This is a genomic window from Clostridium hydrogenum, from assembly GCF_021432385.1.
GTDB lineage: Bacteria > Bacillota > Clostridia > Clostridiales > Clostridiaceae > Clostridium_S > Clostridium_S hydrogenum.
Window position 1 is genome coordinate 1 of record NZ_JAEACT010000005.1, and the last position, 217,500, is coordinate 217,500.

At 30.6% G+C, this 217,500-nt stretch carries 188 protein-coding genes, 10 tRNA genes, 1 other RNA gene, 1 riboswitch and 1 other annotated feature; of the genes, 142 read left to right on the forward strand and 57 right to left on the reverse strand.

From position 1 onward, the window contains the following. Positions 1-5: 5 nt before the first annotated feature. From CUEA01_RS23520 to CUEA01_RS23565, 10 genes are all read left to right on the forward strand, one after another. Positions 6-82, forward strand: a tRNA-Ile gene (locus CUEA01_RS23520). Between the two features lie 3 nt (positions 83-85). Continuing rightward, positions 86-161: transfer RNA gene (locus CUEA01_RS23525), tRNA-Ala, on the forward strand. A gap of 138 nt (positions 162-299) precedes the next feature. Beyond that, on the forward strand, positions 300-1,238 hold the full coding sequence (locus CUEA01_RS23530) for an ABC transporter ATP-binding protein (RefSeq protein ID WP_234124794.1): 939 nt from the start codon (positions 300-302) through the stop codon (positions 1,236-1,238). A gap of 10 nt (positions 1,239-1,248) precedes the next feature. Beyond that, positions 1,249-2,361, forward strand: coding sequence for an ABC transporter permease (locus tag CUEA01_RS23535; protein WP_234124796.1), 1,113 nt, complete (start codon positions 1,249-1,251; stop codon positions 2,359-2,361). Next, positions 2,361-3,443: an ABC transporter permease gene (locus CUEA01_RS23540; protein ID WP_234124798.1), complete on the forward strand. Its 1,083-nt coding sequence runs from the start codon at positions 2,361-2,363 to the stop codon at positions 3,441-3,443. The genes CUEA01_RS23535 and CUEA01_RS23540 overlap by 1 nt, the downstream gene beginning before the upstream one ends. Positions 3,444-3,453: 10 nt before the next feature. Next, on the forward strand, positions 3,454-4,647 hold the full coding sequence (locus CUEA01_RS23545; RefSeq protein ID WP_234124800.1) for a sensor histidine kinase: 1,194 nt from the start codon (positions 3,454-3,456) through the stop codon (positions 4,645-4,647). Further along, entirely contained in the window at positions 4,640-5,284 is a 645-nt protein-coding gene (locus CUEA01_RS23550; protein WP_234124801.1) for a response regulator transcription factor, read from the forward strand. The genes CUEA01_RS23545 and CUEA01_RS23550 overlap by 8 nt, the downstream gene beginning before the upstream one ends. A gap of 128 nt (positions 5,285-5,412) precedes the next feature. Next, entirely contained in the window at positions 5,413-5,904 is a 492-nt protein-coding gene (locus CUEA01_RS23555) for an HD domain-containing protein (RefSeq protein ID WP_234124802.1), read from the forward strand. A gap of 29 nt (positions 5,905-5,933) precedes the next feature. Next, complete coding sequence (locus CUEA01_RS23560) at positions 5,934-6,449, forward strand: transcription repressor NadR (protein ID WP_234124803.1); 516 nt, start codon at positions 5,934-5,936, stop codon at positions 6,447-6,449. A gap of 19 nt (positions 6,450-6,468) precedes the next feature. After that, positions 6,469-9,204, forward strand: a complete 2,736-nt coding sequence (locus CUEA01_RS23565; protein WP_234124804.1) for a UPF0182 family protein — start codon at positions 6,469-6,471, stop codon at positions 9,202-9,204. 303 nt (positions 9,205-9,507) lie between these two features. Here the strand turns inward: CUEA01_RS23565 and CUEA01_RS23570 are convergent, their stop codons facing one another. Continuing rightward, complete coding sequence (locus CUEA01_RS23570) at positions 9,508-10,125, reverse strand: DUF1062 domain-containing protein (protein WP_234124805.1); 618 nt, start codon at positions 10,123-10,125, stop codon at positions 9,508-9,510. 577 nt (positions 10,126-10,702) lie between these two features. Here CUEA01_RS23570 and CUEA01_RS23575 point away from each other — a divergent pair. The 5 genes from CUEA01_RS23575 to serS (CUEA01_RS23595) all read left to right on the forward strand — a co-directional run bounded on the left by CUEA01_RS23575 (position 10,703) and on the right by serS (CUEA01_RS23595) (position 17,400). After that, positions 10,703-11,563: a L,D-transpeptidase gene (locus tag CUEA01_RS23575; protein WP_234124807.1), complete on the forward strand. Its 861-nt coding sequence runs from the start codon at positions 10,703-10,705 to the stop codon at positions 11,561-11,563. A gap of 230 nt (positions 11,564-11,793) precedes the next feature. Then, positions 11,794-12,002, forward strand: a binding site (T-box leader). Between the two features lie 381 nt (positions 12,003-12,383). Beyond that, entirely contained in the window at positions 12,384-13,457 is a 1,074-nt protein-coding gene (locus CUEA01_RS23580; RefSeq protein WP_234124808.1) for a pyridoxal-phosphate-dependent aminotransferase family protein, read from the forward strand. 13 nt (positions 13,458-13,470) lie between these two features. Further along, complete coding sequence (locus CUEA01_RS23585; RefSeq protein WP_234124809.1) at positions 13,471-14,388, forward strand: D-2-hydroxyacid dehydrogenase; 918 nt, start codon at positions 13,471-13,473, stop codon at positions 14,386-14,388. A 114-nt stretch (positions 14,389-14,502) separates the two neighbouring features. Continuing rightward, entirely contained in the window at positions 14,503-15,747 is a 1,245-nt protein-coding gene (locus CUEA01_RS23590) for a DUF1015 domain-containing protein (protein ID WP_234124810.1), read from the forward strand. Between the two features lie 375 nt (positions 15,748-16,122). After that, positions 16,123-17,400: a serine--tRNA ligase gene (gene serS / locus CUEA01_RS23595; RefSeq protein ID WP_234124811.1), complete on the forward strand. Its 1,278-nt coding sequence runs from the start codon at positions 16,123-16,125 to the stop codon at positions 17,398-17,400. 58 nt (positions 17,401-17,458) lie between these two features. Here serS (CUEA01_RS23595) and CUEA01_RS23600 read toward each other — a convergent pair whose 3' ends face one another. After that, positions 17,459-18,064, reverse strand: a complete 606-nt coding sequence (locus CUEA01_RS23600; protein ID WP_234124812.1) for a TetR/AcrR family transcriptional regulator — start codon at positions 18,062-18,064, stop codon at positions 17,459-17,461. A gap of 263 nt (positions 18,065-18,327) precedes the next feature. On the opposite strand from CUEA01_RS23600, the gene CUEA01_RS23605 reads away from it, so the two are divergent. Together CUEA01_RS23605 and serS (CUEA01_RS23610) are read left to right on the forward strand one after the other, a co-directional pair. After that, positions 18,328-21,033, forward strand: a complete 2,706-nt coding sequence (locus tag CUEA01_RS23605) for an MFS transporter (RefSeq protein WP_234124813.1) — start codon at positions 18,328-18,330, stop codon at positions 21,031-21,033. 181 nt (positions 21,034-21,214) lie between these two features. Next, complete coding sequence (serS, locus tag CUEA01_RS23610) at positions 21,215-22,492, forward strand: serine--tRNA ligase (protein ID WP_234124815.1); 1,278 nt, start codon at positions 21,215-21,217, stop codon at positions 22,490-22,492. Positions 22,493-22,783: 291 nt separating this feature from the next. Here the strand turns inward: serS (CUEA01_RS23610) and CUEA01_RS23615 are convergent, their stop codons facing one another. After that, complete coding sequence (locus CUEA01_RS23615; RefSeq protein WP_234124817.1) at positions 22,784-23,500, reverse strand: HAD family hydrolase; 717 nt, start codon at positions 23,498-23,500, stop codon at positions 22,784-22,786. Between the two features lie 379 nt (positions 23,501-23,879). Continuing rightward, a complete protein-coding gene (locus tag CUEA01_RS23620) occupies positions 23,880-25,253 on the reverse strand; it encodes an ISNCY family transposase (RefSeq protein WP_456237147.1) in 1,374 nt (457 codons plus the stop codon). Between the two features lie 194 nt (positions 25,254-25,447). On the opposite strand from CUEA01_RS23620, the gene CUEA01_RS23625 reads away from it, so the two are divergent. The 20 genes from CUEA01_RS23625 to CUEA01_RS23720 all read left to right on the forward strand — a co-directional run bounded on the left by CUEA01_RS23625 (position 25,448) and on the right by CUEA01_RS23720 (position 39,219). Next, positions 25,448-25,538, forward strand: a tRNA-Ser gene (locus tag CUEA01_RS23625). Between the two features lie 36 nt (positions 25,539-25,574). Continuing rightward, positions 25,575-25,665: transfer RNA gene (locus tag CUEA01_RS23630), tRNA-Ser, on the forward strand. Positions 25,666-25,845: 180 nt separating this feature from the next. Next, a tRNA-Ser gene (locus CUEA01_RS23635) sits at positions 25,846-25,936 on the forward strand. Between the two features lie 36 nt (positions 25,937-25,972). After that, a tRNA-Ser gene (locus tag CUEA01_RS23640) sits at positions 25,973-26,063 on the forward strand. Between the two features lie 96 nt (positions 26,064-26,159). After that, a tRNA-Arg gene (locus CUEA01_RS23645) sits at positions 26,160-26,236 on the forward strand. Positions 26,237-26,365: 129 nt separating this feature from the next. Further along, positions 26,366-26,566 carry a helix-turn-helix transcriptional regulator gene (locus CUEA01_RS23650; RefSeq protein WP_234124819.1) on the forward strand — a complete coding sequence of 67 codons (201 nt, stop codon included), beginning with the start codon at positions 26,366-26,368 and terminating at the stop codon, positions 26,564-26,566. Next, complete coding sequence (locus CUEA01_RS23655) at positions 26,567-26,908, forward strand: hypothetical protein (RefSeq protein ID WP_234124820.1); 342 nt, start codon at positions 26,567-26,569, stop codon at positions 26,906-26,908. It abuts the gene before it with no gap. A gap of 21 nt (positions 26,909-26,929) precedes the next feature. Then, positions 26,930-27,526 carry a hypothetical protein gene (locus CUEA01_RS23660; RefSeq protein WP_234124821.1) on the forward strand — a complete coding sequence of 199 codons (597 nt, stop codon included), beginning with the start codon at positions 26,930-26,932 and terminating at the stop codon, positions 27,524-27,526. Between the two features lie 372 nt (positions 27,527-27,898). Next, positions 27,899-29,074, forward strand: a complete 1,176-nt coding sequence (locus tag CUEA01_RS23665; protein ID WP_234124822.1) for a MerR family transcriptional regulator — start codon at positions 27,899-27,901, stop codon at positions 29,072-29,074. 464 nt (positions 29,075-29,538) lie between these two features. Further along, positions 29,539-30,738: a MerR family transcriptional regulator gene (locus CUEA01_RS23670; RefSeq protein WP_234124823.1), complete on the forward strand. Its 1,200-nt coding sequence runs from the start codon at positions 29,539-29,541 to the stop codon at positions 30,736-30,738. A gap of 163 nt (positions 30,739-30,901) precedes the next feature. Continuing rightward, complete coding sequence (locus CUEA01_RS23675; protein WP_234124824.1) at positions 30,902-31,609, forward strand: lantibiotic protection ABC transporter ATP-binding protein; 708 nt, start codon at positions 30,902-30,904, stop codon at positions 31,607-31,609. Next, positions 31,602-32,339 carry a lantibiotic immunity ABC transporter MutE/EpiE family permease subunit gene (locus CUEA01_RS23680; RefSeq protein WP_234124825.1) on the forward strand — a complete coding sequence of 246 codons (738 nt, stop codon included), beginning with the start codon at positions 31,602-31,604 and terminating at the stop codon, positions 32,337-32,339. Before CUEA01_RS23675 ends, CUEA01_RS23680 begins: the two co-directional genes overlap by 8 nt. 3 nt (positions 32,340-32,342) lie before the next feature. Beyond that, complete coding sequence (locus tag CUEA01_RS23685; protein WP_234124827.1) at positions 32,343-33,101, forward strand: lantibiotic immunity ABC transporter MutG family permease subunit; 759 nt, start codon at positions 32,343-32,345, stop codon at positions 33,099-33,101. Positions 33,102-33,148: 47 nt separating this feature from the next. Continuing rightward, complete coding sequence (locus tag CUEA01_RS23690; RefSeq protein WP_234124829.1) at positions 33,149-33,808, forward strand: response regulator transcription factor; 660 nt, start codon at positions 33,149-33,151, stop codon at positions 33,806-33,808. Next, on the forward strand, positions 33,799-35,175 hold the full coding sequence (locus tag CUEA01_RS23695; protein ID WP_234124831.1) for a sensor histidine kinase: 1,377 nt from the start codon (positions 33,799-33,801) through the stop codon (positions 35,173-35,175). Before CUEA01_RS23690 ends, CUEA01_RS23695 begins: the two co-directional genes overlap by 10 nt. Before the next feature lie 70 nt (positions 35,176-35,245). Beyond that, positions 35,246-35,767, forward strand: a complete 522-nt coding sequence (dcd, locus tag CUEA01_RS23700; protein ID WP_234124833.1) for a dCTP deaminase — start codon at positions 35,246-35,248, stop codon at positions 35,765-35,767. A 71-nt stretch (positions 35,768-35,838) separates the two neighbouring features. Next, positions 35,839-37,068 (forward strand): aminopeptidase, encoded by a 1,230-nt coding sequence (locus CUEA01_RS23705; RefSeq protein WP_234124835.1) that lies wholly within the window; start codon positions 35,839-35,841, stop codon positions 37,066-37,068. A gap of 97 nt (positions 37,069-37,165) precedes the next feature. After that, positions 37,166-37,798: an alpha/beta hydrolase gene (locus tag CUEA01_RS23710; protein ID WP_234124837.1), complete on the forward strand. Its 633-nt coding sequence runs from the start codon at positions 37,166-37,168 to the stop codon at positions 37,796-37,798. Beyond that, positions 37,785-38,459 carry an orotate phosphoribosyltransferase gene (pyrE, locus tag CUEA01_RS23715; RefSeq protein ID WP_234124839.1) on the forward strand — a complete coding sequence of 225 codons (675 nt, stop codon included), beginning with the start codon at positions 37,785-37,787 and terminating at the stop codon, positions 38,457-38,459. Before CUEA01_RS23710 ends, pyrE begins: the two co-directional genes overlap by 14 nt. A 124-nt stretch (positions 38,460-38,583) precedes the next feature. Beyond that, complete coding sequence (locus tag CUEA01_RS23720; protein ID WP_234124841.1) at positions 38,584-39,219, forward strand: chloramphenicol acetyltransferase; 636 nt, start codon at positions 38,584-38,586, stop codon at positions 39,217-39,219. A 57-nt stretch (positions 39,220-39,276) separates the two neighbouring features. Here the strand turns inward: CUEA01_RS23720 and CUEA01_RS23725 are convergent, their stop codons facing one another. After that, entirely contained in the window at positions 39,277-40,995 is a 1,719-nt protein-coding gene (locus CUEA01_RS23725) for a ferredoxin hydrogenase (protein ID WP_234124843.1), read from the reverse strand. 156 nt (positions 40,996-41,151) lie between these two features. Here CUEA01_RS23725 and CUEA01_RS23730 point away from each other — a divergent pair, with 156 nt between their 5' ends. Both CUEA01_RS23730 and CUEA01_RS23735 read left to right on the forward strand, forming a co-directional pair. Further along, the gene (locus CUEA01_RS23730) at positions 41,152-41,643 is read left to right on the forward strand and encodes an HD domain-containing protein (protein WP_234124844.1); all 492 of its coding nucleotides are present in this window, start codon (positions 41,152-41,154) and stop codon (positions 41,641-41,643) included. A gap of 132 nt (positions 41,644-41,775) precedes the next feature. Next, positions 41,776-42,882, forward strand: coding sequence for a cell adhesion domain-containing protein (locus CUEA01_RS23735; RefSeq protein WP_234124845.1), 1,107 nt, complete (start codon positions 41,776-41,778; stop codon positions 42,880-42,882). Between the two features lie 42 nt (positions 42,883-42,924). Here the strand turns inward: CUEA01_RS23735 and CUEA01_RS23740 are convergent, their stop codons facing one another. Next, on the reverse strand, positions 42,925-43,800 hold the full coding sequence (locus CUEA01_RS23740) for a phosphatidylserine decarboxylase (RefSeq protein ID WP_234124847.1): 876 nt from the start codon (positions 43,798-43,800) through the stop codon (positions 42,925-42,927). Between the two features lie 211 nt (positions 43,801-44,011). On the opposite strand from CUEA01_RS23740, the gene CUEA01_RS23745 reads away from it, so the two are divergent. From CUEA01_RS23745 to CUEA01_RS23785, 9 genes are all read left to right on the forward strand, one after another. Then, complete coding sequence (locus CUEA01_RS23745; protein ID WP_234124849.1) at positions 44,012-44,578, forward strand: TetR/AcrR family transcriptional regulator; 567 nt, start codon at positions 44,012-44,014, stop codon at positions 44,576-44,578. Between the two features lie 303 nt (positions 44,579-44,881). Further along, complete coding sequence (locus CUEA01_RS23750) at positions 44,882-47,986, forward strand: YhgE/Pip domain-containing protein (protein WP_234124850.1); 3,105 nt, start codon at positions 44,882-44,884, stop codon at positions 47,984-47,986. A gap of 412 nt (positions 47,987-48,398) precedes the next feature. Continuing rightward, positions 48,399-49,325, forward strand: a complete 927-nt coding sequence (locus tag CUEA01_RS23755; protein ID WP_234124851.1) for an ABC transporter permease — start codon at positions 48,399-48,401, stop codon at positions 49,323-49,325. A 24-nt stretch (positions 49,326-49,349) separates the two neighbouring features. Further along, on the forward strand, positions 49,350-50,234 hold the full coding sequence (locus tag CUEA01_RS23760) for a carbohydrate ABC transporter permease (RefSeq protein WP_234124852.1): 885 nt from the start codon (positions 49,350-49,352) through the stop codon (positions 50,232-50,234). 169 nt (positions 50,235-50,403) lie between these two features. Continuing rightward, positions 50,404-52,044, forward strand: a complete 1,641-nt coding sequence (locus CUEA01_RS23765) for an extracellular solute-binding protein (RefSeq protein ID WP_234124853.1) — start codon at positions 50,404-50,406, stop codon at positions 52,042-52,044. A 109-nt stretch (positions 52,045-52,153) separates the two neighbouring features. Continuing rightward, positions 52,154-53,545 carry a glycoside hydrolase family 32 protein gene (locus tag CUEA01_RS23770; protein WP_234124854.1) on the forward strand — a complete coding sequence of 464 codons (1,392 nt, stop codon included), beginning with the start codon at positions 52,154-52,156 and terminating at the stop codon, positions 53,543-53,545. 31 nt (positions 53,546-53,576) lie between these two features. Further along, a complete protein-coding gene (locus CUEA01_RS23775; RefSeq protein ID WP_234124855.1) occupies positions 53,577-54,293 on the forward strand; it encodes a DUF624 domain-containing protein in 717 nt (238 codons plus the stop codon). Positions 54,294-54,456: 163 nt separating this feature from the next. After that, positions 54,457-55,416 (forward strand): carbohydrate kinase family protein, encoded by a 960-nt coding sequence (locus CUEA01_RS23780; RefSeq protein WP_234124857.1) that lies wholly within the window; start codon positions 54,457-54,459, stop codon positions 55,414-55,416. Positions 55,417-55,486: 70 nt separating this feature from the next. Beyond that, positions 55,487-56,470: a LacI family DNA-binding transcriptional regulator gene (locus CUEA01_RS23785; protein ID WP_234125163.1), complete on the forward strand. Its 984-nt coding sequence runs from the start codon at positions 55,487-55,489 to the stop codon at positions 56,468-56,470. Between the two features lie 102 nt (positions 56,471-56,572). Here the strand turns inward: CUEA01_RS23785 and CUEA01_RS23790 are convergent, their stop codons facing one another. Both CUEA01_RS23790 and CUEA01_RS23795 read right to left on the reverse strand, forming a co-directional pair. Continuing rightward, a complete protein-coding gene (locus tag CUEA01_RS23790; protein WP_234124859.1) occupies positions 56,573-58,171 on the reverse strand; it encodes an ABC1 kinase family protein in 1,599 nt (532 codons plus the stop codon). 73 nt (positions 58,172-58,244) lie between these two features. Continuing rightward, a complete protein-coding gene (locus CUEA01_RS23795; protein ID WP_234124861.1) occupies positions 58,245-58,559 on the reverse strand; it encodes a phasin family protein in 315 nt (104 codons plus the stop codon). Between the two features lie 194 nt (positions 58,560-58,753). Here CUEA01_RS23795 and CUEA01_RS23800 point away from each other — a divergent pair. Continuing rightward, positions 58,754-58,830 (forward strand) — tRNA-Arg (locus tag CUEA01_RS23800). Between the two features lie 393 nt (positions 58,831-59,223). On the opposite strand, the gene CUEA01_RS23805 is transcribed toward CUEA01_RS23800, so the two are convergent. Genes CUEA01_RS23805 through CUEA01_RS23815 form a run of 3 tightly spaced genes read right to left on the reverse strand, consistent with a single transcriptional unit; the run spans position 59,224 to position 61,051 of the window. After that, a complete protein-coding gene (locus tag CUEA01_RS23805; protein WP_234124863.1) occupies positions 59,224-60,333 on the reverse strand; it encodes a site-specific integrase in 1,110 nt (369 codons plus the stop codon). 16 nt (positions 60,334-60,349) lie between these two features. Further along, positions 60,350-60,556: a helix-turn-helix domain-containing protein gene (locus CUEA01_RS23810; protein WP_234124865.1), complete on the reverse strand. Its 207-nt coding sequence runs from the start codon at positions 60,554-60,556 to the stop codon at positions 60,350-60,352. 30 nt (positions 60,557-60,586) lie between these two features. After that, positions 60,587-61,051, reverse strand: a complete 465-nt coding sequence (locus CUEA01_RS23815) for a helix-turn-helix domain-containing protein (RefSeq protein ID WP_234124866.1) — start codon at positions 61,049-61,051, stop codon at positions 60,587-60,589. Positions 61,052-61,407: 356 nt separating this feature from the next. Here CUEA01_RS23815 and CUEA01_RS23820 point away from each other — a divergent pair, with 356 nt between their 5' ends. After that, positions 61,408-62,367 carry a phage/plasmid replication domain-containing protein gene (locus tag CUEA01_RS23820; protein WP_234124867.1) on the forward strand — a complete coding sequence of 320 codons (960 nt, stop codon included), beginning with the start codon at positions 61,408-61,410 and terminating at the stop codon, positions 62,365-62,367. Between the two features lie 279 nt (positions 62,368-62,646). Here the strand turns inward: CUEA01_RS23820 and CUEA01_RS23825 are convergent, their stop codons facing one another. From CUEA01_RS23825 to CUEA01_RS23835, 3 genes are all read right to left on the reverse strand, one after another. Further along, a complete protein-coding gene (locus tag CUEA01_RS23825; RefSeq protein ID WP_234124868.1) occupies positions 62,647-62,979 on the reverse strand; it encodes a nucleotidyltransferase domain-containing protein in 333 nt (110 codons plus the stop codon). Positions 62,980-63,208: 229 nt separating this feature from the next. Next, positions 63,209-63,697, reverse strand: coding sequence for a hypothetical protein (locus CUEA01_RS23830; RefSeq protein WP_234124869.1), 489 nt, complete (start codon positions 63,695-63,697; stop codon positions 63,209-63,211). A 128-nt stretch (positions 63,698-63,825) separates the two neighbouring features. Then, positions 63,826-64,152: a helix-turn-helix domain-containing protein gene (locus CUEA01_RS23835; protein ID WP_234124870.1), complete on the reverse strand. Its 327-nt coding sequence runs from the start codon at positions 64,150-64,152 to the stop codon at positions 63,826-63,828. Positions 64,153-64,753: 601 nt separating this feature from the next. On the opposite strand from CUEA01_RS23835, the gene CUEA01_RS23840 reads away from it, so the two are divergent. After that, the gene (locus tag CUEA01_RS23840; protein WP_234124871.1) at positions 64,754-65,707 is read left to right on the forward strand and encodes a hypothetical protein; all 954 of its coding nucleotides are present in this window, start codon (positions 64,754-64,756) and stop codon (positions 65,705-65,707) included. A 261-nt stretch (positions 65,708-65,968) separates the two neighbouring features. Here CUEA01_RS23840 and CUEA01_RS23845 read toward each other — a convergent pair whose 3' ends face one another. Further along, the gene (locus CUEA01_RS23845) at positions 65,969-68,029 is read right to left on the reverse strand and encodes a DUF262 domain-containing protein (protein WP_234124873.1); all 2,061 of its coding nucleotides are present in this window, start codon (positions 68,027-68,029) and stop codon (positions 65,969-65,971) included. Positions 68,030-68,249: 220 nt separating this feature from the next. Then, a complete protein-coding gene (locus CUEA01_RS23850) occupies positions 68,250-68,981 on the reverse strand; it encodes a hypothetical protein (RefSeq protein WP_234124875.1) in 732 nt (243 codons plus the stop codon). A 297-nt stretch (positions 68,982-69,278) separates the two neighbouring features. Here CUEA01_RS23850 and CUEA01_RS23855 point away from each other — a divergent pair, with 297 nt between their 5' ends. From CUEA01_RS23855 to CUEA01_RS25045, 3 genes are read left to right on the forward strand one after another with little or no spacing between them, the layout of a single operon-like run. Continuing rightward, complete coding sequence (locus CUEA01_RS23855) at positions 69,279-69,644, forward strand: hypothetical protein (protein WP_234124877.1); 366 nt, start codon at positions 69,279-69,281, stop codon at positions 69,642-69,644. Beyond that, entirely contained in the window at positions 69,637-70,437 is an 801-nt protein-coding gene (locus tag CUEA01_RS23860) for a hypothetical protein (protein ID WP_234124879.1), read from the forward strand. The genes CUEA01_RS23855 and CUEA01_RS23860 overlap by 8 nt, the downstream gene beginning before the upstream one ends. Positions 70,438-70,466: 29 nt before the next feature. Next, positions 70,467-70,589: a hypothetical protein gene (locus CUEA01_RS25045; RefSeq protein ID WP_268906388.1), complete on the forward strand. Its 123-nt coding sequence runs from the start codon at positions 70,467-70,469 to the stop codon at positions 70,587-70,589. A 218-nt stretch (positions 70,590-70,807) separates the two neighbouring features. Here CUEA01_RS25045 and CUEA01_RS23865 read toward each other — a convergent pair whose 3' ends face one another. After that, a complete protein-coding gene (locus CUEA01_RS23865; protein WP_234124881.1) occupies positions 70,808-71,815 on the reverse strand; it encodes a site-specific integrase in 1,008 nt (335 codons plus the stop codon). 1,027 nt (positions 71,816-72,842) lie between these two features. On the opposite strand from CUEA01_RS23865, the gene CUEA01_RS23870 reads away from it, so the two are divergent. After that, on the forward strand, positions 72,843-73,085 hold the full coding sequence (locus tag CUEA01_RS23870; RefSeq protein WP_234124883.1) for a hypothetical protein: 243 nt from the start codon (positions 72,843-72,845) through the stop codon (positions 73,083-73,085). A gap of 229 nt (positions 73,086-73,314) precedes the next feature. After that, positions 73,315-74,067 (forward strand): geobacillin-26 family protein, encoded by a 753-nt coding sequence (locus tag CUEA01_RS23875; RefSeq protein ID WP_234124885.1) that lies wholly within the window; start codon positions 73,315-73,317, stop codon positions 74,065-74,067. Between the two features lie 362 nt (positions 74,068-74,429). Here the strand turns inward: CUEA01_RS23875 and CUEA01_RS23880 are convergent, their stop codons facing one another. Continuing rightward, positions 74,430-74,576, reverse strand: coding sequence for a hypothetical protein (locus CUEA01_RS23880; protein ID WP_234124887.1), 147 nt, complete (start codon positions 74,574-74,576; stop codon positions 74,430-74,432). 16 nt (positions 74,577-74,592) lie between these two features. Beyond that, on the reverse strand, positions 74,593-75,894 hold the full coding sequence (locus CUEA01_RS23885; RefSeq protein WP_234124889.1) for a helix-turn-helix domain-containing protein: 1,302 nt from the start codon (positions 75,892-75,894) through the stop codon (positions 74,593-74,595). Between the two features lie 452 nt (positions 75,895-76,346). Between CUEA01_RS23885 and CUEA01_RS23890 the strand changes: the two genes are divergently transcribed. From CUEA01_RS23890 to CUEA01_RS23910, 5 genes are all read left to right on the forward strand, one after another. Continuing rightward, positions 76,347-76,592 carry a hypothetical protein gene (locus CUEA01_RS23890; protein WP_234124891.1) on the forward strand — a complete coding sequence of 82 codons (246 nt, stop codon included), beginning with the start codon at positions 76,347-76,349 and terminating at the stop codon, positions 76,590-76,592. Between the two features lie 95 nt (positions 76,593-76,687). Further along, on the forward strand, positions 76,688-77,521 hold the full coding sequence (locus tag CUEA01_RS23895) for a pentapeptide repeat-containing protein (RefSeq protein WP_234124893.1): 834 nt from the start codon (positions 76,688-76,690) through the stop codon (positions 77,519-77,521). 194 nt (positions 77,522-77,715) lie between these two features. Beyond that, a complete protein-coding gene (locus CUEA01_RS23900; protein WP_234124895.1) occupies positions 77,716-77,946 on the forward strand; it encodes a hypothetical protein in 231 nt (76 codons plus the stop codon). An 11-nt stretch (positions 77,947-77,957) separates the two neighbouring features. Then, positions 77,958-79,391 carry an MFS transporter gene (locus CUEA01_RS23905; RefSeq protein WP_234124897.1) on the forward strand — a complete coding sequence of 478 codons (1,434 nt, stop codon included), beginning with the start codon at positions 77,958-77,960 and terminating at the stop codon, positions 79,389-79,391. 147 nt (positions 79,392-79,538) lie between these two features. Further along, positions 79,539-79,874: a cupin domain-containing protein gene (locus CUEA01_RS23910; RefSeq protein ID WP_234124899.1), complete on the forward strand. Its 336-nt coding sequence runs from the start codon at positions 79,539-79,541 to the stop codon at positions 79,872-79,874. Positions 79,875-80,162: 288 nt separating this feature from the next. On the opposite strand, the gene CUEA01_RS23915 is transcribed toward CUEA01_RS23910, so the two are convergent. The 4 genes from CUEA01_RS23915 to CUEA01_RS23930 are packed head-to-tail and all read right to left on the reverse strand — an operon-like array spanning position 80,163 to position 83,194. Beyond that, the gene (locus CUEA01_RS23915; RefSeq protein WP_234124900.1) at positions 80,163-80,918 is read right to left on the reverse strand and encodes an ABC transporter permease; all 756 of its coding nucleotides are present in this window, start codon (positions 80,916-80,918) and stop codon (positions 80,163-80,165) included. Between the two features lie 4 nt (positions 80,919-80,922). After that, a complete protein-coding gene (locus CUEA01_RS23920; RefSeq protein ID WP_234124902.1) occupies positions 80,923-81,864 on the reverse strand; it encodes an ABC transporter ATP-binding protein in 942 nt (313 codons plus the stop codon). A gap of 1 nt (position 81,865) precedes the next feature. Continuing rightward, a complete protein-coding gene (locus CUEA01_RS23925) occupies positions 81,866-82,324 on the reverse strand; it encodes a GyrI-like domain-containing protein (protein ID WP_234124904.1) in 459 nt (152 codons plus the stop codon). Continuing rightward, positions 82,325-83,194 (reverse strand): AraC family transcriptional regulator, encoded by an 870-nt coding sequence (locus CUEA01_RS23930; RefSeq protein ID WP_234124905.1) that lies wholly within the window; start codon positions 83,192-83,194, stop codon positions 82,325-82,327. A 176-nt stretch (positions 83,195-83,370) separates the two neighbouring features. On the opposite strand from CUEA01_RS23930, the gene CUEA01_RS23935 reads away from it, so the two are divergent. The 12 genes from CUEA01_RS23935 (at position 83,371) to CUEA01_RS23990 (ending at position 92,673) form a co-directional block, all read left to right on the forward strand. Continuing rightward, complete coding sequence (locus CUEA01_RS23935; protein WP_234124906.1) at positions 83,371-83,877, forward strand: NUDIX hydrolase; 507 nt, start codon at positions 83,371-83,373, stop codon at positions 83,875-83,877. Between the two features lie 192 nt (positions 83,878-84,069). Then, on the forward strand, positions 84,070-84,639 hold the full coding sequence (locus tag CUEA01_RS23940; RefSeq protein ID WP_234124907.1) for a TetR/AcrR family transcriptional regulator: 570 nt from the start codon (positions 84,070-84,072) through the stop codon (positions 84,637-84,639). A 23-nt stretch (positions 84,640-84,662) separates the two neighbouring features. Then, positions 84,663-85,379 (forward strand): MFS transporter, encoded by a 717-nt coding sequence (locus tag CUEA01_RS23945; protein WP_234124908.1) that lies wholly within the window; start codon positions 84,663-84,665, stop codon positions 85,377-85,379. Next, positions 85,354-85,734 carry an MFS transporter gene (locus tag CUEA01_RS23950; protein WP_234124909.1) on the forward strand — a complete coding sequence of 127 codons (381 nt, stop codon included), beginning with the start codon at positions 85,354-85,356 and terminating at the stop codon, positions 85,732-85,734. The genes CUEA01_RS23945 and CUEA01_RS23950 overlap by 26 nt, the downstream gene beginning before the upstream one ends. 14 nt (positions 85,735-85,748) lie before the next feature. Next, the gene (locus CUEA01_RS23955) at positions 85,749-86,324 is read left to right on the forward strand and encodes a methyltransferase (protein ID WP_234124910.1); all 576 of its coding nucleotides are present in this window, start codon (positions 85,749-85,751) and stop codon (positions 86,322-86,324) included. Between the two features lie 131 nt (positions 86,325-86,455). Then, entirely contained in the window at positions 86,456-87,265 is an 810-nt protein-coding gene (locus CUEA01_RS23960; protein ID WP_329604041.1) for a DUF2268 domain-containing protein, read from the forward strand. Positions 87,266-87,337: 72 nt separating this feature from the next. Further along, entirely contained in the window at positions 87,338-88,075 is a 738-nt protein-coding gene (locus CUEA01_RS23965) for a MerR family transcriptional regulator (RefSeq protein WP_407929282.1), read from the forward strand. Positions 88,076-88,253: 178 nt separating this feature from the next. Then, on the forward strand, positions 88,254-89,099 hold the full coding sequence (locus CUEA01_RS23970) for an Nmad3 family putative nucleotide modification protein (RefSeq protein ID WP_234124912.1): 846 nt from the start codon (positions 88,254-88,256) through the stop codon (positions 89,097-89,099). Between the two features lie 33 nt (positions 89,100-89,132). Beyond that, positions 89,133-89,810: a response regulator transcription factor gene (locus tag CUEA01_RS23975; RefSeq protein WP_234124914.1), complete on the forward strand. Its 678-nt coding sequence runs from the start codon at positions 89,133-89,135 to the stop codon at positions 89,808-89,810. 201 nt (positions 89,811-90,011) lie between these two features. Further along, positions 90,012-90,935 (forward strand): ABC transporter ATP-binding protein, encoded by a 924-nt coding sequence (locus CUEA01_RS23980; RefSeq protein ID WP_234124916.1) that lies wholly within the window; start codon positions 90,012-90,014, stop codon positions 90,933-90,935. Then, positions 90,928-91,725, forward strand: coding sequence for an ABC transporter permease (locus tag CUEA01_RS23985; protein WP_234124918.1), 798 nt, complete (start codon positions 90,928-90,930; stop codon positions 91,723-91,725). Before CUEA01_RS23980 ends, CUEA01_RS23985 begins: the two co-directional genes overlap by 8 nt. A 30-nt stretch (positions 91,726-91,755) precedes the next feature. Next, positions 91,756-92,673 carry a sensor histidine kinase gene (locus CUEA01_RS23990; protein ID WP_234124920.1) on the forward strand — a complete coding sequence of 306 codons (918 nt, stop codon included), beginning with the start codon at positions 91,756-91,758 and terminating at the stop codon, positions 92,671-92,673. A gap of 96 nt (positions 92,674-92,769) precedes the next feature. Here the strand turns inward: CUEA01_RS23990 and CUEA01_RS23995 are convergent, their stop codons facing one another. The 4 genes from CUEA01_RS23995 to CUEA01_RS24010 all read right to left on the reverse strand — a co-directional run bounded on the left by CUEA01_RS23995 (position 92,770) and on the right by CUEA01_RS24010 (position 96,167). Beyond that, positions 92,770-93,531, reverse strand: coding sequence for a transglycosylase domain-containing protein (locus CUEA01_RS23995; protein WP_234124921.1), 762 nt, complete (start codon positions 93,529-93,531; stop codon positions 92,770-92,772). Positions 93,532-93,547: 16 nt separating this feature from the next. Next, complete coding sequence (locus CUEA01_RS24000) at positions 93,548-94,291, reverse strand: ABC transporter permease (RefSeq protein WP_234124923.1); 744 nt, start codon at positions 94,289-94,291, stop codon at positions 93,548-93,550. Next, entirely contained in the window at positions 94,278-95,015 is a 738-nt protein-coding gene (locus CUEA01_RS24005) for an ABC transporter ATP-binding protein (RefSeq protein WP_234124925.1), read from the reverse strand. Before CUEA01_RS24005 ends, CUEA01_RS24000 begins: the two co-directional genes overlap by 14 nt. A gap of 288 nt (positions 95,016-95,303) precedes the next feature. Beyond that, positions 95,304-96,167, reverse strand: coding sequence for a hypothetical protein (locus tag CUEA01_RS24010; protein WP_234124927.1), 864 nt, complete (start codon positions 96,165-96,167; stop codon positions 95,304-95,306). 374 nt (positions 96,168-96,541) lie between these two features. Between CUEA01_RS24010 and CUEA01_RS24015 the strand changes: the two genes are divergently transcribed. The 3 genes from CUEA01_RS24015 (at position 96,542) to galT (ending at position 100,343) form a co-directional block, all read left to right on the forward strand. Continuing rightward, positions 96,542-97,531, forward strand: a complete 990-nt coding sequence (locus CUEA01_RS24015) for a LacI family DNA-binding transcriptional regulator (RefSeq protein WP_234124929.1) — start codon at positions 96,542-96,544, stop codon at positions 97,529-97,531. A gap of 110 nt (positions 97,532-97,641) precedes the next feature. Then, complete coding sequence (locus tag CUEA01_RS24020) at positions 97,642-98,814, forward strand: galactokinase (protein WP_234124931.1); 1,173 nt, start codon at positions 97,642-97,644, stop codon at positions 98,812-98,814. A 35-nt stretch (positions 98,815-98,849) separates the two neighbouring features. After that, positions 98,850-100,343 carry a UDP-glucose--hexose-1-phosphate uridylyltransferase gene (gene galT, locus CUEA01_RS24025; RefSeq protein WP_234124933.1) on the forward strand — a complete coding sequence of 498 codons (1,494 nt, stop codon included), beginning with the start codon at positions 98,850-98,852 and terminating at the stop codon, positions 100,341-100,343. A gap of 49 nt (positions 100,344-100,392) precedes the next feature. Here galT and CUEA01_RS24030 read toward each other — a convergent pair whose 3' ends face one another. Beyond that, positions 100,393-100,779: a helix-turn-helix transcriptional regulator gene (locus CUEA01_RS24030; protein ID WP_234124935.1), complete on the reverse strand. Its 387-nt coding sequence runs from the start codon at positions 100,777-100,779 to the stop codon at positions 100,393-100,395. A 271-nt stretch (positions 100,780-101,050) separates the two neighbouring features. Between CUEA01_RS24030 and xylB the strand changes: the two genes are divergently transcribed. The 3 genes from xylB to CUEA01_RS24045 are packed head-to-tail and all read left to right on the forward strand — an operon-like array spanning position 101,051 to position 104,719. Beyond that, complete coding sequence (gene xylB, locus CUEA01_RS24035; protein WP_234124937.1) at positions 101,051-102,553, forward strand: xylulokinase; 1,503 nt, start codon at positions 101,051-101,053, stop codon at positions 102,551-102,553. Between the two features lie 36 nt (positions 102,554-102,589). Continuing rightward, entirely contained in the window at positions 102,590-103,213 is a 624-nt protein-coding gene (locus CUEA01_RS24040; RefSeq protein ID WP_234124939.1) for a DUF4867 family protein, read from the forward strand. Positions 103,214-103,237: 24 nt separating this feature from the next. Continuing rightward, entirely contained in the window at positions 103,238-104,719 is a 1,482-nt protein-coding gene (locus CUEA01_RS24045; RefSeq protein WP_234124941.1) for an L-fucose/L-arabinose isomerase family protein, read from the forward strand. Between the two features lie 98 nt (positions 104,720-104,817). Here the strand turns inward: CUEA01_RS24045 and CUEA01_RS24050 are convergent, their stop codons facing one another. From CUEA01_RS24050 to CUEA01_RS24065, 4 genes are all read right to left on the reverse strand, one after another. Then, entirely contained in the window at positions 104,818-106,524 is a 1,707-nt protein-coding gene (locus CUEA01_RS24050) for a methyl-accepting chemotaxis protein (protein ID WP_234124943.1), read from the reverse strand. Between the two features lie 179 nt (positions 106,525-106,703). Next, a complete protein-coding gene (locus CUEA01_RS24055) occupies positions 106,704-107,522 on the reverse strand; it encodes a YihY/virulence factor BrkB family protein (protein WP_234124945.1) in 819 nt (272 codons plus the stop codon). Between the two features lie 99 nt (positions 107,523-107,621). Continuing rightward, entirely contained in the window at positions 107,622-108,203 is a 582-nt protein-coding gene (locus CUEA01_RS24060; RefSeq protein ID WP_234124947.1) for a Uma2 family endonuclease, read from the reverse strand. Between the two features lie 342 nt (positions 108,204-108,545). Then, a complete protein-coding gene (locus tag CUEA01_RS24065; protein WP_234124949.1) occupies positions 108,546-109,541 on the reverse strand; it encodes a YeiH family protein in 996 nt (331 codons plus the stop codon). Positions 109,542-109,667: 126 nt separating this feature from the next. Between CUEA01_RS24065 and CUEA01_RS24070 the strand changes: the two genes are divergently transcribed. Then, the gene (locus CUEA01_RS24070) at positions 109,668-110,552 is read left to right on the forward strand and encodes a LysR family transcriptional regulator (RefSeq protein WP_234124951.1); all 885 of its coding nucleotides are present in this window, start codon (positions 109,668-109,670) and stop codon (positions 110,550-110,552) included. Next, positions 110,525-113,449, forward strand: coding sequence for a helicase C-terminal domain-containing protein (locus CUEA01_RS24075; protein WP_234124953.1), 2,925 nt, complete (start codon positions 110,525-110,527; stop codon positions 113,447-113,449). Before CUEA01_RS24070 ends, CUEA01_RS24075 begins: the two co-directional genes overlap by 28 nt. A gap of 124 nt (positions 113,450-113,573) precedes the next feature. On the opposite strand, the gene CUEA01_RS24080 is transcribed toward CUEA01_RS24075, so the two are convergent. Continuing rightward, a complete protein-coding gene (locus CUEA01_RS24080; RefSeq protein ID WP_234124955.1) occupies positions 113,574-114,833 on the reverse strand; it encodes a PucR family transcriptional regulator in 1,260 nt (419 codons plus the stop codon). 214 nt (positions 114,834-115,047) lie between these two features. On the opposite strand from CUEA01_RS24080, the gene CUEA01_RS24085 reads away from it, so the two are divergent. The 9 genes from CUEA01_RS24085 (at position 115,048) to CUEA01_RS24130 (ending at position 126,121) form a co-directional block, all read left to right on the forward strand. Continuing rightward, a complete protein-coding gene (locus CUEA01_RS24085; protein WP_234124957.1) occupies positions 115,048-117,180 on the forward strand; it encodes an FAD-dependent oxidoreductase in 2,133 nt (710 codons plus the stop codon). Next, the gene (locus tag CUEA01_RS25255) at positions 117,170-119,950 is read left to right on the forward strand and encodes an FAD-binding protein (protein ID WP_329604042.1); all 2,781 of its coding nucleotides are present in this window, start codon (positions 117,170-117,172) and stop codon (positions 119,948-119,950) included. Before CUEA01_RS24085 ends, CUEA01_RS25255 begins: the two co-directional genes overlap by 11 nt. Positions 119,951-119,965: 15 nt before the next feature. Beyond that, a complete protein-coding gene (locus tag CUEA01_RS24100; RefSeq protein ID WP_234124958.1) occupies positions 119,966-120,751 on the forward strand; it encodes a DAPG hydrolase family protein in 786 nt (261 codons plus the stop codon). 3 nt (positions 120,752-120,754) lie between these two features. Next, positions 120,755-121,273 carry a DUF1097 domain-containing protein gene (locus CUEA01_RS24105; RefSeq protein ID WP_234124959.1) on the forward strand — a complete coding sequence of 173 codons (519 nt, stop codon included), beginning with the start codon at positions 120,755-120,757 and terminating at the stop codon, positions 121,271-121,273. Beyond that, positions 121,266-122,210: a flavodoxin family protein gene (locus CUEA01_RS24110; RefSeq protein ID WP_234124960.1), complete on the forward strand. Its 945-nt coding sequence runs from the start codon at positions 121,266-121,268 to the stop codon at positions 122,208-122,210. Before CUEA01_RS24105 ends, CUEA01_RS24110 begins: the two co-directional genes overlap by 8 nt. 213 nt (positions 122,211-122,423) lie before the next feature. Next, positions 122,424-123,257: an alpha/beta hydrolase gene (locus CUEA01_RS24115; RefSeq protein WP_234124961.1), complete on the forward strand. Its 834-nt coding sequence runs from the start codon at positions 122,424-122,426 to the stop codon at positions 123,255-123,257. 60 nt (positions 123,258-123,317) lie between these two features. Next, on the forward strand, positions 123,318-124,208 hold the full coding sequence (locus CUEA01_RS24120; protein ID WP_234124963.1) for an MBL fold metallo-hydrolase: 891 nt from the start codon (positions 123,318-123,320) through the stop codon (positions 124,206-124,208). Between the two features lie 536 nt (positions 124,209-124,744). Beyond that, entirely contained in the window at positions 124,745-125,653 is a 909-nt protein-coding gene (locus CUEA01_RS24125; protein WP_234124965.1) for a polysaccharide deacetylase family protein, read from the forward strand. 276 nt (positions 125,654-125,929) lie between these two features. Next, entirely contained in the window at positions 125,930-126,121 is a 192-nt protein-coding gene (locus CUEA01_RS24130) for a PspC domain-containing protein (RefSeq protein ID WP_234124967.1), read from the forward strand. Positions 126,122-126,327: 206 nt separating this feature from the next. Here CUEA01_RS24130 and CUEA01_RS24135 read toward each other — a convergent pair whose 3' ends face one another. After that, positions 126,328-128,118 (reverse strand): M56 family metallopeptidase, encoded by a 1,791-nt coding sequence (locus CUEA01_RS24135; RefSeq protein WP_234124968.1) that lies wholly within the window; start codon positions 128,116-128,118, stop codon positions 126,328-126,330. A gap of 122 nt (positions 128,119-128,240) precedes the next feature. On the opposite strand from CUEA01_RS24135, the gene CUEA01_RS24140 reads away from it, so the two are divergent. Then, a complete protein-coding gene (locus tag CUEA01_RS24140; RefSeq protein WP_234124969.1) occupies positions 128,241-128,699 on the forward strand; it encodes a DUF441 domain-containing protein in 459 nt (152 codons plus the stop codon). Between the two features lie 315 nt (positions 128,700-129,014). Here the strand turns inward: CUEA01_RS24140 and CUEA01_RS24145 are convergent, their stop codons facing one another. Beyond that, positions 129,015-130,436: a His/Gly/Thr/Pro-type tRNA ligase C-terminal domain-containing protein gene (locus tag CUEA01_RS24145; RefSeq protein WP_234124970.1), complete on the reverse strand. Its 1,422-nt coding sequence runs from the start codon at positions 130,434-130,436 to the stop codon at positions 129,015-129,017. A 425-nt stretch (positions 130,437-130,861) separates the two neighbouring features. Between CUEA01_RS24145 and CUEA01_RS24150 the strand changes: the two genes are divergently transcribed. From CUEA01_RS24150 to CUEA01_RS24205, 12 genes are all read left to right on the forward strand, one after another. Beyond that, on the forward strand, positions 130,862-131,245 hold the full coding sequence (locus CUEA01_RS24150) for a RidA family protein (RefSeq protein ID WP_234124971.1): 384 nt from the start codon (positions 130,862-130,864) through the stop codon (positions 131,243-131,245). Between the two features lie 470 nt (positions 131,246-131,715). After that, a complete protein-coding gene (locus CUEA01_RS24155; RefSeq protein WP_234124972.1) occupies positions 131,716-132,573 on the forward strand; it encodes a YitT family protein in 858 nt (285 codons plus the stop codon). Positions 132,574-133,343: 770 nt separating this feature from the next. Then, positions 133,344-134,120 (forward strand): transporter substrate-binding domain-containing protein, encoded by a 777-nt coding sequence (locus CUEA01_RS24160; protein ID WP_234124973.1) that lies wholly within the window; start codon positions 133,344-133,346, stop codon positions 134,118-134,120. A gap of 12 nt (positions 134,121-134,132) precedes the next feature. Continuing rightward, entirely contained in the window at positions 134,133-134,783 is a 651-nt protein-coding gene (locus tag CUEA01_RS24165; protein ID WP_407929283.1) for an amino acid ABC transporter permease, read from the forward strand. After that, the gene (locus tag CUEA01_RS24170; protein WP_234124975.1) at positions 134,780-135,514 is read left to right on the forward strand and encodes an amino acid ABC transporter ATP-binding protein; all 735 of its coding nucleotides are present in this window, start codon (positions 134,780-134,782) and stop codon (positions 135,512-135,514) included. Before CUEA01_RS24165 ends, CUEA01_RS24170 begins: the two co-directional genes overlap by 4 nt. 283 nt (positions 135,515-135,797) lie before the next feature. Further along, positions 135,798-138,275: a beta-mannosidase gene (locus tag CUEA01_RS24175; RefSeq protein WP_234124977.1), complete on the forward strand. Its 2,478-nt coding sequence runs from the start codon at positions 135,798-135,800 to the stop codon at positions 138,273-138,275. A gap of 14 nt (positions 138,276-138,289) precedes the next feature. After that, positions 138,290-139,363: an SGNH/GDSL hydrolase family protein gene (locus tag CUEA01_RS24180; protein WP_234124979.1), complete on the forward strand. Its 1,074-nt coding sequence runs from the start codon at positions 138,290-138,292 to the stop codon at positions 139,361-139,363. Positions 139,364-139,452: 89 nt separating this feature from the next. Then, entirely contained in the window at positions 139,453-141,300 is a 1,848-nt protein-coding gene (locus CUEA01_RS24185; protein WP_234124984.1) for an ABC transporter substrate-binding protein, read from the forward strand. A 349-nt stretch (positions 141,301-141,649) separates the two neighbouring features. Then, on the forward strand, positions 141,650-142,654 hold the full coding sequence (locus CUEA01_RS24190) for an ABC transporter permease (RefSeq protein WP_234124985.1): 1,005 nt from the start codon (positions 141,650-141,652) through the stop codon (positions 142,652-142,654). A 45-nt stretch (positions 142,655-142,699) separates the two neighbouring features. Next, positions 142,700-143,929, forward strand: coding sequence for an ABC transporter permease (locus tag CUEA01_RS24195; protein WP_234124986.1), 1,230 nt, complete (start codon positions 142,700-142,702; stop codon positions 143,927-143,929). A 10-nt stretch (positions 143,930-143,939) separates the two neighbouring features. Next, complete coding sequence (locus CUEA01_RS24200; RefSeq protein WP_234124987.1) at positions 143,940-144,947, forward strand: ABC transporter ATP-binding protein; 1,008 nt, start codon at positions 143,940-143,942, stop codon at positions 144,945-144,947. Further along, positions 144,940-145,746 carry an ABC transporter ATP-binding protein gene (locus CUEA01_RS24205; RefSeq protein ID WP_234124991.1) on the forward strand — a complete coding sequence of 269 codons (807 nt, stop codon included), beginning with the start codon at positions 144,940-144,942 and terminating at the stop codon, positions 145,744-145,746. The genes CUEA01_RS24200 and CUEA01_RS24205 overlap by 8 nt, the downstream gene beginning before the upstream one ends. A 128-nt stretch (positions 145,747-145,874) precedes the next feature. On the opposite strand, the gene CUEA01_RS24210 is transcribed toward CUEA01_RS24205, so the two are convergent. The 3 genes from CUEA01_RS24210 to CUEA01_RS24220 form a co-directional block, all read right to left on the reverse strand. Next, complete coding sequence (locus CUEA01_RS24210; protein ID WP_234124993.1) at positions 145,875-146,837, reverse strand: flavodoxin family protein; 963 nt, start codon at positions 146,835-146,837, stop codon at positions 145,875-145,877. 229 nt (positions 146,838-147,066) lie between these two features. Then, positions 147,067-148,953, reverse strand: coding sequence for an anaerobic carbon-monoxide dehydrogenase catalytic subunit (cooS, locus tag CUEA01_RS24215; RefSeq protein WP_234125001.1), 1,887 nt, complete (start codon positions 148,951-148,953; stop codon positions 147,067-147,069). A 91-nt stretch (positions 148,954-149,044) separates the two neighbouring features. After that, positions 149,045-149,473: an RrF2 family transcriptional regulator gene (locus tag CUEA01_RS24220; protein ID WP_234125003.1), complete on the reverse strand. Its 429-nt coding sequence runs from the start codon at positions 149,471-149,473 to the stop codon at positions 149,045-149,047. A gap of 633 nt (positions 149,474-150,106) precedes the next feature. On the opposite strand from CUEA01_RS24220, the gene CUEA01_RS24225 reads away from it, so the two are divergent. Then, positions 150,107-150,661, forward strand: coding sequence for a metal-dependent hydrolase (locus CUEA01_RS24225; protein WP_234125004.1), 555 nt, complete (start codon positions 150,107-150,109; stop codon positions 150,659-150,661). A gap of 149 nt (positions 150,662-150,810) precedes the next feature. Here the strand turns inward: CUEA01_RS24225 and CUEA01_RS24230 are convergent, their stop codons facing one another. Next, on the reverse strand, positions 150,811-151,542 hold the full coding sequence (locus CUEA01_RS24230) for a MerR family transcriptional regulator (RefSeq protein ID WP_234125006.1): 732 nt from the start codon (positions 151,540-151,542) through the stop codon (positions 150,811-150,813). 732 nt (positions 151,543-152,274) lie between these two features. Between CUEA01_RS24230 and CUEA01_RS24235 the strand changes: the two genes are divergently transcribed. Beyond that, positions 152,275-152,724: a nucleoside deaminase gene (locus CUEA01_RS24235; RefSeq protein WP_234125007.1), complete on the forward strand. Its 450-nt coding sequence runs from the start codon at positions 152,275-152,277 to the stop codon at positions 152,722-152,724. A gap of 67 nt (positions 152,725-152,791) precedes the next feature. Further along, positions 152,792-152,874, forward strand: a riboswitch (cyclic di-GMP riboswitch). A gap of 68 nt (positions 152,875-152,942) precedes the next feature. Here CUEA01_RS24235 and CUEA01_RS24240 read toward each other — a convergent pair. Next, a complete protein-coding gene (locus tag CUEA01_RS24240; protein ID WP_234125008.1) occupies positions 152,943-153,545 on the reverse strand; it encodes a thioredoxin domain-containing protein in 603 nt (200 codons plus the stop codon). Positions 153,546-153,646: 101 nt separating this feature from the next. Here CUEA01_RS24240 and wsfD point away from each other — a divergent pair, with 101 nt between their 5' ends. From wsfD to CUEA01_RS25050, 9 genes are all read left to right on the forward strand, one after another. Further along, positions 153,647-155,104, forward strand: coding sequence for a glycan biosynthesis hexose transferase WsfD (gene wsfD / locus CUEA01_RS24245; protein ID WP_234125009.1), 1,458 nt, complete (start codon positions 153,647-153,649; stop codon positions 155,102-155,104). Beyond that, complete coding sequence (locus tag CUEA01_RS24250) at positions 155,076-155,945, forward strand: diguanylate cyclase domain-containing protein (RefSeq protein ID WP_234125012.1); 870 nt, start codon at positions 155,076-155,078, stop codon at positions 155,943-155,945. Before wsfD ends, CUEA01_RS24250 begins: the two co-directional genes overlap by 29 nt. Continuing rightward, positions 155,935-157,221 carry a DUF2334 domain-containing protein gene (locus CUEA01_RS24255; protein ID WP_234125013.1) on the forward strand — a complete coding sequence of 429 codons (1,287 nt, stop codon included), beginning with the start codon at positions 155,935-155,937 and terminating at the stop codon, positions 157,219-157,221. Before CUEA01_RS24250 ends, CUEA01_RS24255 begins: the two co-directional genes overlap by 11 nt. Before the next feature lie 16 nt (positions 157,222-157,237). Further along, positions 157,238-158,488, forward strand: a complete 1,251-nt coding sequence (locus CUEA01_RS24260; protein WP_234125015.1) for a glycosyltransferase — start codon at positions 157,238-157,240, stop codon at positions 158,486-158,488. 11 nt (positions 158,489-158,499) lie between these two features. Beyond that, the gene (locus tag CUEA01_RS24265; protein ID WP_234125016.1) at positions 158,500-160,593 is read left to right on the forward strand and encodes a cellulose biosynthesis cyclic di-GMP-binding regulatory protein BcsB; all 2,094 of its coding nucleotides are present in this window, start codon (positions 158,500-158,502) and stop codon (positions 160,591-160,593) included. 138 nt (positions 160,594-160,731) lie between these two features. Beyond that, positions 160,732-161,463, forward strand: coding sequence for a gamma-glutamyl-gamma-aminobutyrate hydrolase family protein (locus tag CUEA01_RS24270; protein ID WP_234125017.1), 732 nt, complete (start codon positions 160,732-160,734; stop codon positions 161,461-161,463). A 2-nt stretch (positions 161,464-161,465) separates the two neighbouring features. Then, the gene (locus tag CUEA01_RS24275; RefSeq protein WP_234125018.1) at positions 161,466-162,749 is read left to right on the forward strand and encodes an APC family permease; all 1,284 of its coding nucleotides are present in this window, start codon (positions 161,466-161,468) and stop codon (positions 162,747-162,749) included. A 317-nt stretch (positions 162,750-163,066) separates the two neighbouring features. Continuing rightward, positions 163,067-163,160 (forward strand) — tRNA-Ser (locus CUEA01_RS24280). A gap of 888 nt (positions 163,161-164,048) precedes the next feature. Next, on the forward strand, positions 164,049-164,183 hold the full coding sequence (locus tag CUEA01_RS25050; protein WP_268906389.1) for a hypothetical protein: 135 nt from the start codon (positions 164,049-164,051) through the stop codon (positions 164,181-164,183). Positions 164,184-164,228: 45 nt separating this feature from the next. On the opposite strand, the gene CUEA01_RS24285 is transcribed toward CUEA01_RS25050, so the two are convergent. Continuing rightward, a complete protein-coding gene (locus CUEA01_RS24285) occupies positions 164,229-164,582 on the reverse strand; it encodes a hypothetical protein (RefSeq protein WP_234125020.1) in 354 nt (117 codons plus the stop codon). Positions 164,583-164,703: 121 nt separating this feature from the next. After that, entirely contained in the window at positions 164,704-166,464 is a 1,761-nt protein-coding gene (locus tag CUEA01_RS24290; RefSeq protein ID WP_234125021.1) for a M3 family metallopeptidase, read from the reverse strand. A gap of 254 nt (positions 166,465-166,718) precedes the next feature. Here CUEA01_RS24290 and CUEA01_RS24295 point away from each other — a divergent pair, with 254 nt between their 5' ends. Together CUEA01_RS24295 and CUEA01_RS24300 are read left to right on the forward strand one after the other, a co-directional pair. Beyond that, on the forward strand, positions 166,719-166,931 hold the full coding sequence (locus CUEA01_RS24295; protein ID WP_234125023.1) for a helix-turn-helix transcriptional regulator: 213 nt from the start codon (positions 166,719-166,721) through the stop codon (positions 166,929-166,931). Then, entirely contained in the window at positions 166,921-167,331 is a 411-nt protein-coding gene (locus CUEA01_RS24300) for a hypothetical protein (RefSeq protein WP_234125024.1), read from the forward strand. The genes CUEA01_RS24295 and CUEA01_RS24300 overlap by 11 nt, the downstream gene beginning before the upstream one ends. A gap of 86 nt (positions 167,332-167,417) precedes the next feature. Here the strand turns inward: CUEA01_RS24300 and CUEA01_RS24305 are convergent, their stop codons facing one another. From CUEA01_RS24305 to CUEA01_RS24320, 4 genes are all read right to left on the reverse strand, one after another. Beyond that, a complete protein-coding gene (locus tag CUEA01_RS24305) occupies positions 167,418-167,927 on the reverse strand; it encodes a hypothetical protein (RefSeq protein WP_234125026.1) in 510 nt (169 codons plus the stop codon). 419 nt (positions 167,928-168,346) lie between these two features. Then, entirely contained in the window at positions 168,347-169,726 is a 1,380-nt protein-coding gene (locus CUEA01_RS24310) for an MATE family efflux transporter (RefSeq protein ID WP_234125027.1), read from the reverse strand. Between the two features lie 169 nt (positions 169,727-169,895). Continuing rightward, positions 169,896-170,366 (reverse strand): MarR family transcriptional regulator, encoded by a 471-nt coding sequence (locus CUEA01_RS24315; RefSeq protein WP_234125028.1) that lies wholly within the window; start codon positions 170,364-170,366, stop codon positions 169,896-169,898. 59 nt (positions 170,367-170,425) lie between these two features. Further along, positions 170,426-170,989 carry a TetR/AcrR family transcriptional regulator gene (locus tag CUEA01_RS24320; protein WP_234125029.1) on the reverse strand — a complete coding sequence of 188 codons (564 nt, stop codon included), beginning with the start codon at positions 170,987-170,989 and terminating at the stop codon, positions 170,426-170,428. 245 nt (positions 170,990-171,234) lie between these two features. Here CUEA01_RS24320 and CUEA01_RS24325 point away from each other — a divergent pair, with 245 nt between their 5' ends. From CUEA01_RS24325 to CUEA01_RS24375, 11 genes are all read left to right on the forward strand, one after another. After that, on the forward strand, positions 171,235-172,347 hold the full coding sequence (locus CUEA01_RS24325) for an alpha/beta fold hydrolase (protein WP_234125031.1): 1,113 nt from the start codon (positions 171,235-171,237) through the stop codon (positions 172,345-172,347). 229 nt (positions 172,348-172,576) lie between these two features. Beyond that, positions 172,577-172,999, forward strand: a complete 423-nt coding sequence (locus tag CUEA01_RS24330) for a helix-turn-helix domain-containing protein (protein WP_234125032.1) — start codon at positions 172,577-172,579, stop codon at positions 172,997-172,999. Positions 173,000-173,001: 2 nt separating this feature from the next. Continuing rightward, entirely contained in the window at positions 173,002-173,862 is an 861-nt protein-coding gene (locus tag CUEA01_RS24335; RefSeq protein WP_234125033.1) for an EamA family transporter, read from the forward strand. Between the two features lie 156 nt (positions 173,863-174,018). After that, positions 174,019-174,399, forward strand: coding sequence for a CBS domain-containing protein (locus CUEA01_RS24340; protein WP_234125035.1), 381 nt, complete (start codon positions 174,019-174,021; stop codon positions 174,397-174,399). A 453-nt stretch (positions 174,400-174,852) separates the two neighbouring features. Beyond that, a tRNA-Ser gene (locus tag CUEA01_RS24345) sits at positions 174,853-174,942 on the forward strand. Between the two features lie 11 nt (positions 174,943-174,953). Beyond that, positions 174,954-175,220: signal recognition particle sRNA large type (gene ffs, locus CUEA01_RS24350), an RNA gene on the forward strand. Positions 175,221-175,433: 213 nt separating this feature from the next. Next, positions 175,434-177,077, forward strand: coding sequence for a DNA polymerase III subunit gamma/tau (gene dnaX, locus CUEA01_RS24355; RefSeq protein WP_234125036.1), 1,644 nt, complete (start codon positions 175,434-175,436; stop codon positions 177,075-177,077). Positions 177,078-177,167: 90 nt separating this feature from the next. After that, positions 177,168-177,509, forward strand: coding sequence for a YbaB/EbfC family nucleoid-associated protein (locus tag CUEA01_RS24360; protein WP_234125039.1), 342 nt, complete (start codon positions 177,168-177,170; stop codon positions 177,507-177,509). A 313-nt stretch (positions 177,510-177,822) separates the two neighbouring features. Further along, complete coding sequence (gene recR / locus CUEA01_RS24365) at positions 177,823-178,419, forward strand: recombination mediator RecR (protein WP_234125041.1); 597 nt, start codon at positions 177,823-177,825, stop codon at positions 178,417-178,419. 242 nt (positions 178,420-178,661) lie between these two features. Continuing rightward, positions 178,662-178,925: a YaaL family protein gene (locus tag CUEA01_RS24370; RefSeq protein ID WP_234125043.1), complete on the forward strand. Its 264-nt coding sequence runs from the start codon at positions 178,662-178,664 to the stop codon at positions 178,923-178,925. Between the two features lie 27 nt (positions 178,926-178,952). Next, positions 178,953-179,207: a pro-sigmaK processing inhibitor BofA family protein gene (locus CUEA01_RS24375; protein ID WP_234125044.1), complete on the forward strand. Its 255-nt coding sequence runs from the start codon at positions 178,953-178,955 to the stop codon at positions 179,205-179,207. A gap of 391 nt (positions 179,208-179,598) precedes the next feature. On the opposite strand, the gene CUEA01_RS24380 is transcribed toward CUEA01_RS24375, so the two are convergent. Next, positions 179,599-180,786 (reverse strand): M20 family metallopeptidase, encoded by a 1,188-nt coding sequence (locus tag CUEA01_RS24380; RefSeq protein WP_234125045.1) that lies wholly within the window; start codon positions 180,784-180,786, stop codon positions 179,599-179,601. 217 nt (positions 180,787-181,003) lie between these two features. Here CUEA01_RS24380 and CUEA01_RS24385 point away from each other — a divergent pair, with 217 nt between their 5' ends. The 3 genes from CUEA01_RS24385 to CUEA01_RS24395 all read left to right on the forward strand — a co-directional run bounded on the left by CUEA01_RS24385 (position 181,004) and on the right by CUEA01_RS24395 (position 193,637). Further along, positions 181,004-184,102, forward strand: coding sequence for an ATP-binding protein (locus CUEA01_RS24385; protein ID WP_234125047.1), 3,099 nt, complete (start codon positions 181,004-181,006; stop codon positions 184,100-184,102). Continuing rightward, on the forward strand, positions 184,099-185,205 hold the full coding sequence (locus tag CUEA01_RS24390; protein WP_234125048.1) for a response regulator: 1,107 nt from the start codon (positions 184,099-184,101) through the stop codon (positions 185,203-185,205). The genes CUEA01_RS24385 and CUEA01_RS24390 overlap by 4 nt, the downstream gene beginning before the upstream one ends. A gap of 122 nt (positions 185,206-185,327) precedes the next feature. Further along, on the forward strand, positions 185,328-193,637 hold the full coding sequence (locus CUEA01_RS24395) for a X2-like carbohydrate binding domain-containing protein (RefSeq protein WP_234125051.1): 8,310 nt from the start codon (positions 185,328-185,330) through the stop codon (positions 193,635-193,637). 237 nt (positions 193,638-193,874) lie between these two features. Here the strand turns inward: CUEA01_RS24395 and CUEA01_RS24400 are convergent, their stop codons facing one another. Beyond that, the gene (locus tag CUEA01_RS24400) at positions 193,875-195,248 is read right to left on the reverse strand and encodes an ISNCY family transposase (protein WP_456237147.1); all 1,374 of its coding nucleotides are present in this window, start codon (positions 195,246-195,248) and stop codon (positions 193,875-193,877) included. 238 nt (positions 195,249-195,486) lie between these two features. Here CUEA01_RS24400 and CUEA01_RS24405 point away from each other — a divergent pair, with 238 nt between their 5' ends. The 6 genes from CUEA01_RS24405 (at position 195,487) to pulA (ending at position 201,111) form a co-directional block, all read left to right on the forward strand. Further along, positions 195,487-195,894 carry a GntR family transcriptional regulator gene (locus tag CUEA01_RS24405; protein ID WP_234125052.1) on the forward strand — a complete coding sequence of 136 codons (408 nt, stop codon included), beginning with the start codon at positions 195,487-195,489 and terminating at the stop codon, positions 195,892-195,894. A 13-nt stretch (positions 195,895-195,907) separates the two neighbouring features. Then, complete coding sequence (locus CUEA01_RS24410) at positions 195,908-196,804, forward strand: ABC transporter ATP-binding protein (RefSeq protein WP_234125053.1); 897 nt, start codon at positions 195,908-195,910, stop codon at positions 196,802-196,804. After that, positions 196,785-197,834, forward strand: a complete 1,050-nt coding sequence (locus CUEA01_RS24415; RefSeq protein ID WP_234125055.1) for a hypothetical protein — start codon at positions 196,785-196,787, stop codon at positions 197,832-197,834. Before CUEA01_RS24410 ends, CUEA01_RS24415 begins: the two co-directional genes overlap by 20 nt. Position 197,835: 1 nt before the next feature. Then, on the forward strand, positions 197,836-198,804 hold the full coding sequence (locus CUEA01_RS24420) for an ABC transporter permease family protein (RefSeq protein WP_234125057.1): 969 nt from the start codon (positions 197,836-197,838) through the stop codon (positions 198,802-198,804). Between the two features lie 14 nt (positions 198,805-198,818). Beyond that, on the forward strand, positions 198,819-199,001 hold the full coding sequence (locus CUEA01_RS24425; protein ID WP_234125059.1) for a VanZ family protein: 183 nt from the start codon (positions 198,819-198,821) through the stop codon (positions 198,999-199,001). A 115-nt stretch (positions 199,002-199,116) separates the two neighbouring features. Beyond that, positions 199,117-201,111, forward strand: a complete 1,995-nt coding sequence (gene pulA, locus CUEA01_RS24430; protein ID WP_234125061.1) for a type I pullulanase — start codon at positions 199,117-199,119, stop codon at positions 201,109-201,111. 132 nt (positions 201,112-201,243) lie between these two features. Here the strand turns inward: pulA and CUEA01_RS24435 are convergent, their stop codons facing one another. Continuing rightward, positions 201,244-201,414 carry a hypothetical protein gene (locus tag CUEA01_RS24435; protein WP_234125063.1) on the reverse strand — a complete coding sequence of 57 codons (171 nt, stop codon included), beginning with the start codon at positions 201,412-201,414 and terminating at the stop codon, positions 201,244-201,246. Between the two features lie 408 nt (positions 201,415-201,822). On the opposite strand from CUEA01_RS24435, the gene sfsA reads away from it, so the two are divergent. Beyond that, positions 201,823-202,518, forward strand: coding sequence for a DNA/RNA nuclease SfsA (gene sfsA, locus CUEA01_RS24440; RefSeq protein ID WP_234125065.1), 696 nt, complete (start codon positions 201,823-201,825; stop codon positions 202,516-202,518). A gap of 16 nt (positions 202,519-202,534) precedes the next feature. After that, positions 202,535-203,035, forward strand: coding sequence for an NUDIX domain-containing protein (locus CUEA01_RS24445; RefSeq protein WP_234125067.1), 501 nt, complete (start codon positions 202,535-202,537; stop codon positions 203,033-203,035). Positions 203,036-203,567: 532 nt separating this feature from the next. Here the strand turns inward: CUEA01_RS24445 and CUEA01_RS24450 are convergent. The 6 genes from CUEA01_RS24450 to CUEA01_RS24475 form a co-directional block, all read right to left on the reverse strand. After that, complete coding sequence (locus tag CUEA01_RS24450; RefSeq protein ID WP_234125068.1) at positions 203,568-204,830, reverse strand: hypothetical protein; 1,263 nt, start codon at positions 204,828-204,830, stop codon at positions 203,568-203,570. Then, entirely contained in the window at positions 204,820-205,944 is a 1,125-nt protein-coding gene (locus CUEA01_RS24455) for a DUF58 domain-containing protein (protein WP_234125070.1), read from the reverse strand. The genes CUEA01_RS24450 and CUEA01_RS24455 overlap by 11 nt, the downstream gene beginning before the upstream one ends. A gap of 1 nt (position 205,945) precedes the next feature. Continuing rightward, a complete protein-coding gene (locus tag CUEA01_RS24460) occupies positions 205,946-206,905 on the reverse strand; it encodes an AAA family ATPase (protein ID WP_234125072.1) in 960 nt (319 codons plus the stop codon). 617 nt (positions 206,906-207,522) lie between these two features. Further along, positions 207,523-208,095 carry a nitroreductase family protein gene (locus CUEA01_RS24465; protein WP_234125074.1) on the reverse strand — a complete coding sequence of 191 codons (573 nt, stop codon included), beginning with the start codon at positions 208,093-208,095 and terminating at the stop codon, positions 207,523-207,525. A 46-nt stretch (positions 208,096-208,141) separates the two neighbouring features. Beyond that, entirely contained in the window at positions 208,142-209,326 is a 1,185-nt protein-coding gene (locus CUEA01_RS24470; RefSeq protein ID WP_234125076.1) for an ABC transporter permease subunit, read from the reverse strand. Then, positions 209,326-210,270: an ABC transporter ATP-binding protein gene (locus CUEA01_RS24475; protein WP_234125078.1), complete on the reverse strand. Its 945-nt coding sequence runs from the start codon at positions 210,268-210,270 to the stop codon at positions 209,326-209,328. The genes CUEA01_RS24470 and CUEA01_RS24475 overlap by 1 nt, the downstream gene beginning before the upstream one ends. A gap of 433 nt (positions 210,271-210,703) precedes the next feature. Between CUEA01_RS24475 and CUEA01_RS24480 the strand changes: the two genes are divergently transcribed. The 3 genes from CUEA01_RS24480 to CUEA01_RS24490 all read left to right on the forward strand — a co-directional run bounded on the left by CUEA01_RS24480 (position 210,704) and on the right by CUEA01_RS24490 (position 213,373). Next, positions 210,704-211,393, forward strand: a complete 690-nt coding sequence (locus CUEA01_RS24480) for a beta/alpha barrel domain-containing protein (RefSeq protein WP_234125080.1) — start codon at positions 210,704-210,706, stop codon at positions 211,391-211,393. A 280-nt stretch (positions 211,394-211,673) separates the two neighbouring features. Further along, positions 211,674-211,832, forward strand: a complete 159-nt coding sequence (locus CUEA01_RS24485; RefSeq protein ID WP_234125082.1) for a hypothetical protein — start codon at positions 211,674-211,676, stop codon at positions 211,830-211,832. Positions 211,833-211,861: 29 nt separating this feature from the next. Beyond that, entirely contained in the window at positions 211,862-213,373 is a 1,512-nt protein-coding gene (locus tag CUEA01_RS24490; RefSeq protein WP_234125089.1) for a carboxypeptidase M32, read from the forward strand. Between the two features lie 882 nt (positions 213,374-214,255). On the opposite strand, the gene CUEA01_RS24495 is transcribed toward CUEA01_RS24490, so the two are convergent. Both CUEA01_RS24495 and CUEA01_RS24500 read right to left on the reverse strand, forming a co-directional pair. Continuing rightward, positions 214,256-214,915, reverse strand: coding sequence for a DUF4230 domain-containing protein (locus tag CUEA01_RS24495; protein ID WP_234125091.1), 660 nt, complete (start codon positions 214,913-214,915; stop codon positions 214,256-214,258). A 41-nt stretch (positions 214,916-214,956) separates the two neighbouring features. After that, positions 214,957-216,132: a class I SAM-dependent methyltransferase gene (locus tag CUEA01_RS24500; RefSeq protein ID WP_234125093.1), complete on the reverse strand. Its 1,176-nt coding sequence runs from the start codon at positions 216,130-216,132 to the stop codon at positions 214,957-214,959. Positions 216,133-216,385: 253 nt separating this feature from the next. Between CUEA01_RS24500 and CUEA01_RS24505 the strand changes: the two genes are divergently transcribed. Then, entirely contained in the window at positions 216,386-217,327 is a 942-nt protein-coding gene (locus CUEA01_RS24505; protein WP_234125095.1) for a GNAT family N-acetyltransferase, read from the forward strand. The last annotated feature ends 173 nt before the right edge of the window (positions 217,328-217,500 follow it).

The window sequence follows — 217,500 nt, forward strand, 5'->3', positions numbered from 1 at the left end:
TATATGGATCTTTAGCTCAGTTGGTTAGAGCAACCGGCTCATAACCGGTCGGTCTGGGGTTCGAGTCCCTGAAGGTCCACCATATGGGGGATTAGCTCAGCTGGGAGAGCACCTGCCTTGCACGCAGGGGGTCAAGAGTTCGAATCTCTTATTCTCCACCAAGAATAGCAGTTTTATAACTGCTATTTTTTTTATGCTTTTTTGTGACTTTAGTCATATTTTTTATTACGTTTCTCAATTAAGTTTTTTTAAAACCTATTATATAATTAGGATATTAATAAAGGATAGTAGGTGTAAAAATGAATATTATTGAAATAAAAAATTTAACTAAACGTTATGGAAATAGATTAGTAGTAGATAATTTAAATTTTGAAATTGAAGAAGGAGCTATGTTTGGATTTTTAGGACCAAATGGAGCTGGAAAATCTACTTCTATATCTATGATATGTGGACTTGTTAAACCTAGTTCAGGTGATATAAAAGTAAATGGATACTCAATAACTAAACAAAAGGCAAAGGCACAGAAAAGCATAGGATTAGTTCCACAGAATATAGCACTATATACAAATTTAACTGCACTGGACAATTTAAAATTCTTTGGCGGAATGTATGGATTAAAGAGCAAACTTTTAAAAGAAAGAGTAGATGAAGCACTTGAAATTGCGGGCTTAAGTGATAGGAAAAATGATAAAATAAATACATTTTCAGGAGGAATGAAGAGAAGGATAAATATTGCTTCTGCAATAATGCATCATCCGAAAGTTATAATTATGGATGAGCCAACGGTTGGAATAGATCCTCAATCTAGAAATCATATACTCAAATCAGCAAAGTATTTGAATGAACAATATAAATCAACGATTATATATACAAGTCATTACATGGAGGAAGTAGACTTCCTGTGCAATGATATTGTTATTTTAGATGAAGGAAGAGTAATAACAAAGGGAACAAAGGAAGAAGTAAAACGATCTGCAGTAGAGGTAGAAAGTTTAGAATTAAAGGTAGCTAATATTACACCTAATATTATAGAAAGTATAAAATCAATAGATGAAGTTAATGGAGTTGATTTTATAGAAGATACTTTAAATATAACAATGAAAGATCCTCAAAAAAAACTTCAAAAAATAATAGAGATAATTATAAATAACTCTGCAAAAATCTATAATATAAATGTAACTGAACCAAACCTTGAAAGTGTATTTTTAAGTTTAACAGGTAAAAAATTAAGGGATTAAGGTGATAGTTATGAGAGTAATTAATATAATAAGAAATGATTTAAAAAAATATTATAGAAATGCAGCATTTATTATTTTAGTTTTAGTTGGAGCACCTATGCTTATAGGATTTGTTGAAACATGTATATTTTATAAAGATTACAATGGTCAGAGTACTTTAAATAAATTTAGTATTTCATTTGTAGATAAAGATAAAAGTTTTTATGGAACTATGTTAAAAAAAATGCTTACTAGTAAAGAAATCAAAAAAACTTTAAATGTACAAATAGATAGCGATGAAAATAGAGCAGAAAGCAAAGTTAAAAATGATGAAGTAAGTGCAGCAATAATAGTACCAAAGAATTTCACAAAAAACTTTATTGAAAATAGGCCCAAGGACATAAAACTTTTAAAATCACCTATGGATACGATTAATGATAATGTAGTAGAAGGTATATTGAAAAGTTTTACAGATGAGATTAGTTTAAAGAGCAGCAAAGTTAGTTATGTAGATACTACTATTATAAAAAAGCAAAGTAGGGTAAGTGCAGCTCAGCATTATTATACAGTTATGTTTTCAACATTTATAGTTTTATCGGTGTTTATATTTGGAAGTGATATTATAGAAGAAAAAAATGAAAATGTACTTGCTAGAATAAGTTCTACAGGGACGAATAAGTATATATATTTTTATTCAAAATTGGGAAGTACTTTTATAATGTGTATTATTGAAACCATTATCTATATTATATTAACATCTATAATATTTGATGTTGATTATGGAAGCAACTATGTTGGTATTTTAAGTATAATATTTTCGGGAAGTGTGGCAATTACCGGCTTAACTGCTATAGGTATTGGCATAATCAAAAAACTTAATGTATTTAGGATATATAGTTGCATATTATACATGGTTATGGGGATATTTAGTGGGAGTTTTGCATTAACTCTTGAAACTTTACCACAAAAAACAGCACAGTTTGCGCCATATACTTTTAATTATAATTATTACAAAGCCTATAATGTTTTGATGCTTGGTGGGAATATGAATTCAATATTGAATTTTATTTTGAAATTAAGTATTTTTGGAATCATAGCATCAATTTTAGGTTCTATTATTTTTAAAGTAGAGGTGAATAATTAATGAAAGTATTATATATTGCTTTCCTTTATTTAAGAAAGTTGTTTGCAAATAAAAAAACTATAATTCTGTATATTTTATATCCTGTATTATTTCTTAGTTTATTGCTTACAGTTAATAAAGGGGCTAACACGACAAGTTGTCAAAATGTGGGGTATATTAATAATGATACAGGAAATTATGGGAGCACAATAGTTAAGCATATAAAAAATATGGATGGTATAAATTTAAAAAAAGTAAATAAAAGTGAAGTTAAAACATTATTGAACTTTTCAGAAGAAGATTTTATTATTGAAATTCCAAATGATTTTTCAAATAATATAAAAAATAAGCATAATGTAAAAATAAATATTTTAAAAATGGGTACTTCTAACTCAGAAGTTTCGCTTACAAATGATTTGAATTCATTTGTAAATAAGCTAACAACAAATAATAAAGCAATTAAGATTAATTCAAAGGAAATATCAAAAAATAATGTTAAGATTTCAGCTACTACGGAATTTACAGTAAAATTTTCTGCAATGATACTGATGTTTTTTATGGTAGTAGTTGGCGGTGAAATAATTGATGAGAAAAAAGAAGGGACTTTTGAAAGAGTTATGTCTGCATCTAACGGAAGGGTTAAAACTGCTTTAGGCTTTTTACTAAGTTTTCTTGTAATTGGACTTATGCAATGTTCAGTGATTGTATTTGCATCAAAATTTATATATAAGGTTTATTGGGGAAATTCCACATTATCCCTTATTATTCTTTTTATATGCTTTGAAATTTTCATTATTTCCATATCTCTGCTTTTATCTTACTTGATTAAAGATGGAAGAAATGTTTTAATAATAGCAGTTGCAATTATAACACCTGCAATGATGTTATCTGGTTCATTTGTACCTATAGAAACTTTTAATGAAAGTGTTAGAAAAATTGCTTATCTTATGCCATCTACGTGGATGGTTAGTGGACTTAAGGAAATAGTTATTAATGGAGGTAGTGCAGCATCGGTTCTTACAAATTGTATGGTAATGCTTTTATATGCTTTGGTATTTTTTATGATTGGAAGTAGAACGTTTATAATATCTTCAGAAAAATAGGGAGAATTGTATGAAAGATATAAGCAGGAAATTGTTAATTATAGTTAGATATATTGTTGCAGTAGTTGTAATAAGCATGATATTAATTTCTGATAAGGTTAATTTTAAAAATATAACATATTTAATAATATTATTTTTATGTTATGTTGTAAGCATACAAATAAGAATGTTTATAAGTCGAAAGAATTTAATATTATTACTATCTATATTAATGGATCTTATATTAGGCTTTTTTATATATAAAAATTATGGCGGACCTATAGTATTGTATTATTTTATAGCTATAATCGATGCAGCAATTATGCTTGACAAAAAATACGCTTATATATCTTTTATAATTGTATTAGTTTTCGTTTATTATTCTAAAGTTTACTCATATTTTCCAGGTTACAACGATAAAATATCTATAGTATACAATTTGTTTTTGTCAATTGTTTTTATGGCATTAGGGCGATACATTCATTACGAAAGCAGAGGTACAAAAGAAGCACATGAGCTTTATGATGAGCTTAGAAGATCGGAAGATGAACTTCAAGTTGCATATAGAAGATTAGAGCAATATTCAAATACTGTTGAAGAATTAACGCTTTTAAAGGAGCGCAATAGAATTTCAAGAGAGATACATGATACTGTTGGGCATACTCTTACAACTATGATAATGGAACTTCAAGCACTTCCGCATATAATTAAAGTTGATGAAAAAAAGACAAATGAACTCATTGAAAGCATGACTTCATTTAGTAAAAAAGGTTTAGAGGACGTAAGGAGAGCGGTCAAGGATTTAAAGCCAGTTGAATTTGACGAATATGCTGGAATATTTGCAATAAAAGAGCTGATAGTAAAGTTTAAAAAGGTATCTGAGTGCAGCGTGAACTTAACTGTTTCAAAGAATCAATATCATCTAACGCCAGATGAATCCTTTATACTTTATAGAGTCATTCAAGAATCACTTAATAATGCTGTAAAACATGGACACGCTACAAATATAGATATAATAATTAATTTTGGATTTGATAAAATAGTTACAACAATCAGAAATAACGGAGAGGGCTGCAAAGAAATAAAAAAGGGTTTTGGAATAACAGGTATGGAAGAACGAATTTCAAAATTAAATGGTACAATTGAAATACATTCTAATGACGTAAATGGATTTGAAGTTGTAGCTATGATACCAGTACAACATAGGGAGGGTGTAAATGAGTAAGATAAGACTTGCTATAGTTGATGATGAAAAGTTTATAAGGGAAAGTCTTAAAATAATATTGTGTACTGATGAGGAAATAGAGGTTTGTGGCTTATGCATGGATGGGGAAGAGGCATATAAGTTGTGCATGGAAAAGCCTTTAGATGTAATTTTAATGGACATAAGAATGCCAGGAGTTGATGGTGTAACTGGTACGAAAAATATAAAAAAAAGTTTTCCCAAGGTTAAAATACTTGTTCTTACAACCTTTGACGATGATGAATATATATTTGATGCATTAAGGGCAGGTGCAAGTGGATACTTATTAAAAGATACGTCTCCAGATATTATTATTGAAGCTATAAAAGGGGTATATAAGGGAAGCGTAATTATGCATCCTAAGATAGCTCAAAAGATAGTTAATGGTTCAGTAAATTCACATAAACATGATTTAGAACAAATAAAAAAACATTATGATTTTTCAAATAAAGATATAGCTATTATGATGGCTATAGGAAACGGTTTATCTAATAGGGAAATTGCAGAAGAACTTTATTTAAGTGAAGGTACTATAAAAAATTATATTACCGAAATATTGTTTAAGCTTAAACTTAAAGGTAGAACACAAATTGCACTTTTTGTTAAGGATAATTTTTAGATTAAAGGGTTGCTTAGTAAAAATTAGCTAAGAATTTTTTAATATTTTTTTATATATTAGTTGAAGTTAGTCCTATATAATAATAGAATTAAAGGTAAGGAAATTTTAAATTATACGGGGTGGATAATATGTTTAAAAGAATAAAACAATTTTATAACTACATGACAGCTAATGTTGATGCAGAAGATAAAATGTATCTTGATAAATGTTTAAACACTGATGAAAGAAATTTGTTTGATAAATTATCTGTTCATGAACAAAAACATTCTATAAATGTAGCTAAGGATGTTGAAAATATTTGTGATAAGAATTCAATGAATTCAAGTAATTTAGTAAAAGCTGCACTTATGCATGATATAGGAAAGTTGAAGGCCAAAATGAATATAATTGAGAAGTCTATTATTGTTATATTAGATAACATAAGCAAGGGAAGAATAAAAAGGTTTACCAAACTAGAAAAGATATATGTTTATTATAATCATCCAGATGATGGTGCAAAAATACTTGAGGAATTAAATGAGAACAGCAGAATTTTGTATCTTATAAGAAATCATCATAACAAGAGTATTAAAGATGATTTAGAATTAAGTATACTTAAAATATGTGATGATAGAAATTAGTTTCAAAATTAAGGCTTGGTGAGGTGCTTATGATTTCGGATGAAAGAAGAGAAGAGATTAGAAAAAAGTTGGAGAAGAATGGTGAACCTATAAAGGGAAGCACACTTGCAACTGAATATGGGGTAACAAGGCAAATAATAGTTAAGGATATAGCTATATTGAGGGCTGAAGGGTGTAATATATTTGCAACTCCTAAGGGGTATATAATAAATAAATTAGTATCTAACTCAATAAAAAAAGTTGTTGCTGTAACACATAAACCAGAGGATATAGAAGATGAATTAAATTCAGTTGTTAAATTTGGAGGGACTATCGAGGATGTTATAATAGAGCACCCATTATATGGCGAAATAAGAGGTATATTAATGATTAAAACTCCATTCGATGTTCAAAATTTCATGGAAAAGTTGAACAAATATAGTGCTGAGCCATTGGCGGTTTTAACAGGAGGAGTTCATTTACATACAATATGCGCAAATGATAATGAGACAATGAATAATATACTGAAGGAATTAAATAAAAAGAATTATATATTATCAGATTAAAGTGATAGAAGGTGATTTTTTGAAAAAAGCAGGTATCCTTGCAAGTGTATTTGTAGCAGTAGTTATAATTATTGCTTGCTTTGGAAATATAGCTAACTTCATTATAAACATTGAATGGTTTAAGGATCTTGGATATCTTTCGGTATACTTTACTAAAATTTTAGCAGTATTAAAGCTTATGATTCCTTTGTTTATTGTTATATATGGTGTTATTTTATTATATTATAAAAGCATTAAAAAGAGCATCAGAAAGTGGAATAAGGTAGTAGAAGTTAATGCTAAAAAGGAGAAAAACGAAAAGAGAATATTTATTATATCAAATTTAGTTGTTTCTATTTTTCTTTCATATTCTGTGGCATCGGCTTATTGGTATAGAATACTTCAGTTTGCAAATGCGTCTAAGTTTAATATAAAAGATCCAATTTTTAATATAGATGCATCTTTTTATGTTTTTAAAATGCCATTAATAGAATCTCTTTATGGTGTTATAATGACACTTTTATTTTTTCTAGTAATACTGACTTTTATAATTTATATTGGATTTAATGTAAAAGATAATATTAGAAGATCTAATAGGGTTAATGGTTATACTTTTAGAGTATTCATGAAAGGATTAGTGGATTTTGCAGGAAGGCAATTAGCTACTTTATCATCTCTTATAATATTGCTTTTATCATTTGGGTATATGCTTAAGGCATTTGGCCTTGTATATTCGCCAAGAGGTGTATTTTATGGTGCAGGATATACAGACATACATGTTTCTTTAGTGTTTTATGTAATTATAATGATACTTTGTGTAATATCAGCTATAGTCATATTTTTGAGTATCATTAAATCTAAGATAAGACCAATTATTATTTCCATATGTGTTATAATAGTTTTTGTTATAGGAGAGGGAATAGCTTCACCTGCTGTTCAAAAGCTATATGTTAAGTCAAATGAAAAGACAGTGGAAGCACCGTATATAAGAAACAATATAGATTACACTAGAAAAGCCTTTAATATAGATAAGATTTCAGAAAAAGATTTCCCGGCAGAGGAGAATTTAACTGCACAGGATATTGCTAGCAATAGACCTACAGTAGACAATATAAAGGTAAATTCCTTTGAGCCTGCACTTGAATTTTATAATCAAGTTCAAGTTATAAGATATTATTATGATTTTAATGATATTGATATTGATAGATATAATATTAACGGAAAGTATAATCAAGTATTTATTGCACCAAGGGAACTTGATGAGAAAAGTCTTCAAGGTAATGCAGATACTTGGCAAAATAGACATCTTGTATATACTCATGGTTATGGAGCTGTCATGAGTAAGGTTAACTCTGTAACGGATTCTGGTCAGCCTGATTTTGTAATTAATGATATACCACCTGAAAATAAGACAGCAATTTCTTTAAAGAATCCAAGAATATATTTTGGAGAAGAAACCAATGATTATGTTATAGCAAATAATACCCTGGGTGAGTTTGATTATCCAAATGGAGGATCAGATAAAATTAATAACTATGATAGCAAGTATGGAATAAATGCTACACTAATAAACAGGCTTTTATTTACTGTTAATGAGCATGACATTAATTTCTTGTTATCAGGAAATATAAATTCCAATAGTAAAATACTTATAAACAGAAATATAGTTGATAGAGTTAATAAAATAGCTCCATTTTTAACTTATGATAGTGACCCATATGCAATAATAAGTAATGGAAAAATGTATTGGATTTTAGACGCATATACAACTTCAAATAGATTTCCATATTCACAACCTGTAGATAACGTAAATTATATAAGGAACTCAATTAAGGTTGTCATTGATGCTGTGAATGGAACTACTAACTTTTATATAGTAGATAAGAATGATCCTATTGCAGATAGTTATTCTAAAATATTTCCTGGGTTATTTAAAAGTGCAAGTGAAGTACCACCTGATATAAAGAAACACTTTAGATATCCAGAACAATTATTTGCAACTCAAAGTAAAATACTTGAAAGATATCATGTTACAGATACAGGCATATTTTACAACGGTGAAGATTTGTGGGATGTATCTAAAAACCTAAATGACGTTGAAGGAGAAAAGAAGGCAAGTGATTCATCGTATGTTGTAATGAAGCTTCCAGGTGAGAAAAAGGAAGAAATGGTTTTAATGCAGTATTTTAATATGAGAAATAAAAATAACATGGTTGCACTTCTTGGAGCTAGGATGGATGGTGATAATTATGGCAAAATGGTCTTATATGAATTGCCTACAGATAAAACTGTCGATAGCCCATATTTATTTAACCAAAAATTGAGGCAGGATCCTGTGATTTCTAAAGAGGTTTCATTGTGGAATACCCAAGGTTCTAAAGTGCAATTTGGAGACACGTCTGTTGTGCCTATAAATAAATCGCTTATATATATAGAACCAGTTTATTTAAGGGCTCAAGGCAAAAACAGTGTTCCAGAGGTAAAAAGGGTTATAGTTGCCTACGGAAGTAAAATTATTATGGCACAAAATGTTGATGCAGCACTTCAGCAAATATTTAATTATACAGATAATAATAATAATTCTACAGATAATCAGCAGCAAACAGATAAAACTCAAATACCAACTACGTCAGCATCTATTGATAAACAGAAATTAAAGGATGCTGAGGATTTATATAACAAGGCTATTGATGCACAAAAAAATGGAGACTGGTCTAGTTATGGAGATTATATTAAACAGCTTGGTAAAACAATAGAAGAATTAAATACGAAGTAAGAGTGTTATGGAACATTAAATAACATCAATAAATCTAAGGGAAATATTTTTAAAATCCTAAGAACTTTCAATAACTCACTGACGTTCAGACAAATTGAAAGTTCTAAGGATTTTGAAAATATTTCACTAAGATTTATAAGATGTTATTTAAATCGTTCCAAAACACTCTTACTTCGTATTATACAGTGGTTTAAGGATGATTTACCTTTCGCGCTGCTTAGGTAAATCTTAAACTTAATGTTGTCAGCTTCGCTGAGCACCATTCATGGCGCCATTGCGCAAGCAATAAAGAAAATAAATTATTCAATTCACAGCACCGAATTTATATAATGCTAAATTTAAAGTTGATTGGCTCTTATCTGTCCATTTATCAATAATTAGTATAATTTTTGTTTGCAATCTGCATTTTTTTAAATCAACTTTATCATCAATGCTTCGAATTGTTCCATTAGATACTAGCTCTTCAAAAGCACTTTGAGATAAATTAAGCTTTTCTCGCAGTAAAGAAGATACTTTGAGCCTTGATGGATAAGAACTTTTTATGTGTAATTCCACAGGCATGTTCATATCAATAGTATCACCTATTATTTTATAACTAGGAAGTCCAACTTCTACTCCATTTTTTCGCATTAATTCTGTATCCATAGCATATCTTTTTACCAGTTTTTCATTGTTGTTATGAAATGCATCTAATATTTCTGGGGAAATACTTTTTGGATTTATACGTGAATGTATAGTCATGTTCCAGGTTGAATCACAAGTTAAGCATTTATATATTAACCATATATCCAAATGTTTCCGCTGAGCATTTATTCTGAATAAACCAGAAGAAATGTATTCAGTTTTCTTACCACACTTTTTGCAATATTTAATTGCAGGTGGAGGAGATATGTATTCTATATCCCAGTTTATTTTTTTCATTAAAATTACTCCTTCCTATTAATGAATAATAGGAAGAATAACAGGTGGATTATCACAAGTTTTTCTCATTAAATTCCCTCCTCATATTGTTTATAATTTTATGGTAGCATCCAGAAATGCAAATATAAACCTAAAAGATAATTAGTAAAAGAAAATGAGGCAATGCAATAAGGGTCTGTCACACAAAAATTATTAAATACGTAACTTAAAATTATTGCGAACCATTAAATCAGAGTACAGAGTACAGTTGACAGAGTACAGTTAAGGATGATTTACCTTTCCTTACGTTAGGTAAATCTTAAATTTAGATGTTGTCAGCTTTGCTGAGCAACATTACTGCGATTGCGTAAGCAATCAAAAATAAGTTTTAAGATTTTCTGTAGCAAGGCGAAAAGAAAATCATCCTTCACTGTACTCTGTACTCTGTCATCTGTACTCTGAATAATTGTTCGCACTTTTTATAAATTATTTATAAAATAATTTTGTTACGTATCCCCAGCCATATTCCTTCAAAGTACATGTTTAAAAAATGGTAAAAGTGTAAATAATATAAAATATGTATTTAGGAGGAATAGATATGAAGGATAAGCCAATTTTAAAGTTTATATTATCATGTGCAATAAGTGCTATATTAGCTTGCCTTATAATTGTATCGCCTATATTTTTTACATATTTGGATGATGGAAAGGATGCATATATACCGGGAAGTAATAAAAGCGAATTAAGTGCTAAAAATGCAAAAGCCCAAGAGACAAATAAGCAAAAGGAAGATATAGCAGTATTTTCTTCTGATTCATGTGTAAAAAAAACATACTATGTAAGTCATGATAATGTAAAAATGTATGGTAACATAAATGAAGTATCATCACCCATAACTATGCTTAAAAAGAATGATGAACTTGTTTGTGATAAAGAACAAAACGGTTATTTATATTGTGAGACTAATCATATAGATTCAAAGGGAAAGCTAATAAATGGATGGGTAAAAAAAGACTCAGATGATTTAAGTGGAATTATATTTGAAAAGCCTAAATTTTTGGTGGATGTAAATTTAAGTAAGCAAACTGTCAATCTATATAGAAATGATATTCTCATAAACAAAAATAAAATAAAGTGCTCTAGCGGGATAAATGGTGATAATCAAACAGAAACTCCACTTGGATTATTTACTGTAAAGGATAAGTTTAAAGATCTTACAAGTCAAAAGTATGGTGAAAATGTAAAGTATGCTGTTAAGTTTTTAGGAAATTATTTAATTCATTCAGTTCCAATAGATGAAGTTAAAACTAATGGTAAAATGCAAGCTGTGGCAAATGAAAAAGCAGAAAGTGAACTTGGAAAACCAGCGTCACATGGATGCATAAGGTTGTCTTTAGAGGACGCTGAAATGGTATATAATTATGTAAAAATTGGTGATGTTGTTTATATACATTATTGATTAGGAATTGCGTAAATACATTATCTCACTCTTTTTGTTACTCAATTTTATTAATTATTTTATACTGCATTTAAATTAGTATAAATAAAATAATCAATTAAAAGATAGCTTTTGTATGAAGCCTTGCAATTGTATAAAATATACTGTAAATAAAAAATATTTATAAAAAATACAAAAAGGGTATTGACATATGATTGCATTGAATATATAATCATATTAAATAATAAATATTTAAACCGTTGAAGAGAATAGTAACTCTTTAGTAGCTTATAGAGAGTCAGTGCTTGGTGTAAACTGATAACTACTAAGTTGTGAATCCGCCTCGGAGGGATTGCGATGAGCAATACGGTGTGATTACCGTTAAATTTTAATTAAGTGATTCATATTATTTTATGGTATGATTAACTAGGGTGGTAACGCGGAGTCTTTCGTCCCTACTATATGTAGGAATGGAGGGCCTTTTTTATTTATATTAAAATCATATAAATGAAAATATTACAATTATTTAAGGGGTTGAATATTTAAAGATAAATAATTGGGGGCTATAAAGATTTTAATAAATTTATAAATATGCAGAAATAAGAATTATAACAACAAAATAATGTTCTTAAGTTAAAAAAGAAAGTAATTATGTAAAAAATAATATGAATTTTTGGAATACTATACTTTTAATTTTAAGAATATTTCGACTTTTAAACGCGACAATTTTAGTAATAGGTAGTTTTTTAACTAATTATCTTTTGCTTTATTTTTATAACTTTTTTTCAGAAAAATAATACAAAAAAGTAATATAATACATAATTTTAAGGAGGCATATTAAATGCATAAAAAATTATTTATACCAGGTCCAGTAGAAGTAAAACAAGATGTGCTTGAAAAAATGGCAACACCTATGATTGGGCATAGAAGCAAAGATGCATCAGCACTTCAAAGAAGAATAAGTGATAAGTTGAGACTAGTTTTTCATACAAATGAAGAAATACTTTTATCTACAAGTTCTGGAAGTGGGCTCATGGAAGGGGCAATACGTTCATGCACAGCTAAAAGAGCAGCAGTATTTTCAATAGGAGCTTTCGGTAAAAGATGGTACGAGATGGCAATAAACAATAATGTCCCAGCTGATTTATTTGAAGTTGAAATGGGAGAAGTAACAACTCCTGAACTTGTTGATGAGGTTTTAGGTACAGGTAAGTATGATTTAATAACAATAACTCATAATGAAACATCTACAGGAATTATGAACCCAGTAGATGAGATATCAAAAGTAGTTAAAAAATATCCTGAAATTGTATGGTGTCTAGATACCGTAAGTTCAATGGCAGGGACAAAAATAGAAGTTGATAAACTTGGCGTTGATGTATGTATAACATCATCTCAAAAAGCACTTGGACTTCCTCCAGGACTTGCAGTTTGCTCATTCTCAAAAAAAGCTGTTGAAAGAGCCAAAACTGTTAAATTTAGAGGGTACTATTTAGATTTACTTAATTTATATGAATTCATACAGAAAAAAGATTATCAATATCCATCAACTCCTTCTTTATCTCATATGTTTGCACTTGATTATGAACTAGATAAGATTCTTGAAGAAGGAATAGAGAATAGGTATAAAAGGCATATAGAAATGGCAGAGTACGTTAGAGCATGGGCTAGGAAATATTTTGCAATATTTGGAGATGAAAAGCACCTTTCTAATACAGTAACTACAATAGAAAATACAAGAGGAATAAGCGTTGCAGATTTAAATAAAAAGCTTGGTGAAAGAGGATTTCAGATTTCTAATGGATACGGAAAGTTAAAGGAAAAAACATTTAGAATTGCACACATGGCCGATATGAATTTAGATGAAATAAAAGAACTTATACAGAACATAAACAATATATTAGGATTAGAATAAAGGAGGATGTATTATGATAAGATTACTTGCTAATGATGGAATGGATAAAGATGCAGCGGTGAAGCTCAGAGAACTTGGATTTGAAGTTGTGGAAGATCATTATGATGGAGAAGAGTTGTTCAAGCAAATAAAGGAATTTGATATTTTGGTAGTTAGATCTAATACTAAGGTTAGAAAAGATTTAATTGATGCGGCAGTAGGTGGAAAGCTTAAGCTTGTTATAAGAGCTGGTGTTGGAGTAGACAATATAGATGTAAAATATGCAAGGGAAAAGGGAATTACAGTTAATAATACACCTAATGCAAGTAGTATTTCAGTTGCGGAACTTACTTTGGGACATATATTTGCAGTTTCAAGATTTATAAACACTTCAAACGTTACTATGAGAGAGGGAAAATGGGAGAAAAAAGCATATAAGGGAGTAGAGATATTCGGAAAAACCTTGGGACTTGTGGGTTTTGGAAGAATAGCTAAGGAAGTTGCTAAAAGAGCGTATGCTCTAGGTATGAAAATAATTTATACTGATATATGTGGAAAAGCTGAAGGATATGATGAATATGAATTTGTACAGTTTGATGAATTATTAAAGCAAGCTGATTTTATAACTCTTCATATACCATTAGATAAAAATAAAGGTTATGTAATTGGAAAAGAAGAAATAGCTATGATGAAAGATGGAGCTTATTTGATAAATTGTGCAAGAGGTGGAGTTGTTAACGAAGTTGCACTTATTGAAGCATTAAATACAGGTAAAATTGCAGGCGCAGCTTTAGATGTATTTGAAAATGAGCCAAAGCCTAATGTGGAACTTTTAAATAACCCAAAAGTTTCAGTTACACCTCATATAGGAGCTTCAACTGAAGAGGCACAAGAGAGAATAGGCAATGAAATAGTTAATATAGTAAATGAATTTTTTAAAAAAGCCAGTTAATTAAAATTGTTTAAAATTTTCCCCTTTAGCCGCCGCGTTAAGTCTTTTTAGCGGTGGCTATTTAAATTGGGTATATAATATATACATATTAAAAGATAAGAAGGGATGGTAAAAATGGCAGTATTAAAACCATTTAAAGCTGTAAGGCCAGTAAGAGAATTAGCGGTTGATGTCGCAGCGCTTCCTTATGATGTGATGAATACAGAGGAAGCTAGAGTAATAGGAGAAGGTAATTTATTTTCATTTATACATGTTGATAAGGCTGAAATAGATTTAGAGAAAGGTATAAACCCATATAGTAGTGAAGTTTACGAAAAGGCCAAAGATAATTTAACAGATATGATTAAAAAAAGAATATTAGTCAAAGATAATAAGGAAAACTTATACATCTATAGACAGATAATGAATGGTAGGAGTCAAACAGGTATAGTTGGTTGTACATCTATAGATGATTATGAAAATGGAGTTATAAAAAAACATGAATTTACATTAGCAAGTAAAGAAAAAGATAGAATAAATCACGTTGACTACTGTAATGCAAACACTGGACCAATTTTTTTAACTTATAGAGCAAATAAAAGAATTAATGAAATTACAGATAAAATTACAAAGGCGGAACCAGAATATAATTTTGTTAGTGAAGATGGAATATCTCACATTGTATGGACTATAGAAGATGAAAATACCATAATGGAAATAAGAGATATATTTGAAAAAGTAGGCGAACTTTATATAGCAGATGGTCATCATAGGGCGGCCTCCGCTGTAAAAGTTGGATTGAAGAGGAGAAAATTGAAGCCGAATTTTACAGGAGAAGAAGAATTTAATTATTTCCTTTCAGTTTTATTTCCAGATAATGACCTTGCAATAATGGATTATAACAGGGTGGTTAAAGACTTAAATGGAATGACTTTAGAAGAATTTATAAATAAAATAGAAGGTAAGTTTGAGGTTGAAAAGCTTCCAAAAGGAAAAAAGTTTAAACCTTCTGAAAAGCATACTTTTGGTATGTACACAGAAAATAATTGGTATAAGCTTACTGCTAAAAAGGAAACTTTTAATGATAATGATCCGGTATTGAGTTTAGATGTTTCAATACTTCAAGACAATTTACTTAAGCCGATTTTAGGAATAGGTGATCCAAGAAATGACGAGAGAATAGATTTTATTGGAGGAATAAGGGGAATTGAAGAACTTGAAAAAAGAGCAAATACAGATATGAAGCTTGCATTTGCTATGTATCCTACAACAGTACAGGATTTAATGAAGGTTGCTGATAGTGGTAATGTAATGCCGCCTAAATCAACTTGGTTTGAACCTAAGCTTAGAAGTGGACTTTTTATACATGAACTTAAATAAAACAGTAAATTATATATAGATAGACAACCTGAAATATTGAAATTATAAATACCAACTGTATTCTTATGATAATATTTTCAATTCACAATTCACAGTTCACAATGCACAATGAAGGATGATTTTTCTACGCAAGCGTAGAAAAATCTAAAAACTTTTTTTATTGCTTACGCAATCGCGTTATATATGGTGTTCAGCGAAGCTGACAACATTTAAGTTTAAGAATTACCTGAGAAAATCGAAAGGTAATTCATCATTCATTGTGAATTGTGCATCGTGAACTGTGAATTGAAAAATATTGTTATCAGGATAAACTTGGAATTGGCAATTTTAATGTTCAGATTGTATATTTATAATAAAATAAAGGGAGAAATGGCTATGTTAGATATAGAGTTAATTAGAAATGACACTGATAAAGTTAAAAATGCTCTTCTAAAAAAAATGGATAAGGTTGATTTTACGGAAGTACTTCAATTAGATGATGATAGACGTAAATTAATAAGAGAAATAGAAGTCCTAAAGAATAAAAAAAATACTGTATCCAAGGAAATTTCTAAAATAAAAAGTCAAGGTGGAGAAGTTGAACCATCACACTTTGAGGAAATGAAGGAAGTGGCAAATAATATATCTAAACTTGAGGCAGAACTTTCTCCAATTAAAGAAAAAATACAAACTTTTTTAGAAGCACTTCCTAATATACCAGATGATGATGTTTTGCCTGGTGGAAAAGAAAATAATAAAGTTGTTAGGGTGTATGGTAAAAAACCTAATTTTAGTTTTAATCCCAAAGATCATGTTGAACTTGCACAAAGTAATAACTTAATAGATTATGAAAGAGGGACCAAACTTTCTGGAAATGGTTTTTGGATATACAAGGGGTATGGTGCTATTTTAGAATGGGCACTTTTGAATTATTTTGTAGAAGAGCATCTTAAAGATGGATATGAATTTATTTTACCTCCCCATATTTTAAACTATGAATGTGGTAGAACTGCGGGGCAATTTCCTAAGTTTAAAGATGAGGTTTTTAAAGTTGGAGATGGTAAAGAAGCTGATAATATGCAATTTATTCTTCCAACAGCTGAAACTGCTTTAGTTAATCTACATCGAGGCGAAATTTTAAAGGAAAAGGAGCTGCCAAAAAAGTATTTTGCATATACGCCTTGCTATCGTGTTGAGGCGGGAAGTTATAGGGCATCTGAAAGAGGAATGATTAGGGGACATCAATTTAATAAAGTTGAAATGTTTCAGTATACAACTCCAGAAAACTCAGATGCAGCACTAGAGGAGCTTATAGGCAAGGCTGAGAAGCTTGTGCAAGGGCTTGGACTTCATTATAGATTGTCAAAGCTTGCAGCTAGGGATTGTAGTGCATCAATGGCAAAGACTTATGATATTGAAATTTGGATTCCAAGCATGAATGAATACAAAGAAGTAAGTTCAGCATCTAATGCTCGTGATTATCAAGCAAGAAGAGGCATGATAAGATTTAGAAGAGATGAAAATCAAAAAATAGAGTATGTAAACACTTTAAATGCTTCAGGTCTTGCTACAAGTAGACTTATGCCTGCAATACTCGAGCAAATGCAGGATAAGGATGGACATATAGTTGTTCCAGAAGTTTTGAGAAAATGGGTTGGAAAAGATAGAATTTAAAAAATTGCTAAAAGATATACTTGTAAAATTTTATAAGTGTATCTTTTTTGCACTTAATTTAATTTTGAAGCATTAAAACAATAACACGTGCACATTCATCTATGAGAATTTCTTTGTCTAAATTTGGATTTATATCAAAGACAAGTTCATCTTCAATATTTTCAATAAGAGAGTACATTAAGAAAGATTGCTCTTTTTCATGTTTTAATTCAATTCCTGATGCTTTCAGTTCATTCATAACGGCATTCATAATCTTATCTTTTATGTTTTTAAAAAATTCCATTATATCCTTGTCTGTATAAACTAAAGACATAAGTTCATCATGATATTTTTTAGGATAAGCAGTATGAAGTTGTATAAAGATATTAAGAATATTTTTTATGGTAGTAAAAAGATTCTTATTTTCTGAAAATTTACTTAACTCATTGATAATTTGTTGTATATAAGTTTCACCATTCTTATAAACACATTCAAGAAGTATGTCTTTTTTATCTTTAAAATATGCATAAACAGTTCCTGTTGAAAGCCCAGCTGCTTTTGCTATATCTACAGTTGTCATATCAAAATAGCCCTTTTCTGTAAAAAGACTTTGAGCTGCTGATAGAATTCTTTCTTTTTTTTCAATTGAACGTTTCTGTTTAGGTTCACGAATTGCTTTATCCATTTTTTCACCTCTAGTAGTTTATATAATTTTTATTAGTAAAGTCCCATTTATTCAAACAAAAAATCCATATGGTTATGAATTTTATAAGAAGTAAATTAATATTTACTTAAAAGTTTGTTTGTTTAAAGTAATTTTAATACAAGAAAAATAAGTTGTCAATAAAATGTGAAAGTGAATTCATATTTGTATTGACATTTGCAAAAAAGAATCTTATAATATGAATATGAAATGAGTTTCATGTTTTTAAAGGGGGGAAAGTAAAAATGAATAGAAAAATGAAATACTTTGGATTTATAGGAATACTTATTGCTGCTTTTCTTGGAGTAATTGATAGCACAATTGTCAATATAGCGCTTCCAAGTATAACGGACTATTTTAATGTGAGTTTAAATGATACTAGCTGGATAAGCACAATTTATGCTTTGGCATTGGCTGTTTTTATGATTACTGCTTCAAAGTTAGCAGATCAATTTGGAAGAAAGAGATTAATGATTATAGGACTTGTGATTTTTGGAGTAAGCTCGGCTCTTTGTGGGGCTTCTAGTTCACTATTATTTCTTATTATAATGAGATTTATACAGGGTATTGGAGGAGCTATTATTACACCAATAATACTTCCAATGGGAATTGAGATTTTTGGTAAGGAAAAGATGCAAATAGTAGTCGGATTATCTGGAGCAATAGTTGGTTTAGCAGCAGCAAGTGGACCACCAGTTGGTGGAATCTTAATAAAGTATATAAATTGGCAATCAGTTTTCTTTGTTAATGTGCCACTTACTATTATTGCAATTGTCATGGTTTTATTGTTTGTTGAAGAATCTTATGATACTACAGTTTCTAAAAGTATAGATTGGCTTGGAATGATATTTATAACAATAAGTTTATTTTCGCTTACTTTTGCACTCCTTAAAGGAAGAGATTATGGATGGAGTTCTAACATTATAATAGCATTATTAATAAGCTTTGTAGTTTCCTTAGTTATATTTATTGTAGTTGAAAGCAAAGTACAAGAACCTATGGTAGAACTCAAGCTTTTCAAAGAGCTTACTTTTACGGCTTCTAATATATGCTATATGATAACGGGCTTTGCAATTATGTGTCCTTTACTTCTTTTCAACTATTATCTTCAAAATGTACTTGAATATGATACACTAAAAGCTGCGTTTATTATGATAAGTGTTTCATTAACATCTATGTTTGCAACACCAATAGGAAGTATTTTAGGAAAAAAGATTGGAGCAAGAGTAGTAAATTTTATTGGAATATTAGTAATTGGGCTTGGAATATTTAAGATGTCATATTTAAGCACAGATATGACCAAGGGAACCATGATATTAGATTTAATTATATGTGGAGTAGGTCTTGGGTTTTCTGTTCAAGCACTTTCCTCATCAGTTAAATATATTCCTAAAGAAAAGAGCGGAATGGGTTCTGGAATAATAAATGCAGCTAGGCAAATAGGAAGTTGTATTGGAATTGCACTTCTTGTAAGTATGTTAAATGGAAATGTATCTACAGCTAAAGAAGAGGTGAAAAATAATGTAGTTTCTTATGTAAACAAGGATAATGAAATAATAAAACCAGTACGAACTGAACTTATAAAAATAGTAAAGGATAAGTTTAAAAATACAGATAATGATTCAGAAAATAAAAATAATACATCTCAAAGTTCAATGGAAAAGTCTATTGAAGAAATAATAAAAAATAATAAGAGTTTATTTTCAAAAAACGCAACCTTTTATAATAATGATACCTTAAAAAAATTATATGACGGAACAGGTGCCCTTAGGGATGGAACAGCTAAAGTAGCAAATGGTCAATCTACTTTAAATGATGGAATAAATAAGTTAGATAATGGGCTTGGAACAATTTATGATGGAAGTAATGCTTTGAACTCTGGAATTAATACTTTTAATGAAGGTGCAAGTAAATTAAAAGCTGGTAGTCAAAAATTAGCAGATGGAAGTGAAGGAATAAATACTTTAGTTAATGGAATAACTTCGATTGATAATGGTTCTCAAAAGCTTATGTCACAGTTTTCAACAAGCGGTGATTCAAATAATCCAAGCTTATATGATGCAATTACAGCTATTAATGGAGGAACACAAAAGGTTTCTACCGGAGTTAGTGAGTATACAACTATCGTGAATAATATGTTATATATGTTAGTAAAAACTAATAATGAATCACCTAAGTTGCTTGAACAATATAAAAATAGTATGAATACATTAATGATTAATCTTAAACAAACCTCAGATCAAAACATTAAAGCTAAAGAGCTTCAACAGGTGGATATGCTTTCAAATATGGTGAGCATTTATACAGCGGCAATAGATTCTAATAGCGAAGGTGAATTTGAAAGCAAATTAAAAGCTTCTGAAAATGTTGTTTCAATAGGAACAAATCTTAAAAATGGTGCAAATAATCTGCAAAATGGAATGTCTAAGGTCACAGCACAATTTCAGGATGGGGGAGCCTTTAGAAATGGTGTAATGCAGCTATCACAAGGAATGAATAGACTTTCAGTAGGCTCTAAGGGACTTTTAAATATTAAAGCTGGAATAGATACTGTTAATTCTTCTATTTCAAAATTAAGTGATGGTTCTGCAAAGTTGTATGATGGATCAACTAAATTAGAAAAAGGCATATATAACGCTAAAAATGGAAATGATAAGCTTGCGGATGGTTCAAATAAGCTTGTAGCTGCTTCTAGTAAAATAAAGGATGGAACTGAGAATATGGTTACAGGTATAGGAATGGCTGGTCAGAAAGAGGCAATACAAAGAGTTATGGATAAAGTTAAAAACGAAAAAAATGATAAGTTATCTGAAGCTTTTAATAAGACATTTTCTATTGCAGCAATAATAGTAATTATATCTTCTATATTTGGGCTATTCACAGATAAAAAGTTAAAAGTAGAAGAGGAAAAAGAAGAATATAATGATGAAAAAGCTTTAAGTAATTTATAAAAGCTAAATTCAATTGAATTTTTTTGGTATTAGTGATAAACTACTTTATGTATGTAAATGTGAATATTTAGTATATTTAATCTTATTACGAAAATATAATATACCACTAAAATTAAGATGGTGTATGCATATAGATGTGGGAGGAGGAATCTATTGAATAATAACTTCAATAGAGATAAGTATGTTAGATTTAAAAAAGATAAGAACTAATCCAGAAGAAATAAAAAATGCCCTTTCAAACAGAGGAGAGGATTTTGATGTCTCTGTAATTGATAGAGTTGTAGAACTTGACGAGAAGAGAAGACAGAATTTAGTTGAAGTTGAAAACTTAAAGAGTAAAAGAAATACGGATTCAGCCCAAATACCAAAGCTAAAAAAAGCAGGTGAAAATACAGATGCATTAATGGCTGATATGAAAAAACTTTCAGATGATATAAAAAATATAGATGCTGAAGTTTCAAAAATAGACGAAGAAATACAGTATATAATGCTTAGAATCCCTAATATACCTCATCCAAGTGTTCCAGAAGGAAAATCAGATGAAGACAACGTTGAGATAAGAAAATGGGGAGAACCTAGAAAGTTTGATTTTGAATTTAAGGCTCACTGGGATGTTGGAACAGATTTAAATTTACTTGATTTTGAAAGAGCTGGAAAAGTAGCAGGTTCAAGATTTACTTTTTATAAAGGTCTTGGAGCAAGACTTGAAAGATCTGTAATAAATTTCTTCTTAAATACACATGTTGAAAAGCATGGATACACAGAAGTGCTTCCTCCATACATGGTAAACAGAGATAGCATGACAGGAACTGGTCAGCTTCCTAAGTTTGAAGAAGATGCTTTTAAAGTAGAAAACAACGGATTTTTCTTAATACCTACAGCTGAAGTACCAGTTACTAACTTACACAGAGATGAAATGTTAAAAGCTGAAGATTTACCTATAAAATATGCTGCATATAGCGCATGTTTTAGATCAGAAGCTGGTTCTGCTGGAAGAGATACTAGAGGACTTGTACGTCAACATCAATTTAATAAAGTTGAACTTGTTAAATTTGCAAAACCAGAAGAATCTTATGAAGAGCTTGAAAAGTTAACTCATGATGCTGAAGAAGTTCTTCAAATGTTAGGCCTTCCATACAGAGTTGTTAGAATATGCAAAGGTGATTTAGGTTTTACAGCTGCATTAAAGTATGATATAGAAGTTTGGATGCCAAGTTACAATAGATATGTTGAAATATCAAGCTGTAGTAACTTCGAAGATTTCCAAGCAAGACGTGCAAATATTAAATTTAAGAGAGATCCTAAGTCAAAGCCTGAATTTGTTCATACATTAAATGGGTCTGGAGTTGCTATCGGAAGAACTGTAGCAGCTATACTTGAAAATTATCAAAATGCAGATGGAAGTGTAACTGTTCCAGAAGTATTAAGACAGTATATGGGAAAAGACTTAATCAAATAAATCTAATATTCAGAGTACGGAGTACAGAGTACAAAGTACAGTGAAGGATGATTTTCTTCCGCTTTGCTACAGAAAATCTTAAAACTTATTTTCTATTGCTTACGCAATCGTGGCATTAATGTTGTTCAGCGAAGCTGACAACATTTAAGTTTAAGATTTACCTGACGAAAGGAAGGCAAATCAACCTTCGTTGTACTCTGTCATCTGTACTCTGTACTCTGATTTAGTTAGTTCGCAATAATTTTAGATTGTTATTAAGTATTTTTTTGTGTGACAGTTTCCTTTTTATAATTACTTTTTTAGAAGTGTCTTTAAAATTTTAGTTACGTCACCATCCCAAATAGCATAATTGCTTTCTACCTTAGTGACTTTTCTAGATTGATTACTGTGAATATAAAGGCAATCTAAGGAAGCCTTTTTGGCACCTTCAATATCACATAGATGATCATTTCCAATAAAAATAGATTCCTCTTTGTTTAATTCTTCTGTTTCAATAAGATAATTAAAAAAGGCTGTATCTGGCTTGCAAATTTCTATATCAGAAGAACTATATAAGCCATCAAAATAATCATGTATTCCTAAGTATTTTAGTTCAGGAACTGTAAATTCTCGTTGACCATTTGATAGCATGTATATCTTTTTGTTATTAGCTTTCAATTCCTCTAGGAGTGATTTAACTCCAGGATAAAGCCCTATGTATTCTGTTGATAATCCTCTGAATAGTCTTAAGGAGTAACTTATTAAGTGATTGTCAGCATGAACTCCTTTAGATTCATATAATTTTCTAAAAACTGATGAAAGTTTTATATCAGGATACTTTGTTTTTGTATTTTCTCCAAGTTTAGTTTCAACTTCTTGTAGATAGGCTTTTTTTAGTTCATTAGTTTTATAGTTGGCACCGTTGTAACTATAAAATAATGAAAGCTTTTTCCATACATTGCGCTTGTTTTCGTTAGTATGGATATTTACTAAGGTTCCATATAAATCGAATATAAAATTTTTGTACATATAAAAATCCTCCTTGCACTTTAGTATATATATGAATAATAACACAATTGGATTTTTTATGGAATAAATTGCGAACAAAGGTGTAGTGCAAAACCAAATAACAAGGGACAGGTACATTAAAAATAATGTGGCCTACGAGTATCTCGAAATCTTAAATAAAATTAATAAACCTAAGTGGCAAATTTTCCGATAAAATAGTTCATTAAAAAAATTATTATAAATAAAAAAATATGTGTCAAGCATTTTTGAAAATGTCCTAAAAAGTTTTAATTATTAGCACCAGTTTTTGCTGGTGCTTTATTAATGGTCTGACTCTATTTTAAGGTATGGCAAATAAACCTTAAAAATCTTCGATTTTTAAGAAAATAGATTTATAAATTTATGCTATGCTTTCCTTTTGCCTATGAGCTTGCTTACTACAATACTGTTCAAATGAAGCCTGCTTCCAAGGATGACTCATAGGTGGTATGTAGCGTTTCTTTGGAACTTTTGTAGTTTGTGCAAGATCAAAGTTCTTTGACGAGGGAACATGATCTGGAAGCAATTCAAGGGCATAAATTTTTTCGTTAACAGAAAATAATAATTCATTGTTAAACGCATTTATAACTAATCCGGAGGTTCCCTTATGATAATATACAGGGTGTCCATTAGTATCTACAGGAAGATAATATCTTTTATTGTATTTTACACAACTTCCGCTGTCTATTTTCCTACCAGCAAGCACAGCAAGAGTTAAATTGATTTTTTCAATATTGGGTTGCGTTTCAAACACAGATTTGATATTATCAACAGGTAAAGCAAATCGAGCATTGAATTTTTTTATGTAGGAGTTTAAAAATTCATTTGCTTGCTCAATTGTGCTTATACCAGATAAACGCAGTTCTATAGGGAGCCGCGATTGTAGAGTTTCAAACATGCGTTCCACACGTCCTTTTGCTTGTGGAACGCTACTGGTTTTTATTTCAATTCCTAATTGCTTACATGCGTAACCAAATTGAGTAAATGTGTCATCTTCTATTGAAGATGACTTTTTCATTTTGTATTCGAAAACAGTACGTTTATCAGTGTAAAACATATAAGGAATGCCATAAGTAGTTAATATCTGATAAAGCACATGATAATAGCCATTAAGGGTTTCTTGATTATCAAAATAAGCACCTACAATTGATCCAGTAGCATCATCCACAGCTATATGAAGCTGTGTTTTATTTTCACCAAACCAAAGATGAACAGAAGCATCCATTTGAAGCATTTCACCAAAATAAGCACATCTAGGACGTCTAGGATGAGCATCTTCTATATCAAGGATAGTATTTTGAATGGTAGTGGCTTCTTTTTTTGATTTAGTATCTTTTTGTAAGTCTCTAAGCTTGTTACACAAAGCTTTTTTAGAAGAACGCTTTGCCTTAGGGGATAGGATGAATTCCTGTAAAAGGATAGAACGTATAGTTGTTGCTGAGACTTTTATTTCTTCCCTTTCTTCTAAGAGCTCAGAAAAATGTGTTAGATTTGCATCTTCATATTTTGTTTTGTATAAATCTATAATATCTTTTTTTACTGAATCATCTATAGTATGAGATGGCTTTTTTCCACAATTGCCATGAACAAAAAAAGCTTTTCCTTTTTCTTTATACCCATTAATCATTCTGTTGATATGTCTAACAGTGCACCCTAACTCAATTGCTGCTCTCTGCTTGCTACCGTTACTATCTATTAACTTCTTAATAACTTTATATTTTAATTCTTCATTCATTTTTAAATACACCTTTCTCATTATGTCCTCCTCATTTCTAGCAATGAGGTTTATTATACTATAAATTTTATTTTTTGGGACATAATCAAATGTGGTACACTAAGACATTATCACTTTTCAATCATAAAAAATTATTATAAATAAAAAAATATGTTGACAATGTTCTTAAATAATGATACAATATAATCTGTCGTGGAAAGATGGTCGAGTTGGTTTAAGGCACCGGTCTTGAAAACCGGCGTGCGGGCGACCGCACCTAGGGTTCGAATCCCTATCTTTCCGCCATATTTTTATATTATTTATTATAAAAGTAGAGCACATGGAGAAGTACTCAAGTGGTTGAAGAGGTGCCCTTGCTAAGGGTATAGGTCGGGTAACCGGCGCGAGGGTTCGAACCCCTCCTTCTCCGCCAAAATAGCTGTTAATGTAACAGCTATTTTTTTTATGTTTGTTTTTTGAATATTACTGGCATTTTATCATTCTCATTTCTTCAATAGGTTCACTAAGCTTTAATATCTTTTTTATAAAAAAATTTTTATAAATATATTGACAGTTAGTTTTATTACTGATATAATTTTATTGTTGTTTACGTGGAAAGATGGTCGAGTTGGTTTAAGGCACCGGTCTTGAAAACCGGCGTGCGGGCGACCGCACCTAGGGTTCGAATCCCTATCTTTCCGCCATATTTTTATATATTTAATTATAAAAGTAGAGCACATGGAGAAGTACTCAAGTGGTTGAAGAGGTGCCCTTGCTAAGGGTATAGGTCGGGTAACCGGCGCGAGGGTTCGAACCCCTCCTTCTCCGCCATAAAACACCTTTAAATGGGTGTTTTATTTTTTAAAGATTATTTGATTTTTATGCATTATTGTGATAATATGGTTATGGTCAATTTAATAAGTATATGCGATAGTACCTCAACTGGATAGAGGACTCGGCTACGAACCGAGGCGCTGCGGGTTCAAGTCCTGCCTGTCGCACCATAAATAAAAAAGATTTTCTGAATTAATTCAGAAAATCTTTTTTTATTTATGTTGTCAAGTTGACTTGACAACAAGTAAAAATATAATATAATTAGTGTAAAGCGTACTTGACAGGAGGTAAGTATATACTTGAAGAACAAAGTGAAAGAGTATAGAGAAAAATGTGGATTTACGCAGGGGCAATTAGCTGAAAATGTAGATGTGTCACGTCAAACAGTAAATTCATTAGAAAACGGAAAATATAATCCATCTATTTTTTTGGCACATAAACTTGCAAAAATATTTGATGTAGCAATTGAAGATTTATTTATTTTTGAGGAGGATGATTAAATGGATTTGTTAATAATTTTTATTGGTATAGTGTTATTTGTAGCAAGTATAGTTTTAAAACAATATATTTTGTTTATGGTGGCATTTTTAGTTATAGTATTTAATGATTTTGTGCGAATAACTATTATTCAAAAAAAGAAGGATGAACGTGTAGAACTTATTAAAATGAAAACTGATGGAATTACCTATTTCTCTACTTTAGGTTTGCTTGTTGTTTTTATAAATATTAGTGCTAAAACACCTAACTTATTTGGAAGTGTTTCACACTCGTTATGTATTGTTTTTATAACTATTTGCTTAATACATTCTATTGCACTATCTGTTTTTAATAGAAAATACTAAAAGGCAAGGGGGAGGATTTTTATGGGAAATTTTTTTGATTCAATTTACGATACGTTCAGTGAAACAGATACGGAAAATATGAAAAAAATAGCTAATCGAATTGGTGGTCAGTTTAAGAGTGCGGGTGCACTTAAAGGACAGCAGATTTCAGTAGAATATAGAGGGCTAAAAATCATTTATGATATTGTAACAATCAGCAAGGGCAATAATGTGGATACTCGGATTAAGGTTGAATTTAAATCTTCATCCAATTATCATATTGTTATGAATACGAAAATGTGGTTGAATTTTTACATTAATATATATGGATGGAGAGCTGCTTGTGAGATACTAAAATATAAAAAAGTATTTCTAAATAAAGAAGCGGCTAGTAAGGTTAGCATAAGAGGAACAGATGAAGAATTGACATCAAATATTTTCGATGAAAAAGTATTAAGAAATTTAAAATATTCTGATATTCATACGTTTCAAATTCACTGCGATGGACAATCAGGGAAATTATATTCCATGATGAGCGGTGGTATTGAGCATATAGATAGTTTCCTAAAACTTCACAAAACAATTTGCTATTTAATTGATAATATGGAGGCTCAAAAGATTATTGATAGTAGCTTGTAAATAAAAAGTATTGACTCTAACATTGTGTCATAGTGTAATATTGAAATTGCAGATAACAAGTTTATACTGGCAAATTACAATTTTTAGAGCAGAGTACAGATGACAGAGTACAGAGTACAGTGAATGATGATTTACCTTTCGCTTCTCTAAGGTAAATCTTAAACTTAATGTTGTCAGCTTCGCTGAACGCCATGTATGGTGCCATTGCGTAGCAATAAAAAAATAAGTTTTGAGATTTTTCGCAGTGTTAACGGAGAAAAATCATCCTTCGTTGTACTCTGTACTCTGTGTTAAATTGTAATTTATCAGAATATATTTTGTATTTAAAATTTCTATATTTTAAGTTGATATAGATAAAGTTGGGGTGAAGTTATGAGAACGGTAAAACAAGTTTCGGATTTAACAGGAATAAGTGTACGTATGCTGCATCATTACGATAAGATTGGACTATTAAAACCAACTAAATTAACAGAGGCAGGTTATAGGCTTTATGATGATGAGGCACTTGAAATTCTGCAGCAAATTTTGTTTTTTAAAGAACTTGATTTGCCGCTTAAGCAAATTAAGCAAATAGTAACTAGCCCCAATTTTGATAAGATGAAGGCACTAGAAAGTCATAAAAAGCTAATTGTTTTAAAGAGAGATAGATTGAATGGCTTGATAGAGCTTATAAATAAAACTTTAGGAGGAGATAACACCATGAGTTTTAAAGAGTTTGACATGAGTGAGTATTACAATGTATGGAGAGAATACTTAAGAAAAAATAAAAACTTTGATGAATTAGCTAAATTTGAACAAGCTATTGAAAAAAGGAAAGTGGCAGATGAAACTAAGACTGCTAAAAATATTATAAAGCAGTATGGAAGTATGGAAAAGGCAGTTGAAGTAATGAGAAAAAATTTAAATGATAGTACACATATAAAAAGAAAAGAAAACTATGAGAAATTTGAAAATGATTTTTTATATGATAAGAATGTAAAATTAAATGAGCTATATAAAAGAATTACAGCTGATTTAACTAAGATACCTTCTTCAAATGAATTTCAACAAATTGCTGAAGAAATAACGGATACAGTGAAAAGAGACTATGAAATTTTTAAAACCAGTAGAAGTAAAGGGGATAGTCTTTGGTATCATATGATGACAAAATTAAATTCAAGGTGGGCAGAAATAATTGATAACAAATATGGAAGTGGTGCAGCTAAGTTTATTGAAGAAGTCTTTAAAATTTATTTGAAAGATAAAAAACCTAAGCTAGATAAATTATATGACAAGCTTGCAGGTGACTTAAGTAAAAATCCTGCTTCAGAAGAAATTCAAAAAATTGTAGAGGAAATAGCAACTGAAACTAAAAGTAATGTTGAATTTTACAAAGGGGATACAGGATTAAACTATAAGGGATTTTTCTCTGTTATGGCTGATGTTTATTTATCAAATGCTAATAAAGGTATAAATAGTGAGTATTACACTGTAGATAAAAAGTATGGCGAGGGTGCAGCTAAGTTTATTGGAGAAGCATTTAAATTTTATTCTGAAGGTAGCAATTAATAAATTAAAAATATTAGTAATGAAATGGTATAAATAACTTATGGGCTTTCTAAGATTAGCTTAGAAAACTCATTTTTATTTTTTGTAAAAGTATTGACCATAACATTGTGTCATAGTGTAATATGAAATTGAAAATAACAATTTTATGCTGACAAATTACAATTTGAAAAACAAAGTACAAAGTACAAAGTACAGAGTACAAAGAAGGATAATTTACCTTTCGTTTTACTCAGGCAAATCTTAAACTTAAATGGTATCAGCTTCGCTGGGTACCATGTATGGCGCGATTGCGCAGCAATAAAAAAATAAGTTTTCAGATTTTTCATAGTGTTAGCGGAGAAAAATCGTCCTTCATTGTACTTTGTACTTTGGCTTCTCCTCGATAAATTGTAATTTATCAGAATACATTTTGTATTTAAAATTTCTATATTTTAAGTTGATATATATAAAATTGGGGTGAAGTTATGAGAACGGTAAAACAAGTTTCGGATTTAACAGGAATAAGTGTACGTATGCTGCATCATTACGATAAGATTGGACTATTAAAGCCAACTAAATTAACAGAGGCAGGTTATAGGCTTTATGATGATGAGGCACTTGAAATTCTGCAGCAAATTTTGTTTTTTAAAGAACTTGATTTGCCGCTTAAGCAAATTAAGCAAATAGTAACTAGCCCCAATTTTGATAAGATGAAGGCACTAGAAAGTCATAAAAAGCTAATTGTTTTAAAGAGAGATAGATTGAATGGCTTGATAGAGCTTTTAAATAAAACTTTAGGAGGAGATAACACCATGAGTTTTAAAGAGTTTGACATGAGTGAGTATTACAATGTGTTAGAAGAATTTAAGAAAGAAAATAAGGATAAAGTCATTAGGCAGTGGGGTAGTATAGAAAAGTTCGATGACTTTATTGAAAAAATTAAAGCAAAAGAAAGTAAGATTGCTAAAGGCGCTATAAAACAATACGGAAGTATAAAAGAATATGCTGAAGCTATAAAAAACAATTTAAATAATGATGTTTTAATGATTAAAGCAGAGCAAATTGATAAGTTTAAAAAGGATTGTTTTTATGATACGAATCCAGAGTTAAAAGAACTATATAAAAAACTTACAGCTGACTTAAATAAGAATCCAGCTTCAGAGGAAATTCAGCAAATTGCAGGTGAAATAACGAATGTAGCTAAAAGAGATTATGAGGTTTTTAATGATGAGATGGGGGATGATTATTGGCTTACTGTGGTACGACTTTATTCAAACTTTCCTGAGGGGTTAGAAAAAATCGACAAGGAAAATGGTGGAGTTGGTATGGCATGGATAGATGAAAGGTATGGTGAAGGGGCAGCTAAGTTTATTGGAAAAGCTTTAAAAATTTATTTAGGTGATTATGAACCTAAAATGGAAACGCTATATAAGAAACTTGCTGCCGATTTAACTAAAGATCCTACATCAAGGGAAATTCAACAGATTGTTTTTGAAATAGAAAATGAAAACCGAAAAATAAGTGAATCATTGAAAGTTGATAACGGAAAAAATTACTTTGGATATGTGGCTGAGTCTTATTTATCAAATCCAGCATATATAAAATTCACAGATAAGAGATACGGCGAGGGTGCAGCTAAGTTTATTGGAGAAGCATTTAAATTTTATTCTGAAAATAACAAATGAATAGTAATATATGGCAGTATGTAGTTTTGTTTAGAAGCAAAATTATGTACTGCTTTTTTATTTGTATAGTTAATATAAAAGTTTTTAAATCCTTATAAAATCCTTATAAATTCATAATATATTACATCATATAGAAATGTGAAATAAGGAGAGGATAGAAATCATGTCAAATTATATTCTAGAGACTAAAAATTTGTGTAGAAAATTTAAAAATCAGAAGGCAGTAAACAATGTGTCTATTTCTATTGAAAAGGATTCTGTATATGGACTTTTAGGACCAAATGGAGCTGGAAAATCTACTACTTTAAAAATGATTACAGGAATGCTTAGGCCAAATTCAGGGGAAATAATATTTAATGGACATCCATGGAGTAGAAAAGATCTTTTAGATATAGGAACATTAATTGAAGCACCGCCTTTATATGAAAATCTTACTGCAAGAGAAAATTTAAAAGTTCGTACCACTTTGTTTAACCTACCAGATTCTCGTATTGATGAGGTACTTAAAATTGTAGATTTAAAAGGAACCGGGAAGAAACGTTCAGGACAATTTTCACTAGGAATGAAACAGCGTCTTGGTATAGCTATTGCACTTTTAAATAATCCCAAACTGTTAATATTGGATGAGCCAACTAATGGACTTGATCCTATGGGGATACAGGAATTGCGTGAATTAATTCGCTCATTTCCAAGCCAAGGAATTACAGTTATATTATCGAGTCATTATTTAGCTGAAGTTGAACAAATTGCAGATCATATTGGAATTATCGCTGGTGGGGTACTTGGATACCAGAATAAAATTGCAAAAGGACAAGAACTTGAAAAATTATTTATGCAAGTAGTAAAGGAGAATAGAATTGGAAATGAGTAATATGATTAATTGTGTGGTAGCTGAATACAGGAAATTTAAAAGAACATTTATAAAAAACTTGTCATGGGTTGCACCAGCTTTTATAATGCTACTTTGCATTGGTCTAGGAGTTGATGATGCATTTCAAAGAGGTAGTTATAATTGGTGGTATACTATATTATTACCTATTACTATTGCGCTTATTTGCGGTGGTGTAATTAATAAAGATAGAAAAAAATTAAAATATCATGCCATTTTTAGCCTTCCTGTTAGTCTTGATAAGTTATGGGTTTATAAAATTATAGTTTGTATATGGTTTTATTTTATATCATGTATTGTTATGTTTATAGGAACAACAATTGGAGGGTTTATATTTGGAAAGACAATTTCAATAGGAGCCAATATTGAAGGTTCAATTCTTCTTTTTATAACTGTTTTATGGCAAATTCCATTGTGCCTTTTTTTTACAGATAGAATTGGTGTAGGCAGTGCAATTTTTATTAATTGGGGATGTACAATTGTGGGAACAATTTTAGCAGATTCGGCTAATTGGATTAAATTTCCGCATGCTATACCAGTCAGGTTAATGTGTTCGGTAATGGGAATACTCCCAAATGGACTTCCAGTTCCAAAGAGTAGTCCATTAATGGATAAAAGTGTGATTATGCCTGGTGTCCTAATTTCCATCATATTGTTTTTTATTCTTACAGTAATAACTGCAATACTTTTTCGTAAAAGGGAGGTAAGGTAGAAAATGAATTTTTTTCGCTTTGTTAAATCAGATTTTATAAAGCTTAAAAGAACCAATATGTTACTTATACACTTTTTAGCTCCAGCTGTAGGAATAGCAGTTTTCCTTGGATACTATGAATATTCTAGCGTAAATCCAATATCTAAGGTAAGCAATTTTTTAATGGTAGCAGCATTTATTTTCCCAGTTTTGATTTCAGTTATATGTTCTATGGTTGTAGACCAAGAAGCTTTAGCGGGAAATTTTCAACAAATGTTAAATTGTGAGATAAAGCCACTTCCGTTTTTTAGTAAGCTAGTAGTGGTTAATTTAATGGGGGTTATTGCGGTTTTATTTTTAATATGTGGTTTTGGTTTGGGGTTTATACATATTTTAAATAAAACCACGTTTGGACTATCATATTATTTATGTACAGCTTTAATCTTATTTTCAAGCAGTATATTTATATATATTTTGCATATTATTATAAGCCTTAAGTTTGGAGGTATACAATCTATATCAGTAGGAGCAGCAGAAGGACTTTTATCTGTTCTATTTGATACAGGCTTAGGGGATGGAAGATGGCAGTTTGTTCCATGTACTTGGGGAACACGGTTTTTAAGTGCTTTTAATAAGTTTATGCTAAAAGAAACAAGTAGTTCAAAAAACATTTCAGAGCTTCATTTGGCAATTTTGCTTTGCATCACTTCAACAATCGCCATTATTGTATTAGGAACTATATGGTTTAATCACTGGGAAGGAAGAAAGATAGAGAGTAACTGAGTTGATGGGCTTTTAACTTTGGAATATACTTATGGTGAGGTGAGAAAATGTCAAATATATTAGCTGTTGATGATGATAAGTCGGTATTAATACTGATAAAAAATATATTGCAGAAGGACGGACACATTGTTACAACTATTTCTAATCCAAATGAGATTTTAGAATATCAGCTTGGTGGGTTTGAAATGATTTTATTAGACATTATGATGAAAGATTTAGATGGATTTACTATTTGTAAGTGTATTCGAAATCAAGTTGATTGTCCCATATTGTTTCTTACAGCAAAATCTATGGAAAATGATATTATGTACGGATTAGGTTTAGGAGCCGACGATTACATATTAAAGCCTTTTGGTGCTGGTGAGCTTCGGGCACGAGTTAATGCTCATTTAAGGCGAGAAAATCGGCCTAAAAGGCAAGTACTCTGTTTTGGAAACATTCATTTTAATCTTTCAGGAAAGCAAATAACAATCAATGAAGAAGTAGTTTCATTAACTAAGGGTGAATATGAAATTTGTGAGTTCCTTGCCAATAACCGTGGACAAGTATTTTCAAAGGAGAGGATGTATGAAGCTATTTTTGGATTTAATGGGGAAAGTGATGCCTCTGCAATAGTTGAACATATTAAAAATATAAGAGCGAAGTTGGCAAAATTTCAGGTTTCTCCTATTGAAACGATTTGGGGGATTGGATACAAATGGATATAAAGAAACAGGTGAAATTGCGAACTATATTCATTAAGTACTTGTGTATATTTTGCGTAAGTACTATTTTAGTTATATCGGCAGTGTTAATGATTGTTTTGATTATTATACCAAGTTTGTCGAAACCACAAGGGCTACTTCCAGCCAACTATGCCCAAGAGAGGGTGTTAGTTTTAAAGGATAAAATTCAAAAATCTAAAAAAGTAACTTCTGATATGATACCAGATTTATTTAAATATGCAGTATATAATAATGATGGAGAGAAGATTTCTGGAAATTTAAGTATAGGAGTTTCTAGAAAAGCGTGGTTGTTGCTTAAAAGTAGTGAAAATGGCAGTGATTTTTTTCATTATTATCTAAAAATATCGAGAAAAAATGAGGTTTGTATTCTACAATATTCTATATCCATGGAATTTGCATCACCTATACTTAGAAAAATTTTGCCAACACCATGGGTAATTATAATTGTTTTATTTTGTATTGCATTTGTTTTAGAAATAATCATGCTAACCCGTAATTTCAGTAAGAAGTTTAATGAAAAAATGAGCAGTTTGCAAAATGCAACAGATAAAATAAAAAATCAAGATTTGGATTTTAATATAGAGTCAAGTGGTATTTTTGAAATAGATAATGTACTAGTTTCTATAGACAAAATGAAAGAAGCCTTGAAGGCTAGCATGAAAAAAGAGTGGGATTTAGAGCAAACGCGGCGTGAGCAAATTTCTGCATTAGCACATGATATAAAAACTCCTTTAACCATTGTAAGAGGAAATGCAGATTTACTTTGTGAAACTAGTCAAAGCGATGAACAAAAAGAGTATACAGGTTATATAATGAAAAGTATTTACGATATGGAACAATATATTAAGACACTAATTGAAATTTCAAAGGCACAAATTGAATACGCTATAAATAAGGAAAATATTGATACTAAAAAATATATAGATGAGATTTATAATCATATAAACGCACTAATATCCATTAAAAAATTGAAACTGGATTTTAAAGTTAATAATTTGCCAAATAATTTTGAGGCTGATTTTAATTTATTGAAAAGGGCTATTATGAATATAGTGTCAAATGCAGTAGAATGCTCTAAGGAATGCTGTAAACTAGAGTTTATTGTAGATAGTACAGAAGAATATATTAAATTTTGTGTTGTAGACTATGGAACAGGTTTTTCAAAGGAAGCCTTAAAAAGAGCGTCAGAACAGTTTTATATGGGAGATAGCAGTAGAGTTTCAAAACATCATCATGGAATGGGACTATATATTACTAAATCAATTGTTGAGTTTCATAATGGTAAACTTAAAATTGCAAATTCTGAAGTTAGTGGTGGAGGAGAGGTAACGATTGAAATTCCTATATGAGGTTAACAATTGATATGCTATAATAAAAAATAATACTTATGGAGAATATAAAAATACAGGAGGATAACAAATGATTCTTTCAGGAAAAGAAATAAAAAATAGATTGGGAAAAGAAATAAAAATAGAACCTTATAGCGAAAGTCAGCTTAACCCTAATAGCTATAATTTAAGATTACATAATGAACTTCTTGTTTATGATGAAGAAGTTTTAGATATGAAAAAGGAAAACAAAGCAAGTAGAATAATTATACCAGAGGAAGGTTTAGTCTTAGAGCCTAGGAGATTATATCTTGGAAGGACTGTGGAATATACAGAAACAGATAAATATGTTCCAATGCTTGAAGGAAGATCGTCTATTGGTAGGCTTGGTCTTTTTATTCACGTAACAGCTGGCTTTGGAGATGTTGGGTTTAAGGGATATTGGACACTTGAAATTTTCTGTGTTCAGCCAATAAAGATTTATCCAGGAGTTGAACTTTGTCAGATATACTATCATGATATAGATGGTGAGTACGATAAGTATTCCAGTGGTAAATATCAAAATAATACAGGTATTCAGCCAAGTCTTCTTTACAAGGATTTTGAAAAATAGATTTTAATGTTTTACATGATTTACCGATATGATATAATTTTAATAATGTAAATTATGGAAGGGGATTCGTTATGAAAGAAGAAATACTAAAAAAATATGCAGAATTAGTAGTAAAAGTTGGGGTTAATATTCAAAAGAATCAAGCCCTTGTAATAAATTCACCTATTGAGTGTGCGGATTTTACAAGATTAGTAGCAGAGGTGGCATACAAGGCAGGAGCAAGAGAGGTTCAAATAAATTGGAAAGATGATAAGCTTACAAGAATAAAATATTTAAATGCCCCAGAAGAAATTTTTGAGGAATATCCTGATTGGCAGAAAGAATTTTTTGTATCATATGCTAAAAAGGGAGCAGCATTTTTAAGTATAGCGGCATCAGATCCTGAGGCACTTAAAGGTGTAAATCCAGATAGAATGGTAAAGGCAGATAAAGCAGCTAATTCAGCCATAAAAGAATATGTGGATAGGTTAATGAGTGATAAAAATCCTTGGTGTGTCGTTTCAATGCCTACAAAACAATGGGCAAAAAAAGTATTCCCTAATTGCACAGAGGAAGAAGCTGTTGAAAAGCTAGGGGAGGCTATAACTGAAACTGTAAGGCTTAATGAAAAGGATCCTGTAAGCGCATGGATGAAACATAAAGATAATATGATTAAAAGTGCGGGATTTTTAAATAAAAATAACTTTAAATATCTTCACTATAAAAATTCATTAGGAACAGATTTAAAAATAGAATTACCTAAAAATCATTTATGGTTAGCAGCATCATCAAGGACTCCTGAGGGCATAGAGTTTATTCCTAATATGCCAACAGAAGAGGTATTTACTATGCCTAAAAGGGATGGAGTAAATGGAAAGGTGGTAAGCTCAAAGCCTTTAAATTATAATGGTAATTTAATTGAAAATTTCTCATTGACATTTAAGGATGGAAGAGTAATTGAATATACAGCAGAAAAAGGCTGCGAAAATTTAAAAAGTCTCATAGAAACAGATGACGGTTCACATTATCTTGGCGAGGTTGCGTTAGTTCCATATGACTCACCAATTTCAAATTCAAATATATTATTTTATAATACTTTATTTGATGAAAATGCTTCCTGCCATTTAGCACTTGGAAAAGCTTATCCAACATGCATAAAAGATGGAGAGAAGATGCCCGAGGAAGAACTTAAGACTTCAGGAGCAAATGATTCTATAACACATGAAGATTTTATGGTAGGAACAAGTGATCTTAGCATAATAGGAATTACGGAAGATGGAAAAGAAGTAACTGTTTTTGAGAATGGAAACTTTGCTATTTAAAGACAATGAACAATGAAGGTTGATTTATCTTCCTTCATTGTTCATTGTGCATCGTGAACTGTGAATCGATTTAAATTGAAGCAAGAAGGTAATAAAGGTGGGTAATATAATTAAGTCTGTAAAATTTGAGGAAATATATGGTGAATTTTATTCAGAAGGTGATGCTAAATCGCTTGTTGTAATATTTCCGGGTTTGAAATATGGGCATGATAAACCGCTTCTTTATTATGCTAGAAAAGCAGCTCAAATGAGTGGAAAAGATGTATTATGCCTTAATTATGATAAAAAACTTGATTGGGATGATATAGGAAAAGAAATTATTGGTGTTGTAGCAGATGAATGCTATAATATTATAGGGAATTGCATGAAAAGGAATTACGAATGTATTTATTTTTTAAGCAAAAGTATAGGAACTGAGGTGTCCGGGAGAACAGCTGAAAAACTTGGAGCTAGCAAGGTTAAGTTTTTTTATTTAACACCTACATATACAGCAATAAAGTATATTGAAAAATTTAAGGGGCTAGTAATAGCGGGAACAAAAGACAGTATATTTGAAAATAAGTACATAGAAGAAGTGAAAAAAATTAATGGCAGTAAATTAATGCTTATAGAGGGTGGAAATCATTCTTTAGAAGTAAAAGAAGAAGTAATTCACGATATTGATGTATTAAAGGCTGTTGTTAATAAATATATTGATTTCTTTGAGGAGGAACAAAATGGAGAAGTATAAAGAAGAGTTTATAGAGTTTATGGTAGAGAGTAATGTACTAACTTTTGGAGACTTTATAACAAAAAGCGGAAGAAGAACACCATTTTTCATAAACACAGGAAACTATACAACAGGAAAGCAGTTAAGAAAACTTGGAGAATATTATGCAAAAGCTATTCACGATAACTTTGGTGATGATTTTGATATATTATTTGGACCTGCATATAAGGGAATTCCTTTAAGTGTTACAGCAACAATAGCTCTTGATAATTTATATAACATTGATGCTGCGTACTGCTCTAATAGAAAAGAAGTTAAGGATCATGGAGACAAAGGTATACTTCTTGGATCAAAAATTAAAGATAACGATAGAATAGTAATTATTGAGGACGTTACAACAGCAGGAACTTCAGTATACGAAACTATGCCATTATTAAAAGAACAAGCTAATGTATGCGTAAAAGGTCTTATAATATCAGTAGATAGAATGGAGAGGGGTAAGGGAGAAAAATCTGCTCTTACAGAACTCAGAGAAAAATTTGACTTTAAGACTTGTGCTATAGTTACTATGGAAGAAGTTGTAGAACATTTATATAATAAAAGCATAAACGGAAAAGTATTAATTGATAGAGAAATGAAAGAAAGAATAAATAAGTACTATGAAGAATATGGAGTAAAATAAAAAAGGCTATTGTTTAAATAAGTGTCAAAATCAACACTTATTTAAACAATAGACATTAAAAAGACTATTCATTTAACTATTATCGATGAATAGTTTTTTATTTTTTATGAAAAGGGATGTAATTATGAAGTTTGTAGATGTTGAGAATTGGAATAGAAAAGAGCATTATAATTATTTTAGGGCAATTGATTATCCGCATTTTAATATTTGTGCAAATGTTGATATTACTAATTTTTATAGATATATTAAAGAAAATAATTTGCCGTTTTTTATATCAATTTTATATGCCGTAACAAAAACAGCAAATAGCATAAAGGAATTTAGGTTTAGAATAAGAGAGGATAGGTTAATCGAGCATGAAATAGTAAGCCCATCTTTTACTGTTATGACCGAGGGAGAAGTATTTAGTTTTTGCTCGGTAAATTTTGTAGATCGATATAGCGATTTTAAAGCCAATTCATTAGAAGAAATAGAAAAAACAAAGAATAAAGTAACTATAGAGGATGAGCCTGGGCGTGATGATTTATTATATATAACAAGCATTCCTTGGATTGCATTTACAAATATAACGCATCCTATTCAAATGAAGCCTGTTGATAGTATACCTAGAATATCTTGGGGGAAGTACTTTGAGGAAGGCAACAAAATTAAACTACCACTTTCTGTACAAGCACATCATGCATTAGTTGATGGCATTCATGTAGGAAAATTTTTTAATAATATTCAAGAAATTTTTGATAATCCTATAAAATACTTATAATTTTGTTCATATATAAAAACAAGGGAATTAAGAAACTTCCCTTGTTTTTATATATTATTATTTTTTATACTTATAGTGTAATAACTTATGAGCTAAGCCTTCACCTGGTTTTCCAAAGTAGCTATCATACATTTTAATTATAGCAGTATTTTTATGTGATTTTCTCTTTGGAAGATTTTTATCTTGATTGTATAATACAGATGCTCTTAAAGCCTTATATTCTCCAGCAGCTCTATTTTCAGGAGATAGATGAGGCTGCCCTCCACCGTTTACACATCCGCCTGGGCATGCCATAACTTCTATAAAGTGATATTGTTTTTCGTTTATTTTGCCTGATTTTACGAATTCAAACATATTAGAAGCGCCATTTATAACAGCAACATTGTATTCATTTCCTGCAATTTCAACAGTAGCTTCCTTTATACCTTCTAAACCTCTAACGGCAGTATATTCGATGTTTTCAAGATCTTTATTTTCAGCAAAGTCTTTTGCTGTTCTAATAGCAGCTTCCATAACTCCACCAGTTGCACCGAAGATTGCGCCAGCACCAGAGTATTCTCCCATTGCAGGATCAACTACTCCGTCTTCAAGCTCTGCAAATTTAATTTTTGCATCTTTAATCATTTTAGCAAGTTCTCTTGTAGTTAATACGGCATCAATGTGTCTTAAACCATCAACTTCCATATCAGCTAAATCTGCTTCGTATTTTTTATCATTACAAGGCATTATTGTAACAGTATAAACATCTTTTGCATCAATTCCTGATATTGATGGATAGTATGTTTTACTTGCTGTACCAAATATCTGCTGAGGTGATTTTGCAGAAGAAAGATTTGGTAAAAATTCAGGGAAATAATTTTGAGCTTGTCTCACCCAAGCTGGGCAGCATGAAGTAAACATTGGGAAAGGACCATTAGCTTCTACTCTTTGTAAAAGTTCAGTAGCTTCCTCCATTATAGTCATGTCTGCTCCAAAGTTTATGTCAAATATTTTATTAAAGCCAAGAGCTCTTAATGCAGTATAAATTTTTCCTGTTACGTCTTTACCTATACCCATGTTAAATAATTCACCAAGGGCAGTTCTAACGGCAGGTGCTATAGCAACAATTACGTGCTTATTAGGATCCTCTAAAGCAGCTTTTACTTTATCTATATGAGGTTTTTCCTTTAAAGCAGCAACTGGACAAGCAATTACGCATTGACCACATAATAAACAGTTTGAATCATCAAAGCACTTATCGTCTACAGTTCCAACAACTCTTTGACCATCTTTTCTTATAAATTGAATTGATTCTGTTTGAGTATATTTTTTACAAGCAGCAACGCATCTTCCACAAAGAACACATTTACTTCTATCTAAAACAATTGCGTTACTTCTTTCATCTACGTATTCAGATTTATCTTGTGGTAAAAATGGCTTGGAAGCTTTTGCTTTAGTTTTTATAACTAATTTTAAAAACTCACAATTTTCCCTTCTAGGACAAGGACCACATTTAAATTCATGCTTATCAAGAAGCATTGATACTCTTTTCTTTATTCTTTCATTTACTTCCTCAGTGTTTGTATTTACAACCATTCCGTCTTTAACTTTAGCAACACATGATGCTAAGACTTTACCATCTGCTTCTACAAGACATACTCCACATTTTCCGAAGTTCCCACAGTCCTCTAAAAAACATAAAGTTGGAATATCGACATTATTTTCTCTAGCTACTTGCAGAATAGTCTTGTTTTCGTCTGTTTGTATTTCCTTACCATTTAAAACTACAGTTATCATCTTTATCCTCCCAAACTTAAAATTAAAAAATCCATTTATAATTATATCATATTTTGATTGTTAAAATATTATCTAACAAAAAATTTTTATGGATGGTAAAGAAAAAAATATATATGTTAAAATATATTTAGTAAAAAGTATTGGAGGCGAGGATAAATGTTTAATTCAGGAGAAATTACAAAAGAGATGATAATGTATTTTTCTGGGGATTGCAGAAGAATAAATCATGCATTAAAGGTATACTCTTTTAGCAAGAGCATAGGAGAATGTGAAAAATTAGATAAGAATAAACTTGAAATTTTAGAAGCGGCAGCTATATTGCATGATATAGGAATAAAGGAAAGCGAGAAAAAATATAATTCTTCAGCTGGGAATTATCAAGAAATTGAGGGGCCGCCTATTGCCAAAGCAATATTAAAAAAGCTTGCATATGATGAAGAATTCATTGATAGAGTATGCTTTCTTATAGGAAATCATCATTCTTATAGTAAGATAGATGCTATTGATTTTCAGATACTTATTGAAGCAGATTTTTTAGTTAACATATTTGAGGATGATATTAAACTAGAAGAGATAAAAATTGTAAAAGAGAAATATTTCAAGACAGGCACTGGAATTAATTTAATAAACAGTATGTATATATTGTAGCAATAGCATATTTTAAGACGAAAAATAAATTAATTAACAAAAAAATAAACAAAATTTGCAGGAATAATTATAGTTAATATCGAAGTAAATATTATGTTTTACAAAACTATATTTATTAGGGGGCAAAATTTTATGAAAAAAGTAAAAACCTTAACTATTACATTATTCCTGTTGTTTTTTACATTAATTGTTCCAAGTAAAGTGTTTGCAAGCACTTATGATGGAAAAACCTTAGATGCTTCAATTTATTGGTTTGGAAAAGGTAATGTATCTCAAAAATTTATTAGTGGTCAAGCTAACCCATATTTTGATCCTACAAAACCGACTTTAATCTATATACATGGTTGGCAGAATGGTGCATATAAAACCTTACATAGAGAAAGTTTTAATCCAAGCCTAATGGACGCTGACTATGGTGCAAATGTTAATAGTGCTGACTACTGGATTAATGCTGGTTGGAATATTGGAATTTTTTATTGGAACCAGTTTTCAGATGAGCCATTAGTAAATGATGCAGAAGCTAAAATTTGGTCACCTTCTGGGCCACAAGGTATGAGGTGGAGGCTCCCAGATGGTAGTTTTCAAACTACAAACACGCCTAATGAATCTGCAGCTCAACTTTTTGTTGATCAATATGTACAAGCTATGAAAGGATTTTCTGGAAGTGAGATAAGACTTGTTGGGCACTCTTTAGGAAATCAAATGGTTATTAACGGTGGGGAGATAATTAGCAATATGGTGGATGATGGCAAGCTTCCCGCTAATTTGAGACCTAATAGAATTGCATTATTAGATCCATATTGGTCAAGTGGAGCAAAAAGTTATCTAGGTAACAAATGGACTGGTGCAGTTTGTAGAGATTATGTGACTAATCTTAAAAATAAAGGTGTTGTGTTTGAACAATATAAAACAAGTGATGTTGATGATTTTGTTGTTTCAGATAGAAATTTGGGAATGGAGCAGCTAACTGATTATAATGTAATTCATAGTGATTTTATTCCAATTTATAATATATCGTCTAAGCACAGATATGCAAGGGATTGGTATTTTTATTCATATGCATTTAATCCACCTAGCGAAATTGAAAATGGAGTACTTACAGGGAATATGGCATCCTCTGCTAAAACACCAACTTCCCGTATTGCACAGATGATGAATTCTGGCTATTATTGGAACGAGGTGCAGGGAACTTTAACATATACACCAGGAGATGATGCGTTTTCTAAGGTGGCAAAGTAACTAAATCAGAGTACAGAGTACTCTGTACTCTGGTTTAATTAGTTATTTCCTACCAATGGTTTCTCCCATGAGAACTTGAGTTTCGTATCCGAGTTTTGTTTGCTCTAAAATATCCTCATCTATTTTGGCAGCACCCTTTTCTAAAAATAGTACTATGGTTGAACCGCCAAATTTGAAGTAACCTTTTTCATCACCTTTTTCTACTCTAGTCTCAGGAGTATATGTTTGAATGATGGTTCCAACGCAGGTTGCACCAACCTCAATATAAAGTACATCTTTAAAATTATCTGAATGAAGAATACTCCATTCTCTTTTATTTTCACAGAAAAGCTTTTTTACCTTTTTTAACGCTATTGGGTTTACAGAGTAATAAAAACCATTAATCTTAGTTACTTTGCTGCAGGTACCGCTATCTAAAAAGTGAAATCTGTGATAATCAGTTGGGCAAAGTCTTAAAACTAAGCAAGTTCCATTTTTGTATTTTGAGGCAACTGAATCTTCCTTAATAAGATCTCTTAAGCTATAATTTATACCTTTAACTTGAATTATGTTTTCTAAATCTATGTTTTCATAAGCTAAGAGCCTACCATCACCAGGTGACATTAAGTTGTTTGAAATTGGTCTTGCGTCTTTTGTAAGCTTTCTAGTAAAAAAATCGTTAAAAGATGTAAAATCAGATAATTTTGTTTGAGAAATTGACATATCTATATTAAGCTCGCTAATAAAATTTTTTATCTTAGATTTACTTGAATTTCTATCACAATACCAACCATATACCTTGGAAAAAAGCTTTTTCTTTATAAAAATTTCAAGAAACTTCATTCCAATAGGTGAGGAGTAAATCCAGTTTAAATAATTTTCGCCAGCAACAAGTTCTGTTTCATAGGTTTGTTTTTTCCTATTATAAAATTTTATCATAATAATCCTCTTTAAAAATTATTTTATTTTTTGGCTATGTTTTAAATAACCACTAAATTATAAGCTATTATATATAAGTGTGTCAAAAATTTAATAAAAGCTATTGTTTTATTTTATATTTAAATAGTATAATGTAATTAATAATTTGTACTGACTGGTCATTTGTTATATGTTTTGAAGTTTTACAAAGTTAAAATTTGGAGTTGATTATATGAATAAAACAAAAAGGTCCATATTTGAAGCTGCAATAAAGGTTATTTCACAAAGTGGATATAATGGCGCAACTATGGATGATATAGCTATTAGTGCGGGAGTTGCAAAGGGAACGCTTTACTATCATTTTAAAAGTAAAGAAGAAATATTCAAATATGTTATTTCTGAGGGAGTAAATGTACTAATAGAGGAAATGAATGACGTAACACAGCAGGAGAGCAATCCCATAGATAAATTAATGGCTTTATGCAAAAGTCAGCTTAGAATGGTTTATAGAAACAAGGATCTATTTAAAGTTATTATGAGCCAATTATGGGGTGAGGAATTAAGACAGCAGGAGCTTAGAGAAATAATAAAGCTATATATAATGCAAATTGAAAGATATTTAAAAGAAGCTATGGAAGCAGGTCTTCTAAAGAAAGGTGAAACAACCTTTATGGCATATACTTTCTTTGGTGCACTTTGTTCAGGGGCAGTGTATGAAATTATAAATGAAGATCAAAAGGAAATTGATGAAATAATTGAAAACATAACGACATATATTTTAAAGGGAATTCAAGCTTAGGAATCGATGAAAATCGGTTCTTTTTTTTGAAATACATTTAAATTTAAGATTTGCCTGACGAAAGGAAGGCAAAGCAACCTTCATTGTGCATTGTGAACTGTGAATTCAGTAAGTTAGTTACTTCACAATTTATGTAAATGATTACATATTTCCAAATATTTGTCTTTATGTTAATGTTAAATATATTTTCAATAATTAAATAATATATTGACATAATTGGAAAAAGAGCGGATAATATAAACTGACCAGTCAGTTTATATTTATATTTAAGAGGTTCAAATAATCAAAAGAGGGGATGGTTTGATGAATTTCCTTAGAATTGCATGGAGGGACATAGTTAGTATATTAAAAAACAGATTTATTAGGGTGTCTGTAATAGCAATTATAGTTGTTCCATTATTGTATAGTTTGCTCTATCTTGCAGCTTTTTGGGATCCATATAGCAAGCTAAAGAGTGTACCAGTCGCCGTAGTCAATCTAGACAAAGGTTCTACTAAAGATGGTAAAGATGTAAACTATGGAAGTGATATAGTTGATAGACTGAAAAAAAATGATGAACTTGGCTGGAAATTTACTAGTAAGGGGGATGCTGATTCTGGCACTAAAGGTGAAAAATATTATGCAGAATTTATTATTCCAGAGGATTTCTCAGAAAATATTTTAAGTGCAAAAAACGGGACACCAAAACAAGCAAAGATTCTGTATACGGATAATGAAAAAAGAAATTTCATAGCTTCTCAAGTCAATGGAAAAGTTGAATTGATGTTTAAAGATGATATTGTAAAAAACATAGCTGATGAGTACACAAAGGTTACATTTGACAACTTGTATGATGTAAAAGATGGTTTTAAGGCAGCTGCTGATGGAAGTAAAAAGATTAAGGATGGTCTTTCTGATGCAAAAAAAGGCAGTGATGATTTGACTAATGGTATTGGTCAAGTTAAGGATAAAATGCCAGAAATCCAAGATGGAACTCAAAAACTTTATGATGGTTCCAAACAAATGGTAAACGGAATTTATAATACAGCTGTTGATAGTAATGGAAATCCATTAGGACTTAGAAATGGTGCTTATGAGGTAAGCAATGGACTTAATCAAGCAGCAACCGCTGTTGGAACAGCTCAAGGGCAGGTTTCTAATGCAGTATCAGGTTTAAGCAATCAAAAAAGCCTTATACAATTAATAAATATTCAAAATGCTAAAGCAATGAGAAATATTATGGGTGATGCAGGAACACTTTCAAAGGTTGATTTGAGTTCTTTAAATAATTTGGCACCTATGCTTACTCCAACAAATTTAGCTAGTACCAATAAGTTAATCCAAGATGTTAATGGACTTAATATTAATGGTATTTTATCTATGCCACAGCTTTTACAGTTAATGACACCTGAAAATATTCAGAATATGAATAAGTTATTAACTGATACAAATGAGCTTAGTCAAATTGATACAACAAAGCTTAAACCAATGTTAGATCTCATGGGATATTCAAATGAACTAAGCCAATTGCTTAGCACAGCAACAAAATTAAGTAATATGGATATGACACCAATTAAATCAATAAGTCCACTTCTCAATACAAAGAATGCAGCAGTTTTAAATGGACTACTTAAAGGAGCACAAGACAACTTTGGAGGAGCACAAGGAAGTGCTACACTTCAATTTATACAACAACAGCAAACAGCTTCAGCAGCATATGTACAGAAAGCAGATGAGTTTGGTAAAGAATATAGTGAGGTAAGTGCTAAGGTTAATGATCCGTCAGTACCAGCTGATGAGAAAATCAAAGAACTTAATACTTTGCTTGGACAATACTATGCTCTTACTACATTTACGGATACTACAATGAAGAGTTCAGCAGGAACAATGAAGCAAATGTCAGATACTTTAGGCAGCATGAATACACTTATTAATGCTAATAGTAAGCTTATAAGTGGAACACAGAGCGCATTAACAGCTTCAAACATTAATTCTATAAATGCAATGCTTGTTAATTTAGAAAAAGCACAAGAACAAATTAGCTCTTCAGAAACGCAAAATGCAATAAAGGCTGTTAACAGTGCAATGACATCTGAAAATGTAAGTTATATACAAAGCACATTACAAAAGCTTTTATCAATGAAAAGTGATTTAGACAACAATAGTGAAAGCCTAAAAACTGTTGGAACTTTATTAACAGCACTTAATGCAGATAAGGATTCTTTAGCTAAAATAGCTGCATTACAAAGTGATTTAAAGGCTTCAGCACCTATGATTTCAACAATTTCTACTGCAATGAGTGATCCAAGTATTCAAGCACAAATTGCAAATGCACCTCAGCTATTAGGTCAAGTTACCAAAGTTCAAAAAGAATTAAAGGATAATCAAGAACTTCTTAATATTGCGCAGGATGCATTAAATGATGGAAATGTTCAAAGAGCACAAAATTTAATTTCAAATATTCCTACTGTAAGTGGTCAATTTAATCAATTAGCTTCAGGTTTAAATCAGCTTAATAATGGAGCAAAAGCTTTAGCAGGGGGAATAGATACACTTGGAAATGGAGCAAATAAAGTGGCTGCTGGACTTAATACGCTAAATAGCGGAATGCCTACGCTTAAAGATGGAGCTAATAAGTTATATGATGGTTCAACGCAGCTTAATGATGGACTTGGTAAGCTCTATGACGGTTCTGATGAACTTAGTACTAAATTAAAAGATGGTTCTGATAAGATAAATAAAAACCTTGTAAATTCAAGTAGTACTATGGGTAAGTTTGTTTCTGATCCAGTTTCAGTAAAAAATACTCCATTTGGAGAAGTTAAAAATTACGGAACAGGCTTTACACCATATTTTATACCTCTTTCTTTATGGGTTGGAGCATTAATGATGTTCTTTGTTATAACAGACAAAGTTGATGATGATCTTGATGCAAGCCCAGCATCAGTTGTAGCAGGAAAGTTTTTATCCTATGGATATATAGGAATATTCCAAGCAGTTTTAGTAAGTGCAGTAGTACTTACCCTGGGATTACATCCTAAAAACTTATTATTATATTTCTTGTTTAATATATTTATGTCCTATGTATTTATAGCGATAATTCAATGTCTCGTATTCTTACTTGGTCAAGCAGGAAGATTGCTTTCAATAGCACTTTTAATAGTTCAGCTTACTTCTTGCGCAGGTACTTTCCCATTGGAAGTTGTACCTAAATTCTTTAAAGTAATGAATCCATTTATGCCATTTACTTATTGCACATCTGCTCTAAGGGAATTGATAGCTGGTATAGATTATTCAGTACTTACAAAGGATACAGTTATACTTGCAGCAACGATGTTTGTATTCTTAGGAGTTTCAATGGTATTTAAGGGGCATGCAGATAGAATGCAAGAAATAATACACGAAAAGAAAGAAAGTATAGGAATGTAATGAGATTTTGGGGGGAACATACCCCCTGAAATCTTTTTTTTATAAAAAATGCAATTATAATAACACATTTATTCTGTAATGATCATCAAGGTTACCAATAGAAAACAAGCAGTATATTTCATATGGGATTAGTGGTTTGATTTGACAATATTATTTAAATAAAAGATATTGACAAGAAATATATTAGGTGATAACATAATAAATATAATTTCTGAATACGTATTCACAAGATTCACAAGATTCCAAAGCAAAGAGGAATTTTATTGGATATGGTTACTAGCTTAATCATCAATTTATACATGTTTCATAACTTTTTGAACATAAAATTTTGAAACATGTATAGACTAAATCCTAGTATAGTAATCGTTTAATTAATCTTTATTTTGAAAACTAATATTAAAGGGGGATGTCTATGACTTTGAATAAGGGTAAAACTAATGTTAAAAAGTTGAAGTATATTAGAGAGAATTATCAGTTATATTTGTTTATATTACCTGCAGTTGTACTTACCATTATATTTAAGTATATACCCATGTATGGAACAATAATTGCATTTAAGGATTTTAACCCCTTAAAGGGTATAATGGGAAGTCCTTGGATTGGGATGGCTAATTTTCAGAAGTTTATGAGTACGCCAGATTTCATGAATTTGTTGGTAAATACTTTGAAGGTAAGTGTTTATGGTTTATTAATTGGCTTTCCAGTTCCTATTATTCTGGCACTTATGCTCAATAGAGTTAAAAGTGTAGGACTTAAGAAAAAAATTCAACTTATTATATACGCCCCAAATTTTATTTCTGTTGTAGTTATTGCAGGTATGATTTTTATCTTTTTATCTCCAGTAGGACCTATTAATAAGATTATCACTATGCTTGGTTTCAAAAGTATAGATTTTATGAGCGAACCTGGTTGGTTTAGACCGGTTTATATTATAAGTGGTATTTGGCAGACTGCAGGATGGTCATCTATAGTATATCTTGCTTCACTTTCTAATGTCGGACAAGATTTATTGGATGCTGCAGTTATAGATGGAGCAAATATTTTTCAACAAATCAGACATGTAGATTTACCTGCTATTAAACCTATTGTGGTTATACAATTTATTTTAGCAGCAGGAAGTATTATGAGTATTGGTTTTGAAAAAGCATTTTTAATGCAAACATCTATGAATATTACAACCTCTGAAATTTTGCCTACATATGTTTATAAGATAGGTCTTCAAATGGGTGATTACGGATATTCAACTGCTATAGGTCTATTTAATTCTGTAATCAATGTAATATTACTTATAGCTGTAGATCAAATAGTAAAGAAGTTAAATGAAGGTCAGGGCTTATAATGATAAAAATACAGGAGGAGAGAAATGGATAAGAACTTAACTAAAACCGATAGAGTTATATTAATTTTAAATAATATATTACTTGTTTTGTTAGTGCTTTGTGTATTGATACCATTAATATATATAGTAATTGCATCTTTTACACAGCCAAGTATGCTGTTAAATAATGGTCTGACATTAAATCCTGCTAGTTGGACATTGGAAGGCTACAAGCGTGTATTTAAAGATCCAGAAATGCTTATAGGTTTCAGAAATTCAATGTTTTATTCAGCTGCATTTGCTTTAATTTCAATTGTATTAACGTTGTTTGCAGCATATCCGTTATCCAGAGAAAATTTTGTGGGTAGAAAACCGCTTATGACATTTTTCGTTATTACGATGTTTTTTAATGGTGGGCTTATACCTACATATTTGCTAGTAAAAAATTTAAATATGTTAGATAGTATTTGGGCAATTTTGCTACCAGGTGCCATTAATGTATGGAATCTTATATTAGCTAGAACATATTTTCAAAACATTCCAAAGGAGTTAAGAGAGGCTTCTACAGTTGATGGCGCAAATGATACTCAATACTTTTTTAAAATATTAATACCATTATGTAAGCCAATAATTGCAGTATTAGTTTTATATCAATTTGTTGGACAATGGAACTCATATTTTGATGCTATGATTTACTTGAAAAGTGCTAATTTGCAACCATTACAGATTGTACTTAGATCAATTTTGGTTCAAAACCAGCCTAGTATGAATATGGGAACCAATGCTGCAGATACAGCTCAGTTACAGCAAATAGCTCAGATGATTAAGTATTCAAGTATTGTTATTTCAAGTTTACCTTTAATATTAATGTATCCTTTTTTCCAAAAATATTTTGAAAAAGGAATAATGGTTGGGTCTATAAAAGGATGATAATATTATAAAAATTTGTTTAAACTGTCTTTTGCAATAAAGTAATTTTACAAGTGGAAAATAGGTAGGTATATGTATTGCGAAAGAGTTAAATATAGGGTTAATGATTTAATATTAGCGACACAAATGCTTGAAAATTTTACAAAAATTAAATTAGGGGGAATTTAAAATGAAAAAAATTAGCTTATTAGTAACTGTAGCACTAGCTGTAAGTATATTAGCAACAGGATGTGCATCAAGTGGAGGTTCAAGTTCATCAGGAACTTCAAAAGCCAAAGGTGCAAATTCATCGCCGGGATATGGAATTACCAATGTTAGTTTTCCTTTAAAGAATAAGGTGACTTTGAAGTTTTTGACACATAGTTCAGCATTAGCACCTAGTGATCCTAATAAGAAGTTAATCTTTCAAAGACTTGAAAAGGCTACTGGCGTTCATATTGACTGGACAAATTATACTGACGATCAATTTTCTGATAAGAAAAATTTATTGCTTGCAAGTGGAGATCTTCCAGACGTAGTTTTTGATGGCCAATTTTCTGATAACGATTTATTAAGATATTCATCACAAGGTGTTATTGTTCCCGTAGAGAATTTAATAAAGAAGGATATGCCAAACCTTGAGAAAATACTTAAAGCAAATCCCCAATATAAAACCATGTTAACAGCACCAGATGGACATATTTATTCATTCCCATGGATTGAGGAACTTGGAACAGGAAAAAATGCTATTCAGGCTTTAGATGATATACCTTGGATAAATAAGAAATGGTTAGATGAATTAGGCTTACCAATGCCAACAACTACAGATGAGTTAGAAAAGGACCTTCTTGCATTTAAAAATAACTCATCAAAATTAGGTGCCAATGTAATTCCAATGTCTTTCATGATTAATCATGGTGGTGAAGATCCTGCAATGCTTCTTGGAGCTTTTGGAATGGGAGATAACAATGATCATTATATGGTTACAGAGGGTAAGAAGGTAGTTTATTCTACAACTGAAGATGGATATAAGGATGGAATAAAGTGGATGAATAAATTACAAAATGAAGGATTAATAGATAAAGAAGCCTTCACTCAAGATTGGAACACTTATGCAGCAAAAGGTAAAAATAATCGTTATGGAATGTTTTTTACTTGGGACAAAGCAAATATTGCAGGAGCAAATGACGATTATGTTCAGTTACCTCCATTAAAAGGACCAAATGGTCAAGTAAATGTACCAAGAACTAATAATATTGGATTTGATAGAGGTAGATGCGTAATTACAGGTGCCAATCAAAATCTTGACTTAACAGCTAAATGGATTGATCAATGCTATGCACCACTTCAATCAGTTCAAGATAATTGGGGTACTTATGGAGATAAAACACAACAAAATATTTTTGAACTTACAAGCGATGGAAATTTAAAACATTTACCACTTAGTGGAACTGCACCTGTTGAATTAAGAGAGAAAACAAGTGTAGGTGGACCTTTAGCAGTATTAAATAGTTATTATGGACATCAAACTACAAAACCAGATGATGCTGCTTGGAGACTTAATATTTTGCAATCAACATATGTACCATTTATGAAATCTACTTATAACTATCCTATTGTTTTTATGAATAAGGATGATCAGGCTCAAGTAACACAACTTGAGACAGCAGTTAAAACATATACAGAAAGAATGAAAGCACAATGGATTTTAAAGGGTGGAATAGATAATGATTGGAATGGTTACATCACTAAAATGAATCAATTGGGACTTCCTAAGTTACTTTCTATAAAACAAAAATATTTAGATAATTACTTTAAAACTCAAAAATAATTAGTGATTATTTGAAATTTATAAATAGAAGTAAGTTATATGTAATTGATACATATAACTTACTTCTATACATCAAAAAAATATATGTAATTTAAATGGAGGAAAAAATATGGAAAAATATAAACCACAATATCATTTTATACCTAAGAATAACTGGATGAATGATCCTAACGGACCTATATATTATAAGGGAAAATATCATTTGTTTTATCAATGTAACCCTAATGATTATCATTGGGATACCATGCATTGGGGACATGCTGTTAGTGAAGATTTAGTTCATTGGAAACATTTGCCCATAGCATTAGCGCCATCAAATGAATTAGGTGAAACACATTGTTTTTCTGGTTGTGCCACAATAAATGATCAAGGAATTCCAACAATATTTTACACAAGTATAGGTGAAAATGACAGGAATGCGCAAATTGGAGCAGAACAATGGATGGCAGTAAGTCATGATGATATGATTACTTGGGAAAAGTATAAATCTAATCCTGTATTGAAATTAAGCATACATAAGAAAATGGATATAAAAGAATGGCGTGATCCATTTGTTTGGAAGGAAGAGGAAACTTGGTACATGGTACTAGGTGGAGGCTGTGAAGATAAAGGTTGCGTTCTAATATATAGTTCCCTTGATCTTATAAATTGGAAATTTTTAAACAAAATGTTCGAAGCACCGGATTTTAAATTTTTAGAGTGCCCTAACATGATAAAATTTGGTGATAAATACGTACTTGTCTATTCTCCTAGTGATATAGTTAGATATCATGTAGGAACTTTAAATGAAGATTTTACATTTACATCGGAGTATGAGGGAATACTAGATAATAGTGGATGGGAAGGCTTTTACGCTCCTAATACATTAGTGGATTCTAAGGGAAGACATATAATGTGGGGCTGGATGACAGAAATTTCAAGAGGAGAATTTAATGGAGCTAATGGATGGGCTGGTGCACAATCTATTCCTAGAGTACTAACTTTGGATTCACATAACTTACTTAAAATGGAACCGGCACCTGAGTATGAAATGCTTAGATTTGATGAGGAATTATATAATAATAAAGTTATAAATAATGGCAAAATGACCTTTGAAAGTAAGGGTAGAGCATTAGAAATAGGATTGAAAGTAAAAATAAATGGAGATGAAGATTTTTCTTTAAATGTACTTGAGTCTGATAATAATGATGAAAAAACTACGATTAGATACGATGCAGCAGCTGGAGAAATTCTTGTTGATAGAAGTAAATCTAGTATTTCTGATGAAGTACATAAAACTATACTTAAGTCTTCATTGAAAAAATCGAATGGACAAGTACTTAATATTCGAGTATTTGTTGACCATTCAATTATTGAAGTTTTTGCTGATAATGAAATTTGTTTGTCAACAAGAATATATCCTATACTTGATAGCAGTGAAAATATAAGTTTAGAACTTAACAAAGGAAATAAATTAAATATAGAAAAGCTTAGTTTATGGAAAATGAATTCAATCTGGTAAAAAATATAATGTGATTGAGATGAGGATAAATATGAATAGAAAAAGAGAATTTGGTGAGGGTCTAATTTTTAATATTTCCAATTATTTATTTTGGTTTTTATTAGGAAATATATATTTTTGGGTAATGAATATTCCATACCTATTTGTAGCTTTAACTATGAGTCTAAATGGAAATGTTGATGTTAACGTAATTTTAATTCTATCCTTAATACCTATGGGACCGGCATTAACTGCACTATTGGGTGTGATGGGGAAGCTTACAAGGGATGGAGATGTTAATTTAACAAAAGATTTTTTTAAAGCATACAAAGAGAACTTGTTTGATTCATTATTTTTTTGGACATTAGGATTACTTATTTTATTTGTAATTAAGGTTGATATGGTGTTAATTGCAAATAATTCTCACTTATATTTTCTTAATATAGTAACAAAAATTATTTCTTATATTTGCATAGCCTTAGCATTTTATGTTTTCCCTATAATATCAAGATTTCATTTGAAGAAGATGAGTATTGTGCGACTATCATTTGAATACCTAATAAAGAAGGTTTATATATGTATAATATCATTTGCAGTTATTTACCTTTTGGGGATAATTTCAAATAAAAGCTTTCAAGTTGTAATGGTTTTATTTTCTGTAAGTATTGTAACTTATATGATAATGTATTTACAAAAAGGGGCACTTAAAGACATAGAGGATAGGCTAAATATTAAAGATGAATCTAAATTAAGTAAAGGAAATAAATAGATGTTTTTACGGAAATAAGGATGATTATATAATTGACAGGCCAAATTTTTGATGATAAAATAAAACTGTGAATACGTATTCACGGTTTTATGATTTTAATGGTTTTAACTATAAATGTAAAAGAATAAAGTACTGTTGGTACATTTTAAAGGGAGTGTTTTTTGTGTCAAATAGAGTATTATGTTTAGGTGAATTACTAATTGATTTTATATGCTCAGATGTAAATCAGGGATTAACTAAAGGGACTAACTTTGTAAAGAAAGCAGGTGGTGCACCAGCTAATGTTACAGCAGCGTTAACAAAGTTAGGTGGAAAAGCATATTTTGCTGGAAAAGTGGGTAATGATAACTTTGGAGAATTTTTAAAACAAACTTTAGATCAAGTTGGAGTCGATACCTCAATGCTTGTAATGGATAATAACTCAAATACTACTCTTGCCTTTGTTTCACTAAATGAGACTGGAGAAAGAGATTTTATTTTTAATAGAGGAGCAGATGAACTTTTTACTTGGGAGGATTTAGATAGTGAAAAAATGAAAACTTTTAATATAATTCATTTTGGATCTGCGACTGCCTTATTAGGCGGACCATCTAAGGATACCTATTTAAAAGTTATGAATGCTGCAAGTGAAAAACAAAATTTTATATCCTTTGATCCAAATTATAGAGTGGATTTGTGGAAGAATAGATTGGACGAATTTATAGCAGTATCTAAAAGTTGTATAAAATATGCAGACTTTGTTAAAGTAAGTGATGAAGAGCTTCAAATAATAACAGGAAAGAAAATCTTAGAAGATGGCGTTAAGGAATTTCATAGATTAGGAGCAAAGCTTGTAGCTGTTACATTAGGAAAAGAAGGAACGTTGATTTCTGATGGACAAAATGTTAGTATAATTAGTAGTATAAAGATAAAATCTATTGATTCAACAGGCGCAGGAGATGCATTTGTAGGAGCATTTCTTTATAAAATTTCACAAGAGGACAATCCTAAAATGCTAATAAATGATTTTGAAAAAGTTAAAGAAATAGTTTCATTTAGCAATAAAGTTGGAGCTATGGCATGCACTAAACTAGGGGCAATTGATTCATTACCTACGCTGAAAGAAATAGAACAATTGAATTAATTATTTAATGGGAATTTACTAAATTCAAATATAGTATGTGTACAATAAGGAGGCTGCTCATGTGATTACGATGAAAGAAATTGCAAAAAAAGCCGGAGTATCTCAAGCTACGGTTTCAAGGGTTATAAATGGAAGTTCAGCGGTAAATCCTGCAATAAGGGATAAGGTTATGGAGTGTGTAAAAAAATTTGATTATCAACCTAATATTATAGCTCAAAGTTTAGTTGGTCATAGATCGCTACTTATAGGTGTAATAATCCCAGATATATCCAATCCGTTTTTTTCAGATATTATCAAAGTAATTGAAAGTGAAGCAGAGAAGTATGGATATACTATCATATTGTGCAATACAGATTATATGTTTGATAAAGAAAAAAAGTATATAAATGTATTGAAGAGTTATAAAGTGGATGGAATTTTAATAGTTCCAAGTAGTGGAGATAAAATTTTAAAGAAATTAAAGAATATTAGCATTCCAGTTGTAGTATTTACTCAAGATTTAGAAGGCTGTAGCTGTGTATCAATATCTCATTATTTGGCGGGTAAGGATGTGGCAAAACATTTAATTAATATGGGATATTCAAAGTTCGTTTTTGTAGGTAATGATGGAGATGAAAAGGGAAAAGGTTTTAAGGATGAAATAAAAGATTCAGGTTTTGATGTGGAAAAGGATTTTATTCTTATAAATGAAGAACATAATAATTCAGTTAGTTCAAAATTAAAGGAATATGTAAAAAATAGTTCTGAAGATGAAGGTGTAGGTGTATTTGCATTTAATGATATAAGAGCATTAATTGTTTTACATATTTTAAAGGGAATGAAAGTAGAGATACCCAAAAAAGTCGCTTTAATAGGTTTTGATAATACTTTCATAAGTAAAGAAGTAAGCCCGACTATAACTAGTGTAGCACAACCTATTGAGGAAATAGGAAAGCAGTCTGTTGAAATTTTAGTCGATAAGATATATGGAAAAGAGAAAGAAAAGGAACAACACATAATATTAACAACAAGAATTGCAGTTAGAGAATCAAGCTTAAGAACAATTAAATACTAGAGTATATTTAATAATTTTAAGGATGATTATAAACAGCTTTAATGTTTATTAAAAAGGGGTCTGCCCATGGCAATTAAAAAATAGCTAATGGAGCAGTCCTCTTTATAGTTTTTTTGAACGTATTATTGAGATTAAAAGCCAAAAGCCAAGAATAGCGGCTGATGCATATCCGGTTATTCCAATTATAGATATTCCATAAAATTTAGGACCAATATTTGAACGTAGTATTAAAGAAGAACTTATTATCATGGATGAAATTATTATTCCTAGTATTAATCTATTGACCATTTTGTTAATTTCAGCTATGGGACCTTCAACATTTTTTATATTGAGTTGAAGTTTTGCTCTTCCTCTCATAAGTCCATTGCAAAGTTCTATAATTTTTGATGGAAGCTTTGAGGAGTTTTTTAAAAATGAATATGAATTTAATAAAGCTTCATTTATATCAAGGTTTTTTAAAAAAGATTCTTTGTTTTGAGCTTTAACAAAAGGGATTGCGACATCTAGTATTGAAATATCTGGTGATATTCTCGCAATTACACCTTCCAAAATAACAAATCCTTTTACAAGGATGATTAAGTCCTTTGGTAAACGTACATTATTTCGCTTTGCACAATCAAATACTTCTTGAAGAAACTGAGATATTTTTATATTTTCAAGAGATGCAGAGAGGTAACTTGAAAATATGTAATCTATATCCTCATATAATTGATTTCTATCGACATACCCCGTTTTTATGCCAATTGACATTATAACTGAAATTATTTTATCTATATCATAGTAGGCAACAGATAAAATAATATCATTTAAGGCATTTTTTAAGTTATTAGACAGGCTACCCATAAGTCCAAAATCTATAAAACAAATTTTGTTTTCACGAATAAGTATATTGCCAGGATGAGGATCGCCATGAAAAAATCCGTCTTGGAAAACTTGTTTAAAGTAAGATAAAGCTAATTTTTTTCCAAGGTCATTTAAATCGTAATCCTGTTCCTCTAGTTTTCTTATATCATTTATTTTAAAACCAGTTATTTTCTCCATGGTTATAATGTGGTTCTTACTCAGTTCGTGAACTACAAAGGGGCAAGTTACAAAAGCAACATCACTATTTAATTTTTTAAAAAGGTCTATGTTTTTAACTTCATTGGCAAAATCAAGTTCCATTTTTGTTGAGGTTGATATTTCGTCGAGAGCTTCAATGGGATCAACTATAAAGTCAGAAAATCTGGCTCTTGTAAGCGTTGCAAGCTTATATAATATGGATAAATCTAATTTCATTTTTTCTTGTATATTGGGTCTTTGAATTTTAACAATAACATTTGTACCGTCTTTTAGTGTAGCCTCGTGAACTTGAGCAATTGAAGCACAGGCTAGGGGCTTTTTATTAAACTTAAGAAATACCTCGTCTATTGACTTATTAAATTCTTTGTAAAAAACAGCTTCTATGTTATTAAAATCCTCAGGGGGGACTTTGTCTTGAAGCTTTGATAATTCTTTTATGTATGCATCTGGAATTATATCAGGACGTGTACTTAGTATTTGACCTATTTTTACGAAGGTTGGTCCCAATTCCTCAAAAGCTTTCCTTAGATTTGATGGAAATCTCTGCGCTCTCTTTTTCTTGGAATCTACTAAATAACCAAATCCGTAAAATGCTAAAACCTTTACTATTTCTCTAAACCTTTGTACTGATGTGTTCATATGAATAGACCTCGCTTTATATGCATGTATGTCTATATAAAAGCCCTAGCTTAAATGCCGGGGCTTTTAACGTTTATTTCAATTTTTCTTCTAAATTATTGATTCTTTCTTTTAAATCCTTTAAATCATCCTTTGTTGCAAAGTTAATTTCTTTCAAAACGCTAGTTAAATCTTCTTTTGTTAGAGGTTTAACTTTGTTAACTTTATCGCCCATTGAATCAGTTTTCTCTTTTAAATTCTTTTTTAGTTCTTGAGATAATTCTTTTCCTTCATCAATGGTAAGTCTACCCTTTTCAACTAAATCATCAACTACTTTTGAGGCCTTTTCGTAAGTATATGCTGCAGATCCCAAGCCAGCAAGAACAACTTTTTTTAGTTCATCTATCATGAAATTCATCCCCTTCATAAAATGGCATTTATTATAATTCAATCATAGCAGAAGCGTTTGCCTTTGTAAATCGTAATAGTAGTTATTTAATTGAATTTTTAAAAAATTTACAATTGATATACTTTTTTAAAAGGTTATTGACATATTTGAAGGTTAGTAATAAAATATTAAGTTGTAATGATAAAATTAAATATGCGCTCGTAGCTCAGTAGGATAGAGCAGCGGTTTCCTAAACCGCGTGCCGTAGGTTCGATTCCTATCGGGCGCACCATGAGAAAAGCCTTGTAGTATAAATGTACTATGGGGCTTTTGTTTTGCAAACGAAAATACATAAAAGTAAGCATTGCTAACATTTTGCTAACAATTAGTATTAAAAGATAATATTATAGGTTTTTAAAATGTTTTTTTGTATTTTTATATAAGAAAAGAAGTTTAAGTAAAAAATTAAAATTAAGAAAGATACGATGTTTTTCAAGAAGAGATTGGCGAGAATTTTAATGGAGAAGAGTAGTTTCAAAAATTGCATGCAAATGTGATTAATTATAATACAGAATTTGTTGAATATAATGAAGTTAAATGAGTTTATAAATAATAGGGGCTGAAAATGAATGGTCCACATTTGGAAGTTTATTAAAAATAGATAGTATATTTCAACTATCTATTTTTAATTACAAAATAGCTTATTTAGCTTTTCAGTAGCTTCTTCTTGCATGTTTGGTAAAACATGCGAATAAGTGTCTAATGTAAGAGTTATAGTACTATGGCCAAGACGCTCACTAACAACTTTGGGATTTATCCCTTGAGAAAGTAAAAATGTTGCATGTGTGTGACGAAGGTCGTGAAAGCGAATTTCTGGGAGATTGTATTTTTTTATTAATTTTTTAAATCTGGTGGAAATATAGTGAGGGATAATTGGTTTGCCAGTGTTCCAGCAACATACAAAGTTATTATTATCATAATCTTTGCCAAATAACATTTTATTAACTCTTTGCTCATATTGAACTGATTTTAAAACTTGAAGAGTTGTGTCCATCAGAGTAATTGAACGCTTGGATTTTTTAGTTTTAGGTTCTTTAAGTATAAACTCCTTATTTATGTATTGAAGAGAATTTGTTACATGAATAGTTTTGGAGTCAAACGAAATATCTTCCCAGCGAAGAGCCAATATTTCTCCTAATCGCATACCAGTTTCAGTGCCTAATACTACAACTAAGAACATAACTTCATTTTTTATTAGATCCTTAAAATTTTTATAAGTGCTGATATCCCATACAGACATTTCATGTCGTTTTGGTTTTGGTGGTTGACACATTTCTGTTGGATTTAGGGGAATTATCCGCCACTTTACAGCGTGTTTAAGAGCTAAGTGAAGAAATCTATGTAGTTTTAGTACGGTAGAATTAGAAACTTGTTTATTTACATCACTATACAATTGCTGTATAGCGATTGGTTTCAGTTTACTTAGCTGTAGATTTCCTAAATGCTTTTTTATACAATTGGCAAATTGACGATACCTTACAAAGGTTGATTGTGCTACATTGGTTCGGGCATAATTTTCTAACCAATAATCCAAGTAAGATGATAAGTTCATTTTTTGTGTTTCAAAATAACAACCCTTTTGAAGTTTTGTTATTATCTCGGCTTGTTTTATTTGGGCTTCTTTTTTCGTTTTAAAACCAGAGAACCATTTCTGGTTGCGAGAACCATCTGTTTTTGGGTCTAAGTCAATTACTAAAGACCAACTATTTTTTCTTTTAATTATAGTACCTTTCATGGACATCCCTCCTATTTTATACTGCTCCAAATATATATCTATCTATCATATCTGAATTAAGCTTTATACCTAATTCAAATGCCTTTAGGCTTATTTCAGGTATGATTATTTTCTTCCCAATTCTTAAAACTGGTTCGATTTTATTTGTTTTAACTAATTCATATACCTTTACATCACAGATGTTCAGATAGTTTGCCACATCGCTTACTGTATAAGTTTTCATAGATTAAATCCCTCCATCATATTTTTATATTTAGTCATGTGTATTCTTTTTTAACTTATCTATTAAATCTAATATGTTTTTTATATCATCTATTTTAGAGGTGTTATCCCAGGTGCAATTTAGAATATAGTAAACTAAGTCACCCAAGATACTTTTGATGTTTGAATTTATGTCTGTTTCTTTAAATGTAATAGGCCCACCTTTTATAAAATATACAATATCCTTTTTATCATCTTCGTTAGTCTTAGTAAAAAATCTATTTAAGTCTAAATTTAATGCTTTGGAAATTTTCAGTAAAGTTTCGAAAGTTGGATTTGCACGTAAACTATTTTCTAATTTGTTAATATAAGATGATGAAACTCCTGTCATGGTTTCTAAGTCTCTTAGGGAAAGTCCCATTTGTATTCTTTTTTGTCTTATCAATTCACCTGATAAAAATTTAGAAGTATCAGCATTTTGGTTTTCAGTGGTTGAGTTAATAGTTTCGTTTTTCATTTTTAAGACTCCTAATCATTTAATTTATGTATTAATTATAACTCTATGTTGACTACGAGTCAACAAAAAGTTATAATTGTTTCACAGTCAACACACAAAGTGGGTGTTTCTTGAAAATAAAACAGCCATAACAACTACTGTTTGGATAATGAGTTATCTAAAACAATGTACAACAACTTAATTGATTATAAATTAAAGATGTAATTACTAAAATTAAAAAGAAAAGTTTAATTAGGAATACTTTAAATATGTTTGGCTCGGGATAAAAAAATGGATAAAATATATACCTAAATGCAGGTAAATAGGTGGGTTAGGAAATAGTGATATTCTCCCGCTATTTGGAAGGAAGTGGAAACATGATACATACAATACAATTATATGTAGCTCTTAATAATAAAAATATAGATTATATAACTAAAAAATTTAATAAAAATATTAAATTTGTAACGGATGATATTGATAATATGTTTATGGCGTGCAAGTCTACAATAACAAAAAAATATAATATTTGGAGTTTATATATTGTAATAGATATTATTAAGGTATTAGGAACGCCTAAGTTTCATGAATTGGATTATCCAAGAGTACAAAATTATATAGAAGGTTATATGAACCAATATGGTCTAAATTTTAGTGATGCTACACTGATAAGAGTGGATTATAGGCTGGATGTATGTATACCTAATAAGAAGGAAAGGGAAATTCTTTTTAAAATATATAAGAAAGCTATAGAAAAATATGGTTTTAAGAAGAAGTACAGTTGTTTTAAAACTACAGTGTATTTTAATACAAGAAGTACACAAACCACTGCGTATGATAAAGAACAGGAAAGAATAAGCAATGGAAAAAATATATGTAGCTATGAAAAAAATGTAATTCGATTTGAATTTAGAATACAAAATAGGCATTTAAATAATAAGAAACATAAACAAGGTGTAGATAAGAAATTAATAAATTATTTTAACAACAAAAGCTATTTAGAGTATATGCATAAGAATTTTGAAGCAATTCTATACAAAGGAGATTATTACAAGATATATAGAGCAGAGACAATAATTAATAGAAGCAATTTATCAATAAAATATAAAAAAATGATGAGAGAGTTTTTAAGCGATGTTTCAATCCATGGAATAACATACGTTAAAAATAAACTAAATCAAGATGGAAAATTAGTATACAGCAAATATCAGTTTAACAACATAATTAAATTACTTAGTAAGCTTAATATAAATCCGATTCTAATACCTAAAAATATAGAGGCTCCCAGTGTTATTATAAATCCATTCACAGAAAATATATTTACTAATGTAGCTTAATTATAGGTTTGGATTAAAGATAATATAAAAGATTTAATTTTATAAGGGGGGGGGATTATATAAGTGATAAAAAGATAAAGTAAGGTGATTAAAATTATATTATATCGTTTTTTAGATAAAAAGTTTAGTAAGTTAACTCCAGAATGTAGTGTTAATACAAATAAGAGGGAATTTTTTTAACAGCAAATACTTAATGTCGATATAAAAATATTTTTTGATGGCATTTAAGTTATTTATGAATATTAGTATAAAATCAAGTTTTTATCTTAATAAATCTAATTATATATCAAGTTGTCTTTTATATTCATATAAAATCTTGCCACTTTTTAATATCTCAGATATAAAGGTTGTTTCATCATCTTTTAATTTAGCAACTTCTATATTAGTGTGAACTAATATATCTATAGGAATTTTTACGCCTCTTAAATACTTTCTTATTTGTCTACCTCTTTTATGTTTTTCAACATTCACATCTTTAATAATTAATAAGTCTAAATCACTATCTTCATTAGCTTTTCCATAGCAATAAGAGCCAAATAATATTATCTTATCGGGCTTAACATTAGTGACAATTAAGTTAACAATCTTATCTATATCACGATTATTTATCATGTTAATACCTCCTTTTAACATCATAATTAATTATATATTTTTTTATTAAAAAATCAATTAGAACCAAGGTGGTTTTGGTTATTTAAATCTTATAGATATTTGCTGACATTATATATTTATAAATATAATATATAAAAATAAGGTAAATTATATTTGTAATAATTCACCTTATTTTTGCTTATATATTTTTAATATTTTTTTGCATCAATTACTTAGCTGAAAAAAAGCTTTATTTATTTTTATTTAGGAAGTCTAATAGGCATTGGGATATTATATCTTGCAGTTTTAAAAACGGATACTTGTTACTACAAACAGATGTAAATTCATCATAAATTAAAGAATTAATCTTTATGTTTTTATTTAATATTTTATCTGATTGGGAGTATATTCTTTTATCCAATACTAAATAATTGTTGTCTATTGCTTCTATTAGCTTTTTAAATTTATCAAAATTATTTTTTATGTATAAAAGTTGTTCTGATAAGTTTTTTTCTTGTTGTATAGTAAAACTATTATCCTTTATAAATTTGTAGTATTTATTATCTCTTTTTATATATACATAATCGTCTTTACTCATTTCTTTACAGAAAGTAGAATAGCTTATATTAAGTTCAGATGAAACATTTTTTAAGGAATTATCAGTGTATTTTTCCAATAATTTGTTTATTATTATTACTCGCTTAGCAGTGTCAAGCTCAAAGAAATCTTTTGTATTCATATAATTATAAATCTCCTTTACTTTTGTATCTTTTTATAATTATAGTAAGCAATATATATATTTATAACTATTGCTTAAAAAAATAACTGTAGTAATTTTTAATGACTACAGTTAAATAAATAATTTAATTATTTATGTGATAATATTTCTATTCTTTCCAAGAGCTTAATTAATAAAAACGTTATTTGGCTATCTTCAAATATATTGTCAATTTTATTTTCCTTGTAAGGTTTAGTATGGCAAGAGTATGTTGCTAACTTTAACATATGATATTGATTAGCCCCATAAAAATCACTTAAAGTTTTAAGTGTAAAGGCAGAAGGATTACATCTTTCGCCTTTTTCTAATCTGTAAATGTATGAAGCACTAATTTGTGTTTTTTCTTCTACATCTTTTAATGATAGTTTGAGAGTTTTTCTTATATTTTTTAAATATTTTCCAAGTTCATTTTCCATTTAATACACCTCTTCCATATAAGCCAACGTGTGACACCTGTTTTATAGTAGTTATTGATATTATAGTAGTGTAATCACATAGTTTATAACATAAATGTTTAAAAAATTATGATTTTGTAGTGTTATATTAGATTTGTAAGTAAGATAAATAGCACAATAAATTATGAGGATTTATCGTACTACCGATACTGTGTTAAGAAACAGAAAATACAATGGTAAACAACAAGATATATGGAAATCATGCAGAAAGATTTTTATTAATGAGGATACTTACAAGAGCGAGAATATGTAGTAGAAGAGGTATTTCTAATGAACAGGTATGAGGAAGCAATAGAAATAAAAAACTTTAACGTTTGATGTTAGGTAGCCATTCTTGCGTAAAAACAGCAGGCTTTAGAAAAGTTAAACCAGTATTTGTATATCAATACATGTTATTTCAAGTTTGTGATATAATTAGAATATAAACTAACACAATTTGCAACTAAATTGTAAATTTATTGTAGTTAATCGTTATAAGTTAAATATAGTATATTTTATGGATAAAATAATTATCAAAAGTTAATAAAGTAACAATTTTTGCAATGTAGAAGGAGGGATTTATATGAGAGAAAACTATACTGCTGATTGGGCGTTTGCGATTATTAATTCAATAGAGAAAACGGTTCAGGATAATTTTCCTAAAGAATTACATGATTGGCCTTTAATTAAGACTTTCAATTTTGAACCATATATTTTAAAGGATGAATTTATGATCTTTATTTTAAAGGACAAACTATCAGGAATAGTTTCGGGACCAAGCGTAGCTAATATTTTTGATTATAATGATGTTTCGTTAAGAGAACCATCTGTAGAAAATATTAAGGAATGGCAAAGATATTTGATTGATAAATATTCGTTAAGAGCTCAAGATGCTGTATTCATTATTCCCATAGTTGACTCGGGTAAGAATGTAGAAAGTGATTGCAAATTATGGTCAGATACATTTAAAAAATTATGGAGTATGCAACTTAATAATATTGTTGAGCAACATTATTATTATAAGAAAGGAATTAATATTATGAGTGATTTTTATTTACCACCAGGGTATAAATTCTTAAGGGAAGAATGTGTAAATTTTTTTAGGGATAATCCTAACTACAACAAGAATATTTTTATTATGACAAGATTTGTTCCAGGAAATAAACTATTAGAGAAGCTTGATACTGAGTTAAGAAATGTTTTAATTTCGCAAGGATTCAACCCTATTCGTGCTGATGATAAGATGTATATGAAGGACAGAAATTTATGGAACAATGTATGTGTTTATATGTTATGTTGTAAATTTGGAATAGCAATCTTAGAAGACCGAATTGTAAATGAATTTAACCCAAATGTTGCATTAGAATATGGATTTATGCGTGCTTTAAATAAGCAAACTTTAATGCTCTCTGATTCAGGTTTTAGAAATTTACGTGCAGATATAATTGGTACATTAAGGGAAAATTTTGATATTACTGATATTGAAAATACAATAGCGGAACCTATAAAAAAATGGATTAATGAGTTAGAACTGTAGATTTAAAGTTATAACTAATCAATTATTAAATAAGAGCTAATAGAATTTTTTAATGTTATATTATTTAAATAAATCTGAACTAAAAACTAACGAGCACAATAACATTATTATGCTTGTTAGTTTCAGTAGTATATGATGATATCAAAATGTGTAAAAATACAGTTCATAGTCGGATTTGCGACTACATGAGGTATGCTTAACAATTCATATTTAGAATTTTTTATAATATACAATAAGCTTTTTTATTGTATAAAACATTAGTTATAAGTAAATAACAAAATCATCCTCATTAAACCCTATTTTATTAATTAAAGCTAAAAGATTTGTTTTTTTGGCATCAGAATTAAAATTAGTATTTATAAAAAAATTAGTATCGGCTAATTGAGGTGAATTTCCATGAAAATCATTTGAGTTAACTGAAAACATCCTCTTATTTGTAATTAATTCGTCATTTACTATATCTATAAAAACCTCTGGATCAAAGTTGTAAATTATATTAATTATTTCTAAATATAAATTAGTTATATCTTTTATTGGGTGTTTTTCATCCATAAAAGTAAAATACTTAGGTTTTTTGCCCTTCCAATCATCCTCAAAATCTAATATAACATTATAATCACTTTTAGAATCTTTGATTTTAGGAGTTGGCCAAATTTCAATTGATTTATCAATAAGGCTTTTAGCTCTTTTAACAATTTCACATTCATTCCAAGTATCTAAGTTTCTTAAGCCTTTATTTAACCAACATGAACTATCTTTGTATCCACCAGCTATATCTCTTTTTTCTGTAAAAAACTTATTTCCCATTTCAGAGTTATACCGTGTGAGTGATAAATTTCCAATTGTATGAAGGTATTTACTATGAACTTGTTTCCAATCACTACCTAATGCACTTACCCATTTATCAGAAAGATTGGTTGATTGTGGCATAATATGTTCTATTGTAAATTCATCAATATTTAGTATTTCCTTTGAGCCAAAGTTTTCAATCTTACTTAAAATAAATTTCCTATTTGATGGATTTAAATTATAAATATCTTTTAATATGAACTCATTTTCAAACTCTTTGTCCCTTGGAAATCTTTGATTACCTTCTCTACTCATTAGTATTTTTTCTGCTGAGTCTATATAATTAGTGATTTTTATATTTTTAATGAGGTTCAAAAATATTTTGCTTAACGAATTAGTTGGAGCTGAACAAATAATTCTTCTTATAATACAGCTTTCTATTAAACTTAATATATGTAAAAGTTCATCTTGATTAATTAATTTCGTTTCATAGTCAAAATAAAGTTTTAATAATAAAGGATACACTACTTTCACATCTAATTCATAAAAATCCTTAAAGTATTGATTGATTTTTGCATTGTTTTCCTGCTTCTTAATAATTTTTTCGTATATAGTTGAATATATGTATAATTCTTTAATTAATTTTTCAATATCATTTTCTAAATGTGAAAAGTTATCTGTAAAGTATTTTTTAAACTCACTATATACTTCTGTTTTTTTAGGTATTCGTTCGTGCTTTATTGTTAAATAGTCTCTAATAAATTCTGATAACTCTTCTTTATTTTCTTTTAATTTATTTTCAATTTCAAACCAAAAATCATTATAAATTCTGCTTTGAAATTCTATTTTCAAGTCCATTAATAAATAATTCCTTATTAAATCAGCTTGAGTTAATTTAACTCCAGTAGAATTTAAACTTTCAAATATAAGTTGAGGATCATCCTGTGTTCTTACAAGGGAAACATCAACTATCATTAGTTTTGCTATTCCATCGTATAGCTTATCTATGTCAATTGACTCTCTTTTTATAGTTTCATAAAAATATTTGTAATTTGAGTAGATATTATGTGTGCAATCATTTATAATGTCACTTTTAATTAATTTAGAATATATATCTTTATCGTGTTTAGTTAATTTTAATTTTATATAATCATTTCCGTATTTATTTTTGTACGTGTTATTTATTAAGTATTCATTAAATAATTCATCAGAAGTTGTGTCAAATTTATTAAGGTCTTCTTTTAAATAATTGCTCATTGCAAGTAATAATAGTGATACTGTTGTTATTCTTTGCTGACCATCAATAATACTTAGCTGATTTAGTTTAGTTGCTTGATAATATTCATCAGTTAGATAAACAATTGAACCTATAAAATGAGTTTTATTTTCAAATTTACTTACTCTTATAATGTCATCTAACAATTGCTTACAATTTAGTCTTGTCCATTTGTAAGTCCTTTGATATACAGGTATTACAAATTGTTGCTTAGGTTGTTGCATAAATGATAACATACTTGTTTCTACAGCTTTCATACTAAATACACCTTATTTCCCTAATATACTTATATATCAAAACAATAACATATTTTGTAATGTAGTACAAATAATTATTTTGATTTTTAATTTATGATATATAGAGTATTTATATAAGTATGATATAAACGAAAGGCATCAAGGTTAACGTTTAGAACAATCTAAAATGATATCAATAAAAAATAAAGTTAATAGCATATAATAAATTAAAACTTCTAACTTATTCAATTAAAATGTCATTAAGTTTCTTCAATCTTAAGTTATAATTACTAATCCATGTTGTGAAAATTTCTTCTTTTAAAAACTCATACATTTTTGATGTATCTTTTTTTTTATTAAAGTTTGATACTGCGAAAAAATATTTTTCTGCATGTTTATCAGAAAAGAAAATAGGTGGGATATTTTTAGATATAAGCAAGTAATTTATAAACACTTTGTATAGCTCTTGATTGCAATATTGTAAATGAGAGCTGTATTTAAAAAACAGGCAATAGAATTTACTAATAATATTTAATTCATTAACATTACTTTTTTGTAGATTTATATTGTTAATTAGTAATATTAAAGAGTTTTCTGTATATGTTTCAGCTAAAGTTTTCTTTTTAATAGTATCCTTTGTAAAAATGTTTTTTGTTAAAATATCGTAAAAACACTTAATTAGTTCTATAGATAATTTTGTTTTGTTTGTTTTACTTAATTTAAAGAACATTTCGTAAATTTCTTTATAATTTTTTATACGGCAAAGTATTGAGGACTTTATTTTTGGGTTGCTAAAAGTTTCACTTATAAAAATAGAGTTAATATCGTGTAGTAGTAAATTTTTATCATATATTTTGATTGAGTAATAAGTGAACTTTATAAAAAATTTACTAACCAATTCATCAGTTACATTTGCTCTCCATATTTTTAAATATTCATCAAAAGTAGTATTGTATCTAAAGTTTGAAGACATTACACTTCACCATCCCTTTTGTTAATTAAAATACAGTTTTACTAAAAGTATACCATTGTTTCTTAGTATTATACGTAACAAGATTAACAGTAAAAATATTTGTAATTATATTAGTAGTAATTAATTTATTCCTTATACAAGATTTTTTGTGTATCGTAAATTATAATTTACAAAAAACGTGTAAATTTATATTATGAGAATTTACTTAAAATTTTATTCAACTTTTTACGAATAAAATTTAAATTTTTGATAATAACTAAAGCATAAGTAAAAAGATGACAAAAGGGGAGGATAATTATGCAAAATAGAAGTACATATTTAAGAAAAAAAGAAAAAATAAAAGCTAAGATTCAAAAATGCTATATTAAAATTATGTTAGAAATGCGGGAGAAAAGAATAAGCTTTAAAAAAATCGAGGAGGTCAGTTTTGAAGTATTTAGTAAGGTTGTTGGAGATAAGAAGGTTCCCATTTTAACACATAGCGCCGTATATAGAATAATGAAGGTGCAAAGAGAAGTGATGTTGGATACGTTTTCTGCTCTTGTTTTTTCTTTGATTCAATGTGGAATTAATAAAAAGCTAATTAGACAACTCGTAACTTTAAATAAAGCTTACTATGGTTGGGATATTATAGAAAGAAAGATGGGGTATAAAAATGCTTAAATCACACTTAATAGAATTTTTTGTGTATAAGAATCCAAATTGCATACGAGAAGTATTAAACTTAGATGAGATAAAAAAAGTTTACATGCAAGTTAAACTAAAAAATGGATTGAAACGAGACCTTGTAATTGAAACTTCTACAGATGTTGTTTTAATAGAAGTTATGTTAAAGGGAGATACTGTATCCACGCATGTCGATTATTTAGAAAAGGATGTTAATTTAATAGGTTACAAACATGCAAAATGTGTAATATTAACAGATTATCCGCTTAGTTTGCATGTCAAATATAAATTTAGAAGTGCAATTGATGGGCATTATATTAATTTATATAATATAATCATAGATGATAAAAAAAATATGAAGTGTAATGGAGACATAAATGTATGGAAGTGGAAAGAAATTGAAAATATAAAATTTAATGATTTAGTTAACTCTTTTGGTAAAAATACAGAGTTGGTAGAAGTCATTGAGTACATTAGACGATACTGTTTCTATAAGAATTTTCACAATTTTGCTTTTTGTAATGAAAAGTCACAATCATTTGGAAGTGGGGTTGAAGACTTGAATTTTTACATAAGTGCAGATACTATTGCACTTAAATTTAGCACATATTCAAAATTTAACAGAAATAAAAATGTTATGAACAATATTCTAAATACAGTAGGTGCATGGAGAGAAAATAAAACTCATAATGGAATTTATATACCTGCAAAAAAAACAAAAAAAACAATTAATATACTTAATAGAACAATAGAGTTTTTAGATGACAACAAGAAAAAATTTGTCAAATAGATTAGTGAAATATGAATGGAGTGGTGTCAATGTGTGAAACTTTAGCAATAGCGTTAATTACTATAGTGGCATTAGTTTGCATGGTAGTAATAACATGTGTATATATAAAATTCATGCTTAACGTAATGAAATATTCAAGCAGAGACAAATAACATAAATAAAACGTTAATAGATATTTTTATATATTATTTAGCTTTTGGAATTTTGGTAGGGTCGCGCTTATTATATCGAATTCAATAGGCTATACAATAATAATATGTAAAAAGAGAAGAGTTGTATGACAAAAGGTAGAAAAAATAAATTTGGATATTGAGTACAAAATAATACCCAAATTTATTTCTTCAATATTGAGATATTGCAAAAAATTATTTTATATATAAGAATAGTAGCTACTTTTTCGTATTTGCCAATCTATAGACTCACCTATTGAAGGTTGTCTCAAATTTAATTCAAAAAGTTCTGTGTAATATGTTTCCTCTAAAGTAGCTATCTTAGTTCCAGTAACTTTTGAAACATATGCCAGATTAGCCATTGATTTTACTAAATTACTAATGGCAGTTTTCATAACTGGTTCAATAGCATAAGTTTTGCTTTCTTTGCTAATATCATCAATTCCAACAATGTTTTGTTCTTTAATAAATGTACAAAACCAACTATTAAGTCTTTCTTCTGTAAACTGATTGTTTATAATATATTTAAATATTTGCTCGTCTTCTTTGATTGGTCTACTTTGTATTGTTTCACCTAATTTGAAAGCTTTCTTTAAATCATGTCTTAATGCATTTGGAACTGAAACTTCTACATCATTTACATTAACTTTTCTTATATTTTCACTAAAATCAGAATATTTAAGGTTTCCAATTATTTGTCTTTTAGCAGGAGCAATTAAAGTCAATTTAATAAATAAATTAAGGACTGTGAAGTGTATATAGCGCTGTTTAAGTTGAGGCCCTTTTATAGAAGAATATTCTATATCTAAATAACTATCTAATTTTGAAAGTATATCTTTCATAGTTTCTACACTGAAAGTTCCCCTGCTTACTTTCTCTGCTAATTGAAATGTATCAGATAAATTGTTTTTATATTTTTCATAGTTCATTTGAGAAAAAATATCTCGTGATTTTCCTGTATTAAGCAAGTAGTCATAGAAATTTTTTAATGACTCTAAATGTAACTCCATACTTGATACAGATAAAATTACTCCTCGTTTAACGTAATGTCCCACGCAATTGGTAACATCTTCAATGGATATATTATTAGGAGTATCAGATTTTTTAATATATTTTAAATAATCTATAAATTTATTTACGTGATTTTTATATTTAGTTCCTTTATCTTTAAAATATAAGTCTCTCCATTTTTCCATCTCTGTAATCATATTTATCGCCCCTTTTATGTTAAATATAATAATAGTATGTAGTCTACTTATCAGGTACATTATAACATATAAAGTTAAACAGAGGATATTAACACTATACTGTTAAATTTTAATGTACCATACTATTTAAATAAGTTAAAACAGGAGGTTAATAAAGATTGATGTTAAGAAACAAAAATATATTTTTGCTAACATTTTGCTAACGTAAGTGATTTAAAAAGATTATATTATATTAGTTTATATTTAAAATACATTGTGGTAAAAGTGAGTAATATCAATGTATAATAGAATACTGTTAATTTAAATTAAGAAGTGTTTAAAATAAGGGATAGGTTTCCTAAACCGCGTGCCGTAGGTTCGATTCCTATCGGGCGCACCATGATAAAAGCCAGTAATTTAGCGGATTACTGGTTTTTTTAATATTATTTTAGTGATTTTAAGGATTTTGGTTGTCTAATCCAAAATCGCATGCTTTTTAAATCACTATTTTTTATAAAAAATTTTGGGCTTTCTTTATTTAATGTTTTTACATCTCTATGTTTATGGTTTATAAGCGTTTAGCTTAGATGATACTGTGCTATCTCCTAGAAGTTCAGAGATTAATTTCTAAGATTAATAATGGAGTTGTGCGTGTATTTTAAATCATGAAATCTTATAATAGTAAGGGAATACTTCTTTAATTCAACCAAATATATACAATTTAGATGCCGAACCGGTGCTGATGGTGTTTTTCAGTAATGGTACAAAGTTAGCAGTATAAAAAACTGGCGACCTAAACTGGAGCTTGTTTCGGATGGTATTGTAGGGGCGTCAGAATATGGCCAAAGTTAATAGATTATAATTGCTAGGTTATAGAAAATTATAGTCTTTTTATTTTAAAAATTATTAAATCAGAGGAATGGAAAGAATATGAATACAATATTATTAAATCAAATTATAGCGCCACTAATAGGACCGGCAATTGTTGTAGTTTTATTATTAGCTAAAAGCAATTTTAACGTTTTTTTTATTAACACATAAAGATTTTATGGACAAGCAAAATAAAGTTTTACAGGATACTCTAGGAACACAGCAATACAATACTGATAGGCAAATAATAAAAGATTCGGTGCATGCCGCAGAACAAATGGAAAAAGAGTTCAAATGGACAGGAGAGTTAAAACATTCAAAAGTGTTAGAACTTATAGAAGGTAAAACAGGACTTAGCGACGAGGACATATTTAATTTAATAAAAGCTGTAGTGTTAGAAGTTAATAGCCTACAAAAATGATAAATGTCTAGTGAGTTAATTCTTGCTAGGTTGTTTTTGACTATATGGTACAAAATCGGTAAAAGTAAAACTTTTAGTTTGTTTAGCTTTGTGCAAATATATTGGTTTGCATGCAATAATAAATAAATGTTTGGTGAATTTTTTACATTGATTGCATAATATTTGCATATATGCTATTGTATTAATAGTTAATATTAACTAGTTTTAAACAAAAAAGGAATGATATTTTATGAAAACTAAATTTTTAAAAAAATTATCCCTCGCTTTAATGCTAAGTTTTAGTGCTGTAATAGTTGGACAAAGTTTCACTGTTAATGCCGCAGTTAAAAATCAAACACAGACTTCAATTATTCAATCTAAAACAATAGAGCAATCATCAATAACATGTAATAATCAAAATATTAGCGTTACAGTTGTGGAAGATAATGCAAACTTCAAAGAGGTTAAAGTTACAAATGGCAATAAAATTAGCATAGTAAAATATGATAAAAATGCCAATACAGCTGTTTTAAATGGAAATACCAAAGTTGATTTTAACAAAAAAAATCAAATTCATACAAATTCTTATGTGGCTGATTCTACTACTGATTTAACTAAAATTTATTCTTATACTGCTCTTACTTATGGTGGATGGTGGATGGTAAATGCCGAGGATGGTTATAAGTGTGTAAAAGAAACGACAGTAAATCCAGATACGAATGAAGCAAATTCAGTTCCTTTACAAGCTTTTAGGACAAGTGTGAACAATTTAAAAGGATATGAAATTGCCGCAGCTGCTGCTTATGGTACCGCTACAATTTCTATTATTGCAGGTATAATAAATACACCTGAGACCTTAGGAGTGTCTGATATAGTTGCTATTGTAGTAGCGGCAGGTGCTCTCTTATCCGAAGTACCTATTTTGTATAATGTTTATACTTCTAAAAAAGATTGTAATTTTTATTTTAATAGAATAAGAACCCTTAAAACAAATAATCTTTAAAATATTATGTATACTATTTTATTAATATTATTTTATATACTAATTGTACTTGGATGTATTTTAAATTTCATAAAATGCAGAAAGTTATCCGATAAAAAAAAGAAATATTTTATATATTTTATGATACTTTTTATTTTTATAGGCTTTAGTATATGTTTATATATTTTAACTACTATTTAGAATATCTTTTATAAGGAAGTAAACACGAATAATAAATTTATAGGGGCAATACTAATACATTATTAAATAAAGAGGACATTGGAAATACAAAAGTATACCTTTGTCCTTTAATCATTGCCTTGTTTTTAATATGCCCGCATATATCGCATACTATAAGAAATTTTAAAATCCAAATGGAATATTTAAAAGATATTTAGTACATATGATACTGGATGAAAAGGTATTACACCTAAATTTAAAGTATTACCATAATTAAAAACCAACCCTGAAAATAAAAACATTACGCATAGTGATAACACTAGTGGTAATTTACTTTTTTTATTTACCATAATATAACCCCTCGCTTTACTTAAATTTTAAAGAAAAATTAGCAATTTCTAAAATTTCAGTACTCATTTTACTATAAAAAATCATTAGTTTATACATAATTTCATTGTCAATTTTACCTCGTTTGCTGGCTACAAAAAAAGCTTTTTCTTTAATATTCTTCATTTTTTCAATGCTATTTTGAATTGTATACATATCTATTAAAGCACACATCGCATTATTTTCCAAAACATAATTTTTTTGTATTTCACAAAAATCTAAAGCTTTTAAATAATATTGTTCGGATAACTCTAAAATATCAAGCTTTTTATATATCTCACCGATTTGAAAATAAATATCAGGGACATGTTCACAATTAATATTTAAATTTAATAATTGATTAATTGCAATATTAAGTTTTTCGAGTGCTTCATCTTTCTTGTTAACATCTATGCATACATCAACGATATTAGTTAATATAACTAACCTTTTTTCTAAATCATTTACGCTAGTCAAATTTAAAATTTGATTAAACACCTTAAGAGCTTCATGTTTCTTATCAATTTTATAAAAGCATACAGCCTTATTATTTAAAATTTTAATATGCATTGAAGTATCATTGTTTTTTTCTGATAACTCCTCGGCTATTTTAATATGATGCAATGCACGTTCAAAATTATTTATGCACAAATAACCAAATGACATGTTGTATCTAAAAATAATTGTATCTTTAAGTGACATATCATCAAATCGACTTAACGCAAATTCACAACATTCAATACTCTTTTCATAGTTCCCCATATATCCGTAAACCATAGATAACTTTCTAGAAAGTGATAATAGTTCGTTATCTAAAAACATTCTACTAATTAAGGCTGAAGCCTTTTCATAGTATACAGCACTTTTATACATTTCATTGTTAGTACAATAATAATCTCCTGCAAGTTCATAAATCATTAGTTTTTTATCTCTAATATCCCAATCAATTAAAAAACTTTCTGCTTTCTTTAGTGTTTCTATGAAACTACCATCTCTAGATATTACCAATGTTTGCAATTCAGATGTATAATTATCAAGTACCTTTGTAGCTTGTACAATTTGATTTTCCATTAAGTATTCAACAGTTTCAGTAACCTTGAAGTTCTTTTTCTTACCAAGTTCTTTTAAATTTTTTATAACAATTTCTGCTGTCTTTTTAGTTATATTTGCTACACCAGTTTCTATTTCACTTATTAAATTTCTTGTTATGTCATTTCCAGAAATTTCGTCTTGCTTTAGGTCATATTTTTTTCTAATTGCTTTTAATTTATCACCATCACTAACAACTATATCATTTTTCATTATTTTATATTCACCCCAGCTTATTTACTTTATTTATTTAATAATAACATTAAGGGGAAAATATGTAAATAAATTTAAAAAGTTGGTAAAGACTTTTTCTTCCATTATACATTTTGATTAATATATGCATTTAAGATAAAATATAAAAATGTAAATAAATAATATGAAATTAAACGTTCTTCAAGAAAGGAGAAAGTTTTTAAAAGTACAAAAAAGATTTTCTAAACTGCGTGGTGGTAGTTCGATTCTTCTCGGGCGCACCAAGGATAAATCTTGTAATACTAATGCGTTACAGGATTTTTTATTTTTTGAGAAATGCGTTTGAAATGCTAAATTGAATTTGAAGATATCAGTTAATTATGTTGGTAAGGTTATAGCCGTATTTCATATTGTAGCAGTGAGGAATAAGATTACATATTATGTATTGAGAAATTTGATGAGAAGGTGATTAAATGGAACCGTCTTTTTTATTTCCTAATGTAAATCCACCTGCTAGAAATAAAGTACAAATGCAGAAAAGAAAAATTAGACAAAGCCTTTTTAGGGTTATATATATTTGGCATAAGAATGGAACTGGATTTTGGGCATGGATTGCGGAGAAAAATTGTATGTATATTAACGGTTATAAATGGAATGGGCATAACTGGGTTAAATTTAGAATGAGCTTAAACAGCATTAGTGATTTTAAAGAATTATAATCCTAGAATAGTCATAAAGTAAAAATGGGTTCAATATTTTAATATAATTTATGGTACAATTAGGGGGATTATTTTTATATACGAGGTAAATAAATATGATAGATATACATGAAGATAAAATTATTAAGGAATTAAAAATTGACTGCGAAAAATGCTTTGGATTGTGCTGCACGGCATTATATTTTTCAGCTTCAGAAGGTTTTCCAAACAATAAGGATGCTGGTAAGCCGTGTATAAATTTGCAGTCAGACTTTACTTGTTCTGTTCATAAAAAGCTTAGTGATAAGGGACTTAAGGGTTGTACTGCTTACGATTGCTTTGGTGCTGGTCAAAAGCTTGCCCAAGTTACATTCAAAGGACAAAGCTGGAGGGAAAATAAAGAAAGCGCTAATAAGATGTTTGAGGCATTTCTAATTATGAGACAGCTTCATGAAATGATGTGGTATCTTATAGAAGCTTTTAATTTGCAAACAAATAATGAAGTTAAGAAAGATATAAGTTTACTTATAGAAGAGACTGAAAGGTTTACTATTCTTGATGTTGATTTGCTTGTCGCAGTAGATGTAGAAGCTCATCGTGACAAGGTTAACTTATTACTTAGAAATACCAGCGAGTTGATACGCGCTAAGGCTCATAGTGGAAATAAGAAAACTAATTGTCATAGAACGGACTATTTTGGTAAAGATCTTAGAAAGGCAAATCTTAGGGGGGCAGACTTAAGAGGAGCATGTCTTATTGCAGCAAATCTTAGAGGTGTGGATTTAAGTTCAGCAGATTTAATTGGCGCAGATTTGAGGGATACTGATTTTAGCGGAGCTAATTTAGCAAATAGTATCTTTCTTACACAAGCTCAAATTAATGCGGCAAAAGGTGATTTGCGTACAAGACTGCCTAAAATGATAGTTAAGCCAAGCAACTGGAAAGATTAAAGATAAAGCAATTTATACAGTAACTCATTATTGATACTGTCTTGTTTTATACACGAATTTTATAGATTATGATTAAATAATTTTTTATTGAAGCAGCAATACTTTATAACAATAACCTTGACGTAAAGGTTATTGTTATATATTATAAGCTTTGGCAGGTGGTAACATGGAGAAGAAGTATTACAGAATTGAGGATGTGGCAATCAAAACTGGTTTTACTAAAAGAGCTATACGATATTATGAGGATATTGAATTTAAAAAGCATTTTTAGAGGAGAAAAAAACAAGGATAATGTACTTATTGAAAACTCTATAAGATCAATTGAAGATCAACTAAAACTTATCGAGGAAAAAGAGAGGACTTTAAAAAAAGTAAAAGGCAAGGTTGTTGAGATTTTACAAAAGTTAAAAACTATGAACAATTAGGAGGAAATATAGTGAAAAATGATAATTATAAATGGATTGCACTTTCGTGTACCACAATAGGTGCACTTTTTTCCGTGTTAAGTGGAAGTACGCTTTTGATTGCACTTCCTGTTATTATGAAAGACTTGAATGCAAGTATGAGCGTTGTAACTTGGATTCTTATGGGGTATATGCTTGCAATGACTATATTAGTGCCTTCAATAGGACGAATGGCAGATATGGTTGGAAGAAAAAAGCTTTATGTAAGTGGGTTTGCACTATTTACATTTGCATCTTTTTTATGTGCCATTTCTAGGACAGGAGTGCAACTTTTAGTATATAGAATGATTCAAGCCGTAGGAGGTTCTCTAATGGTTGCCAATAGTACGGCTATTGTTGCAGATGCATTTCCTAAAAAGGAGCTAGGAAAAGCTTTAGGAATTAATACTATGATTATAAGTATAGCTTCTATTGTGGGACCTATTCTAGGAGGATTTTTAATAGGCGTTGGTTGGAGAAGTATATTTTACATAAATATACCAATAGGAATTGTGGGAACACTTTGGGCTGCTTTTCAGCTTAAAGAAAGCAGTGTACTTACAGATAAAAAGAAATTTGATATTAAAGGGACTATAACCTTTTCCACTGGAATGATGGCATTATTAGTAGCATTAACTTTTGGTGGTTTTGTTGGATGGATTAATGTGACAGTGATTGGACTTATGATAGCAGCTATCATATTATTGTGTCTATTTATACATATAGAAAATAATACAGATGAGCCAATGCTTGATCTAAAACTTTTAAAAACAAGGGTGTTAGCTTTTGCATATGCAAGCAATCTTTTGAATGGTATAGCTAGAGGTGCAGTTACATTTCTTTTGATTTTCTTCTTTCAAGGAGTTAAGGGGATTGATCCTATTATGGCTGGGATATTATTAGCACCATTTGCTATATCAATGATGGTTGTGTCTCCAATTAGTGGTTATCTATCTGACAAATATGGCGCAAGAGTTTTAAGTTCTGCAGGATTGCTTATTTCTGCTGTAGGGCTTTTAGGGATGATGTTTATAACAGCACATACATCGACCTTTGAACTTGTTATATACATGCTTATAATGGGTTTTGGGTCAGGAATGTTCTTTTCTCCAAATACTAGTGCAATAATGGGTATGGTACCTCCAGACAAAAGGGGGGTAGCCGCAGGTTTGAGAACAATGGCTACCAATGCTGGAAATGTGTTAAGTATAGCTATTTCAATGGCAATAGTATCTTCAAGTATATCTCCAAAAGCTATGCAGGCATTATTCGTTGGTACGCAGGTAGGTTCTAAAGGTATATCAGTTGGACAATTTGTGGGTGGGCTTAGAATAGCATTTACGATATCCTTTATTTTTAGTATTATAGCAGCTGTGATTTCTTATTTAAGAGGTAATGAGCCAGAGATTAATGAGGAAGTTGCTTAATAGTATAAAATATAGTTCAAGTTGCGTTTGAAGGACATGAAATAGACCTCCGAAAAATTAATAACAGTAGGTAACACCTGTTACGTATTATTAATCATAATAAGGTTATAATATGATTAATAAATTTGAGGAGGTCTAATTATAGTTATGGATAGCTTAATTAAAAATATAGAGTTTTCAAAAGTAGTTAATTTGAAGGAATTGGTATCATATCAGGAAGGTCAAGTTATAAGTAGAACTATTGCACAAATACCTTCAGTTAATGTTACGCTATTTTCATTAGATAAAGGAGAAGGCATTAGTACTCATGTAACTCAAGGAGATGCCATGGTTCAAATATTGGATGGTGAAGCTGAAATCACTATAGGTGACAATACCTTTACTGTTAAAGAAGGAGAAACAATAATAATGCCTTCTAATGTTCCTCATGGGCTTGAAGCTGCTCAAAGATTTAAAATGCTTTTAACTGTTATAAAGCACTAAGGATATGTAGATATACCAGTTAAAATAGCGAAATTACATATACTAAATGAATCCTGTTAAATTAGAATTTGATACAGAGTACAGAGTACAACTAAGGATGATTTTTCTTCGTTATCACTACGAAAAATCTCAAAACTTATTTTTTTATTGCTGCGCAATTGCACCATTTATGGCGCTCAGCGAAGCTGACACCATTTAAATTTAAGATTTACCTGAGGGAATCGAAAGGTAAATCATCATTCACTGTACTCTGTACTCCGTCATCTGTACTCTGCTCGACAAATTGAACTATAGTGCAGTTTCTCTTTTTAACTTCAAAAGTGCAAATGAAAAACTTATTGTACAAAGTAATATAAATACTCCAGATAGAAGCAATAAGTTACTCCAATCAATAAAACTACCTAAAATTAGGCTGCGTAGACAGTTTATAATATGAGTAAATGGATTTAGAATTACTGCAATTTTTAAGCCGCCAGAGATACTATTCATTGGGAATAATGCCGTACTTGTAAAAAACATGGACAGCACAATTAGGTTCATTATGGTTTCATAGATTACTTCATTAGGAAGGCAAAGACTAAGAGTATACGATAACCCTGACATAAAAAATGCTGTAAAGAAAATAAGTGGAAGCATAACAAGCAATCCAGTAAATCCAGATGCGATACGTACTGACAAAAATATTGATAATAAAAGCATGATTATTATTTCAATGAAAGATAAAAAAACTGACTCTAACATTTGACCAAGAACAATGGAACTTCTTTTTACAGGGGCTATTAATATTCTATAGAAGCTACCTTTAGATTTCATTATGAAATTCAGATAGCCACCACTGCTGCAGCAAGCGAGTGTGACGAGTACCATAATACCAGGGAGAATAAAGGCAGTATAGTTGCTTTTAGATACGTTTTTCATAGAATTACCTGCTATTGAACTATATAAAACTAGCCAAATGAGTGGCTGTATAATAGTAAGTAGAATTGAAATTGGATTTTGAAAGCGCCACTTCATATTGCGCCATAAAATATTTATTGTTTCCATTTCATTAGCTCCTTTCTGCTTCAGTTAACTTCAAGAATATATCTTCAAGGCTTGGCTGAAGGATTTCTATAGATTTGAAAGAGATACCATTTTCTAAAAGCCACTTATTGATATTTTCAAAAGTTTTTTGGCTATTTTCAATATCGGCAAAAATAGAGTTCTCGCGGATATTTGCTGCCGAAAGTAGGTGTGATTTTAAGAGATCTTTTGAACAATTTTTTGCCTCTGATAAATTAGAAAAACCTATGCGAAGTATGTTTTGATTAGTATACTTACGCAAACTTTCAGGTGTTCCATAAGCCAATTCATGACCTTCCTTCATAATGCAAATATTATCACTAAGTTTATCAGCTTCTTCTAGATAATGTGTGGTTAGAAAGATAGTTGTTTTAAAATCATCTCGAATTTTTTGCATGATTTTCCACATAGCTTTTCGAGAAACAATGTCCATACCAACTGTTGGCTCATCTAAGAAAAGTATCTTAGGCATTGATACCATGTTCATAGCGATGTCTAAACGTCGTTTTATACCGCCAGAATATGAGGCAACGGGATATTTTAAATATTGTGATAAACCAAAACTATCAATGAGAGCTTTACTCCTTCTTCTTGCTGTAGCAGTATCTACTTTGTAAAGCCTGCTTTGAAACATCATATTTTCCATAAGGGATAGATGTTCATCAATAGAAATATTCTGTGCAACGCAAGCAATTTGCGCACGAATCCAGGTAGGGTCCTTACATAAATCTCTATCTAATACAGTTACATTTCCAGAAGTAGGTTTATAAAGAGTTGTTAATATATTTATAAGAGAAGATTTGCCTGCACCGTTTGGTCCAAGCAAGGAAAAAATTTCCCCACAGTTTACACTGAAACTTAATTTGTCTAAGGCTTTGACACCATTTTTATATTGTTTAACTAATTTATTAATTACAATTGCATGCATATTATTCTACCTCTTTAATTGGGAATATGATTTCTGTAACATACTTATTAGGATTACCTTTCAATAACATGCCAGGTCCCTTAATGTATACTTCTCTAAAAGGGAACTGTAAAATGAGACTATTCTCTTTTGCATAACGGTTAATTGCCTCATATCCATAATTCATAGTTTCATAAGGACCAATGTGAGTAACGCAAACAGCTTTTACTCGAGGTATTTCTTTTATTGTAATACCATTATTGTTGGGTGTTTCAGCAGTAGGAACACATAAATCCATTTCTCCAATTTTAGTTTCTTGATTCATAACATAATAACATATAAATGGTGCACCATTTGATTTTCCATGAATGGCTTTAAATACACTTGGAAATACCTTATTTGCGTCAGTAGCAATTCCTTTGTATTTTATAAAGGCAACTCTTATTGGTTCAATATCTCTAATTTCAATTTCATAATTCATTTATTTTACACCTCGTTCTTTTTTTATTGCGATCCAAACTTCTGTATGGCCACTTTTTGATCCGTTAGCATCTAATGGATAAACTTCTATATCAGGAAGCTCTGCATATTCATAACCAGAAAAGGGAAGCCATTCTGTAAGGAATCTTTTAAATATTGTTTGAACTGATTCTTTAAAGTGACCATTACATTGAAAGATTGCCCATGTAGCAGCTGGAATTTCAAATTCAACCATATCACAAGGTACGGGTTTGTCAGTTGGAGCTGCGATATAATAATAAATATTTTCTGGATTTGTATATGCGGTAACTCCTAAAATGCCATGTGGGTCCTTATTTGTAAGTTCACAAATCCTTGAAAATAGTGTACTTTTGAGCATTTTACTCCAAAATACAGGGACAGTTTTTTGATTTTTTTCCATGTCTTCCTCAAGAGGAATTTTAACGCCTACAATTCGCATTGCTTTTTTAGTCTCAATTCTATAGCTCATATTGTCGCCTCCTGTAACTAAAATTGAAAATTTGATGGGCAGATAAGCATTTAATAAGGCTCCTGGTACTCGGGCAGCAGTTGGGGAAATACCGTGAACACTTTGAAATGCACGATTAAAGGCTGTTGGCGATTTATATCCGTATTTCAAACCTATATCCATTACCTTCATGCCACTTCCTTGCAAATCAAAGGCAGCTGCTGTCATTCGCCTGCGTCGTATATACTCAGATAAAGAAATGCCTGTAATGTAAGAAAATATACGTTGAAAGTAATATGTTGAGCAGCAAGCAATTTTTGCAGCTTCATCATAGGAAATATCATTAGTTAAATTATTTTCTATATAGTCAATTGCTCGGCTTATTTGTTTTAACCACTCCATTCCTATCACTTCCTTTCATGTGTTAAAGTTTAGCATAATATAAATTTTATATCCTCTCTTTTCATGACTAATTTTGTAAAGAAATTAAAGTAGTAAGGATAAAAAGTATAGTAGGTTGCGTTTACATGAAAAAAGGATTTAAAATGAATACATATAAATTTATTAGGAGGATAAAAATGGACGAGCTTAAATATACTATTTGCTTTATTAAAAGAGGCGATGAAATACTACTTTTAAATAGAGAAAAGTCAAGCTGGATGGGCAGTTGGAATGGAGTTGGAGGAAAATTTCAGAAAGGTGAAACTCCAAGTGATTGTATACTCAGAGAGGTTTATGAGGAAACAAGTATAAAGCTTAATGATGTTCAGTTTAAGGGTGTTGTTACTTGGAATGTAGATGGAAGCAGAAATGGCGGAATGTATTTATTTATGCAGGAAGTACCGCATGATTTTGATTATAAGGTTCCTATAAAAATGAGAGAGGGAATTTTAGATTGGAAAAAGGTAGAGTGGATTATGCACCCTGAAAATACGGGGGTAGCACATAATTTACCTAAATATCTTCCAAAGATGCTGAGTGAAGATGGAATATTTCAGTATCACTGTATTTTTAAAGATGATGTGCTCTTGGAGGTTAAAATAAGGGAACTTAATTCAGAGTACAAAGAAGGATACACTTGCTAGGGGGTTGGGCGTGAGCAATGAAAAGTAAGTTATTATTCTTTCTTCACTCATTGCTAGATTAGTTTTATATCCACTTTTTTTATAGCTAATGCGGTTTAAAGATAAAATTTTATAATTCGAGTGAGTAATTATTACTCATTGACTTTGAATATATTTCATATTATAATAATAAAAGTAAGAGGAGGTCAAAGTATGAACAGAATTTCGAAGCCACCAGAAATCAGAAAACAAGAAATATTAGATGAGGCGAAGAAGCAATTCCTCAAAAATGGGTATGAAGGCACCTCTATGACTAATATAGCAGCTGCCATTCATGTTACAGAGGGACTTTGTTATAAGTATTTCAAATCAAAACAGGAGTTGTTTCAAAGTGTAATAGACAAATATGTTGAAGAAGCCTATGAAAAATTTGTGGCAGTTGTTTCAGATAAATCAATGTCTTTAGAAGAGAGAATAAACTTAAATTTTAAAATTATAAAAAATATAGAAACTCCAAATGGAATTAATAAGTATTTTCACAATGAAAAAAATGAAGCACTGCATCTTCAAATTATTTATAAAATTATGAATAGGCTTTCTGAACCCTTTCAAAAAATTATAGAAGAAGAAGCTAAGAAAGGAACTATACATATTGATAGTTCAAAGGATGTGGCTCACTTTATTATGTTTGGTGCATTGGGAGTACTATTATGTGATGATAAAGAAGATAAGGAAGAAAGAATAAAAAAATATGTCTTTAAGATGCTGGGATATTCTGGTTAATTACAGGAAGAAGGAAAGTTTTTATGTGTAATTCTTTTAAAGACGGTACTGTTAAAACAAACTTTATAATTTATTTTGTTTCAAGGCTTATTTCAGATCTTGGATCTAGTGTATTCAGTTTTGCATTAAGCCTGTATGTACTTGATATAACGGGATCAGCTGCTTTATTCACAATTATTGTGGGATTTTCCTATTTACCTAAAACTATTGTGAGTATTGTAGCTGGTGTTTATGTTGATAAGCATGACAAGAAAAAGTTAGTGATTTTATTTGATTTTATGAGTGGAATAGTTACTTTAATATTTTGGATAATTTTTAAAGCATATACTAAAAGTATACCATTCATAACAGGATTTCAAATCGTTCTAAGTGCTTTAGTTGGAATGTTTGTACTTGCACTTAACTCATCTATACCAAATCTCTCAACAAAAGAAAATATAGTTAAATTTAATTCTATGTCTATGGGGATTACAGCAATAGTTAGCATGGGGGGACCTGTAATTGGAGCTATTGCATATAAAGCCTTTGGAATTTTTGGAGTAACCTTTATTGATGGAATTACCTTTTTTATTTCTGGCACAATGGAAGTCTTTCTTAAATATAATAAAACAGTTGCAAATAGAGATGGAAAAGGTTATTTTGAAAGCTTTCATACAGTTTGGACTTATCTTAATGGAGAAAAAGTTTTTAGTATTTATTCAAATTCAATCAGTTATGATTATCCTATGGTTTATTTTTAAGTTGCCGTATTTTACTAAGGCAGATTCAGCAAGGTTAAAAATAACAGCTGCATTTTGTGTAATTATGGTTATTGCGGGGCTTTTTAATGGATTTTCAAGCATATCTGCTATGAGTTTTATACAAACGGATACGCCAGAAGATATTCTTGCTGGAATTGTGGGTGTTGTTAATGCATGCCAAATTGCAGTACCAGTTGGCATGTGGATTTATGGAATTTTGCTTGAAAGAGTGCCTTGGGTTTATGATACGGTTATATCAGGCATTTTACTGTTTTTAATTGCAGGTTTTGTGAATTTAAAAATTAATTTGAAAGATTATTTTATGAACAAAGAAACTAAAAATGTTAGTATTTAAAGGGAGTCTTCATTTTGAGATATGTAAAAAGGTTTGGTGTTGTAATCTTAAGTGGTATTTCATTTGTTTTAATTTATATGCTGTTAAAATCTTTAAGGTTTCCACTTCGATTTGATTTGTGGAGACGTAAGGAATATATTATAAGTTTGTTTAATCATAAAGTTGAAATTTTTACCCTCATTCATTTTATTTTAGGCTGTATATTCTTTGTAGATGGCGGCGTTAGGCTTACAGAAATCAGTGAACAAGTACAGGTTGTGCGTGATAAAGAAACAAGAAAGCCGACAAAACTTTTAAAAAGTGGATATTTTGCTGTTTTACGTCATCCTATGTATGGAACTTTCATGATACTTCAATTAGGTATTTGGTTTTCGATTAAGTCCTTAATAGGCATTTTTATATTAATACCTATTATTATATTGTTTTATGCAAATGGTATTTTAGAAGAAAACAAAAGTTTAAAAGTTATTTTTGGTGATGAATATATTTCGTATATGAAAAAAGTTCCCCATAGATATTTAACAAAATTAATGATGTTCTACTTTGCTGCTGCAGTGTTTTTTGCAATAGCTGGAGTAATTTATATGTAAGGCTATATTTTAAATAAGTGGTTTCACAAAAAAAAAGTGAGCTGCTTTTTTTATTTGCAATATTAAGATTGACTCTCACGTACCGTCATAGTGTATTCTATAAGTATCCCGGGACGGAAAGAGGTAATGAAATGAAAATTAAAGCAATTAGATCAGATAAAGTTTATAAAAAGATGATTTCAGCTAAGCTTTGTGATCGTGATGATATATATCGCTATGAACTGATGAAGCCATTTGCATTTAAGTATTCTTGTATTGGAGTCCCACTTAAAACAGAAAAGCCAGGTGGCTATGATGTTATTATGGCAAGTACTATGGTCGGAGCTTTTTCTCCAAGTAAAATAGATAGTGAGCGAATAGATGATGTTGAAAAAATTAGTGATGAAAATTTTTGGAGGGCTTGTGAGGAGAGTATTAGAAAAACACTTGAGGGCTTTGAAAGTAATGGTATTTTACTTTCTGTAAAAGATTATATTTTTACTGTTTTGCTTAATGATCCGCAAAATCAAATGGCGAGAATGGCAGGGGATTACTGTGGAGACGGCGGAATTCCTGGATATATAATAGGAACAATTATTCCAAATGAAAAATCACTTAAAATGTTGCCGGTGGCGCTTGCTCATGAGACAAATCACAATGTAAGGTGGCAGTTTATGAAGTGGAGTAATAAAATTACATTAGGAGATATGATTGTAAGTGAAGGGTTAGCAGAAAATTTTGCTGCATATATGTTTGGAGAGGATAAAATCGGCATTTGGGTTACAAGTACTACAAAGGAGACATTAGAAAATGTTATTAAACCTGCAATTAAGGAAAATATTAATTGTGATGACTTTAGTAGACTTTCATCGTTTCTTTATGGAGATGAAATTATGGCTCTACGTGGATGTACGCCAATTGGTATGCCTTACTGTGGAGTATTTAATCAAGCATTATCTTAAAAGGACAGGAAAAACTATATTTGAAGCTACAATAACACCTACTGCTGATATTTTAAGGGAGGTAAAGGATTTTTGGAATTGAAAATAAATGAAGTTGCAAAATTGACAGGAATTACTGTAAGGACACTTCATTATTATGATGAAATAGGTTTACTTAAACCAACTAAAGTTACTGAGGCAGGCTATCGCTTGTATGATGAAGATTCTATTGCGATTCTTCAACAAATATTATTTTTTAAAGAATTAGATTTTCCACTTAATGAAATTAAAGATATTGTTACAAGCCATCAATTTGATAAAGCAGAAGCATTAAGAGAACACAAGGAATTGCTTATTAAAAAACGTGAACGAATTGATAACTTAATAAAGCTTGTAGATAGAACAATAGAAGGAGATAGTGATATGAGTTTTAAAGAATTTGATATAACTGAAATTGAAAATACAAAAAAGAAATATGCTAGTGAGGTTAAAGAGCGTTGGGGTAATTCTGATGCTTATATTGAAAGTGAGAAGAAAACTAAGGGCTATGGTAAGGAGGAGTGGCAGCAGACAAATGAAGAATGCAACGAAATTTTAAAGGCGTTTGCCACTAATATGGATAAAGCTCCAGATAGTAAAGAGGTTCAAGTACTTGTTGAAGAATGGAAAAATTTCATAACGAAAAGGTTTTATAAATGTACAAATGAAATTTTAAGTGGTCTTGGCTTAATGTATTTAGCTGATGAACGTTTCAAGAAAAATATAGATAAAAATGGTGAAGGAACAGCAGAGTTTATGTCAAAGGCAATAGAGATTTACTGTAAGAATTAATTCAATTTAACTAGCTTTTGTAGGTTGCAATAAAGTTTAATGATAATAATAAGTTTATTTACGAATAATTAATCAGTAAAAGTCAGTAATTTAAGAGATTACTGGCTTTTTAAAATTAAGTTATAGTATAATTTTACTAAAGCGTTATATTTTATGATAAGTTAATAATGGAGGAAATATGAAACTAATTTTAAGTAGAAAAGGATTTGATTCTGGTTATGGTGGGTTCCCTAGTCCTATATTGCCAGATGGCAGATTGATATCATTTCCGATACCTAGTGATGAAAGATTTATTACATATAAAGACTTATGGGTTGATGAGAAAATGAAGTTAATATCAATATTAACAAGCTTAACGGACAATAAAATTCGCATTGAAAACAAATGGGTATTTCATATAAATGATATAGGGTGTCATCTTGATCCGGATATTAACATATATTCAACTCAAAGAAAGGAAGGCTGGAAAGGCATATTTGGACAGGCTGGAGCGGCACAAAGTCATTTAAGTAATAATGGAATTAGTAAAGGAGATATTTTTTTGTTTTTTGGATGGTTTCAAAATACAATATATGAGAATGGTAAACTTGTTTATAATAAAAAGGACAAAGAAGGTAAGCATGTAATTTATGGCTATTTACAAGTAGGAGATATAATAAAAGTTAAAGAGATTGATGGAGACAACTGGTATGATAATCATCCACATGCAAGAAGGAGAGATTATGCAAGGGATAATGACTACATATATATTGCAGCAGATAAACTTAGTTTTGATGAGAAATTAAATGGATATGGAATTTTTAAGTATGATGAAGCGCTTATGCTAACTAAAAAGGGACTTAGCAAATCAAAGTGGGCGCTGCCTGATATATTTAAGAAAGTTGATATAACTTATCATTCAAAAAATAGTTGGAAAAATGGTTATTTTCAATCAGCTGCAAAAGGTCAGGAATTTATAGTAGATTGTAATGAAGAAATTAGTAAATGGGTAAAGATATTGATAAATCGCGGGATGGGTTTATAAATTAGAGTTAGGCAAAAAGGAGACGAGCTTTAATTGGATATGATTTTAATTGTAGAGGATAATAAAGATGTCAATTTAATGTTAAAAGAAGCTTTGACAGACGCAGGGTATGAAGTAAAATCAGCTTATACTGGTATAGATGGAATTAAGGAAATCAAAAGCTTAAGATATGATTTAATACTGCTTGATATTATGCTGCCATACAAAAGTGGAGATGAAATATTAAAGGAAATGCGACAGTTTTCTGAAACTCCGGTTATAGTTATCTCTGCAAAGGACATGGTTAGCACGAAAATAGATATTTTAAAGCTTGGTGCGGATGACTATATTACAAAGCCGTTTGATTTAGGTGAAGTTACAGCGAGAGTAGAGGCTAATTTGAGGCGCTCACAAAATAATACGCAGGCAAGCAAAATATTTAAATATAAGGATATGGTGCTTGATGACACTACAAAGCGTGTTACCGTGAGTGAAGTTGAAATAGAGCTCACTGCTAAAGAATATATGATATTGGAAATGTTAATTAAAAATAAGGGGAAGGTGTTTACAAAAGTCAATCTTTACGAGTCAATATGGCAGGAGGAATACCTTGGAGATGACAATGCCGTAAAAACACATATGAGTAATATAAGGAGTAAATTAAAAAAGGCAAATTCAAAGGAACAATATATTGAAACGGTGTGGGGACTTGGATATCGATTGTATAAATAAACCATTTCAACTACCAAAATCAATTTGTACCAAAATGCTTAGAAGATAGCATTTTGGTACAAACTAATTTTGAAGTTTGAAGCGGTTTATCTTTATAAAGAATAAATTATCTTTTTCTTGACAATTTTCCTTAATAACTTAACCTTTTCTAAACTTTTGAACTATATACTGTGAGCATAGAAAAGACAGGGGTGAACAGAAATGGTTAAATATGTTTTAAAGACGGAAAATCTGACTAAAAGTTATCAAGGTGTTACTGTTTTAAATAATGTATCAGTGACACTAGAAGCTGGTAAAATATATGGACTAATTGGACAAAATGGTGCAGGAAAATCTACATTTATGAAGCTTATTACGGGGCTAGCTTTTCCAACCAGCGGCAGCATTGAGCTCTTTGGTCATACTGGAGAAAGAGCCTTGGAGGGTGAGAGAAAAAGAATTGGCTCTATGATTGAATATCCAAGTCTTGATTTAAGCATGACAGCGAAAGAAAATATTAGGTTTCATAGGATTATGAAAGGTGTTCCAGATATAGAAGTTGAGGATGAGCTATTGAAACTTGTTAAGCTTAATGATACAGGGAAAAAGAAAGCAAAAAACTTTTCACTTGGTATGAAACAGCGGTTAGGCATTGCTATTGCGCTTCTTGGTAATCCAGAACTGCTAATTCTAGATGAACCAATAAATGGGCTTGATCCAATTGGCGTGGTTGAGATTCGTAACCTATTAAAAAAATTGTGCGAAGAGAGACAAGTTACAATTTTAATTTCTAGTCACAATCTACCTGAGATGTATCAAACAGCCGCTAATTATATTATCATTCACAAGGGGCAAATCAAAGAAAAATTAACCCTTGATGAACTTGAAGAACACTGTAAACACTATATTCGTATAAGTTCAACAGAGCCAGAAAGATTAGTAAGTGTTTTGGAAATGAAACTAAAGACACAGAACTACAAGGTTATGCCGGATAAATCTGTTAAGCTTTATGATTATATAGACGAAAAAGAGAAAATCGCAAGAGTTCTCTTTGAAAATGAGCTTATAATTACCAACTTTTCAAGTGAAGGTGATACTCTTGAGGATTACTTTGTAGCTGTTGTTGGAGGTGGAAAAAATGTATAATTTAATTAAGGCTGATTTATTTAAATTACGTAAATCAATTGCAATTAAGGTTATATTTTTAATTGCAATGCTAAGTTCAGTGATTATGACAATAATGGCATATATGATGCAGCAAGGAAAACTTGGCACTAACAGTAGTAACATTGGATTTATGTTTAGTGATGCAAATGTGGTGGCGATTCTTGGGGGTACTATTGCAGCTGTTTTTATATGTGGTGATTTTGATAATAGAACAATTCATGAAGCTATTGTAGATGGTAACAGTAGAGGAAAGGTTGTTATCAGCAAAGCAATTATGATTTGTCTTGGTGGCTTCATTATTTTACTTCCGTATATCATAATAACAGGTATTGCAATCAGTACAGGTTATAAGTTTAGTATGGGGCAAGTATCAATTGGTTTTTTGAACTTAATTACATCAGAAGGCGGTAAAGCTATTTCTTCATCACAAGCGTGGAAAATACTATTCATCATACTTGTGCTGACCATTTCACATATTGCACAGATTAGTGTTTGTATACCTCTTGCTATTGGTTTAAAAAAGCCTGCTATTGTTGTCCCTGTATATTATGGTGGTTCAGTCCTTTTGGGAAAAATAGGCGGATTGCAAACAAATTCTAAGATATTTAAAACTATTTCTGAGTGTACACCATTTTCAGGTAAATACTCTTTTATGACACTTAATGCAGAAAATAGTGATATTGTAAAGGGAATTGTTTTTAGTTTGATATTTATAATTGTAATGACAGCTATTACGTGTTTTGCATTTAGAAAATCAGAAATTAAATAATTGAAAGGTTGATGAGAATTGCTCATAATTGTGGTTTGCATTTTAACTATATTAATTTTATCACTTGTTTTATATATTGTTTTTTTACAACTACAATTACGTAATGTTAATAAGCTTCTTGTAAAAAGGCTTACAGAGCATACTCGTCAACCTATTAGTTTAGCGCTATTTAATAAAGAGCTTAACATTTTAGCTTCTAATATAAACAAATGCCTTAAAGATGAAGAAAATCTTCGCATTGAGGCACTGCGTGAAGAAAAGCATTTTAAAGAGATGATTTCGAATATTTCTCATGACCTTAGAACGCCGCTTACCGCTATAAAGGGGTATCAGCAGCTTATGGAAAAGGGAACCTTAACAAGTGAGCAGCGTTATAAACTTGAAATTGCTGAGAAGCATGCAGATGAACTAGGTGTACTTATTGAGCATTTTTTTGAGTATGCATATCTTATAAATGTAGAACCAGAGTTTAAGCTTGAAAGAATTAATCTGACAAACCTTGTGACAGAGTGTCTTGCAGGAGCTATAGCAGTTCTTGAAGAGAATAATCTAGCAGTAAATATTGTTGAGGCACCACCTGTATTTGCAAAGGCTTCTAAAGAGGCAGTAATAAGAATTATACAAAATTTGATACGAAACTGTATTCAGCACGCTAATAGTGATATAGAAGTAAAGGTAGTAGCTATGGAAAATGCTGTGATATCCTTCAAAAATTCAGTGAAGAATGACTGTGAGATAGATACCACACACATTTTTGATCGCTTTTATACAGCGGATAAAGCTAGAAGTAAAACTACAGGACTTGGACTCTCTATAGTAAGACTTTTAGCAGAACAGATGGGAGGAAGTACAAGTGCATTGCTTAAAGATAATGTACTTGAGATACGAGTTGAGCTTCCCATACTCAGAGCACGGAGTACAAAGTGCAGTGAAGCTGACAACATTTAAGTTTAAGATTTACCTGACGAAAGGGAGGAAAATCAACCTTGCGTTGTATTCTGTAATCTGTACTCCGTACTCTGATTTAGTTGATTCGCAATAATTTTAAGATATATCTAATATTATTTTATAATTAATAGCATCTTGATATTGTGCATCTGTTATATATTTATACTCTTTCATTTTTTCCAAGATTAAATTTCTTCGCTGTAAGGTATTATTTAGATGTTTTATTGGGTCATAATATTGGGGGTCATTTGGGATTGCAGCGAGTAGGGACAACTGAGAAAGATTAAGCTTTCTACAATCTTTGCTGAAAAATTTTTGAGAGGCAGCATTAACTCCATAAGCACCGTTGCTGAAGTTAATATCATTAATATAAAATTCAAGTATTTGATCTTTAGTAAACTTTTGTTCTAGCTTAACAGCAATAAACATTTCCTCTAATTTTCTTTTGTAATTTTTATCAAAATTTAAAAATACATTTCTTGCTAATTGCTGAGTAATAGTACTTCCACCTTGTGTTATCTTTCCGCCATTTACAAAAAACGAAAGTATTGATCGAAAAACGGCTTCTGCACTTACTCCACCATGATTATAAAAATTAGTATCTTCAATAGATATAAAAGCATTTTTTACATCTGAAGGAATCTCTGAGGATTGCAGGTAGTAGGACTTCATGTTGTTTAATGAGTATTCCTTATTTTTAAAGGTATCAACTGAACAAGCATTTACTTTTGTAGTTGCATCCTTGTATAGTGCTGAGACAGTTGGCCAAAGAAATGCACCTGAAGTAATAAGCAATATTACAATTATTGGGAATAGACGCCTTATTAATTTATTGCCTTTACTCTTTTTATTCTTCATTTATGATACTCCTTTTTTAAATTTCTCTTTTATCGAAAATATAATATCCGATTGTGAAAAAAATTATACCATAAGCGAGCAGCATAAGGAAGATATTTATTACTGTAAAAAGGTTATTTGTACCAAAAGACCATAAGGAATACCAGTTTAAGTAAGAGGTAAATAGAATATTATTTAAACCAGAAATAAATAAGGATAGTACCTTTACGCCAATAAATATTAATATACAACTAATAATGGAGGCACTGCTGCTTTTAAAAAATTGAACTATAAAAACTGTGAAGAGTATTAAGATTAGTGCAGGAATAATATCTATAGTATAGCTAAATATAATATGCTGTAAGCTGAGAATATTAACATGTAAAAGTAAACATGATATTGTGGAAGATAAAAATACTACAAATAAATTTAAACAAACATAAAAAGCTATAGCAAGAATTTTTGAAATAAATATTTTAAAACGACTTATAGGCCTAATTAAAACTAATTTTAAAGCTTTGTCGTTTAGTTCTGCAGCAAATAATTCTGAGGCGGCCATGAAAACAAATAGAGGTAATAAAACATTAGTAAACATGCTAAGTATAACTAAAGGAAAGCTGATTGAACCCATAGCTATAAATATAAGTTTTGATTGAATACTTGATATAAAAAAAGTTGATAGAAAACTTATTACAGCCATGATTATTATAAATACGATAAACTTTTTTTTCAAAAACAATTTTTCTATTTCATTTATTGTATTTACTTTAATGTTGTTCATTATATAAATCTCCTCCTATTTGGTTCAGGTAAAACTGCTCTAAAGAAGAATATTTGTCCTTTATGGTTTTAATTTCCTCACCGTTATTAATAAGATTTCCTTTATAAATAATTGCTATTCTATTACACATAAGTTCAAGTTCGTGGACTTGATGGCTAGATATAAAAAATGTTATATTTTGTTCTTTTGCTAGCTTTTTTAGTAGGTTTCTCATTTCAACTATTCCCTCAATATCCAAGCCATTTGTAGGTTCATCTAAAATTACAAGGGCTGGCTTTGGCAATAATGCCATGGCAAGTGCCAATCTTTGCTTCATTCCTAGGGAAAAGTTTTTTGCTTTTTCATGCTTATATTCAGTTAAATGGACTATGTCTAGTATTTCATTTATTTCCTTTTCGTTTATATCAGGATAAAACCTAGCTACCAATTTTAAATTATTATATGCACTCATGTATTCATAAACATCAGCTTTTTCTATAATTGCACCCACATTACGCAAGGCTTTTTCAAATTGTTCTTTTAGGTTGTTGCCTAAAATTTGAACTTTTCCAATGTCAAATCTATTTAAGCCAGTAATAGCTTTCATTACTGTGGTTTTACCTGCACCATTTGGACCAAGAAAACCAAATATTTCACCTTTATAAATAGTGAAATTTATATCTTTTACACCGCGCTTATTTTTATATAGCTTGGTTAGACCAGTTACTTCCAATATTTTTTCCATGGGAACACCTCGATATGTATGTAGATTATTGACTTTAAGTAATAAATTATAAGTCTTTATAATCAAAATTCCGTAGGTACGGAGAAATTTTTCCTTGTACTACCGTGGGAGCTAAGCAACAATGCTGAAGGAATGATTTAAAAAAATTCTAATAAACCTTGGCTGAAAAATTATAAAATACTTAGAGTTTTAAATTTGTTTGAGCTTTGCGAGTTATTGAAAACTCTTAGCATTTTATGATTTTTCAACCTTAGATTTATAGAGTTTTTTTAATGTGACGAAGCATTGTTACTTAGCTTTTTCTTCAAAACGTGGAGCTACTGTTTTTACTTGTTTTCCGTTCAAATTAACTCTATCTGGGGTAGTGTGATTGATATTTGATAAAGCTAATTTTACAGTAACTTGAATGTTATGCTGTTTGCCGTTTGCATCGTCACCAGATAATGTAATTGTGGCAGTTTGATTTGTAAGTACATCATTTTTATTTATATTTCCGCTTGAGGTTATGCTTTCAAGCTTTACGTTGCTTTGAAGCTGAGGAATAGCAGTTTTTAAAGTGCTTAAATTTGATATTTCAGCATTATTGCTAATTAAAGCTATAGATGTCAATGCATTTGCAAGTGGAGTTATGTCACTAGAAGTTAAATTTATAGAGTCTGTTTTTGTGCCATCGGCATTAGTAACTATACTAACTTTATTTTGCATGCTTCCAACTAATGTGTCTAATACTACTTCTATGCTTTTAGCTATTTCAGGGTTTTGAATTTTAGTTATTTTATTGCTTTTTCTATGATGGCTTTCCTGTACAGTATATTGGTTGCTACTACTGTCCTTATTTATAGTTTTACCATCTTGCTCATAATTATTAAAGGTTTCAGTAGCATTTCCTGATTTTACTGTAGTTACACTGTTCATAGCGTTAACAGACAAATTTAATTTAAGGTTTGAATTTACATTTATTATGCTAGTGCCATTATCAGTTGCTGTTAACTGTAGATTAATTGTACCATTTTTTAAATCTTTAGTATCTTTTACAGTAGTCTTAAATGATTGATAACCGGATAATTGTGAAGCACTTACAAAAGATGTACCAAGTAATAAAGTTCCTCCTACCGCGAGACTAGTTATCATTGCAACAAGTTTCTTATTCATTAAACATACCTCCTACTTTGTATTTTCACTATATATTAAATATAATAAAGATTAAAATTGGATTAAAAATTATGTGGTATTTAATTTGAATATATACATATATTTCAAAATACCAGTGGTCAAGAGATTATGAAGCATATATAGTTTGTGGTTCAGTTAGTTTCACTATATTTTAAGAAAGAATTACTTTTCAGCATTTTAAAGTTGCTGTGAGCAACTCTTATTTTTATAAATAATGTTATTGACTTTTTAGTAAAATAATTTTAAAATTTTACTAGATATTAAATGATACTATGTTTTAAATAAGTAGGAGAATTAATACTTATTTAAAACATAACCTAACGAATAAGTATAATAATCGGAGGAAAAATCGTATGGCAACAATTAAAGATATAGCCGAAAAGGCCGGTGTTTCAATTTCAACTGTTTCAAGGGTACTTAATTATGATCCAACATTATCTACTAGTAATGAAACTAAAAAGAAGATTTTTGAGGTCGCAGAAGAACTTTCCTACGATAAGCATATTAGTAAAAAGAAAAGCAATAATAGAATTGCAGTTATTAAGTGGTATACAGAAGAAGAAGAATTAAATGACCTGTACTATTTATCAATAAGGCTCGGAATTGAAAATAAGTGCAAGCAATTTAATTATGGAATTGTAACATATACCCATGATAATATAGATGAAATAAAAAATGAAAACATACAAAATATTATTGTTGTCGGTAAATTTAGCAAAAATCAAATTGAGAAGTTTGTTAATAAGGATTCTAACGTTATTTTTGTTGATTATTCACCTAATGAAAATCTGTTTGATTCAGTTGTTACAAATTTTGAACTGGCAAGCAAAAATGTAATTGATTATTTTATTGAAAAGGGACATAAAAATATAGGGTATATTGGTGGTACGGAATATTTTAATGATAAGAGCGATTATGTTGAAGATGTAAGAGGAAAAACCTTTGAAAGCTATTTAAAAGAATTAGATTTATGGAATGAAAAAAATGTTTATATGGGCAATTTTTCCGTAGATGATGGATATAATTTGATGAAAAGGGCCATATCTGAATTAAAGGAAGACCTACCAACAGCTTTCTTTGTGGCAAGTGATGCCATGGCAATAGGAGCACTTAGGGCGCTTGCAGAAACAGGTATTAAGGTACCTAATAGGGTTAATATAATTGGTGTAAATGATGTGAGTGTAGCACAATATTTAAATCCACCACTGAGCTCAGTTAAAGTTTATACTGAGAATATGGGTGAAACAGCAGTAGAGTTATTAGTGGAGAGAATTAATGGCAGAACTGTAGCGAAGAAGGTTAGCTTATCAACAAAATTAGTAATAAGGAATAGCTCTTTTTAAGTAGTGTATTCTTAGTAAAAAATAAGAAAAATTTTAGTAAAAAACTATTGAAATTTTACTTAAGAGATTGTATTATTGACTTATAGAATATTTATATGGGGGTATTAACTATGAATACTGTAGATAATTTAAAAAATCAATTTAAAAATATATTTAATAAAGGAGCTGAAAGATTTTTCTTTGCACCAGGTAGAATCAATCTTATTGGAGAACATACAGATTATAATGGCGGACATGTATTTCCATGTGCAATTACCTTTGGAACATATGCAGTAGTAAGCTTTAATAATAGTAATAAGTTTTCTCTATACTCAATGAATTTTGAAAAGTTGGGAGTTATCGATGTAGAAATAGATAACTTAGAGTACAGGAAGGAAGACAACTGGACAAACTATGTTAAAGGCATGATTAAGCAATTAAGAAGTGAAGGATATACAATAGATAAAGGTATGGATATTTTGTTTTATGGTGAGATACCAAATGGAGCAGGCCTTTCATCTTCAGCTTCCCTTGAACTTGTAAGTGGGGTTTTATTAAAAGGAATGTTTAACTTAGATGTTGATGTTATCGATTTAGTAAAGGCAGGTCAAGCTGTAGAAAATAATTATATAGGTGTTAACAGTGGAATTATGGATCAATTTGCAATAGGTATGGGTAAAAAGGATTGTGCAATTTTACTTGATTGTAATACTCTTAAATATTCATATGCACCTGTAAAATTAGATGATTACAACATAATAATAATGAACACTAATAAAAGACGTGAGCTTGCTGATTCAAAGTATAATGAAAGAAGAGCAGAGTGTGAAGAAGCTTTAAGAATTTTAAAGAAAGAACTTGATATTAATTCTTTAGGAGAATTAGATGCTGAAACCTTTGAAAAATATAAACATCTTATAAAAGATGAAACAATCTTGAAAAGAGCTAAGCATGCAGTTTATGAAAATATAAGAACAATACATGCATTAGAAGAATTAAATAAAGGCAACCTAGAAAAGTTTGGAAAGCTAATAAATGAATCTCATGTTTCATTAAAAAATGATTATGAAGTAACAGGAAAAGAATTGGATACTTTAGCTGAAACTGCGTGGAAACAAGAAGGAGTACTTGGAGCAAGAATGACAGGTGCTGGTTTTGGCGGATGTGCTATTGCAATTGTAAAAAAAGACGCTACAGATAAATTTATTAAAAACGTAGGAGAAGTTTATTTAAAAGAAATTGGTTATAATGCAGATTTTTATATTGCAAATATTGGTGATGGTGCTAAAGAAATACTATTTTAAAAAGAAGCTTGAGGACAATACGAGGAGGAATTAGTATGGATTTGCAAGAGAAAATTGAAGCATTAGTTCACAAAGCGATAGAAGGTAAGCTAATTGAGAAAGAAGATGAAATATACTGTACTAATCAAGTCATGGATTTACTTGGGCTAAAGGATATAGAAAAGAAGGATATTAAGAGTACAGAAGAAACTATACCAGATATTTTAGAAGAATTACTTGATTTGGCTGTAGAAAACAATATAATTGAAGATTTGTCTAGTGAAAAGGATATATTGGAAGCTAAAATTATGAATTGCTTTATAAGTAAGCCATCTGAAGTTATAAGAACTTTTTATAAAAAATATGATGAAAGTCCTGTTAAGGCAACAAATTACTTTTATGAGTTAAGTAGAAATAGTAACTATATTCAAACTAAAAGAATTGCTAAAAATATAAGTTATAAGGTAGGAACAGAGTATGGTGATTTGGATATAACAATTAATTTATCTAAACCAGAGAAGAATCCTAAAGACATAGCCAAGGCAAAAGAAGCTAAGAGCACAAATTATCCAAAGTGTTTACTTTGTGTTGAAAATGAAGGGTATGTTGGAAGAATAAATCATCCTGCACGTTCAAACCATAGAATAATTCCTATAAATTTAGCAGAGGAAGAATGGTATTTACAGTATTCTCCTTACTTATATTACAATGAACATTGTATTGTTTTATGTAAGGAACATAGAGATATGAAAATTGATAAAGCAATGTTTGAAAGGTTACTAAAATTTATAGAAAAATTTCCACATTACTTTATTGGATCAAATGCAGACCTTCCTATTGTTGGAGGATCAATATTAACACATGATCATTGCCAAGGAGGAAATTATGAGTTCCCAATGGCAATAGCAGGAGAGGATTATGAATTTAAAGTAGAAGGTTTTCATGATATTAAATTCTCTGTAGTAAAATGGCCTATGTCTGTAATAAGACTGAGAGGAGAGAATATTACTACAATTGTTGAAGCTGCAGATCATATATTGAATAAGTGGAGAAGCTATTCAGATGAGACTAGCGGAGTACTTGCTTTTACTGATAATACACCTCATAATACGATAACTCCTATTGCAAGAAGGAGAAATAATATGTATGAGATGGATTTGGTATTACGTAATAATAGAACAAGTGATGAACATCCATTAGGTATTTTCCATCCGCACGAAGATGTACAGCATATAAAGAAAGAAAATATAGGTTTAATTGAAGTCATGGGACTTGCAGTTTTACCAGCAAGACTTAAGGTTGAATTAAAAGAAGTTGAGAAGTATATTTTAGGCGAAGAAAATTCAATAGCAGAATACCATGTTAAATGGGCTGATGAATTGAAAATTAAATATGCAAGTGAAGCAGCGGCAGAAACTATTGAAGATATTGTAAGAAAAGAAACTGGATACAAATTTTTAAGAGTTTTAAAGGATGCTGGAGTATTCAAGAGAGATGAAGCTGGAAAGGCTGGCTTTGAAAGATTTATAGAATATTTAAATTGTAAATAGGTAAAATAAGATGACTTAATTAAAATAGTGGAGGGTTTAATACTCTCCACTATTTTAATTGTTTTAGAATACAAATTGAATCTCTGTATTGCTGAGGTGATATGCTGTAATACTTTTTGAAAGTTCTTGAGAAATGATCAGCAGAATTATAGCCAACATATTCGGATATTTTTACTATGGTTAAGTTGGTATTTAAAAGATAATTTTTAGCACTAGCCATTTTTAGCTTTTTTATTAAAACTATAAAATTAAAGCCTGTATTCTTTTTAATTAGTGTGCTTAAATAAGCTTCACTATAGTGGAAGTGATTGGCAAGGGATTTTAATGAAAGATTTGTATAGTTTTTATCTATGCATTGTAGGATAGATGTAAAATCAGTATTGTAATTGTTCAAATTAAATACTTCATTATTAGAAGCATTGTACATGCTCACCATTCTTCTTTTGCCCCCCTTTTTTAGAGTATTATATGCCCCATCTTTTGGTTTCTCAGATTATTTTTTATTTGTAAAATACCACTGAGTGGAAAGTATGTCAATGATTATTTTTTAGATGTTATAATTATAACTTACTTAAATAAAAATATGAAAAAGTTTACAAAACTATTGACTAAGGATAAAAAAGAAAGTAAAATAGACTTAATAAAGTTAGTTTAAAAAGTTCAGCTAAGTAAAAAATTTAATCTAAATATATAAATGGGGGATAATCATGAGATATTTATTAGGCTTGGATATTGGAACATCAGGAACCAAGACAGCCCTGTTTGATGAAGAGGGAAACACAATAAAAACTGCAACATATGGATATGACTTGTTTCAACCACAAGCAGGATGGGCAGAGCAAAACCCAGAAGATTGGTGGCAGGCTGTTACTTCTGGAATAAAAGAAGTAATTGAAAAAAGCAATGTAAAGGTTTCTGATATTAAAGGAATTGGATTAAGTGGACAAATGCATGGTCTTGTTTTACTAGATAAGGATTGTAAGGTAATCAGGAACTCCATAATTTGGTGCGACCAAAGAACAGAAAAAGAATGCAATTATATGACAGAAGTTATAGGAAAAGAAAGATTAATAAAAATAACAGGAAATCCTGCATTAACAGGTTTTACACTTTCAAAGCTATTGTGGGTTAGAAATAATGAACCAGATAATTACAAAAAAATATATAAAATTCTTCTTCCAAAGGATTATATAAGATTTAAATTGACTAATGTATTTGCAACAGAAGTTTCTGATGCTAGTGGAATGCAAATGCTCGATATAAGTACTAGAAACTGGAGTGAAGAAATACTTAATGAATTAAAAATAGATAAAAGTATATTAGCAGATGTTTATGAATCAGTAGTTGTAAGTGGTCATGTTACAGAAGAAGCAGCTGAATTGACTAAATTGGCAGTAAACACACCAGTTGTTGGAGGTGCAGGAGACCAAGCTGCTGGAGCTATAGGAAATGGAATCGTTAGTGAAGGAATAATATCAACGGTTATAGGTACTTCAGGAGTTGTATTTGCGGCTACAGATACACCTAGATTTGATGAAAAGGGTAGAGTCCATACTTTATGTCATGCAGTTCCAAATAAATGGCATGTAATGGGGGTTACTCAAGGTGCAGGTTTATCATTAAATTGGTTTAAAAGAACCTTCTGTGCTAAAGAAGTGGAAGATAGTAAGAAAGCTGGAGTTAATATATATGATTTATTAACTGAAGAGGCATCAAAATCAAAGCCAGGCTCTAATGGAATAGTTTATTTACCATATCTTATGGGAGAGAGAACACCACATATAGATCCAAACGTTAAAGGAGCCTTTTTAGGTGTATCGCTTATAAATAATCATGATGATTTTGTGCGCAGCATACTAGAAGGGGTAAGCTTTAGTTTGAAAAATTGCCTTGATCTCATTGAAGGTATGAAGGTAAATATAGATGAAATAAGAGTAAGTGGTGGTGGAGCAGAAAGCACCATATGGAGACAAATATTAGCGGATGTTTTCCAGTATCCATTAACTACAGTAAAAGCATCAGAAGGACCAGCACTTGGGGTAGCAATACTTGCAGGAGTTGGAGCTGGCATATATGACTCAGTAGAAGACGCTTGCAATAAAATTATAAAGGGAAATTCAAAAGTAACACCAAATTTAGAGTTAAAAGAAGTATATGAGAAAGTATATCAAAAATACAATTCAGCTTATCCTAAAATTAAAGATATGTAAATAAATATATAATTTTATAATAGGGAGGAATAAATTATGGTTATTAAAAGTGTTAATGACAAAGAGTTTAAAAAATACGGACGAGTACTTAAAAATTATGACTGTAAAGAAATTCTTGAAAAAATGAAAAGCACACCGCTTCCTGGTGATGTAATATATGAACCATCGATTAAAGAGCTTGAAGAATTAAAAATTTATAAAGAACTACAAGATAGAGAATATGGTGGATTGCCAATACAAATAGGATATTGCAATGGAAATAACTATTTATTAAATGCAGTTGAATATCATCGCTCATCCGAAATAAACATTGCGGTAACTGATCTTGTACTACTTTTAGGAGCTCAGCAGGATATTGAAGATGATTATTCATATGATACATCAAAAATTGAAGCTTTTAAGGTTCCAGCAGGTACTATAATTGAAGTTTATGCAACTACCCTTCATTATGCACCTTGTAATGTAAATGAGGATGGATTTAGGTGTGTTGTAGTTTTACCAAAGGATACAAATTTATCTTTAGAAAATAAGCCTGAAAAGGTAGGAGAAGACGCACTGCTTTTTGCTAAAAATAAATGGCTAATTGGTCATAAAGAAACAGATTTAGGTGAGCAAGGAGCTTTCATAGGTTTAGTAGGTAAAAATATTTCAATAAAATAATAATATGATATGGGGGAATTTAAAATGAATAATACACCAAAATTAAAATTAGGAATTGTGGCAGTAAGTAGAGACTGTTTTCCAATGGAATTATCATCAAATAGAAGAAAAGCAGTAGTAGAAGCTTATAAAGAGGCTCATGGAGATATTTATGAATGCACTATAGCAATAGAAAATGAAAACGATATGAGAAAAGCTTTAGCAGATGTTAAAGAAGCAGGTGTAAATGCTTTAGTTGTATATTTAGGAAACTTTGGACCAGAAAGTCCAGAAACACTGCTTGCTAAGGAATTTGATGGACCAGTTATGTTTGCAGCTGCTTCTGAAGAAAGTGGAGATAATTTAGCTGATGGACGTGGAGATGCATACTGTGGAATGCTAAATGCAAGCTATAATTTAGCACTTCGTAACATAAAGGCATATATACCTGAATATCCAGTAGGAACATCACAAGAAGTTGCAGATATGATTTCAGACTTTGTACCAGTTGCTACAGCATTACTTGGATTAAAGAATTTAAAAATCATTTCTTTTGGACCAAGACCTCAGGATTTCTTAGCTTGTAATGCACCTATAAAGCAGTTATACAATTTAGGCGTTGAAATAGAAGAGAATTCAGAACTTGATTTATTTGCTTCATTCCACGAGCATGCAAATGATGCAAGAATTCCAGAAGTAGTAGCTGATATGGAAAAGGAATTAGGAGAAGGCAATAAGATGCCTGGTATTTTGCCAAAGCTTGCTCAATATGAAATTACATTATTAGACTGGGCAGAAGCACATAAGGGTTCAAGAGAATATGTTGTATTTGCAAACAAGTGCTGGCCAGCTTTCCAAACTCAATTTGGATGTGTTCCTTGCTATGTAAATAGCCGTTTAACAGCTAGAGGAATCCCAGTATCTTGTGAAGTTGATATTTATGGTGCATTAAGCGAATTCGTTGGAACTTGCATAAGTCAAGATGTCGTAACTTTACTTGATATAAATAATACAGTTCCAAAGGATATGTATGAATCAGAAATTAAGGGAAAATTTGATTACACATTAAAGGATACATTTATGGGCTTCCACTGTGGTAACACAGCCGCTTGTAAGCTAACAAGTTGTACTATGAAAAATCAAAAGATTATGGCAAGAGCCTTGGAACCAAATCAAGAGCCAAATATAACTAGAGGAACCTTAGAAGGAGATATCGTACCTGGAGATATTACTTTCTTTAGATTACAAAGCAATGCAGCTTCAGAGTTAACAGCTTATGTAGCAGAAGGTGAAGTTTTACCTGTTGCAACACGTTCCTTTGGATCAATTGGAGTATTTGCAATTTCTGAGATGGGAAGATTTTATCGTCACGTACTAGTTCAAAAGAACTTCCCACATCATGGTGCAGTTGCATTTGGACACCATGGAAAGGCAATCTATAATTTATTTAGGTATTTAGGCGTTAAAGAAGTTGGCTTTAATCAGCCAAAGGGAATGCTATACAAGAGCGAAAATCCTTTTAAATAGTACATTAGTTGATTAACTTATTTAAACATTGAGAAACAAAGCTGTAGTGGATTAATCAAAGAACCTTTGATTAATCCACTACAGCTTTGTTTCAAGTTTTATGTTTTAAATTGAGTCATAGTATCCATTAAGCTTTCTGCAGCAGCTGCATTTTTGGAGGATTCCTTAGAAATTGAATCAGTATGTGAAGTAATATTAGTTAGGTTTTCAGCAATTTCGCCTGAGGCCCTTGTAACTTCAGATACAGTGATAGCAACTTCCTCCATACTTTTGGAAATTTGGTCAACAGATGTAGAAATATTAGTTGAGAATTCAGAAATATTTTCAACAATGTTTTTAACAGTTTCTCCATCAGTTTTATACTGCATACTTGTATCTACTAAGTTTGAATAATCTTTCATTACATCATTTTCAATAAAGTCTAAAATTTCTTTTGAGGAAGTAGATAAATCGCCTACAGAAACTAAAACCATATTAACATTTTGTTGAATTTCACCAACTGCTTCAGAAGCTTGTTCTGCAAGTGTACGAACCTCTTCTGCAACTACTGCAAATCCTTTTCCATGTTCACCAGCTCTAGCTGCCTCTATTGCTGCGTTTAATGCTAATAAGTTAGTTTGTTCAGCAATATCTAAAATACTATTTGCCATTTCTGATATCTTTTGAACAACAGCTGAATCTTCAATAGCCTTTTCTAATTTTATCTTTGAATTTTTATAAATATTTTCAGCAGTTTCTTTTGATTTTAAAGAATTTAAGTTTATTTCATCAGCCCTCTTTTGAATTCCAAATGCAACAGCTAGACCTTCTTTAACTTTTTTTGCTGAATTTGTAACATCTTCTTTTACAGTAAGTGCCATAGAAGATACTTCTTGAACAGAAGCCGAGGATTGCTCCATTCCAGCAGAAATTTCTTCAGAAGCAGCAGAAACTTGTTGAATTTGGGTGTGTACATCATTAAACCCTTTTTCGGTTTTATTTATACTCTCTGTGATATTTAAACTTTCATTTTTTACTGTACTCATTGTAGTTTTTAGAGTACCTATTGTATTATTTAAGGATGTGATAGCTTCGCCTATTTCATCTTTAGAAAATGCTTTTAATTGGAAGGTTAGATCTCCCTTGGCAATTTTATGTGAAATCTCCGTAAGACCCTTAAGCTGAAATTTTATACCCTTAATGATAAGGAATACAAAAGAAACAATCAATATTATACTAATAAAAGATATTATAACCAATAAATTAGAAAGCTCGGAGCTTAGAGCATTTGCTTCAGCACCTTTAGTAATAGTAATTTTATTTTCTAATGCTATTAAGGTATCTATACTTGAAAGCCAATCCGTTTCAAATCCTTTTAAATTACCTAAAATTTGTCCTACTTCCTCACGACTCATATTTTTTTCAGAAAGGTCTTTGGAAACATCAGCCATAACATAGGATGTCGAGCTTTCAGCAGTCTCAACATTTTTTATTGCATCTTTACCAGCCTGTGATGTAATTAATTTTTTTAATTGACTTTTATGAGCAGCATACTGTGATAAATATTGATTTACTAGGTTATGGTCAGAAACAGCATCACTACCCATGGCAAAGTTTGTGAAGCTTATAAGAGCTTTAGATATATCGTCCTTCATAGAATAAGCTAGAGCGACTTTTTTGTTGTCGACTAGTGTTACTTCTGTGAAGGAGGAATTAATGGTTTTAACTTTAATTATAGTAAAGGCGCAAATCGATATAATTATGACTAGGATAATTCCAAAGGTGCCAATAAGTTTACTTATAAGTTTTGTGTTTTTTAATCTCATCAAAATTTCCTCCAAAGTTTATATATAGTGAAGTTAGCTTAACAACAAATTATATTAATAATGTCGAAAAATGTCGTATAAACTTTAGATAAAATTATAATTATGGAAAAAATTTAGATGTGCTTTAATGGCATAAGGTACAAATTTTATTGAATAGCATGTGATATATTTACTTCTCATTATTTATTTTTTTTATATACTATTGCATTAACTTCTCCACCTATTATTATTATATTTGAAAGAATAAAAAGCCAGGTAAGAAGGGCGATTACTGCACCTATACTCCCATAAAGTAAAGAATAGTTTGAAAAATTATTTACATAAAATGCAAAACAAATTGATACAATTATAAGACCAAAGGTAGCTGTAAAAGTTCCAGCAATTACTTCTCGCCATTTTAGTTTTATACTAGGAGTATATTTATAAACTGTAGCAAATATAAAGCTTATAGATAAAAATATTAATATGTATCTTAAGATATCCCAAACAAGGCTAAAGGAATTGGAGAGCTGAAACGTATATACTAAAAAGCTGCCAATTATATGTCCGAAAATTAAAAGCATAGTTGTTAATAATATAATAAGCATGAGTCCAAAGGTACATAAAATTGACATGGAATAAAGTTTTAATTTGCTCCTTTTTTCTTTTAGGCCATATGCCATATTAATTCCTCTTATAACAGCTTGAAAGCCACTACGAGCAGTCCATATGGTAAAAATCAAACTTAGAAATAATATCTTACTATTTTTTGTGTTTACTATATGTATAACAGTATCATTTATAAGTGTTAATACATCCGAAGGTAGTACTATATTTAATACTGTAAGTACGTCATTGCTTTGAAGTTTCATATATCCTATAAGGCTTATTATAAATATTAAAAAGGGGAAAAAAGAAAATACAAGGCTAAATGCAAGTTGAGAAGACAAAGCCATTACGTCATCTTTTATAAATTTTATTATTATCCATTTTAAGTAGTAAAATAATTTCTTTAGCATAATATCCTACCTTAATCTCCTACGTTACTGATTTAGTTAGAGATATTATATCATATAGCAGGGTAATTTAATACAAAACTAGTTTTAATATATGAGTATTTATAAATTTAAAGTAGCAAAGTTTATTTGAAGGTTTTCGTATATTCCTACCTTTATAATATCTTTAAAAGTATAGGATTTAGGAGAGGCATAGTGCATGGTAGAAGTATCCAATCTATATACAAACACGGTTTCTTCCATAGGGTTAACAATCCAGTACTCTCTAACCTTAAACTCTTCATATAAGTTTAATTTTCTAACATAATCATTAGAAGGATTAAAAGGAGATACCACTTCAACAATCATATCAGGAGCACCAGTGCAACCCTTATCTGTTAACTTATTTTTATCACAGATGATAGAAATATCGGGCTGAACTACATTTTTACTATTATTTATATCTTCATCACCATTTCTCAATATTACATCAAAGGGTGCCGGATATACCTTGCAAGAGCCATTATTTGATTTTATATAGCTTCCTATTTCAATTAGTAATTGAGATATTAATTCTTGATGCTTTCTTGATGGGGCAGCAGCCATTTTATATATATGACCATCTATAATTTCAACACATTCATCTTCTGGAAAAGTTAAATAATCAGCATAGGTATATAATTTGTTTTCAGCAGTATTATTCATAGTTTTAGCTCCTCTCTACTTTAGAATTTTATTAATTTATTTACAGATATTATACCATATACAGAGGATGGTGTTTAATACGTAACTTAAAATTATTGCGAACCTTTATTCAGAGTACAGAGTACAGATGACAGAGTACAGTTAAGGATGATTTACCTTTCCTTACGTCAGGTAAATCTTAAACTTAAATGTTGTCAGCTTCGCTGAACAACATTAATGCCGAGATTGCGTAAGCAATCAAAAATAAGTTTTTAGATTTTTCGTAGCGTTAGCGGAGAAAAATCATCATTCACTGTACTCTGAATAAAGGTTCACAATGTTAAAATTTTGTACTACAGCATCTTAGAAAATTCCCATTACAAAATGTTGAACCCCAAGAGAAGTAAGTGATAAAACTATCCAGCATATAAAGCCTAGAAAAATTGGTTTTCCACCATTTTTAATAAGCTTTACAATGTTAGAGTTTAATCCTACAGATACCATTGCCATTACAATGATGAATTTTCCACACTCTACTAAAAGGTTAGTAAGCTGTGTTGGCATTTGGATAAAGGTATTAATTACTGAAGTGGCTATAAAACCAAGTACGAACCAAGGAAATATTTTAATTAAATTATAGCTACCTTCATTATTTTTATCTCCCTTTTTAGAAGTATATATAGCCAGAACTAGAGTAATTGGAACAATGGCTAAAGTTCTTGTAAGCTTTACTATAACTGCAAGATTTCCAGCTGCATTGCTATAAGCATAACCAGCAGCTACAACAGACGAAGTATCATTGACGGCTGTTCCTGCCCAGAGGCCAAAACATTGATTACTCATACCAAACAAGTGACCTATAAATGGAAAGGCAAAAGCAGCGATAGCATTAAAAAGAAATATAGTTGATATAGAATGAGCTACTTCTTCCTCATTTGCATTAATAACTGGAGCAGTTGCTGCAATAGCAGAGCCACCGCATATAGAAGAGCCAATTCCAATCAAGGTTGCTGTTTTGCCATTTATATTTAATAATTTGCCAACAATATAAGCAGTTACAAAAGACATGGTTAAGGTAAAAGCCATTAGGATAAGAGTCTGCTTTCCAACTTTAAAAACATTAAATAGATTCATTCCAAAGCCCATAAGAATAATAGAGTACTGAAGTAATTTTTTTGAAGTAAAAGTTATACCATGATTAAGATAATTTGGCCTTTTCCAAAAGGCTAAAAGCATACCAAATAAAATTCCTAAAACAGGACTTCCTACAATAGGAAAGGTATTACCTAAAAGCCATGCAGGTATTGCTATAATTAGAGCGAGTATAATTCCGGGTAATTTATTAATTAGTGTTTTCATAAGATTTCCTCCAAATGTTTTATCTATATTTGATTACATTGTATAGCTTGACAACATATAAGTAAAATATTATTATCTAATTAATATAATAAGTATTTACTAATATATTGGAGCAAGGAGATAATTATGAGCTTAAGACATTTTAAGATATTCGTTGCGGTATGTGAAAAAATGAATATGAGCAAGGCCGCGGAAGCACTTTTTATATCTCAATCCGCAATCAGTCAAGCGATTTCTGAACTTGAAAATTATTATGGGGTGCGACTTTTTGAAAGATTATCACGAAAACTTTACTTAACGAGTGCAGGGGAAAAATTGCTAGGTTATGCTATGCATATGATAAAGTTAAATGAAGAATTGGAAAGTTCCATGAAAGCTTTACACGAAAAGGGTTCTATAAGAATTGGAGCAAGTGTTACTATAGGAGCTTATGTATTACCTAAACTTGTTGCACGATTTCAAAATATAAATGCTGAAACAGATATAAAGGTATATGAGGAAAATACCGAGAAAATTGGAAAGATGATTCTTAATGATAAAATTGATATAGCACTTGTAGAAGGTCAAATATCGACTCCAGATATTTTGCAAATTCCCTTTATGAAGGATGAACTTATACTTATTTGTGGGCATAATCATAAATTTGCAAAACTTAAGGGTGTTGAGCCAAAGGAACTTGAAAGAGAAAAATTTATTATTAGAGAAAAGGGAAGTGGAACCCGAAAAACCTTTGAAGATAAGATGACGGAGAAAAAGTTGAACTGGGAAGCCGCTTGGATATGTAATAATACTGATACTATTAAAATGTCGGTTGCAGAAGGATTAGGGGTTTCGGTTATTTCTAGATGCTCATGCTTAAATGAATTGTCTCGTAAAATCCTTTATGAGATACCTGTTAAAGGTGTTAGTTTTGAGAGAGAGTTTAAAGTTATATATCATAAAAATAAGTATTTAACGGGAACAATAAAACGATTTATAGAATTATGTATGACAAACAATTATACAATTTAATTCAAGGAGAAATTATGAAGCCATATAGTATATTAAATAACTTGGTTTTTTTAGATATAAAAAGAGCAGAAACTGATTCCATGCAAGTCAGTGCTATTAAGGTGAAAGATAAAGTGGTCACAAAATTTAATAAATCACAAGAAGTTAATGAGCTTAAGAGAAATTTTCAAATTTTTGCTGAAGGCCTGCCATTAGTGTGTCATGATGTATCTTTTCAAAGAAATCTTATTGGAGTAAGTAATAAGTTTTTAGACTCAGTTGAGCTTGTGGCTATGCTTTTTCCAGAGCTTCCGGAGTTCAAGCTTCAGTATCTAAAAAACAAATTTGTACCTAAAGGAAGTAAGGCAGAGGAAATAGGAGAAGTTCTTAATTTTGTTATAAGTGAGTTTTATAAAGAAAATGGATATGTTATGCCTATGAGTTTTACAGAGCTTGAGCATTGGGATTGGTATAAATATATTTCTAACATAAACATGAATGAGGTTAAATTTTTTGTAGATGACAAAGAGGAAGTTGCATTAGAAAATAAAGAAAAGGAACCTTATCCTGTTTTTGCACTTAAGGATTATGAAAAACTATTTGAAAATACAGCTATTTGGAAGCGTGGAGGAAGAAGCTATACTTTAAGAACTCAGCAGAGAGATGCGGCAAAGGTCATAAGAGAAGGACTTGAAAAAGGGAAAATTACAATAATGGAAGCACCAACTGGCATTGGAAAAAGTATGGCATATCTACTGCCTTCAATTATTTATACACATCTTAAACAAGAAAAAGTGATTTTATCCACAAACACTAAGGGGTTACAAGGTCAACTTGTGGATAAAGATATTCCAAATATTTTAGAAGCTCTAGATTTAAAAAGAGATGTTAACTATACCTTAATAAAGGGAAAAGGCAATTATCTATGCTTTGATAGGTTTGAAGATATAGAATATCCGAGTGATATGAAAACTCTACTTGGTTATGTGTATTTAAAAAGGTTGTTAACGGAAAAGCAAATTGGGGATATTGAAGAAATAAGTGACGATATAAAAGAAAAATTTAATTTAAATGAATTATTAGAACAGTGTTTTTGTGATTCGGAGCTTTGCGATGTGGATAGCTGCAGATATAAGGAAAGATGTTATTACGCTTTAAAGGTTGAAGCTTTAAAAGAAGCTCAGCTAGTTGTAGTAAATCATTCACTTTTATTAAAGTGGCCTTATCAAAGTATTGCACCTCTCCAAAATATTGTGGTGGATGAAGCACATAATTTAACTAAAGAAGCTTATGATACGTTTGAAAGTAATTTGATTTCTTATGAGTTTGAGAAATTTTTAAAGGATATATATGATAGTAAGGAGAAAAAAGGGTATCTATATTATTTATCCAAAAGAACTAAGAAAGAAAACTTGCCATTAAATGAAATAGAGAGTGATATAGAAACGTGCAAAAATGAAATTAGCAGTACTAAAGCTGCTTTTGAAAATTACATATCAACTAGTGGAATAAGTAGAGAATACAATATTAAAGAGCATTTAAATAAGCTTAATTCTAAAGTAGCAAGGATAATGGAACACTTGCAATATCTTAAAGAGGACATATCTAAACTTAATATAGATTTAGAAAAGGCTGTTTCAGTTTTGAAAAACATATCTCACTTAGAAAAAGATAAAAGCCTTAAAATATTAGGGGAAAAAATAGATGCTATGAATACATATATTAGTCTTTTGGATCAAGTTTCTGTTCAAAGCGAAGAAAATTATTGCTTTTATTTTGAGGTAGATAGAAATTTTAAATGGTGGAAGATATCTAGTATACCCTTAGAGATAGCAGGAGTTTTTTATGAAAAAGTTTTAAAGGGAGTTAATAGTTGTTTATTTTTATCAGCTACCTTAAGTACGGATAAGGGGTATGACAATATAAAAAATACCTTGGGAATTAACATTGCTAAGTCCCAAAATAAAGAAATAGTAGAAGTGACTCCTATAAGACCAATATTTCAATATAAAAAGAAAAGTGCAATTTATGCTATAGAAGGCATGGATCCAAACGATACATATGCTTTTGTAAAAGAAATGAAAGAGTTTGTTTTAGAACTTTTAAATAACACTACTGGCAGTATTATTATACTTTTTACAAGTAGAAAAAGGCTTGAAGAATTTAAAAATCAAGCGGCAAAGGAACTTAATACCTTAGGAATAACTGTTGTTGAAGGAAAGAAAGATATAGGAAAATTGAAATCTAGGAAGGAACGATACATCCTCTTAGGTTCAAAGGGATTTTTTGAGGGGATAGATATACCAGGTGATACTATGACAACAGTAGTCTTAGATAAATTGCCAAATATAAATAGTAAGGAACCCTTTTATAAATCTTTAATAGATAAAAAGGTTGAGAAGGGCAAGAACTATTGGAATGCTTATGGTGATGTGAATTTTCCTATTGTGTCTATAGACTTAAAACAGATTTACGGAAGAATTATAAGAACAGAATATGACTATGGAGCACTGTTTATTATGAGCAAATTTGATAGTAATAATTCAACTGTAAGGAAGCTTGAAAAACAGCTTTATGACGTTCCAATTATAAGACGGAATAGAAATGAAATTTTTAAGGATTTAAATTTAAGATTAATAAGGTGGAAGCAAATAAATCTATATAAGATAATGAAGGAAGTTAAAGAGCCTTTAAAAAAGTATATTTTACAAAAAAAGAAGCTTGGTGAAGTTAAATCGCCTAAGGATATAGAGAAGCATATAAATAAATTTATGTCATTGGAATATTATAAAAGGCACTTAGAATATGATGTGAATATTCAGTTAGAGAGTAAATTAGAAATTTGTATTAATAAAGAAAAAATAAGTTTAGGCAGAAGCAGAGCAAGTATATACGAATATTTTAAAGATATAAGATGAAGTATATATAGATATACAACTTGGAAATTAAAAATTTTAAATTCCAAGTTTATCCTAACAGCAATATTTTTCAATCATTGTGCATTGTGAATTGAAAATATTAGCATAAGGATACATTTGGTATTTATAATTTCAATATTTCAGGTTGTTTATCATTATTTAAATAATCAATAATATGAAAAGAAAGTTCATAATTATATAATCGTTCATAATTGTCTAGCGATATATTAAGCAATTCTATGATTTTATTTAGTCGATAAAAAAAGGTACTTTTGTGAATATGAAGTGCTTTTGATGCCTTTAGCGCATTACGATTTTGATTTAAATATGTACGTAAAGTCAAAAACAATTCACTTTTGGATTTTTTGTCATGTTCTATAAGAAAAAGAATATCTGGATGAATTGCAGCAAGTAAGAAACGCCTATCACTGCAATATGATAGTATTGAATCTGTTACTTTATTTTCGTAATATATAATTAGCTCATTCTTTGTATTTGGAGCATTTATTAATTTATAGGCTTGATGATAATACTCACGAAGATCTGAAAGATTACTGCAGCAATAACTTAAGGAACTAATAAAGCAGTTAAATTGAAGAAAGTTTTTAAGCTTATATTCTTCTAATTCACTAAAAGGTTTATTTAAATTTTTACTGATAAGCACGGTTAAATGCCCATTATAATAAGCTACTAAATCTGTTGGGAAAATAACCTGAAGCTGACTTTTTAAATAGTTTATTTTAGAAGAAGTTAATGCAATTTCATCAGTATTTGAAATTATTAAGAACCAGAAATTAGAGCAAAGAGTATGTCCCAGCTGATTAAATCTATTCCTAAAATATTCAGGATTGTCAATTGGCTTTTCTATTAAATCACTTAAAAGGTATTCAAATTGAGCCTCATAAGTTCCATAATAAAAATTACCCTTTTGCAGTTCTAAAGATAAAATTCCTGATAAAATATCTACAATTTTAAGATCTAAATCTAAAAAGCTTCTAGTTGTATCACGCATACAAATATAGCCAATTACTGATTTACTAATGTGTATGGGACAAAAAATCATGTGGTAATTGAGGTATTTAGATTCAAAGAAAAATGCATTTTTTGCTTGAAAGATTTTATCCATAAGTTTTTCTTCCTGCATGGTTTTTAGATTATTTAATGGTAAATAGAGAGTCCCATTTTTATTATCCAGCAATTCTATGCACTCATTTTTGGGGTAGTTTTCTAGTACAGAATAGCTAGAAGTACAAACAGTAATAGAATTGTTTAAGTAACTATGAGCTAATTTTAAGAGTTCCTTTATGCCATCATTGCTTAAAAGTGAGTTGTAAAGAATGTCTTTTATTTCAGTAAGTTTTTTATCATAATCAGCTATTTTCATATTTTGCTCCTTTCATATAACTCTTGTATCTATTGTAAGCTTTATTTAGAATTTTCTCAATTCGTATTCAGACAAATGTCTTAAATAAAATGATTTTTTTATTGAATTTTTCAATATTTGAAGGAAGTATTGAGAAGAAAAGATATATATAATAATTGTTAAAGGAATAACAATACTTTATAATTTTATAATTAAATAAGGAAGTGGTAGACAAGTGGTTAGCATTACAATAGATGGGAAAAAACTTAAAGTTCACGAAGGTGTAAACGTTTTGGAAGCTGCTCTTCAGAATGGAATTTATATTCCACATTTATGTCATCATCCTGATTTGCCCGAACTTGGTTCATGTCGATTATGTATAGTCGAAGTGGAAGGAAAGGAAGGAGTTTTTACATCCTGCACACTTAAAGCAGAGGATGGCTTAAATATCTGTACAAAAAGTGAAAAAGTTAATCATTTAAGGAAGCTTGCAATGGAATTATTACTTGCAGCCCATCCAGAAGATTGTTCAACTTGCCCTAAATATGGAAGATGTGAATTTCAGACATTGATACAGTATATGGAAGTATCTGCAGCAAGAATGAGGACAAGAGTAAAAGGATTTAAAAGCAATGAAGAAAATCCTCTTTTAATTCACGATATGAATCGCTGCGTACTGTGTGGAAGATGTGTGCGTGCTTGTAATGATTTGAGAGGCGTAAAAGTTCTTAAGTACAATAAAAATGAAATGGAAACCTATGTAGGAACGCTACAGGATAAACTATTAAAAGATTCAGATTGCCGTTTTTGCGGAGCATGTGCAGAAGTTTGCCCAACAGGAACTATTCGTGACATGTTAAATTATTCTCCTACAGAGAAACATGATACTTTAATTCCATGTGAGGCTACTTGTCCTGTACATACCAATATACCTAGATATTTGCGTTTTGCAAAGGAAGGTAAATTTGCCGAAGCAACAGCAGTAATACACGAAAGACTTCCTTTTCCCGAATGCTTAGGACGTGTATGTGCCCATCCATGTGAAGGAAAATGCAGGCGTGGTGAGGTCAATGAGGCTGTATCCATTCGTGATATTAAAAGATACGCTGCAGAGCATGACAATAATAAGTTATGGAAGAAAAACAGTAAGAAGCTTCCACCAACAGGAAAAAAGGTTTGTGTAGTTGGAGGAGGTCCAGCTGGACTTACATCAGCATTTTATTTGGCTAAGCAGGGACATGAAGTTGTTTTAAAAGAAGCATACCCAAAGCTTGGTGGGCAAATGCAATATGGAATTCCAGCCTATCGTTTGCCTCGTGAAATTGTGGGTAAAGAAGCTGATTACGTTAAAGAAGTTGGAGTTAAGGTTGAAGTAAATACTAGAGTAGAGAAGCCTAAAGATTTGTTAAAGGAATTTGATGTAGTCCTTATGTCTATAGGAACTCACAATGGAGTACGTCTTCCTATGGAAGGAAATGCACTTGATGGAGTTATAGTTAATACAGAATTTTTGAGAAAGGCTTCAATGGGTGAAGATACTGGAATTGGGAAGCACGTTATTGTTCTTGGCGGTGGAAATGTTGCTTTTGATTGTGCAAGAACTGCTAAAAGGCTTGGAGCAGAGGAAGTTCATTTAGCATGTCTAGAAAAACGTGAAGTTATGCTGGCTGATGATGAAGAAATTAAAGAGGCTGGGGAAGAAGATATTTTTGTACATCCTGGACAAACTTTTGAGAGAATTGTTGGTGATGATAAAGTTACCGGTGTTGCTTTTTGTAATGTTAAGAACTTTTCCTTTGATGAAAATAGAAGAGCTATTATTGAAAAGGAACCAGATTCAGAGCACATTATTAATGCGGATACTGTTATATTTGCAGTTGGACAAAGAACTGCAATAAGTGAAGAAGCAGGTCTAAAGCTTGGTCGTGGAAATTCTATTGCAGTTGAAATTGGTAAAAGTGCTAAGACAAATGTAGAGGGGATTTTTGCCTGTGGAGATGCAGTGTATGGAACTAAAACTGTAGTTGGAGCAGTTGCAGCAGGAAGAGATGCTGCCAGTGAAATTGACCGTTATCTTGGTGGAGATGGGGACATTTCAGAGATATTAGCACCTGCACCTAAAAAGCCTTTAAACATTGGAAAAATAGAAGGCTTTGGATATTTAAAGCGTGCAAAAGAGGACATTGTACAGGCAGGCGAGAGAAAGGATAACTTTAATAATGTAAATAAAGGGCTTTGTAATGATGATATTTGCAGTGAGGCAGGAAGATGTTTGCAGTGCGACCTTAGATTCGATATTACAAAGCATCGAGTTTGGAGCGATTATTCTATAAGTAATGAAGTGGAGGCGAATAAAAATGCTGACTAATAATACTAAGGCACTTATATTGGCAGAAAAGATTGAAAAAGAAGCTGCACTATCATGCTTACAGGAAATGTATGATTATGGCACAAATCCTATGAAAGTTTTGGATATGATAAAAGAAAAACCTAATTGTAAAATTATAGTTGGGGCACTAAATAATTCTGATACAGATGGAATGCTTAGCATTTTGGCAAAAACAAATCCAGCTGGGCTTGTAGCAGGTCTTTCAGTATTAGTAAAGGCGGCGGGAGCAGAAGAAGCCCTATTAGTACTTCGTAATATAGAAAATGAAGCTGAGTTATTAGCAAGTGCAAAAACAGCAGGGGTAAAACTTAAAGTAGAAGCAAGTGAAATAGTTGATGTAAGGTCACATAAAGAGCATGCTATTTTTAATTTAGAAACTTTAGCAGGAGTTGCCGATAAAATTACAGGAATATCACCAGAAATTATCATATCAGTCAATGAAGATGTACCTAAGGAAGTTAAATTTGGTACAAAGCTTTCGGATTTGGTAGACACAGCTAAGGTTAAATCGATTATGATTGACCATCATTTTCATGGATTAGATGTATTAAATGATGATATTACAAAGGAGAACTCCTATGGAAGCGGTGTTATTCATATAATTTATGAAAATGACTGCATAGTAGAAAAAACAAAAAAAGAAATAGAAGATCTTAGAGAAAAGAGCTGTGGAAAATGTACATTTTGCCGTGAAGGATTATATCAGCTTGATGTTATATTTGATGATATGACAAAAGGTAGATCAAAGAAAGATGATCTTGCTATAGTAGAAGAGTTAACCAGTGCAATGAAATTTTCATGTAATTGCTCATTAGGAAAAAGTTCAGGAGAACCTGCAGCAAGTGCCATAACAGAATTTAAATCAGAAGTAGAGCAGCATACAAAGAAGAGAGGATGCCTTGCTGGTAAGTGTTTAGCTTTTACTAATATATACGTAGATCCCGCAAAATGTACAGGCTGCGGCAAATGCTTGGAGGTATGTCCAGAGAATTGTATTGAAGGAAAAAAGGGTTATATTTCAATAATTGATGAATTTGATTGTACTAAATGCGGTAAATGCATAGATGAATGTCCAAATAACGCAATTGTTAAAGTAAGTGGGAAAACTCCTAAACTCTCTACAAAATTAACAAGAGTAAAAGGAAGCAAAAATATAGAGGCGGAACATACTGAGGAAAAAAAGGAGAGCAATAAAAAAAGACATAGAACTAAGCTTGTTATGCCACTTATAAAAAATAGTGATGAAACATCTAAAGTAATATCAGAGGTTAGAAAGCCAAAGGAGGGAACTATTATGAAAAAGATGGAGACAGATGTCATAATTGTAGCAGGAGGTCCAGCAGGACTAGCAGCAGCTATTACAGCTGGGGAAAATAACTTAAAATCTATTCTTTTTGAAAAATCCAGTGCAACAGGTGGAGCAGCTAATATGGGTATGGGACCACTTGGAATAGATAGTAAAATCCAAAAGGATAATTTTAACAACATAACTGTGGAAGAAGCTCTTGATATGCATATGAAGTATACTCATTATCGTGTAGATGAAGATTTAGTTCAAACATACTTTAATAAGAGTGCAGAGACTATCGAATGGTTACAAGATATGGGGGTAGAATTTGCAGGAGCATTTCGTTATTTTAAAGAATCAGAGGCAACTTGGCACATAGTTAAACCTGAAAATGGAGTTATTGGGCCTCGTGCTGCTAGTGGAATGGTAAAAGTTATGACAGAACGGGCAAAAGAGCTTGGAACAGAAATTTTACTAGGAACGCCAGTAGTATCTTTAATAAAAGAAGACGGAAAAGTATGTGGTGTTACAGCAGAGGATAGCGAAGGAAATATTATTGAAGCTAGGGCAAAGGCTGTTATTGTGGCAACTGGCGGCTTTGGAAATAATAAAGACATGATAAAATCTGAATTTGGATTAACAATTGGAGAAGATTACTTTCCATTTATGATTCCTGGAATTACAGGTGATGGCTTAAAAATGATGTGGGATATGGGAGCTATGAAATATGGAGCGAATATTGAGGCAATTTATCAGCTTCCTGATAATTTAAGCTGGTTCTTATTAGATGCAGTGTTACGTCAGCCAAATCTTTTAATAAACCAGCTTGGCGACAGGTTTATGAACGAAGGTGACATGGGTAATACTACCTTTACAGGAAATGCACTTGCAATGCAGCCGGGAAATTATGCTTACTGTATTATGGATGAAGGTGTTTTAAAACATTATAAAAAGAATGGACCAGATATTTTTGATATTGTTCATCCAGCAGATGCATTCCTTGCATTTGATGAACAGGCTGCTAAGGCAGTAGAACAAGGTTATGAAGCATATTTTGAAGCAGAAACAGTAGAAGAGCTTGCTAAAAAACTTAATATTGATGCTGAAAAATTACAAGATACTATTGATGAATACAATGAAGCCTGCGAAACAGGAGTGGATACTAAATTTCATAAGAAACAAGCGTATCTTCATCCTATTACTGGAAAAGGGAAATATTTAGTTGGAAAATTCTATCTTGGAGCTTATGGAACAATAGGTGGTGTTCGCATAAATAAATACTGTGAAGTATTGGATGAAAGCTTTAATCCAATTGAAGGGCTTTATAGTGCTGGTACAGATGCTAATACTATTTATGGAGATAGCTATAACTTTACGCTTCCTGGCAACAGCATGGGATTTGCAATTAATTCTGGACGCATGGCTGGAGAAAGTGCCGCACAGTATGTTGAAGAGGTATAGAAGGGGGAAATATAAATGTCAAGTGTAATTACAGAGGAAGAGAAAAAATTATCTTATGCAAAATATTATTATATGCCACTTGCTGAGATTCCACAGGAGAAATTAGATATATGGAATAGACCAGCAGCGGATAATAAAGGAGCTTTAGCTATAGAAAATCGTAACTTGTTCTTAGAAGAAGAAGTCCCTGGCTTTCAGTTTGGATATTGTGTAGCATCAAATGGTACAGGGTATGTAGCTAATTCAACTTATATGAAAGACGTTACGCCAGAAATGATTGCTTGGTGGTTTGGTTGGCATTCAATAGGAAGTGATTTGCGTTATAAAATTTGGGACAAAGATGATCATTATTATGCTAGAGCAGATAAACCTGAATATGTAAAAGATCCTAAAGTACCTTGTAGTGAGAAAACTTGGGGAGTAAATCATAGCATTTTAGAGGACATAGGTATGGGACCAGACCCGCTTACACTTTGCTTTAAAAAACCTAGCGATTTAGGCTATAATATGGATAAAATTGGCACAAAAGGTTGTGCTGCTATGGTTTGCGCAGTAGGAGAGGGAAAGGCTCCAGCTTTAATGACGCATAAATGCAGAGAAGTAGACGGTGGTATTATGTTTGAATCAAGATTTTGGATGGGTTATGGACTTGTGGAAGGTAAGGTTGTAAAGCTAATTCCTGATGGAGTAGCAATACCTGATATAATGCCTAAGATGCTATTTGGACATAACATTAAAGAATTTGCCAATCTTGCAGCAATTCTTCCAAAGTTATATGCAGAAGAAAAGGACAACTGGTAGAATATGAAAAAAATAAAACAAGAGGTGTTTATATTAGCTTTTTGTATTGCTTTATTTCCACCAATTTGGGCAGTGCTTGCGTCACATGTAGGTGTTACAACTGGTGCAGTTGCACTCATTTGTGCCGGCCTATATGTGACAAATGGAAATAAAGTTTCAGATGGTGTTAAAATTTCCTTGGGATTTTTAATGGGAGATTTTTGGGCAGTATTTGCACTGTTTATTATGCACTATTTGTCTTTCAATAAAGACATAAATTTATTTATAACACTTTTTGTTTTAGGTGGTCTTGGAGTAATTATATCGTCGTTATTATCGAAGTGGGTCTTTTGTCCATCACTGCTTTGTGGATGGGCAATTGGTCTTACAATACTTGCACCAGTAGGATATGGAAAGCTAGGAACATTGCCAGTTCAGATAGGTGCAGCTATGCTTGTTGGAGTGTGGTATGTTGGCGTTGGAGTTAATAAAATTCAAGTTGCAATAGAAAAGTGTTTTGGAGGGAAAAATAAAAATGAGTAAAAAAATATTAGGTATTACAGCAGGGCGTAAAAATAGCAACAGTGAAATCTTATTAAAGGAAGCATTATTAAGCTGTCAAAATCAAGGTGCAGATATAACTATGATAAATCTTAAAGATTATAATATTATGGATTGTACAGGCTGTACATCATGTACTAAGGCTATGTCCGAAGGTAAATACATTGGTTGTATTTTGGATAAAAAAGATGATAAGAAAAAGATTAACGAAGTAATGTTAGATGCGGATGCGGTTATATTTGCTTCTCCAACTTATGATCTTATAACATGTTCTGCTTATTTAAGATTTATGATGAGAAACTTAAGCTATGAAACATCATTTTTGGAGACAATTGGAGCGATTGAACATAAAGCTAGAGTTAGTGCGTTAATTGCAGTTGGAGGTTCTACACGCTCATGGCAATCTATGGCACTTGAAAGCATGCAAGCAACTATGTTTACCTGTGATTTCAAAGTTGTTGATATGCTTCTTGCAACGAGGGTTCCAGCACCTGCACAATGTCTGCTTGATGATAAACTTATTGCACGTGCAGCTAAAATTGGAGATAATATTATGAAAGCCGTAAATACGCCAGAAGAAGAAAGAAGCTGGCTTGGTGATGAGGATATGGGATGGTGTCCAAATTGCCATTCAAATGCCCTAGTTCTTGGAGAAAAGCAGTGGGACGGAACCTATTATCCAGTTGAATGTCAGGTGTGCGGTGCTGGTGGAAATTTAGAAAAGACAGAAGACGGAAAATGGAAATTTGTAATTCAAAAGGATGGGTTACTAAAGGATAGGACAACTGTAGCTGGTAGAGCGAAACATTTGGAAGAGATCATGGAAACACAAGGTGGATTTTTTAAAGATCCAGAAAAGAGAGCAGTTGTAAATGAAAAAATAGAAAAATATAAAAAAATACAGTTTAAATCAATTTAATATGTAAGAAGTGGCTGTCGCATTAAAAGGTGAGACAGCCACTTGTTTAAAAATTCTCAAATAATTGTTTTAGATGAGGCAGCATAAATATCCATGTGTTTGTCATGATAATATCATAGGTCATTATTGCATTAGGAGTAAAAATAAGTATAATAAATAGTATACTATGCTTTTGGTAAACGATTTCAAAAAAATGTATTGGAGGAATAAAAAATGGCGTTAATTCAAGTTAATTTTATATCTAAAACTTTAATGAGGACTGTTCCTATAAATGTAATATTACCAGTAGATAAATTGACGTTTCCAGGTATGCCCGTAAGAGAGGACAAGCCATACAAGACATTATATTTGTTGCATGGTGTGTTTGGTAATTATACAGATTGGGTATCTGGTACAAATATTCAAAGGTGGGCAGAGGAAAATGATCTTGCAGTTGTAATGCCTTCTGGGGACAACATGTTTTATGTAGACAATCCCAAAACTGGTAATTGCTATGGCGAATTTATAGGAAAAGAACTAGTTGAAATGACAAGGAAAATGTTTCCATTATCAAATAAAAGAGAAGATACTTATATAGCGGGGCTTTCAATGGGTGGATATGGGGCAATCAGAAATGGTTTAAAATATCATGATACTTTTGGCTGTATTGCAGGCTTATCCTCAGCATTAATTATTGACGATATTGAAAACAGAACAAATGATGCTCCATTTCTTTTAGAAAGTCGTTCTTATGCAGAAGGCTGTTTTGGTGATCTTACAAAGGTTAAAGAAAGCGATATGAATCCAAAATGGTTAGCAAAGAAGCTAGTAGGGGAAAAAGTAGATATTCCTAAAATTTATATGGCATGCGGAGAAAGTGATTTTTTAATTAAAGAAAATGAGGATTTTAAGAATTATTTAGAGCAACTTGGCATTGAAGTTACCTTTGAAGTAGGACCTGGAGCCCATGAATGGGATTTTTGGAATAGGTATATTAATAGGGTGATAAATTGGCTGCCCTTAGAGAAGAACGGTGCTGGCATTAATAGTGGTAATGTAGGAGTTTAATTAATAGAATATTCCCCTTTAAAATAGTATAATTATGCTTATACGGAAGGGGAAATTCAATTGGATATATTAAAAGTTAAAGGAAATACTTATTGCATTGATACTGGAATGACCTACATTCCTTTTTATAAAATTAATCAAGAAGAAATTGTTATGTTGGATACAGGCTTGAAAAAAGGTGAGCGTGATGGTATCGAGAGGGTTTTGGAAGATAATAATTTTAGAGTTAGAGGTATTTTAAATAGTCATGCTCATATAGACCATATTGGAAATAATGCATATTTAAAAAATAAATATAAATCAATAATTGCAATGTCTGACTGTGAAGCTATTATTTGCAGTTCTGAAATTAAGCTTAAGCTTTATTATGAAAGTCAAACCTTAAGGAGTTTAAAGGAAAATTGCAGTCATATGATTTGTAAAACAGATATCAGTATAGCTGAAAATCAACATGAGGTATCATTATGTGGTGTTAATTTTAGAATTCTTCATACACCAGGTCACAGTCCAGATCATATATGCAGCATTACGCCTGATGATGTTGCATACTTAGGGGATACACTTATAAGTTATGAAGTAATGAGAGGATCTAAAATGCCTTATGCATACATACTAAGTGAAGATATGAAAAGTAAGGCTAAGCTTTATGATTTGAAATGCAGTAAGTATGTGGTAGCACATAAAGGAATGTATAATGATATTACAAAGTTAATAGATGATAATATGGATTTTTATGAAAGTAAAGCAATGAGGATATATGAGCTAATAGATGAACCAATGACAATGGAAGATATTATGAAGGCGGTTATTAAAAGTTTTGCAATTAAGGTAAAGGATATGCATAAGTATTATGTTATTGAAAGAATGTTAAAGTCTTATGTAGAATATTTATATGATATAGAGAAGCTTAAGCTGATTATGGAAAATGGATTTCTTAAGTATACTAAATAAAACATAGCCTAAAAAATTAATAGTTACGGCTAAAGATACGTATTTTGTTTTTCAATATTTAAGAATCAAGGACTGCCGAACTAACAGTATTTAATATGTAATTATTGTGAACCTTTATTCAGAGTACAGAGTACAGATGACAGAGTACAGTTAAGGATGATTTACCTTTCCTTACGTCAGATAAATCTTAAACTTATATGCTGTTCAGCTCTGCTGAACAACATTAATTCCACGATTGCGTAAGCAATCAAAAACTAAGTTTTAAGATTTTCTGTAGCAAAGAGGAAGAAAAGCATCCTTCACTGTACTCTGTACTCTGTCAACTGTACTCTGAATAATGGTTCGCAATATTTAAGATTTGTATATTAAATTTTTGTGCGACAGCTCCTTTTTTATCTATATACAAAAAAATTACATTTTAAGATAAAAAGTGTAACCAATTTGTAATTAAAAGGACGAAAATTCGTAACCTATATTGTCGTTATTAGTGATAGATTATAAGTGGTTGTAAAATTGCTTAAGAGGTGATATTAATAATGACAAGTGTTGAGGTAAAAAGGAATAAAAATAAAACGAAAAGAACTATAATCCGTGTAAGTATTAGGATATTATTGGTTTTATTGCTGATAAGTGCATTAATATCAATTAAAGATACATATTTTAGTAAAAAACTTAACAGACCTGTAAGTGCAGCAAATAGTATAAAAAAGCATACACCTAAACCAAAGAAAAATAATCCAATAGTAAAGAATGCTGTTGTAATGCGAAATCAAAAAACAGATGATGGCGTAAAAGTAGAGGATGCCTTCGTTAAAGATGGTAAGAAAACTGCATATTTAACTTTTGATGATGGGCCATCAACTACTGTAACCCCTAAAATACTAGATACATTAAAGCAATATAATGTACATGCTACATTTTTTTTGATTGGAAAATGCATAGAGGAGAATAATCAAAGTATAAACGTAGTTCGTAGAATTTATGATGAAGGAAATGCTATTGGAAATCATTCCTACAGTCATGATATGAGAATATTATTCCCTAACAATGCAATTAACGTACAGACTTTTATGGGTGAAGTGGACAAGACTGAGAGCATTTTAAAAGGCATTTTTGGACAAGATTTTTTTGCTAGACCTTTAAGAGTTCCTGGTGGATATATGTCTAGACAACATTATAATGATCCAAATTTAGGTAAATTTGACAAAGCTATTAAAGATGATAATTTTGCAAGCATAGATTGGACAGCTTATGGCTTTGACGCTGAGGGTAGACCTAAAAATTATCTTGAAATATTCAATAATATAAAGAGAACTGTAGGCAACCAACAAAAGGTAGTTATTTTAATGCATGATACTTATGGAAAAGAACAAACAGCAAAAGCATTACCTTTAGTAATACAATACTTAAAAGCTCAGGGATATGAATTTAAAACACTAAAATAAGATATATTTTATTGGCTATGTTTTAAATAAGTGTTGATTTTGACACTTGTTTAAAACATAGTCATTTTATAGATATACCAGCTCAACTATTAAAATTCATGTGAACCATAATGCCTAGAAGACGGCATTTTGGTACAAATGAATTTTAAGTTTCGAGATGGTATATCTTTATTAAATAAAAATTTAATAGTTTTTAATTACACAAGCATATATTATATAATAGCGGAAATAAAGATAAACTGCTTAAATTTCATTTATAATCCGGGGGTGTAAAAGATGGACAAGAAAGTATATTTATCTAACGAAGATAAAAAGATTTGCGGTGTATGTGGAGGAATTGCGGAATATTTTCAAATAGATTCTACACTAGTTAGATTAGCATGGGTACTTTTTATTTTGGCAGGTGGTTCAGGAATTATTGGTTATATAATATGTGCGTTAGTAATACCGAAAAATCCAAATCTTTAATTAATAAAGAGGAATATGTTTATTTAGAGTAGAGAGTAGAGTGAAGGATGATTTTCTTCCGCTTTGATACAGAAAATCTTAAACTTAACTGTTGTCAGCTTCGCCGACAACAGCAATGCCGAGATTGCGTAAGCAATCAAAAATAAGTTTTAAGATTTTTCAAAGCGTAGCGGAGAAAAATCATCCTTCACTCTACTCTTTAATCTCTACTCTCTACTCTGATTAAGTGCAGGAATAAGAGCATCTATACAGTCCTCAATGTTTTTATTAGTTGAATGATCGGTTCCAATTTCAATAAGTACTGATTTATTTGATAGGTCTTGGTTATAATACCCTATTCCATAATCATAATAGAATATACGTGTTTTAACTTGGCTTGAATGTTTAATAGAGGCTATTATTTTGTTAACAAACTTTAAATTCTCTTTATAGTATGGACATTTTCTTGTAAGTATAAAGGTAATGGTATTTGAGTTAGCATTAGTTATGTCTGTATCTCGATGAATATCTAAAAGAATTGTTTTGTTGTAATTCTTAACATTTTTCGTTATTATGTCACGTGAGTTTTTAAATGAAGCTGAATATTCTTTAGGCGCTGTGCATTTTATGAAGTTGCTGTTTAAACCTTCTTTAACAAGCTTATTGTTTATTAAAGCACCTATTTGACATACATTTATGCCAGATGCTGCTGGATAGTTTTCATCAGGATGACTATCATAAATTACTATATCAGATGAAAATGGTGTAATAGAGCTTGTATCATTAGTTTTTAATGCATTTATATCAGCAAGCAAATTCACGTGTGATGGGCTGCTAATATAAGGTTTTTTAACATTTGTTTGCGCTTTTGCCACATTAATTATATTTTGATGAAGACTGGTACTTGGAATATTTACCAAAGAACTTACTCCTGCGATAATAGTGATAATTATACCACCTAACAATATGCTCTTAGAACTTATTTTTTTATATTTTGAAATCATAATAATCCTCCTTTTGATTTCAGAATTATTTGTAAGCATAGGAGTGGTTCCCGTAAGTCTTCGGCTGCCCCCACCTAATTCTAGTATTTTTAATATTGTATTTCCATATTGTACATTTTCATCTTTAGCTAGATGACTAATTACTTGATAATCACATGAAATCTCGCAATCCTGCCTCATTTTATTAAGACCATATAACAAGATAGGGTTGAACCAGTATACAATGAACAATATTGTTATAATCCAGTTTATAAATATATCTTTGCTTTTTAAATGAGATAATTCATGCAGTATAATATATTTAAATTCTTTATCAGAAATATTGCCTACTGCTTTTATTGGAATTAATATCTTTGGTTTAAGGATGCCACATAGGGAAGGGGTGCTTATTTCAGAGGAATACAGTAGCTGCAATTTAGTTTTTATATTCATATCATTTGTGCACTTGCTTAGGATTTTATTATGAGAAAAATTTATATTTTTATCAGAAAACCTAATAATTTTTTGAAGTTTTTTATAGCCTAAGGCTAATATTCCTATAAATAGTAGCATTCCAAATATCCATACAAGATATAGGTTTTTTCTGATATTGATTTGTTTTTTTAATGGTATGCTTGCATTAGTATTAACTAAAATTTTATTTTGGGAATGAATGTTATTTATTGTGCTTGAGTAGTTCATTGGTGCATTTTTAGGTTGTGATGAAGATTTAATTGGTATCTTTTTTGTATTTTCAGTTGAAGTATTTTGTACATTAAATTTTGTAAGGGCATTAAAGATATTGAAAGAATAGTGAGGTCCAAGTGGTAACAGTAATTTTATTATCAATATGAGCCATATATAATAATGAAAAGTAGAATTTAGTTTATTTTTAAATAGTATTTTATTAGCTAATATCAATAATACAATGCAACTTCCAATTACAGATGAAAGGAAGACTGTCTCAAAAATATCTTCACAACTTATACATATCAAATTTATCAATTCACCACCTTGATTACAAATGTAATTCATGTTTTAAGTTTACAACTGTAATCTTAAATAGTCAATACATATTTGTAAAAATATTCAAGTGTAATATTGTAAGAGATGTAATAGTATAATTTTAATGAAATATATTATTGGGAATGATTATAGTGGAATCAAACATAATACTAGTCATAATACTTGCAATATCTATACTTGGTAAGGCTAACTCTGTTTCAATTGCTGTGGCAGCACTATTGATTTTAAAACTCCTTAATGTTGATAAATATGTTTTCCCTATTTTGAATGATAAGGGAATGTTTTGGGGACTTGTACTTTTAATAGCTGCTATATTAATACCTATAGCAAAAGGCGATATAACAGCTATTAGTATTAAAGGCAACTTAATGTCTTGGATTGGTATAACTGCTTTTGTACTTTCATTTTTAACTACGTATTTAAGTGGACTTGGACTTAAGTATTTAACAGTTCAAGGCAATGGCAATATAATGCCAGCACTTATAATTGGTTCTGTTGCAGCAGCGGCGTTTTTAAAAGGAGTACCGGTAGGACCGTTAATTACATCTGGAATGCTTGCGGTCATTGTGAAAGTGTTTCATAAAGGTTAAAGATTGTGAACCTTTTTTCAGAGTACAGATGACAGAGTACAGAGTACAGTTAAGGATGATTTTCTTCCGCGTTGCTGCAGAAAATCTTATAACTTATTTTTGATTGCTTACGCAATTGATGCATTAATGTTGTTCAGCGAAGATGACAATATATAAGTTTAAGATTTACCTAACGTAAGGAAAGGTAAATCATCATTAACTGTACTCTGTCATCTGTACTCTGTACTCTGATTTTTAGTTCGCAATAATTTTAGATTAAGATTAAATTAATTTTTAGCATTTTCCTAATTAAAAAGTAATAATTTCCATAAGTTATTATCTAAAAATTGGTTGTTTTGATAGAAGTTTATTTAGGTTAAGTTTTATATATGGCATATTGTTTTGTTCAATCTTAAGATGGGAAATTAAGTCATCAAACTTTAATGAAGTAATTTCATTTGCATCTCTAGATCTTAAATTATAAATTTTATTGCTACTTTCATTTTCACCTATTACAAGTATATGAGGAATCCAAGCTTGCTCACTTATTCTTATTTTCCTTCCAACTCGTTCATCTCTATCATCTATATCAACTCGAATGTTATTCTTAGATAGGTTTTCTGCTAATTTTAAGCTTTCATCTAAATATAGATCACTTACTGGAATTATTCTAAGCTGAATAGGGCTGAGCCAGTAAGGAAGCATTGGCTTTTCTTTCATTAGGCTATTTTCAAGTACTGCGTACATCCATCTTTCAATAGAGCCTATGGATGAGTGACAGATTGTGCAGCCTTTTTCTATGCCAGCTTTATCAAGATAATTTATTCCATATATTTTGGCATCTTTAATGTCCAATTGCACAGTAGATAATTGCATAAAGCTATTATTAAAATCAATTACTTGAAATTCGCTTTTTATTGCCCAGTAATGTTTCATCTCTGATAATAATTCAATGTAAACAGGACTATCACCATAATTAATAAGTTCAAGTATTTCAGCTTTATTTTCATAATAGAAACTCTCTACTGCTCTAAATACAGGTACAAATTTAACATCCATAGATTTTGCAAGGTCGTAAAAATTTCTGTATAGTTCTTTATATTCACTAAAGCCTTGAGAGATATCTTCTGTAAAACTGTGAATGTCTGGCATTGAAAATCCACGCAGTCTTTTTAAACCAACAAGAGAACCACTTTTTTCATATCTAAAGCTTTTTGAAAATTCATATACCCTAAGCGGTAAGGCTTTGTAGCTTAAGCTCGCTTCTTTGAGCATCCTGAAAAGACCAAAATCACCTGCGAACCTAAGAATGAATTCCTTATCTTTTCCTGGTGCGTTTACGATGTAGTGATTTTCATGGAAAGATTGAACTTGTTCCTTTATATCGGGCTCATTGTAGTCATAAATTAAGGGTGTTTCAATTTTTAAGGCATTTAATTTATTTTGAGCAATTTCTTCTGCCCAACTTTTAATCAAATCAAAAATTAAATTTCCTTTTGGATAAAATCTAAAATGCCCAGAGTCACTTGCTGATTCATAATCAACTAGTTCTAATTTTTGCATGGCTTGTATGGATTTTGGACTAGAGTTATTTGGATTCAAGCCGTGCTCATCTAATATAAATTTGTTTAGCAAAGGGTAATTTTTAGCTACAAGTTTAATTTGATTAGGATTATCTACAGGATATTCGTCACCATTTTTATTTACAATAATGCATCTCTTTGAAATTTTAGAATTTATTTGTTCTCTATTTAACATTGTTAATTCCTCCCAATAAAAAAAGCACTAGAGATTTCTCTAATGCTTTAAAATATAAATATACCAGTTCGAGTTTTACAGTGGTATATCTTTAATCGTATTTAAACCATGAGCAACCTATATATTGATTGTTCAAGGTTATTTATCATCTATTTATTGGTAGGTGACGAAGCCTGAACAATCAAAGAAACATATTATATTTTTCTTATATGAGGTTTTCATGGTGGTTATAAATAATATCTTTCTCATTGTAAGAGCTCCTTTCATAAAACTAAATTTTTATTCATTATATTCCTAGTTTGTTTAATTTGTCAACTAGTATTTATTCTTGACAATAAATAATAAATACTATATTTTATACTTAAACTTAGTTAAAATGGATATGTAGAATTTAAAATCAAAATTTGTATCGGAGGAATTTTTAAATGAAAAATATTATAAAAACAGATTCAGCACCAGCAGCAATAGGACCATATTCTCAAGCAGTATCAGTTGGAAATTTAGTTTTTGTATCTGGACAAATTCCAGTGAACCCTGAAACAGGGGAAGTTGTAACAGGAGAAGATCCTATAGTAGCACAAGCACATAGATCTTTTCAAAACGTAAAAAACATACTTGAATCTCAAAATCTTACTTTGGAAGATGTAGTTAAAACTACTATATTCATAAGTGATATGAATAATTTCCAAAAAGTAAATGAAGTTTATGCTCAATATTTTAAGAGCAACTTTCCAGCACGTTCATGTGTAGAAGTTTCAAGACTTCCAAAAGATGTTTTAATTGAAACTGAGGCAATTGCAACAAAGTAGTAAGCTTTAAAATAGGAATTAAATCAATTCACAATTCACGATGCACAATGAAGGATGATTTTCTGTAGCAAAGCTACAGAGAATCTTAAATTTAATTTTTTTATTGTTTTCGCAATAGCACCATTTATGGTGCTAAGCGAAGCTTATAACATTTAAATTTAAGATTTGCCTGACGTAAGGAAGGCAAATCCTCCTTCATTGTGCATTGTGAACTGTGAATTGTGAATTGATTAAGTTGCGTATTAAGTAATCTTAGTGCGACAGCTTATTTTTTATGTACCTGTCCCATGTTATATCTTTGTTTCCTAATGTTTAAATAAGTTTGGTAAGTAATATACTAGTTAGGATAATTTAAATATTTATGTTATAATTAATTGTAAATAAGTATGTTTGGTAGGATTAAGCAAAAGTGCATATTAAGTTTTTGCAAAATTCTGATGATTTAAGCGTGATGAAGGGAGTGATGAATTTTGTCAAATAAACGTACGGATATTTATAATTATATTGGGAGACTTTTTTTTATAATATTAGGAGTAGTGTTAGCATCTATTGGATTGGAAATATTTTTAATACCTAATAATATAATTGATGGTGGAGTTGTTGGTATATCAATTATGACAAGCTATTTAACAGGGGTTCCACTTGGAATATTTACTTTTGTGTTTAACTTACCATTTTTTGTATTAGGATATAAGCAAATAGGAAAAACTTTCACATTGCTTTCACTTCTGTCTGTTGCAGCTTTATCGGTAGGAGTATCTATATTAAAGCCAGTGGAGAGCTTAACTCACGATATATTACTTGCATCTGTTTTTGGAGCAGTTATATTGGGTATTGGTGTAGGGCTTATAATAAGAAACGGTGGTTCTCTTGATGGTACAGAAATGGTGGCTATAATCCTTGATAAAAGAATAAGTTTCTCTATTGGAGAAATTGTTATGTTTTTCAATGTATTTATATTGGGTAGTGCTGGCTTTGTATATGGATGGGATAGGGCGATGTATTCGCTTATTACATATTTCATTGAATTTAAAGTAATTGATATTATAGTTGAAGGTGTAGACGAATCAAAGTCGGTTATGATAATATCTGATAAACATAAGGATATATTAGATGCTATTCATGATAGGCTTGGTAGAGGGGTAACTATTCTTGATGGTAGAGGTGGCTACAAGGGTATAGAGACTAATGTTTTATACACTGTTGTGTCTAGGCTTGAGGTTTCTAAGGTAAAGAGAATTGTACACGATTTTGATGAAAATGCACTTGTGACAATAGGTAGTGTTGAGGTATCGGGAAAGAAGTATAAGAAGAAAGCTATACATTAAGGGTCTATTATTCAGAGTACAAAGTACAGTGAAGGATACACTTGCTAGGGGTTTGGGCGTAAGCCCATGTAGGTTCTTTAACTTAGTAGATGCACTGTCAATAGTAGTACAATAAAACTTTGTATATTAATAATCTTTGCTATGGAAAATCTTAAAACTTATTTTTGATTGCTTACGCAATCGCAGTATTAATGTTGTTAAAGGTATGCTATTACGAAACTTAAAATTTATTTGTACTAAAATGCCGTTTTCTTTTAGGCATTATGTGTACATGAATTTTAATAGTTGAGCTGGTATATCTTTAAGCGAAGATAACAACATTTAAGTTTAAGGTTTACTTGATGCAAGGAAGGAGAAATCATCCTTCTTTTTATTGCATATTTTGTACTCTGATTTATTGGTTATAGATAATTGTAAAATCATAAAATTATATTAAGTATTTAATTTACAAGCTAACAAAAATATAATGATTATGAAAAAAAGAGAGTAAATCCAAAATAATTAAAAATATAAATATTGCATAAAAATTCATAAAATAATATCAAAATATAATTAGTAAAGCTTTTAAATTTCACTTATAATCTTAAAAACGTTATCAAATTGATGAATTATTAAACAAAAAAATGAATAATATTGACAAATAATAAATTTGTTAATATAATTTATTACAATTAACAATAGTTAAAAATATATAGCATGAAGTTAATTTATTGATAAATGAAAGCATTAAAAAATAACAAATTAATATTTGTAAAACAGGAGGATTACTTATGAAAAAGAAATCATTAGCAGCATTGGTTATATCATCAATGGTTTTAATTAGTACACTAGTAGGATGTGGTAGCAGCAGTGACTCTACAAAAACAGCCAGCAAAAAATATATAATTGCAACAGATGCAACATATGCACCATTTGAATTTAAATCTGGAAGCAATTACACAGGTATAGATATAGACATATTAAATGCTATATCTAAAAAGGAAAATTTTAAATACGAGTTAAAGCCTATGAATTTTGAAGGAATAATACCAGCACTTCAAGCAAACCAAATAGATGGATCAATTTCGGGCATGAGCATAACAGATGAAAGGAAGAAATCATTGGATTTTTCAGATCCATATTATGATTCGGGTCTTGCTATAGTAGTAAAATCAAATAGTACGATTAAGGGTCTTGCAGATATTAAGGGAAAAACTGCATCATTAAAAAAGGGAACAGCAGGAGCAACATTTGCAGAGGGTAATAAGGATAAATACAATCTAAATTTAAAATATTTTGACGATACTCCAACGATGTTTCAAGCTGTTTTAAATGGTAATGCTGATATAGCTTTTGAAGATTATCCAGTAATATCTTACGAAATAGCAGTAAATCCAAATTCAGGATTAAAGATAGCTGGTAAAAAGGTTACGACTTCTCCGTATGGATTTGCAGTTAACAAGGGAAAAAATGCAGAACTTTTAAAGATGTTTAATGACGGACTTAAAAAGATAAAAGCTGATGGCGAATACGATAAAATCATAAATAAATACATAAAATCTAAGTAGGTGAATGTATAAGTGGATATGATAAGTTTATTTCAAAAAAGTTTCCCAGAGTTATTGAAAGGTTTAGAGATGACCATTTTTATAACGGTTATCTCTATGATTATAGCTTTTTTCATAGGAGCTATATTTGGGTTTTTTAGTATAAGTAACAATAGAGTATTAAAGATTATAGCAAGATGGTTTGTTGATATAATAAGAGGAACGCCACTTATTGTACAAGCATTCTTTATATTCTTTGGATTGCCAGCGGTACTTAATTTTAGAATGAATGCAGTTGTTGCAGGTATAATAGCTATAAGTTTAAATGCTGGGGCATATATGTCTGAAATATTTAGAGGCGGAATAATGTCAATAGACAAGGGTCAAATGGAAGCAGCTAGAAGTTTAGGTGTTCCATATAGAACTTCCATGGTTAAAATTATATTTCCTCAGGCAATTAAAGTTATGATTCCTTCTATAGTAAATCAATTTATAATTTCACTTAAAGATACATCAATACTATCTGTTATTGGAATACAGGAACTTACACAAAGTGGAGAAATGATAATAGCATCTACATTTAAATCTTTTCAAATATGGCTAATGGTTGGGATTATGTATTTTATAATAATAAAGATTCTATCCATAGCATCAAGAAAAATTGAGAGGTGTTTAAAAGTATGAGTGAAATAGCAATTGAAGTTAAAACATTAAAAAAGAAATACGGATTAAATGAAGTTTTAAAAGATATAAATATTAATGTTGCTAGAAATGAGGTTTTATGTGTAATAGGACCTTCAGGTTCTGGTAAAAGTACTTTACTTAGATGTATGAATGGACTTGAGGAAATTACATCAGGAAAAATAATTGTTGATGGAAAAGATATAACTGATAAGGGCACTAATATAGACAAGTTGAGGGAGAATATAGGAATGGTTTTTCAAAATTTTAATTTGTTCCCTCATTTAACAGTTTTAAAGAATATTACATTTGCGCCTGTTCAGTTAAAAAAAATGGATAAGGATGAAGCTGAACAAAAAGCGTTAAGGCTGCTTGAAAAGGTGGGCCTTAAGGATAAGGCTAATGCTTACCCTGATAAACTTTCTGGTGGTCAAAAGCAAAGAGTTGCTATAGCAAGGGCACTTGCAATGAATCCCGATATTATGTTATTTGATGAACCAACATCAGCACTCGACCCTGAAATGGTGGGGGAAGTTTTAAATGTTATGAAAGACCTTGCAAAAGAAGGAATGACTATGGTTGTTGTTACACATGAAATGGGTTTTGCAAGAGAAGTGTCTGATAGGGTAATTTTTATGGCGGATGGATATATAGTGGAAGATGATACTCCAGAAAATATATTTAAAAATCCAAATCATGATAGAACAAAAGAATTTTTAAATAAGGTATTATAAAAGATAAGCTCCAGTACTTATATAAAGTATTGGGGCTTTTTATAATTAGGCTATATTTTAAATAAGTGTGAAAATCAACACTTATTTAAAATATAGCCTATAATTAAAAAATATTTTAATATACCTAGTTCTAAGTAAACGCTTACTTTACATATAGATTATATTAAGTAACGGAATAATTTTCGTAAATCTTTACAAATATTATTTCATAAGTGCATAAAAATAAATCTTCAGACTATAGATAAACCAGTTTTAAGTGATGAGAGGTAATGGGGGGAATTTTATGCTTATAAAAAAATTAAATGATAATTGGAAAATGAGGAGCATGAGTAGTAAAGAATACATAAATGCTTATGTACCCGGCTCGGTTTATAGTGATCTTTTAAAAAATCATAAGATGGAAGATCCATATTATCGTGACAATGAATTGAAAGCATTAAAATTAATGGATGAAGATTATGAGTATATAAAAAATTTTGATGTGTCAAAAGATATGTTAGCTTGTGAAGAAATTATGCTTCATTTTGATGGATTAGATACACTTGCGGATATTTATTTGAATAGTTATCATATTGCATTTGTTAATAATATGCATAGAACGTTTGAATTTGAAGTTAAAAAATATCTTAAGCAAAAAGCTAACGAGTTAAAAATAGAATTTCATTCTCCTACAAGGTTTATTAAAGAAGCTGATAAAAAAAAGCATATGGGTGGATCAGAAGAAGCCATGAGAGGTTTTCAGCAAATTAGAAAAGCACATTGTATGTTTGGATGGGATTGGGGACCAAGACTTCCCGATATGGGCATTTGGAGGGAGGTTTCACTTTTAGGAATAAACAAGGCAAGAATAAGCAGTTTGTATATAGTTCAGGAACATAAAACCGAAGAAGTAATCCTTAATTTTGAAGTATATATTAAAAGAACCTTTAGCAAACGAGATATAAAATTTAATGGTGAGGACAATGAAGCTGAAAGAAGTGGGTGTTCATATGAAGTTATTGTAACAGAGCCTAATGGACAAAAGAAAACTTATAAGGATTCTCCTGCAAGAATAACTATTAATAATCCCAAGCTTTGGTGGCCTAATGGGTATGGAGAACAGCCGTTGTATGGTATAAAAGTAGTGCTTAAGGAAGATTCACGGGAACTAGATGTCTTAGAAAAACGAATTGGACTTCGAACGATAAAGACAATCATTGAAAAGGATCAATATGGAGAAAGCTTTGTTCATGAAGTAAATAATGTAAGGATATTTGCTATGGGCGCTGATTACATACCAGAAGATAATATATTAAGCAGAGTAACACCGGAAAGAACTTATAATCTTTTGAAACAGTGCAAGGCAGCTAACTTTAATATGATACGTGTATGGGGTGGTGGCAATTATCCATATGATGCATTTTGGGATGCCTGTGATGAATTAGGGCTTATGGTATGGCAGGATTTTATGTTTGCTTGTACAAGTTACGATTTAACAGAGGAATTTGAAGAAAATATAAAAAAAGAATTTATAGATAATATTAGAAGAATAAGAAACCATCCTGCGCTTGCACTATGGTGTGGAAATAACGAAATAGAAATGTTTGCGGCATATGGAGGCTTTGAAATTACGCCAAAACTTAAGAGTGATTATATAAAAATATATGAATATATTATTCCTAAGTTAGTAAAAGAGAATGATCCAAATACATTTTATTGGCCTGCAAGTCCATCCTCAGGTGGAGGGTTTGATAACCCAAATGATGAAAATAGAGGCGATGTACATTATTGGGATGTATGGCATGGAAATAAGCCGTTTACTGAGTATAGAAAATTTTATTTTAGGTATGTTTCTGAATTTGGTTTTCAGTCTTTCCCTAGATTAAAGACTGTGGAAACTTTTACGGAGCCACAAGATAGAAATATATTTTCATATGTCATGGAAAAACACCAGAGAAACAAAGGCGCTAATAGTAAGATAATGTCTTACATGGGTGCTACGTATTTATATCCTAATGATTTTGATAAATTACTTTATGCTTCACAGTTGCTACAGGCAGAAGCTATAAGGTATGGGGTAGAACATTTTCGAAGAAATAGAGGACGTTGTATGGGGACTATTTATTGGCAGCTAAATGATTGCTGGCCAGTTGCATCTTGGTCATCCATAGATTACTGCCAAAGGTGGAAAGCCTTACACTATTATGCTAAGAGATTTTTTGCACCTCTCATGTTGTCATGTGAAGAAGAAGGTATGCTAACTCAAGATCCAAATGTAAATGCTGAACCTTATGAATTAGTAAAATCCATTAAGCTGTGTGTAGCAAATGAAACTTTAAATAATGAGAAGGTTATTGTAAGATGGGCACTTCGCAATAATAAATCAGAGATAAAAAAAGAAAGAGCTTATGAGGTTCTGGCACAGAAATTGTCAAGCAAATGGCTAGAAACTGTAACGATGCAGGAAGCAGCTCTTTATGAGGATTATGTAAGTTATGAGATGTTAAAGGATGGCAAAATAATATCATCTGGAACTGTTATATTTTGTGCACCTAAGCACTTTAAGTTCATTAATCCAAAATTAAATTATAAGATTATTAAAAATGAAATAGTAATTTCATCTGAAAACTATGCAAAAAGTGTAGAGATACTAAATGAAAATGATGATATGCTTCTTGAAGATAATTACTTTGATATGAATGCTCATGAAGAAAGAAGAATAAAGATATTAAGTGGAAAACCGGAAGGTATAAAGCTTAGAAGTGTCTATGATATAAGATAAGAAGGTGCAGTAAAATGCTTTTAAAAGAGAGCCAAAAAATTGTTAATGCTGATGCTAGAGAACTGAATTATAGTGGTAGAATTGATTTCGCTAATGCTTTAGCACCGATATTTATATTCCCTGCTAGTTCAGTAACTATGGTATTTACAGGTTCTAAACTTAAAGTATTATTAAAAAATAGACAGAGCTATTGTAGCACTTATATAGGTTATGTACTAGATGGAGTAGAAAAAAAAGTAATTCTTTCAAATAGTGAAGAGGTGCAGGAAATAACGCTTACGGAAGACTTAAATAGTGTTAAGCAGCATGAAGTAACAATTTTTAAGAGACAGGATGTTAGTCACGAATTTATTTTTTATGGATTCATTGTAGATAAGGAAAGCAAGATAATTATGCCTAGAAAAAAGTATAGGAAATGTATGGAATTTTATGGCGAGTCTGCAGCTTGCGGAAAATCGCTTGAATATATAGATGGCAGCGATGCAATAGATTTAGAGAGTACTGATGAATATTCAAATGCGTGGAATTCATATGCTATGATGACGGCTAGAAATTTGAAAACTGAAATTAGCATAATAGCTAAAGAGGGGATAGCTCTTCTTGACAATACAGGCTATTCTAATATGCCACAAAGCATTGGAATGGAGAGTATTTATGATAAACTTCACTTTAACTACGATACTGGGGAGATTGTTAACTGGAATTTTAATAAGTATATACCTCAAGTAGTGGTAATTGATATTGGGCAAAATGATTCAATACCTGAAAATTATATGAAAAAAGATGCAAATAGTTATAGGTCCATAAATTGGAAAAGTCAATATAAAGAATTTGTTTTAAACATACGTAGAAGATACAAAAATGCTTTTATAGTACTTACTACAACAATTATAAAACATGATCCCTCTTGGGATCGCGCCATAGGCGCCGTATGTGACGAGATAAATGATAAAAATATTGTTCATTTTATTTATTCTTGTAATGGCTTTGGTGGAGGTTTTTCCAATAGTAGATGGTGTGCTGAAGAAATGTCATTGGAACTTAGTTTATTTTTAAAAGAACTTGGAGCTGAAATTTGGGAAAAGTGAAGACTTATACTCTACTAAAAATGTTAGCAAAATATATTTAATATATATTTTTTGTTATAAAAAACAAATATCATAAAGGGGGATTTTAAATGAATAGGCATGTAAAGAAACTTTTTGCACTTGTAACAGCTACAATAATGACAGCAGCTTTGTTTGCTGGTTGTAGTAGTGGTAAAACAACAACTACTAATCAAGGTAAGTCAAGCAAGACAGCAGCTAACGATAAAAACTCAACACCTAGAAATGAAACACTTTATTTCAATGGTCAACAGTGGGGAGCTATTAACGATTGGAATCCTTTGTCAAGCAATTCAAACAATGCACTTGGTGAAACTCAAAAGGATTCATCTAGAACATTAATATATGAAACACTTTATATGTATAACATGCTTGATGGTAAGATATATCCATTATTGGCATCTGGAGATCCAGTATGGAATGCTAACAGAACTGAAATTACTGTTAAGATTAACAAGGATGCAAAGTGGAGCGATGGAACACCAGTAACAGCAGACGATGTGGCATATACCTTTGATACAAATGTTAAATATCAGAGTTCAGCTGGTTCAGATTATGCAACATATATACAAAGCGTAAAGGCAGTAGATCCTTCAACAGTCGTGTTTACAGCAAAATTAAATAGTTCAGGTCAAGCTGTAAATCCATTAAAAGTTATAGAATATCTTCCAAAGCAGTATGTAATGCAAAAAGCATATCTTAAGAAAGTAGAAGCAAGAAATAATAACGATGCTGCTAAAATGAAGACAGATAAAATGGAAGATTTAGTTGCATCAGGACCATATAAACCTTATATAACAAATGATCAAAAAATTGTGTTAAAGAGAGACGATAACTATTGGGGAAAAGCAACTTCAATGTGGGGTAAGCTTCCAGTTCCTAAATATATAGCTCATAATATATTTAAGGATAATGCAGCTGGTGATACAGCATTTAAGAATGGCGAAGTTGATGTTTCTCAGGATTTTATAAGTAATGTACAAAATATGATGCAGGGTGGAAAGGTATCAACTTATTTACCAGATGCTCCATATTATTTAGCAGCAACAATGCCAAGTGCTTGGTTTAATGTAAATAGACCAGGACTTGATCAGGTTGCAGTTCGTAAGGCAATTGCTATGGCTGTTGATTATGATCAAATTATAAAAACAGCTATGTGTGGATACTCACCTTCCTTTAAAGATGTGCCTAGAAGCTTAATGAATCCAACATCTACAGAGCAAGGCTTGGTAGATCAAAGTCAACTAAAAGGTGTTCAATGGGATGGAAACGATATCGAGGGTGCTAAAAAACTTTTAGATGCAGCAGGTATAAAAGATACAGATGGTGATGGCTTCCGTGAATATAAAGGAAAGAAACTTTCATTTAAGGCTGAATGTCCTCAAGGATGGTCTGATTGGAATGCTTCTCTTGAAATTGTAGCAGCAGCTGGAAAGAAAATTGGTATAGATATTCAGACTTATTTCCCAGATGCTAATACCTTCTACAATGATATAGCAAGTAAGAATTTTGATATAATCATGCAAAGTCCATCAGGAGCAGGTATTTCTAATCCATGGACACGTTGCTACAATATGTTATCAAGTTCATATAATTCAATGAAAAATGAATCAATAGGAAATTTCGGAGGATATTCTAACAAGAGAGTTGATGAACTTTTAGCTTTAATTCCTCACGAAACAGACCAAGCAAAACTTAAAGCATATTATACAGAAATGTCTAAAATCTATTTAACAGATGTACCATCCTTTGCATTGATGTATAGACCAGAATTATTTTACACAGTTAATGAAAGTGTATGGACAAATTATCCAGAGAAGGGCTCTAAATTCAAGGGAGTTGAAATACCTCCATATGATTTAACAGATGGCTATGGTATTGCTGGATTATACACACTTAAACTAGTAAAGGGAAAATAAAAATAGTATAGGCAACTTTTAATATTGAAATTGATAATACCAAGTTTAATTTAGAGTACAGAGTACAGAGTACGGAGTACAGTGAAGGATGATTTTTCTCCGCTATGCTTCGAAAAATCTAAAACTTAATGCTTGCGCATGGCATAAAATATAGTGTTCAGCGCAGCTGAAACTATTAAGTTCTAAGATTTACCTGAGAGAAGCGAAAGGTAAATCCACATTCACTGTACTCTGTACTCTGTCAGTTGTACTCTGATTGAAATTCTAATTTAACATGGAAAATTTCATATTAGCAATTTCAATCTTTTGCACTGCCTATTTATAGTAAATGTAGGGGGAGATGATAAGTTTGAAGGGTTATAAAAAGTATTATTTTAATAAAACAATGTGGGCTTTAGTAACACTTGTTATTGCAGTAATTTTAAATTTCCTTTTGCCGCGTTTGATGCCAGGAGACCCAGTATCAGCTATTGCATCAAGAGCAGCAAAAGGCATGACAGATCAGACAGCAATACAAAAGGTTTATGAAGATTACGTAAAAACCTTTGGAATAAATCAACCATTATATATACAGTTCGTTCATTTTGTGGCAAATTTGTTTAAAGGAAATTTAGGAGTATCATTTGTTTATTATCCTAGGACTGTATCGGATATATTATCGAAATCAATATGGTGGACCATATGTTTGCAATTACCGGCAATTATAGTTGGATGGCTTTTAGGCAATATTTTAGGCGCTGTAGCAGCATATATAAAAGGCGCATGGGATAAAGGAGTACTTCCAGCCTTTTTGTTTTTAAGCAATATGCCAGCCTTTGGAATGGCAATTTTATTACAATTTTTCCTTGGAGTGCAGTTTAAGTTGTTTCCAACATCATTAGGCTACGGATATGATTTAAATCCTAATATGAGTCTACAGTTTATTGGTTCAGTTATTTATCATTATCAACTTCCATTTTGGTCAATTGTACTTATTACTATTGGAGGGCAAGCTATTGGAATGCGCTCAATGTCAATTTATGAACTCAATGCAGACTATGTTAAATACAGCCGTTTTCTTGGTATAAAAGATAGAAAAATTGTACGATATGTTTTTAGAAATGCAATGCTTCCTCAAATTACAGGACTTGCATTATCATTAGGAACTATGGTTGGTGGTGCATTAGTGGCTGAAATGATATTTAGTTATCCAGGGCTTGGTACTACTTTATTAACGGCCATAACTGGAAGGGATTATCCACTTATTTCAGGATGCACATTGATTATTACGATAATGGTACTTATTGCGAACTTCCTTGTAGAAATATTTTATGGTCTTATTGATCCAAGAGTTAAGGCAGCACAACAGGAATAGTAAGCATGTGTGCGGCAATAAAGTTTTGGGAAAAGGAGTGATATTATGAAAAACATTATAAGGCAAGTATTCCACTCTACAAGATTCGTTATAGGTTTTGTGATTTTTGTAGTAATGTTACTTATGATTATATTCTATCCATTATTTGTAAGACAGGATCCTTTGAACATGGTAGGAGGATTGTTTTATAAACCAGGAACATATGTATCTGTAAAAGATGTAGTGCAAACAAATCCATATACCTTAAATATGAATGTAGTTTCGGGAGAGTTAAAATCGCTAACTAATGAAGAAAAGAATAGTATGGCTGATTGGCTTGTTAAGTATGGAAATGTAAAAAAATCTGAAATTGATACTAAAAATGTTGCAGAGCTTGTAAGCTTGTGGAATAAAAATTATAATTCCGATGCGAATCAAGAGGGATTGCTTGCAGCTGAAAAACAACAATATATGAGACTTAATAGTAAAATAGCTAAACTAGCTAATAATAAAGATGTTTATATAACTGATAAAGATGGTAAAGATAAGTCCAAAATAGATCCTCAAGCCTTTGCAAATATTAATGGTATTTTAAATAAAAAAACATTTATCTTGGGAACGGATAATTTTGGTCGTGATGTGCTAACAGAACTTGTATCAGCTGCAGGCGTATCTCTAAAGATTGGTTTGGTTTCAGGTATTATAGCTACACTTATTGGATTAATATTAGGATTACTGGCTGGATACGTAGGAGGAACTTTAGATGATTTTGTTATGTTTATTACAAACATATTTACAGTGGTTCCATCTTTTATTCTTTTAGTTTTAATATCCTTTAGTGTTGGACAAAATGCTAGAGGGGTCATGTTGACGGCATTAATTATAGGTATCACCTCCTGGCCATGGACAACAAGGTCTGTTCGTTCACAGGTCATTTCTTTAAGAAATCGTGATCATGTTAATTTATCAAAGCTTTCAGGTCACGGACTCATAAGAATTATTTTTACAGACATACTTCCATATGTAGCTTCATATGTTGTTATGGCATTCATACTTCAGATATCATCAGGGATTCTTTCAGAGGCACAGCTTTCGATGTTAGGGCTTGGACCAGCTACAACTAAGGTTTCAACGTTAGGGCTTATGATGAATTGGGCCATGGCATATAAAGCAATTATTACTGGAGCATGGTGGGCATTTCTACCGGTTATTTTAACAATTACGTTGATATCATTTTCTCTTAATTTAATGAATACAGGGCTTGATCAAGTATTCAATCCACAATTAAGGGAGTAAGGAGAAGGCTATGGGAAAAATAATGTTGGAAGTAAATAAATTAAATACAAAATATATAACTAGGCAAAAAGAAGATGTTTTTGCAGTTAATGATGTTTCCTTAAAAATAGAGGAAGGAAAGTCATTAGGTATAGCAGGTGAATCTGGCTGTGGTAAATCAACATTGGCACTTAGTTTAATGGGATACTATTTTTCACCACTTCATTATATAAGCGGAGATATTATTATAGATGGAAAGAACATATCAAATATGAAGCCAGATGATGTACGTAAGCAGATTTTGGGGAATGAAATTGCATATATTCCGCAAGCAGCTATGAATGCACTAAATCCAACTCAAAAGATAATAGAATTAATTCAGGATGTTGTTCATGCTCATGATCCTAAAAAACCTAAAAAAGATGTATATGATCTTGCTAAGGAGAGGTTTGAATTTTTAGGATTACCGGCTAGTGTACTACAAAAGCATGCAGTGGAATTATCAGGTGGGATGAAGCAGCGTACTGTTATTGCAATTTCAACAATACTTTCACCCAAAGTACTTATTGCAGATGAACCGTCATCAGCGCTAGATGTTACCTCACAGAAAGTAGTTATTAAGATGCTAAGAAATCTCATGGAGGAGGGGCTCATAAAATCTATGATTTTTATTACACATGAACTCCCACTTCTATATAATGTAACGGATGATATTATGGTTATGTATGCAGGTCAGATTATAGAAAAGGGAAATGCTAAGGAAATGATATTTGATTCTATGCATCCATATTCAAAAGGTCTTATGGGGTCGATTATTGTTCCTGAGGCAGGCACTAAAGATAATAAATTAACAGTTATCTCAGGGACACCTCCAAACTTAAAGAATCCACCTAACGGATGTAGATTTGCAGAACGATGCAAGTATGCAAAGTCAGAGTGTAAATTTTATAATATTCCTGAAAAAGAATTTGGTAATGGTAGAATGTATCGCTGCATATATTCATTAGATAAGCTTAAGGAGGTTTATGCAGATGAGTAATGAAAAAGTACTTCCTTGTTTAAGTGGGAAACAGCTTGTTAAGGTATTTGGGAATAATAAAACTAAAACGGTGGCTGTAGATCATGTGGATTTTGAATTTCATAAGGGTGAAGTTATATCTATTGTTGGAGAAAGTGGCAGTGGGAAAACTACGCTATCTAAAATGCTATTAGGATTATCTAACGTGACAGAAGGAGAAATTTATTTTGATGGAAAGCTAAGGGATATATCATCAAGTAAAAAAAAGAAGGAATATTGGAAAGGCATACAAGCTGTATTTCAAGATCCATTTGCATCTTATAACATGTTTTATAAAATTGATTCTGTACTTTTAGATTGTATAAACATGAGGGGAAAAAAGCAGCTTTCAAAGGAACAAAAGAATGAGCTTATGACAGAAGCTTGTAGTTTTGTAAACTTAAAGTTTGAAGAGCTTACCAATAAGTATCCATTTGAATTATCAGGTGGACAAATGCAGCGACTTATGATTGCTAGGGTTTTTCTTTTAAAACCACAAATTTTAATTGCAGATGAACCAACTTCCATGGTAGATGCTTGTTCAAGAGCAACTATACTTGATATGTTATTAAAATTGCGTGACGAAAACAATATGACAATTATATTTATTACACATGATATTGGGCTTGCATATTATATATCCGATGTTGTGTATATAATGGAACATGGAAAGTTTGTAGAACATGGTGTTGCCGATGAAGTTATATTACATCCTAAAGAATCCTATACAAAAAGGCTTTTAAGTGATGTACCTAGGATTTCAAAGAAGTGGGAATTTTAATAAAGTTATCAAACATTAAATATTGCGAAGCAAAGTGTAGTGCAAAACAAAATAGCAAGATGGAACTTCGCATAAAAATGATGTGCGGAGTTCCATCTACACTTACTTCACATTCTACGGTAGTAGATTTAACGTTTAGGCGTTGAGTAGGATAAGTAAGATTTATATTTTTTCAATCTTTCTGGTAATTCATGTGCTTTAGGATTTGGTTTTAGGGAAACTTTATGAAGTTCATCTACATGTTCAAATTTTCCGGAAAGTAGTATATGCGAATGAGCTTTATCTTCTTCTGCAATATCAAAATGAACCTTTCCATCTACTACATTCAAAGTTCCTCTTACACCGCATATTGCACATACAGCAGGGTAGTTGTTGTTATCGTCTCTTATTTCAATTAGCTTAGAATGACAAATTGGGCAAACGCCAGGTTCACCTATATATTTTGATTCTGAAGCTTCTTTTAATAAAGACTCTGCTACATGTCTTCCAGATTCTCTGGCTCTTTTAAGTTTATCTTCTTTAAAAACTACAGAGGATGGAAGTCCAACCCAGTTTACTAAAAACTTGTCCACTACATCAATTTGCATGGATAGTGTAAAAATATGCATTACAGGAAGTGCTAAAGTATCCCATTCACTACCGCCTACAGCTATTAAAGAAGCGGCTCTACGTTTGAAGGATCTTTCGTCAGGACCTTTTCCAGTTGTTATTCCTTTTTCTTTTCGTAAGTTTTTGGCAACTGTTCTAAAGGCAACATCGTGTGAAGGTCCCATTCTATCACTTAATATTTTTAATAATCCGTTTGGACCCTTTTCATAAATTGGTGAGCCTAAAATTAATCCATCACATTCCATAATTTTTTCATCGATAAATGCAAAGTCATCAGTTTTAATTACACATTCTCCAGCTCCGCCTTTTTCAAATAAGTTTACAACACAAGCATTACAGCCAGTACAAGGTTTAATGTTTAAATCATTGAGTCTTATGAGCTCAACTTCAGCACCCATTTCCTCGGCACCCATTAATGCTTCTTTTACAAGTATTTCAGTATTACTCATTTTTCTTCCACAGCTTATTCCTAAAATTTTCATTAAAAAATCCTCCTTTGATAATTAATCGTATTTCATATAGACCAGTCTATATATTTTGGGTAAAATAAAAAATCAGTCTAGCTGACTATAGATTATACAATTTACTTAAAAATTTATATAAATTGATGTTACATTTATATAAATTTAATCTATAAATATAAATATAACATCAAAGTATAAAAATGTCAAAGTATGAATTTACTTGTTATTTTCTTCAATACGACTTAAATTAAAGACCTAGTTTTTCTCTTCTATCAATTATAATTTTTTCAAGTTCATCAGCGGCTTTAACAACATCATCTTCAATAATTAATCTTCCACCTGTTATATTTTCAAGGTCTTCAGTTAAAAGCTTTGAAACAACAGGGCTTCCGTCTATAAATGGTGATATAGCAAGATGAAGAGGAAGTCCAAGTGAAAGACCAAAAGCTCCATCTGCAAGTGCTTGTTCTTCAAGCCATTGTGGTGCTGAAAGTACAAGAGGAAGCTGTGGTATATCTATGCCAAGGTATTCAGCAAGTTCAGTAGCTACAATCTCAAGTCTTCCAATTGCAAGACAAGGACCAAAGTTAAGTACTGGTGGAATGCCAAGAGACTTGCATACTTCTTTTAAGCTGTCTCCAGCAAGTTCAGCAGCAGATGGTGACATTAAACCTACATTTTCAAGTCCGCCGCTTGAACATCCTGCTGAAAGAACTATGATATTTCTTTTTATCAATTCTTTTGTAAGTTCAACAGTAAATACATCATGACCCTTTGCAGTAAGATTTGAACATCCAACTACGCCAGCAACACCTTTAATTTTGCCAGCAGCAATTAAATCAACAAGAGGTTTCCAAGTTCCACCTAGGAAGTCTCTAAGGGATTTTTCACTTACACCTGTTACAACATCATCATATCCATGATCTTTAGGTATATTTAAAGTTATATTTTTTCTTCTATTAGAGTAGCTTTTTAGTGCTTCATCTATAATTTTATTTGTTATATTCTCGCGTTCTTCAAAACTGTATTCAACAAGTTCTGCATTTTTCTTTTTAGCAATATCGTCCACACAAATCATTTTTACTTCAAATTTATCAGCAACTGGCTCTATTCCTGGCAAAGTACAGTTAAATTCTGACATGATTAAATCTATTCCGCCTGTTGCAATTAAGGCTTCACTTGTAAAGTTATTTCCAGCATGTCCTGAGAAAACTTCCTTGTAATGTTCACCTCTAAGCTGTAAATCTTGACCTACACATGTACAGCCAACAAGTTTGAAACCTTTTGCTCCAACTTTTTTTGCTTTTTCTGTTATGTCACTGTCTATTAATCTATCTTGAAGATGAGCTATTACTGAGTGTTGATGTCCTGTTATCATTATATTGATATAATCACTGTCAACAACCTTGAAACCTACTGCTGCTTGTCTTATAACTGGTTCACCTAGAATAACATCATTCAATAGATTGGTTAAAGTAAGACCATATAAACCAGTTGATATTCCAAGAGTTAAGCAGTTTACAGTCATATCTACAGGATCACTGTTTAAGTTCGTTGAGGTTTTTACCATTGCATCAAATACTTCTGATTTTGCGCCTCCAGGAAGTATATTAAGTTCACTCCATTTTTTAAATCTTGGACCATAAGCCATTTTTTCTACAAGTTCTGTTTTTTCAAATCTTGGCTTATAAAGATCGCTTAAAACTTTATCTGCAATTAAAATTGCTTTCTTGTGATCATCATCTTCTTTGATTCCAAAGATATCAGCTAGTTTATTAAGTGTGTATAAACCTTTGATTTTACCCTTAGTTTCACCAAGAGCTTTTAAATTTCTAGCAGTAGTTTCAACTACATGTATATAGCAAGCAGTTCCTGCACCGACTGCTCTTAAAAAGTTTCTTGCAACTATAGTATCGGCATCTGCACCACAAATTCCTCTTGGTGATTTTGGAGTGATTCTACATGGCCCATTAGCGCAAAGTTTGCAGCATACTCCATCCTTACCAAACTTACATTTAGCTTTTTGACTTTCTACTCTATGATGAGAAGTTTCAACACCTTCTAAATTACATATAAAATTTTCTAGTTTTGTATCTGCACTTTGACATACATGACAATTTTCACAATTACTCATTAAAAAAATCCTCCTATAATGTATACTAATATGGTATAGTTTTAATTTATATTTAGGGCTACTAATTAAGGTAGCCCGTTTTAGCAAAAAATTAATTAAATTTGTTTGTTAATTTCCCTGATTTTAAGTCTTCAAAGTTTATTTTTTCAAGATTATTTACTAAAGAATTTTGAACTGTTGAAAGTGCACAGTGTATTTCACATATGTTGCTTTTTTTTGCATTACAATAAGACGGATCAAGCAAGCAGCGATTTACATAAATAGGACCATCTATAGCTTCAATAACATCTTTTAAAGTAATATCTTTAGGGTATTTATTTAAAGCATATCCGCCTTTTACACCTCTATAAGATTTTACTATTTCACTTTTTATAAGCTTACGAAGAAGTTTTAATAAAAAGCGCAGGGGTAAATGTTCATGTTCAGCTATAGTGCCAGCATCAACCTTTTCATCATATCCAATTTTAGATAAATAAAGCACAACTCTAAGACTATAATCAGCTTCCTGTGTTATCCTCATATTATTCTCCTATAAAGTATACTTTAATGGTATAGTTTTAATATATAACTTTTAAATACATTTGTCAATGTTGATTAAAATATAAATAAATGGGATAATTAAATAAAGGCTATGTTTTAAAAGAATGTTGATATGAGCTTATGACATTAATGGACTCTAAGAATTGCTCGTTTATAATTTGCTACCCATTTAGATGCATCGTCCTGATGCCTAAATGGCTTTGACCGTCCTAGTCAAAATTACGCAAATTATAAACGAGCAATCCTAAGAGTCCATAAAAGTCAACACATCACATCAACATTCTTTTAAAAATATCGAAACATACTAAAGGAAGCTATGTTTCAAATAAGTGTGAAAATCAACACTTATTTAAAACATAGCCTAATTAAATAATAGTTAAGGAAAATACGATAGTAATTATTTAGTGTGCAATTTAAGATTATTGCGAACCAATTAAATTAGAGTAAAGAGTACAGTTAAGGTTGATTTACCTTCCTTTCGTCAGGTAAATCTTAAACTTAATGTTGTCAGCTTCGCTGAGCACCATATATGGCGCAATTGCGCAGCAATAAAAAAATCATCCTTCGTTGTACTCTGTACTTTGTACTCTGAATAAGGTCGGAGGTATAGTATATGATATTTTTTGGACATTTAGGACCTACTGTAGCAGTTGTTAGAATAGGTGAAAAAATCTTGAGTAAGAAAAAGCATGAAGAATTAAATATAGATTATAGGTTTGTACTTGTTGGTGCAGTATTGCCAGATATTATAGATAAGCCTATAGGTATGTTTTTTTTAAGAGGTATTTTTCATAATAGTAGGTTATTTGCTCATTCTCTTATATTTGCGGTAATATTAACAGCTATTGGGCTTTATAGAAATCATAAATACAACAAGAATGGAATCCTAATGCTTGGAATAGGTAGTTTTATACATCAGATATTAGATAGTATGTGGGAATTCCCTAGAATAATGTTGTGGCCATTTTTAGGAATTAAGTTTCCAACAAGACCAGAAGGAAGCTGGGTTTCTTCAGACATTACTAGGTTAATTTCTGACCCTATGTATTACGGACCAGAATTAATAGGTTTTATCATTATAATGTACTTTTTCATAAAGCTTGTTAGAAATAATGGAGTTAAGGACTTCTTAAAGACGGGAAGAATTAAAACAAAGTACAAAGAATAAAGTACAGAGTACAAAGAAGGTTGATTTACCTTTCCTTACGTCAGGTAAATCTTAAACTTAAATGTTATAAGCTTCGCTTAGCACCATAAATGGTGCTATTGCGTAAGCAATGAAAAACTAAGTTTTGCACTACACCTTTGTCACCAATATTAAATGATTTTATCTAAGTTGTCAGTGATTACTTTTTTTAGGTTTAAAATTATTTCATCAGCACGATTTTTTTCATCTATAGCTTTAAGGTCAAAATCAATAATTTGTTCACCTTTCAAAAAAATTACACACTGAAATTCATTTAGTTTCTCATTATCTTTAAGTCTAATTAGAGGTACTTTAATATTTGGGCTTGTCTCAAGTCCAGCCCTCATATTGTGTACTTTTTCAAGCAAAATACCACTTTGATTTCTATCAGCTAGTGGAATTATTCCAATTCCAAAATCTACAACTAAAATATCTGAATTCATGTTTACCATCCTTTCATTTCTTGAATCAATATAAATCTGTTCTCGTATTAAATTGTATATATTAACGTTTGTAATGCCAGAAGTATTTATTATTTTCATAATGGAGTTTAATATATCTTTTATGTTATTAAGCTTGTTTATTTCTGAGTCTAATTCTTTTGATTTATTTGCAAGGCATTGTATTACTGCCATGTTTTCTTCAGTTTTTAGCATATAAGATATATCATTTAAAGAAAAATTTAAATTTTTTAGCAAGACAATTTGTTCTAAAATTCGTATATTACTAGCATCGTATACTCTATAGTTTGAATGTTCATCTCTAAGACTGTTAAGTAGGCCTATTTCCTCATAATATCTTAGGGTTCTTGTAGAAATTGAGTATAATTTAGCAGCATCACTTATTTTAATATACTTATCCATTAATTTATTCTCCAGTACTGTGAATTTTAATTAGAGGTAAGCCACTTCCAAACTTTAAATATTCAAAGATAATGTATAGAATTTTTAACAAGGTAAGCTTGCGTTAATCAATGCACAGTTCACAATGCACAATGATTGATGATTTTTCTCCGTTAACACTACAAAAAATCTTATAACTTATTATTTTTAAGATTTTCTGCTTCATCAGAAAATCATCCTTCATTGTGAATCGTGCATTGTGAACTGTGAATTGAAAAACATTGATATCAAGATAAACTTGGCATCTGCAATTTCTAGCTTGGAAGTGGTTTATCTTTATATACAGTATAAGGCTTTACGCAGCGTGAAAGTCAACACTTATTTTTCAAATTTGGATAGGCAACCTGAAACATTGAAATTGCTAATACCAAATTTATTCTGATAAATTACAATTTAACACAGAGTACAGAGTACAACGAAGGATGATTTTTCTCCGTTAGTACTACGAAAAATCTGAAAACTTATTTTTTTATTGCTGCGCAATTGCTCCATTGATGGCGCTCAGCGGAGCTGGCAGCATTAAGTTTAAGATTTACCTAAGCAAAGCGAATGGTAAATCATCATTCACTGTACTCTGTACTCTGTCATCTGTACTCTGCTTTTCAAATTGCCTATCTATATAGGGTTAACGTATCGAGATTTAAGTTGATAACCAATATGGTATAATGATATAAAAATATTAAGGGAGCGACTATGGAAGAATATTTTCTCAACTTAGCAATTAAAGAGGCAGAAATAGCAGCTTCAGAAGAAGAAGTACCAGTAGGAGCTGTTATTGTAAAAGATAATGAAGTTATAGCAAGGGCACATAACTTGAAGGAAAAGTTAAAAGACCCTACAGCTCATGCAGAGATACTAGCTATAAGGCAAGCTTGCACAAAACTTGGTGATTGGAGACTTAATGGTTGTGAACTGTATGTAACTCTTGAACCTTGTGCAATGTGTGCAGCGGCTATTTGTCAAAGCAGGATAAGTAAAATATACATAGGAACATTTGATCCTGAAGCTGGTGCATGTGGTTCAGTAATCAATTTAATACAAAATAGAGGACTTGGTTACAACATAAATGTGAAGTGGCTTTATTTTGATAAATGCAGTGAAATTTTAAAGAAATTTTTTGAAAATCGAAGAATTAAAAGTTAAGCTATTATTTACTTTGAAACTTGGATATGGTAATATTTAAGTGAAACATGTAAAAAAAGGTTAAAATATGTATATTGGGAACTTCGAAAAATTTCCTCTAATTGGGCACTTAGGAAATTTTGAGTTAGTAGTGCAACCGACCAGATATGTTATATATGGTCGGTTTTTTGTGCTATAAAAAATTATATTGCAAATACACTTATATTTTTTTCATATGTCTAATTTAAAAGTGAATTTAAAATTTTTTGAAATTCCTTTTTAGTAAATACTTCCTCATATTTTTTACCATTTATATATATAGTTGGGGTGGTGGTTATTTTACCAGAAATAAGTTCACGAGATATTTCTTTACTCATGGCAGAATAATTAGGAACAGGTACTTCTTTTAAATTAAGCACAGACTTTAATATTGGATATGGTTTTCTTGAATAGGAATCAAATTTATTAAAAATATTTTGTATATCATCTAAACTTTTAGGAGCAAAATACATATTTATTTTTTCATCATTTTTAAATTTGGGGTGATTTATAGGTTTATATATGTATAATAAACTTCCGTTTTTAATGTATGTTTTTAAGAGACTACCAATATTTTTTTGCAGATTTCTACAGTCTATACATTCATAACTTGCATATTCTACCATGACTATTTTAGCAGTCTTGGTATTTCCAAAACTATAGCCAGAATTATAATCTATGAATTTTAGCTTTTTCTCTAAATTTTTTGTATTGTTGTTTGTATTGGCTACCTTAGTTTTGGATGTGCAACCTGTAAAAAAAATGCAAATACCAATACAAAAAAATAAAAATATTTTCTTCATGTTTAATTTTCCCCCGATACAATTATTAATTATTTTTAATGTAAAGTTTAGCTTACTATTTATATTTTGTCTATTAAATTTAAATATAAGGGAGGTGCATTATGAAAAAGAAATGTATAAAGAATATAAATTATGGATTTTTAGCTCTTATTCTAGTTATATTTATGTGTGTTCTTACTCTATTTGTAAAACCTATAATTGGTATGGCGGATGATGGAGACTTTTTTCGTATAATTAGTGAAAGCAACCTCTATTATTTGCAGGGAAAAAATGCACAGAATTTTGAAGGATATTTTGATAGGAATTATGGGATTTATAAATATAATAATGAGAATCCACAAATTATAGTGTCGACTCAAACAATAATAGTTAAGTTAGCAGTTTTTATATATAGGGTTATAAATAAAGATTATATATTTGATATAAGATATTTAGCTTTTTTGTATATGATAGTATACGCTATTGGTGCTTATCTTATAGTAAAAGTGCTCACCCATGACATAAAATCTAATAAATTTAAATTATTTATTACAGCTTTATTTGTATTTATATTTTGTGATACAGGCTATATAGCCTATTTTAATTCTTTTTATGGTGAGGCTGCAAATTTAAGCTTTTTCTTATTAAGTATGGGAATACTGCTATATATGTATAAATTTAAAAAATATACAATTTTAAATTTGATTATGTTTTTTGTTGTATCCTTAATTTTTGTTGGTTCAAAACAGCAGCTTTCTCCTGTTGGAATTTTAGTTGCAATTGTATTATTCAGATTATTTATGACAAATAAAGAAAAAAAGTTTAGATATATATCTTTAGCTTTTATAATAATGATTATAGCTTCTTCACTTTATTTTTATAAATCCATATCTGGTGATTTTGATTATATAAATAGATATCACGCAATGAATAGAGGAGTACTTCTTTATGAATGGAAACCAGATGATATATTAAAACAATTTAATATAAATCCCCAATATTCTATGCTTGAGGGGACAGTAGATTTTAATAAGGTTCCTATTATAGATCCAGATAGCGAAAAGTTAAAAAAAGAATTCTACAGTAAATATTCCATTCCAAGTATACTAGTTTTTTATTTAAAAAATCCTAGGGTATTCGGTAAAATGATAAATTTTGCAATTGTAAATGGATATTCTATTAGACCTAAGGTCCTGGGAAATTATGAAAAAGAAGCAGGTAAGCCATATGGTAAGAAGTCTAATTTTTTCTCACTTTGGAGCACTATAAAGGACAGATTTATTCCTCATAATACTTTTTTAACTATAGTGGCTTTGGGAATATACCTCTATTTTGCTGTAAAAAGGTATCTTTTGGCAATAAAAAATGGCGATGAAGATACGCAGTTATTTGAAGAAGCTTTTGTATACATATTTTTAGTTGGATTGTCTCAAATATTTATTTCGGTAATAGGTGCTGGTGATGCGGATCTTGGAAAGCATGTATTTATGTTTAATGTAAGCTTTGACATGATGTTTTTGTATTCAGTTAGTTTAATTATAAAAAATATAGATGGAAAGGAACATAAGGATGAGAAATGAGGACTATAGAAAAAGAGTGGATATATTTATAACTTTATTGATAAGTTATTTCTTTATTATGTGCGTATCTTTTGAATATTTTTCCACTAAAGATATTTATGAAAATTATATAATGTTAACATTAACTGTAATGATAGCAATTATAAGTTATTATACCAATGTAACTTTTTCTTTAATAGCAGTTTTAATAGTAGACTTTGGATATTCTAGCTATAGGCTTTATATGAACATTACAGAAGGTATTTTAGTAGATACAAAAGTATATTATTGGATGATTGCTATTCCAATAACGGCTATACTAGTAAATCTTTTGTCAAGTTATATATTAAAGTTACAAATTGAATTAAATAAAGTCAATGAAAGCAACAAGAAGTTAGTAATGATAGATGAGGAAACTGGTATAAGGAATTCATCCGCATTTTTTAATGAAATTCCTATATATATGAATATGAGCAAGAGGTATAAATTGCCGGTTGTAATAATGCTTGTTAGATTTAAATACAGTAAAAAGCTTAAAAGTATTGTCGGTAACGATTTTTTTAAAAATATAATTGTAGAATATTCTGAGGTTATGGAGGATTCTTTAAGACTTGAAGATAGAAAGTACATACTTAATAATGAGGATACTTTTGCATTTATACTTATTTCTGATGAGAAGGGCTGTGAAATAGTAAAAGGCAGACTTAAGAGTAACTTGGAAAAAGTAAGCTTAGAGAAAAGCAGTATGTTCAAAAACTTGAAGCTTGAGGTACAAGTGGGATATTGCAAGTACGATGACAGCATTAAGGATGCCATGGATTTTGTAGCAAAAGCGGAAGAGGAAATATACTATGATGTTTAAAAAATTAAAGCCGTTATTATTAATAGTTTTAATTTTAACCTCTTTGCTTTATAAAATAAATGTTAAGGCGGCAGAAAGTAAAACACTTTTAATATATGATTCTTATAATGAATTTGGATCGGGAGAAAATAGATTAAATTCACTTGTTAGAGAAATCTTAAATGTTGGAAGTGGAATGGATATTATAAACGTAAATTCATTTAATAAAGAACTACTTTCTCAATATCAAACTGTATATATTCTCTATAATAATCCTTCTAAAGTTTCAAGTGATTTTTCTCAAAGCTTATTAAACTTTAAAGGAAAAATTATTTGGATAGGTAAAAATTTTGTTCCAGCTTTAAAAAACCAAAAAAATGTTAGCTATTTTCCTGATTTCTCCGAAGAGGCTGCAATTTCTGATGGGGAGCAATTGAATAAACCCAAAGTTTATTTGTTAATTGATGAAGTCTATCCAATTATAGATATTCAAGGCTTTATTGATAAAATAAATTTTTTGTACGACCAGGGAATTCCATTTATATGCAGCGTAATGCCGGTTTATGAAAATCAAGATTTTGATGCTATGAAAAGATTTTGCGATGTACTGCGATACGCTCAAAGTAAGGGTGGAAAAATAATATTGCATTCTTCTGTTATAACAGACCCTAGTGTATCTGGAAAAGTTATGCAAGATAAAATGGGGTTAGCACAGAGTATTTATATAAAGTATGGAGTATATCCATTGGCTATTGACGTGCCAGATAGCTTTTTATATAAAGAGGACTATAAAAATTTAGTGCATAGCAGCAGTAATATTTTTATTGAAAGAGATAAAGATATAGGGATTATTGATTTTCAGAAATACTCCTTACAAGGATTTAATAATGTAATTAATAAGCAGCAAGTTTATAGTAATTACAATTATAAGCCATCACAAATAGTTTATAATACAGCTTTTAGCATTAATGCGGATTTGGATATAAGTACCTTTAAATCTCAAGTAGAAAACATCATAAACAACGGAATTTATTTCAATGATCCTGAATACTTAGATAGCGATATAACGCTTGGCGGAATTGATATAAAAAGTAAAAATGATGATGTGTTTTTAAATGATAAATTAGTAAATGAAAAAGGCAATAGTTCAAAAATAAGTAGTAATACTAAAACAGAAGCTGTTGATATAAGTAGTGAAAATAAGAGTATAACAAAGGCAACAATTGTTATATGCGGCTTATTTCTTATAATTGTTTTAATAAGTGTAAGAATAGAAAGAAGAAAATTTTTCAAATAGGGAGTTAGATTTAAGTATGAATATATTTGATTATTTAATTTTGTATTCATTGATTATTATATGGTTCACAATATTTTTAAATGTAATTCTTGTAATAGGGGGCTACATTTATTATGTTAAAACGCTAAAAATTCATATGAAAAGTGATTTGAACGAATATCCCTTTGTTTCAGTTATGGTTCCAGCTCACAATGAGGGAATTGTAATAGAAAAAACAGTAAAATCATTGCTTGATTTAGATTATCCAAATGATAAGTATGAAATTATAATCATAAATGATAATTCTACGGACAATTCCGCAGAAATATTGAGAAGGCTTCAAAAAGAAAATCCAAATAGAAATTTGATTGTTATAAATACGGATAATAAAACTGGAGGAAAGGGAAAGTCAAATGCTTTAAATATTGGGTTTCAAAGAAGCAAGGGAGAGTTTTTGGCTATTTATGATGCTGATAATACACCAGAAAAAGATGCTCTAAAGTATTTAGTAAAGACTATTTTAGAGGATGAAAAGTTAGGTGCAGTAATAGGAAAATTTAGATGTAGGAATAAAGAAAAAAATATTCTTACTAAATTTATTAATATTGAAACTTTGACTTTTCAATGGATGGCTCAAGCAGGAAGATGGCAGTTACTTAAAGTTTGCACAATACCTGGTACAAATTTTATTATACGTAGGAAGTTAATTGAGCAAATGGGAGGCTGGGATTCTAAAGCAATAACAGAAGATACGGAAATAAGTTTTAGATTATATAGAATGGGTTATAAAATAAAGTTTATGCCATTAGCAGTAACCTGGGAACAAGAACCTCAAACCTTAAGAGTATGGTTTAAGCAAAGAGGAAGATGGGCAAAGGGAAATGTCTATGTAGTCTTTAAAAACTTAAAATATCTCTTTATTAAAGATGGTGGGGCAAGCAGATTTGATATATTGTACTATATTTTAATATATTTCTTTTTCTTATTAGCATCGGTATTCTCAGATGTGATTTTTATATTGGGACTAGCTAAAATTATAAAGTTAAATTTAGGCGGGTATAGTGTTATCTTATGGATTATGGCATATGCAGTATTCGGTTTATCTATATTAGTAGCTATATCTACAGAAAAAGGTGAATTAAATTTTCACAATTTTTTAGTTGTATTATTGATGTATTTTACATATTGCAAGCTGTGGGCTATAGTAGTGTGTTTGGGTTTGTATAATTTTGTAAAAGATATTATTTTTAAAAGAGAAATAAAGTGGTATAAAACAGAAAGATATTAAGGAGGAAAATGATGAATAGACGTAGGTTTTCAATATGCTCGTTAATAATTTTAATAATGCTTACTATAAACATTGTATTTGGAGCTATACCGATACATGCTGCAACTAATGATATAAAAACGAAAAGTTTTAGTTTTGGAAGTGATGTTAATTTTAAAGGGGTATTTTCATCTCACTCTCTATATTTTACTATAGATAAATATTCCGTGCCTAAATCGGTACAAGCTAATATAATTTTTACTATTAGTCAATTAGTTACTGAAGCAAAAAATGCCACAATTACATTTTCTGTTAATGGAACTTCTTTTTACTCATCAAAAGTGTTTTATAAAGATAACACTGAAGAACAAAATATACAAGTATCCATACCAATGAATTTAATTAAATCAGGAATTAATGAATTTAAAGTGGAAACTTATTGTAGAATATCTGATGGATATTGTACGGATGATGTTAATAATGCCAATTGGATAACATTAAAAAAAGACTCCAGTATATTGATGCAATCTGTGGACAAGGAAAGTACAAATAATATTTCTGAATTTCCATATCCGTTTATAAAAGCCAATGAAGATAACAATAATAATGTCGCAATAGCAATACCTGATAATTATAATGAAGATGAATTGACGGCAGCACTTATGCTTCAATCCTATTTTGGAAAATTAAATGGAAGTGAAGGCTTTAAGGGAGTAGTCATGAAATATTCTTCTATACCAAAGGATAAAGATATTATATATATAGGAGGATTTAAAAGTTTACCTAGTAATATTAAGGCTTTATATGGCAGCAAAGTTTCAGCGGAAGATTATAATGGGGCTGCATTAATAAAAAGGTCAAATTCTCCTTTTAACAATGATGGAAAACTAATGTCAATATTAAGCGACGATGGAGATATGCTCATTAAGGCTATAAAGTTATTAATGAATAACGATTTAGTTAGCCAGATAAATACAGATACATTTAAAGTGGATAAAAGTGTAAAGGTAGATGAGAATCCACAAGAAGAATCGATAAATCTCACTTTCAAGGATTTAGGTTTGAATGAAATGCAATTAACAGGACCTTTTAGACAAAGTGCCTCGTTAAGCTATACACTTCCAAGTAATAGGGTTTTAGCTAGCGGTGCTAAAATAAAGCTGTTTGTAAGGTATTCTCAAAACCTAGATTTTGATCGCTCCTTATTAACAATATATATAAATGGAACACCTATAGGCAGCAAGAAATTAGAGAAAGATCTTGCAAATGGGGATCAGTTAGAATTGCCTATACCTAATGATGTAAAAATATCAAATTATATAGATATAAAAGTTGCTTTTGATTTGGAGCAAAAAAACTCAACTTGTGAATTTAGACAAGAAGAAACTCCTTGGGCACTTGTAACTGGCGATTCATACATATATATACCAAATAATAAATTAAATTTTTATAAATTTGAAACATATCCTCAGCCCTTTATTTCAGAAAGAGAGTTTAATGATGTTGCAATTGTAGTCCCAGAAAATTTATCTGAGGATGAGATTGAGGGCATAAGTAAGATGTTCTCATATATGGGCAACGACATGAGCTATAATAGTGGAAATTTAAAGGTTGTAGATGAAAAAGATTTTTCCAGTAAATATAATAACATGAATTTAATATTATATGGCACTCCCCAAAATAACAAGGTCATAAAAGCTTTAAATTCTAAACTGTGGTTTAAATATAATGATCAATATAATTCATTTATAGGAAATGAAAAATTATATTTAACTAATCCTTATGCTTCCAATATATCAGTTTTTCAGTTTGATGTGTCACCTTATAATGAAAGTAGAGCTGCATTAATACTGACATCGCCTAATGAGGATTTGCTTTTAAAATCATTACAATATTTAACTTCATCAGATGGTATATCAAAGATTTCAGGTGATTGTGCATTAATAGATAGCTATGGTAATGCAAGGAGCTTTAGGTTTAAGAAGGATAATACTAATTCCATGGTTGATAAGCTTCAATCTATAAAAACTAATGGAAAAGTGTTTATTGGATTCATTGCCATGTTATTAATCTTTAGTATACTAGCAGTGGTATTGTATAAGTATAAATATAAGAAATTTAAATAATATATTGTTAGAAATTGTAGATATACAACCAACATTATATTTATATTAGACTTTTTTGTTTATTTGGTAACTTTTTGTAGTATAATTCTCATATGTATTTTTATTTATTACAGAATAATGAGTTTGGAGATAGTACTTATGAAAAAAGCACTTATAGGAATAGTAGGAAATTTACTTATTGATCAAGGTGGGATGTTTCCTGGATATGAAAGAGCTTATGTGAATAATGACTATATACAATCAGTTGAAAAAGCTGGCGGAACCCCTGTAATGTTGCCAGTAATTTCAGATTATGAAAAAGTAAAAAATCAAATAGAAGCTGTAGATTCTATAATAATTTCTGGAGGCTTTGATGTTAATCCACTAATTTATGATGATGAGCCTTCACAAAAACAGGGCTTTTTATGTCCTGAGCGTGATGAATATGATCTTATGGTTATTAAAGCCGCTATGGAACTTAATAAACCTATATTAGGTATTTGCAGAGGAATACAAATTTTAAATGCAGCCTTAGGTGGAACTCTTTATCAGGATTTATCTCAAATAGAAGGCTGTTACATTAAACATGTACAAGAATCCAGACCAGAGGTAGCCGGACATAGTGTGGAAATTGTAAAGGGAACAAAATTGTATGATATCTTAGGAGAAAAAATTATAACAAATAGCTTTCATCATCAAGCAATAAAAGATTTAGCACCAGGCTTTAAAGTAGCTGCCCGTTCAAAAGATGGAGTCATAGAGGCCATAGAAAAAGAAGAAGGCTTTGTTATAGGCATTCAGTGGCATCCAGAAATGATGGCTAGAAAAGATAACAAGTTGATGCTTAATATCTTTAAAACATTGGTAGAAATATCAAGTAAGGGGGAGTAAAAATGGGGAATAATAAAAAATTAGGCTTATGGAGTATAATCCTTCTTGGTATAAATGGAGTAATAGGTACAGGCATATTTCTTCTTCCAGGAAAAGCAATGAAACTTATGGGACCAGGAAGCATCTGGGTGTATTTTTTTGATATGGCATTGGTTATGGCCATGGCGTTATGCTTTGCAGAAGTTGCAGGTTTATTTAATAAAAATGGTGGTCCCTATGTTTATGCAAAAGAGGCTTTTGGAGAATTTGTAGGCTTTGAAGTGGGAATCATGAAATTGGTAGTAGGTTTTATAGCTTGGGCTACTTTTTCAGTTGGATTTACTACTGCCCTATCTAATATTTGGCCGGCAGCCTCCACTCCTCTAGTTAAAAATTCAATAGAAATAGGTATAATTGTACTTTTATCAATTATAAATATTTTAGGAGTTAACTTTGCAAAAAATTTAAATAATATCATGACTATAGCAAAACTTGTACCCTTAGTATTATTTATAGCAGTAGGTATTTTCTTTATAAAAGGAGCAAATTTTGTGCCTATGTTTCCAACTAAAGTAACTCCATCAAGTTTTGGTGCTACAGCAATATTAATATTCTTTGCTTTTACTGGTTTTGAAGCTATAGCAGTAGCAGCTGAAGATATGGAAAATCCAAAAAAGAATGTGCCTGTAGCAATTTTAATAACTATGTTTTTAGTATCAATAATATATATATTAATTCAAGCAGTATCTATAGGAACATTAGGATCAAAGCTTGCAGAAAGCAGTACTCCAGTAGCACAATCAGCAGCTGTATTTCTAGGAGGCTTTGGAGGAATTTTAGTTACAGTTGGTACTTTAGTATCTATAGGAGGTATAAATATAGCAGAATCTTTTATACTTCCAAGATCAGCCATGGCTTTAGCTGAAGATGGACTTTTGCCTAGAATCTTGGCTAAGAAAAATAAATCGGGTACTCCCTATGTAGCAATCATAGTAACTGCAGTTTTAACTATTCCTATTGCTTTATCAGGAAGCTTTACACAACTTGCAGCAATAAGTGCAATTTCAAGGTTTACACAATATATACCAACCTGCCTTGCTGTTATAATTTTTAGGAAAAAGGGAATGAAATCTACTTTTAAAGTACCTTTTGGACCAATTCTTCCTATATTATCTGTAGGTATTAGCTGCTGGCTCTTAACTCAAGCAACTAAGGTTCAAATTATATGGGGACTTGGCGCAATAATAATAGGAATTCCCCTATATTTTATAATGAAAACTGGTGACAAAAAAACTTATAAAGCTTAATCAAATTAGTATAACATATCAGAGTAAATGGGCTGTTACACTAAAAATTGTTAAATCATGATTTTTAAATAGAACTAAAATGCATTGAGCGATGGCTGGTTCGGCTTGGCTTTAAATTTTAGTAATAGAATTTAAAATAAGTGATAATTTAAAAGAGGTAGTTACTGAAAAAGTAATTACCTCTTTAATATTATTTACACTTCTAGTATTATTAAGGTACACATTCATTCAACAAATTGAACAAGCCTGCTGTTTTCAATTTGATTTATTTTTACAAATTTAGTATAATATTTAAGTGATATATAACTATAAAATCTGGAGAGATGTCAGAGAGGTCGAATGTGCACGACTCGAAATCGTGTGTGCGGGTACCAACTCGCACCGTGGGTTCAAATCCCACTCTCTCCGCCAAAAAAACAACAAAAGTAAAAACTAACAAAATTAAAATAAATATGGGGCGCGGGTTGCAACTCGTACCGTGGGGTGAAAGGTCTAAATGACCTTTCACGGGTTGCTCACAGCGAGTAGCTGTGGTATAGCAACCCCGGCGAAATCCCACTCTCTCCGCCAAAAAATAACAAAAAGTAAAAACTAACAAAATTAAAATAAATATGGGGCGCGGGTTGCAACTCGTACCGTGGGGTGAAAGGTCTAAATGACCTTTCACGGGTTGCTCACAGCGAGTAGCTGTGGTATAGCAACCCCGGCGAAATCCCACTCTCTCCGCCAAAAAATAACAAAAAGTAAAAACTAACGAAATTTAAATAAATGGGGGGCGCGGGTTGCAACCCGTACCGTGGGGTGAAAGGTCTAAATGACCTTTCACGGGTTGCTCACAGCGAGTAGCTGTGGTACAGCAACCCCGGCGAAATCCCACTCTCTCCGCCAAAAAATAACAAAAAGTAAAAACTAACGAAATTTAAATAAATGGGGGGCGCGGGTTGCAACCCGTACCGTGGGGTGAAAGGTCTAAATGACCTTTCACGGGTTGCTCACAGCGAGTAGCTGTGGTACAGCAACCCCGGCGAAATCCCACTCTCTCCCCCACTTTATGAAAGTGTGATATTATGAAAACAATTGATGTTATATATTCACCAATCTGTGAGGCTAATGGTGCATTTTTAGGACAATTAGAGGAATGGATAAAAGATACTGATGTTAAAATAAATTATATTTCCATATGATAGTTTGACATTAAAAGAGATGGAATGTTACAAAACACAGGAAATTATAAGTAAAAAGGACAAGTTGGTTTTGGTATACCGAAAAAAGAAATGATAGATGAATTAATGTTTCAGCTTGAAAAGAAGTATTCTAAATTTACAAGGACTTTTAGATAAACTAGATGCCGGATTAGCCGGACCGCAAACTTTTAATTGGCTTGTGTTTTGTGCATTTGTTCCTAAAACTATTAATGAAATTGTCGTAAAGTAAAGAATATGGTTGTTTCAAAATAAAAATTTGAGACAACCATATTCTTTACTTTTTAACAGTACATTGAAATTTAACCGTTAGATGATCTGTATGATGATCACGCATAAAATCATTTAGTATTTTTGTTGGGTCGCTTTTATCATATTTTGAAGGATTGTTTTTAATGTATTCTTGCAAATCTGATTCTGAGTAATTTCTTGATAAAATTTTTACGTCAGATTGTGTTTGATTAATATTTTGATTTATAGGCTTTGCCTGACTTAGTAGCCTTTGATTTATAGCAGTTTTATTTTTTATGTTTTTGCTGTTATTATTTTTTGCAAATGAATTAAAGCCAATTAATGAACTAACCATAATTCCAATAGTTAAAAATCCAATAAGTTTATGTTTAGTATTCATTGTATCACACTCCCATTTTTTCATTATAAATTTATTTTACATCAATAAAATGTACAAGTAAACCATATTATTTATTATATGTAAAAATTAGTATAATGAAGTAGAAGTCCCTTTTTTTCAATCAATTATTTTCATTAATAAAATTATTAATATCTTCTTCAACTAACTTAAGTGAGCTAATCCAAAATTCTTCTGATGTTAGATCTATTCCAAGTGTAACAGCAGCATCTTCAACAGAGCATTTGCCTGAAATAGAAAGAAAATAATCAAAATTTTTAACAAAGTTAGATTTATCTTTTATGTAAGAAGCATATAAGCCTTTTGTAAATAATAATCCAAAGGCATAAGAAACCATATAGTAAGGACGATTAGAATAGAATAATTGGGGAAGTGTCATCCACATATATTTATCTATTGTTTCTTTATCGATACTAGTTCCATATGCTTCAGCAAAGGCGTTCTTTAGCAATTCACATAATTCATTATAAGCGAGAATTCTATTCTTTCTGATTTCTAGTACTTTTGATTCAAAATTATAATAGGCATATATGTCTAAGATAAGCTTAATATCTCTCATTAAAATTTCATTTAGCATGCTTAATTTTTCATTTTGGCTAGATATTTTTAATAGCTTTTGTTGCAAAAAGTTTTCAGTGAATATTGCAGCGGATTCCATAACAGCCAGTGAACAATTACTGTTAATACTAGCTTCTGTGTTTAGGCAAGCATAGTGATAAACATGTCCAATTTCATGAGAAAGCTGCAAAATGTTATCAGAAGTACCTGCAAAATTAAATAATATCCTGCTTTCTTTTAATGAATGTAAATTAACAGAAAAGCCGCCACTTCTTTTATTTTCCCTAGGTTCCGAGTCAATCCAATTTTCATCGAATACCTTTTTGGCAATAGAATACATGTTGCATCCAAAATCCTTTAAATTATCAAGTATTATTGATTTTGTTTCATCAAAGGAGTAGCATTTTTCATTTTTACCTAGAGGAGCAAATAAAGCATAAAATGGCAAGGCATCATCATATCCTAAAAGTTTTGCTTTATGATTTATTCCTTTTTGGATTGTAGGTAGATATTTTTTAATAACCTTGAACATTGTGGTTACTGTTACTTCTTTTAATTTATAACTATCCATTGCCATATGAAATACTGAGTTATAACCTTTAAGTTCTGCCTCAGTAATTTGTTCACCTTTTATGGAATTATATGCCCATGCAGCGGTTTCTGAAATTTTATTATAGGAGCTTAGTTTGGCTTTAAAAACTTTTTCTCTAATTTTTAAATCGCTATTGGCAGATAAACCTTGAAGTGCTTGAAGGGGGAGTAACTCTTTTTTGCCTTGTAATTCTATTTCAATTTTAAGGTTTGATAAGGCAATTCGATGAAGATTTTCCCATGCCATTGAACCAGTGCTTTTCATTTTGCCAAGCAATTTAACCTCATTCTTGGTTGGCATATGCTTTGCATTGTTTATAAGTTCACTAAGGTAGTATTCATAATCTTTAAAGCTTTTATGAATTATATCAGGTAGATTATTAATTGCTAATAACCAATTTTGAAATTCTCTTTCTGCTGATAGGATTTTAGGTTCAAAGGTTAGCATTTTATTAAGAGTTTGCATTGCTAAAGTATTCTTTGTATCAGCTGCTGATATTAAATATGAATAAGGCCCTAGTTTGCTGAGTAAGTCTTCGGCTTTGTTTTTAAAATCAATAAAATAGAGTATTTTACTTTGTATATTGTCATGATTTTTGAAGTTTATATTGATCCAATTGAACGCATTGTCGATAGTATTTTCCAAAAGCTTTGTATCTTCTGTAAATTCTTTACATTGGAGGGAGGGGTAAATATTATTTAAATTCCAATTCATTTAAGTTAAAGGCCTCCTTAAGATAATTCTTTAATAATAGTATATAATTAAATGCTAAAAAGTCAATTAATTGTAAATTCAATTTAATATGGGTATCGCCAACATCTCCGACTTATGTTGGCGATACCCCAACTTAAACTTGTAGCTAAAAAAACACAATATTAATATTGTTTTTAAATTAAGGTAAATATTGACAAAACATAACTACGGATTTATAATATGAAGTATACTTCATGTTATAAGGTGGTCTAAATATGAAAAATCAAATTAAAAAATTTCGGAAGGAGCATAATATGACTCAGGAGCAATTAGCTGATATTGTTGGCGTATCAGCAAGGACAATTATTTCATTAGAAAAAGAAATCTATAATCCGTCAATTTTACTTGCATATAAAATAGCATGTGTTTTTCACACTACAATTGAAGAATTATATTTTTTAAAGGAGAGCATAAATTATGATATATAATAAAAAAGGATTTATATCTGGAATATTTTTTCTATTTTTGGCGATTTGTAATGTTATTATACTTTTTATAAATCCAAACAAGATTAGTATACTATTCTTAATTATTTGCCTTTTATTTTCAATACCAGAAATTTTAAGAAGTTTAAATGAAAAATCCAGTAATAAAGATAAAGTGATAGAAGATGAACGTAAAATATATATTTATACAAGATCAGGCAATTCAACAGCTATTATTACGTTTTTACTATGTATTTTAATAATAATAGTGCTTACATTAAGCGGATCGAAATGGATAAGCACTAATTTAATTGCACCTATGATAACAATTTTATGTATTATTAGTTCTAGTATGTTAATAATATGGATTTGTTCATATATTTATTATAATAGAAAAGAATAGTTTATAAAATTTTTTGTTCATACCAAAACAATCTAAAAAGAATAAGGGGGCTATTACACTAAAAATCCCCCCCTATTCTTTTTAAATTAAAATGGTAATAAGATTATTATTATATTAGTCAAAATCCAATTTACATCTTCAGGCATTCCCATTGCTCTAAATGTTCTTGTTAGAAAATCTTGAATTGAATTAGATATACTTAAAAATTGGTTTGCAACTTTCATAAAGCCATCTAATTCAAGGTATTTTCTTAATGGGCCTGGAACTTTTGATACTATAGTAGTCCAATGTTCTACTATCCATTTAAAGGCTTTTTTCACTACTACGGTTGCAGCACTATTAGGATGAATCTCCTTATTTAAAGTACTGCCATTTATAGATTTGGCTATAGAAGATATACTGTACTTAACACCATTAATCTCAAAAGCATCTTTGTTTATTATTTTAATCTTGTCCTTATTTGAAGCAGAAGAGTATGTAGCCGAAGTGCTTTTTGAAGCCGCTTTGGCATCATAAACTGAAGTTAATATTAAAGATGCTCCCATTGTTATAGCTAAAGTTAAAGCTATAGTTTGAACTATGTGTCTACTTTTCATAATACCATCCCTCTTATAATATATTTAATTAATTATAATTAAATATATTATACTATTATATTGTATTTAATACAATAAATTACATAAATATATAATAAAAAATAATACAAAATAAAAAATGCAATTTAGCTTTATAACTAAATTGCATTTACTTCTTTAGCTCCAACTTACGGTAAGGAATCAATTAAAATCGGCAAAATGGTGCCTAATGAAATAAGACTTCCACCGCTTTTTTATATTTTAAAAAGGTATATTTGCAAAAACAAATTACACACTTGTTGTTTTGGGGCTTAACACATCTCTGAGAATTTCAGATATGGTTAATTTAACTTGGGGTGATGTTTTTGACTTTCATGATAAACACATCTTTTGATACTGAAGTATATTTCTTTCTTATTACATTTCAAGTATTGAAAAAACTATATACTAGCTTTCATACTAAAATCCTGGTTTTTAGTGCAAGCGTTTATTTGTTTTTGAATCTTAAAAGCGAGAGCTACTGTAAAAATTGTAGCAAGTATATCAGCAATAGGTTGGGCAAAGATGATTCCATTTAATCCAAAGGCTTTAGGTAAAATAAGTATTAAAGGAATAAAGAAAATACCTTGTCTTGAGATACTGGCAAGCATGCCCTTTAAAGCTTTTCCCAAGGATAAAAATACGGTGGCATATATAAATTGAACTCCAAAGGTTACATATGTTAAGCTGTTTGCTCGCAGGGCATCCGTTCCTATTGAAATAACAGAGGCATCATTACTAAATATAGAAATAATTTGCTTTGTAAATATGAGAAAAATGGCTTCAATGACTATACAAAATATAGTTGACCATTTCAGAGAAATAAAAATTGCTTCTTTTACTCGAGCATAATTTTTAGCACCATAGTTAAAACCTATAAATGGTTGAGTGCCTTTTGCATATCCAAAAATAACATAAGAGCCAAGGGCAATAATTCTAGTCATAACGCCCATTGTAGCAACGGCAGAATCACCATAGTGACTTGCAGCTGCATTTGTAAGTGACATTGCAGAAATCGATAATAATTGAAAAAAAAGCACTGCTATTCCTATTTTAAATATCTCGCTATAAATTTCCTTGCTAGGGCAAAATTGTTTTATAGAAATATGTAAATTACTTTTGCCAGAAGAGATGTACCAAATATAAAAGATAGTTGTAACAGCTTGAGCAAGTACAGTTGCAATTGCAGAGCCTTGAATCCCGAGATTAAAACTATATATGAATATTGGTTCTAAAATGGTGTTTAGTACTGCGCCTGTAAGCATTGCAGTCATACTAATTTTGGTAGCTCCTTCAGAGGATACGATATTATTCATAGCCACATTTATAACATTGAAAATAGAACCTGGAATATAAATAATAGCGAATTCATGTGCGTAAGGTAAGATTGTTGAAGTTGAGCCAAGAAGAACAAGAAGTTTATCTAGAAAACATAAAATTAAAATTATTACTATTGAGCCTACAATAATACTAGAAGTTAGTGCAGTTGAAGCTGTACGATTTGCTTGCTTGTTGTTTTTTTGACCAAGTAGCCTTGATATATAGGATGCAGAACCGCTTCCAAAGGTAAGCCCTAGGCCAAGAATTAATTGTAAAATTGGATATGAAATTGATACAGCACCCATCTCGCTTGTTCCAAGTCTACCAACAAAAATTGCATCCACAACATTGTAGAGGGAAGTAATAAATAGACCAAGAATAGTTGGAATTCCAAGTGAAAACAATACTTTTGTAATATTACCTTCATTTATTAGTTTAATTTTATCATTTTTTGAATTCATTTTTATAAAATCCTCCTTTTGTTATAAGAATAATAGGGTATATATGCTATACACTTTTAACAAAATTTAAAGCGTATAGCATCTAAACGCTTGGCGTAAAAAATTATGAAGAGCAATTAATAGAAAATTAGCTAAAATCTTTGTTTCTTACTTTATTTATAATTAGCAATTAATCCTTGTCGCGTAATTTTCTATATCTTTCTTCAAAGGAATTTAAAAAGTATTTTAAAAATTCTATATTGTCTTTGGAAGCATCTTTTATAATATCTTGAACCATTAAATCAAGTGTATTATGAAGTTCTTGATGATTTGCTTCAGCAACTTCGCCTTTAGGAGTTAAACTAAGTGATAATTTAGATAGATTATGAGAATTAGTTTCTTTTATTATAAAGCCCTTTTTATTAAGCTTATTTACAATTTGTGATACGGCTCCTTTCGTTACACCTAGTTTATCAGCTATTCCAGTTATATGAATACCTTCATTTTCTTTTATAATTGTTAACATATGAATTTCAGCATTAAATAAAGGTGTGTCTGTTCCATAGCAGCGAGTTTTTTTATGAAATTCATCGAAATTATAAAGTATTCTTAGTAAAATGTAGCTTATTTTATTTTTATTATTATTATGAATATTCATCATACTAAGAGTATATAGCTGCTAAACGCTTTTGTCAACTTTTTGCTTATTGATTAAATAACCTAATTGGCAAATAAAATTGCCTGCATATTATTTGCTAATTCTAAAGCACCATCACTTTCATCAAGTTCAAGCCACAATTCAAATGAGGTTAATACATATGATGCATAATGACGGCATATATATTCATTTGAAATATTGAATTTACTTTTGAAATTTTCATTTAATAAAAAATCCATGCAGCCTTTTATTAAAAGATTCTCTAAATTACTATGTAAATCGGCAAATTCTGTATGTACATTTAACAAGGCTAGTATCTTAGTTTTTTCTTTTGAAAGGTGCTTTAGCATACCAGAAAATGTTGTTGTAAAATCATTTATATTATTTAAATTAAATCTAATTTTAATATATGGTTTAAATTCATTTGAGAGTTCCTCAACCATTTTATTAAGTAAGTCATATTTGTCACTGTAGTGATCATAAAAGGTTGAACGACCAATTAATGCTTCATCGCATATATTTTGAACTGTAATATCTTTGAAGTTTTTTTCTAGTAGTAGATTACAAAAGGCATTTTTTATATTTTCATTTGTTTTTACGATTCTTAAATCAGTTTTACTAATCATCAAAGTCCTCCATAAAATAAAAATTTAAATAAATCTAATACATATTTTAATAGATTAAATTGTAAAGATAAAGAGATATTCCTAAATTAGTAGTTACTTTATAGAATAACTGTGAGATATCATACATTTTTGACTCTTGTGTATGATAAGCTTCAAAACATAAATAAAGTGGTTCTTTATATGAAAATGATTATCACTTATAATTGAGATAAAGTTTCTAATAGATATTTAAGGAGTGATTTACAATGTTTAAAAAATATTTAGAGAATGAACAATTTAATCTTCAGATCAATCGTTTTTTTGGAAAGTTTAATGATAGCAAAATTCAAGAATGTATTGAAAATATACTACCAAAGTTAATAAGCACAGATGCGTGGTATAGAGAATGGAGGAAGTTTGCAGAAGAAAGTGAAGCAAATAAAAACTTTGAATTGGCGGCTGCTGCTTATGAAGCAGGAGATTTTTATTTGACAGAAAATGATTCTAATAAGCTTCATATGTATAATAAGTATATAGAAAATGTTTATAAATATTATAAGGAAGCATCGTTTCCAATCGAAAGTTTTAAGATTCCTTATGAAAATTCATTTATGCCAGCTATACGTATGACCTTTAATAAAAATTATTCGAAGACATTACTTGTACATGGAGGCTATGATGGTTATATGGAAGAAATAGTACCAGTTATGTTTCTTCTTAAGGATTCAGGATATAATCTTATTCTTTTTGATGGACCTGGACAAGGTGGAGCACTTGTGAATGGACTAAGATTTATTCATAATTGGGAAAAGCCTGTATCCACTGTTTTAGATTATTTTCATCTAAAAGAGGCAAGCTTATTAGGAATTTCATGGGGTGGATATCTTTGCATGAGAGCTGCTGCATTTGAAAAGAGAATTAAAAAAGTAATTTGTTATGATATATTTTATCGAGGACTAGATACTATGTTTATATCAAAGGAATTAAAAGCATTAGAAAAGATGTTTGCAAGTGGGGAGAAAGATAAGGTAAATACTTTTGCATTATCAAAGATGAAGGATGATATTGATACTAGTTGGAAGTTCAATAAGGGAATGGAGAAGACAGGAACAAAGAATCCATATGATTTTCTTAAGGCTATTGAATTACATACACTTGAGGGTATAGAAAATCTTATAGATCAGGATGTGTTACTTTTAGCTGGGGATGAGGACCAATATGTACCTATTGAACAGATGGCTATATTAGAAAAAAGATTAGTAAATGCAAAATCTATAACAAAGAAAGTGTTCACCAGAGAAACAGGTGGAGAACAACATTGTCAAGCAGGAAGGGTAGATTTAGCTTATGCTGAAATGAATAAATTTCTTACGAAATAGATATTTGTAGTTGAGCTAGTTTTACTATATATAAATTAAACAGATGAAAAAATATTATAGACTGCGGTTATAAAATTAATTTTGTAACCGCAAGTTTTTTTTGCAAAAAAATTATTCGATGGCAAATGTATACTATTTACTGCTAAAGTACAGCTTAATACTGTTATTATTGTATAAACTAATATTTAGCGGTATAATATTGGTAAAGTTATAAAGAAGGTGGAAGCTTATGAATGATGATATTCTAAATCTTGAACAAGCAATCGAATTTTTAGGTGTCAGCGAAAAAACTCTTATAAAGCTGCTTCGAGAAGAGCACATTCCTGCACGTAAAATTGGTCGTGAATGGCGATTTAGTAAAGAGGCATTAATTAAATGGATTGCAGCTGGGGATTCAACTAATTATATAAATCAGAATGACCTGTATATGGTTTCTAAGGATACAGTTGGTGAAGCTAAAGTTTTATTCAAAAAAATAGAAGAAGCTATCTTGGGTATAGAGGAAAATGATAATAATCTCAAGAGTGTACTAAAGGACCTTGAGAGGGATATTACAATTCCTAAAGATGCTTCGCTTCGTATTAGTTATAAGCAGCAAAGGGAAATTGAAAAATTAGAATTTAAGATTTTTTGGGGGTTAAGGGGGGAATAAAAATGTGGATTTTTTTTGCCTTTGGTTCAGCTTTGTTCGCAGGTGCGACAGCTATTTTAGCGAAAGTTGGAATAAAAAACACAGATTCTAACTTGGCTACAGCAATCCGCACAATTGTTGTTCTTGTATTTTCTTGGCTCATAGTCTTTGTTGTTGGATCACAGCATACAATCAATTCTATTTCAAATTATACACTTGTATTTTTAATTCTATCCGGTTGTGCTACTGGTGCATCTTGGTTGTGCTACTTTAAAGCTCTGCAACTTGGTGATGTAAATAAAATTACGCCTATTGATAAGAGTAGTGCTATTCTAACTATTATTTTGGCATTTTTCTTTTTAGGGGAAAAAGCTACACCAATTATGGGGCTGGGAGTACTCGTATTTGCTATTGGAACCTATCTTATGATACAAAGAAAAGAATCAAAAGCACAGGATGTTAAGGGAAATTTATGGCTTTTTTATGCAGTCCTTTCTGCTGTATTTGCATCTTTAACTTCAATACTTGGTAAAATAGGAATACAAGGTGTGGAATCAAATCTAGGAACGGCAATTCGTACTATTGTGGTGCTAATAATGGCTTGGGTAGTTGTTTTTATTCAGAAAAAGCATACTATGATAAAGAATATTGATAGGAAAAGTTGGGTATTTATAATACTGTCTGGCGTTGCGACTGGTCTTTCGTGGCTGTGTTATTATCATGCCTTGCAAACAGGTAAAGCTAGTTTAGTAGTGCCTATTGATCAATTGAGTATTGTTGTTTCAATTGCATTTTCACGTGTTTTTCTTAAAGAAAGGCTTTCGGGAAAGGCATTTATTGGTTTGCTGTTAATTATATTGGGAACAATGCTATTGGTGGTTTAGACATACTTATATTGTATTCTGCTTTTCAAGTTCAATGGTATCTATCTATAATACTCTTAAAGAAACTTTTACATAGGAGTATTTTTATAGTAATATATTAATATAAGGTATGGTTAAAAAGTGAGTAAATAATTATTAACAAAAGGGGATGAAATTATGGATATAAAAAGCATTATAAAATCAGAAAGCCACACTATAAAGTCAAATGACACTATAGATAAGGCTTTAGAACTTATGGGGAAGTTTAAGGTTAATGGTATGCCTGTAGTAGATGATGAGAATAATTTAGTAGGAATGGTTGTTAAAGCTGATATATATAGGTTTATGATAAGCCCTGGACATTATGATACTTGCCCTGTAGAATGGGTTATGTCAAAATCAGTAATATTTGCTGAGGTAAATGATGATTTATTAGTTGCAGCAAAGAAGTTGAGAGAAAACGATATCATATCTATGCCAGTAATTGAAAATGGTAAAGTTATAGGAATTATCAGCATAGAAGACTTGTTAGACTACTTTATAGGAAAAGAAGCTTAAAAATAGAAAACATTATTTAGAGTAGAGAGTAAAGAGTAGAGTGAAGGATACACTTACTAGGGGTTTGGGCATAAGACCATGTAGGTTCTTTAACTTAGTATAAGCATTCTCAATAGTAGTGTGATAAAACTTTGTATATTAATAAACTTACGTCAGGTAAATCTTGAACTTAACTGTTGTCAGCTTCACCGACAACAGCAATCCTGCTATTGCGTAAGCAATCAAAAATAAGTTTTAATATTTTTCAAAGCGTAGCGGAGAAAAATCATCCTTAACTCTACTCTTTGCTCTCTACTCTGATTTAACGTTTTGTTCTATTTTAATACACCAATAAAGTAATATAATGTAAAAACTTCAATAAAGTATTATTTTAAAACTTAATATTATAGTTGAAATTATATTTTTTTAATAGTATAATACTATTGTTACGCAATAAAAGATTAAAAAATATTTGGAGAGATGTCTGAGCGGTTTAAGGAGCACGCCTGGAACGCGTGTGTAGGGGAAACTCTACCGAGGGTTCGAATCCCTCTTTCTCCGCCATTTAATCTTTGCTGTGCTAGACGGGGAGTTAGCGGTGCCTTGTACCTGCAATCCGCTATAGCAGGGTTTAATTCCCCGAACGAGGCTTTTACTTGTGAGGCCTGCCCTATGTATGTTAGTGTTGAGAACTGGGTCCTACGCAATGGAAATTCATGAACCCCGTCAGATCCGGAAGGAAGCAGCGGTAAGTGAACCCTTCCATGTGCCGTAGGGCAACCTGGTTTGAGCTAACTGCATAGGTAACGCTCATAAGTAAATGTCGAATTCGGGGTGCACAGCATTCAATAAAATTTATTAAGAATATATAAGATGCTTTACTTTACTAAGCATCTTTTTTTGTAGTATTATAAAACTGTATATCTAGAGATAAACTGCTTGAAACTTCGAAATTAATTTGTATCAAAATGCCGTCTTCTGGGCATTATGATGCAAATTGATTTTGGTAGTTGAAACTGTATATCTATTATAATTTAAAAGAAGAAGGTGAAAATATGGCATACACTGCTTTATATAGAAAGTGGAGATCCAAAACTTTTGATGAGGTTGTTGGTCAGGAGCATGTTACTGTAACTCTTAAAAACCAAGTCAAAAATAATAGAATAGCACATGCATATTTGCTTTGTGGAACGAGAGGAACTGGAAAGACTTCAACAGCTAAAATTTTATCAAAAGCAGTAAATTGCCTTAATCCTAAAGATGGTGAGCCTTGTAATGAATGTGAAATGTGTAAGAAGATAAACGAGGGCATAGCCATTGATGTTACTGAACTAGATGCAGCATCTAATAATAGTGTTGATGATATAAGAAATATAATTGATGATGTACAATATCCACCACATGAGTCAAAATACAAGGTTTATATAATAGATGAAGTTCACATGCTTTCACAAGGTGCTGTTAACGCATTTTTAAAAACTTTGGAGGAACCACCTCATAATGTTGTGTTTATATTAGCTACTACAGATCCACATAAGCTACCTATAACTATTTTATCAAGGTGCCAGAGATTTGATTTTAAGAGAATAAGAAAAGAAGCAATGGTAGGTAGGCTAAGGCAAATAGTTACTGGTGAAGGTGTTTTTGCAGATGATAGAAGTATTGATTTAATAGCAAGAATGTCTGATGGAGCTCTGCGTGATGCAGTTAGCATTTTGGATCAGGCAATTTCTGTTGGTGATGGTAAAATTGAATATGAAAAAGTACTTGATATGCTTGGACTTGTTACTAATGAATATATATTTAAACTTATGGATTGTGTTATAAATAAGGATGTAGAAGGATGCATAAGAAGTATAGATGAGATAGTTATATCAGGAAAAGAGATAACTATTTTCATAAAGGATTTAATAACCCACATAAGAAATTTAATGATGGTTAAGGTTAGTAATAATCCAGAAGAAGTTTTGGATATGTCCTCTGAGAACCTAAATATGGTAAAGCAGCAATCAAACAAGGTAAGGGTAGAAGAAACAATGAGGTACATAAAAATACTTCAAGAGGCAGAGGAACAAGCTAAAAAAAGCAATAACAGCCGAATATATCTAGAGCTTGCAATTATAAAAATGTGCAAAATTGAATATGATACATCTAGTGAAATTATATTAGCTAGATTAAGTAAACTTGAAAAAGTAATAAGAGAAGGTAACTTTTCGGTAAATAATACTAATAATAAAGTTCATACAGAAAAAGCTGTAAAAAGAGAAGAAGTTCAAGTAGCCAAAGATAATAATGTTCATATTGATCAAACTAATGAAGATGAAGTTATGCCAGTAAAGACAGATGTAACTTTAGATGATGTAAAAAAGATTTGGAGAGATGCAATTGAGATGTTTAGAGCAAACAGGAATATGGTAATGGCTGCGCATTTAAGTAATGGAACACCAACTTCTTGTAAAAATGGTAGTGTAGAAATAAGATTTGATAAAAAGTATAACTTTAGTAAGCAACACCTTGAAAGGGTTCAAAATAATAAAAAAGTAGAAGAAGTAATTTCTAGTATGCTGCATGGAAAGGTCAAGGTTTTTTACACCGTGGATGATAATAATGATAGTGGAGCAGGGCATCTAGGTGGAGATCCAGAGTATGCAATAAGGAAAACTTTTGGTGAAGAAAATGTAAATATTATTGATGAATAGCTGTTTTACTTGTTATTTCTTTTCATATGTCTTAAAATATAAAATATTGTAGTAAAAAAATATTTAAGGAATATTAGGAGGTTTTTTATTATGGCAAAAGGCGGATTCCCAGGAATGGGCGGAGGAAATATGAACAATTTACTTAAGCAGGCACAAAAATTTCAAAAGCAAATGGAAGATATGCAGAAGGAAGCTGAAAATAAAGAATTTACAGCTACAGTTGGTGGTGGCGCAGTAAGTGCTACAGCTACAGGTAAGAAAGTTTTAACAGCAATAAATATAAAACCAGAAGTTGTTGATCCAGATGATGTTGAAATGCTTCAAGATTTAATCTTAACTGCATGTAATGAAGCACTTAAGAAGGCAGACGATGAAACATCAGAAGAAATGAAAAAACTTACAGGCGGAATGAATTTACCTGGAATGTTTTAATTAATATATTGAAAATAATTTTAAACTTTGACGTTTATATGTATGAAAACTGAAATAATCAGGAGTAGAGAATAAAGAGTAAAGAGTAGAGAGTAAAGAGTAGAGTGAAGGGTGATTTACCTTTCCTTGCGTCAGGTAAATCTTAAACTTAGATGTTGATCAGCTTTGCTGAGCAATATATGATGATACGATTGCGTAAGCAATCAAAAATAAGTTTCTAGATTTTTCGTAGCGATAGCGGAGAAAAATCAACCATCATTCTACTCTCTACTCTAAAATAACCATACAATGATTTGGAAGGGGTAAGTTTATAATGGATCTTTATCCAGTAGCAATTGAAAAATTAATAGAAGAATTTGCAAAACTTCCCGGGATAGGATATAAAACTGCGCAAAGACTTACTCTTCACGTTTTAAATTTACCAAAAGAGGAAGTTGAAGAATTTGCAAGTGCCCTTGTAAAGGCAAGGGGAACAATAAAGTATTGCTCTATATGTGGAAATTATACTGATACAGATCCTTGTGCCATATGTGGAAATCCTAATAGGGATAAAAGTACTATATGCGTAGTTGAAGAACCTAGAGATGTTATATCCATGGAAAAGGTAAGGGAATTTAATGGAGTTTATCATGTCCTTCATGGAGCTATATCGCCAATGTCTGGTAGAGGGCCTGATTCTATTAGACTAAGGGAACTTATAAGTAGAATGAATGGAGAAATAAACGAAGTAATAGTAGCAACGAATCCTAATGTTGATGGTGAAGCTACAGCTATGTATATATCAAAGATTTTAAAGCCACTTGGTGTTAAAGTTACGAGAATTGCACATGGAATACCTGTCGGAGGAGACCTTGAATATGCAGATGAAATAACTTTATCAAAAGCGCTTGAGGGTAGAAGAGAAATTTAATATACATACATATACCAGCTCAACTATAAAAATTCATGTGCACCATAATTACTAGAAGACGGCATTTTGGTACAAATGAATTTTAAGTTTCACAATGGTTTATCTTTATTAAAATGAAAGTCATAAATTTTAAATTTTACCATTTGTTAAAACAATATTTAACTTTTTAGGTACAAAACAGGAATACTATTGCCAATTTATGTCTATACTTTTAGTAAGATATAAATTGGGAGGTTTTCTATATGAATAATTGGATACCTGGTAAAAAAGGTGACTTAAACTTGGAGCAGAAAAATTTGCTTTTAGCTATACAAGAGGCCAGGCATGAATGGAAACAATGTTCCGAATACTTTGATGTTGTAAATGAACCTGCGCTTATAGATTATGCAATATATAAAGAAGCAGCGGCTAAATCTAGATATATATATCTTTTAATGCAAGCAAGAAAGATGGACATTAGAGTTAATGGTTATGAAGATGCTCTAGGTGAGGTGGATTCAGACTGAGTTTAGTAATTTAGGGGGATGGATTAAATGGAATATATGGGATACTTTTTAGTGGCTATTATTATAATATTTGTTGTAGTGAAATTGTTATCATGGCCTCTTAAGATGTTATTAAAATTGGTCGCGAATGGTGTTTTAGGAGCGATTCTTTTATTCGTTATAAACATATTCGGAAAATACATAGGTTTAAAAATTGGTATAAATGTGATTACAGCTCTTATAGCGGGGGTATTTGGTATCCCAGGAGTAGTATTTCTTGTTATATTTAAGCTATTTATGTAACAAAAGTTGTACAATATAAAATTATTGCGAAGTAAATCAAGTGAAGGGTTTTAACTTCGCTCTGCTCATTAAAAGACTAACTTTTTCACTTACGTGAAAAGTGAAGGGTTTAACGATGCTACGCACGTTAAAGGTGAACTTTTCGGCTAAAGCCGAAAGTTAAGGTTATTTTTTCTCCGCCTTGCTACGGAAAAATTATAAATTTAAATTAAAGATTTTCCATAGCAAAGCGGAGGAAAATCAACATTTACCTTTTACCGAAGGTAAAACCCTTCACCTTTGACAAGCGTAGCTATGTCAAACCCTTCACTTTTCACATAGTGAAAAAGTTAACCTTTTAACGTGCAAAGCATCGTTAAAAACTTTCACTTGAGTTGCTTCGCAATATTTATTATTTGTGGCACAAATTATTAAACTCTTCCCTAGCTTTTTTAAGAATTTCGGGGTTCTTACATAAGTCTACCGCGGAGTAGGCGAAGGCTTTTACCACCATAAGAGCTTTTTCTTTTGCGTCATCGCTGTTTGCATGTTTAAGGAAATCTTCTTCATGAACTTTTACTGTACCATCTCCGATTTTTATATTTCCGTACATAGTTGGAGCAGCATAGCTTACATTTCCTATATCAGTTGAACCAGGATTTTCGGCCTCATCGCTAAAATCTTCAAATCCAGCTTCAGTAAAATTTTTGTATGCCAATTCTTTAAGTGTAGAATTTACAATAAGATCATCATAGGAATTTTCAAAATTAGATATTTCAAGTTCAGTGCCTGTCATTATGGCAGCACCTCTAGCGCAATTTTTAACTTTTTCAGAAACTTCGTTTAGATAACTGCGCTTAGACGCCCTAATGGATATTCTGCAAGCACAATTATCCGGAACAATATTGGGTGCATATCCACCCTCTGTAATTATGCCGTGAATTCTTACATCTGGTTTAACGTGTTGTCTCAATGCATTTATACCAGCGAAGGTTAGGTTAACTGCATCTAAGGCGTTGATTCCTTCATGGGGATAAGCGGCGGCATGGCTTGCTTTGCCTTTAAATTTAAATTCATAAGAATCCATAGCAAGCGCAGTTGCGTTTAAACTTGTATTTACTGAAAGATGCATTTGAAATACAGCGTCTATATCATCAAACACACCTTTTTTCACCATATCAACTTTTCTTCCTACGGTTTCTTCAGCTGGTGTACCTATGACAACAAGATTACCTTCAAAAATTTTGCCTAGTTTTGATAAAACCAATGCGGCACCAACAGTTGTAGCTGCTATCCAATTGTGGCCACAGGCATGAGCATTTTCCCTTTGGATTCCATAGCCTGGCAAGGCATCATATTCAGATAGAAAAGCTATAGTTGGATAATCAGTATTTCCAAGTTCCGCTCTAAAAGCTGTTTCCATTCCTAAATAAGGATATTCAACCTTGAAGCCATACTTTCTTAGCAAATCAACAAGGTACTTTGAAGATAAAAATTCCTCATCGCCAATCTCTGGATTATCAAATATGTAGTCGCTTATGGCATATATTTCATCTTTTAGCTGTAGTGTTATATTATTTATTTTTTCATGTAAATCCATATTTGTTATCACTCCTTACGTTATGGAGAAATCTTTAAAACAAGCATTATTAAAGGGGATTGTTTTAAAGGTTGTATATTAAGTTTATAAAAAATATTGAACAAGAACAAGAAATTTTTAAAACATAGCCAAATGAAATATTTACAAAGTTTATTTACTTTTTTATGTAAGTTATGCTAAGGTTTAATTACAATCAACATAGGAGAAAGAGTAAATTATGCTTAAAAAAATTAAAAAAAAATATATTAGTATTGCACAACTAATAATATTATTGTGTGCTTTATTAGAAATAACTATTAATATCTCAAACATAGGAAATCATTATAGTTTTCCCAATGGGGATAAAAACAGCGTAGTGGATCTTCAAAATTGGAATTTTGATAAACAAGGAACTGTAAATCTTAATGGTAGCTGGGAGTTTTACTGGAAAAAATTTTATAACTATAAGGATTTTTCTAAAGGTAATGTAAAGCCTGATATATATGTAAATGTACCAAGTGTGTGGAATAGTTACAAAATTAATGGCTCTAATCTTCCTGGTTATGGATATGCTACATATAGGCTTAAGGTAAAAGTCCCTGAAATCAATAAAATGATGGCAGTAAGAATAAGAAATATGTCAGCTGCTTATAAATTATATGTTGATAATAAACTTGTTGCTTCAGGTGGAGAAGTTGGAAGCAGTGCTAAAAATTTTGAACCTGAATATAAAACTGTTACAGCTAATTTTAAAGCAGAAAAAAGGGAATTTAATATAATAGTGCAGGTATCAAATTATTCCTATGCAAGAGGAGGAATGTGGTATTCCATAAAATTAGGAACATCCCATGAAATAGATAGACAAAGACAAGCTTCTATTATGAAAGATTTGCTTTTAATGGGGGCATTGATTGCTATTGCTGTTTATTATATTAGTTTTTTTGCATTGAGGCCAAAGGAACCTGTAAGTATATTATTTGCTTTACTATGTATTATAGCAGCAGCTAGATTATTTGCATATGGTGATTTAAATACACTAGGATATTATGAAAGTGTTTTTTTAGAATATACATTTGATTGTTTATTGCCATTGTTGTTCCTTGTAATAATAAATGAAATGCTGCCAAAGCATATATCGAGAAAAAAAGTTAAGTATCTTGTAATTATTACAATGCTTGAAGTTATTCTATTTACGCTATTGCCTGTACATATATATACAGAATTTGTGTATTTGTTTGAGGTTATATATACCATTTGCGTGCTACTTGCTTTAATAATATCGTTAAGGGCATTTAAAATGAAAGAAAGTAATTCGGTGATTATAGCAGCAGCTTGTATATTGGTAGTAATAAGCTTTGTTAATGATATGTTATTTCAAAATAGTCTTATTTTACACATTAATGATGATATGTCTCCAATTGCTATTTTTATATCTATTATGCTTGAATCATTTGTCCTTTCGAGGAAGTTTGCTGGTGCCTTTACGCAATCAGAAAAGTTATCAAGTGAATTAACTTCTTCATTAGAAAAGGAAAAGGAAATGCAGGAACGACTTCTAAGGCTTGATAAATTAAAGGATGAATTTTTGGCAAATACTTCTCATGAATTAAGAACTCCATTAGGCGGAATAATAAGCATTGCAGAATCAATGGTAAGAGGCGTGAATGGGGCAATTAATGAGATGCAGGAAAAAGACTTGTCTATAATAGTGTCAAGCGGAAGACGATTGTTAAATTTAGTAAATGACATATTGGATATATCAAAGCTTAAAAATAGAGATATAAAGCTTTATAAAAAGAGCCTTGATATAAATAAGATTATCAGTTCTATAGTAAATGTATTTGACTACTTAAATAAGAATGAAGCTGTTAAAATAATTCTTGAAATTCCAGATAACCTTCCATGCGTTCTAGCTGATGAAGATAGATTTAATCAAATTATGTATAATCTTATAGGAAATGCGGTTAAGTTTACAGGAGAAGGGTACATTAAAATATATGCAGCTCAGAAAAGTGACTATGTAGAAATAATTGTAGAAGATACTGGAGAAGGAATGCCAGAAGATAAAGTATCAAAAATATGGGAGGCTTTTGAACAAATTGATACTTCTATAACTCGTAAGCATGGTGGAACGGGACTTGGACTTTATATTACTAAAAAATTAATTGAACTTAATGGAGGTAAAATTACAGTAGAATCAGAATTAGGTATTGGATCAAGATTTATTTTTACTTTACCAGTGAGTGGTGAGAATATAAGTAATGATGATAAAGAAAATACAAATTTACAAATTAAACATATTAATGAAATTGAGTTGCCAAATAAGGTGGTTCAGGGTGGTCATAATGTACTTGTTGTGGATGATGATGTTTTGAATTTATATTCTATAATAAATGTATTAAAGCTTGAAGGGTATAATATTATCCCCGTTAATGGTGGAATTAAAGCCTTAGAGGAGCTTGAAGCGAATAATGATTATTCCTTGGTAATATTAGATGTAATGATGCCTGAAATTTCTGGTTATGAGGTGTGCAGAAAAATAAGAGAAAACAAGACCATGTATGATTTGCCAGTGCTTATGTTAACTGCAAGTAATCAGCAAAATAGCATAGTTTTATCTTTTGAAGCAGGTGCAAATGATTTTCTTACAAAGCCCTTTGAGTATAACGAATTAATATCTAGAGTTAAAACCTTAGTAGAATTAAAGCAAGCTGTTTCAAAGGCATTAAATATGGAAATGGCTTTCTTACAGGCACAGATAAAGCCTCATTTTTTATTTAATGTTTTAAATGCAATTGCAGAGCTTTGCTATGTAAATCCAGAGTATGCAAGTGAAGTAATAGTTAATCTTGCAAGTTATTTAAGGACAAGCTTTAGCGTTACAAACCTAGAAGAATTAATTCCTATAGAAAAAGAGATAGATTATATTAATACATATTTAAAGTTAGAAAAAGCTCGTTTTGGAGATAAGCTTAAAATAGAATATGATTTAAATATTGGTCGTGGAATTATGATACCACCTTTAATAATACAGCCGTTAGTTGAGAATTCTATTATACATGGAATTAGGGGCAGATATGAAACGGGTATGATAAAAATATCCATAGTAAAAGACGAAAAAGAGATTGTAATTAGTGTATGGGATAATGGCAAGGGAATTTCTAAGGGAGAAATAGAACAATTATTAGATGTAAAAAGAGATAGCAAAAGTGTAGGCTTAAAAAATATTAATATGAGATTAAAAAGATTATATGGGAGAGGTATAGATATAAAGAGTAAAGAGGGGGTAGAAACAATAGTTAAAATAGTAATACCAATTAAGGGGGAAGGTAAATGAGGGCAATTGCTGTAGATGATGAAGAATTAGGACTTTCAAGAATCATGAGGTTATTAAAGAAAATCGAATATTTGAGCTATGTAAATGGGTATAACAACCCAAAAGAAGCAATAGAAAATGCTTGTATAGATAATGCAGATATTGCATTTTTAGATATTGAAATGCCTGAAATAAATGGTCTTGTACTCGCAGAAATGCTAATGGAGAAAAATCCTAAAATAGAAGTGATTTTTATTACAGCTTATGATAAATATGCATTGCAAGCCTTTGAGGTTAATGCTATTGGTTATCTATTAAAACCAGTTGAATTAGGCAGTATAAAGCAAAAGCTTGAGAGAGTTTTGCTAAGGCAAGGTGACATTAAAGTAGTAGAAGAAACTAAAAAATTATATATTAAGGTTTTTAAATATTTTTTGGTTAGTGATAGTAAAGATATGAAGAATATTATTGAATTTAGAACTGAAAAGGCTAAGGAATTACTAGGTATTTTATTAAGCCATCAGGGAAAACCAATAACAAAGGATAAAATTATTTATAGACTTTGGCCAGACATGGAAATGGAGAGGGCTGCAAAAAATTTTCATACAACCTGTTATTATGTTAGAAAGGTTATAAAAGAAGCGGGCATTAATAATTTTATTTTACGCAAAGAGCATGGATATAGTATAAATATGAATTACATTGATAGCGATTTAAATAGTTTTTGCAGTGCTATAAGAGAAATAAGAAAAAAGGAACCTCAAATTGGGATTATAAAAGCTGGTTTTTTTGAGTATGGTGGTAGTTATTTTGAAAATGAATATTATGAATGGGCTTACGCAGAAAGAAACTACTATGGTGATTATTTTGAAAATATGGGCATATATTTATCAAACTATTATGAAGGCATAGGACAAATGGACGAGTGCGAAAAAATTTTGAAATATTTATTTAGAGTTAATCCATTATCTGAAAAAGCTTGTTCAAGATTAATTAAAATAAGTATGGAAAAAGGCGATATAATAAATGCTAAAAAAATATATAAAAACTTTCAAAAAAACGTTGATGATGAAATGGGAGAAAAAACTTTAAAAATTTTAGAAGATATAATAGAAAAATACTAAAAAAATAGACAAAACCATAAATAATTATGGTTTTGTTTATTTTTTGTTGAGTTTTGTCATGTAAAATATAAATTGACAAACTATTAAGAAATAAAAAAGATACAATTAAGGGGGGTAATTTTGTGAAGAAAAAACGAAAATGGATAGCTACATTTTTAAGTTCGATTTTTTTAGTGACGGCGATATCATTGCCTTCGAATGGAGTTGTGCACGCAGATACTGGTGCAATAATTAGTAGAATAGCTGGAACAACGACAAAACAGGGTATAAGTGGATACACTGGAGATAATGGTTTAGCAACAAGTGCAACATTAAGACATCCAGATGGAGTAGCAGTAGGAAGCAGTGGAAATGTATATATAGCAGATAGTTCTAATAATGTAATAAGAAAGATAGATTATTCTACAGGAAACATAACAACAATAGCAGGAACTGGAGTAAGCGGATATAGTGGAGATAATGGTTTAGCAACAAGTGCTAAATTAGGGTATCCAACTGGAGTAGCAGTAGATAGCAGTGAAAATGTATATATAGCAGATACTAATAACAATGTAATAAGAAAAATAGATCATGCTACAGGAAACATAAGCACAATAGCGGGAACTGGAACAAGTGGATATAGTGGGGATAACAGCTTAGCAACAAGTGCAAAATTAAGAAACCCAGAGGGAGTAGCAGTAGATAGCAGTGGAAATATATATGTAGCTGATGTTTATAACCAGGCAATAAGAAAAATAGATCATTCTACAGGAAACATAAGTACAATAGCGGGAACAGGAGTAGGCGGATATAGTGGAGATGGAGGCTTAGCAACAAGTGCAACATTAAAAAATCCAAGTGGAGTAGCAGTAGGAAGCAGTGGAAATGTATATATAGCTGATACTAATAACAGTGTAATAAGAAAAATAGATCATTCTACAGGAAACATAAGCACAATAGCGGGAACTGGAGCAAGTGGATATAGTGGGGATAACAGCTTAGCAACAAGTGCTAAATTAAAAAACCCAGTAGGAATAGCAGTAGATAGCAGTGAAAATATATATGTATCTGATGTTTATAACCAGGCAATAAGAAAAATAGATCATGCCACAGGAAACATAAGCACAATAGCGGGAACTGGAGCAGGTGGATATAGTGGGAATAATGGCTTAGCAACAAGTGCAACATTAAATTATCCAATGGGAGTAGCAGTAGACAACAGTGGAAATGTATATATAGCTGATAGTAGTAACAATGCAGTAAGAGAAATAGATCATACAACAGGTAACATAAGCACAATAGTGGGAACAACAAAGGATGTACCAGCAATTGCGTATAGTGGGGATGGAGGCTTAGCAACAAGTGCTGCATTAAGTAATCCAATGGGAGTAGTAGCAGACAGCAGTGGAAATGTATATATAGCTGATAGTGGTAACAATGCAGTAAGAAAAATAGATCATACAACAGGGAACATAAGTACAATAGCAGGAACAGGAACAAGTGGCTACAGTGGAGATAACGGCTTAGCAACAAGTGCTAAATTGAACATGCCAATGGGGGTGGCAGTAGACAGCAGCGGAAATGTATATATAGCTGATAGTAGTAACAGTGCAATAAGAAAAATAGATAATACAACAGGAAATATAAGTACAATAGCGGGAACAGGGACAAGTGGCTACAGTGGAGATAACGGTTTAGCAACAAGTGCTACATTATATGGTCCAAATGGAGTAGCAGTAGACAACAGTGGAAATGTATATATAGCTGATAGTGGTAACAATGTAGTAAGAAAAATAGATCATATAACAGGGAACATAAGCACGATAGCAGGAACAGGGACAAGGGGCTATAGTGGAGATAACGGCTTAGCAACAAGTGCTACATTATATGGTCCAAGAGAAGTAGCAATAGACAACAGTGGAAATGTATATATAGCTGATAGTGGTAACAATGTAATAAGGAAAATAGATCATACAACAGGGAACATAAGCACGATAGCAGGAACAGGGACAAGGGGCTATAGTGGAGATAACGGTTTAGCAACAAGTGCTACATTAAACACTCCAAGTGGAGTAGCGGTAGATAGTAGTGGCAATGTATACTTAGCTGATAGTAGCAATAGTGCAATAAGAAAAATAGATCATGAAACAGGAACTATAAGTACAATAGCAGGAAACGGAACAAGTGCCTACGGCGGGGATAACGGCTTAGCAACAAGTGCTACATTATCGACACCATGTCAAATATCGGTAGACAGTAGTGGAAATGTATATATAGCGGATAAGTTTAATCATGAAATAAGAAAAATATCAATGCCAATTTCATCATATACTGTGACCTATGATGGAAATGGGAATACAAATGGAACAGTGCCAACAGACAGTAATAGTTATACTAGTGGAACTTCTGTAACAGCAAAAGATTCTGGAGATCTTGCAAAAACTAACTATACTTTTGCAGGTTGGAATACAGCAAAGGATGGAACGGGAACAGCAGTGGCAGCAGGGGGAAGCTTTAACATTACTGGGGATACAACCTTGTATGCTCAGTGGGAACAAACATCAGTACCACCAGCACTTTATATAAATACAATAGCAGGAACAGGAACAGCTGGGTATACTGGAGATGGAGGACTAGCAAAAAGTGCACAATTAAGAAGACCGGGTGCAGTAGCAGTAGACAACAGTGGGAAAATATACATAGCTGATACTAATAACAATGTAATAAGAGAAATAGATACAGGGGGAAACATAAGTACAATAGCAGGAACAGGAACAGCTGGGTATACTGGAGATGGACATGAAGCAAAAAGTGCACAATTAAATGCTCCGCAAGGAGTAGCAGTAGATAGAGAAGGTAATGTTTATATAGCTGATACTAGTAACAATGTAATAAGAGAAATAGATACAGGGGGAAACATAAGTACAATAGCAGGAACAGGAACAGCGGGGAATACTGGAGATGGAGCAGCAGCAAAAAGTGCAAAATTAAATGGTCCATGTGGAGTAGCAGTAGATAGCAAAGGTAATATATTTATAGCTGACACTAGTAACAATGCAATAAGAGAAGTAGATACAAATAAAGACATAAGCACAATAGCGGGAAGCGGAAGCGATGGTTCAATAATAAAAGCATCATTATTTTATCCATTTGGAGTTGCAGTAGATAGCCATGACAATATATATATAGCTGATACTACTCATGATTTAATAAGAGAAATAGATACAAGCGGAAACATGAATACAATAGCAGGAGCAGGAATGGGTCAAGAGGGAGATGGTGGTTATAGTGGAGATGGAGGATTAGCAACAAATGCTCTATTAGATTCCCCATGTGGAGTAGCAGTAGATAGCAGCGGTAATGTATATATATCGGATACTTATAACAACTTGATAAGAAAAGTGGATTTTCAAACAAAAAAGATAAGCACAATAGCCGGAAGACCAGGTTGGTATGGAGGAGGTTATTATGGAGATGGAGGTTTAGCATCGAGTGCGGAAGTAAATTACCCAAATGGAATGGCAATAGACAGCAGCGGTAATATATATATAGCTGATAGTCTTAACAATGTAATAAGAAAAATAGGACTACCAGTTTCTTCTTATACATTAACCTATGATGGAAATGGGAACACAGCTGGAACAGTGCCAACAGACAGTAATAGTTATACTAGTGGAACTTCTGTAACAGCAAAAGATTCTGGAGATCTTGCAAAAGCTAACTATAAATTTGCAGGTTGGAATACATCACAGGATGGAACAGGAACAGCAGTGGCAGCAGGGGGAAGCTTTAACATTACTAGGAGTACAACATTATATGCTCAGTGGAGCCCAATAGTATCATCAAGCTTAAGTATAAATACGGCAAGCTTTGATAAGAATACAGCAAATCAAGCAGATATAAGCATAGAAATGACGCTAAATGGGAATGATTTTACAAGTATTACAAGTGGAATTTACACTTTAGTAAATGGAACAGATTACACAGTAAGTGGAAATACAGTAACAATAAATAAGTCCTATTTAGCAAGCTTAAGCACAGGAACAGAAGCATTAGTATTTAACTTCAGTGAAGGCAACCCACAAACTTTAAATGTAACAGTAACAGATACAACACCAATAGCAGCAAGTGGATTAACAGTAGAAGCGGCAGCTGAAACTCCAGCAGTATCAGGCAAAGTAAACTTAACAGTAACACCAGCAGCTATAGATGCTAATCACAAGGTATATTACCAAGTAGTAGATTCGAATCCAACAGCATTAAATGTAGGAGATGTAATTACACCAAGTGATTGGATAGAAGTAACAGATGCAAATGCACATGAAATAGCAGTGCAAAACGGTAAATATATAGAAGCAGTAGAAGTAACAACAGCAGATAATAAAGTTACTAACTGGGGAAAATCTGGTGCCATAGCCGATGGTTATATTGCTTCATCAAGCTTAAGTACAAATACGGCAAACTTTGATAAGAATACAGCAAATCAAGAAGATATAAGCATAGGACTAACGCTAAATGGAAATTATTTTACAAGTATTACAAATGGAATTTACACTTTAGTAAATGGAACAGATTACAGAGTAAGTGGAAATACAGTAACAATAAATAAGGCCTATTTAGCAAGCTTAGGCACAGGAACAGAAGCATTAGTATTTAACTTCAGTGAAGGCAATCCACAAACTTTAAATGTAACAGTAACAGATACAACACCAATAGCAGCAAGTGGATTAACAGTAACGGCAGCGGCAGAAACTCCAGCAGTATCAGGCAAAGTAAACTTAACAGTAACACCAGCAGCTCAGGATAGTAATCACACGATGTTATATAGAATAGTAAATTCAAATCCAACAGCATTAAATGTAGGAGATGAAGTTGAGCCAGGTGATGGTTGGATAGTTGTAGCAGATACAAATGCACATGAGATATCGGTAGCAAATGGTCAGTATATAGAAGCAATAGAAGTAACAAATGGAGATTATAAGGTTACTAAGTGGGGTAAGTCTAGTGCTACAGCCGATGGTTATATTGCACCAGTATCATCAAGCTTAAGTACAAGTACAGTAAACTTTGATAAGAATACAGCAAATCAAGCAGATGTAAGCATTGGGATGACACTAAACGGAAATACCTTAACAAGTATTACAAATGGAACTTACACTTTAGTAAATGGAACAGATTACACAGCAAGTTCAAGCTTAGTAACAATAAAAAAGAGTTACTTAGCAAGCTTAAGTACAGGAGTATCAACATTAGTATTTAACTTTAGTGCAGGAAGTTCTCAAAGTTTAAGTGTAATAATATCAGATTCGACACCAGGTAACGCAAGTATAAGCCCAACAACAGCGAACTTTGATAAAAACACATTAAATGAGGCGGATGTAAATGTAGGTATGACAATAGGTAAAAATACCTTAACAAGTATAACAAATTCAGGAACTTCGCTAGTTCAGGGAACAGATTACACAATAAGCGGGAATACAGTTTCAATAGAAAAGAGCAGCTTAGGGAAATTAAGTACAGGAGCATCAACAATATTATTTAGCTCCACTACAGGAAGTTCACAGAACCTAACAGCGGCAATATCATTAGATCAAACAGGCGCAAATTTGACTATGGCATTAAATGGGGATGAGTTAACAAGCATTACAAATGAAGGAAATACATTAGTTAATGGTACTGATTATATAGTCAACGGAAATACAGTGACTATAAAAAGAGGTTTCTTAACAAAAGTAGGAACAGGAACAGTAAACTTAGTATTTAATTTTGGAACACAAAAGTTAGCAGTTACAATTTCAGCAAATCAGACAGCTGTAAATGTAACTATGGCAGTAAATGAAAACACCTTAACAAGCATCACAAATGGAATTTACACTTTAATAAATGGAATAGATTATGATGTAAATGGAAATGAAGTAACAATAAAAAAGAGCTATTTAGCAAGCTTAAGTACAGGAACAGCAGCGTTAGTGTTTAACTTTAGTGAAGGTAGTCCACAAATTTTAAATGTAGCAGTAACAGATACAACACCAGTAGCAGCAAGTGGATTAACAGTAGAAGCGGCAGCTGAAACTCCAGCGGTATCAGGAAAAGTAAACTTAACAGTAACACCAGCAGCAGATAGCAATCACAAGATATATTACAGAATAGTAAATGCAGCACCAACAGCATTAAATGTAGGAGATGTAATTACACCAAGTGATTGGACAGAAGTAACAGATGCAAATGCACATGAAATAACAGTGCAAAATGGTAAATATATAGAAGCAGTAGAAGTGTCAACAGCAGATAATAAAGTTACTAACTGGGGAAAATCTGGTGTTATAGCTGATGGTTATATTGCACCAGTATCATCAAGCTTAAGTACAAATACATCAAGTTTTGATAAGAATACTGCAAATCAAGCGAATGTAAGCGTAGGAATGACACTGAATGGAAATACTTTAGCAAGTATTACAAATGGAACTTACACTTTAGTAAAAGGAACAGATTATACAGTAAATGGTAATACGGTAACAATAAATAAGAGTTACCTAGCAAGCTTAAGTACAGGAACAACAGCATTAGTATTTAACTTCAGTGAAGGTAGTCCACAAACTTTAAGTGTAACAGTAATAGATACAACACCAGGAACTTACACAGCTACTTTTAAGAATTATGATGGAAGTACAATAGGAAGTCAAACTGTAGTAAGTGGAAACAAAATAGTAGAACCAGCAGCACCAGTAAGAACAGGATATACTTTTGGAGGCTGGTATAAGGAAGCAGCATGTCAGAATAAATGGGATTTTGCAAATGATACTGTAACAGCAGCAGTAACTTTGTATGCAAAGTGGACTATAAATAGCTATACAGTAACTTTCGAGGATTATGATGGAACAGTAATAGGAACACCAGAAGCAGTAAATTATGGCGGGAATGCAACAGCACCAGCAAATCCAACAAGAACAGGATATGTTTTTGCAGGTTGGGACAAGAGCTATAGTAATGTAACAGCAAATTTAGTGGTAACAGCAACTTATACAAGTGGAAATACGTATGACTTTGCACCAAGCCAAGCAGGTACTTCAGGTGGAACAGAAATATCTACGGATTATTTAAAGAGTAGAGATAACACACTAGTAATAACTGACCCAACAGCAGATTTATCTATACCAGCAAGTGCAATTGATTTAACTAATGCTAATGGAGCAGATCATATTAAGGTTACAGAAAAAGCTGTAACTCCACAAACAAATACTGTACAAGGCTTATTTTATAATTTGCCAAGTAATGAGAGAATGATAGGCAGTCCATTAAATTTAAGTATTCAGTTACTTGATGTAAATGATAATTTGATAAAAGATATTCACCAGTTTGCAAATAATCAAAAAGTTAAAGTAACAATAAAACTTACAGCTGCACAAATAGCAGGCTTAGATCCAAGTAAGCTTTCAATGTATTATTATGATGAAACTGCACAAAAGTGGGTTGAATTAGGAGGAAGTTTTGATCCTAGTACAAAGGAATTCTCATTTGAAACAACTCATTTTACAAACTTTGCTATTATGAACAAGGTGTATAACTCAAACACAGGTACTGGTACAACAGGCAGCTATACAGTAATCTTTAAGGATTATGATGGAAGAACTATAGGCGTGCCTCAGATAGTAAATTATGGAGAAAGTGCATTTGCACCAGCAAATCCAACAAGAGCAGGCTATACTTTTACAGGTTGGGACAAAGCTTTTGATAGTGTAACAGGAGACTTAGTTGTGACAGCACAGTACTCAGCAAATGGCTGTACGGTAACCTTTGAAGATTATGATGGAACAGTAATAGGAACACCTGAGACAGTAAATTATGGAGGAAGTGCAACAGCACCAGCAAATCCAACAAGAGCAGGTTATGTATTTGCAGGTTGGGATAAAGCTTTTGATAAGGTAACAGGAAATTTAGTAGTAAAAGCAACCTACACAAGCGGAAATACTTATAACTTTAAACCTACAACAACTAGTAATGGAGAAGAAACAAAAATATCTGCTGCTTACTTAACAAGCAGAGATAATACATTAGTAGTAGATAGCGACGGAGCAGAAATATCAATACCAGCAAGTGCTATTGATTTAGCTGATGGAACAGATTATATTAAAGTTACAGAGCAAGACGCAGAAGCAGATGTATCAAAACAGTATGGAAGTTTACCAAATGGCTTACAGCAGGTAGGTAATCCATTGTTATTAAGTATTCAACTATTTGATGCAAACAATAATTATATAGAAGATATTCACAAGCTTGCAAATAATGAAAAAATTAAAGTAACAATGAAATTAACAGCTGATCAAATAAAAGGAATAGATCCAAATAGTATTTCAATGTATTACTATGATGAAACAGCTAAAGCATGGCTTAAATTAGATGGAAGTTTTGATTCTAAAACAATGGAAATAACCTTCTATATGACAAGCCTATAAAAATTAGTTTAAATTTAATATAGAAACTCCTTCTTGTGATAATTAAGGCAATAGCGCATTATTATAAGAAGGAGTTTTTATTAAATGCATATGTCAAGCATTTTTGAAAATGTCCTAAAAAGTTTTAATTATTAGCACCAGTTTTTGCTGGTGCTTTATTAATGGTCTGACTCTATTTTAAGGTATGGCAAATAAACCTTAAAAATCTTCGATTTTTAAGAAAATAGATTTATAAATTTATGCTATGCTTTCCTTTTGCCTATGAGCTTGCTTACTACAATACTGTTCAAATGAAGCCTGCTTCCAAGGATGACTCATAGGTGGTATGTAGCGTTTCTTTGGAACTTTTGTAGTTTGTGCAAGATCAAAGTTCTTTGACGAGGGAACATGATCTGGAAGCAATTCAAGGGCATAAATTTTTTCGTTAACAGAAAATAATAATTCATTGTTAAACGCATTTATAACTAATCCGGAGGTTCCCTTATGATAATATACAGGGTGTCCATTAGTATCTACAGGAAGATAATATCTTTTATTGTATTTTACACAACTTCCGCTGTCTATTTTCCTACCAGCAAGCACAGCAAGAGTTAAATTGATTTTTTCAATATTGGGTTGCGTTTCAAACACAGATTTGATATTATCAACAGGTAAAGCAAATCGAGCATTGAATTTTTTTATGTAGGAGTTTAAAAATTCATTTGCTTGCTCAATTGTGCTTATACCAGATAAACGCAGTTCTATAGGGAGCCGCGATTGTAGAGTTTCAAACATGCGTTCCACACGTCCTTTTGCTTGTGGAACGCTACTGGTTTTTATTTCAATTCCTAATTGCTTACATGCGTAACCAAATTGAGTAAATGTGTCATCTTCTATTGAAGATGACTTTTTCATTTTGTATTCGAAAACAGTACGTTTATCAGTGTAAAACATATAAGGAATGCCATAAGTAGTTAATATCTGATAAAGCACATGATAATAGCCATTAAGGGTTTCTTGATTATCAAAATAAGCACCTACAATTGATCCAGTAGCATCATCCACAGCTATATGAAGCTGTGTTTTATTTTCACCAAACCAAAGATGAACAGAAGCATCCATTTGAAGCATTTCACCAAAATAAGCACATCTAGGACGTCTAGGATGAGCATCTTCTATATCAAGGATAGTATTTTGAATGGTAGTGGCTTCTTTTTTTGATTTAGTATCTTTTTGTAAGTCTCTAAGCTTGTTACACAAAGCTTTTTTAGAAGAACGCTTTGCCTTAGGGGATAGGATGAATTCCTGTAAAAGGATAGAACGTATAGTTGTTGCTGAGACTTTTATTTCTTCCCTTTCTTCTAAGAGCTCAGAAAAATGTGTTAGATTTGCATCTTCATATTTTGTTTTGTATAAATCTATAATATCTTTTTTTACTGAATCATCTATAGTATGAGATGGCTTTTTTCCACAATTGCCATGAACAAAAAAAGCTTTTCCTTTTTCTTTATACCCATTAATCATTCTGTTGATATGTCTAACAGTGCACCCTAACTCAATTGCTGCTCTCTGCTTGCTACCGTTACTATCTATTAACTTCTTAATAACTTTATATTTTAATTCTTCATTCATTTTTAAATACACCTTTCTCATTATGTCCTCCTCATTTCTAGCAATGAGGTTTATTATACTATAAATTTTATTTTTTGGGACATAATCAAATGTGGTACACTAAGACATTATCACTTTTCAATCATATAAGAAGGAGTTTTTATTAAATGCATATTGACATTTCAATAAATTGGTATTATATTAAAACTGTACTAATTGAATTAATACACTTAATACAATATAAGAAGGAGGTAAGGCCTTGATTAATATAGATAACAAAAGCAATGTTCCAATATATCAGCAGATTGTGGATCAAATAAAGGAAGAGATATTGAAGGGGCTGCTACAAAGCGGAGATAGGCTTCCATCTGTAAGAGAAATGTCTTCAAGGATTACAGCAAATCCAAATACAGTAAGTAGAGCTTATACTGAGCTTGAAAGGCAAAAGGTAATTGAGACCATAAGGGGAAAAGGAACTTATGTAACATCTGATTATAAACCAATCATGGAGGCGGAGAGGATGGAAAATTTAAAGGATAATATTAAAAAAATAATAGTTGAAGCAAAGTATATGGGGATTTCAAAAGAAAAAATAGTGGATATGGTTAACTCGGTTTATGAAAGCATAGGCAGTGACAGCTTTGATGAGAAATATTCAAAGAAATAAGGAGGTGAAATTTTTGATAAGTATAAAAAATGTAAGCAAAAAACTTGGAACAATAGAGGTTCTTAAAAATGTAAATATTGAAGTTGATAAAGGAAATATTTTTGGGCTTATCGGGCCCAATGGAGCAGGAAAAACAACTTTAATAAAATGCCTTACTGGAATATATGAGGTAGATAGTGGTGAAATAAATTTGCTTGATCAAAAGGTATTCGACAATCCAGAAGTAAAAAAGCACATTGGATATGTTGCAGATCAAAATGATTTTTTTAGTTACTTTAATATAAAGAGCCTAATCAAATTTTATACTATGACTTATGAAAGTTTTAATGTGGATAGATTTAATGAATTAAATAAGGTTTTAAAGGTTCCAACAAATACAATAGTTAGAAAGCTTTCAAAGGGAATGAAAATGAAGCTTGCCTTGATGTTAAATTTAAGCATAATGCCAGAGATACTCGTGCTCGACGAGCCAACAGGTGGGCTTGATCCAATTGCAAAAAAGCAGGTTATAAATATAATTCTTGATGAAGTTGCAGAAAGAGGAACTACGGTATTTATATCTTCACATAATTTAAATAGCCTTGAGAGAATGTGTGACCTAGTTGGAATTTTATTTGAAGGCGAAATAAAATACATGAACTCTGTTGAAGAAATGAAGAAAACTATAAGAAAAGTACAAGTAGTGTTTAAGGACAAAGTACCAGAGGATATTGAAAAGTGGAATGGCGTGTTTAAGGTTGAAAAGGTTGGAAGGGTATACAGTATTGTTACTAATAAATATGATGAAGAATTTAAAAAGAAACTTGATAACAGCGGCATTTCTTTTAAAGAGGAAATAGGCATGAGTTTAGAGGATATGTTTATATATTCTGTTGGAGGCGGGGTAGAATATGAAGAAATACTTAAGTAAGGCACTTCTTTATAAGGAATGGAAGGCGGTATATTGGATTCTTATACCATTTATTTTATTTAGCTCAAAAGCACTAGAAATCACCAGTATGCTTGAATCCATAACGACATATCATGTTGTTTTTACAAATGAAGAGGGATTTAGAACTTTTTTTGAAAACTCCTTTAATAACGGCTTTTATATAATTGATTTTATTTTAGTTGTAATTATGTCTTATTTGCTTATTAACAATGATAGAAAAAAATCTGTTAGTGCACTTATAGAATATATGCCATTTACTAAAAAACAAAGCATTTTTGCAAAAGCAGCAGTAGGAACATTTATTATACTTATTTCTGATTTTATTGGATTTTTAGTAAATATGTTTATGTATTTAAGCAATGAAAAATATTTAAATAACATTATTAGAATAAGGTATATTGTATTTTGTTTCATAATAACTTTAATGCTGCAACTAATTATATATTTATTTTTAATGTGTATTCAGCTTGTATGTAAAAATGGCTTTTTTGCAATGCTTCTTGGAATTTCAATTTTAGATTTACCTGGTTCAATAGAAAATTTTATTTATATCATAAGTTTTAGAAATTCATGGGAAACTCAAGTTAATAAACTTTTGGGACGACTAGATGATTTATGCTTGAGGGGATATTTGTGGATTTATGCAGACGAAAAGAACGTTGGGGGCAAGGTATACATTCAAAGTGATAGAGTTTTCCCAGCAACTATAAAACTTTTAATAATATTAATAGCGGTAGTTATTTTACTAATTTATATTTCAAAAAAAATAAAGTCAGGAGAGGATGTAATGATTAAAGCTTCGCCTAAAAAAGAAATGGCATTTAAAATATTTTCTTCAGTTAGTATAGGAGTACTATTTGCAAAAGGATTATCAAGAATATTAAATGCTGAGCTTGCATCTTCAACGTATTTAATAATAATTAATATAATTTTTATAGTAGCTTCATATTTTGCCTATTCGCGTATAGATAGAATAATAAAACTTAGTAAATATGACAGAGGTGAGTGAAATGAAAAAGCTTTTGTGGAAAGAATGGATATATGCAAAGTGGCTGATTATACTTTCTATTTTTATAAGTTTGACGACTATGCTTCAAACATTTTCGCAATATATAGAATATGTAAAAGTTCCTGGTGTAGAAAATCAATATGCAAATATAGATTATAGTTATATACACTATTTTTGCATATGGGGTCAATATACTTTGATAAATATAATATTAATATTTTTTTCTGTATTTGTTATTATGGCAGTAGATTCTATAAATAAACAATATGAAATGTTAAATGCTATGCCATATAGTAGAAATCAAATCATATTAAGTAAGTGGATTATGGCAATTGTAGTTACCATTATACCTGAAATTATAAGTTATTGTGCGTTTACAATATTGTATTTTACAAATTACAGTAAGATGTCAATTTATAATAATTATAGCTTTACTTTTATGTGGATGCTTATAAGCATACTCTCACATATATTTTTGGTTACCTTTATTATGTTTATTCAATCTTTGTTTGGAAATAACGTAGCAGGTACGATTGTAAGTATTCTTATTCTATTTTTTTGGGCAGCAGGAGGAGAACTTATAGATACAGTTTTGGGCATATATAAAATTAGTACTCATGTGAGGCGGGATTTCCTTTTGGTTCCATTCTATAATACTGTTGAAAGATATAATCCTTTACTTAAAATATATGTTTTAATAATATTTATATTGATATTTTTTACAATTATGATAAAATTATTTAAAAGGGCGCCGCTTGAAAATATGGGGAACTTAAACCTATATAAGGCAGCAGGATTGGTTATTAGGATATTTATTGTAGTTAATATTGCAATGGTCATTGTAGCTATAACTAGTGATCAATTTCTTAGAGAGAATAGCAGAATGAGTACTTTAGTAGGCATTATTAGTGTAGTTATTCTATATTATGCTTATGGCAAGATTATAAAACGGGTTAATGGTGAAAACTAGGGGAGCGTGCGAAGATGCCAATATCAATGTCAGTTTCTATTGAAACAATTCAATTTTTTGTTCGTTATATAGGTGAATTTAGATCATCTGATATTGATGATGTTATTTTAAATACGATAGGTGCCTTTATAGGAATCGTTGTATTTAAAAAAGTTACAGCAGCTAGAGTAAAAAGGAATGTTGAATTTCCAACTTAAAAAATATATAATGAAAACATATTAAGGTTTGTGCAAAAACTCTAGATATTAGAGTTATTTGTACAATTTTTTTGATATCTACGCAACCGATTGCATAAGGAGGGAGATGTAAAGATTGAAGATAGACTTTTTAGACAAATATTATTATAGTGGAGAATTAGGGGCTATTTATTCAAAGGAAAAAACAGTATTTAAGGTTTGGTCTCCAACTGCAGAAAAGATAGTTTTAAAGCTTTATAGTGAGGGAAATGGAGACAATCTTATAGAAGAAAATGTAATGACAAAAGGTGATAATGCTGTTTGGAATTTTACTAAAAGTGGAGATTTACAAGGAACCTTTTATACATATGAGGTAACTGTAGCTGGGAAAACAAGAGAAACACAAGATATTTACTCAAAGGCAGTTGGTGTAAATGGTGATAGAGGTATGGTTGTTGATCTTTTAAAGACTAATCCGAGTGGTTGGGAAAAGGATAAGGGTCCAAAAATAAAAAATCAGACAGATGCAATAATATATGAGCTTCATTTGAGAGATATATCTGTGGATGAAGATTCAGAAATTAAAAATAAGGGCAAGTTTCTTTCGTTAACTGAAACTGGGACAAGAAGTGCTGAAGGAGAAAAAACAGGCTTAGACCACCTTAAAGAACTTGGCATAAATGCAGTTCATTTGCTTCCGATTTTTGATTTTGGAAGTATAGATGAAAGCAAGGTAAATTCTAAGCAATATAATTGGGGATATGACCCTAAAAATTATATGGTTCCTGAAGGAAGTTACTCTACTAATCCATTTTCAGGAACCGTCAGAATACAAGAAATGAAAAAAATGATCAAAGCACTTCATGATGAAGGCATAGCAGTAATAATGGATTGTGTTTTCAATCATACTCATGAATATGAAAATTCTGCATTTAATAAGCTTGTTCCCAAATACTACTACCGCCAAGATGATGATGGAAACGTTGTTCAGAATTCGCAATGTAAGAATGATACTGCCTCAGAAAAACTTATGTTTAGAAAATATATGATGGATGCAGTGACTTATTTTGCAAAGGAATATCACATTGATGGCTTTAGATTTGATCTTATGGGCTTACATGATGTAGAAACTATGAATTTAATGAGAAAAGCTTTAGATAAAATTAATCCTCAAATACTTATGTATGGTGAGGGGTGGGAACTTGGCGACGAAGTTACAATAAGTGATGAAGAAAAGGCAACAAAAATAAATGCTGATAAACTTGACAGTAGAATTGCGGCTTTTAGCGACGATATGCGTGATGGACTTAAGGGACATGTATTTGAACCTGATTGGGGTGGATTTATTAATTTTAATGGAAAATGGGTTAGAAAAGTTGGCAAGAGGCACCTAGCATACAAAATTGCAGATTTAAAAGAGCAAATAAAATTTAGCATAGTTGCAGCAACATTGCATAATGATATAGAATATTATAAAGTTCCATATAAATTTAAGCCTTGGGCAAAAGAACCCACTCAAACTGTAAATTACGCAGCCTGCCATGACAACAATACACTTTGGGATAAAATAGCTCTAACTAGTTTCAATGTACCTGAAAGTGAAAGAGTAAAAATGGATCAAATGGCTGCGTTTATAGTACTAACTTCTCAGGGAATACCTTTTATTCACAATGGGCAAGAATTTCTTAGAAGTAAGCCAGATGAAAGTGGAAATGGATTTGTTGAAAATAGTTTTAATTCATCAGATTCAGTAAACAAAATTGATTGGAGCAGGAAGCATACTTATAGGAGGGTTTTTGACTATTATAAAGGGTTGATAAAACTTAGAAAGGCTCACCCTGCATTTAGAATGACAACAACTGCTGAAATTCAAAAAAATTTAAAGTTTTTTGATACAAAGGACAGCACTATTGGATATATAATTTCTAACAATGCAAATGGGGATGAGTGGGAGGATATAGTTGTTATTATTAATGCGGGAGATACAGCGGATAAGGTAAGCTTACCAAAGGGAAATTGGAAGGTTGTAGTTAAGGAAGATAAGTCAGGAGTAGATGTACTTGAAGCAATTTCTGGGGATGAAGTTACAATCAAGGCTAGAACTTCAATGGTGTTATATGGGAGCATGTAAAAAATATAGGTATTCTTTTTTATGAGCCGCTCATACGGCCTTATGTGCGGTATAGTAAAACCTATAGAATACCTTTTTTTACATCCTCCTATAAATAACAATATTAAAATAAGCTGTTCAGTTTTGAACAGCTTATTTATTATGAGATAACTTTGAACGCTTTGTAAACTTCTCACCGCTAACATCAGAGCCATCTTTTTTGCCATTTTCCATTCCTATATTAGCGCCTTCTTTTCCAGCCATGCTTCTAAGTTCCGGATTTGATTTAGGCCTATCTTTTCTTCTATTTTTGTTATTATCCATAAAAAACATCTCCTTGACACAATTTATAATGTATTTTGTGTAGAACTAATAAAAAATATACATATGCCTGTTGATAAAATAAAATTTGTGTATAACTTTGAAAAATACATGATAAAATAAAGTAGAAGTTTACAATAATATATAGATGTTGTATAAAATAGGCATAAAATTATCAATATATAGTATTGTTGATAGTGTGGATAAGTTATCCACAATTTATTTGCAGATTAAGCCATAAAAATAGTGGATTTGCACATTGTTATTGAAATAGATCACAGTTATCCACAATTAGCTGTGATTAAACACAGGAAAATGTGGATAACTTATTTAATTTATAGTTTTTTGTGTGAAAAAACCATAGTAAAAAATTTAAAAGTTGAATAAAAAAATGTACAGAAAGGCGAAAGTATGAATATTAAGGAAAATGTAGTAGAAGCAGTATTTTTAAAAAGGCCAAATAGATTTCAAGCGTATATTTTGTTAAATGGTGAAGAAATGATGGTGCATGTACCTAATACAGGAAGATGCAAAGAAATTTTAATTGAAGGTTGCAAGGTAATACTTAGGGAAGGTAATAACGATAAGAGAAAAACAAAATATGATCTTATTGGTGCGTATAAAGGAGATAAATTTATAAATATAGATTCTCAAATACCAAATAAAGTTGTTGAAGAAGCTTTAATAAATAAGAAGGTTTTATCATTAGCAAAATATGATATAGTAATGAGAGAAAAAACTTTTGGAAATAGTAGATTTGATTTTAAATTGAGTAATTCAAAGGGGGAGATATATTATCTAGAGGTAAAAGGCGTTACCTTAGAATATAACGGAGTGGCAAAATTTCCAGATGCACCTACAGAAAGAGGAACTAAACATTTAAATGAACTTATTGAGGCAAAAAAACAAGGATATGGTGCTGGTATTTTATTTTTGATGCAGATGGATAATATAGATATTTTTATGCCTCATGATGATATGGACAAAGCTTTTGGAGATGCTTTACGAAACGCCAAAAGAGCAGGGGTAGATGTAATGGGATATGAATGCTTAGTTGGAGAAGGCTATATAACGTTAGATAAGAATGTGAAGTGTAATTTAGAGTAAAGAGTGGAGGTTAAGTATGAAGTACAAGTATTGTCCCATATGTGGGAAGAAGTTAGAAGAAAAGTATAGCTGGGATGAAGGAGGCGTTCCTTATTGTAGTACTGATGATATTATGTTTTTTGACACTCCTAAGCCTTGTATAATTGCAGCTGTTATAAGGGAAAATAAAATTTTGTTATTGAAGCAGGACTATACTTTTAAGGATTCTAAGGTACTTGTTTCAGGATATGTAGCTAATAATGAAACTGTAGAAGATACTGTGCTTAGAGAAATTAAAGAAGAAACAGGTATTATAGCAAAAGAGCCTAAATATCTTGGAAGTCATTATCTTGCGTCTAAAGAAATAATTATGCTCACTTTTATGGTGAAGTATGTTAGTGGGGAAATAGTAAAATCTAGTGAAGTTGATGGGGCAAGTTGGGAAAATATTGATGATGCTTTATCTAATATGAAGGAAGACAAAATAGGCAGTGAAGTAGTTAAAAAAGTGATTAAAGAAATAACACTTAAAAAATAGAGTAAAGAGTAGAGAGTAGAGTGAATGATGATTTACCTTCCTTTACGTCAGGTAAATCTTGAACTTAACTGTTGTCAGCGAAGCTGACAACAGTAATGACGCGATTGCGTAAGCAATCAAAGCTTAAAAAAATTTTTTTCCTAGCATCATTTTTCTACGCCTACCAAGGGTTATTTGATTAATTTACTACATCTTTGGTCTCCAATGTTTAAATAAGTTAATCAAGTAATATATCAATTAGAATCTTTTAACATATTACTTGGTAAAAAATCAAGGTTTCTGCACTAGCCCAAAATTCCGTAGGCACGGAGGAATTTTCACCTTAAACCACTGTAATTGCGAAGTAAGAGCGTTTTGGAACGATTTAAATAATATCTTATAAATCTTAGAGGAATATTCCCAAAAGGCTTAGAACTTTCAATCTGTTTGAACGTTAGTGAGTTATTGAAAGTTCTTAGGATTTTGAGAATATTCCTCTTAGATTTATTGATGTTATTTAATGTTCCAGAATGCTCTTACTTTGCAAAATTAACTATTTGATTTTTGATATATCATCAGGTGTTGGCTCAAATGAACTATATCTTGCTTTTCTATATATGTCACCGCAGTTTTTTATGTTATCTTTTGTAAGTTCAGAAATTTCATTTTCAAGTTCGTTTGTTGTAGAGGAATCTTGTATTTTTAAGCCTTTCTTCGCATATGATTTAATTAATTTTTTATATTTCCTTCTTAGTTTTTCTTTATTTGATAAATTGAAGTTAAATTTATGTCTTATACTAATCAAATCTTTTTTTAAATCTTCTTCTAAAAATACAGTTTCTGTATCAGTATTTGTTTGTGTTACCATTTTAGCTTTAAGGTCAAGGAGTCTTTTAAAAAGTAGATATAGAAAAAAGAATAAAATTATAGTAACTAATATAATTAGTATTAAGCTAGTATGTGAAGAAGAAAAATTATTGGTGCTTTTGATGCTGATATCACTGCCATTTGGATGAAACATTTTATAGAGTGAATTGCGCTGCATGTCAAATTGTTTGGTAGTTGTATTATAAGGGTTTGCAGAAACAAATAATGAAACAATTTGCTTTACTATATTAGAATTAATAAGGTGATTTATGCCATTGGTTAATAAAAGTATAAATGAAATAACAGCTAAAAATATAAATAATAGTGGTAATAAAATTTTTCTTGAACCAGCAGTTAGTTTTTTTATGTTATTGAAGGTGTAGCCTTTCTCAGCATTAATTAAAACAGCAGAGCGGCTACTACTTAAATAAAATAAGAATAGTAATGCAAAAATTATGGATGATAGTATATTTAAAAATATTACATAAGAGCTATTGATTGTGTACGCAAAAACTAAATTTATACCTAGAACTAATTCGCCAAAGAAAAAGAAAGGAAGACTATAAAACTTATAGTTTGGTTTAAAAGTTTTTCTTAGAGATTTTAACAATTCTAATGTTAAATAAATGCCTATAACCCATTTGCTAGATTCTTGGAGTGGTATGGTAAAGAAGGATAATCCCAAAACTAAGCTTAAAAAAAAGATCAGTTTTTTTCTTTTTAGTTTTATCCTAATTAGGTTTATGGCTGCCAAATATATTATTGTAAGTATACTAGTTAATAGGAATGAAACACCGTTTTTGGATGTTGGGTACAGGATGTATGAAATTACAGGATAAAAAATTAAAAAATTCATTATAACTTCTAATATTTCAAAAATTAATTTTTTTGGAGAATTACAAAAAGGTGATATATCAGAAACTTTATAGTAATCAATATTATCTTCCAAGAGCATTCACCTCCCAAATATAAGTTTTAATTTCTGGGTTCAAATCTACAGTTTCAGATTCCGATTTAACAAGTATTAAGTTAATAGATAGTTTGTTTCTCTTTAGAGCTAATAATTCATCTATAAGTTTTTTACTGTAATCGTGAGTTATTACTATGCATAAGGAGTTATCCTTTTTTGCAAGTTTAAGATTTTTAATCATCTCAAGGAAATCTAGTTTTTGATTGCTTAAATTTATGCATGCAAGATTTCTATAGATCAAATTAAGTTGAGCTTTTCCGCTTTGAATAGGTACATTAATAGGACTTTGAGTTAATTCATTTATTGCATTTGAAAATATAGAAATAGGAACATTATTTTCAATACATTTTGCCGACATAGATGCTACTATACGTATGGATTCTTCAATTTTATCTTCTGAGTCCCAAGAAGTATATTTTTGAGTATCTAGCAATAAAATAACTTCTCTTGAAGATGATGAATTAAACTCATTTACTTTCAAATCTCCAGTTCTTGCAGAAGCTAACCAGTTAACGGTTTTTAGCGAGTCATAAGGTGTATAATCTCTTATGCCCTTCAACATAAAAGGATCGTCTAGCAAATATTTCTTTGTCTCAAGTTCACCTATAATATTGCTAAATTTAAGGTTAAATTCCCTGCCATTTAAAAGTTTAGGGTAAACAAATAAATCTTTTGAATAATCCATATGAAGTAAATATTTATAAATTACAAAAATATCGCCTACAGTTAATGTAGCATTATTTATAGTGTAGTAACCTCTCTTTAATGCTGTTAACTTTATTTTTCTCTTCAACTTTTCATATGGAAGAATAGAATATATATCTTTTTTATAATATTTATCATCCAAAGAAGAAGCTTCAGAATTATCAAATTTTAGATTCTTTGAAACTAGAAATTGTACTTCAAGCCATAGAATTGGAAGAAATTTTTTGTTTGATATTGTTTCACTTAAAATAAGAGTATCACCTTCAAATACTTCATTTCTACTTAGATTAATTTCAAAGTTTAAATCCTTAAAGCAATACTTTGTATAAATATTAATTTCACAAAGTATAACAATAAAAGTTAAAACTAAAATCCATAGTACTTCCATGCTATCGTTGACTCCAATCTTCTGTTGGAACCTTGATTTTATTAACTATATCTTCAATAATAGAAAAAGCGGAGATACCTCTTATGCTTAAAGTGTCTTTTAATATAATTCTGTGATTTAAAACATATGGACATAAATATTTTACATCTTCAGGTATAACATAATTTCTTCCTTTTATAGCGGCATAAGCCTGTGATGACTTTAAAAGTGCAAGCGCTCCTCTTGGACTTATACCCATTGTGATAGAGTCATTGTTTCTTGTCTCTTCAACAATATTAAGTATATATTCCTGTATTTCATCATGGACAAATACATTTTTATATTCTCTTTTTGCATTGAGTATATCGTCAATTGAACATGTAGATTTAATAGTTTCAAATGGATTATCTAAAATAAATCTTTTAAATATTTTCTTACTTTCTTCTAAGGTCGGATATCCCATGCTTATTTTCATAAGAAATCTATCAAGTTGTGCTTCTGGAAGGGGAAAGGTTCCTTGATTTTCTATTGGATTTTCAGTAGCAATTACAAAGAATGGCTGAGAAAGTTCATAGGTATGTCCATCAATTGAAAGCTGATATTCTTCCATTGATTCAAGTAAGCTTGACTGTGTTCTTGGAGTGGCTCTATTTATTTCATCAGCAAGAAGAATATTTGTAAAAATAGGTCCTTTTCTAAAAGTAAAATCTTGATTTTTTTGATTATAATAATTTATACCTGTAAGGTCCGATGGAAGTAAATCTGGTGTGAACTGTACCCTTTTAAAATCAACATCAATGGATTTTGCCAGGGACTTAGCAAGTACAGTTTTGCCAGTTCCAGGGACATCTTCTAAAAGCACATGGCCTCCAACGATTATTGAAGTAATCATCAAATCGATTACACTTGACTTACCAATAATGACCTTTTGAATATTTTCCCTTATGTTTTTGGCTAATTTCATTACATAATTTTCACTCATTTAAAACACATCTCCCATAATTATTTATGTATATAATTAGAGTATAGTACCATGAAGGTAATAGCAAAAGTAGCTAGCATTATGTTTGTTGTTATGTATTAAAATTTTTGAAGAATTTATAATAGTTTATAATTGACAATTGATGGGGAAGGGGTAATGATAATTTTTATTGTAGATGGAGCTGGGAGCTGGTACATTAAAAAATGCTTAATTGTAATATAAAATTATTGAGAAGTAAATCAAGTGAAGGGTTTTAACTTCGCCCTGCTCATTAAAAGACTAACTTTTTCACTTACATGAAAAGTGAAGGGTTTAACGATGCTACGCACGTTTAAGGTGAACTTTTCGGCTAAAGCCGAAAGTTAAGGTTATTTTTCCTCCGCCTTGCTACGGAAAAATTATAAATTTAAATTGAAGATTTTCCATAGCAAAGCGGAGGAAAATCATCCTTTGCTTTTCACATAAGTGAAAAAGTTCACCTTTTAACGAGCAGAGCAAGTTAAAAACCTTCACTATTAGCTTTTTCGCCTTCTTTTTAGGCGAAAAAATTTAACTATTAATTTGCAATATTTAAAGTTTGTATACAAAAATGATTTTTTTATGCAGTGGTACTGCCTTTAAAGGTCTAATATTATATCTTCTAATTTTCTCTTAGGTACATGATGAACATTATTTTCATCTCTCCAATATTTAATGCTTCCGTTATCCTTTAATTCTTCTAAAACAACGGTTTCTTTTGGCTTACCTAATGCAATAACTAATAAGATTTCATAGTTATCAGGAATATTAAGTTTATTTTTTAAGTCATCTTTATTTATTGCGCCAAGTATGCAGCCACCTAAGCCTTTTTCAGTAGCACCCAAAAGTATGCTTTGACTGGCAATACCATGATTGCACATAAAGTTTTTGCTTATATCTTTATCTCCAAGAATAATTATATATGCGGAAGGCCTTTCACCTTCTTCTGGTCCATTCCAATCAGTTAAATATCCAGCCCATTTTAAATCCTGAAAAATAACTTCATTTTTTTCTGGCTTATTTGAGATAATATATTTTAAAGGTTGTAGATTGGCACCTGATGGTGATAGTCTAGCGAGGTTAATTAATTCTTCTAAAGTGCTTTTATCAATCTTTACTTCTTGATAAAACCTTCTGTAGGATCTGTTTTTTGTTATGAGATCTTTTAGCATAATGTAAATCCCTCCATTAATTAATTTGTAGAGCAGAGCTTCTACATCACATGTTCATATCTTTTTTCTCAAAAGTAAAATATGATATGGCATAGCAAACAGCACTAAATATTATCATAAATATTACAGCAAACAATGGTGTTGAAAATTTTACGTTCGTAGATAGGGGAAGCGAGCTATCTAGTGTAGTTGAAATTGAGCCGTATGTTGTAAAGAAAAATGGTGAAATTTTTGCCAAATACGATATTGATGATAATATATTAATAACAATAGTAAGAAGTATGCTCAAAGTCATTGATAATGAACTGCTCCTTAATACGGTTGATAAAAGTATGAAGAAAGAACAGCAAGTTACAATATATATAATTTGAAATAAGAACATTTCTACAACAAATTTCCAGGTTGCAATAATATACGAGCTTCCTAGCACAGGAATTAGCGAACTTCCATCTTGAGTTAGGTTAGCAATACCCGATGTATATTTTGTCCCAACTACAACGGGATACATAGGGTTATCAAAGCCGTAAATTATACCCATGATTAAATAAAACAGTAATTCGATAACAATAATTATTATAATTGAGGAAGCAACTATTGAAATAAATTTTGAAAGCAATATTTTTCCGCGTTTTGCTGGTCTTGTAAGAAGCATTTTCATAGTTGGTGGAGTGTATTCACCAGAAACTATATCTGCTGAAAGTATTGCTAGAACTATAGGAATAAATAATGGTCCAATAAGTTTAAATAAAGATGTAAGGAAATTAAATGCTGAAAAATCTCCATTATTTTGAGGTTTTATATTGTGATTTACTAAATATTGTAGAAGTATAATTTGCTTATTATAGGTTTCTTTTGCACTATCAGCTGACATATCTGTGGCAGAGTTTTTTTCATCTCTTAAACTATCTATAGAATTTTTTAGATTGGTTTTCCAATTTCCACTAGTTGCTTTTTTATTAAGCTTTAGCTGTTGAATTTGAGAATTTAACTGGTCAATTGCCTGTTCTAATTGTTGTTGCTTTGTAGTATCAGAAGTTGAATTTTTTTGATTTTCAAGTTGAGTTTTTTCTTTAGTGTATAAAGATATTTGAGCATCAGGGGTAGCCAATTTTTGAATTTTTGAATATGCAAAAGAAAAAATGCCACATAACAGTGCAAATATTATTATGCAAATTAAGTATTTTTTTCTAGAATTTAATTTTATGATTTCGTTTTTTATTAGATTTAGCATTACTTATTCACTTCCTTTACAAGTTCCATATATCTATCTTCAAGCTGCTGGTGCTTTTTGTATATTTCTTCTATACGGATGTTTTGTTTTGATAAATCTAGTATTATGTCTGGTATTGAACCTGCATTTGCGCTAATTAAAATATTTGATATATTGTTATTTTCATTTTGCAGCTTAAAACTTTCTATGTGAGAGATATTTTTTAAGGCGTCTAGGCACTTTTCTTTTTCTCTTGTTACAAGAATTAATGTTTCAAAAGCTTGATGATTTAATTCAGTAACTTCCTCCTGATTTAATTTCTCGATTGATTGTATAACACCGCTTTTTATAAAGGCAACTGTATCACAAAGCTGCTGAATTTCTGAAAGTATATGAGAGGATACGAATACTGCGGTACCAGTCTCCTTTGCAGTTTTCTTAATTAAATTTCTAAGATCAATTATCCCAGATGGGTCAAGACCGTTTGTCGGCTCATCAAGTATTAGTAATTTTGGTTTGCTAAGTAAAGAAGAAGCAAGACCTAAACGTTGTTTCATACCGAGAGAGTATTTTTTTACCTTATCATCAAGTCTTCCATTTAAGCCTACTAAGTTTCCTATATTGTCTATATCAGCCTTTGTTATATTTTTATAGAATCTAGCTATTTGTTCTAAATTTTGTCTTCCAGTAAGATAGAGGTATAATTCTGGGCTTTCAACGACGGCCCCAACATTTGAGAGAGCAGCTTCACGTTCTAGCTGTATATCATGACCGTTTATTTTTATAGAGCCTTTATTTGGTGATATAAGCCCTACTATCATTTTAATAGTGGTAGTCTTACCAGCGCCATTTGGACCAAGAAAACCGAAAATTTCTCCTTCTTTTACTGAAAAGCTTATGCCTTTAATTATTTCTCTACTGCCAAATTTTTTATAGACAGATTGTACTTCAAGGATATCTGACATAAGTGATACCTCCTTATAATATTTAATTTGGAATAAACAGGTTAATAATGAGTATAATTAAAAGTAAATACATATTTATACACAATAAATAGTAGCTATTAATAATTAAAATGTCAATTAAGCATGCTTTGATTAAAAATGGTGATATGTGATATAGTATATAGTAATAATAGTAAAGTAATAAATAAAAATTTCAATATTTTAACAAAAAATTAATATATACAAGATTATGATGTATTGAAAATTATAGTAAAAATAACTATAATGGATTCACTGGCTGTGTAATTTTAATTATGGATATACCATTTTAACTATTAAAATTCATGTGCACCATAATGCCCAGAAGACGGCATTTTGGTAAAAATAAATTTTAAGTTTCAAGTGGTTTATCTTTAGTAAGTTGTTAATTGTTTGATGAGGGGTGTAGCAAGTTATGACAAATAAAAAGAATAAAAATGTTCCAGACATAAAAGGTACGCTTAGAAGTCATATGATTGAACTTCCACAGGTTATAAGAAATGCTACTGGTATAAGAGTTTTTGGAAAGAGATTGAAGTCTTTTGTCTTTTCAACAGATGTTGCGGTTATAAGAAATACTAATGCAGATGCTATAATTGCTGTATATCCATTTACTCCTCAACCTGTTATTACAGCTGCACTTGTTCTTGCAGCAGATGTGCCGGTTTTTTGTGGTGTTGGTGGAGGACTTACAATGGGCAAGAGGGTAGTAAATCTTGCACTTGATGCTGAGTTTAAGGGAGCAATGGGCGTAGTTGTTAATAGTCCAACATCTAATGAGGTAATTGGACTTATAAGAGAAACTATAGATATTCCAATAGTAGTTACTGTTGTTTCAGAATATGAAGATATTGAAGCTAGAATTAATTCTGGTGCTACGATACTTAATGTTTCAGGAGCTAAAAGAACGGCATATATAGTAAGAAAAATAAGGGAGAAATTCCCCGATGTTCCCATAATAGCAACAGGTGGACCTAATGATGATAGTATATTGGAAACTATAGAGGCTGGTGCTAATGCTATAACTTATACACCAGAAACTAATGCCGACATATTTAAAGATATGATGAAAAACTATAGAAAACGATATGAGGAAGAAAGCTGAAGCAATTTACAGTTTGTAATACAAATAAGGTTTTATTTTGTCAAAGAAACTTGGAATATAACGGAAATAAGATAATTGGGTTTGTTTAATTTAAATAAAACAAGCTTAATTATTTTTTATTTTATAGGAAGAGATACAAAATAGTCCTTAAAAATTAATATGTTTTATAGTTGAATTTTATTAATTATTATGTAAAAATTAAGATGTATTAAATAATTACTAAAATATGAATAAGTTTCTAAGCAAATTTATGAATATAAGATATTGAGGGATGATTTATATGATAATAGAAGGATCAAATTGCAAGTATTGCCCTGAATTTGATAAAAAGAGCTGTGATGGAAAAGCCGGAGATTGTATGTGTAAAAGGTGCCCAAGAAATTTAGGACAGTGCATTATAACGAAATATTGTAGGGAAACTGAATCTACAATATCTTAAATTTATGATTTCATGGAGGGATGAATAATATGAAGGAGCAAACTAAAAGTAAATTAAAAGAACTTAAAGAGTACATTAAGAAAATTGAGTATTTAGGAAATGCTGCGGCTATAATTTCATGGGATAGCATGGTTAATATGCCGCGAAAGGCTGTAGAACATAGAAGTGAAGTTCAAGCATATTTGTCAGGTGAATTTTACAAATTATCAACTTCAAACAAAGTAAAAGAATTTATAGATTACTTTGAGAATACTATGGATGAACTTGATGAAGTCTCAAAAGCAACTGTAAGAGAATTAAAAGATAACTATAATAGAACTAAAAAGATACCAGATAATGAATATGAACAATATACAAAAGAATGTTCAATTTCTTTGTCAGCATGGGAAGAAGCAAAAAATAATTCGGATTATGATATCTTCAAGCCTCATTTAAAAAAAGTTATAGATTTTAACAAGAAGTTTGTTCAGTATTGGGGTTATGAAGGAAATAAATATAATGCATTACTTAATAACTATGAACCGGGAATTACAACAGAAAAATTAGATAAACTTTTTGGTGAGATGAGGGACGGAATAATAAGTGTTCTTGATAAAATAAAAAAATCAGGATATGTACCTAAAATAGATTTTTTTACTAAGAAATTTACTAAAGCTGAACAAGAGGAATTTAGTAAGTTTGTATTGAAGAAGATGGAATATGATTATGAGGAAGCAGGAAGAATTGATGAATATATGCATCCGTTTACCACAAACTTTGGAAATAAGGATGTAAGAATAACGACCTTCTATTATGAAAATGACTTTAGAAGTGCTTTGTTTAGTTGTATTCATGAAGGCGGGCATGCTATATATGAACAAGATATACCAGACGAACTTGAAGGTACATTTCTTAATGGAGCACCTTCAATGGGATTACATGAATCTCAATCAAGGTTTTATGAAAATATAATTGGTAGGGGAAAAGCATTTTGGAAGTATTTTTATCCAGAAGCACAAAAGAGATTTCCTCAATTTGATGGAGTATCTTTTGAAGAATTTTATGATGCAATTAATTATGTTGAACCTTCACTTATAAGGACAGAAGCAGATGAGTTAACATATGGTTTGCATATAATAATAAGATATGAAATAGAAAGAATGCTCATAAACGATGAAGTTACTGTTGATGAATTGCCTAAAGTTTGGAATCAAAAATATAAGGAATATTTAGGCGTAGAGCCATCGAAAGATGCAGAGGGAGTCCTTCAGGATATGCATTGGTCTGATGGAAGTTTTGGATACTTCCCAAGCTATGCACTTGGCAACCTTTATGGAGCGCAGTTGCTAGCAAAAATGGAACAAGATATGCCTAATATGTATAATGAAATAGAAAAAGGTAATTTGCATTGTGTACATGAATGGCTTAAGGAAAATGTTCATAAATATGGAGCTATTTATAAGCCAGCAGATCTTATTAAAAAGGTTACAGGAGAAGAACTTACTGCAAAATATTTTATAGATTATTTAGATAAAAAGTTTGGCGAGATATACTATAAATAATAGTGAGTTTAATATTAGACCAATATTAGATTAATCGTAATTTAAAATTATTGCGAACCATTAAACCAAAGTACAGAGTACAAAGTATAAAGTACAAAGAAGGATGATTTTCTTCCGCTTTGCTACAGGAAATCTTATAACTTATTTTTGATTGCTTACGCAATCTCGTTATTACTGTTGTCAGCTAAGCTAACAACAGCTAAGTTTAAGATTTACCTGACGTAAGGAAAGGCAAATCATCCTTCTTTGTACTCTGTACTTTGTACTCTGCAAAAAGGTTCGCAATATTTAAATTTAGTGATTTAAGCCTATAAGTATAAAATTATATTAATTAACAAATAATAATATAATGGTATTTAATTGAAAAACTAAATTAAAACGTGGTATTAGTATAATGAGAGAGGTAAATGAAGATAATCACCCCAAAAGTTTAAAATTACTCAAAAATAAGAATTGTGAAAAAAAATAATTGATGTTATAATGTAAACGTAATCAGAGATAACGATTACAAATAGAGATACTAAGAATCAAGGGGTTTAAAGATAATATACTTTAATTGCTGATTTTTGTTTGTGGGTGACAAAAATTTGGCGAACGGGTTTAAAGTAACAAAATATGAGGAATGAATTGTATGTATGAGGTGGGGGTCTTGTATATATGATGTAATTCTATCATCAGTTTAAGTTGTATTTTCGGTAAACGTTTTCTAATGGAATAAGTACAACTTACAATTTTTAATTTATTTTAACTTATTTTTTAGGGTTTAGTTATGCGGATATTAACATAAATAAAAACTGCTGATACAGCAGTTTTTATTGTTTTAGGGATAAAATAAAACTGATAGGCAAAATTAGCCTATCAGTTTTATTTAAACATAGATATTTAAAAAAATTCAATGTTTACTAAATAGTTTGAGTTACCTGTATTTATAAGGGAATTTACAAGACTCTTTATTGATTTTTTAGAATTATCTAAAGCTTTATCAAAATATTCCTTTTCAAGCATTTTTTCATTCATTTTTTTCTTCACATTTTCAAGCATTGTTTCATGCTCTTGGGGTGTTAATTCAATGTCCCCAAATCTAAGAAGTCCTTTTTCTGTTGTTTCATATACTGTTTTACTGTCATCTATTTCAATAGTATCTACTTTAGGTTTTGCAATTTTTAAAGTTAATGAATTGTGATTTAAATCTAAGGATATATTTTTACTTTTTAAATTGCTTAAATCAACGACATAAGTGCCCTTTGCTGTAAATGATATATTTTGTAGCTTTTTAAATATGCTTAAGTTGCCCCAGCTATTGTCTATGGTTGCTTTTGCACTAATTTCAACCTCAGTAGTTATCAATTTTTGTTTCTGATCAATTTTTTTTATGAGAGCATCTTTCGTAATAAACTTTTTTGATGGCTGATCTGCATTTGCGACTATCCAAGGTTTATTGTTTGATTTGAATGTATCAAATAGTTTATATGAAATAAATGAACCTAAAATAATGCAGAATACAATAAGCAAAATAGTTCTCTTTCGTACAACTAATTTCATAAGTACTAATCACCTACCTTTATGTTAGTATGCTTAATTATTTATTGCCATCCGTTTTCTAAAAAATTATATAATGCAGGATAAACATTTAATTTGCCCATAAGATTCATATATGAGTCCATGGCTTCATCGTTGTAATCACTTGTTTTAATTGCATTAATAAGTAGATTCTTTGGCGTTTCAAGTGGCGAAATATATTCAGTTACAGATACATCATAACCTTTTGCTTCAAGCATAAGACTTCTCATGCCATCGGTTAGAGTATCAGCCAATCTTGCTTTAAATACGCCGTGTTTCGTTATGGAGTTAAATGGTTCGAATTTATATTGACTTAACATTTCCTTGTGACAGCAAGGGACAGCTATTATAGCTGAAGCATTAAGTTTTATACCAAGTGCTAGAGCCATATCTGTAGCAGTATCACATGCATGTAGTGAAATTACCATATCAACACTTGTAGTTGGATTATAATTTTTAATGTCTATAGCATGAAACTCCATATTCTTATAGCCTAGTTTTTTTGCAATTTCCTTGGAAGCATCTATTACACTAGGGGATATGTCGAGACCTATAAAGTGACATTTGATTTTTTTTACTTCTACTAAATAGTAATTAAGAGCAAAGGTTAAGTAAGATTTTCCACAACCACAATCAAGAATGGTTAAAGTCTTACCTTTTGAGATTTTATCAAGTGTTTTTTCGATAAGCTCAATAAAATGATCTATTTGACTATACTTCCTTATTTTGTCGTTTTTTACTTTACCATCTTTAGTTAGTATACCTATTGCCTCAAGAAGAGGGTTAGCTGGGCCAACTTTAATTAAATAATTTCTATTTAATAATGGTGAGGTAACAGTTTGAGAAGTTTTATTTTCATTTTGAATATCTGTTGTAGCTATAGTTTTCATAGTTGCATTTTTATTATCAGCTGTAATTAATATATTTGTTCCCCTTTCACTATAAGTAAAAGATAGAGAATCGTAATTTTCAGCGTCATTTAATATTTTTATAAAAAAGTCATCTATGTTTAAGGAATGTTTTGTGCCGTTAAAACTGTATAGTATTTTGTTGCTGTCATAAATGCCACTTCCAGAAAAACTCTTTAAACCAGAAGAGTATGTTATTGAAATATTATTAAAAATACTTACATTTTCCGAAAGCCTATTTTTTATTCCTAAAAAAAATAAGTTTAATTTGTTCAGAGATTTTTTATTCATTTTTTATAGTAACCACCTTTTTAGAGTATAGAATATTATTATATATACGAATATTAAATACGTATAAAATTATAGATATATTTTATCATAATATATTGTCATGTGATATAATCTAAAATGTATATTTATTGTAAACAGAAAATTTATGCGATGCTAAGAACTTGTTCAATCGTAATTATTAAAAATTGTACATTAAATAATCCTTGGTGAACATTACCTTTTGTTCCTTTATAAAGAATTGGGTGGCGAGAAGATGTTAAAAGGCAAGAACGTTAATATTGAAAAAGCAAATAGAATAGCTGGAGAATACATAATATCAGACAGAATAGGAATAACTATTGGTAGAATATTTATATTGGATTTTAGTAATGATAATAAATTTTGTTGCTTAAGGATAAAATTTTATAAGCAAGGCGAAAAAGTTTTTGAAATTATTAAAGAAGTCTTAAATTTATTCTTACAATATTTATTTAAGCAGAATGCTATGAATAAGGTAAGTGTTATAGTTGATGAAGAAATAAGCACAAGGCCTTTTACGGAAATTGGATTTACGCTAGAAGGAATATTAAACAAGAGTATAATTGAGAAAAATGTACATAAGGATGAATTAATATTTGGAATAGAATGTGAAACTTATAATAGTAATCAAAGAATAAATGTATTAAGACTCTATAGTAAAGATATAAACTTAAAAGTTTTAACGCCAGAAGATGCCAATGATATGCTTAAATACTATATTAAAAATAAAAAACATCTAGAACCATTTGAACCTGATAGAGAAGGAAGTTTTTATACATTTGAGGCTCAAAGGCAGATACTAATGGAAAATTATAAGCAGTTTTTAAATGGAGATGGTGCAAATTTTGGCATATATAAAGAAAATACGCTGATAGGTAAGGTACAAATATCAAGTATAATATATGGAGTATTTAAAAGTGCAATTGTAGGATATTCAATTGATGAAGATTATCAAGGAAGAGGATACATGAAACAGGCACTTTCATTAGTTGAGGAATATGCATTTAATGAAATGGAGTTACATAGAATAGAGGCATCTACATTGGTAGATAACATAAAATCGCAGGGTGTATTAATTGGATGCGGTTTTGAAAAGTTAGGATTAAATAAGGAATATCTTTTTATCAACGGAAAATGGAGAGATCATATAACATTTTATAAAATTAAAAAAAAATAATGAAAAAGTGTTGACAATATAATTCTAAAGTGATAAGATATAAAAGCTGTCAGATGACAGCACATTGAACTTTGAAAATTAAACAGAGATAGAATTAAGTAAACCAGCAATTCTTTTGAATAGAATTTATTCTATTTAATATATAAGCGAATGAGCTTAAGGATACAGCAGAA

Excerpts from the sequence above, each read along its gene's own strand:
- CUEA01_RS23880 (WP_234124887.1), bottom strand. The coding sequence starts at position 74,576 with ATGGTAAATAAAAAAAGTAAATTACCACTAGTGTTATCACTATGCGTA.
- CUEA01_RS24150 (WP_234124971.1), top strand. The coding sequence starts at position 130,862 with ATGAAAAATATTATAAAAACAGATTCAGCACCAGCAGCAATAGGACCA.
- CUEA01_RS24465 (WP_234125074.1), bottom strand. The coding sequence starts at position 208,095 with ATGCTAAAAGATCTCATAACAAAAAACAGATCCTACAGAAGGTTTTAT.
- CUEA01_RS24180 (WP_234124979.1), top strand. The coding sequence starts at position 138,290 with ATGCTTTTAAAAGAGAGCCAAAAAATTGTTAATGCTGATGCTAGAGAA.
- CUEA01_RS24330 (WP_234125032.1), top strand. The coding sequence starts at position 172,577 with ATGAATGATGATATTCTAAATCTTGAACAAGCAATCGAATTTTTAGGT.
- CUEA01_RS23735 (WP_234124845.1), top strand. The coding sequence starts at position 41,776 with ATGAAAAAAGTAAAAACCTTAACTATTACATTATTCCTGTTGTTTTTT.
- CUEA01_RS24320 (WP_234125029.1), bottom strand. The coding sequence starts at position 170,989 with ATGATTAGTAAAACTGATTTAAGAATCGTAAAAACAAATGAAAATATA.
- CUEA01_RS23980 (WP_234124916.1), top strand. The coding sequence starts at position 90,012 with ATGGTTAAATATGTTTTAAAGACGGAAAATCTGACTAAAAGTTATCAA.
- CUEA01_RS23705 (WP_234124835.1), top strand. The coding sequence starts at position 35,839 with ATGAAAGAAGAAATACTAAAAAAATATGCAGAATTAGTAGTAAAAGTT.
- CUEA01_RS24445 (WP_234125067.1), top strand. The coding sequence starts at position 202,535 with ATGAAGTACAAGTATTGTCCCATATGTGGGAAGAAGTTAGAAGAAAAG.
- pyrE (WP_234124839.1), top strand. The coding sequence starts at position 37,785 with ATGGAGAAGTATAAAGAAGAGTTTATAGAGTTTATGGTAGAGAGTAAT.
- CUEA01_RS24210 (WP_234124993.1), bottom strand. The coding sequence starts at position 146,837 with ATGAAAATTTTAGGAATAAGCTGTGGAAGAAAAATGAGTAATACTGAA.
- CUEA01_RS23720 (WP_234124841.1), top strand. The coding sequence starts at position 38,584 with ATGAAGTTTGTAGATGTTGAGAATTGGAATAGAAAAGAGCATTATAAT.
- CUEA01_RS23570 (WP_234124805.1), bottom strand. The coding sequence starts at position 10,125 with ATGAAAAAAATAAACTGGGATATAGAATACATATCTCCTCCACCTGCA.
- CUEA01_RS24455 (WP_234125070.1), bottom strand. The coding sequence starts at position 205,944 with ATGGAAGTACTATGGATTTTAGTTTTAACTTTTATTGTTATACTTTGT.
- CUEA01_RS24235 (WP_234125007.1), top strand. The coding sequence starts at position 152,275 with ATGGAAGAATATTTTCTCAACTTAGCAATTAAAGAGGCAGAAATAGCA.
- CUEA01_RS23925 (WP_234124904.1), bottom strand. The coding sequence starts at position 82,324 with ATGAATTATGAAATTGAAATTAGAGATATTGAACCAATAAGAGTTGCC.
- CUEA01_RS24070 (WP_234124951.1), top strand. The coding sequence starts at position 109,668 with ATGAGCTTAAGACATTTTAAGATATTCGTTGCGGTATGTGAAAAAATG.
- CUEA01_RS23545 (WP_234124800.1), top strand. The coding sequence starts at position 3,454 with ATGAAAGATATAAGCAGGAAATTGTTAATTATAGTTAGATATATTGTT.
- CUEA01_RS24470 (WP_234125076.1), bottom strand. The coding sequence starts at position 209,326 with ATGCTAAATCTAATAAAAAACGAAATCATAAAATTAAATTCTAGAAAA.
- CUEA01_RS24435 (WP_234125063.1), bottom strand. The coding sequence starts at position 201,414 with ATGGATAATAACAAAAATAGAAGAAAAGATAGGCCTAAATCAAATCCG.
- CUEA01_RS23725 (WP_234124843.1), bottom strand. The coding sequence starts at position 40,995 with ATGATAACTGTAGTTTTAAATGGTAAGGAAATACAAACAGACGAAAAC.
- dnaX (WP_234125036.1), top strand. The coding sequence starts at position 175,434 with ATGGCATACACTGCTTTATATAGAAAGTGGAGATCCAAAACTTTTGAT.
- CUEA01_RS25255 (WP_329604042.1), top strand. The coding sequence starts at position 117,170 with ATGCTGACTAATAATACTAAGGCACTTATATTGGCAGAAAAGATTGAA.
- CUEA01_RS24295 (WP_234125023.1), top strand. The coding sequence starts at position 166,719 with ATGAAAAATCAAATTAAAAAATTTCGGAAGGAGCATAATATGACTCAG.
- dcd (WP_234124833.1), top strand. The coding sequence starts at position 35,246 with ATGATTCTTTCAGGAAAAGAAATAAAAAATAGATTGGGAAAAGAAATA.
- CUEA01_RS23670 (WP_234124823.1), top strand. The coding sequence starts at position 29,539 with ATGAGAACGGTAAAACAAGTTTCGGATTTAACAGGAATAAGTGTACGT.
- CUEA01_RS23770 (WP_234124854.1), top strand. The coding sequence starts at position 52,154 with ATGGAAAAATATAAACCACAATATCATTTTATACCTAAGAATAACTGG.
- CUEA01_RS24380 (WP_234125045.1), bottom strand. The coding sequence starts at position 180,786 with ATGGATTTACATGAAAAAATAAATAATATAACACTACAGCTAAAAGAT.
- CUEA01_RS24020 (WP_234124931.1), top strand. The coding sequence starts at position 97,642 with ATGAATACTGTAGATAATTTAAAAAATCAATTTAAAAATATATTTAAT.
- CUEA01_RS23840 (WP_234124871.1), top strand. The coding sequence starts at position 64,754 with ATGAGAGAAAACTATACTGCTGATTGGGCGTTTGCGATTATTAATTCA.
- CUEA01_RS23760 (WP_234124852.1), top strand. The coding sequence starts at position 49,350 with ATGGATAAGAACTTAACTAAAACCGATAGAGTTATATTAATTTTAAAT.
- CUEA01_RS23620 (WP_456237147.1), bottom strand. The coding sequence starts at position 25,253 with ATGAATGAAGAATTAAAATATAAAGTTATTAAGAAGTTAATAGATAGT.
- CUEA01_RS23895 (WP_234124893.1), top strand. The coding sequence starts at position 76,688 with ATGATAGATATACATGAAGATAAAATTATTAAGGAATTAAAAATTGAC.
- CUEA01_RS23920 (WP_234124902.1), bottom strand. The coding sequence starts at position 81,864 with ATGCATGCAATTGTAATTAATAAATTAGTTAAACAATATAAAAATGGT.
- galT (WP_234124933.1), top strand. The coding sequence starts at position 98,850 with ATGGATTTGCAAGAGAAAATTGAAGCATTAGTTCACAAAGCGATAGAA.
- CUEA01_RS24240 (WP_234125008.1), bottom strand. The coding sequence starts at position 153,545 with ATGAAGAAAATATTTTTATTTTTTTGTATTGGTATTTGCATTTTTTTT.
- CUEA01_RS23950 (WP_234124909.1), top strand. The coding sequence starts at position 85,354 with ATGATTATCCTATGGTTTATTTTTAAGTTGCCGTATTTTACTAAGGCA.
- CUEA01_RS24050 (WP_234124943.1), bottom strand. The coding sequence starts at position 106,524 with ATGAGATTAAAAAACACAAAACTTATAAGTAAACTTATTGGCACCTTT.
- CUEA01_RS23600 (WP_234124812.1), bottom strand. The coding sequence starts at position 18,064 with ATGGATAAAGCAATTCGTGAACCTAAACAGAAACGTTCAATTGAAAAA.
- CUEA01_RS24010 (WP_234124927.1), bottom strand. The coding sequence starts at position 96,167 with ATGAATAAGAAACTTGTTGCAATGATAACTAGTCTCGCGGTAGGAGGA.
- CUEA01_RS24110 (WP_234124960.1), top strand. The coding sequence starts at position 121,266 with ATGAGTAAAAAAATATTAGGTATTACAGCAGGGCGTAAAAATAGCAAC.
- CUEA01_RS23825 (WP_234124868.1), bottom strand. The coding sequence starts at position 62,979 with ATGATAAATAATCGTGATATAGATAAGATTGTTAACTTAATTGTCACT.
- CUEA01_RS23820 (WP_234124867.1), top strand. The coding sequence starts at position 61,408 with ATGATACATACAATACAATTATATGTAGCTCTTAATAATAAAAATATA.
- CUEA01_RS23930 (WP_234124905.1), bottom strand. The coding sequence starts at position 83,194 with ATGGAGTGGTTAAAACAAATAAGCCGAGCAATTGACTATATAGAAAAT.
- wsfD (WP_234125009.1), top strand. The coding sequence starts at position 153,647 with ATGAAAAAGAAATGTATAAAGAATATAAATTATGGATTTTTAGCTCTT.
- cooS (WP_234125001.1), bottom strand. The coding sequence starts at position 148,953 with ATGAGTAATTGTGAAAATTGTCATGTATGTCAAAGTGCAGATACAAAA.
- CUEA01_RS24055 (WP_234124945.1), bottom strand. The coding sequence starts at position 107,522 with ATGCTAAAGAAATTATTTTACTACTTAAAATGGATAATAATAAAATTT.
- CUEA01_RS24335 (WP_234125033.1), top strand. The coding sequence starts at position 173,002 with ATGTGGATTTTTTTTGCCTTTGGTTCAGCTTTGTTCGCAGGTGCGACA.
- CUEA01_RS23985 (WP_234124918.1), top strand. The coding sequence starts at position 90,928 with ATGTATAATTTAATTAAGGCTGATTTATTTAAATTACGTAAATCAATT.
- CUEA01_RS24170 (WP_234124975.1), top strand. The coding sequence starts at position 134,780 with ATGAGTGAAATAGCAATTGAAGTTAAAACATTAAAAAAGAAATACGGA.
- CUEA01_RS24065 (WP_234124949.1), bottom strand. The coding sequence starts at position 109,541 with ATGAAAACACTAATTAATAAATTACCCGGAATTATACTCGCTCTAATT.
- CUEA01_RS24415 (WP_234125055.1), top strand. The coding sequence starts at position 196,785 with ATGAAGAAATACTTAAGTAAGGCACTTCTTTATAAGGAATGGAAGGCG.
- CUEA01_RS24315 (WP_234125028.1), bottom strand. The coding sequence starts at position 170,366 with ATGATGAATATTCATAATAATAATAAAAATAAAATAAGCTACATTTTA.
- CUEA01_RS23960 (WP_329604041.1), top strand. The coding sequence starts at position 86,456 with ATGAAAATTAAAGCAATTAGATCAGATAAAGTTTATAAAAAGATGATT.
- CUEA01_RS23815 (WP_234124866.1), bottom strand. The coding sequence starts at position 61,051 with ATGAAAAACGAAACTATTAACTCAACCACTGAAAACCAAAATGCTGAT.
- CUEA01_RS24175 (WP_234124977.1), top strand. The coding sequence starts at position 135,798 with ATGCTTATAAAAAAATTAAATGATAATTGGAAAATGAGGAGCATGAGT.
- CUEA01_RS24255 (WP_234125013.1), top strand. The coding sequence starts at position 155,935 with ATGATGTTTAAAAAATTAAAGCCGTTATTATTAATAGTTTTAATTTTA.
- CUEA01_RS24285 (WP_234125020.1), bottom strand. The coding sequence starts at position 164,582 with ATGAATACTAAACATAAACTTATTGGATTTTTAACTATTGGAATTATG.
- CUEA01_RS24000 (WP_234124923.1), bottom strand. The coding sequence starts at position 94,291 with ATGAACAACATTAAAGTAAATACAATAAATGAAATAGAAAAATTGTTT.
- CUEA01_RS24100 (WP_234124958.1), top strand. The coding sequence starts at position 119,966 with ATGTCAAGTGTAATTACAGAGGAAGAGAAAAAATTATCTTATGCAAAA.
- CUEA01_RS24310 (WP_234125027.1), bottom strand. The coding sequence starts at position 169,726 with ATGAATTCAAAAAATGATAAAATTAAACTAATAAATGAAGGTAATATT.
- CUEA01_RS23750 (WP_234124850.1), top strand. The coding sequence starts at position 44,882 with ATGAATTTCCTTAGAATTGCATGGAGGGACATAGTTAGTATATTAAAA.
- CUEA01_RS24480 (WP_234125080.1), top strand. The coding sequence starts at position 210,704 with ATGACAAATAAAAAGAATAAAAATGTTCCAGACATAAAAGGTACGCTT.
- CUEA01_RS24425 (WP_234125059.1), top strand. The coding sequence starts at position 198,819 with ATGCCAATATCAATGTCAGTTTCTATTGAAACAATTCAATTTTTTGTT.
- CUEA01_RS24115 (WP_234124961.1), top strand. The coding sequence starts at position 122,424 with ATGGCGTTAATTCAAGTTAATTTTATATCTAAAACTTTAATGAGGACT.
- xylB (WP_234124937.1), top strand. The coding sequence starts at position 101,051 with ATGAGATATTTATTAGGCTTGGATATTGGAACATCAGGAACCAAGACA.
- CUEA01_RS24130 (WP_234124967.1), top strand. The coding sequence starts at position 125,930 with ATGGACAAGAAAGTATATTTATCTAACGAAGATAAAAAGATTTGCGGT.
- CUEA01_RS23855 (WP_234124877.1), top strand. The coding sequence starts at position 69,279 with ATGCAAAATAGAAGTACATATTTAAGAAAAAAAGAAAAAATAAAAGCT.
- CUEA01_RS23940 (WP_234124907.1), top strand. The coding sequence starts at position 84,070 with ATGAACAGAATTTCGAAGCCACCAGAAATCAGAAAACAAGAAATATTA.
- CUEA01_RS23935 (WP_234124906.1), top strand. The coding sequence starts at position 83,371 with ATGGACGAGCTTAAATATACTATTTGCTTTATTAAAAGAGGCGATGAA.
- CUEA01_RS23900 (WP_234124895.1), top strand. The coding sequence starts at position 77,716 with ATGTGGCAATCAAAACTGGTTTTACTAAAAGAGCTATACGATATTATG.
- CUEA01_RS23585 (WP_234124809.1), top strand. The coding sequence starts at position 13,471 with ATGATAAGATTACTTGCTAATGATGGAATGGATAAAGATGCAGCGGTG.
- CUEA01_RS24125 (WP_234124965.1), top strand. The coding sequence starts at position 124,745 with ATGACAAGTGTTGAGGTAAAAAGGAATAAAAATAAAACGAAAAGAACT.
- CUEA01_RS24040 (WP_234124939.1), top strand. The coding sequence starts at position 102,590 with ATGGTTATTAAAAGTGTTAATGACAAAGAGTTTAAAAAATACGGACGA.
- CUEA01_RS24360 (WP_234125039.1), top strand. The coding sequence starts at position 177,168 with ATGGCAAAAGGCGGATTCCCAGGAATGGGCGGAGGAAATATGAACAAT.
- CUEA01_RS23685 (WP_234124827.1), top strand. The coding sequence starts at position 32,343 with ATGAATTTTTTTCGCTTTGTTAAATCAGATTTTATAAAGCTTAAAAGA.
- CUEA01_RS23590 (WP_234124810.1), top strand. The coding sequence starts at position 14,503 with ATGGCAGTATTAAAACCATTTAAAGCTGTAAGGCCAGTAAGAGAATTA.
- CUEA01_RS24260 (WP_234125015.1), top strand. The coding sequence starts at position 157,238 with ATGAATATATTTGATTATTTAATTTTGTATTCATTGATTATTATATGG.
- CUEA01_RS24290 (WP_234125021.1), bottom strand. The coding sequence starts at position 166,464 with ATGAATTGGAATTTAAATAATATTTACCCCTCCCTCCAATGTAAAGAA.
- sfsA (WP_234125065.1), top strand. The coding sequence starts at position 201,823 with ATGAATATTAAGGAAAATGTAGTAGAAGCAGTATTTTTAAAAAGGCCA.
- CUEA01_RS23550 (WP_234124801.1), top strand. The coding sequence starts at position 4,640 with ATGAGTAAGATAAGACTTGCTATAGTTGATGATGAAAAGTTTATAAGG.
- CUEA01_RS23655 (WP_234124820.1), top strand. The coding sequence starts at position 26,567 with ATGGATTTGTTAATAATTTTTATTGGTATAGTGTTATTTGTAGCAAGT.
- CUEA01_RS24250 (WP_234125012.1), top strand. The coding sequence starts at position 155,076 with ATGGAAAGGAACATAAGGATGAGAAATGAGGACTATAGAAAAAGAGTG.
- CUEA01_RS23995 (WP_234124921.1), bottom strand. The coding sequence starts at position 93,531 with ATGAAGAATAAAAAGAGTAAAGGCAATAAATTAATAAGGCGTCTATTC.
- CUEA01_RS24185 (WP_234124984.1), top strand. The coding sequence starts at position 139,453 with ATGAATAGGCATGTAAAGAAACTTTTTGCACTTGTAACAGCTACAATA.
- CUEA01_RS23810 (WP_234124865.1), bottom strand. The coding sequence starts at position 60,556 with ATGAAAACTTATACAGTAAGCGATGTGGCAAACTATCTGAACATCTGT.
- serS (WP_234124811.1), top strand. The coding sequence starts at position 16,123 with ATGTTAGATATAGAGTTAATTAGAAATGACACTGATAAAGTTAAAAAT.
- CUEA01_RS24080 (WP_234124955.1), bottom strand. The coding sequence starts at position 114,833 with ATGAAAATAGCTGATTATGATAAAAAACTTACTGAAATAAAAGACATT.
- CUEA01_RS23580 (WP_234124808.1), top strand. The coding sequence starts at position 12,384 with ATGCATAAAAAATTATTTATACCAGGTCCAGTAGAAGTAAAACAAGAT.
- CUEA01_RS24220 (WP_234125003.1), bottom strand. The coding sequence starts at position 149,473 with ATGAGGATAACACAGGAAGCTGATTATAGTCTTAGAGTTGTGCTTTAT.
- CUEA01_RS23795 (WP_234124861.1), bottom strand. The coding sequence starts at position 58,559 with ATGATAGATGAACTAAAAAAAGTTGTTCTTGCTGGCTTGGGATCTGCA.
- CUEA01_RS24505 (WP_234125095.1), top strand. The coding sequence starts at position 216,386 with ATGTTAAAAGGCAAGAACGTTAATATTGAAAAAGCAAATAGAATAGCT.
- CUEA01_RS24015 (WP_234124929.1), top strand. The coding sequence starts at position 96,542 with ATGGCAACAATTAAAGATATAGCCGAAAAGGCCGGTGTTTCAATTTCA.
- CUEA01_RS23765 (WP_234124853.1), top strand. The coding sequence starts at position 50,404 with ATGAAAAAAATTAGCTTATTAGTAACTGTAGCACTAGCTGTAAGTATA.
- CUEA01_RS24340 (WP_234125035.1), top strand. The coding sequence starts at position 174,019 with ATGGATATAAAAAGCATTATAAAATCAGAAAGCCACACTATAAAGTCA.
- CUEA01_RS24385 (WP_234125047.1), top strand. The coding sequence starts at position 181,004 with ATGCTTAAAAAAATTAAAAAAAAATATATTAGTATTGCACAACTAATA.
- CUEA01_RS24420 (WP_234125057.1), top strand. The coding sequence starts at position 197,836 with ATGAAAAAGCTTTTGTGGAAAGAATGGATATATGCAAAGTGGCTGATT.
- CUEA01_RS24075 (WP_234124953.1), top strand. The coding sequence starts at position 110,525 with ATGTATGACAAACAATTATACAATTTAATTCAAGGAGAAATTATGAAG.
- CUEA01_RS24060 (WP_234124947.1), bottom strand. The coding sequence starts at position 108,203 with ATGAATAATACTGCTGAAAACAAATTATATACCTATGCTGATTATTTA.
- CUEA01_RS23530 (WP_234124794.1), top strand. The coding sequence starts at position 300 with ATGAATATTATTGAAATAAAAAATTTAACTAAACGTTATGGAAATAGA.
- CUEA01_RS23740 (WP_234124847.1), bottom strand. The coding sequence starts at position 43,800 with ATGATAAAATTTTATAATAGGAAAAAACAAACCTATGAAACAGAACTT.
- CUEA01_RS24230 (WP_234125006.1), bottom strand. The coding sequence starts at position 151,542 with ATGGATAAGTATATTAAAATAAGTGATGCTGCTAAATTATACTCAATT.
- CUEA01_RS24500 (WP_234125093.1), bottom strand. The coding sequence starts at position 216,132 with ATGAATAAAAAATCTCTGAACAAATTAAACTTATTTTTTTTAGGAATA.
- CUEA01_RS23885 (WP_234124889.1), bottom strand. The coding sequence starts at position 75,894 with ATGAAAAATGATATAGTTGTTAGTGATGGTGATAAATTAAAAGCAATT.
- CUEA01_RS23875 (WP_234124885.1), top strand. The coding sequence starts at position 73,315 with ATGAAAACTAAATTTTTAAAAAAATTATCCCTCGCTTTAATGCTAAGT.
- CUEA01_RS23830 (WP_234124869.1), bottom strand. The coding sequence starts at position 63,697 with ATGAATACAAAAGATTTCTTTGAGCTTGACACTGCTAAGCGAGTAATA.
- CUEA01_RS23805 (WP_234124863.1), bottom strand. The coding sequence starts at position 60,333 with ATGAAAGGTACTATAATTAAAAGAAAAAATAGTTGGTCTTTAGTAATT.
- CUEA01_RS24225 (WP_234125004.1), top strand. The coding sequence starts at position 150,107 with ATGATATTTTTTGGACATTTAGGACCTACTGTAGCAGTTGTTAGAATA.
- CUEA01_RS23605 (WP_234124813.1), top strand. The coding sequence starts at position 18,328 with ATGAATAGAAAAATGAAATACTTTGGATTTATAGGAATACTTATTGCT.
- CUEA01_RS23540 (WP_234124798.1), top strand. The coding sequence starts at position 2,361 with ATGAAAGTATTATATATTGCTTTCCTTTATTTAAGAAAGTTGTTTGCA.
- CUEA01_RS24200 (WP_234124987.1), top strand. The coding sequence starts at position 143,940 with ATGGGAAAAATAATGTTGGAAGTAAATAAATTAAATACAAAATATATA.
- CUEA01_RS24275 (WP_234125018.1), top strand. The coding sequence starts at position 161,466 with ATGGGGAATAATAAAAAATTAGGCTTATGGAGTATAATCCTTCTTGGT.
- CUEA01_RS24205 (WP_234124991.1), top strand. The coding sequence starts at position 144,940 with ATGAGTAATGAAAAAGTACTTCCTTGTTTAAGTGGGAAACAGCTTGTT.
- CUEA01_RS24030 (WP_234124935.1), bottom strand. The coding sequence starts at position 100,779 with ATGGTGAGCATGTACAATGCTTCTAATAATGAAGTATTTAATTTGAAC.
- CUEA01_RS23835 (WP_234124870.1), bottom strand. The coding sequence starts at position 64,152 with ATGGAAAATGAACTTGGAAAATATTTAAAAAATATAAGAAAAACTCTC.
- CUEA01_RS23890 (WP_234124891.1), top strand. The coding sequence starts at position 76,347 with ATGGAACCGTCTTTTTTATTTCCTAATGTAAATCCACCTGCTAGAAAT.
- CUEA01_RS24265 (WP_234125016.1), top strand. The coding sequence starts at position 158,500 with ATGAATAGACGTAGGTTTTCAATATGCTCGTTAATAATTTTAATAATG.
- CUEA01_RS23575 (WP_234124807.1), top strand. The coding sequence starts at position 10,703 with ATGAAGGATAAGCCAATTTTAAAGTTTATATTATCATGTGCAATAAGT.
- CUEA01_RS25045 (WP_268906388.1), top strand. The coding sequence starts at position 70,467 with ATGTGTGAAACTTTAGCAATAGCGTTAATTACTATAGTGGCATTAGTT.
- CUEA01_RS24105 (WP_234124959.1), top strand. The coding sequence starts at position 120,755 with ATGAAAAAAATAAAACAAGAGGTGTTTATATTAGCTTTTTGTATTGCT.
- CUEA01_RS23675 (WP_234124824.1), top strand. The coding sequence starts at position 30,902 with ATGTCAAATTATATTCTAGAGACTAAAAATTTGTGTAGAAAATTTAAA.
- CUEA01_RS24195 (WP_234124986.1), top strand. The coding sequence starts at position 142,700 with ATGAAAAACATTATAAGGCAAGTATTCCACTCTACAAGATTCGTTATA.
- CUEA01_RS23790 (WP_234124859.1), bottom strand. The coding sequence starts at position 58,171 with ATGAACACATCAGTACAAAGGTTTAGAGAAATAGTAAAGGTTTTAGCA.
- CUEA01_RS24145 (WP_234124970.1), bottom strand. The coding sequence starts at position 130,436 with ATGTTAAATAGAGAACAAATAAATTCTAAAATTTCAAAGAGATGCATT.
- CUEA01_RS23665 (WP_234124822.1), top strand. The coding sequence starts at position 27,899 with ATGAGAACGGTAAAACAAGTTTCGGATTTAACAGGAATAAGTGTACGT.
- CUEA01_RS24390 (WP_234125048.1), top strand. The coding sequence starts at position 184,099 with ATGAGGGCAATTGCTGTAGATGATGAAGAATTAGGACTTTCAAGAATC.
- CUEA01_RS23755 (WP_234124851.1), top strand. The coding sequence starts at position 48,399 with ATGACTTTGAATAAGGGTAAAACTAATGTTAAAAAGTTGAAGTATATT.
- CUEA01_RS24300 (WP_234125024.1), top strand. The coding sequence starts at position 166,921 with ATGATATATAATAAAAAAGGATTTATATCTGGAATATTTTTTCTATTT.
- CUEA01_RS23615 (WP_234124817.1), bottom strand. The coding sequence starts at position 23,500 with ATGTACAAAAATTTTATATTCGATTTATATGGAACCTTAGTAAATATC.
- CUEA01_RS23785 (WP_234125163.1), top strand. The coding sequence starts at position 55,487 with ATGAAAGAAATTGCAAAAAAAGCCGGAGTATCTCAAGCTACGGTTTCA.
- CUEA01_RS24460 (WP_234125072.1), bottom strand. The coding sequence starts at position 206,905 with ATGAGTGAAAATTATGTAATGAAATTAGCCAAAAACATAAGGGAAAAT.
- CUEA01_RS24375 (WP_234125044.1), top strand. The coding sequence starts at position 178,953 with ATGGAATATATGGGATACTTTTTAGTGGCTATTATTATAATATTTGTT.
- CUEA01_RS23915 (WP_234124900.1), bottom strand. The coding sequence starts at position 80,918 with ATGGAAACAATAAATATTTTATGGCGCAATATGAAGTGGCGCTTTCAA.
- CUEA01_RS23555 (WP_234124802.1), top strand. The coding sequence starts at position 5,413 with ATGTTTAAAAGAATAAAACAATTTTATAACTACATGACAGCTAATGTT.
- CUEA01_RS24490 (WP_234125089.1), top strand. The coding sequence starts at position 211,862 with ATGAAGGAGCAAACTAAAAGTAAATTAAAAGAACTTAAAGAGTACATT.
- CUEA01_RS24325 (WP_234125031.1), top strand. The coding sequence starts at position 171,235 with ATGTTTAAAAAATATTTAGAGAATGAACAATTTAATCTTCAGATCAAT.
- CUEA01_RS23860 (WP_234124879.1), top strand. The coding sequence starts at position 69,637 with ATGCTTAAATCACACTTAATAGAATTTTTTGTGTATAAGAATCCAAAT.
- CUEA01_RS23745 (WP_234124849.1), top strand. The coding sequence starts at position 44,012 with ATGAATAAAACAAAAAGGTCCATATTTGAAGCTGCAATAAAGGTTATT.
- CUEA01_RS23945 (WP_234124908.1), top strand. The coding sequence starts at position 84,663 with ATGTGTAATTCTTTTAAAGACGGTACTGTTAAAACAAACTTTATAATT.
- CUEA01_RS24370 (WP_234125043.1), top strand. The coding sequence starts at position 178,662 with ATGAATAATTGGATACCTGGTAAAAAAGGTGACTTAAACTTGGAGCAG.
- CUEA01_RS23865 (WP_234124881.1), bottom strand. The coding sequence starts at position 71,815 with ATGATTACAGAGATGGAAAAATGGAGAGACTTATATTTTAAAGATAAA.
- CUEA01_RS23730 (WP_234124844.1), top strand. The coding sequence starts at position 41,152 with ATGTTTAATTCAGGAGAAATTACAAAAGAGATGATAATGTATTTTTCT.
- CUEA01_RS23910 (WP_234124899.1), top strand. The coding sequence starts at position 79,539 with ATGGATAGCTTAATTAAAAATATAGAGTTTTCAAAAGTAGTTAATTTG.
- CUEA01_RS23775 (WP_234124855.1), top strand. The coding sequence starts at position 53,577 with ATGAATAGAAAAAGAGAATTTGGTGAGGGTCTAATTTTTAATATTTCC.
- CUEA01_RS23970 (WP_234124912.1), top strand. The coding sequence starts at position 88,254 with ATGAAACTAATTTTAAGTAGAAAAGGATTTGATTCTGGTTATGGTGGG.
- CUEA01_RS24005 (WP_234124925.1), bottom strand. The coding sequence starts at position 95,015 with ATGGAAAAAATATTGGAAGTAACTGGTCTAACCAAGCTATATAAAAAT.
- CUEA01_RS24270 (WP_234125017.1), top strand. The coding sequence starts at position 160,732 with ATGAAAAAAGCACTTATAGGAATAGTAGGAAATTTACTTATTGATCAA.
- CUEA01_RS23695 (WP_234124831.1), top strand. The coding sequence starts at position 33,799 with ATGGATATAAAGAAACAGGTGAAATTGCGAACTATATTCATTAAGTAC.
- CUEA01_RS23560 (WP_234124803.1), top strand. The coding sequence starts at position 5,934 with ATGATTTCGGATGAAAGAAGAGAAGAGATTAGAAAAAAGTTGGAGAAG.
- CUEA01_RS23845 (WP_234124873.1), bottom strand. The coding sequence starts at position 68,029 with ATGAAAGCTGTAGAAACAAGTATGTTATCATTTATGCAACAACCTAAG.
- CUEA01_RS24045 (WP_234124941.1), top strand. The coding sequence starts at position 103,238 with ATGAATAATACACCAAAATTAAAATTAGGAATTGTGGCAGTAAGTAGA.
- recR (WP_234125041.1), top strand. The coding sequence starts at position 177,823 with ATGGATCTTTATCCAGTAGCAATTGAAAAATTAATAGAAGAATTTGCA.
- CUEA01_RS23690 (WP_234124829.1), top strand. The coding sequence starts at position 33,149 with ATGTCAAATATATTAGCTGTTGATGATGATAAGTCGGTATTAATACTG.
- CUEA01_RS23535 (WP_234124796.1), top strand. The coding sequence starts at position 1,249 with ATGAGAGTAATTAATATAATAAGAAATGATTTAAAAAAATATTATAGA.
- CUEA01_RS24495 (WP_234125091.1), bottom strand. The coding sequence starts at position 214,915 with ATGAAATTAGTTGTACGAAAGAGAACTATTTTGCTTATTGTATTCTGC.
- serS (WP_234124815.1), top strand. The coding sequence starts at position 21,215 with ATGTTAGATTTAAAAAAGATAAGAACTAATCCAGAAGAAATAAAAAAT.
- CUEA01_RS24485 (WP_234125082.1), top strand. The coding sequence starts at position 211,674 with ATGATAATAGAAGGATCAAATTGCAAGTATTGCCCTGAATTTGATAAA.
- CUEA01_RS24160 (WP_234124973.1), top strand. The coding sequence starts at position 133,344 with ATGAAAAAGAAATCATTAGCAGCATTGGTTATATCATCAATGGTTTTA.
- CUEA01_RS24305 (WP_234125026.1), bottom strand. The coding sequence starts at position 167,927 with ATGAAAAGTAGACACATAGTTCAAACTATAGCTTTAACTTTAGCTATA.
- CUEA01_RS23870 (WP_234124883.1), top strand. The coding sequence starts at position 72,843 with ATGGACAAGCAAAATAAAGTTTTACAGGATACTCTAGGAACACAGCAA.
- CUEA01_RS23660 (WP_234124821.1), top strand. The coding sequence starts at position 26,930 with ATGGGAAATTTTTTTGATTCAATTTACGATACGTTCAGTGAAACAGAT.
- CUEA01_RS24135 (WP_234124968.1), bottom strand. The coding sequence starts at position 128,118 with ATGAATTACATTTGTAATCAAGGTGGTGAATTGATAAATTTGATATGT.
- CUEA01_RS23680 (WP_234124825.1), top strand. The coding sequence starts at position 31,602 with ATGAGTAATATGATTAATTGTGTGGTAGCTGAATACAGGAAATTTAAA.
- CUEA01_RS24475 (WP_234125078.1), bottom strand. The coding sequence starts at position 210,270 with ATGTCAGATATCCTTGAAGTACAATCTGTCTATAAAAAATTTGGCAGT.
- CUEA01_RS23850 (WP_234124875.1), bottom strand. The coding sequence starts at position 68,981 with ATGTCTTCAAACTTTAGATACAATACTACTTTTGATGAATATTTAAAA.
- CUEA01_RS24400 (WP_456237147.1), bottom strand. The coding sequence starts at position 195,248 with ATGAATGAAGAATTAAAATATAAAGTTATTAAGAAGTTAATAGATAGT.